This is a genomic window from Marmoricola sp. URHA0025 HA25, assembly GCF_054059435.1.
Genome location: NZ_JBSSCD010000001.1, coordinates 3,820,371 through 4,045,355, shown reverse-complemented (window position 1 = coordinate 4,045,355; position 224,985 = coordinate 3,820,371). Strand labels below are relative to the sequence as shown.

The window sequence follows — 224,985 nt, the reverse complement described above, 5'->3', positions numbered from 1 at the left end:
GACGGCGTACTGGACGACGAGGCGGTCCGCCTGCTCGCGAAGTCGTGGGGTGAGGACCTGTCCGTCGACGACATCCCGCTGGTCGACGAGCTGCGCTACCTGCTCGGCGACCCGCCGATCGTCAACGACGCCGAGGACGACCCGCTGGACCTCGCGGACTCTTCGCTCCAGGAGCTGACCACCGCCTCCGATCGGGAGTTCGCGGGCCACCGCTCCTGGTCGCCGCCGACCAACCGGATCGAGGACGACGGCTACGCCCACGTGCTGATCGACGAGGCGCAGGACCTCACGCCGATGCAGTGGCGGATGGTCGGTCGTCGCGGCCGCACCGCCACGTGGACGATCGTCGGCGACCCGGCCCAGTCCTCCTGGCCGGTCCCGGAGGAGTCCGAGCGGGCCCGCACGACGGCGCTCGGGGACAAGCCCGTGCACGCGTTCCACCTGTCGACGAACTACCGGAACTCCGCCGAGATCTACCGCTTCGCCGCCGCGTACGCCGACCGCGCCGGCCTCGACGCGGACCTGCCGAACGCCGTGCGGTCCACCGGTGTCGAGCCGAGGGAGGTCGTCGACGCCGACCTCGAGTCGGGCACACGGCGCCTGCTCGGCGAGCTGGTCGGCTCCGTCGAGGGCACCGTCGGGATCGTCGTGCCCGTGGCCCGGCGCGCCGAGGTCAGCGGCTGGCTCGCCGGCTGGCCGGAGGTCTCCGGGATGACGCAGGGGGAGAACGCACGCGTGGTCGTGCTGACCGGGCTGGACACCAAGGGCCTGGAGTTCGACGGCATCGTGGTCGTCGAACCTGCGGAGATCGAGGCCGAGTCGCCCGCAGGCCGCGCGACGCTCTACGTCGTCTACACCCGCGCGACCCAGCAGATGGTGACGGTCTCGACCTCAAGCAGTTGAGCGGTCGGTCAGGCTCGACCCCCCGGTGCTGACCAGCCGGACGACTCCGCGGGGAACCGCGGGTGGCCGCGCAGGTCGGGTGCCGGCACCGGCTCGCCGTAGCCCGTAACGACCGGCAGCACGCCCGCCCAGACGGGGGCGTCGAGATCCTCGGCCGGGTCGTCCGGCGGACCGTCGCTGACCTTCACCGACCACTCCGTCAACGGGAGTGCGAGCACCATCGTGGCGGCGAGCTCCTTGGTGGCCGGCGGTCGCAGCGTGTCCCAGCGGCCGGGGAGCCAGGCTTCGGACATGGCGCGAAGGGCGCGCACCTTGTCGTCGACCTCGGTCGCGACCCCGAACACCACGGCCGAGCGGTAGTGCATCGACGACTCGAAGGCCGACCGCGCCAGCACGATCCCGTCGAGCAGCGTCACTGTCGCGCACACGTCGACGCCCTGCGCGAGCCGGCGGAACAGCCTGCTGGCGGTGGAGCCGTGCAGCAGCAGCCGGTCCCCGTCGCGCGCCGCGCCGGTCGGGACCACGACGGGCCGGCCGTCCTCGTCGACGAACCCGACGTGCGCGACCCGGGCGGCGTCCAGGATCGCGTGCAGGACCGCGACGTCGTCGACGGCCTTCTCGGGGAGCCGGCGGATCCGCGTGCGTGGTGAGGGGTCGGGCGTCATGGGCACATCCTGCGGCACGGGGCGACCCGCCCGCGCCCCGTTGGTAGCGTTCCGGCATGTCCGCCACCCCGCAGTCCGCAGCCGCCGCCCTCGAGCAGGTGACGGGGCAGCAGGCCTGGGCGGTGATCCGGTTGCGCGACAGCGACACCGTGACCCTCGTCGGAGGGCCGCTGGTGCCGGCCGAGCGGCTGGCGGACATCCCGCTCGAGGAGGGCGTGCCCGAGCGAGGGCGCCGCTTCGACACGCTGGTCGCGGTCCCGTTCCGGCAGGTCGCCGAGCGCGGGTTCGAGGTCCACGACGACGGCACCCCGCTGGCCGTCGTACGCATCGAGACCGAGACCGAGGTCCCGCTCGCCGACCTGGTCGCGGCGCTGCCCGGCGAGCCGGTGGAGTTCAGCGACCGCGGCGGCTTCGAGACCTCCGACGAGGCGTACGCCGACATGGTCCGCCGGATCATCTCCGAGGAGATCGGCAACGGCGAGGGTGCCAACCTGGTCGTCGGCCGGCACTACCGCGCGACCCTGGAGGACTGGGGGCCGGAGAGCGGCACGGCGAAGGCGCTGACCGTGCTGCGCCGGCTGCTCGAGCAGGAGCGCGGCGCCTACTGGACGTACTGCTTCTGGACGGGCGAGCGGTTCCTGATCGGCGCCTCGCCGGAGCGCCACGTGAGCGTGCACGCGGGCGACGTCAGGATGAACCCGATCTCCGGGACCTTCCGGGTTTCGACAGGCTCAACCACCGTGGACGGCTCGACCACCGCGGACCGGAAGGCACGGCTGCTGGACTTCCTCGCCGACGAGAAGGAGATCTACGAGCTCTTCATGGTCGTCGACGAGGAGCTGAAGATGATGTGCGACATCTGCCACGAGGGTGGCCAGGTGCTCGGGCCGTTCCTGAAGCCGATGACGCACCTCGTGCACACCGAGTACCTCCTCGCCGGCCGCACCAGGCTCGACGTGCGGGACGTCCTGCGGATGAGCATGTTCGCCGCGACCGTCACCGGAGCGCCGGTGGAGAACGCGTGCCGGTTGATCAGGCAGTACGAGTCCGAGGGCCGCGGCTACTACGCCGGCGCCCTCGCGCTCATCGGGCGTGACGAGTCCGGCGCGCAGACGGCCGACTCCCCGATCGTGATCCGCACCGCCGACGTCTCGGCCGACGGCCGGTTGAAGGTGACGGCCGGTGCCACCCTCGTGCGCGACTCCGACCCGGCCTCGGAGGTCGCCGAGACCGCGGCGAAGGCCGGCGGCATCCTGGCCGCCTTCGGACTGGTGCCACGCCCGACCGGTACGCCGGCCGAGATCGCCGACCTCGCGCGCGACGAGGACGTGCTGATCGCGCTGAACTCCCGCAACCAGCGGCTCTCGAAGTTCTGGCTGACCGACCAGGCCGGCGCGGCCCCGGCGCCCGAGCTGGCCGGCCGCTCGGTCGGCATCCTGCACGGCGAGGACGACTTCGCGAACATGCTCTGCCACGTCTTCGCGGTGCTCGGCATGAAGGCGACCGTGATCCGGCACGAGGACTTCACGCCGGGTGCCCTCGACGGCTTCGACCTCGCGGTCGTCGGCCCGGGCCCGGGCGATCCCCGCGACGAGTCGAGCCCGAAGATCGCGCGGTTCCGTGCGGCCGTCGACGGGCTGCTCGAGACGGGCAAGCCCTTCCTCGCCGTCTGCCTGGGCCACCAGGTGCTCTGCGACCGGATCGGCATCCCGCTCGCCTACAAGGACATCGTCTTCCAGGGCACCCAGTCGACGGTCTCCATCGGCGGCCGCCAGGAGCCGGTGGGGTTCTACAACACCTTCGTGGGACGTGCCTCGGGACAGCTCCCCGACCAGGTCACCGCCGAGACCGATCCCGCCACCGGTGACATCCACCTCGTCAGCGGACCGCACTACCGGGGCGTGCAGTTCCACGCCGAGTCGATCCTCACCGAGAACGGTGTGGCGATCCTGCGCGACCTGCTCGTGGAGCTCCTGGGGTGAAGGTGCTCGTGGTCGACCACCACGACTCCTACACCTGGAACCTCGTCCACCTGGTGGCCGGCGTCACCGGTGAGCTGCCCGACGTCGTCGAGCACGACCAGGCCGGAGTGCTCGAGGTGGCGGCCGGCTACACCCACCTCGTCCTGTCGCCCGGGCCGGGACATCCTGCTGACCCGGACGACTTCGCGCTGGGAGGCGCCGTCTTCGAGCTCGGGCTGCCGGTGCTCGGCGTGTGCCTCGGGATGCAGGCGCTGGTCACGGCGTACGGCGGGACAGTGGACCGGATCCGCCCCGCCCACGGCGAGCTCTCCCCGGTGAGCCATGACAGCAGCGGCGTGTTCCACGAGCTGCCGAGCACGGTGAGGATGGTGCGCTACCACTCGCTCGCGGCAGTGCACGTGCCGCCCGACCTGCGCGTCACCGCCGTCGCCGGCGAGGTCGTGATGGGGGTGGTGCACCGGTCGCTGCCGTTGCACGGCGTGCAGTTCCACCCTGAGTCGATCCTGTCGGAGTGCGGCACGCAGCTGGTGGCGAACTTCCTGGAGGGCCGGTGAGCGGGCTCGAGACGTTCCGGCGGGTCGCCGAGACCCATGACCGTTGCTTCTGGCTCGACGGCGGCGGCTCACAGCCCTGGGCGACGCGCCGCTCGATCGTCGGCCGGCTCGAGGACGACGACCTCTCGCTGACCTACGACGCCACCCGTCGCGAGGTGGTCGAGCACCCGTCCGGCCGCGTGGTGGGCGACGACGTCTTCGCCGTGCTGCAGGACCTCCAGGACGGCGATGCGCGCACGCACTGGGTCGGCTACTTCGGCTACGCGTGCCGCCCGGACCTGCCGGCCCGGTCGATGGCCGGCGTACCGGACGCGATCTGGATGCGCACTCGCGCGATCGAGGTCACCGAGGAGCCCGGTCGGGTGCCCGAGCGGTCGTCGGGCCAGCCAGCTGAGCACTCGACCCCGCGCTGGTACGCCGACGCCTTCGCCGCAGTCCAGGAGGAGCTGCACGCCGGCAACTCCTACGAGGTCAACCTGACCTATCGCATCGAGCAGGCCGCAGGGACTGCGGACCCGGTCGAGGTCTACGGACGGCTGCGGACCACTGACCCGGCGCCGTACGCCGGGGTGCTCCGGCACGGTGACACCTGGCTGCTCTCGGCGTCGCCCGAGCGGTACGCGACCGTCGACCGGCACCGGCGGGTGGAGACCCGGCCGATCAAGGGCACCACGCCCCGCGGCACGACGCCCGAGGAGGACGAGGTCCTGCGGCACCGGCTCGCGACCGACCCCAAGTTCCGTGCCGAGAACCTGATGATCACCGACCTGCTGCGCAACGACCTCGCCATGGTCTGCGAGCCCGGCAGCGTCGTCGTGCCGGAGCTGATGGCGGTCGAGTCCTACGCCAGCGTCCACCAGCTGGTGACGACAGTCGCGGGGCAGCTCCGGGACGACGTCGGCACGATCGACGCCCTGCGCGCGATGTTCCCGGCCGGCTCGATGACGGGTGCCCCGAAGCTCCGCACGATGCAGATCATCGACACGGTCGAGGCGACCCCGCGAGGGGTGTACGCCGGCGCGTTCGGCTGGATCTCCGGCGACGGCCGTGCGGATCTCGGCGTCGTGATCCGGTCGCTGTTCCGCAGCGGCGACGGCCCCTGGCTGCTCGGCACGGGTGGTGGCATCACCGTGCACTCCGACGTCGACGAGGAGTGGTCCGAGACCCGCTGGAAGGCGTCCCGGCTGCAGGGCGCACTCGCGGCGGCCGCCGCCGAACGAGACTCGGACTAGCCGTACCGCGCGACGAAGGCGGCCAGGATCCGCGGGGGCTCTGTCACCACGGCGCCGCGGATCCGGGCGATCAGCTCCTCGAGCTCCTCCGGCGGGAAGTAGCCGTGGTGCTGGTAGATCCGCACCCGGGTGACGATGCCCGCGACGTCGAGCTCCGGGTGGAACTGGGTCGCGTAGAGGTTGGTCCGCACCCGGAACATCTGCACCCGGCAGGTCGGAGAAGAGGCCAGCAGGACGGCGCCCGGCGGGACGTCACGCAGCGCCTCCTTGTGCCCGACGAACGCGTCGAACGTCTCCGGCATCCCGGTCAGGAGCGGGTCGGCCAGCCCGGCCGCGGTCAGGCTGATCGGGACCGCGCCGATCGGTTCGCCGTACGTGCGGTCGACGGTGCCGCCCTGGTGCACGCCGAGCGTGCCGACCCCGTAGCACGCGCCCAGGAACGGGAAGTCGCGCGCCACCAGCACGTCCAGCAGCCCGCGCAGCTCGCCCTCCACCCGACGCTGGTTGGCCGACTTGAGGTGCTCGGGGTCGCTGGAGTCGAACGGCCCGCCGCCGAGCACGATCCCGGCGTACCGGTCGAGGTCCAGCTGCGGCAACGGCCCGGCCTCCAGCCGCACGCGGTGCAGCTGCGGCTCGTCGAGCCCGCCGGCACGCAGCATGGCGGCGTACTCGTCGTCGGCGGCCTCGTCCTCGGCACGGGTGGCGAGCAGCAGGAACGGCTTCACCCCGACATCGTCTCGTGCCGCTGGACCGGGCGGGTGGTCGCGCCTTCCGGGGGGAGCGCGACCACCCGTCCGGCGGTCAGGTGGGCCGGCTCAGGACGCCGAGCTGGAGGCGTCCGAGCCCAGCGTGGCCGTCGCGGTGTGCGACGTGCCGTTGCGGTCGTAGGTCAGGGTGACCTTGTCGCCGGGCCGGTGTCCGCGGATGGTGGCCACCAGGGACTCCGAGCTGTCGATCACCTCGTCGTCGACCTTGGTGATCACGTCGCCCTTCTGCAGGCCGGCCTTGTCCGCCGCGCCGCCGCTCTCCACGGTCTGCACGGTGGCGCCCTGGCTCAGGGTGTCGCCCGGCACGTCCGAGACGCTGACCGCGAGGCGCGCGTGCGTCGGCTTCTGGCCGTCGATGATCTGGTTGACGATCGGCAGCGCCTCGTCGATCGGGATCGCGAAGCCCAGGCCGATGGAGCCGCCGCTGTCGGTGGACCCGTCCGCGGTGCGGATGGAGGAGTTCACGCCGACGACACGGCCGCTCATGTCCACCAGCGGTCCGCCCGAGTTGCCGGGGTTGATCGCCGCGTCGGTCTGGATGGCCGGGTACGTCGTGCTGAGGTCGGCCTGCGACTGCTGCTGCTGCGGCTGCTCGCCGAAGCCGGGGAACTGCGGCGTCTGCTCCTCCGAGGTCGAGACCGACACCGGCCGGTTGAGCGCCGAGACGATGCCCGAGGTGACCGTGGAGTTCAGGCCGTAGGGCGAGCCGATCGCGACCACCGCCTGGCCGACGGCGAGCTCACCGGACTTGCCGATGGTCGCCGGGGTGAGGCCCGAGACGCCCTCGGCCTTGATCACCGCCATGTCGGTGACCGGGTCGGTGCCGACCACGTTCGCCTTGGCCGTCCTGCCGTCGTTGAAGTTCACGGTGATCGAGCCGCCGTTGCCGGCGAGGGAGACGACGTGGTTGTTGGTGAGGATGGTGCCGTCGGCCCGCAGCACGATGCCCGAGCCCGAGCCGGAGCCCGACGAGCCGGTGACGTTGATCTTCACCACCGAAGGGAGCACGGTGGCGGCCACCTTCTCGACGGACCCCGACGGGGCGGCAGCCGCGTTCGACGCCTTGACGGGGCCCGATGACGTGGAGGAGGTCGTCGAGTCGTCGCCCTGCCAGGCGTCGTACCACGCGGCGCCCCCGACCCCGGCTGCCCCTCCGACGAGGAGGGCACCTGCCAGGACCGCCGCCGTGAGTCCCCCGGCGCGACGCACGGGTGCGGCCGTGGTCGCAGCGGGGACGGGCTGTTGGAACGGCGGCAGCGGACGGGTGTGACCGGAGTCAGCAGTCGGGGCGGGGTGTTCGGCAGACCAGGTGTGTGGCACCTCAGAGGTGTCCTCGTTCGCTCCAGCAGGGGTGTTCTGGGGCTCGTCCTCAGGGCTGTACCGGTCTGTCATGGAACCGATCGTGACGGGCGTTCCTGAGAGGAATTTGTGAGCCTGCTACGACCGCGCCAAGACTTCCGGACAGGTTCGCGGACGTCGGGGATCAGCCCTCAGGGGGCGAGGGTTGGCCGGGGATGCTGAGCCAGAAGACGGCGCCGCCGCCCGGCATCGAGCCGGCGTCGACGACGCCGCCGTGGCGCTCGGCGATCGAGCGCACGATCGACAGGCCCAGGCCCGATCCGGGCATGCCCCGGGACTCGGCGGAGCGGTAGAACCGCTCGAAGACGTGCGGGAGGTCGTCCGGCGAGATCCCGGGCCCCTGGTCGGAGACGGTCAGGGTGCCTGCTTCGAGGGTCACCGAGACCCGCCCTCCCTCGGGGCTCCACTTGGCTGCGTTGTCGAGCAGGTTGGTGATCGCGCGCTCGAGGGCGTCTGCGTCGCCGGTGACCCACCACGGCGACGTCCGTAGGTCGAACTCGACGTCGGCGCGCCGGCGTACTCGAGCGACGGCCTGGCCAAGCACCGCGGTCAGCTCGACCGGCTCCACCGTCGGTGAGACGGGCTCGTCGCGCGCGAGCTCGACGAGGTCGCCGATGAGCGTGGTCATCTCGCCGATCTGGGCGCGCACGTCGTCGAGCAGCTCGGTGCGGCTCTCCGCGGAGAGACCGGCGGACGAGTCTGCCTGGACGAGCAGGTCGAGGTTCGTGCGCAGCGAGGTCAGCGGCGTGCGCAGCTCGTGGCCGGCGTCGGCGACGAGCTGCCGCTGCCGGTGCTGCGAGGCCGAGAGCGTGAGCAGCATCCCGTTGAACGACTGGGCGAGCCGGGCCACCTCGTCGCTGCCCTCGATCGGGATCGGGTCGAGCCGCTGGGTGCGGGCGATGTCCTCGACGGCGGTGGTCAGGCGGCGTACCGGCCGCAGCCCGTTGCGAGCGACGCCCCAGCCGGCGAGGCCGGCGATGATCATCCCCGCGATGCCGAAGAGCAGCATCACCAGGCCGAGCCGGTCGAGCATCCGGTCGGTCGGCTGCATCGACTGGGCGAGCACCAGCGCGTGCCCGTCACCGGCGTTGACCGCGACGACCCGCCACCGCTCGCCCTGCAGCCAGACCGTGCGCGCGGACGTGTCCTCCTTGCCGTGCGCGACGGCGACCTCGGTGTCGCTGATCCCGAAGTTCGGGTTGGCGCCGGCCGGCTGCACGAGCACCTGGTCGTTGCTCGCGTCGACGAAGGCGATCCGCACGCCCGCGGCGCCGAGCGCCCAGGACGAGATGCTCTCCTGGGCGAGGGCGTCAAGGGTGTCGCTCTTCGCCGCCACGTACGCACGCGCGCGCAGCGAGTCGTCGAGCGCGGAGATGGTCTGCGCCCGCACAGTGGCGTACGCCGCGAAGGCGACGATCGAGACGGCGAAGCCGACCGCCAGGGTGGTGAGCACCGTGACCCGGCTGGCGAGCGACCTTCGGTAGTGCAGCCCCGTCCACGCCGTGCCCGCGGGCGGCGAGAGCGGCTCCGCGCCGGCGCGTCCGGCGGCGGGTGCGCTCACGGGGTCTCGCGGAGGACGTAGCCGACGCCCCGCACGGTGTGCAGCAGCCGCGGCTCGCCTTCGGCCTCGGTCTTGCGGCGGAGGTAGCCGATGTAGACCTCGAGGCTGTTCGCGGTGGTCGGGAAGTCGAAGCCCCAGACCTCCTCGAGGATGAACGACCGCTCCAGCACGCGACGCGGGCGCCGCATGAACAGCTCGAGCAGGTTGAACTCGGTGCGGGTCAGCGTCATCGGGCGCTCGCCACGGCGGACCTCACGCGAGGCGAGGTCCATCGACAGGTCCGCGAACTCCAGGTGCTCGTCGGCGTCGGTGCTCTGGTCCGGCGTGGCCCGGCGCAGCAGCGCGCGCAGCCGGGCCAGCAGCTCGTCGAGCGCGAACGGCTTGGTGAGGTAGTCGTCCGCACCGGCGTCGAGCCCCTCAACACGGTCGCCGACCGCGTCGCGCGCGGTCAGCACGAGGATCGGCACCTGGTTGCCGACCGAGCGGAGTGCGCGGGTGGTCTCGATGCCGTCGAGGCGCGGCATCATCACGTCCATGACGATCGCGTCGGGGTTGGTGCCGCTGATCCCGGCGAGTGCGGCGGCCCCGTCCTCGGCCAGTGACACGGCGTACCCGTTGAACTCGAGCGAGCGGCGCAGCGACTCGCGCACGGCCCGGTCGTCGTCGACGACGAGCACGTGCGGCCTGGTGTCAGCGGGCGCGTTCACGCACCAAGGGTGCCATCGGTGGCTGAGCCTTTGCTGAGACTCAGCGGAGCTTGGCCGCCGCTTCCGTCGCGAGCTGTCCGTAGCGCCCGCCGAACAGCGCGGCGTGCACGAGCAGCGGGAACAGCTGGTGCAGCGGCTGCCGCTCCTCCCAGCCGTCGGCGAGCGGGCTGACCTCGGCGTACGCCGCCACCACGCGCGCGAGCTGGGGCAGCCCGAAGAGGGCCAGCATCGCGAGATCGGTCTCGCGGTGACCGCCGTGCGCCGCCGGGTCGACGAGGACGGCGTGCCGCTCGGCGTTCCAGACGATGTTGCCCGACCAGAGGTCGCCGTGCAGCCGCGCCGGTGGCTCGGCCGGACCGGCGAGGTCGACGATGTGCCGGACGACCCACTCGACCGCGGCGGTGCCGTCCTCGTCGATGCGGCCGCGGTCCGCGGCGAGCTTGAGGTAGGGCAGGATCCGGCGTACCGCGAAGAACTCCGGCCAGCTGTCGGCCGGCTTGTTGGGCAGCGGCAGCGTGCCGATGAAGCCGTCCTCGCCTGCGCCGAGCTCGGGCGCTCCGCTCGCGTGCAGGTCGGCCAGCATCCGGCCGAGCGCCGCCGCCGACTCGGGGGACGGGCGGTTCGGCTCGATCCAGGAGAGCACGATGCAGTCGGACTGGACGCCGAGGACCTCGGCGACGCCGGCGACCCCGGGCTCGGCGAGCCAGCGCAGGCCGCGGGCCTCCGCCTCGAAGAACCCGTCGGGCGCGTGCGGCCGGGTCTTGATCAGAGCGGAGCGACCGTCGCTGAGGCGCAGCCGCGTCGCAGTGCAGACGTCGCCGCCGGCAACCGGGGTGGTCGAGACGACGGCCGACCCGAGCAGCTGCTCGGCCCGCTCAGCGAGCGTCCGCATCCGCGCCATGGGCCCCATCCTCGCGGCACGCGGGTCACCTGACCAGTGCGAGCTCCTCCACCAGTCGCCGCGCGGTGCGCTCGACGATCGCGAGCACGTCGTCGAAGCCCTCGGCGCCGCCGTAGAACGGGTCCGGTACGTCGGGCACCTCGTCGGCGCTCGCGGCCACCTCGGGGTCGTAGGACCGGAACATCCGCACGCGGTCGTGGCGGTCGGGCGGCAGGTCGGCCCGCACGTCGGCGAGGTTGGCCCGGTCCATCACGAGGATCAGGTCGTGGTCGTGCCAGTCGGCCCCGAAGTGACGGGCCCGGTGCCGGCTCGGGTCGTAGCCGGCGCCCGACAGCACGCTCGCCGCCCGGGTGTCCATCGGCTCGCCGACGTGCCAGGTCCCCGTGCCGCAGCTGGTCACCTCGACGCGGTCGGTGAGGCCCGCCGCGGCGAGCTCCGCGTTGACCACCACGTCGGCGATCGGGGAGCGGCAGATGTTGCCCAGGCAGACGAGGGCGACTCGGTACATCGGCGTCTGCCGCCGGTCAGCGCGGTTCGGGCAGCAGCGACTCGACGATCATCGAGGCGATCGAGATGACCAGCGCGCCGAACACCGCGGTCCAGAAGCCGTCGACGTGGAAGTTCAGCCCCAGGGTGTCCGCGAGCTTGCTGGTCAGCAGCAGCATCAGCGCGTTGGTCACCAGCAGGAACAGTCCGAGCGTGAGGACGATCAGCGGCAGCGAGAGCAGATTGACGATTGGCCGGACCACCGAGGTGACCACGCCGAAGATGGCGCCCACGACGACCAGCGTCAGGATCCGGTCGCCCCTCGTGTCTGCGGTGAGCGTGATCCCGTCGAAGAGCCACACCGCGACACCGAGAGCGACCGCGTTGACCACCAGCCAGAGGATGAACTTCATGGCCGGAGCCTATAGATCCGCCTCAGGTCCGCGGCTCGAGCGACGCCACGGACTCGACGATCGACTGCTCCGCCCCGGCCAGGTGCCGCGCCAGCTCCTCCTCGGCAGCCCCGAGATCGTCGCCCTCCAGGAGCCCGAGGAGGTGGGCGTGCGAGTGCGCCTGCTCGCGCACGTTGCCGCGGATGCGGTCCAGCCTGCCCAGCGCGAGCCGGATCTCGGCGTACAGGGACTCCGCCATGGCGATAAGCCGCGGTGACTCGGTGAGCCCGGTCAGCGCGCGGTGGATGGCGAGGTGGGCGGCGGTGAGCTCCTGGGCGGTCGCCGTGGTCCGGGCGAGCCGGTCGAACTCCTCGAGTGCCCCCCGTACGGCGTCCCGGGCCTGGTTCGACGCGTCGCCCCACCTCCGGATGCCGGCGGCCTCGAGCACAGCCCGGGCGCGGCAGACGTCACGGATCTCGTCGGGTGACAGCTCGTGCACGGCGGTGCCCTTGTTCGGCACCCGGTCGGCCAGCCCCTCGGCGACCAGGACCCCGAGCGCCTCGCGGACCGTCGAGCGCGCGACCCCGAGCGACTCGGCGAGCGCGACCTCCCGCAGCGGCGTACCCGGATCGAGCTCGCCCTCGAAGAGCGCGCGCCGCAGCTCATCGGCCACCCGGTCGACCGTGCTGACCGGGTCGACGTGCAGGTGGGCGAAGGCGGTGGCCTTCGTGGGCTCGGGCATCCCCCGATTGTCCGACAAGGACTTGCATCCGCGCGCCACGAGCCGCACAATCTGAGATTGTCAGACAATCAGGCAATCGGCGCCGGGGAGGCGACATGGGCACGCAGCTGGACTGGGGACGGCACTACCTGATGGTGGAGCCTGGGCACTTCCGGGTCGACTACGCGATCAACCCGTTCATGGACCCGGCTGGGCAGCCGGACCCGGTCGCGAGCCGCGACCAGTGGGACGCCGTCGCTGCGGCGATCACCGCTGCCGGCGGCGCGGTCGACGCGCTCGAGCAGCGACCGGACGCACCGGACATGGTCTACGCGATGAACCTGGGCCTCGCGCTCGCCGGAGACGACGGGCGGCGACGCGTCGTGCTCTCCCACATGCGCCATCCCGAGCGCCGGATGGAGACGGAGTCCGCGGCGCGCTGGTTCGCCGACCGGGGTTACCTGCTGCACACCATCGGCAGCGACGGGGTGGGCGCGCACTTCGAGGCCGGCGACGCGTTCCAGTGGCGCGGCGAGCTCGTCGTGGGCTTCGGCCCCCGGTCGGAGAAGCTGGCCCTCAAGCACCTCGCCAACGAGCTCGACGTCGCGGTGCGCGGCGTCCGGATCACCCACCCGGGGATGTACCACCTCGATCTCGCCTTCTGCCCGCTCGACGCCACCCGGGCGATGGTCTGCCCGGCGGCGTTCGACGACGCGTCCGCGCGCAAGCTGCTCGCGCTCGTCCCCGAGCCGCTGGTGCTCACCGAGGCGGAGGCGATGACGTTCTGCGCCAACTCGATCGTGGTCGGCCGCACCGTGCTCATGCCCGCTTGCCCGGACCGGGTGCGCGCGCAGCTCGAGGCCTGGGACTTCGAGGTGGTCGTCGTCGGCGTCCCGGAGTTCCTCAAGGGCGGCGGCGCCGTCCGCTGCCTGACCAACCCCCTCGACATCAGGATGCCGACCGGGATCAGGTGAAGGTCGGGGGCTCCACCGCGAGGTGCGTACGCCGGGCCGACTGGGCGATCACGATGCCGGCGACCACCGCCAGGCAGCCGAGGATCGCGACCGGGCCGAGCGACTCGTGGAACCAGGCCCAGCCGAGCGCGGAGACGCCGATCGGCTCGAGCAGGGCGATCACGGTGACGGTCGTGGCGCGCACGAACGACAGCGCGATCAGCTCGGCGAAGAACGGCACCAGGGTGCCGAGCACGACCACCCAGCCCAGCACGACCCACAGCGGGGCGTTGACGTCGTCGAGGCTGCCGAGCAGCGAGACCCGGTGCGACAGTCGCGACGTGTCGAGGCCGGTGATCGGCGACGCCACGTTCAGCGCGACCGTCGCGATCCCGAAGGACCACACGATCACGCGCAGCGGGTCCAGCGCGCCCACGCCGGCCTCCCCGATCAGGAAGTAGCAGGCGAAGCAGACCGCGGCCGCGAGACCGGCGAGGACCCCGAGTCCGTCGAATTTGGCGCCCTTCCAGACCTCGGTCGCCGCGGCCAGGCCGCCGACCGCGAGCACCAGGCCGAACCACAGTCGCGGCCGGACCTGCTCGTGCTGGCCGAAGCGGGCCCAGAGCGCGACGAGCACGGGAGCCTGGTACTCCAGCAGGAGCGCCATCCCGACCGGCAGCCTGTCGATGGCGACGAAGTAGGTCCACTGCAGCGCGGCGACGCCGACCAGCCCGTGCACCACGAGCAGGACGAGCATCCGTCCAGGCGGCGGCCGGAGCGCCGACCTCCGGAACACTGCCGCCCCGGCGAGGAGCACCAGGAAGGTGCAGGTCACGCGGATCGTGGTGAGCATCGCGGGGTCGACGCCGGCGCGCAGCGCGACGCGGGAGACTCCCGCGTTGACCGTGAAGCAGGCGGCACCGAGTACCACCAGCCCGACCCCGAAAGCCGGACTGCGCGTGCTCACCGGGTCAGCCTAGGGTGGCGATCGTGAGCACACCCACTCCCCGTCCGCGGGCCACGGTCGCCACCATCCCGGCGTACGTGCCCGGCAAGCCGCCCGCCGCGCGCGAGGGCCTGCAGACCTACAAGCTCTCCTCCAACGAGAACCCGTACCCGCCGTTGCCGGGCGTGCTCCAGGCGGTCGCCGAGGCGGCCGCGCAGATGAACCGCTACCCGGACATGGGCAGCGTCCTCCTGTACGACGCCCTGGCAGCGAAGCTCGACGTCCCGACGAGCCGGATCGCCGCCGCCACCGGAAGCGTCGCAGTGCTGTACCACCTGCTGCAGGCCTACTGCGATCCCGGCGACGAGGTCGTCTACGCCTGGCGGTCGTTCGAGGCCTACCCGATCGCGGCCTCCGTCGTCGGCGCCGCCTCGGTGCAGGTGCCGCTGACGTCCGACGCGCGCCACGACCTCGAGGCGATCGCGGCGGCGGTCACCGAGCGGACCAAGGTGGTGCTCCTGTGCACGCCGAACAACCCGACCGGTCCGGCGCTCGGCGACGCCGAGGTCCGCGCGTTCGTCGACAAGCTTCCCTCTGAGGTGCTCGTGGTCGTCGACGAGGCCTACCGCGAGTTCGTCCGCCTCGACGGCCCGCTCGACGCGCTCGGCCTGGTGCGAGAGCGCGCCAACGTGGTGGTGATGCGCACCTTCGCGAAGGCCTACGGGCTGGCCGGGTTGCGCGTCGGCTACCTGGTCGGGTCGGACGAGGTGGCCGCCGCCGTACGGGCGTGCTCGTTGCCGTTCGGCGTCTCGTCGGTCGCCCAGGCGGCCGCGGTGGCGAGCCTCGCCGCCGAGGCGGAGCTCTTCGAGCGGGTCGACGCGCTGGTCGAGGAGCGCGCCCGGGTCGTGTCGGCGCTGCGGGCCTCTGGGTGGGACCTCCCCGATGCCCAGGGCAACTTCGTCTGGCTCGCCCTGGGCGAGCGCACCGCCGAGTTCGCCGCGGCGGCGGAGGAGGCCGGCATCATGGTGCGGCCGTTCGCCGGGGAGGGGGCGCGGGTGTCGGTCGGGGAGCCCGAGGCGAACGACAGGCTCGTCGCGGTGGCCGCGAGGTTCGGACCCGCACCACACCTGGGGTGACCAAGTAAAGCGGGAATGTCCTTTTCATACCGTTTCACGCTGATTTAGGCGTGTTCATTGGTACATGGCATGGCCCACCCGGTCTAGCCCGCAAGGTCCCCAACGGTCCCCAATTCGCGCTGTCGGTTGGCGTCGCAGGGGCCCGGGCCCTGTAGTGGGACAAGCGAATTCGCTTGGGGGCAAGGGAATTCGCGTCTTGACCGGCCCTTCCGCCGGTCGAGGGGGAATTCGACTGGGGCACGACTGTGGCGCGTACTGCGCCGCTCCGTGCCTGGTCTCGTCGCCAATGGGGGCACCACAGATGAACAAGCACTTGTCGACCGCCGGCCTGATCGGCTTCGGCCGGATCCGGTCCGTTCTCGCGTTCCGGCACCAGAGCCCGATCGCCCGGCTCGTGTCGGCGATCGCCGCGTTTGCGATCGCGATGCTGCTCGTGGGCGCGAACATCGTGCCGGCGCAGGCAGCGTCGCCGTGTCCGACCCCGGGCAACTTCGAGATCGACGGCGACATGGCACAGAACACCTGTACGCCGGCCGCTGACGACTGGAACACGCCGAGCCTCACCGTGGCCCAGACGACCCAGGGCGGCACCTACAAGACCGCGGGCAAGGACGACAGCGACCCCTCGGGCTGGCAGTCCTCGGGCAGCACCCCGGACAAGACCGACTTCGAGCGCGCCTACGCCACCAGCCGCGTGATCAACAACCACTACTTCGTCTACGTGGCCTGGGAGCGGACCAACACCACCGGCACCCAGGGCTACGCGATCGAGATCGACAACGCGGCCGCCAACACCGGCGCCGACGGCACCCCCCAGCCGAACCGTTCCCACGGCACCGCGGTGGTCTACATCTCCTCGCAGGGCTCGGCCGCTCCCGCCTTCGACGGCGCCTGCACGTTCACCTCGCAGTCGAACTACGGGCAGACCTGCACCAACTCCAACGCCAACGTGACGTTCGCGATCAACACCGCGACCATCGCCGACCCGCTGGCCGGCACCAACCAGCCGGCGGGCAGCTTCTTCGAGGTCGCCCTGGACGTGACCGGGCTGACCGGCATCACGCCGAGCTGCCCGGGTGCGGCGGCCAACAGCGTCTACCTGCGCTCGATCACCGGCCAGACCCACAACGGCAACCTCAAGGGCTACATGGCACCGCTGACCGTCGCCCCTGACTCGACCTGTGCGACCCCGACGATCACCACCCAGACCCAGACCAACCCCCAGATCGACGGCCTGGACGTCGTCGCGCCGGGAACGGCACAGCACGACGTCGCAACCGTCACCGGCACCCAGGCACACCCGGCCCCGACCGGCTCGGTGGCGTTCTGGTTGTGCGGCCCGACCGGCAGCCCGGCCGACTGCACCACCGGCGGAGTCTCCGGCGGCAGCAACCCGCTGATCCAGCACGCGAGCAACAGCACCGCCCAGTCCGACGACGTGTCCCCGACGGTTCCAGGCGTGTACTGCTGGCGGGCGGCTTTCACCCCCAACCCGGTGAACGACAACAACCCGTTCCTGGCCGCGACCGCGACGACCAAGACCAACGAGTGCTTCCGGGTGGCGCACGCGAGCCCCTCGATCGCGACGCAGATCGCGGTGACCGGCGCTCACTCACCAGGACTCGGCTTCACCACGCTCGGTGACTCGGCCCAGCTGTCCGGGTTCGTCGGCTCGGTGACGGGGACGGTGACCTTCGACCTCTACGGCCCGTACGCCGCCGGAGTGACCCCGACCTGCACCGGGGCCCCGGTGTTCTCGACCACCGGGTCGGTCGATGCGTCCGGGCACGCCACGACATCGTCGACGTTCCCGCCCACGGTCGCCGGCAAGTACGTCTGGGTCGCCTCCTACGGCGGTGACGCGATCAACGACCCGATCGCCGGCCACTGCTCGGACGCCAACGAGTCGGCGACGATCGTCGCCGCCCAGATCGACGTGACCAAGTCCGCCAACCCGGCGGGCTCGGTGAGCGCCGGAAGCACCATCGGCTTCGACATCACTGTCACCAACGGCGGCTCCGTCCCGGCCAAGGGTGTCCATGTGACGGACAACCTTCCGGCCGGCGCCGACGGCGTCTCCGGTGGCGACCTCGACTGGTCGCTGTCCCCGGCCTACACCGGCTGCGCGATCAGCGGCGCGGTCGGCAACGAGGTGCTGACCTGTGACTTCAGCCAGGTGGACGGTCCCGGCTCGCTCACGGCGATCCACATCACCGCCCCGACCACACCCGCCGACTGCGGGACGGTCAAGAACAAGGCGAGCGTCTCCACGACCAACGGCACCGGCGGTGACAGCGACTTCGCCAACGTCATCGTTCAGTGCGCAAGTCTGACCCTGACCAAGACCGCGGACGCGGCCTCGGTGAACGCGGGGTCGCAGATCGGGTTCACGGTCACGGCGTCGAACAGCGGCGCAGGTACGGCCACGGGGGTCGCGATCAGCGACCCGCTGCCGGCCGGTTCGGGTGTGGACTGGAGCGTGGAGTCGGGTGCGGGCAACTGCACGATCAGTGGTGCGGTGGGCAGCGAGACGCTGAACTGCACCGCGGTCACCCTGGCTCCGGGAGCGAGCGAGACGGTGCACGTGATCAGCGGCACCAGCTTCGCGAGCTGCGGGACCTACCCGAACGAGGCGAGCCTGACGGCGACCAACCACCCGTCCCTGAAGGCCAACGCGAGCACTGCGGTCAAGTGCCCGGCGGTGACGCTGACCAAGACTGCGGATGCGGCCTCGGTCAACGCGGGGTCGCAGATCGGGTTCACGGTCACGGCTACGAACAGTGGCGCAGCTGGCACCGGCACGGCCACGGGGGTCGCGATCAGCGACCCGCTCCCGTCGGGTTCGGGTGTGGACTGGAGCGTGGAGTCGGGTGCGGGCAACTGCACGATCAGTGGTGCGGTGGGCAGCGAGACGCTGAACTGCACCGCGGTCAGCCTGGCCCCGGGAGCGAGCGAGACGGTGCACGTGATCAGTGCGACGAGCTTCGCGAGCTGCGGGACCTACCCGAACGAGGCGAGCCTGACGGCGACCAACCACCCGTCCCTGAAGGCCAACGCGAGCACCGCGGTCAAGTGCCCGGCGGTGACCCTGACCAAGACAGCAGACGCGGCCTCGGTCAACGCCGGGTCGCAGATCGGGTTCACGGTCACGGCTACGAACAGTGGCGCAGCTGGCACCGGCACGGCGACGGGGGTCGCGATCAGCGACCCGCTGCCGGCCGGTTCGGGTGTGGACTGGAGCGTGGAGTCGGGTGCGGGCAACTGCACGATCAGTGGTGCGGTGGGCAGCGAGACGCTGAACTGCACCGCGGTCACCCTGGCTCCGGGGGTCAGTGAGACGGTGCACGTGGTCAGCGGCACGAGCTTCGCGAGCTGCGGGACCTACCCGAACGAGGCGAGCCTCACGGCGACCAACCACCCGTCCCTGAAGGCCAACGCGAGCACCGCGGTCAACTGCCCGGACGTGACCCTGACCAAGACAGCGGACGCGGCCTCGGTCAACGCCGGGTCGCAGATCGGGTTCACGGTCACGGCTACGAACAGCGGCGCAGGTACGGCCACGGGGGTCGCGATCAGCGACCCGCTGCCGTCGGGTTCGGGTGTGGACTGGAGCGTGGAGTCGGGTGCGGGCAACTGCACGATCAGTGGTGCGGTGGGCAGCGAGACGCTGAACTGCACCGCGGTCAGCCTGGCTTCGGGGGTCAGTGAGACGGTGCACGTGATCAGCGGCACCAGCTCGGCCAGCTGCAAGTCCTACCCGAACGAGGCGAGCCTCACGGCGACCAACCACCCGTCCCTGAAGGCCAACGCGAGCACCGCGGTCAACTGCCCGGGGCTCAACCTCACCAAGACCGCGGATGCGGCCTCGGTGAACGCGGGCCAGCAGATCGGGTTCACGGTCACGGCGAGCAACAGCAACGACCCGGGAACGGGTACGGCGACGGGGGTCGCGATCAGCGACCCGCTGCCGTCGGGTTCGGGTGTCGACTGGAGCGTGGAGTCGGGTGCGGGCAACTGCACGATCAGTGGTGCGGTGGGCAGCGAGACGCTGAACTGCACCGCGGTCAGCCTGGCCCCGGGAGCGAGCGAGACGGTGCACGTGATCAGTGCGACGAGCTTCGCGAGCTGCGGGACCTACCCGAACGAGGCGAGCCTGACGGCGACCAACAGCCCGTCGCTGAAGGCGAGCGCGAGCACCACGGTCAAGTGCCCGGACGTGACCCTGACGAAGACTGCGGACGACACCTCGGTCAGCGCCGGATCGCAGATCGGCTTCACGATCACCGCCACCAACAGTGGAGCGGTGGGCACCGGTGACGCCACCGGACTCGTCATCGACGACCTGCTGCCCGCCGGTTCGGGTGTGAACTGGAGCGTCGACACTGGTCCGGGGACCTGCACGATCGACGGCAGCCCGGCGAGCCAGACCCTGCACTGCACCGGGGTGACGCTCGCGCCTGGAGTCAGCGAGTCGGTGCACGTGGTCAGCGGCACGAGCTTCGTCAGCTGCCAGGCGTACCCGAACACCGCTCACCTGACGGCGAGCAACCACCCGTCACTGACGGCCAACGCGACGACCACCGTGCTGTGCCCGGACGTGAGCCTGACGAAGACCGCGGACGCGGCTTCGGTCAGCGCCGGGTCGCAGATCGGGTTCACCGTGACCGCCAGCAACAGTGACGCGGAGAACGTCGGAGACGCCAAGGGTGTCGTCATCGACGACCCGCTGCCCGGCGGCGCGGGTGTGGACTGGAGCATCGAGTCGGGACCGCAGAACTGCTCGATCCAGGGCAGCCCGTCGAACGAGACGCTGCACTGCACGGCCGTCGACCTGGCGCCTGGAGTCAGCGAGTCGGTGCACGTGGTCAGCGGCACGAGCTCGGCCAGTTGCCAGGCGTACCCGAACGAGGCGAGCCTGACGGCGACCAACCACCCGCCCCTGACGGCCAGCGCGACCACCACGGTCCTGTGCCCGGACGTGAGCTTCACCAAGACCGCGGACGCGGCCCTGGTGACCGCCGGTCAGCAGATCGGGTTCACCGTGACAGCCGCCAACGGCAGCGCGGCGGGCACCGGGACGGCGACCGGAGTGGTCATCAACGACCCGCTCCCGGGCGGCGCGGGTGTGGACTGGAGCATCGCTTCGGGACCGGAGAACTGCTCGATCCAGGGCAGCCCGTCGAACGAGACGCTGCACTGCACCGCCGTCGACCTGGCCCCGGGTGCCAGCGAGTCGGTCCACGTGGTCAGCGGGACGAGCACCGCCAGCTGCGCGGTGTACCCGAACACCGCGAGTCTGACGGTGGGCAACGCTGCCGGTCTCACTGCGAGCGCGAGCACGCAGGTGAGCTGCCCGATCGTGTCGCCGCCGAAGCAGCAGCCGCACCCGCACGTGCTGCCGAACACCGGCGGACCCAACGGATGGGTGTTCGCCGGAGGGCTTGCGCTCCTGGTCGCTGGTGGATCGCTGGTCCTCACGGACACGCGCCGCAGGCGTCGGAGCTAGCCCTCAGACGCTGACGGCCGGCGCGCGCATCATGCCCTCGCGCGCGCCGGCATCCGTCAGCGCACCTGGCCTCCGGCTGACGCGTGCCCGGACCGTTTCGGCGGCTCCCGGGCACGTGTCCTTCCGGGGCGTCGTCACCGCCACGAACGATGAGCACAAAGGGTCACGGCGGCGCTACCGACGCCTGTCCAGTTCGGCAGGGTTCACGTCGGTTGGTCCGGATTGACTGGCACAGATCCGGGGACCCATGGTCTAGCCCGGGGGTCCCCACTCTCGGCCACTTCCTTGCCGGTCTGGGGCTTGAAGTCCTGTAGTGGCTCTAGCGAATTCCCTTGGGGGCAAGGGGATCCGTCGCTTGGCCAGTCCTTCCGCTGGTCGAGGGGGAATCCGACTCGGGCCTGGTTCCAGGTGACGCCAAGTCGCCTGTGCCGCGCCCGACGACCGTCGCCAAATGGGGGCAACACAGATGAACAAGCACTCCTCGTCCGCGGGACCGACCGGCTTCGGCTGGGTACGGTCCCTTCTCGCGTTCCGGCACCAGAGCCCGCTGGGTCGCCTGGTCTCGATCATCGCCGCGTTCGCGGCGGCTTTGCTGCTCGTGGGCGCGAACGTGGTGCCGGCGCAGGCGGCCCCGGTGCCCTGTCCGGTCCCGGGCAGCTTCGAGATCGACGGCGACATGACCGAGCAGACGTGCAACCCGGGCGCGGACGACTGGAACACGCCGAGTCTCACGGTGGCCCAGACGACCCAGGGCGGCACGTACAAGACGGCCGGCAAGGACGACAGCGACCCCTCTGCCTGGGAGTCCTCGGGCAGCACCCCGGACAAGACCGACTTCGAGCGGGCCTACGCGACCAGCCGGGTCGTGAACGGGCACTACTTCGTCTACGTGGCCTGGGAGCGGACCAACACCACCGGCACCCAGGGCTACGCGATCGAGATCGACAACTCGGCCGCCAACACCGGCGCCGACGGCACCCCCCAGCCGAACCGTTCCCACGGCACCGCGGTGGTCTACATCTCCTCCCAAGGCTCGGCCGCTCCTGCCTTCGACGGGGCCTGCACGTTCACCTCGCAGTCCGACTACGGGCAGACCTGCACCAACTCCAACGCCAACGTGACGTTCGCGATCAACACCGCGACCATCGCCGACCCGCTGGCCGGCACCAACCAGCCGGCGGGCAGCTTCTTCGAGGTCGCCCTGGACGTGACCGGGCTGACCGGCATCACGCCGAGCTGCCCGGGTGCGGCGGCCAACAGCGTCTACCTGCGCTCGATCACCGGCCAGACCCACAACGGCAACCTCAAGGGCTACATGGCACCGCTGACCGTCGCCCCTGACTCGACCTGTGCGACCCCGACGATCACCACCCAGACCCAGACCAACCCCCAGATCGACGGCCTGGACGTGGTCGCGCCGGGAACGGCACAGCACGACGTCGCGACCGTCACCGGGACCCAGGCACACCCGGCGCCGACCGGCTCGGTGGCGTTCTGGTTGTGCGGCCCGACCGGCAGCCCGGCCGACTGCACCACCGGCGGAGTCTCGGGCGGCAGCAACCCGCTTACTCAGCACGCGAGCAACAGCACCGCCCAGTCCGACGACCTCTCCCCGACGGTTCCAGGCGTGTACTGCTGGCGGGCGGCTTTCACTCCGTCCCCGGTGAACAGCGACAACCCGTTCCTGGCGGCGACGGCGACAACCCACGCGAACGAGTGCTTCGAGGTGGCGTACGCCCACCCGAGCATCTCCACGATCAGCTCGGCGAACACCGCATCTGGTGCTGCAACGGGCAGCGTCGGGTTCACGACGCTCGGCGACACCGCGACCCTGTCGGGCGTGGTGCCCGGAGCAGACCTCAGCAGCGAGCACGTCACGTTCACGCTGTACGGCCCGGGCGGCAGTGCGCCGGCTGATGCCAGCGGCTGCCTCGCCCTGACGGCGGTCTCCGGACCCGACGACGTGGCACTGACCCAGGTCAACGCAACGACCTGGCATGCATCGGCACCGTCCTACGAGCCGACCGCGGCCGACGGACCCGGCTTCTACACGTGGGTCGCCAGCTACGGCGGCGACACGATCAACCACTCGGTCGCCGGTGCCTGCAACGACGCCAACGAGACCCAGGAGCTCGTCGGGCCGGAGCTGACCCTGGACAAGGGCACCCCGCACTCGACGATCAACGCGGGCGAGAACGCCGTGTACGACATCAACCTCGCGAACATCGGCGCGGGCACCGCCTCGGGCGTGGTCGTCACCGACGTCCTGCCGATCCTGGCAGGTGGCGGCACGTGGTCGCTGGACGGCACGAGCGGCTACGACTGCTCGATCGCTGCCGGCACCGGTGGCAACGCCGGCCACCAGGTCGTCACCTGCGATGTCGGTGACCTGGACCCGGCGGCGTCGGTCCAGATCGCGGAGGTCACCGCCACGACCACGGCGGACGACTGCGGGGTGATCAACAACCAGGCGTCGATCGCGGCCGACCCGGAGTTCACCGACTCCACGGCCCTGATCCCGATCAACGTCCAGTGCCCGGGCCTCAACCTGACGAAGACTGCGGACCACGAGACAGTCGATGCCGGGTCGCCGATCGGGTTCACGATCACGGCCTCGAACACCGGAGCAGGTACGGCGACCGGAGCCCTGGTCCACGACGTCCTGCCGACAGGAGTCAGCTGGAGCATCGACTCGGACAACGACGAGCTCTCGTGCCTGATCACGGCCGGGGTCCTGGACTGCACGGGCGAGCTGCCTGCCGGCGGAACGCCGGAGATCGTGCACATCACGGCTCCGACCACGTTCGCCGACTGCGGCATCTACAACAACCACGTGACGCTCACAGCGACGAACTCGTCCCAGACGCCGTTCGCCGACGCGAGCACGACCGTGCTGTGCTCACACCTGACGCTCACCAAGACCGCGGACGCGGCCACGGTGTTCGCAGGTGGGCAGATCGGGTTCACGGTCACCGCGTCCAACCTTGCCGGTGAAGGTGTCGGCACGGCACACGGCGTCGTGATCAACGACCCGCTGCCCGGTGGCGCCGGTGTCGACTGGTCGATCGCCCCTGGCGGGCCGTCGAACTGTGCGATCCAGGGTTCGCCGTCGAGCGAGACGCTGCACTGCACCGGGGTCGACCTGGCGCCGGGCGCGAGCGAGGCCGTGCACGTGATCAGCGGGACGACCTCGGCGAGCTGCCAGGCCTACCCCAACGTCGCGACCCTGACGTCGGGCAACGCGCCGACACTCACGGCGAACGCCACTGCGACGGTGACGAACTGCATCATCGTCTCCCCGCCGGTCCAGCAGCCCCACCCGCACGTGCTGCCGAACACCGGTGGTCCGAACGGATGGCTGTTCGCAGGCGGTCTGGCTCTTCTCCTCAGTGGTGGAACGCTGGTCCTGAGCGACCAGCGCCGCAGGCGCCGGAGCTGAGCCCCCAGACGCTGGACTGCCGTCGTGCACAAACCCCCTCGTGCACGGCGGCGGCAGGTCCAGTGCACGGCTCCGGAACGGCTCGGGCCCGGGTGACCGCTCAGCGGTCCACCCGGGCCCGGGTCACCGGGAGCCGGTTTCGCAGCCAGTGACGCGGGTACGGGCGGCCCATGAGTGGACAGACCGTCACCGCCACCGTCGAGATCAGCGCATCACCGGGCCAGGTGTGGCACGCGATGACCGACCCCGACCTCATCAGCGAGTACTTCTTCGGCACCAGGGTGGAGACGACCTGGGAGCCCGGCAGCCCGATCACCTGGACCGGCGAGTACGACGGCCGCAGCTACCAGGACAAGGGTGAGGTCCTCGAGGTCGAGCCCGAGGAGCGCCTCGTCGTGACCCACTTCAGCCCCATGTCGGGCCAGGACGACGTACCGGAGAACTACCACCGGCTCACGTACGACGTGGCGAACACCGGCGACTCGACGACCGTGACCCTCGCGCAGGACAACACGCCGCCCGAGTCCGTCGAGGAGTTCACGGCCAACTGGCAGACGATGCTGAACAACCTCAAGGAGCTCGTCGAGAGCGGCCGTCACGGCATGGAGTGACGCCGCGCCGGCCGTTGCCAGACCCGGGACCAACGGTCCCGACCGCCCGACGATCGGGCGAACCTCGTCGCTGAACGTATGAAAGCCTGACCGCACCAGGTCGTATGTCTAGGCCGATCGCGTCCATGTCGACTCGACCTTTGCGTCCTCCGACGTCGTCTGCGTCTACTGGCTGACGAGGCGAATTCCCTTGTGGGAGGGGGAATTCGCGGGGAACTCGACCATCGGTCGATGGTCGGGAGGGACTGGCACACGGTTCACCCGGGCGCGCATCGGCGCGCCCGGGTGCTGCGCCGTGCCGTGATTGGGAGCGACAACATGAACGACCATCTCGGCACCCTGCGTGCCGCACTCCGGCGCCGACGTGAGCGTCTGGCCGTCAAGAGGCTGCTGATGTCGGTGCTCGCCGTGGGTCTGGTGGCCCTCGGGCTGCCGCTGCTGGCGATCAGCCCTGCGTCGGCCCACACGCCGTCGGTCAGCGCTGGCTGCGGGGGCATCACCGTCTCCGGCTCGGCCTACGAGGCGCAGAACGTGAACACCCTCGGCATCCAGCTGGACGGGGGCGTCTGGACGACCAAGACGTTCGGAACCAGCGGCACGCTGACGGTGCAGGTGCCCCAGAACGACGGGCTCGTGCACACCTGGAAGGCCTACGTGCACACGAACAACCCGAACCAGGCGTACTCGCACGACTACCCCGAGCCCGGCCAGCCGACCACGATCGGCCCGTGCGGCACGAAGCACGTGACCGCGCTCGCGTGGGACAAGACCCCGCCGACGTGCGCCGCCGACGGTGCGCTGGTCCCGGTCACCGAGCCCGAGGGGATCGCCGTGACCAGGAGCCCTTCGTCGGGAACCGGTCCGGCCACCTACACGATCACGTTCACGGCCAAGACAGGCTTCGCCAACGACGGGCCGGCGAACCAGACGATCACGGTGCTACCCAAGCTGACCGGTGACCAGTGCGCGACCGTCGTTCAGCCGGTCGCTCCGGCGATCACGAACCCGGCCTGCACGGGCCCGGGGACCGGCAACGCGGGCTCGTTCACCCTGCCGGCCAACGGCAACGGCATCAGCTACTCGGGGGTCGGCAACGTCGTCACCGCGACGGCCGACGGGACGCACAAGTTCGTCTCGTTGCCTTCGGGCTGGGCGTTCGTCGATGCCCACCACGCGACGTACACGGTGACCTACTCCTCGCCGACGGGGTATCCCGAGTGCCTCTCCGAGCTGCCGACGCCGGTGCCACCCGTGGCCGCCGCGCCGACCTGTGACACCGATGGCGACCTCGTCGTCGGCACGACGGCGCACGTCGTCACGGCCGTCGACGGGACCGTCGTCACCGAGGACACCCACTACGGTGCCGGCAGCCACGTGCTGACCTACACCGCGGCCGCCGGCTACACCTTCGCTGGTGGCACGCTCAAGACCTTCGGCGTGAAGGTCGCGTCCAAGACGCTCGACTGCCCGACGACACCGGTGGCCCCCGTGGTCACGCAGTCGGTGTGCGACGGTCCCGGGACGCACACGGTGCCGGTCGTCACGACCGGTGAGCCCGGTGACCACATCGGCTACGCCTACGACGGCGTCAACCAAGTCGTCACGGCGACGCCCGATCCCGGGTTCGCGCTGGCGAACCTTCCGACGGGCTGGGTGCAGCACGAGGACGGTACGGCGACGTACGTCGTCACGCTCTCGGACCCCGGTGCGTGCCTGGTGCCGGTCGAGGTCCCGACACCCCCGGTCGCCTCCGCACCGACCTGCAACCTCGACGGCGCCCTCACGGTGGCCCCGACCGACCACGTGGTCACGACGGTCGACGACCAGGTCGTGTCCGAGGAGACCAGCTTCGGACCGGGCGAGCACACGATCGGCTACGCCCCGGCGGAGGGCTACACGTTCGCCGGTGAGCCCCAGACCTCCTTCGGCCGGACCGTGCTGCCGAAGACGGACGACTGCCCGGCCGGGGTGGTCAGCCCCACGGTCACGCAGTCGGTCTGCACCGGGCCGGGCACGCACAGTGCGCCCGTGGTCACGGTCGGGGACGTCGAGGGCGACCACGTGTCGTACGTGTACGACGCGACCGGTCACCTCGTGACCGCCACAGCCGACGCCGGGTTCGCCCTGTCCGGACTGCCCGCAGGCTGGGTGCTCCACGAGGGTGGCACCGCGACGTACGCGGTCGTCCTCACGGATCCGGGAACCTGCGCGGTGACCGTGGTCCTGCCGCCGACCAAGCCGGCGTCGTCCCCGCATCCCTCCGTCCTGCCGAACACGGGGGCTCCCGGGAGCCTTGCGTTCGTCGCCGGAGGCGGACTGCTGCTCATCGTGGCAGGAGGTCTGCTCCTCAGGCGGCGCGCCGCGTAGCTCGAGCCACGCAGCGACGCCGTCCGTGACCTCGGGATCACGGACGGCGTCGTCGCTCGCTCAGTCCTCGGTCGGCCCTGTCGCTGCCTCCGGCCGTGCGACCGGCCGCGAGGTCATCAGCAGCAGGCAGAAGACCATCACCGCGGTCGAGGCCCCGGCGACCAGGAGGAGTGGGTTCAGCGTCGCGGTGCTCGCCGGCGTCGTGGTCAGCTGCTCGCTCGCGGCGGGCGCCGCTACCTCGGCGACCGGTGGTGCCGCGGCGGCTGCCTTCGGCGCCTTGGGCGTGGCGGTGTGCGTCGCCGCGGTGCCCGCTGCGGTCGTCGTCGCCTTCGGCGTTGCCGGCCCGGCCTTGGTGACCGCGGTCGGCTTCGGTGTCGCAGCCGCCTTCGCCTTCACCGTGACGGAGGCACGCATGTCGGGATGGACGCTGCAGATGTAGCTGTAGGCCCCGGCGACAGAGAAGGTGAAGCTCCAGCTCTGCCCCTGGGCGAGCATCGGCGAGTGGAAGGTGGCCGGCCCCGAGGTGACCGTGACGTCGTGCTGCACGCTGTCGTGGTTGGTCCACGTGACGGTGTCGCCCTGGTCGAGGGTCAGCGCCGAGGGTGAGTAGGCGTACTGCGCGATCATCACGGCATGGTTGCTCGCGGCTGCCGGCGATCCGAGGGCGACGACGGCGGCGAACGCCGCGACGAGGAGCGCGAGCGCGGTGGCGGCTCCGGGCGCGAGACGGACCGGAAACGGCGGCTTGGGTGAGATCGATGCCATGAGTTGGCCTCCGGGGAGCAGGGTTCGGGCGATACTGGTGAGCGGTGCGGTGGTCCGGCCGACTGCGAATCGGCCGGACCGCCGCACCTCTGTGTTCAGCAGGAGGTGACGCCGCCTCCCACCAGCGGCTTGACCATGTTCTCGATCATCACCGTGTGCGTCTTGACGTACTGGTCGAGCGCAAGTGCCTGCGACACCTGCTCGGTCGGCGAGGTCTCCAGGTGTGCGGCGTACACGTGCTGGAGGAACACGTCGACCGCGCTCTGCGCTCCGCCGACCAGTGGCGCCAGCATGTTCTCGATCAGCACGGTGTGGGTCTTCGCGTACTGGTCGATGCTGAGCGCGTCGGTGACCTGCTGCAGCAGGGACGGCTGCAGGTGCGCGGCGTAGAAGTGCTGCAGGAACACGTCCACGGCCGACTCGAGCCCACCGCAGGCGCTCGGCATCGGCATCGGCGGGTCGGTCGGGGTCGGCGTCGGCGTCGGGGTCGGAGTAGTGCTCGTCCCGCTGACCACGACCTTCGCCACCATGTCCGGGTGCACCGCGCAGTAGTAGCTGTAGGTGCCGGCCGTGGTGAAGGTGTAGCTGAAGGTCTGACCCTTGGCCAGGTTGGCCGAGGCGAACTTCACCGGTCCGCTGGTGACCGTCACGGTGTGCGGCGCGGTGTCCATGTTGGTCCACGTCACCGTGTCGCCGACCTCGACGTTCAGCTCGGCCGGCGAGAAGGCGTAGTTCATGATCGCGACCGTCTTGGTGGTGCCGGTCGTCATCGCCCCGGCCAGTGCGCTGCTCGACCTCGTCTTCGTCGACGTGGTCGACACCTTGCGTGCCGGCGCCTTTGCCGGCGCCTGCGCTGCGGTGGTCGCTGCAGACCTCTGCGCCGCGGCTGCGTGCGCCGCCGTGGCCCGGAGCGCCGTGGTGTCCGCGGGCCCGGTCTTGGCGGCCGCGACCAGCGACAGCACGGTCGAGAGCAGCGCGACCACCGCCAGGGCGCCCAGCCAGGTCCTCCCCGGTGCCGGTCGGCCCGGGATGATGCGTTTCCTCAACAGTGAGCTCATCGAGCCACTCCTTCTCTTGGTGGGGTTCACCCGGAGCTCGGCCGCCTGCGAATCGGCCGTCTCCCCGGGCGTCTTGGTGGGAACTTGTCGGGTCATGGGCGCGCCGGTCATGCGCCCGGGCTCGAGGTGACGAGCACGCTCGCGGCGGAGAGCACCGCCAGGACCAGGGCCGTCTCGGCGGCCACGGACACCGCGAACGAGCGGACCGCCGTACGCCGATGGGCCGCGACCGCCTCGGCCAGCGACGTCTGCACCCAGCGCTTGCTCTTCATCGCGGCGAGCATCACCAGCGAGAACAGCGAGAGCTTGAGCACCAGGACGTGGGCGTAGTGCGTCGCCCAGAAGCCGTCGATGCCGCGGCTGATGTCCCACAGGAGCAGCAGCCCGGAGGACACGATCATCAGCACCGAGATCTGGGCGACCCGCGAGAACTTCGGCACGACCGCCTCGATCTCGTCGAGCTCGCCGCGCGGGAGCAGGCAGACCGACAGCATCACCAGGCCGCCCACCCAGGCGCTGACAGCGGTCAGGTGCAGGAAGTCGGCGGCGATGCCGAGCACCCGGCCGTTGCCCTGCGTGGCGTGGGCGTTCATCCCCGCGATGCGGACGAGCCCTGCGGACACCAGCACCGCACTGATCCGCCAGGCGATGCCCCGGACAGCCGCCCGGTCGAGCTGGAGCACCGCAGCGACGACGACGGCGGCGAACAGCCAGACCAGGACCATCGAGGTCGCGGCGCGCCCGTAGTCGGTCGCCAGGGTGTCCGCGACCGCTTGGTCGGCGCCTCTCCAGAGGACCACGCCGACCCCTCCGGCCGAGGCGAGCAGCCCGGTGACCACGGTGCCGCCGAGGACGGTCCGGACGCGACGCGTGACCGCACCTTCGGGCCAGAGCAGCGCGAGGAAGAGCAGTCCGCCGACCAGGAGCGCCATGGCCAGGTAGCCGGCGATCTTCGAGGTCAGCTCGAGTGGCCGGAGCAAGCGCGGCCGCGCATCGGCCGGCGCGACCGTCTCGGCGGACTCGCTCGCGGAGGCGGCGGACTCCTCGACGTGCCAGCGCAGCGATCCGCCGCTGCGGTGGCCGTCGTGGGAGTCCACGACCGTCCAGGTGACCAGCAGCGTCCTCGCGGGCTTGAGCGACCCGAGGTCGAAGGTCACCGCGTTGGGGTCGCCCGGGACCGGGGAGACCGGCAGCTTGCTGCCGCCGACCTCGATGGTCAGGTCGGAGGGCACCAGCGTCTCCTCGAACTGCATCCGGCCCTGGTCGGGCAGGTGGGCGAACGTGGTGCCGTCGGCCGGGGTGGCCTTGACCAGCTCGTTGTGGGCCGCGGCCGGCCCGGCGAGCAGGGTCAGTGGCACGACGACGACCGCGATCCCGAGGAGTGTCGCCCTCCGCGCGAGCCGGGTCATGGCGTCGTGCCCGTGGTGGTGGTGCGTGCGGCCGCCGCCTCGCACGGCGTACCGAGGACCCCCGCGGCCAGGTCGGAGGTCGGCCCAGAGGCGAGCCCGGACGTGAGCCCAGACGTGAGTCCGGAGGTCAGGCCGGAGAGCAGCGTCGAGACCTGGGAGGTCAGGCCCGAGACGACCGGGATGCTGCCCAGCAGCGACGTGATCAGGTCCGGTGAGCAGGTCGGATCAGCCGGGGGCGTCTCGGCGGCGGGCTCAGGGGCGGGAGGCTCGCTCGGCGCGGGTGTGGGCATCACCATCGGCACGGTCGCCGTCGGTGCCGACGGCGCTGCGGGCCTCGCTGCCGGCGCGGTCACGGCGACCGGCGGGTCGGCCGCGACCACAGGGGCCGGCGCTGGTGTCAGCGGGGCTGCCGCGGCCGGCGGTGCTGCCTGGTCGGGCATCGAGGCGGTGACCTCGCTCGCCGGCTTCACACCGATGCCCGAGGCGTAGCCGAGCACGACGAGGACGGCTCCGGCGATGGCGGCAGTGATCGCCGCGTCGCGTGGTTCGATCGTGCGTGCAGTTGCTGACGCCATGTGCCGTACCCCTTTTGTGTTGCCGGCCACCGGACGGACCGCCTCGTTGAGGTGCGGCCGGTGACCGAGGGAGCCGCTGTGCTGCGGCCCACTCGTGTCGGGGATCCCCGCCGGGGAGGGTGTCGGCGGTTCCCGGGCGTCGCTCGTACGCCGTCCGGGGAGATCCCACTGGTTGAACCTTGGACAACGAAGGTCCGCGCGCCGTTTCCGGACGATGAACTGACGGGAACGAACACCGCACACCCGACGCGAGCAGCAGGTGAGAACCGACCCCCTCGCCGCTCCTGCGCCGCTACTCAGGGTGCGGCTGGGGCTCCTGGGACGGCATCGGCGCCTGCGGCAGGCGCGGGTGCGGGTCGACGCACCCGCTCCGCGGAGATGACGATCGCGACCGCGGCCACGATCACTGCCCCGCCGACGAGCACCGCGCTGGTGATCGGCTCGTCGAGGATCAGTGCCCCGAGCGCGACCGCGACCACGGGGTTCACGTATGCGTACGTCGCGACCAGGGAGATCGGCGCGTTGGCGAGCAGCCAGACGTACGCCGAGAACGCGACCATCGAGCCGAACACCACCAGGTAGCCCCAGGCGAGGTACGTGTTCGCGGAGTACGACGACAGGTCGAGCCGCTCGCCGCTCAGGGCGCCGACGACGAGCATGATCGCCCCGCCGGTCCACATCTCGTGGACGGTCATCACGAAGGCGTCGTCGGGCAGGGTGAGGTGCGGCTGGACCCACGACCCGAATGCCCAGCAGGTGCTGGCGAACAGCACGAGCAGGGCGGCGCCGATGGGCACCCGGTCGTCACCGCCGGCGTGCCGGCCGACCAGCACGAGGTAGGCCAGGCCGACGAAGCCGAGCAGCAGGCCGACCACGCTCATCGCCTTGGGGCGGTCGCCGGACGCGAACCGGAAGATCGCGATCATCAGCGGCGCGCTGGCGATCAGCAGCGCGGTGACGCCTGACGGTGCGCCCTTGTTCTCGCCGACCGAGACCAGCCCGTTGCCGAGCACAGGGAGCAGGAGGCCCACCGTCGCGCACCCGAGGAGCTCCTGCCGCGTCACGCGAAGCCGCGCGATCCCGCTCCTGAGGGCGAGGACCGCCGCCAGCAGGATCCCGGCGGCGAAGAACCGGGAGCCCATCCCGAGGAACGGCGGCGCCTGCTTCACCACGACGCGGATGCCGAGGTACGTCGAGCCCCAGACGATGTAGACGACCAGCAGTGCGACGACCACCAGCCCCACGGCCGCCGGCGCCTTCGAGGGGGCGGCGGGAGTGGCGGTGGTCACCCCGCCATCCTCCGGCAGGCGGTCCGCGCGGCGCACCCTGTTTTCAGGCCGCTGCAGCGGCTTCGGCAGACCTACTTCTTGACCGCCGAGGCGAGCCTGGTCAGGCACGCCTCGAGATCGGCAGCGTCGTGGTCGGGGATGCCGAAGCGGGCGACGTTCTCGGGGGACGTCTGAGACCAGTCGTAGGTGAGCGCGACCTCGGTGCGCTTCTTGCGGTCCTCGATCGGGGTGAGCTCGAAGCGCCATGACCAGCCACCCGGGTCGCCGTCGACGGGCACCACCCGCCAGCCGATCAGCCGGTTGTGCTTGAAGGCGTCGACCTGGTGCTCGGTGAGGTACTTCATCGGCTCTGCACCACCCAGGGACACCCGGTTCATCCGGAACACCTGGCCCTCTGCGGTCACCGGTGAGGCGTTGTCGTCGGAGATCACCGTGCCGGTCGGGTCGATCTCCGGCAGGCGGTAGGGCGTGGCCAGCAGGTCGAAGATCCGGCCGGGCTTCGCGGGCACCACGAGAGTCACCCGCGTCTGGGTGGCGACGGTCATGGCGCGAGTCTTGCACCGTCGCCGTACCACCGCACGGGTGGTCGGCCCGAATCCTCGGACATCCACGCGGATTGGTGGTCGCGGACCACGAGTCGGTACCGTGGAGGGGTCATGTGGCCCGCGTCACAGCGGCCAACACCCTGTGCCAGGGATGCGCGGTCACGATCTGCCCACGTGTGGACGGCGACCCCGGCCCGCACCTGTTGGATCTGGAGAGAGACATGATGAGCACCTGCCCCGCCGGGACGTCGGATGAGTGAGCTCCTCGCGCCGACGCCGACCGGCGGCCCGGACTTCGTCCAGCTGCTCACTCCCGAGGGAGAGCGCGTCCAGCACCCCGACTACGCGTTCAGCGCTGGTGGTGCCGACGAGTCCGAGCTCATCCGCGGGTTCTACCGCGACATGGTCCTGACCCGCCGGATCGACACCGAGTCCACCGCGCTCCAGCGGCACGGCGAGCTCGGCATCTGGGCCCAGCTCCTGGGCCAGGAGGCGGCACAGATCGGCTCCGGACGAGCCCTCCGCCCCCAGGACTACGTCTTCCCGACGTACCGCGAGCACGGCGTCGCCTACTGCCGCGGCCTCGACCCGCTGCGGCTGCTCGGGCTGTTCCGCGGCGTCGACCAGGGCTCGTGGGACCCGCACGAGGCCAACTTCGCCAACTACACGATCGTGATCGGCGCCCAGACCCTGCACGCGGTCGGCTACGGGATGGGCGTCCAGCGCGACGGCCTGGTCGGCACCGGTGACCCCGACCGCGACACCGCCGTGATCGGCTACTTCGGCGACGGCGCTTCCTCGCAGGGTGACGTCAACGAGGCATTCGTGTTCGCCGCCTCCTACAACGCCCCGGTGGTGTTCTTCTGCCAGAACAACCAGTGGGCGATCTCCGAGCCGATCGAGCGACAGTCCCGGATCCCGCTCTACCAGCGCGCCCAGGGCTTCGGCTTCCCCGGCGTACGCGTCGACGGCAACGACGTGCTGGCGTGCTACGCGGTCACCCAGGCGGCGTTGCAGCGTGCCCGCGAGGGGAGTGGGCCGACGATGGTGGAGGCCTACACGTACCGCATGGGTGCGCACACCACGACCGACGACCCCACCCGCTACCGGATGAGCGACGAGCTCGAGCACTGGAAGCTCAAGGACCCGATCGCCCGCGTGAAGGTCTACCTCGCGCGCAACAGCCTCGCCGACCAGCACTTCTTCGACGGGGTCGAGGCCGAGGCCGAGCAGCTCGGCGCGCACCTTCGCGACGGCTGCAGGGCGCTTCCGGACCCGAGCCCCCTGAGCATCTTCGACCAGGTGTACGTCGAGCAGACCGACGAGCTCGCGGAGCAACGGGACGGCTATGCCGCCTATCTCGCGTCGTTCGAGGGCGAAGGAGCGCACGCATGACCAAGATGACCCTGGCCAAGGCGCTCAACGCGGGCCTCCGCAAGGCGATGGAGGCCGACCCGAGGGTGTTGCTGATGGGCGAGGACGTCGGCAAGCTCGGCGGAGTCTTCCGGATCACCGACGGGCTCCAGAAGGACTTCGGCGAGGACCGGGTGATCGACAGCCCGCTGGCAGAGTCCGGCATCCTCGGCACCGCGGTGGGCCTCGCGATGCGTGGCTACCGGCCGGTGTGCGAGATCCAGTTCGACGGGTTCGTCTACCCGGCGTACGACCAGATCGTCAGCCAGGTGGCGAAGCTGCACTTCCGCTCGCAGGGACACGTCCGGATGCCCGTGGTGATCCGGATCCCCTACGGCGGGGGCATCGGTGCGGTCGAGCACCACTCGGAGTCCCCGGAGGCGCAGTTCGCGCACACTCCGGGGCTCAAGGTGGTCACCTGCTCCAACCCGGTCGACGGCTACGTGATGATCCAGCAGGCGATCGCGAGCGACGACCCGGTGGTCTTCCTGGAGCCCAAGCGCCAGTACCACGCGGACAAGGCGGAGGTCGACGAGTCGGCGCCGCTGTCCGAGGCGCAGCCGCTGTTCACCTCGCGGGTCGTGCGCGCCGGAAGCGACATCACCCTGCTCGCCTACGGGCCGATGGTGAAGACCGCGATGAAGGCGGCCGAGGCCGCCGCGGGTGACGGGAGGTCCATCGAGGTGATCGACCTCCGCACGCTCTCGCCGCTGGACATGCGCCCGGTCTACGAGTCCGTACGCCGCACCGGTCGAGCCGTGGTCACCCACGAGGCGCACGCCAACCTCGGCATGGGGTCGGAGATCGCGGCCCGGATCACCGAGCACTGCTTCTACTCCCTCGAGGCGCCGGTGCTGCGGGTCGGCGGGTTCGACACGCCGTACCCACCGTCGCGGATCGAGGAGGAGTACCTTCCCGACCTCGACCGGGTGCTCGACGCCGTCGACCGCACCTTCGACTTCTGAGGACCCATATGTCTGAGTACAAGCTGCCCGACGTGGGCGAGGGCCTGACCGAGGCCGAGATCGTCACCTGGAAGGTCAAGGTCGGCGACGAGATCAAGATCAACGACGTCGTCGTCGAGATCGAGACCGCCAAGTCGCTCGTGGAGCTGCCGTCGCCGTATGCGGGGGTCGTCTCCGCGCTGCTGGTGCCCGAGGGCGAGACGGTCCCGGTCGGCACCCCGATCATCCGGATCGAGGACGGCGTGGCCGCACCGGCCCCGGCGGAGCCGTCCGCGCCCGCGGAGATGGACCTCTCCAACCCGGCTGCCACCGGCGGCGGCGAGGGCGAGAGCCTGGTCGGCCGCAACAAGGCCGAGCGCGCACCGGTACGCCGCGCCCGGCGTCGGACGATCCCCGAGGCGGCCGGTGTGCATGCCGCGAAGGCCGACGTCCACGACGTGTTCAACGCGGGCGCACCGCACCAGCACGACCAGGTGATGCATCTCGTCGATGCGGTCACCTCGGAGATCGAGCAGGACGCCGACCAGGGCGTGCCGCCGGTGCCCGCCAGCGGGGCGCCGGTCGAGGAGTCGTCCGGCGCGGTCCGTGCGCTGGCCAAGCCGCCGGTGCGCAAGCTGGCCAGGGACCTCGGCGTCGATCTCGCCACGGTCACCCCGAGCGGCCCCAACGGCTCGGTCACCCGTGCCGACGTCGAGGGCGCCGGTCGCATGCCCGCCCAGTACGCCGGCAACCCGCGCGACGTGGCGGCCGCGGCCGAGCCCGGCCGGCTCGAGGAGTGGCGCGAGCCGATCAAGGGTGTCCGCAAGATGATGGGCCAGGCGATGGTCCAGTCGGCGTTCACGGCACCGCACGTGACCGAGTGGATCACCGTCGACGTCACCCGGACGATGCAGTTCGTCACGCGGCTCCGCTCGCGGCGCGAGTTCGCCGACGTCAAGGTGTCACCGCTGCTGGTGCTGGCGTGGGCGTGCATCCGCGCGATCCGGCGTACGCCGGTGATCAACTCCTGGTGGGACGAGCAGGCTCAGGAGATCGTGTTCAAGCGGAGCGTCAACCTCGGCATCGCCGCGGCCACGCCCCGGGGTCTGGTGGTGCCCAACGTCAAGCACGCGGACTCGCTCTCGCTGCTCGAGCTGGCCGGCGCGCTCGGCGACCTGACGGCGGTGGCCCGCGAGGGCCGCACCCAGCCGGCCGACATGAGCGGCGGGACGTTCACGATCACCAACGTCGGGGTGTTCGGCGTCGATGCCGGTACGCCGATCATCAACCCCGGCGAGTCGGCGATCCTGGCGTTCGGGGCGACCACCCGTCGTCCCTGGGTGGTCTCGGACGCCGCCGGCAACGAGTCGCTCGAGATCCGCGACGTCTGCACGCTGGCGCTGTCCTTCGACCACCGGCACGTCGACGGCGAGAGCGGCTCGCGGTTCCTCGCCGACGTGGCCGCGATCATGGAGGACCCGGCGACCGCCATCCTGTTCTGAGGAGCGGACAGTCCCTCACCGTTGGCGCCCGCTCCCCCGGAACGGGTGCGGCTGGTGAGGGACTGCCGCGGCCCCCAGATCAACGGGGCGCGCCGGCGTCTCCGCGGCGGAGCGGGTGCAGGTGCGCCATGCCGGTTCAACGACCCACCTGGCGCGCTGGTTACTGCTCAGCCGTGGTCCTCGAACCGGATGAGACCGGCAAGGGTCGGCATGTAGGCGGCACCGTCGGGCCCGAGGTAGATCGACGCGTAGTGGTTGTTCCACTGGATGCCGTTGCCGGTGCGCTGGGACCAGCGGGTCGTTCCGGTGCGGACGTCGATCGCCGTGAGGTACCAGCTGTCGTCGAGCAGGAACGCCGCCGGCTTCGTGTAGACGTAGAGCAGCCCGTTGCCGAGCGAGACCTTCGGCACCGACGTCGGCGCCGAGACCGGATTGGTCCAGGCGACCCGGCAGCTGCCGTCGCCCTCGAGGTCGACCCGGGCGACGCCGGGCGACGTGGTCTTGCCGAGCAGGGTGCTCTGCACCCCGGCGTACCCGTAGTTGTTCTCGACGATCACCGACCGGCCGCCCGCGTAGGCGAGGCTGTTCTCGGTGGCGGAGGCGCCGGCGCCGAAGACCGGCACGCGGCAGATCTCGTGGTCCGGCCCGTTGCCGGTGCGGCGGTAGAAGATCACGTGCATCCGCGGCTCGGCGTTGTCGGTGATCGCGACCAGGTCGTTGCCGATCAGCGTCGGAGTGGTGCCCGACCCCTGGGAGAGCTGCCCGGGCTTCTGCTGGGTCCCGCGATCGTAGGCCTGGGACCAGCGGACCACGGGTGCTCCGCCGGCGTCTGCCGCGACGGCCGCGATCCGGTGGGTGGTGACCAGGTAGATCGCGCCGGTCTCGTCCCCGGCCAGCGAGTTGAAGATGCCCTCCCCGGCGAACTGCATCGCGTGCACCTGACCCGTCCCGGGGTCGACCACCCCGACCCGGCCCTGCTGGGTGGCGAAGAAGATCCGGCCAGACCAGTCGGGCATGGTCGCGACGACGCAGTCGCCGTCCGGCACCTGCGCGGACACGTCGAACGTGCCGGTGTGGGTCAGCCCGCTCGGGCCGACCTGGATCTGCCAGATCTGCTTGTCCGTGGTGAGGACGTAGGCGACGTCGTGGGAGTCGAGGAAGAAGTAGGTGCCGCCGCAGATGTCGCTGAACGGGTTGGACAGGCTGAGCAGGTCGCGGGTCGACGTCTGCAGCTGCGCGATCTGCGTCAGGGTCGAGGGGTCGATCAGCCGGAGCGTGAAGCCCTCCAGCCCGCCACAGAGGCCGACGATCCGGCCGCGGGAGTCGAACGCGATCGTCGCGCACTCGGAGATCCCGTACGTCGCCGACCGGACCTGGAGCCGCCGGCCGAGCGGTCCGCCGGTCTCGTAGGCGTCGGACGCATAGGCGTCGTCGTGCATGGAGTTGGAGCCGTTGGCCGCCAGGTACGGGTTCTGCCCGATCGGCAGGTGGGGCAGCGGCTGCGCGACAGCAGGGGTGCCCGTGAACGGCTCGCTCAGCAGGTCCGTGGGCAGTGAGGGGATCGGCAGCGGGCTCGACGCCGCCGCGACCGGCACCAGCGACAGCAGCGCGATGAGCAGGGTGGCGCCGACCAGTCGCACACGAGTCATAAAGACCTCAACGAGAAGGCGGCGCCGAGGACACGGGACCGGGCTCGACCGTGATGGCACCGACCTCCCAGCCTGCAGGGCTCGCCGGGTGCAGGATCGCGTCCGTGCCGCCGTCGGCGAATACCACGGCACCGACCAGCAGGCTCGAAGCGGGGGAGAGCAGAAAGCCGATCAGGGCGGCGACCTCCTCGGGCTCGCCCGGGCGGCCGATCGCCGTCGGGTAGGTCTCCGCGAACGGCCCGAACACGGGGTCGGCGTGCAGCCGGTCGGTCATCGGCGTGGCGACCATGCCCGGTGCGATCGCGTTGACCCGGATGCCGCGCCCGGCCCACTCGGGCTTCACCCCTTCGCGGCGGGCCCAGTAGGCGAGCGCCATCTTGGACGCGGGGTAGACCTGCACCGCCTCCGTGGCGGCCGCGAGCCGGCGCGCCTCGGGCTCGTCACCGGCGAGGCAGGCACTCGCGACGTCGGCGTCCCACCCGGGCTGGCAGGTGATGGAGTTGGACGCGATCAGCACCACGGCCGCGTCGGGCGCCGTGATGCGGTCACGCAGGCCCTCGGCCAGTCCGATCGCGCCGAAGTAGTTCACCGATACCAGGAGCGCCGGGTCGACGCCGGTGAGGCCCGCGATGCCGGCGCACGGCACGACGCCGGCGATCCCGCCGGGCGCGAGCTCGGCGACCCGGCGTACCGCCTCCGCGCGGCCTTCGGGCGTGGCCAGGTCCGCCTCGACGTCGGCGTCGTGCAGGTCGACGCCGATCACCCGGTGGCCCTCGGCGGTCAGGTGGGCGAGGGTGGCGGCGCCGATGCCCGAGGCGGCGCCGGAGACGACGTAGGTGCTCACCGCAGGATTCAAACTGAAACACGTTCTCATGTCGAGCGTCGGGCATTGTCGACAGCGCTTGTGGAGATTCCGTAAGGTCGGGGCATGGAGACCCGCAACCTCGGCCGCAGCGGCCTGAAGATCACCGAGATCGCGTACGGCAACTGGATCACCCACGGCTCCCAGGTGGAGGAGGACGCCGCGCTCGCGTGCGTCAGGCAGGCGCTGGACGTCGGCATCACCACGTTCGACACCGCCGACGTGTACGCCGCCACGCGTGCCGAGTCGGTCCTCGGCAAGGCGCTCGCCGGGGAGCGGCGCGAGGGCCTGGAGATCTTCACCAAGGTCTACTGGCCGACCGGCCCGAGCCACAACGACCAGGGCCTGTCGCGCAAGCACATCCTGGAGTCGATCGACGGGTCTCTGCGCCGGCTCGGCACGGACTACGTCGACCTCTACCAGGCGCACCGCTACGACCACGGGACGCCGCTGGAGGAGACCATGCTCGCGTTCGCGGACGTGGTCCGGTCCGGCAAGGCGCTCTACATCGGCGTCTCGGAGTGGCGGGCCGAGGAGATCCGGGCGGCCGCGTCGCTGGCCCGGGAGCTGCACGTGCCGCTGATCTCGAACCAGCCGCAGTACAACATGTTCTGGCGGGTGATCGAGGCCGAGGTCGTCCCGGCCTGCGAGGAGCTCGGGCTCGGCCAGATCGTCTGGTCGCCGATCGCCCAGGGTGTGCTGACCGGGAAGTACCTGCCGGGCCAGCCGCCGCCGGCGGGTTCCCGCGCGACCGACCAGGCCGGGGGCGCCGACTTCGTCGCCCGGTGGCTCGACGACGACCACCTGAGCGCCGTGCAGGACCTCAAGCCGCTGGCCGCGGATGCGGGCCTGTCGCTGGCGCAGCTGGCGGTGGCGTGGACCCTGCAGAACCCGAACGTGTCCGCGGCGATCATCGGCGCCTCCCGCCCCGAGCAGGTGACCGAGAACGCTGCCGCTGCCGGCATCGTGCTCGAGGACGACCTGCTGGCCGCGATCGACAAGGTGCTCGACGGCTTCATCGAGCGCGACCCGGCCAAGACCACCTCCCCGGCGACCCGCGTCTCGGGTTGACGCGGCAGGCTTCCCGACCAGAACTGGTGCTTCCCGACCGCAATCCGATTCGGGCAGCCCGAAATTCACTATGCCAGTAGTGAAACCCGATCAGTCGTCGAACCGGGCCGCCCGTCGGGCACGCAGCTCGGCGACGTCGGCGTGGAAGAGCGCGGCCAGCTCGTGCTCGAGCACCGCTCCGACCCGCCGGCAGAACTCCTCCGGCTCGTCGGCGGCGTCGGGGTGCTCGGCGACGATCCGGTCGACGACGCCACGTGCCCGGAGGTCGAGGGCGCGCACCTGCTGGGCGCGCGCCATCTCGGGGGCGTGGTCGGTGTCCCGGTGGACGATCGCGCTCGCACCCTCCGGGGGTAGCGGAGAGAGCCAGGCGTGCTGCGCGGCGACCACCCGGTCGGCCGGGAGCAGCGCGAGCGCGCCGCCGCCGTTGCCCTGGCCGAGCATCAGGCACAGCACCGGGGCGTCGAGGGTGACCAGGTCCGCCAGGCTGCGCGCGATCTCCCCGGCGAGCCCGCCCTCCTCGGCCTCCGGGCTGAGCGCCGCGCCGGGTGTGTCGATCACGGTCATCAGCGGCAGCCCGAGCTCCACGGCTAGCCGCATCCCGCGACGCGCTTCCCGCAGTGCGCCCGGCCCCATCGGCCGGTCACTCGTCTGGCCGCGGCGGTCTTGCCCCAGGAAGACGCACGGGGCGTCCCCGAACCTGGCCAGGGCGATCAGCAGGCCGGGGTCGGACTCGCCCTGGCCGGTGCCGTTGAGCGGGATCACGTCCGTGGCGGCGTACTTCAGCAGCCGCCGCACGCCGGGCCGGTCGGGCCGGCGTGACCGGGTGATCGCCTCCCACGCGTCGACGTCGGGGATGTCCTCGTCCGGCAGGTCCGCGGTCGGTGCGGCCGGCCGGGCGAGCAGGATCGACAGCGCCCGGGCGAGGATGCCCGAGATCTCCTCGGGCGGGAGGACGGCATCGACGATCCCGTGGGCGTAGAGGTTCTCCGAGGTCTGGACGCCGTCCGGGAACGGACGGTCGTAGAGCGCCTCGAAGACCCGGGGCCCGAGGAACCCGACGAGGGCTCCGGGCTCGGCGACCGTGACGTGGCCCAGCGAGCCCCAGGAGGCCATCACGCCACCCGTCGTGGGGTCGCGCAGGTAGACAAGGTACGGCAGGCCTGCGGCCTTGTGGGCGGCGATCGCCTCCGAGATCCGGATCATGTGCACGAAGGCCGGGGTGCCCTCCTGCATCCGGGTGCCGCCGCTGATGGGCGCCGCGAGCAGCGGGATGCCGGCCGACGTCGCCCGCCGGATGCCGGCGACGAGCCGGCGAGCGGCGTCACGCCCCACCGAGCCGGCCAGGAAGCCGAACTCGCAGGCGACGACGGCCACGCGATGGCCGTGCATGAGGCCCTCGCCGGTGACCACCGACTCGTCGACGCCCGACCGCTCCTGCGCGGCAGCCAGCTCCGCGGCGTACGCGGGCGAGACCTCGACCCGCTCCGGCGTGGAGTCCCAGGAGGACCAGGACCCCTCGTCGAGCACGAGGTCGATCAGCTCGTGCGCGCTCAGCCGTGAGCGTCCGGCCGGAGGGGTGGCGGTCACCAGCGGATCGTACTGGGGTCTCGGGCCGAGAAATGCACTCGTTCGTGTCAACCCAGCGGCCCCCTCGACGCCCTATAACGGTGAAGAGGGACACAAGGCGGGAGCGCAAGGTGGACGAAGGGCAGCGGGTCGAGTTCGAGTGGGTCTTCCGCTCGACCTACCCGTCCGTGCTCCGGACGACCTATCTGATCCTGCACGACCGTGGTCGCGCGGAGGAAGTCACCCAGGACGCGTTCCTCCGCCTGTGCGAGAGGTGGCGGGGCGTGGCGCGGGTCGACCTGCCCGGACCCTGGGTACGACGGGTCGCGGTCCGTGCGGCGATCCGGCAGGCAAGGCTGAGTCGCCTCCGGTTCTCGACCGGGCCAGCGGACGAGCCGACTGTCCACGACGTCGAACCCGATGTCGACCTCGCGAGAGCGATCGGGTCCCTTCCTGCCCAGCAACGGGCGGCGGTCGCGTTGTACTACCTCGAGGATCTCTCCGTCGACGAGGTCGCGCACGTCCTCGACGTGTCGGCCTCCACCGTCAAGCAGCACCTGCACCGAGCCCGGGCCCGGCTCGCGACGTTGCTGTCCGAAGTGACCGAGGAGGTGTCCGGCGATGTCGATTGACGAACGACTCCGTGCGGGCCTGGCCGCGAACACCGAGCACCTCGACACGCGCCTCGACCGCGAGCTGTCGCTGGTCCTGAGAAGGGCCCATCGGCGACGCCAGACCCGGGTGATCGCCGGCGTGGGCCTCCTGGCCGCCGCTGTCGTCGCGGCAGTCGCGTGGCTCGGGGGCGTGCCCGGACTGGTGCGAGCGGACCAGCCGCCAGACCCTGCCAGGACACCGAAGGTGACCGTCCTGCATCCGCGGTCGATGGCGGGCATCGACGGCCCGATCGAGGCGGGCACCTGGGTGGTGCCGTTCTGGGGCAACGCCCCGGACTCGTTGCCGCGCGCGGTCGTGGAGGTCCCGGAGGGGTACGGCAGTCCCGGTGGCTGGGTCGTCGACCGCGGAGCCGACGGCGACCCGGACCAGTACGGCTCCGTGTCCTTCTGGACGGTGCACCGGGTCTTCCGCGACCCCTGCGAGGGCGTGACCTCCTTCGATCCGGGGCCCGGGACTGCCGCCCTGGCCCGGGCCCTTCGCTCCCAGACCGGGTTCACCGCCACATCTCCGCGGCCGGTCGAGGTCGACGGGTACGCCGGGCTCTACCTGGAGGTCAGCTTCCCCACCGACAGCGCCCGGGTCGTCGGCTGCCGTGGGTCGCAGTACCTGCTCTGGAGCACCGACGCCGGCGACTCCTACGGGACCGACAGGGCCGGGACGGTGAGCCGGCTGTGGATCCTCGACGTGCTGGGGACCCGCGTGGTCATGGTCGCCGACACCACGCCGCGGGAGGACGCCGCGGCCACGGCCGAGGTGCTCGGCATCGCCGCCTCGGCCCACTTCCTCGAACCCCTCGACCAGGCCCGCTGAGGCCGTCCGCCGAACACGCTGTGCCCGCCCGAGAAGGAGAATGCGATGCGTCATGCCCGAAACACCTGGAGAGCCGCGATCGTCCTGACTGCAGCACTGGTCTCCACGAGCTGCGGCGGGGGTTCGGATCCCGCGGCAGCGCCGAAACCCGCCGCCGCCGCGACGCCGAAGCCGATGGAGGGGATCGACGGTCCGCTCGAGGCCGGATCCTGGGTGGTGCCGTTCTGGGGCAAGGCCCCGCACTCGTTGCCGCGGGCGGTCGTGAACGTCCCCGAGGGCTACGGCAGCCCGGGCGGCTGGGTCGTCGACCGCGGAGCCGATGGGGACCCGGACGACTACGGCTCGGTGTCCTTCTGGACGGTCAAGGACCTCCTCCGTGACCCCTGCCAGGGTGAGGCCACCTACGACCGCGGACCCGGGGTGGCCGACCTCGCCAAGGCGCTGCGCGGCCTGCCCGGGATCGCCGCTACCTCGCCGAGGCCGGTCGAGGTCGACGGGTACGCCGGGCTCTACCTGGAGATCAGCTTCCCGACCGACAAGGCCGGCTTCCGCAACTGCCACCAGTCGCAGTACCTGCTCTGGGCCACCGACGCCGGCGACCGCTACGGGACCGGCATCGCCGGCACGGTGAGCCGCCTGTGGATCCTCGACGTCCTGGGAACGCGCGTGGTGATGGTCGCCGACACGACACCCCACGAGGACGCCACCGCCACCTCCGAGGTGCTCGGGATCGCCGCCTCGGCCCACTTTCTCGAGCCGCTCGAGGCCACATCCTGACCTACCGCCGCGGGGCCGCCGGCTTCGGGCGGCACTGCGTCACCGGGCCGCACCGTGTCAGCGAGGACCCAGCGTCGCGCTGTCGATCGACTCCGAGCCGTGCCCGGGATCCGGCTCCTTGAGCTCGACGAAGATCGTGTGCGTGTCGGTGTCACCGATGTTCACCCCGGAGTGCTCCTGGGCGTCGAGCCAACGGGCCTGGAACGCCGGGATCTCGACCTCGACCTGGCGGTCGCCGGAGACGAGGCGCCGCCGGAACGACGACAGCGTCACCATCACCGAGTCCGGGTGGCTGTGCGGCGTGGTGGCGTCGCCGGGACGGTCGAGGTACTCCAGGACGCGCACGCGCTCGTTCTCGAACACCACGCGGTAGAGGTCGGGGTTGGTCTCCACGGGATCCGGCATGCGCCGACGCTACCGGCGGTACGTCGTACGGCGGAACCTTCGACCGGGCGACAATGGGAAGCACGATGCAGATCGCGATCGACGACCCGATGCGTCCCGACGTGGTGTCGCTGCTGGCGGAGCACCTCGCCGACATGCACGCCACCTCGCCGGCCGAGAGCGTGCACGCCCTCGACGTCGCCGGGTTGCTCTCGCCGGACATCACCTTCTGGACGGTGCGCCGCGACGGGGTCCTGCTGGGGAGTGGCGCGCTCAAGGAGCTCGACACCGGCCACGGCGAGGTGAAGTCGATGCGCACCACGACAGCTGCCCGCGGCAGCGGGGTGGCAACCGCGATGCTGCGCCACCTGCTCGAGACTGCGACCGGACGTGGTTACACCAGGGTCAGTCTCGAGACCGGCAGCCAGGAGTTCTTCGAGCCTGCACGGCGCCTCTACGCGCGGCACGGCTTCACTCCCTGCGGCCCGTTCGGCGACTACGTGGACGATCCGCACAGTGCGTTCTTCACCCTCGCGCTCTGAGGGCACTCCCGGTCGAGTCCTCCAGGTCGATCGTTCCCGAGCACCCGCGGTACGCCGTACCGTGGAGGCTTCGAGGAGGAGACACCGATGCGCCGGATGCTGACGTGGTGTGCCGTGGTCGCGGTCGCCCTCGGCGCTCTCGTGACGGTTGCGTCGCCCGTTGACGCCTCGTCGCAGGTGCGGCGCCGGGCGATCATCACCTTCGACAAGAACCCGCTCGACCCGAGCAGCTCCACGCTGACCTGGAAGGTCGTGCGCCGCACGAGCGGCGGCGCCTGGCGGACCGTCGAGCAGCTCTCCTGGCGCGCCGGGTCCGGGATGCTCGGGCCCGCCGGCGTCGACGAGTGCGCCAAGGGCCGCGGCTGGCTGCCCGACGGCAGCTACCGGCTCCGCTTCCACCGCGACTACGCCGGCAACCTGATCAAGGGCCGGGCCTTCCGGCTCGACGACCACCGTTGCCGCAACGGCCGGTGGCGGGTGCAGCTGTTCATCCACACCGAGCAGGGCGCCCACGACGTCCAGTGCCCCGACGACGTCGGCGACCAGGTCTGCCGCTGGGAGTTCCCGGAGGTCAACGACTACAAGTCCGCCGGCTGCATCAAGCTGGCGCCCGGCGACCTGGCCGAGCTGAGCCGGCACTTCCTGCAGTTCTACAAGGCGGGCGTGCGCTACCCGAAGTCGCGAGTCGTCGTCCGCGTCGTGGCGTGAGCGCCGGAGAGGAGTCGTCATGAACCAGCACGAGGCGTTCGCCGCAGAGGTGGTCCCGCTCCTCGCGGCCGAGGTCGCGGCGGTCCACGCCGGCGACATCGGCCCGCGGCTCGAGCTTTGGTCCCGCGGTGAGCCGGTGACCCTCCTCGGCGCCTGGCTCAGCGCGTGTGGCTGGACCGAGGTGGAGCAGGTGTTCGACAACCTCGCGAACACGTTCCACGGCGACCTGGGCACCGAGTTCGAGGTGCTCAGTGCGGAGGCAGACGGTGACCTGGGCTACGTCGTCGGGCTCGAGCACACGTCGGCACTCGTCGGCGAGGACCGGGAACGCCGCGACTACACCCTGAGGGTGACCACCATCCTTCGCCGCGAGGACGGGAGGTGGAGGATCGTGCACCGCCACGGAGACGAGGTGCCGTTCGTCAGGCCGGGAGCTCAGGGCTGAGTCGGTCTACAGGTCCTTGACCATGAGCCCGACCAGGTGGCCGGTCGCGTCGTCCCGGCCGGCCTCGACGTAGCCGCGCCTGCGGTGGAACTCCAGCGATGGCTCGTTCGGCGGGTCGAGGTTCACCTCCAGGCACATCACCGGGGCCACCTCGCGCGCCCGGTCCTCGATCTCGTCGTACACGCGGCTGGCGATGCCGGCGCGCCGCAGGGACGGGTCGACGACGATCCGGTCGAGGTAGTAGAAGGCGTCGTAGCGGCGCGCGAACCAGGCGAAGTTCTCCGAGTCGTACGCCGACCCGGCCGCGAACGTGAGCACGAAGCCCACGTCCCGGCCGTCGTGGAGGATCACACAGCCCCGGTCGCACCAGCCGAGCAGGTCGCCGAGACGCTGCTCGTCCAGCGGTGAGAGCAGCTCGACGTGGGCGGCGTTCCAGCCGAGGACCAACCCATGGTCGGCGGGCGTGATCGGGCGGAGGACCGTCACCCGGGGCCGGGCCCCGGGTAGCGCAGGCCGGTCGCCGCCTCGCTGAGCTCCCAGAGCCGGCGCTGCGCCTGCTCGTCCAGGGCTCGTCGGCGCGGCGCGACGATCCGGGGGTGGCCGCGGAGCTGGAGGAAGCCGTCCGGGCCGATGTAGGTCGAGCCGGGGAGGTCCGCGGTCGCCGCCATCAGGGTGGGCAGCGCGCCGAGGTCGGAGCGCTGACCGAGCAGCCGGCTCGCCCCGGACATGATCCACCCGCCGACGCCACCGGTCTTGCCCATCAGCTCGGTGGCGGAGTAGCCGGGATGGGCGGCCAGTGCCTTCACCGGCAACCCTGCCGCCCGGGCGCGCCGGTCGAGCTCGAAGGTGAACAGCAGGTTGGCCAGCTTGGAGCTCGCGTAGGCACCCCACCGCGAGTAGCGGCCTGGCGCGCTGCGCGGGTCGTCCAGCGGCATCCGGCGGGCATAGCGGTGTGCCTGCGACGCGACGGTGACGACCCGCCCGTCCCCCGAGGCTGCCAGCTGGGGGAGCAGCAGGCCGGTGAGCAGGAACGGCCCGAGGTGGTTGGTGCCGAACTGCAGCTCGAAGCCGTCGACCGTGCGCGCGTACGGCAGCGCCATCACGCCCGCGTTGTTGACCAGCAGGTCGAGCGGACCGAGCTCGGCGACGTGCGTCGCTGCCCGGCCTACCGAGGACAGGTCGGCGAGGTCGACGATCGCCCGGTGCAGGACGGCGCTCGGGACGGCCGCCATGATGTCGGCCTCGGTGCGGTCGAGCTTGGCCTCGGAGCGGGCGCCGAGGACGACCTCGGCTCCGTGCCGGGCCAGCTCCAGGGCGGTGCGCTCACCGATCCCGCTGGTGACCCCGGTGACGAGGGCACGTCGACCGGAGAGGTCGGGCAGGTCGCCCATGGTCCAGCGCGCCGGCGTACCGTCGCTCCGGCTCATGTGGTGACCGCCAGGTTGTCGAGGACGGCCCGGCCGAGCTCGTCGTCACCCTCGACCGTCGGGTCGGTGGCATCGAGCCCACGGCGGCCGCCGGCGAGCACGATGAAGTCCTCCGCACTCAGGACGATCCGCACGGTCGGCGACTCGACGGCGTCGACCATCGCCGCACGACCGTCGTCGCCCACCCGGACGGTCCAGCCCTGGCCGGCATCCGGTACGTCGACCCGGACCGTCGTGCCGGGAGCGGGCGAGACCCGCTTCCCGACGACCATCGGGAGCGCCCGGCCGAAGGCCGCGACCGTGTGCCGTGCGGCCGGGCCGTCGAAGCCGCCCGGCCGCCCGATCGCGCGGCGGATGTCCTGCTCGTGCATCCAGATGTCCACCGGACGGTTGCTCAGCAGCTGTTCGGTGCTCCACGGCGCGTCGCCCGGCGTCTTCGGCGGTGGGCTGGCCCCGTCGGTCGGAGGCTCCGCGTCGAGGGCAGCGCCCCGTTTCGCCGCGGCCTGCTCGATCTCGTCGGCCAGCGACGCCATGTCGCGACCCCGCCTGGCCACCACGCCCTGCTCCGTGTAGTGGCCCGACAGGTTCTTGACGTGGCCGCCTGTCTCGACCGGCGCGGTTTCCTCCGGCGTGCCTGCGAGCACGGCCTCGAGGTGGGCGGTGTGCGCGACGTTGTCCTTCACGCTCCAGCCGTCGAGATCGGTCGGAAGGTCCCACTGGTCCTCGGGGACGTCGCGGGCCAGTGCGACGAACTCGGCGATCGCCTGCCGCCAGGTCGCGACCAGCTCGGCGAGGCGGGATGCATCGTTCATGAGCGCAGATTACTCAGCGCCCTTCGCGCACGCGGCTCCTGAGCTCGTCCGAGCGGTCCCACTGGTTGACGTGCATGGCGGCGACCAGGCGGTCGCCGCGCCACCAGAAGCAGGCGAAGGACTCCGGGTCCTCGCCCTCGATCCGCAGGTCGTCGAAGCCCGCGCTCCCGATGTGGCCGAAGTACTCCATGCCGAGGTCGTACTGGTCGGTGAAGAAGTACGGCAGCTCGTCGAACGAGACGTCCTCGCCGGCGAGGGCATGCGCGGCCGCCTTGCCCTGGCTGATCGCGTTCTGCCAGTGCTCGACCCGGACCCGCTCCCCGAGCAGCGGGTGCTCGGCGTTGGCCACGTCGCCGGCGGCGAACACGTCCGGGTGGCTGGTGCGCAGGCCCGCGTCGACCAGCACGCCGTTGTCGACCGCGAGGCCGGCATCCCGGGCGAGCTCGTCGTTGGGCAGGGCACCGACACCGACGAGCACGGTGTCCACCACGATGGTGGTCCCGTCCCCGAGCACGGCGGTCGCGCCGGCGAGCTGGTCGAGGCCGGTGCCGGTGCGCAGGTCGACGCCGCGCTTGCGATGCGCGGCCGCGAACCGGGCACCGACCTCGGGTCCGAGGGCGACGAGGAGCGGCTGCTCGGCCGGCTCCACGAGCGTGACGGTCGTGCCCAGCTGGTGTGCTGACGCGGCCACCTCCATGCCGATCCAGCCGCCACCGACGACGAGCAGCCGGCGGCCGGCGCCGAGCCGCTCGCGCAGGGCGGCGGAGTCGTCGAGCGTGCGCAGGTAGTGCACCGCGAGGTCGTCGGTGGCGTCGAGCGGCAGCCGCCGCGGGCGCGCGCCGGTCGCGAGGAGGAGGCGCGACCAGCTGATCGTGCCCTCGGTGGTCGCGACGGTGTGGGCGTCCGGGTCGATCCGGGTCGCGTCGACGCCGGTGCGGAGGTCGACGGCGTGCTCGGCGTACCACTCCACCGGATGCACGTACGTCGACGCGGCGTCCTTCTCACCGACGAGGAAGCCCTTGGACAGCGGCGGCCGCTCGTAGGGCACGTGCTCCTCGCCGGCGAGGAGGACGACGTCACCGTCGTACCCCAGCTCGCGGAGCTCGGTCACGGCAGTGCCGGCGGCGAGCCCGCCGCCGACGATCACGATCGGGTCGGTCATCGGGACCCCTGTCGGGTGAGGGAGAGGAACTCGGCGCGGGCCGCGGGCTCGTCGCGCAGGTGCCCGAGCATGGAGGAGGTCACCGTGCGCGTGTCGTGCGCTCGCGCGCCACGCAGCGTCATGCAGGTGTGCTCTGCCTCGACCACCACACCGACGCCGCGCGGCGCCAGCCTCTCCTCGAGGTGCCGCGTGATCTGCATGGTGAGGCGCTCCTGGGTCTGCGGGCGGCGTGCGAAGTGGTCCACGGTGCGCGCCAGCTTGGACAGTCCGACGATACGCGCGGCGGGCAGGTAGCCGACATGGGCGACTCCGCGGAACGGCAGCAGGTGGTGCTCGCAGACCGACTGCACCGGGATCTCCTGGACGAGCACCAGCTCGTCGTACTGCTCCGCGTTGGGGAAGGTCGTGAAGTCGTACTCCGGGACGTCGAGGAGCTCGGCGTAGGCGTGCGCGAACCGGCGCGGCGTGTCGACGAGATCCGGCTCGTCCACAGGGACACCGAGGGCGGCCATGAAGTCCGCGGCGGCCTTCTCGGCCGCCGCCAGGTCGGGTGCCGAGCGGTCGTGCACCACGCGGAGCCGCGACGGGACCTGCTGGAGGGCCTCGGTCATCGCGCGACCCGGGACGCAGCGAGCCGGGCCAGCGCCAGCGCGCCGACGAGCAGGCCGAAGTCGCGCAGCGCGACGTCGTAGTAGTCCCCGACGATCAGCAGGTTCACGATGATCCCGGCCAGCCAGAGCGCGACGACGTAGCCGCCCCGCCTCGGCGCGAGCGCGACCAGGATGCCGGCGGCGATCTCGACCACGCCGATCATCAGCATCGCCTGGTGTGCGTCACCGGGGATGAGGTCGTTGACCCACGGCGCCAGGTACTTCTCCCAGTGGTCGGTGAGCACCTCGGCGAACTTGTCGATGCCGAAGAGGATCGGCGCCACCGTGAAGACGGTGCGCAGCAGGCGGTAGGCGTCGAGGGCGCCGTCGGCGCCGATCGTGCGGGTGCGGGCCGAGGCAGGGGTGGTGGTCGCGGAGGTCGTCATCGGAGGAGCCCTTTCTAACGGAGAAGATTCTTTACGTTAGGACTCTGGCGCTCTTTCGTCAACACATCTACTCTTTAGAAATGACCGACCCGCTCGACGACGTGGCCGAGCTCGCCGCGCTCGCCGAGCCGCTGCGCCGGCGGCTCTACCGGCACGTCGCCCGCAGCGCCGACCCGGTCGGTCGCGAGCAGGCCGCCGCCGCGCTGGGTGTGCCGGTGCACACGGCGAAGTTCCACCTCGACCGGCTGGTCGACGACGGCCTCCTCGACGTGGAGTACCGGCGGCTGACCGGACGCACCGGGCCGGGCGCAGGGCGACCGGCCAAGCTCTACCGGCGCTCGTCGCGGGAGTTCGCCGTCTCCCTGCCGCAGCGTCACTACGACCTCCTCAGCGAGGTCCTGGCGGCCGCCGCGGCGGCCTCTGTGGAGCGTCGCCTGCCCGTCGACGAGGTGGCGCCGGAGGTGGCCCGCAGGCGCGGCGAGGAGCTGGGCATCGCCTGTCGCGACGACGCGTCCGGCGACGCCCTCGAGCGGCTCGGCGCCGCGCTCGGCGAGGTGGGCTACGAGCCCAGGGTCGAGGAAGGCCGCCTGGTGCTGGACAACTGCCCGTTCGACAGGATCGCTCGCGAGCACACGACGCTGGTCTGCGGGCTGAACCTCGACCTCGTCAGCGGGGTGATCGACGGACTCGGCTGCGCGGGCGTCGCCGCGTCCCTCGAGCCGTCGCCCGGCCGGTGCTGCGTGAGCGCGCGCGTCGGCGGGCCCGCTTGAGCGCTCGGCGCGCTGGGTACCTGACACCCATGACAGCGGCGTACCGGCGGTTCGTCGCCCTCGGTGACAGTCAGACCGAGGGCCTCAACGACCTCGACGCGTCGGGCACGCCGATCGGCTGGGCGGACCGGCTGGCCGCGGCCCTCGACGCGACCACCAGCCCCGGACTCTCCTACGCCAACCTCGCCGTCCGTGGCGCCCGCGCCGCCGATGTCTTCGACCGGCAGCTGCCCGCGGCCCTGGCCCTCGAGCCGGACCTGGCGACGGTCGCGGTGGGGATGAACGACGTGCTGCGGCACGACTACGACCCCGACCGCACCGTCCAGCTCGTCGAGCAGACCTTCGCCGCGCTGACGGCGACCGGTTGCCGTGTCCTCACCATGACGTTCCCGGACATCGCGCTGATGCTGCCGCTCCTCGCCCGGCTACGGCCCCGCGAGGAGGCGCTGAACCTGCGGATCAAGGAGGCCGCCGAGCGCCACGGCGTCGAGGTGCTCGACCTGTTCCCCATGCGCCTGTGCGCGGACCCGCAGATGTGGAGCCACGACCGGATCCACGGGAGCAGCATCGGCCACACGCGGATCGCGGCCGCGATGGCGGCGCTGCTCGAGCTCCCCGGCGCGGACGACTCCTGGGTCCGTCCCGAGGAGGGGCTGCGGCCGGCCGAGGTGGCCGGACGGTTCGAGCGCTGGGTCGCCGTCAGCAGGGACGCCCACTGGGTCGCGACCTTCCTGGTGCCGTTCCTGACCCGGCAGCTGCTGCGACGCGGCGCCCGACGGCTGGCGAAGCGGCCCGTGCTCCTGCCGGTGCAGCAGCACGGCCGCCCCGCCCTGGCGGGCGAGGCGGCCGGCGTCGACTGATCACAGCCGGGTCACACCGGGGCTGGTCACTCCTCGATGTGTCGCTCGGTCCGCGTCACGTGTGCACGGCCGGCCTGCGCGTTGAGGATCAGCGCCAGGACGATGGCCAGGGCCCCGACCACCACGAAGATCCAGCCGAGGCCGTTGTCGTCGATGTGGCTGAGGTCGAAGTTCACGACTCCCGAGACCAGGACCAGACCGATGACGAGGAGCACGATGCCAAGACCGATACCCATGTTGACTCCCTAGGTTCCAAGGGCGGCTCGGGCCGCCCGCGACACATTCGTGCCGGTTTGTGGCGGTACCCGGGAGGGTGCCGTCCATGCGTGGACGTGCGACAGGGCCGCCCCGCAGTGCGGGACGGCCCTGGCGGCGTACGGGTCAGGCGAGGTTCCGGCCTGGTCAGAAGGCCGCCTCGTCGAGGTCCATCAGCGACAGGTCGGTCGCCTCGGCGATCGCGACCTCGGCGGTGATCCTCGGGAGGTTGGTGCGCGCGAAGAACTGGGCTGCGGCCACCTTGCCCTCGTAGAAGTGCTTGTCCGACGGCGACACGTCGCCGGCCAGCTTCTCCAGTGCGACCTCCGCGCCCTTCAGGAGCAGCCAGGCGCAGACGACGTCGCCCAGCACCATCAGCAGCCGGGTCGTGTTGAGCCCCACCTTGTAGATGTTGCGGATGTCGCCACCCTCGGCGGACTCGTCGGCGCTCATCAGCGTGTTGACCATCGTGCCGACCAGCGAACCCGCGTCCTCGAGGGCCTTGGCGAGCAGCTCGCGCTCGACCTTGAGGCGGCCGTTGCCGGCCTCGCTCTTGATGAAGGTGTCGATCTCGTTGTTGAGGTGGCCCAGGGCCTTGGCCTGGTCCTTGACGATCTTGCGGAAGAAGAAGTCCTGACCCTGGATCGCCGTGGTGCCCTCGTAGAGCGTGTCGATCTTGGCGTCGCGGACGTACTGCTCGACCGGGTACTCCTGCAGGAAGCCCGAGCCACCGAAGGTCTGCAGCGACTCCGTGCCGAGCAGCACCCAGGACCGCTCCGAGCCGTAGCCCTTCACGATCGGGAGCAGCAGGTCGTTGACCCGCTCGGCGAGCTCGTCGCGCTCGCCGTTGTGCTCGGCGACCTGCACCCGGTCCTGCCAGGACGCCGTGTAGAGCACCAGCGCGCGCATCGCCTCGGCGAACGCCTTCTGGGTCATCAGCGAGCGGCGTACGTCGGGGTGGTGGGTGATCGTCACGCGCGGTGCGGTCTTGTCGGCGGACTGGGAGAGGTCGGCGCCCTGGACGCGCTCCTTGGCGTACTCGAGCGCGTTGAGGTAACCGGTCGAGAGCGTCGCGATCGCCTTCGTGCCGACCATCATCCGGGCGTTCTCGATGACCTGGAACATCTGCGCGATGCCGTCGTGGACCTCACCGAGGAGGTAGCCCACGGCCGGCTCGCCGCCGCCGACCTGCGGGTCGCCGAAGGTCAGCTCGCAGGTGTTGGAGACCTTGATGCCCATCTTGTGCTCGACGTTGGTGACGTAGACGCCGTTGCGCTCGCCGAGCTCACCGGTCTCGAGGTCGAAGTGGTACTTCGGCACGATGAACAGGGAGAGGCCCTTGGTGCCCGGACCGCCGGCGCCTTCGACGCCCTGCGGGCGGGCGAGCACCATGTGCACGATGTTGTCGCACAGGTCGGACTCGGCCGAGGTGATGAACCGCTTGACGCCCTCGATGTTCCAGGTGCCGTCGTCGTTCGCGGTCGCCTTGGCGCGCCCGGCACCGACGTCGGAGCCGGCGTCGGGCTCGGTGAGCACCATCGTGGTGTTCCAGCCCTTGTCGACGATCAGCTGGGCGATGTGCTTGTCGCGGTCGTTGCCGTTGCGGTGGATGACACCGGCGAACATCGGTCCGGCGCCGTACATCCAGATCGCGGGGTTGGCGCCGAGGACGAGCTCGCCGATCGCCCAGTTCAGGCTCGAGGGCGCCGGGGTGCCACCGAGCTCGGCGAGCGTGCCGAGGCGCCAGTACTCCGACTCCATCCAGGCCTGGTAGCTCTTCTTGAACGACTCCGGCACGGGCGCGGTGTGGGTGGCGGGATCGAACGCGGGAGGGTTGCGGTCGCCGTCGACGAACGACTCGGCGAGGTCCTCGCGGGCCAGCCGGTCCAGCTCGCCCAGGATCGCGCGGGCAGTCTCTCCGTCGACCTCCGCGAACGGGCCGGTGCCCAGCACCTCGTCGCGGTTGAGCACCTCGAAGAGGTTGAACTCGATGTCGCGGATGTTGCTCTTGTAGTGGCTCACTGACCCACCTTTTCGGCTCTCGGGGTTCCGCGACCGGCTTTGCTACCGGTCGGTAACAACAGTATGTCTCGCCGTAGTTGACCTTGCAAGCAGAACTCGGGCGGCTGTGACGAACGCCAAGTTCGCAGCTGGGGTCGGGATGGGGCTCTGGGCTGCGGCCGGTCGGGCGGTTTCACTACTTCAGTAGTGAATTGGCCGCTTCCGTGACGCAATTGCGTGCCGGAAGCGGGAGATTCACTACTTCGGTAGTGAAACCGCCAGCTCGGCGAGCCGGCGCTTGTGCTTGCGGCGCTTGCGGTCCAGCCGGGCGTTCTCCCGCCGCAGCTGGGCCACCTCGTCGGCGAGCCGCTCGATCTCCGCCGTGGTGGCCGTCAACAGCTCGGTGACCGCCTCGAGCTGCGCCGCACGGCCCGAGACCGGTGCGGACCCCGCGCCCGCCGAGATCAGCGAGCCGTGCAGGTCGAAGCCGCGCTCGGCGACCAGCTTCGCCCAGCCCGTGGTGATCTCCAGCGCCCGGGAGTGGTCGAGGTCGGCGCGGAGCGAGGAGGGCAGCAGTCCCGCCGGTCGGGCGAGGTCGCCGATGCCGGCCTGGGTGAGGAAGGCCTGCCAGACGCCGTCTGCGTCGTCCGGGGTCGCGACCACGTGCACCCGGTCGGCGTGGATGGCCCTGGCCCATCGCGGCAGGAACCCCGCGAGATCGTGGCCTGCCCAGAACTCCTCGGCCTGCCAGTGGGTCCGCTCCGGGTCGAGCACCCGTGCGGCGTACTTCGCCAGCGAGGTGGTGGAGCCGTGCTGCACGGCGTCCTGCCAGCCGGCGTACACCTGCGTCGGCAGGTCGCGGACGAGCACGACCAGGTGCAGCTCGATGTCGCGGATGCCCGCGAGGCGCAGGCCGACCGCATCCTTGTCGGCCCGGGCGGCGTCGGGCGTGCTCAGCACGCTCAGGCCCTTGTGCCTCCAGATGGCGTCCTCGACCTCGTGCCACGGCCCGGTCGGGAGGGAGACCCCGAGGGCGGCGAGCTCCTCACGGTGCTGCTGGAGCCCCTCTGCGAGGAACGCCGTGCCGGGGTCGCTCGGGCCGATGTGCCAGATGACCGTACGTCGTGCCATGGCGCCACGGTGGCTCGCCGGAGTGGTCGGACGGTGAACACAGCCCGGCGTCCCGGTGATCACCGGGCGACAACCCTTGGCTGCGAAACTGAAACTCGTTACAGTTTTGCGATGATCGACTCCGAGTTCATCACCTGGGAGGCGCCCGACGGCGACCACCCCGCCCGCCGCCTCTCGCAGCGCTCCTACGACGCGGTCTCCCGCAAGGCGAAGGACGAGTGGCTGGACCTCTTCGACGACGACGCCGTGCTCGAGGACCCGGTCGGCCCCTCGTTCTTCGACCCGGAGGGCAAGGGCCACCGTGGCAGGGCCGGGATCAGCGCGTTCTGGGACATGGCGATCGGTCCGGTCAAGGAGTTCCGGTTCACCATCCGCGACTCGTTCGCCAACGGCAACGCCTGCGCGAACATCGGCACGTTCAGCACCGTGATGGAGGACGGCACCCTGGCGGACACCGACCTGATCGCGACGTACGTCATCACCGACCCGGAACAGGGCGAGCCCAGGATCCTCTCGATGCGCGCCCACTGGGAGGTCGAGCGCACCCTCGCGACCGTGCGCAAACCCGACTGATTGTCGAGTTGGGCCCGCCTACCCGTCGAGTTGGGTGCCGCTGTCCGCCGAGTTGGGTGAGCCTGCCCGTTGAGTGGGCCGCGCCTGTCATCGCCATCGGGCACTCTCTACCGACTCGACGGTCAGGTTGTCCCAAGTCGACGGTCAGGTTCTCCCAACTCGACGAGTTGTTCAGTCGCCCAGGCGGACGGAGATCCACTCGATCAGCGGGCGGAGGGTGCGCCAGTCCTTGCGGACGGCATCGACCAGCCCGGGGGAGTGGATCACCTCGTCGAAGCCGTACGGCTTGCCCGCGGTGAGCGACTTGTGGCGCAGCAGCGCGATGCGCGGGTGGTCGGCGGCGTACCCGCGCGGGGACGTCTTCAGGCGGTCACCGCCGATCTCGAATCCGGCCTTCTCGAGCCTGGTGAGGATCCGCTGCAGCTCCTTGCCGGTGGCCTCGTGGTCGATCGACTCGCGGACCCGGGCCAGGTCGGGTCCGCTGGCCTCGTAGAAGCCGCCGCCCGCGCGGACCCCGCGGGCGGACACCTCGACGTACCAGCCGCAGGCCGGACCGGCGGGCACGAACGCACCCTGGTGGGTCTTGTACGGCGTCTTGTCCTTGGCGAACCGGACGTCGCGGAAGGGGCGGAAGATCTTGGGAGTGCCGAACTCGCCTGCCAGCGCCTCGGTGAGGGCGGTCATCGGCGCCTTGACCGACTCCACGTAGACGGCCTTGTGCGCCTCCCAGAACGACCGGGTGTTGTCCATCTCCAGGTCGTCGTAGAAGTCGAGGGCCGCCTCGGGGAAGCCGGTGAACGCGCTCACCCCGGTGAGACTAGCGAGAGGGGTTTCGACAGGCTCAACCACCGGGTTTGGAGCGGATGACGAGATTCGAACTCGCGACATCGACCTTGGGAAGGTCGCGCTCTACCAACTGAGCTACATCCGCGCGTCGGCCGTACTCTGGCGCGAGCAAGTTCCGACGAGGTGTGATGGTAGCCGACGACGAACGGTCGCACGCACCCCGTCTGCGGGCGGTCGCACAGCTCCGGCACAGGCCGCTGCAAGGCTGCTTTGGGGAACTTGCGAGACTGTCCCAGATCACGTCGTCGATGAATCGAGCTCCCATGTTCCGCACCACCACCCTGCGTCGGCTCGCGCCGGTCGCCCTGCTCGCAGCCTCCGCACTCGTGCTGGCAGCGTGTGGCAGCGACAGCAAGGACAAGACCTCGAGCACCGCGAAGTCCTCGAGCAGTCCTTCGAGCAGCTCCTCGCCGACGAAGGACGCCAACGGCTGCAGCACCTTCTCCTCCGGCGCCACCAGCGACAGCGTCAAGGTCAGCGGCGCGTTCGGGCAGAAGCAGACCGCGACCTTCACGACGCCGCTGAAGGCCTCCGGGCTGGAGCGGACCGTCCTGGACAAGGGCAAGGGCGCGACGACCAAGTCGGGCGAGACGCTCGACGTCCTGATCAGCGTCTACCTGGGCAAGGACGGCAAGGCGCTCGGCAGCCAGCCCGTCAGCCTGACGGTCGGTGACGCGCAGATGATCCAGGCGTTCACCGCGGGCATCGACTGCGTGCCGATCGGCTCGAGGGTCGTCGTGTCCGCGCCCGCCAAGGACATGTACGGCGAGCAGGGCAACTCCCAGCTCGGGATCACCGCCTCGGACAGCCTGGTGATCGTGACCGACGTGATCGGTGAGAAGAAGCAGCTCGTCCCGCAGGAGTGGAAGCAGGGCGCGCCCACGGTCACGTTCGGCGCCGACGGCACGCCCACCCTGAAGCTCCCGGACTCCAAGCCGCCGGCCGACCTGCTGCTCAAGGTGCTCAAGCCGGGCACCGGCGACGTCGTCAAGGCCGGAGACACGGTCACGCTCGACTACCAGGGCACCAACTGGCGCACCGGCAAGATCTTCGACCAGAGCTACGGCAAGCAGCCGGCCAGCTTCGCGACCACCGACGTCGTCGAGGGCTTCGGCGCGGCGCTGGTCGGTCAGAAGGTAGGCGCCCGCCTGGTCGTGAGCATCCCGCCGAAGTACGGGTACGGCACGGCCGGCAGCGCGCAGGCAGGCATCAAGGGCACCGACACGCTGGTGTTCGTGATCGAGATCAAGGCCACCAAGACCGGCTGACCCGGACGGACCGGCCGACGTCGTTCAGGCCGGGGCGATCGGTGCCAGCACCGGTCGCTTCGGCAGGACGCCGTCACCGGAGGAACGACCGGTCAGCCGCCGGTGCACCCACGGAACGGCGTGCTGCCGCGCCCAGGCGAGGTTCTGGGCGCGCCGCTCACGTGCCGACGGCTCGGCGACGTGCGGCAGCGGGAGCGGCGCAAGCGCGTGGTCGGCGGCCAGCGCGTCGAGCACCGCGATGGCGATGGCCTGGTGGCCGACCGGGTTGAGGTGCAGCCGGTCCTCGTCCATCACCTCGCTGACCTTCCACCCGCGCATCCGCCACATGTCGACGAGCGTGGCGCCGTGCCGGTCGGCGATCTCCCGGACCCATTCGTTGAAGACGGCCGTCCGCCCGCGGATCATCCGGAAGACCGGGTTGATGCCCGGGTCGGCGATGGTGAACACCACCACGCGGGCGCCGCTGCCGGTGAGCCGGCCGACCGCTTCGTCGTACACGGCGGCGAGCGCGTCGAGGTCGACCCGGGGGCGCAGGACGTCGTTGCCGCCGCCGTGGATGGTCACCAGGTCGGGCTCGAGACCGAGCCCGGGCTCGACCTGCTCGTCGATGATCTCGCGGAGCTTGCGGCCGCGGATGGCGAGGTTTGCGTAGCCGAAGTCGGCGGGCGCCTGGGTCGCCAGCACCTCGGCGACCCGGTCGGCCCACCCGCGCAGGCCGTTGGGGCGTGCCGGGTCCGGGTCGCCGACCCCTTCGGTGAAGGAGTCGCCGAGGGCTACGTAGCGGTGGAACGGCATGGAGGGATTCTGGCAGGGGTTCGACAGGCCCAACCACCGCGGTGCGGCGGCGGTAGTGTGCTCGCGTGCTGCTCTCCGACCGCGACATCCTCGCCGAGATCGACGCCAAGCGGATCAGCGTCGAGCCGTACGACGAGTCGATGATCCAGCCGTCCAGCATCGACTTCCGGCTCGACCGCTACTTCCGGGTCTTCGAGAACCACCGCTACCCCCACATCGACCCGGCCGTGGACCAGTCGGACCTGACCAGGGTCGTCGAGGCCGACGGGGACGAGCCGTTCATCCTGCATCCCGGGGAGTTCGTGCTGGGCTCCACCTACGAGGTGGTCTCCTTGCCCGACGACGTCGCTGCCCGGGTCGAGGGCAAGTCGTCGCTCGGCCGGCTCGGCCTGCTCACCCACGCGACGGCGGGGTTCGTCGATCCCGGCTTCAGCGGCCACGTCACCCTCGAGCTCGCCAACGTCGCGACCCTGCCGATCAAGCTCTACCCCGGCATGAAGATCGGGCAGCTGTGCTTCTTCAGGCTCTCGTCGCCGGCGGAGCACCCGTACGGGTCGGAGAAGTACGGCTCGCGCTACCAGGGGCAGCGGGGCCCCACGCCGTCGAAGTCGTACGCGAACTTCCACCGCACCCGGATCTGAGCATCGCCTCGCGCACGGCGCGGCGCGACCAGAGCGGGCTCATCGGAGGTCGTGCTTGCGACGCCTGGAGGCGCGGCGTACCCGCTCGGAGATGATCAGGTTCGCCAGCTCTCTCTGGAGGATCGGGTTCTCCCACATGGCGGTTCCTCCTCTCGTGTTCGCGTTGGTGTGTGTCTGTCTGCTGGGCCGCGATGGGCGACCGGTCCTGCTCGCGCACGGGTGTCCCCTCACACCTGGAGGAGGCGTACGTCGCCGCTGACGGTGCTCGCCCGGAGCTCGACGTAGTCCTGGCCCTCGGCCGGCCTGCCCGTGCTCTGCAGGTTGCTCGCGACCGAGCCGCTCACGGTGTTGACGTCGGTCCACACCGGCGTGCCCGCCGGAATGCCGACCCGGACGTCACCGGACACGTTCTTGGCGGCGATCCTGCCGCGCGGAGCGAGGCCGATGACGAGGTCGCCCGACGCGGTCGTCAGGCTGACGTCGGCCTCCGAGCGCTTGAGCTCGAGGTCGCCGGAGCCGGTCTTGACGACGGTGCGCTCGTGGACCACGCCGATCACCACGTCGCCGGACCCCGTGGAGATCCCGGTCGTGCCACGGACGTCGCCGAGATCGACGTCGCCGGAGCCGCTCTTGATTCGCAGCTCGGCGCCGATCTCGTGGCAGCGGATGTCGCCCGAGCCGCTGTCGATGACGACCGAGCGCTCGGCGCGCTCGACGTCGACGTCGCCCGAGCCGGTCTTCAGCCTGAGGGCGCCCAGGCTGCCGGTTGTCTCGGTGTCGGCCGACCCGGTCTTCGTGGCCAGGTCGCTGCCGGTCGGTACGACGATCCGCACCGTGTGCGAGCCGGTGTCCAGGCCGAGGAAGCGGCCCTTGGGCGGGACCACGACGAGGTGGCGGCCGTGCGACTCGACGGTGAAGTCGTCCGCGCGCGGGCCGGTGATGTCGACCACGGACTCGGAGGTCTCGCGCGCTTCGACGGTCAGGGTCCCCGAGCCGAGCTCGGCGTAGAGCTCGACGGGATCGGGGGTCTGGAAGGTCTTGTTCATCTGCTTCTCCTTGGTGGGTTCAGACCCAGCCGGTCATCCGGCGGGTGCCGCGGCGTCCGCCGCGTCCGGGACCGAACGGGTCGGTGCCCTCGAGGAACGGGATGCTGGACAGGTCGATGTCGATGTTGATGCCGCCCGCCCGGGTCGCCGCGCGGAGCACGTTGACGATCCAGGTGTTCAGCGAGCTGCCGGTCCTCGTCGCCAGCTCCTCCGCGCGGGTCTTGACGCTCTCCGGGAGGCGGAGCGTGATCCGGGCGGTCGCGCCGTCGTCGTCCTCGTCTCCTGCGCCGGGCGGCTGGGTCGCGGCCGGCTGGGCGGCGGAGGGTGTCGGGGCCGCGTCCTCCACGACGAACTCGAGGTCGCGCCCGCTCAGGCGGACGTCGACCGAGCCCGCGCGCATCTCGCTGGTGATCTCCGCTGCCGCCTGCGACAGCGTCTCCATCAGGGCGAGCCGCATGCTCGGGTCCAGGGCGCGGGCAAGGCGCTCGGCGGCGTCACGGACCTGCTCGTCGCCCGCGGCGGCGGCCTCGGTCAGGTCGTGGCGGAGGCGCTCCACGTAGGGGGTGATGTCCATGTGCACCACGATGACATCATCATGGTGTCACGTCAAGCAATATCCGACATCATCCGATGTCAGCGTGGCATCACCAGCTGTCAGGGCGTCGTCACCGCCGGGACGGTCAGGGACGACGGCGTCAGGCCGCCGCTGTGGACGGTGATCGCGGACAGCCCGCCGAGCGCCAGCGTCAGGTTGGGCAGCAGGTGCGGCACGTCGTACGCCTGGATCGCCAGCCGCAGGCGGTGGCCGGGCTGGATCGATGCCCCGGTCGGGAACACCTCGACGTCGATCGGAGCGACACCGGTCAGGTCGTGCCGCGACGCCGCGGTGAACGGGTGGTAGGGCTGGACCAGCTTGCCGTCGAGGTATCGCGACCGGCTCGGGTCGAGGTCGCGGAACGAGATCACCTGCCAGCCGCCGGTGAGGCGGCTGACGGTGCCGTCGGGCGCGACGTCCTCGACCGCGACCGCGAGCATTCCGTCGCCGACCAGCCCCAGCACCGAGGTGTAGAGGCGCGCGTCGATCGGGCCCTGGAAGCGCAGCGGAGTGCTCACCGGGTCGGTGTCGAAGACGACTCCGGTCAGGTCGTTGACCCGGTTGTCGGCCAGACAGGGGTTGGACAGCGGCAACAGGTTCAGGACCCCCGCCGTCCACTGGTTCGTCGAGCGGGTGCACAGGCCCGAGACCGGGATCGGCAGCATCGTGGCGCTGCCGGGTGCCGCGGAGCCGGTGGTCAGCCTGCCGCCGGACAGCAGGGCGCCGCCGGAGAGCTTGAAGGTGAGTGCCTTCCGGTCGCCGCCCAGCCAGCTCTGCGAGGTCTGCCAGCTGCCGGTGCCCTGCTCGTAGTAGGTCAGCGGAGCGATGTCGCCGTCGAGCGCCGGGTCCGGCAACCCCTTGACGTAGTGGTCGAACCAGCGCAGCTGCAGCTCCGAGAGGGAGCCGTAGCCGGCGTCGCCGACCTGGGCGCCCGAAGAGCCCTGGAGGTGGTCCCAGGGACCGATGATCAGCTTCGTCGGGATCCCGCGCCTGCGGAGCCGGTCGAAGAGCATCGGCGTGCCGCGCTGGAAGAGGTCGAACTCGCCGCTGATCAGGAACGTCGGCACGTCGACCTGGTCGATGACGTTGATCGGCGAGCGCTCGGCGTAGAACGGTCCGTCGTACGCCGGATCGGCGCCGGCAGCCGCGTCGAGCAGCAGGGGCGCGGTGAAGGTCGCGGCGGCCAGGAGGTGGCTGGCAAGGGCGGCGAAGCCGGACTGCGGGTCGCTCGCCGTGACCGCGGGTGGGAACAGCCCGGTGAAGGTCACCAGCCCCAGCCACAGCGGCATGAAGCCGACGTCGAGCTGTCCGCCGGAGGCGACGATGTCGCGGTAGACGTCAGCGCCGGGCACCTGCGGGAAGATCGCCTTGAGGCCGGGCGGCTTGCCGGCCGCGGCGAAGATCTGGCTGATCCCCATGTACGACGGGCCGACCATCGCCGTGTCGCCGTTGCTCCACGCTTGCTGGTGCGCCCAGGTCATCACCTCCGCGCCGTCCTGGTTCTCCCGTGCGCAGAACGCGCACCACTCGCCCTCCGACGACCCGGTGCCGCGGGCATCGACGGTCAGCTGGGCGTAGCCCCGCGTCACCAGGTACGCCGGCCCGGCACCCGCGAGCGTCGACCCGAAGCCGCTGGCCGTGACCGTCTTGTTGTAGGCGGTGATCGTCACCACCACGGGGAAGCGGCCCGGCACGGCGGTGCCGTTCGCGTCGGCCGGGAGCACCAGGTCGCCACGGAGCACCACGCCGTCGCTCATCGGGATGGCGAGGTCCTGGACGGTGGTCGTGCCGGGGTAGTCGGCCGGCCTGGGCGACCAGTACATCACCCTGGCGGGCGACGCCGCCGGTACGGCGCCGGGTGCAGCGTCCCGCGTGGGGGAGGCCGTGGCGACCCCGCTGAGGGTGCCGGCGACCAGGGTGAGCGCCGAGACGGCGACGACGACGAGGCGGGTGGGTGAGCGCACGCGGGGTCCTCCTGGGTGTCAGGAGGTCAACGGCGCGGGTCGAGCCGGAGTTACGCGGCCACGTCGCCGCGGCTGAGGTTTCGACCCGTTCAACCTCTTCGCGTCGCAGCCCGGCTCGTTCCTCGCCGGTCTGCGGCTCAGGTTTCGACCCGCCGTTGCGGCTTCGCAAGCTCAACCGCAGGCTCGCTCAACCTCTTCGCGTCGCAGCCCGGCTCGTTCCTCGCCGGTCTGCGGCTCAGAGGTCGAAGAGCGACCCGCCCTCGGGGATCTTCTTGTCCGTCGCCGGCTGGTGCGCCTCGCTCGAGGAAGCCGGCTCGGGCTGCTCGGGCGGCTCGGCCTCCGCTGCGTCCTCGGACGGCTCGGCCTCGTCGTCCTCGGCCTGACCCGTCGGCGCCTCGGCCGCGGTCTCGGTGGCCGGTGCGCCCTCGGCCGGACCGGCGATGTCGAACAGCGAGCCGCTGCCGATCTCGGTCCCGGGCACCGGAGCCGTGCCGGCCTCCTTCGACTCGGCGGCGGTGGGCTCCTCGATCGGCTCGGAGGTCACCGGCTCCTCGTCGGCGACGGCCTCCGCCTGCGCCTTCTCCGACGGGGTCGGCTCCTCCTGGCCGGGCGCGGGGAAGTCGAACAGCGAACCACCCGAGGTCTCCGCCTTCGGTTCGGCCTTGGCCTCGGCCTTCGCGGCGGGCGGGGCCCCGGCAGGGGCCGCCTTTGCGGGCTCGCTCGGAGCCAGGTCGAACAGCGAGCCGCCCTCGGCTGGCTTGGTCTCGGCTGGCTTGGTCTCGACAGGCTCGGTCTCGACAGGCTCAATCACCGAAGAGGGGGTGTCGAACAGCGAGCCGCCCGAGGACGCCTGCGCCGCCGGACCCACGTCCGCGGGCTCGGTGACGGTGTCGTCGGTCTGGGTGGCGTCAGCAGCGGACGGCTCGGCTGCAACGGGCGTCTGCTTCGGCGACGACGCCCGGGACACCGGAGCCTCGCCCTTGACCGAGGCCAGCAGCAGCTGGGCGACGTCGAGGACCTCGACCTCTTCCCGCGCACGTCCGGCGGACTGCTCCTCGGTCAGGCCGTCGGAGAGCATCACCCGGCAGAAGGGGCAGCCGACGGCGATCTGGTCGGCGCCGGTCTCCACGGCCTCGCGCGTGCGGTTGACGTTGACCCGCTCGCCGATGGTCTCCTCCATCCACATCCGCGCGCCGCCGGCACCGCAGCAGAAGGACCGCTCGGAGTTCCGCGGCATCTCCTTGAGCTGCGCGTCCGGGATCACGTCGAGCAGCTCGCGCGGCGGGGCGTAGACCTGGTTGTGGCGGCCCAGGAAGCACGGGTCGTGGTAGGTCAGCGAGCGGGTGCCCGACCCGGCGGCGGCCGCGACCGGGGTGAGCTTCTTCTCGCGCACCAGCCGGTTGAGCAGCTGGGTGTGGTGCACGACCTCGAGCTCCAGGCCGAACTGCTTGTACTCGTTCTTGATCGTGTTCATGCAGTGCGGGCAGGTGGAGACGACCTTCTTCGCCTTCGTCTCGGTCAGCGTCGCGATGTTCTGCTGCGCGAGGCCCTGGAACACGAACTCGTTGCCGGCTCGACGGGCAGGGTCGCCCGTGCAGGTCTCACCGTTGCCCAGGACCGCGAACGAGACGCCCGCGGTGTCGAGCAGCTCGGCGACGGCCCGGGTGGTCTTCTTCGCCCGGTCCTCGTAGGCGCCCGCGCACCCGACCCAGAACAGCCACTCGACCTCGTCGAGCGACTCGACGTCCTCACCGACGACCTTCACGTCGAACGGCAGCCCCTGCGCCCACTCCATCCGGGCGTTCGGGTTCATGTTCCACGGGTTGCCCTTGTTCTCCAGGCCCTTGAACAGCCCGTTGAGCTCGGCGGGGAAGTTCGACTCGACGAGCACCTGGTAGCGGCGCATGTCGACGATGTGGTCGACGTGCTCGATGTCGACGGGGCACTGGTTCACGCACGCGCCGCAGTTCGTGCAGGACCACAGCACGTCGTCGTCGATGACGGCACCGCCGGTCGGGTGCCAGGCCTCGCCCTCGGTGGCGCCGACCAGCGGCCGGCCGGCCTCCGCCAGGACGGCCTCGGGGAGCGCGGCGCGCTTCTCGTCGCTGTCGGCGAGGAGGTACGGCGCAGCCTTGAACGCGTGGTCGCGCAGGTTCATGATCAGCAGCTTCGGCGAGAGCGGCTTCTCGGTGTTCCAGGCCGGGCACTGCGACTGGCAGCGGCCGCACTCGGTGCAGCTGGCCATGTCCAGCAGGCCCTTCCACGAGAAGTCCTCGATCGAGCCGATGCCGAGCCTGGTGTCCTCGTCCATGTCCTCGACGTCGTCGAGGTCGACCGGCTTGCCGTCCGACATCATCGGCTTGACCGCGCCGAGTGCGATCCCGTCGGGCCGCTTGAACATGACGTTCAGCGGCGCGATGAAGATGTGCAGGTGCTTGGAGTTCAGCACGAAGATCAGGAAGACCAGCATCACGCCGAGGTGCAGCAGCAGGCCGACGCTGATCAGGGCAGTGCTGTCCGGCAGCACCTTGCCGAGCGCGTAGGAGACGAACGCGGCCTTGCCGTAGCCGCGGTCGGTGCCCAGGTCGCGCGCCTCCACCGAGCCGCGGAAGAGGAACAGCGTCCAGATGACGTTGAAGATCATGAACAGGGTGATCCAGGCGCCGGACAGGTGCGATCCCTTGAACCGGGACTTGCGGCCCAGCCGCTCCGGCGCGTTCTTCACCCGGATCCAGGTGAACGTCGCCAGGCCGACCAGGCAGAGCACGCTGATCAGGTCCTGGGCGAAGCCGAGCACCGACCAGTTGCCGAAGATGAACCAGTTCCACTCCGGGTTGCGCGAGACCAGCACGGCGTACGCCTCGAGGTAGACGCTGGCCAGGATGAGGAACGCGTACATGACGAACGTGTGCGCCGCGCCGGGCACCGACCACTTGAGCAGCCGCTGCTGCCCGAGGACCTCGGAGAGCTGGCTCCCGATCGCGGCGCCGGTGCGCTTGGTGAGGTTCTCCACCCGGTCCGGGGCGGGCTGACCACTGGTGATCAGCCGGGTGAGGAAGCCGACCCGGCGTCCCGCGAGCACCAGCGTGACGGCCGTCATCAAGAGACCCAGGATCAACGTGAAGGTCACTGCGTTCACTCCAACCTTGCGGCGCGAGCCGGTGTGCGGACGTAACGGGCAGCAGCCTACGGGCGCGCGCGGTCGGGGTCAGCCGCCGTCCGTGTGAGAATTGCTACCCCCGGGTAACCGTTTGCTCAGCCGGTGACAGTGGTGACCTTGCCGGCCGCGTCGAAGTTCACCGTGGCCGTGCCCGTCGCGGTGCAGTAGGTGAACCGGCGGTCCAGCCGCCGGTCGGGCTGGCCGGCACGCTGCAGCACCGTCCACCAGTCGGTGCCGGCGGGAAGGCTGGTGTGGAAGAACGATGCCGACTTGACCGACGAGGGATTGGTGCAGGCGTTCGGCACCACGCCGTACGCCCGCTCCCACATCTGCAGGTAGGACTCCGACCCGCGGGCCAGGTCCTCGACGATGTCGTTGCCGGCCAGCTTGCGGAGGTCCTCGATCCAGTCGGCGTAGAGGCCGTAGTGGGCGACGCCGTCCTTGTTGATGTCGAAGGTCCGCTGGCCGCTGACCTGCTGGCCGACCTGCACTCCGCCGAGGCCGGTGAAGGGGTACGTCACGGGGTTGTCCGCCGCGTTCGGCCGGGGGTTGCCCTGGGCGCCGAGGCCGTTGATGTCGGCGCCGTAGCCGAAGCCCCAGTACGTCGCGGGGTTGGCCCAGCCGAGGTGACGCCTCCACTTGTCGACGAAGCCGGTGCTGTCGCCGGCGTACGGCGTGATGTAGCCGTCCTCGCCGTAGATCCGCGGGTACGCGTCCGGAGTCGACCACGAGTGGCTCGAGACGACCCCGGAGTAGTGCAGCTGGTCGATCAGGTCGAGCGACTGCTGCCGGGCCTTCACGCTCATGTGGTCGGGGTCGAAGATCATGTTGCGGGCGACCATGCCCTTGATCGTGGCGGTGCCGAGGTCGCTGAGGCCGAGCTTGTTGCAGTGGTGCTTGGCCGGGTAGAGCGGGAGCTGGGGCACCAGGTTGTAGAGGTTGGTCGGCAGCACGCTCAGCAGCGCGCCGAACAGCGCGTCCTGCGACGGGATCGGGGCGGAGTTGTCCTGGTCCTTGTCGTGGATCTCGGGGTCGTTCGGGTCGCAGGTCTGCATCCGCCAGGGCGAGCCCGTCTCGAGGGTGTTCGCCGTGTTGACCAGGTAGCCGGTGGAGCCCTCGTCACCGGCGACGCCGGCGAGCGCGTTGTCGAACTTGTTGACCAGCTCCATCTGGGTGACGCCCATCGCCCGGACCTCGTCGAGCTGCTTCTCGATGGAGGCCTGGGTGCACGTCGGGATGCCGAGCCGGATGTGGCAGCCGAAGAGCACCGAGGTCTCGATCCCCATGACGACGGCGAGCTTGCCGGCGTTGATCACCTGGCGGGCGTCGACGGGGTTGGTGACGATGCGGTACCAGCCCTTGCCCGGGCCACCGTGCTGCGCGTCGACGTAGTCCTGGAGCTTGTACATGTCCTTTGCCTGCAGCCGGACGGAGTCCATGTCGTCGCAGGAGTTCCGCTTGACCGGGTAGAGCATGCAGAGCTGGTTGTTCTCGACCAGCAGGTTCACCATGACCCGCTGGCCGGCGCGCCAGGAGCGCTCGATCCACTTGTAGTAGGTGCCCTCGTGGGTCAGGGCGTCGGGTGCCGGCCAGTCCTTGAAGGTCGGCCAGCCGACCGGGTCGGTGCTCACCCCGCCGGAGAGGAACGACTCGACGGCGGTGCCGAGGACGGCATCGGCTCCCTGGCAGCCGGCCAGCGCCACGGTGACGCCCCAGGGTGACCACGGCCGGCCGCAGTGGAAGTCGCCCCCGATGAACTCGAAGGCCATCCCGTGCATGTGCGCGTCGACGTACCCGCGGGTCTCCTGGAAGCTGCTCACGCCGGCGGTCGGGTCGCCCTCGACGTTCGTGGTGATCTCCGGGAACGTCGTGCAGCCGGTCGTCCGGTACGGCGTGAACTGGGTCGCGTCGCTCGGGACCGACGCCCACGTCGCCGCCTGGGTCGCGGACGCCGCGAGGTAGCCGTAGCCCGGCAGGAACAACCGGAACTGGCCGGGCGCCGCCTGGGTCACGGTCCAGTTGACCTCTTCGCCGGGCGCGCCCGCGTAGCCGATCCTCGGAAGGAGGAGGCCCACCTTGCCGAGGTACTTCTGGTCGGGGCTGTAGAGCAGGTAGCGACCGAGGTCGGTCGGCTTCAAGTACAGCGGCGTCGCGCCCGTGACGTCGGTCGCCGAGAAGGAGGTGCCGTTCAGCCAGCGGTGGCTGAGGGTCGACTGCAGCCCGTAGCAGGCGTTGAAGAGGTTGTAGCGGTCGGTCGGGACGGTGGGCTGCGCGGGATCGACCGGCACGTGGGTGAGGGCCGGGTCGGACTGCTGGCGCTGCAGTGCGGCCGCCGCGGCGTTCGCCGCGGCCTGGGCCGTCGTCGTCGGGTCCGAGATGTCGCCGTCCGCCTCGGCCGCGGTGACCCGGGTGACCGAGTTCTTCGTCAGCGGGTTGTTGTGGTCGTGCGTCGGCGCTCCGGGCAGGTGGGTGTGGGTGCCGTCGGCGTTGAACACGATCGGGTCGGCGGCCTTCTTCGCGACCGCGTTCGCTGCCGTGGCGGCGTACGCCTTCTTGAGGCCGTCCGCCCCCAGTCCGGTGCCGGCCGACGCGGTGTGGGCATTGAGCGTCAGGGTCGCGGCGACGACGGCGAACGAGAGCCAGACCGCGAGCGCGAGCCGGAGATGTGGGCGCATGTGAGTCCTCAGCTGTCCGGGGTCGGTGCACAACCGGGGTGACCAACGACTCACCGGCACGCCGGGTCACGGCGCGGGGACCGGCCCGGCCCGGGTCAGTGGCCGCGGACGCGCCTGGTCAGTGCGACGGCGGTCGCCCGGACGGCGTCGGCGATGAGGACGGTGTCGACCTCGGCGTCCGACGGATACGTCACCGCGAGACCGGCCAGCGGCAGGTCGTTGTGGTCGAGGACTGCCGCCGCGATCGAGGCGAAGCCGGGGGTGACCTCGCCGTCCTCGCGGGCGAGCCCGCGCTGGCGGGTCTCGGCGAGGATCGTCCGCAGACCGCTCAGCGACGTCGGGCCGGTGCCGTGCCGCTGCACGAACGACTGCCGGTCGGGGTACAGCGCCCGGACCTGTGCGGTCGGCAGCGCCGCGAGGATCGCCCGGCCGCTGGCAGTCAGGTGCGCGGGCAGGCGCACGCCGACCTCGGTGACCAGCGGGGGCCGCCCCGGTGCGCGCTCCTCGATCACGTAGAGCACGTCGCGGCCGTGAGGGACCGCCAGGTGCGCCGACTCGCCGGTGCGGTCGGTGAGCGCGGCCAGGTGCCGGCGCGCAAGGCGCTGCAGCGGGGCCTGCCGCGAGTAGCCGCTTCCGACCTCGAAGGCCGCGACGCCCAGGCCGTAGCGGCGCTCGTCGGGCAGGTGGGTGACGAAGCCCTCCTCCGCCATCGCGTTCATCAGGTGGTAGGCCGTGGACCGCGGCAGGTTGCACGCGCGCATGATCCGGTCGAGCGGGACGGGGTCGGGCTGGCTGGCCAGGAACTTCAGCACGCGCATCGCCTTGGTGGCGGCCGGCACCTGACCCATGCGTCCAGCGTAGGGCCGAGCCCGTGTGCGGGTCGGGCTACGGCGCCGGGGTGCGGCTCCAGGAGGGCTCCGCCCCCGTCCAGACGCCCCGGAAGTGCGTCCCCTCGGTGATTATCGCCAGGACCGGTCGCCAGACGTCGTCGCACCCGGGCGTGTGCACGCTCTCGTCGATGGCGGTCAGCGAGGCGAACTCCTCGGCCCACGAGAAGGCGCGGTGGGCGCGGTCGCCGACCCACTGCCACTCGGTCCTGATGGCCAGGATCTCCGGATGCTCAGCCTCGATGTGCGCTCCGATCGACTTCAACGCCGCCAAGCACGATTCCCGGTCGGCCTCGCGGACGCTGAACTGCTGCACGACCCAGATGCCCATCCCCGAACCCTCCTCCTCCCGCGTCGGGGAGGCCATGGTCAGTCCGGGCCCCCGGGGCCTCCAGGGCCGGAGTCGTCAGTCGTCGAACGCCGTCTCGTCGCGAGGCACGAGCGGAAGCGCCACCAGAGGACCGAGCGTGCTGAGCGTGAAGGCCGTCGCATAGCCCCAGTGGCTGATCGCGGCGCCGGCGATCGGACCCGCTGCGGCTGCGGTGAGGTACTGCGCGGTGTTCTGGATGCCCAGGGCCCGCCCGGACCAGAACGGCCCTGCCCGCTCGGCCACGGCCGTGAAGGCGAGCCCGTTGTCCGCCACCGTGACCACGGTCGCGACCACCATCAGGACCACGGCGACGCCGAGGTCCATGCCGGCGGCGAGGCCGAGCGCGGCCATCGTCAGCGCCGCCGCGACGGCGACCCACCGGAGGACGGCGATGCGGCTGCCCACGCGGTCCGACGCGGCGCCGACCACGATGCGACCCACGGCGCCGAACACCTGCGCGACCGCCACCAGTGCGCCGGCCGCGGCCGGCGACCAGTCCCGGTCGTCGATCAGCCAGACCAGAGCGAAGGTCCACACGACGAACTGCGGGAGCACGAGCAGCACCGAGATGCCGTGGATGCGCGCCAGGTACGTGCTCTTCGCGTAGGGGTTGGGCGCGACGCCGCCGGAGCGGTCCGGTCGTGGCGGGTCGAGCACGACGAGGGCCACGGCGAGCGCGGCGACGCTCGCCGCGACGGTCGGGACCAGCAGCGCCGCGCTGATCCCGTGCCGGTCGGCGATCACCGCGATCAGGATGGCCGCGACACCCACGCCGATCGGCTGTGCTGTCTGCCGGATCCCCATCGCCAGTCCGCGCTGACGCGGCGGGAACCAGCCCACGACGACCCGGCCACTCGCGGATCCGGTGCTCGCCGCCGCAGCGCCGGCCACGAAGAGGCTGAGGGCCAGCAGCGGCGTGCTGTCGGCCCGGGTGCTGGCGGCGCCGGCGACCGCGGTCGCGCCGAGGCCGGCGAGCAGGGCGAACCGCTCTCCGGTCCGGTCGACGACCCAGCCCCACGCGACGAGCGTCAGCATGACGCCCAGCATCGGGGTCGCGGCGACGAAGGCGGAGCTCGCGAGCGACAGCCCACGGCGGTGGTGCAGGACCGGGATGAGGAAGGCCGGACCGTGGATCGTCACCGCAGCCGCCGCCTGGGCGCTCGTGCTCACCCCGAGCATGGCCCACCGACGGGCGGTCCCGACGGTGCTCGGGTCGACGGCGGTGGACATGGGCTCACGCTAGGTCTGGTACGCCGCGACCCCTCGGGATTTCTTGCGGGGTGGTCGGTGACATGCATCTCCGCGGCAGCACCCGGGGCGCGCGTCTCGCATGTGAGACGGGTGCCCCGGGTCGACTCTGGCTCGGACGAGCCGTGCCGGGCTTACATGGAGCCATGACCTCCCCCAGGACGACCTCGGTAGCCGTCGACGTCGGACCACTCTCGTTCGCCGACGTGGTGGCCGTCGCACGTGGCGGTGCCCCGGTCCGGCTGACCGGCGAGGCGCTGGCGGCGATCCGGCGGGCGCGCGAGGTCGTCGAGCGGCTGGCGGAGGAGGCGACTCCGGCGTACGGGATCTCCACCGGTTTCGGCGCCCTGGCCACCCGGCACATCCCCACGGAGATGCGGGCCCAGCTCCAGCGCTCGCTGGTGCGCTCGCACGCCGCCGGATCCGGGCCCGAGGTCGAGCGGGAGGTGGTCCGCGGGCTGATGCTGCTGCGGCTGTCCACCCTCGCGACCGGGCACACCGGCATCCGTGTCGAGACCGCAGAGCTGTTGGCGGCCCTGCTCAGCCACGGGATCACGCCCGTCGTGCACGAGTACGGGTCGCTCGGCTGTTCGGGCGACCTCGCCCCCCTGGCGCACTGCGCGCTCGCGTTGATGGGCGAGGGCCAGGTCCGGGACGCCGACGGAGTGCTGATGCCGGCGGCTCAGGCACTGGCCGCGGCGGGCCTCGAGCCCGTCGAGCTCGCCGTCAAGGAGGGACTGGCGCTGATCAACGGCACCGACGGCATGCTCGGCATGCTCGTGCTGGCGCTGACCGACCTCGGTGTCCTGCTCCGTACGGCGGACATCGCGGCCGCCATGTCGGTGGAGGCCCAGCTCGCCACCGACCGGGTCTTCGCCCCCGAGCTCCAGGCGCTGCGGCCGCACCCGGGCCAGGCCGCCTCGGCGCAGAACCTCGTCGCGATCCTGCGCGACAGCGGGGTGGTCGCCTCGCACCGCGGCCCGGACTGCAACCGGGTGCAGGACGCCTACTCGTTGCGGTGCTCGCCCCAGGTCCACGGTGCCGCCCGGGACACCGTCACCCACTGCGCACTGGTGGCGTCGCGGGAGCTCGCGTCCGCTGTCGACAACCCGGTGGTGCTGGTTTCGACAGGCTCAACCACCGGGAGGGTCGAGTCGAACGGCAACTTCCACGGCGCTCCGGTCGCCTTCGTCCTCGACTTCGCCGCGATCGCGGCCGCCGACGTCGCGTCGATCAGCGAGCGGCGTACCGACAGGTTCCTGGACCGCAGCCGAAGCCAGGGCCTGCCCCCGTTCCTCGCCGCCGACCCCGGCGTCGACAGCGGCCACATGATCGCGCAGTACACCCAGGCCGCGATCGTCTCGGAGATGAAGCGGCTCGCCGCGCCGGCGTCGGTGGACTCGATCCCGTCGTCGGCCATGCAGGAGGACCACGTCTCGATGGGCTGGTCCGCCGCCCGCAAGCTGCGCCGGTCGATCGACGGGCTCACCCGGGTGCTGGCGATCGAGGTGCTCACCGCCGCCAGGGCACTGGACTTCCGCAGGCCGCTGGAGCCATCGCCGGCCACCGAGGCGGTCGTCCGGCTGTTGCGCGGCGCGGGGATCGAGGGCCCCGGACCGGACCGGCACCTGTCGCCGGAGATCGAGGCAACCGTCGAGCTGGTTCGCAGCGGCGCCGTCGTGGCTGCCGTCCAAGACGTGATCGGAGAACTGCAATGACTGAGGTTTCGACAGGCTCGACCACCGGGGAGCCGACCGGCTCGACCACCGGACGTGGAGCCATCCATGCCGCGCACGGCACGTCGCTGACGGCCCGGTCCTGGCAGACCGAGGCGCCGCTGCGGATGCTGATGAACAACCTCGATCCCGACGTTGCGGAGCGGCCCGAGGACCTGGTCGTCTACGGCGGCACCGGCAAGGCGGCGCGCAACTGGGAGTCCTACGACGCCCTGGTGCGCACGCTGTCCACGCTGGCCGACGACGAGACCATGCTCGTGCAGAGCGGGAAGCCGGTCGGAGTGTTCCGGACCCACGAGTGGGCGCCGCGGGTGCTGATCGCGAACTCCAACCTGGTCGGCGACTGGGCCAACTGGGAGGAGTTCCGGCGGCTCGAGGAGCTCGGCCTGACGATGTACGGGCAGATGACCGCGGGCTCGTGGATCTACATCGGCACCCAGGGCATCCTGCAGGGCACCTTCGAGACGTTCGCGGCGGTCGCCGACAAGATCTCGACAGGCTCGATCGCCGGGGAACGGTCGCTGGCCGGCACGATCACGCTGACGGCCGGCCTCGGCGGCATGGGCGGCGCCCAGCCGCTGGCGGTGACGATGAACGACGGGGTCGCGATCTGCATCGACGTCGACCAGTCGCGGATCACCCGCCGGATCGAGCACCGCTACCTCGACGTCCAGGCCGACTCGCTCGACGATGCCCTGGCGCGCGCGATCGAGGCCCGCGATGCCCGCACGCCCCTCTCGATCGGGCTCCTCGGCAACGCCGCAGACCTCGTGCCGCGGCTGCTCGAGATGGACGCACCGATCGACATCGTCACCGACCAGACCTCCGCGCACGACCCGCTGTCCTACCTGCCGGCCGGCATCTCCTTCGAGGACTGGCGTGAGGCCGCGGCCACCGACCCGGCCGGTTTCACCAAGCAGGCGCGGGAGTCCATGGCCGCGCACGTGCGCGCGATGGTGGAGTTCCAGGACCGCGGCGCCGAGGTCTTCGACTACGGCAACTCCATCCGCGACGAGGCCCGCAAGGGCGGCTACGACCGGGCCTTCGAGTTCCCCGGGTTCGTGCCGGCGTACATCCGGCCGCTGTTCTGCGAGGGAAAGGGCCCGTTCCGGTGGGCCGCGCTGAGCGGCGACCCCGCAGACATCGCCGCGACCGATCGGGCCATCCTCGAGCTGTTCCCCGACAACCAGCGGTTGCGGCGGTGGATCACCCTGGCCCAGGAGCGTGTCCAGTTCCAGGGCCTGCCGGCCCGGATCTGCTGGCTCGGGTACGGCGAGCGCCACCTGGCCGGCCTGAGGTTCAACGAGATGGTGGCGTCCGGTGAGCTGAAGGCGCCGATCGTGATCGGTCGCGACCACCTCGACTGCGGGTCGGTGGCGTCGCCGTACCGGGAGACCGAGGCGATGCTGGACGGCTCCGACGCGATCGCCGACTGGGCGCTGCTCAACGCGCTGGTGAACACGGCGTCAGGTGCGACCTGGGTCTCGATCCACCACGGCGGCGGCGTCGGCATGGGCCGCTCCATCCACGCCGGCCAGGTCTGCGTCGCCGACGGCAGCGAGCTGGCTGCGCAGAAGATCGAGCGGGTGCTGACCAACGACCCGGCGATGGGCGTGATCCGGCACGTCGACGCCGGCTACGAGAGGGCAGCCGAGGTCGCGGTCGAGCGCGGGGTGCGGATCCCGATGTCGGAGAGCTGAGCGCTCAGGAGGTCGAGGGCTTGGCGATCCAGATCGTGCGGTTGACCCAGTTGCCGGGGCCCAGCCGCTTTCCGCTGCACACGACGATCGCGAGCTTCGGGCTGCCGATGGTGCTGTAGTAGCCGCCCAGGTGGGTCGGGGTGGTCACCTTCATCCGGGTGACGCGGTAGCAGAGCGTCGAGGTGGATCCGCGGAGGATGATCCTGCCGCCGACGCGCAGCCGCTTGAGCAGGCGGTTGCCCAGGGCCGAGCCGTCGGGGTAGGTGTGGGCGGTGAAGCGCACATTGCCGTAGGCGGAGCCCGGCTTCGGGCCGGTCCTGTCCCACCCGAAGGCGGCCTTGCCGGCCGTCGTCAGCGGCGGCTCGCCGCCGATGTCCACCGGGTAGACGGCGATGTTGCGGCCGACGGCATTCGCCCGCAACGGGACGAAGGGCTTGCGCGCCGGTGAGGCGCAGACCGACGTGGCGGCCGTCCGAGCGGCGGGCGTCGGGTCCATCGTCGCGGCCGTCGCCTTCCCGCTCACCAGCAGTGCAGGGAGCAGCAGGAGGCCCAGGGCCGCGGCCGACGTTCGTCGCATCATGCGCCCAAGGGTAAGCCCGATTTCTCCCGTTCGGCGACGCTTCCCGAACTGGGCAGCTAGCGCCGCCGCCGACGCTCGCGCCAGGCCGCGACCTCGGCCTCGACGTCGCGGGTCGGAGTGATGACCGGCGGCCCGCCCTGGAGCTGCCGGCGTGCGTTGACCACGCGCCGGTTGAACCCCTCCAGGAGGTCGCGTACGACGGCCTCGGAGCCGTGGCGGTCCAGGACGGCGTCGAGCTCGGCGTCGTCCTTGCGCAGCTGGAGTGCCTCCGGCAGCACGCCGGTGATCTGCTCGCGCTCGATGAGCTTGCGCAGCCACCAGTTCGGGTCGTCGTCGAGCGCCGGCAGCGGCTTGCCCTTGCCGGGGAGGTCGTCGAACTCACCGCGCTCGATCGCCCGCTGCACCTGCAGGTCGACCCAGCGGCCCTGCTCGCGCATCCGCGCCGGAGTGGCTCGCGCGCCCGTGCGGGGGTCGCGCGCCTCGCTGCGGTCAGGCCGCTCGGGCTCGGCTGTCGACCAGTCGTCCTGCTCGCTCATGGTTGATCACCCCAGGCGAATTCTAGGCGAGCGGCGAGGCGTACCAGATCGTGCGGTGCAGCCAGTTGCCCGGCCCGAGGCGAGGCGGGGAGCAGACGATCAGCGCGAGCTGGGGCGGCCCGTTGCGCTCGTAGTACTCGTACGACCCGTCGGAGGCGACGATCACGTCGCGCTTGGTCACCTGGTAGCAGAGCGTCTCGGGCTGGCCCTGCTTCGCGACGCCGTGCACGATGATCCGGTCGCCGACCTGCAGGTTGTCCAGCAGCTTGTTGCCCAGCGCGGAGTCGTCGGGCCAGGTGTGCGCGTTGAGCAGCACGTTGCCCTTCGGGTCTCCGGGCATCGGGTCCGGCGGCACGGCCCAGGCGAACTGGGTCTTGCCGGTGTCGGAGATCGGCGGTGCCTGCGGCACGTCCTCCGCATCCCGCGGTAGGGCCAGGACGGTGGCTTCGCGGGTCACGCCGGGCACGGTGATCCGGGTCGGGGTGAACGGCGCAGTGGCCGGCCGGTAGCAGGGCCTCGGGTTCAGCAGGGTGCCGGCGGCGACGTCCTGGGCCTCCGGCGGAGAGACCTTGACGGCGTCGTCGAGCGCGTGCGGACGCAGCAGGATCCAGACCAGCAGGATCAGTGCCGCGACGACGGCGGCCACCTGAGACGTACGGCGGCGGGTGCTCGCGGTCACGGCGCCGCCTGGTAGACCAGACCCCGGTCGCCCTTGGTGAGGGTGAGGGTCTTGTCGCTGACCGACCACTCGACGGCGCCGTCGAGGACTGCCAGCACAGCAGCCTCGGTCTGCTGCCCGGCGTGGTCGGCGCAGGCCATCTTCGTGGTCACCACCGGTCCGAACGTGATCGTCGAGCCGCTGACCGTCGCCGTGCTCCGGCCGCCGTTGCAGCCGGTGTGCAGGGTCACGGACCCGTCCGCGGCGAGCGTGAACGTCGGGGTCGTGGAGCCGGCCGGCACGCTGGCGACCGAGTCACCAGTGCGGATGCCGTTGAGCTGCCAGGCAGTGCCCTCGAGCAGAGGGTCGGGAGCCGCCAGCCCGCGGTCGGTCAGCACCAGCTCGAGGCCCTCGCGCGAGAGCGTCAGGGTGTCGCCGTCGACGCTGGCGACCAGCGGTGCGGCGAAGACCGTGTCGGAGAGCCACTTGTCCTGGTCCATGAGCGGCTGCTCGCAGGCCATCAGGGTGCCACTGAGGGTGCCGACCCGGAGCTCTGCCTGTTCGGTCAGCTTGTAGCTGCCGCCCATCCCGTTGCAGCCGGCGCTGATGCTGATGTCGCTGCCGGTGAAGTCCACCCGCAGGACGCTGCCGGGCACCAGCGCGCGCGGCTGCCCCTGCTCGGTGACGGCGGTGGCGATCCAGGACGTGCCGTCCAGGTCCGGGACGGTCCGCCCGACGGGACCGGAGGGGGAGCCGTCACCATCGCCGCAGCCACTGGCAACGAGCAGCAGCGCGAGCACGACGGCCAGCCGGATCCCCATGGGAACAGGGTAAGCGGGCCGCGGGCGGCGTACCTGCTGATCCGTGGTCAGCACGCGCTCGGGCCCCGCTCCTCGGTGAGGAGCGGGGCCCGAGCCCGGCGTGCGTGGCTACCAGACCCCCGCCGCGTGCTGCCCCCGATGGGAACCAGGTTGAGGATCAGGCCCACCACCAGCAGGATCACTCCGATCGTGGTCAGCACCGGAATGCCGGCGACGAGACCGATGATCAGCAGGATCAGTCCAAGCGCAATCATGTCGAGCTCCTTCGTTGAGTGATCGACGCCCCAGTGCCCGAAATGCGAGGTGCCAATCCTCAGCAGGGTCATCGGCGCCGTTCCGGGACCCGCACGGGCGCGCCAGGTCTTGGATCCGAGACCGGCGGAGGGGGTGTCGGCTTGTGGCGCCGGGCCGGGGCGCGGTTCGCTGGGTCAGTGACCCGACCAGTGCCCGCGGTGGACGATCTCCTCGAGCGGCTTGCGCCGCCTCCGCGCGGGGGAGCCGGCGTTGCCCGCGTCGCCGGTGCGGTGGCCCAGCGTGATCACGCCGACGGGGTCGAAGGCGCTGTCGATGCCGAACTCCGCGCGCACCGCGGGCTCCCGGTCCACCGGGATGCCGAAGAAGCAGCCGCCCAGACCGGCATCGACCGCGGTGAGCAGGACCAGCAGCGACGCCATCGCCGCGTCCATGTGCCAGAACGGCATCGGCCAGTGCGCCTCGCTCAGGTCGGTCCAGCCCTTGTCGGCCTCGGCGTACCGCTGCAGGTAGGCGGCCTTGCTCGAGCACGGGACGATCACGACGGGTGCGCGCATCATCCCGGCCAGCCAGTCGTCGGGCTGGGCGAGGTCCTCGGGCGCGGTGGTGACCTGCCACCAGCGGCGGACGTCCTCAGGGGTGTCGAGCAGCAGGAACGCCCAGCCCTGGCTGAAGCCGGCGCTCGGAGCATGGGTCGCGTTGCGCAGGGCGCGCTCGACGACTGCCCGGCCGACGGGCTCGTCGGCGTAGTTGCGGACCATCCTGCGCCGGTCGACGACGTCCTGGAACTCCACGCGCGGAGCCTATCGAGCGCCCGTGGGACCGAGGATGCCGGAGCTCGCCGTGGCTGACGACTTCCAGCGGATGTGGGCCGACCTCGCGCCCGTCGGGCAGTCGGCCGCCACCAGCGGCTACTTCCGGCAGCCGTTCACGTCCGCCGAGCGGGAGTGCCATGCGTGGTTCGTCGAGCAGTGCGCGGCCCGCGGCCTGCGGGTGGAGACCGACGGCAACGGCAACACGGTCGGCTGGTGGGAGGTCTCGACAGACGCGGCCACGGACACGCGGGCGGTGCTGACCGGCTCGCACCTCGACTCGGTGCTCGACGGCGGCGCGTACGACGGACCGCTGGGTGTGGTGTCCGCCCTCGCGGCGATCGACCTGCTCCGCGACCGGGGCTTCGAGCCGGGGCGGCCGGTCGGGGTCGCGGCGTTCGCCGAGGAGGAGGGCTCGAGGTTCGGGCTCGCCTGTCTCGGGTCGCGGCTGGCGACCGGTGCGACGACCCCGAAGCACGCCCGGACGCTGACCGACCGTGACGGCGTACCGGTCGAGCAGGCGATGGCGGCCGCCGACCTCGAGCCGGACCTCGGACCGAGCGCATGGCTGGACCGCGTCGGCTGCTTCGTCGAGCTGCACGTCGAGCAGGGTCGCGACCTCGTCCACCGGGATGCGCCCGTCGGGCTGGCGAGCGGGATCTGGCCGCACGGGCGCTACCGCTTCGACTTCACCGGCGTGGCCGACCACGCGGGCACCACCCGGATGGAGGACCGGCACGACCCGATGCTCACCTACGCGATGTCCGCGCTGGCGGCGAACAAGCAGGCCCGGCTCGCCGGGCAACGGGCGACGTTCGGCCGCCTCGAGGTCGCGCCGAACGGGACCAACGCGGTGCCCTCGCGGGTGACCGCGTGGCTCGACGCACGGTGCGAGAGCGAGGGCGCACTCTCGTCGCTCGTGGAGGCGATCGCGAAGCAGGCACACGAGCGGGCCGGTCGCGACGGCACCGGCCTGACCGTGACCGCCGAGTCGGAGTCGCCGGCGGTGGAGTTCGACGCGGGGCTCGCGCGCAGCCTGGCCGGCTCGCGCCCCGTGATCCCCACGGCGGCGGGCCATGACGCCGGCATCCTGTCGGCCGCCGGCATCCCGACCGCGATGCTGTTCGTGCGCAACCCCACCGGCGTCTCCCACTCGCCGGCCGAGCACGCCGGGACGGGCGACTGCCTGGCCGGGGTGGACGCGCTCGCCGACGCCCTGCAGGAGCTGGCCTCGTGAAGGTCCTCCACCTCGAGCACGCGCTCGTCGACGGTCTCGTGCAGGACGACGTGGCGGTCGGCGTCGAGGACGGCCTGATCGCCGCGCTCGACAGGGCCGACGGGCAGCCGGACGTCCCGGGCCTGACCCTCCCCGGGCTCGCCAACTGCCACTCGCACGCCTTCCACCGTGCCCTGAGAGGACGCACGCAGGGGGAGCGAGGCAGCTTCTGGACGTGGCGCGAGCAGATGTACCGGCTCGCCGTGGAGCTGACCCCGGACAGCTACCACGCGCTCGCGACCGAGGTCTACCGCGAGATGCGCGCCACCGGCATCACCGCGGTCGGGGAGTTCCACTACCTGCACCACCAGCCCGACGGCACGCCGTACGACGACCCGAACGAGATGGGCCGCGCGCTGCTGGCCGCCGCCGACGAGGCCGGGATCCGGATCCGACTGCTCGACGCGTGCTACCTGGCGGCCGGGTTCGGCCAGGAGGCGGAGGGGGTGCAGCGCAGGTTCAGCGACGGCGACGCGACCCGCTGGGCCGAGCGGGTCGAGGCGTTCGGGGACGCGCGGGTCGGGGCGGCCATCCACTCGGTCCGCGCCGTGCCGCGGGCGCAGCTGGGGACGGTCGCCGCCTGGGCGCAGTCCAAGCAGGTGCCGTTGCACGTGCACCTCTCCGAGCAGGTCGCGGAGAACGACGCGTGCGAGGCGGCGTACGGCATCACGCCGACGCAGCTGCTCGCGGACGAAGGGGTGCTGGGCCCGCTGACGACGGCCGTGCACGCGACCCACCTGACCGAGTCCGACGTCCGCCTGCTCGGGGAGTCGGGCACCTTCGCGTGCTTCTGCCCGACGACCGAGCGTGACCTCGCCGACGGGATCGGACCCTCGCGGTTCCTCCACGACGCCGGCAGCCGGCTCACCCTCGGGTCGGACAGCCATGCCGTGATCGACCTCTTCGAGGAGATGCGCGCCGTCGAGATGCACGAGCGGCTGGCCACCCAGCAGCGCGGCCACTGGTCCGCCGCCGAGCTCCTCGCCGCGGCGACGCACCACGGCCACGAGTCACTCGGCTTCGCCGATGCCGGCCGGATCGCCGTCGGCCAGCGCGCCGATCTCGTCACGGTCGACCTCGGGACCTGGCGCACCCGTGGCACCGGGGCGAGCGCGGAGACGCTCGTGTTCGCAGCGACCGCCGCGGACGTGGTGACTCGAGGGATCTCGACTGAGCTCGATCACCAGAGCGCAGCCGTCCCGCCCGAACAGGATCGGACGACGCATGGCTAGCCTGCTGCTGCGGCACATCGGCGAGCTGGTCACCAACGACGCGTCCCTCGGCGACGGGTCGCCGCTGGGGCTCCTCAGCGACGCGGCCATGGTGGTGGAGGGCGGCCGGGTCGCCTGGGTCGGGCCGTCCTCGGACGCGCCCGCCGCCGACGCGGTCCAGGACATCGGCGGTCGCGCCGTGATCCCCGGCTTCGTCGACTCCCACTCCCACCTGGTCTTCGCCGGCGACCGGTCGGCGGAATTCGCCGCACGGATGGCCGGCACGCCGTACGCCGCCGGCGGGATCCGGACGACGGTGGCCGCGACCCGGGCCGCCACCGACGAGCAGCTGACCGCCCAGGTCGCGCGCCACGTGGCGGAGATGCGCCGACAGGGCACCACGACCGTCGAGATCAAGAGCGGCTACGGGCTGACCGTTCGCGACGAGGCCCGGGCGCTCGCAGTGGCGCGGGCGTTCACGGAGGAGACCACGTTCCTCGGTGCGCACGTGGTGCCGGAGGAGTACGCCGACGACCCGGCCGGCTACGTGGAGCTCGTGACCGGCCCGATGCTCGACGCGGCGGCCGGGCACGCGCGCTGGATCGACGTCTTCTGCGAGACGGGCGCGTTCGACGCCGACCAGGCGCGGGAGATCCTCGGTGCCGGTCGTGCCCGCGGGCTCGGCGGTCGCCTGCACGCGAACCAGCTCGGACCCGGACCCGGTGTGCAGCTGGCCTGCGAGCTGGGCCTGGTCGCGGTCGACCACTGCACCCACCTGGACGACCGCGATGTCGCCGCCCTGCGTGACGCCGGGACGATCGCCACGCTGCTCCCCGGCGTCGAGTTCAGCACCCGGTCGCCGTACCCCGACGCGAGGCGGCTCCTCGACGCCGGCGTCGTCGTCGCCCTCGCCAGCGACTGCAACCCCGGCTCGAGCTACACCTCGTCGATGCCGCTGTGCGTCGCGCTGGCCGTGCGGGAGATGGGGATGACGCCGGCCGAGGCCGTGTGGGCGGCGACCGCCGGCGGGGCGGGGGCACTCCGGCGCGCCGACATCGGCCGGCTGTCGCCGGGGGCGCTGGCGCACTGCGCGGTCCTGGATGCGCCGTCGCACGTGCACCTGGCGTATCGCCCCGGAGTGCCGCTCGTGGTGGACGTGCAGGGGCCGGCGACGACGTTCGCTGGTTGAGGCTGTCGAAACCGCACCGGGTCTCGTCTGGTCGCTCGCTGGCGCTCGCTGCTCGACCATCCGGTGGTCCGGTCCGGGTGGTTGGGGCTGTCGAAACCCTCACCGGGTCTCGTCTGGTCGCTCGCTGGCGCTCGCTGCTCGACCATCCGGTGGTCCGGTCCGGGTGGTTGGGGCTGTCGAAACCCTCACCGGGTCTCGTCTGGTCGCTCGCTGGCGCTCGCTGCTCGACCATCCGGTGGTCCGGTCCGGGTGGTTGGGGCTGTCGAAACCCTCACCGGGTCTCGTCTGGTCGCTCGCTGGCGCTCGCTGCTCGACCACCCGGTGGTCCGGTCCGGGTGGTTGATCCTGTCGAAACCCTCACCGGGTCTCGTCTGGTCGCTCGCTGGCGCTCGCTGCTCGACCACCTGTGGTCCGGTCCCGGTGGTTGAGCCTGTCGAAACCTCGACCACCCTGTGGTTGCGGACGCCGCGCGATTCCGGGATTCCATTGCGCGTCGACGCGTGTTCCGTCATTCTGTCTAATCCGGGCAAATCGGTTAAAACGGACGGAGTGGCGCGTGCCGGTCACCACCACGGAGGAACCCCGCGAGGGCCGTGCCCTGTCGCGCCGGCTCCTGGGACGTGCAGCGGCCGGTGCCGCGGCCACCGCGACGGTCTCCGCCGGACTGGTCGGAGGCCTGCCGGACGAGGCCGCCGCAGCATCGGTGCGGCGCCGGCGCAAGCGGCACCACAAGCACCGGCACCACAAGCGGCCGCCGGTCACCACGCCGCCGGTCGTGATCACGCCGCCGTCGGTCCCCGACGAGCTCGGGCTGCTCGTGCTCGAGCGTTTCACCGGAGGGTGGACCCCGGGGCTGGGCGACGAGGTCGCCGCCGCGGGGGGCATCGACCGCTGGTTCGCCGCCCAGCTCGACCCCTCGGGAATCCCGGACGACTTCTACGCCAGCTCCTCCTCCTGGTGGACCTCGCTGCTCGCCAGCACCGACGAGCTGTGGGCCCGCGACCGTGCCGGGACCGAGGGCATCTGGGTGGCGAGTGCGAACTACGAGCGCTGGTCGATGCTGCGCCGGATGTACTCCGCCCGGCAGGTCCTCGAGACCATGGCGAGCTTCTGGGAGCACCACCTGCACGTCCCGGTGGACGCCGACGGCGTCGGCCTGTTCCGCTCCGACTACGGCCGGATGATCCGCCAGCTGGCGCTGGGACGCTTCGACACCCTGCTGCAGGCTGCGGTCACCCACCCGGCCATGGGCGTCTACCTCGGCAACGCGATCTCGACCAAGCGGGCGCCGAACGAGAACCTCGGCCGCGAGCTCCTCGAGCTGCACACCGTGGGCCGGGCCGCCGGCTACACCGAGGACGACGTGAAGAGCTCCGCGAGGATCCTCACCGGCTACCGGGTCGACGAGTGGAGGACCTGGGCCGCCGCCTACGACCCCAGCGCGCACTGGATCGGCCCGGTCAGCGTGCTCGGGTTCAGCGACCCGAACGCCGCGGCGGACGGCCGGTCGGTCACGACGGCGTACCTGGCATACCTCGCTCACCACCCCTCGACCGCGCGGAACATCGCCCGCAAGCTCGCCGTCCGGTTCGTCTCCGACGAGCCGTCCGCGGAGCTCGTCGACCACCTCGCCCAGGTCTACCTGGCCAACGACACCGCGATCGTGCCGGTGATCCGGGCCCTGGTGACCTCGGCGGAGTTCGCCGGGTCAGCAGGGTCGAAGATGCGTACGCCGGACGAGGACGTCGTCGCCACCTACCGTGCCCTCGGGGTGCGTGTGCACGCCCCGACGTCCGGCTCCGCGGCCGCCAACGCGATCCTCTGGCAGTCGAGCTCCATCGGCCTGCGGCCGTTCGGCTGGACCCGTCCCGACGGCCGGCCGGACCGCGCCGAGGCGTGGTCGTCGGTGTCCCGGATCCTCAACTCCTTCGACGTGCACTACTCGATGGCCGGCCGCTGGTGGCCGTCGCAGGACGTCGACTACATCGCTCCCGTCGCCTGGCTCCCGGCGCCCTCGGTCCGCTTCGACGCGCTGGTCGACGACCTCTCGCGCAAGATCCTCGGGCGACCTGCGACCGGTGTGCTCCAGACCGCCGCCGCCCAGGCGACCGGCTGCACGGCCGCCACCGTCATCACCGCGGACCACGGGCTCGTGCGCTGGGACATGCCGCGCCTGCTCACGGTGTTCCTCGACGCCCCGACCCACTTCACGAGGTGAGCTACATGGACCGGAAGCCCGACGAGACGGGTGCCTGCTGCGAGGAGTACGCCGGCCTCGCCCGGCTGAGCCGTCGCGGGGTGCTCAAGGGGATGCTCGGCGTCGGCGCGACCACCGCCTTCTTCGGGACGACGTTCACCCAGACGGCGTACGCGGCGACGCAGTCGGCGGGCAACGTGCTCGTCGTCGTGTCGCTCCGCGGCGCTGCGGACGGGATGTCCCTGGTGGTGCCGCACGGCGACCCGGCGTACTACACGGCGCGGCCGCGGATCGGCATCCCGGCTGCGTCACTGCTGGCCGCGGACGGGTTCTTCGGGCTCCATCCGTCGCTCGCACCTCTCCTGCCGCTGTGGAGCGCCGGCAAGGTCGCGGCCGTGCACGCGACCGGGCTGGCGGTCGCGAACCGCTCGCACTTCGCCGCCATGGAGGAGCTCGAGGACGCCGACCCCGGATCGTCCGCGCGGGTCGGGTGGATCAACCGGCTGATCGGCACCGACGACTACACGAACCCGCTGCAGGGGATCGGGATGGGGTTCTCCACGCCGATCACGGCGATGTACGGGCCGGAGGGCACGGTCACCACCGACGGCGTCGACGACATGGTCCTGGCCGGCTCCGACGAGTGGGACCCCGAGGGCCGCCGGCCGCTCTCGCTCGGCACCCTGTGGAGCGACGCTCCGGGGGCAGCCGGTCGCGGTGGCCGTGCTGCACTCGCCGCCGTCGACGACTTCGCCCCGGCGCGCCAGGTGTCGGCCACGCCCGCCAACGGGGCGACGTACTCCGACGACGACCTGGGTCGCGCGCTCGCGGACACCGCCCGCACCATCCGCGCCGACGTCGGCGCCGAGGTGATCAGCGTCGACCACGACGGCGGCTGGGACATGCACGCCAACCTCGGCACGCTCAGCTGGGGCTCGATGCTCGGCGCCGCCGGTGCGCTCGCCACCTCGCTGGCGGCGTTCTTCACCGACCTCGGCCCGCTCGGTGACAAGGTCACCGTGGTGACCATCTCGGAGTTCGGCCGCCGGGTGAAGGAGAACGCGAACTACGGCCTGGACCACGGCCACGGCAACGTCATGTTCCTGCTCGGAGCCGGCGTGCGGGGCGGCTACCGCGGCACCTGGCAGCCGCTGGTCGACAGCCTGGACGCGGATCTCGCGGTCACCACCGACTACCGCAGCGTGCTCGCCGAGCTGGTCAGCAAGCGGCTCGGACGGTCGGTCGCGACGGTGTTCCCGGGCTTCGCTCCGGAGACGGTCGGTGCGATCGCCTGACCCTACTCGGCGGCGTACAACGGCGAGTCCTTGCGCGAGACCAGCTCGAAGCGCTCCTCGACGCTCAGCGCGGCGAAGGGCTCGGCCATCTCCAGCGCGTAGCCGGTGACCTCGGTCGAGTCCTGGGCCGGGACCACGGAGTGCACGATGCGGTCGGCGTAGACGTGCAGCATCGTGAACGCCTGGTGGCCGTCGACGCCGGAGAGCAGCCGCTGGTCGGGCGCGAGCTCGGAGGTGTAGCAGGTGGCCGACGCCACCGAGACCGGCACGCCGGCGAACGTGGAGTACGACGTGAAGTGGAAGTGCCCGCCGAGCACGGCCCGGACGTCGCTGCCGGCGACGAGCTCGGCAAGCGGCTGCTGGTCACGCAGCTCGATGATCTCGGCGATGCGCATCATCGGCACCGGGATCGGAGGGTGGTGCAGCGCCAGCAAGGTCCCGTGCGGTGCCGGCGTGGCCAGCACCTCGGCGAGCCAGGCGAGCTGTGACTCCCGCAGCTCTCCGTGGTGCCACCCGGGCACCGTCGTGTCGAGGCTGACGATCCGGAGCCCCGAGACGTCGTGCACGCGGTCCTGCGGCTCGTCGGACTCCGCGTCGAACAGGTGTCTCGAGTACGCCGCCCGGTCGTCGTGGTTGCCCATCACCCAGACGACCTGGGCGCCGATCGACTCGGCCGCGCCCTCGACGAGCTCGCGCAGCCGCAGGTAGGCCTTCGGCTCGGCCTTGTCGGCGAGGTCGCCGGTGAACACCAGGGCCTGCGGCACCGGGTCGAGCCGCGCGAGCCGGGCCAGGGCGGCGGCAAGGTGGGCCTCGGTGTCGACGTGGCCGTACTGCAGGGCGCCCCCGGCGAGCAGGTGCGGGTCGCTGAGGTGCGCGACGGTGTGGCCCGGATCGGGGTACTGCCCGTACTGCTGCACGGCCACAGGCTATGTCGCGGAGGCGGGTCTGCGGCCCTCGACGACCACGACCGTCCAGTCCAGGCGCACCTGGCCGTCACCGTCGAGACGGGCCTCGGTCTCGGCCGCCACCGCGGGCAGCCACTCGCCGTGTCTCTCCTCGGGCAGCCACGGTGGCCACCCGAACGACCGGCGGTAGGCCAGGTAGTCGTCCAGGCACGGGTGGGCGACCTCGAGGCGGGTCACGTGCGTCGCCACGTCGTCGAAGCCGGCCTGGGTGCAGCGAGCCACTGCGGCCGCGACCGCCCCGCGCGGGAACTCGCCGAGGGACAGCCGCGTCCTGGCCGCACGCAGGAGGTCGAGCTCGGCGTACTCCTCGCCCCAGATCCCCAGGACGAGGCGACCGCCGGGTCGCAGGACCCGCCGCGCCTCGGCGAGCGCGCCGACGTCCTCCTGGACCGGTCCGAGCGAGGAGACCACGAGGTCGGCCGAGGAGTCGGCGAAGGGCAGGCCGAACGCGTCCGCGCAGAGGCCGACCCAGGGACCCCGGACCGTCCGCCGGGCCAGGGCGAGCATCGGCAGGGAGATGTCGGTGGCCACGTAGTGGCTGCCCGCAGGGAGCTCCGGCGCCAGCATCGACGTCAGCAGCCCCGTGCCGGCCGCGACCTCGACCACCGCCAGCGGCGCGCCGGTGGCGCCTGGGAGCGCCCGGTCGGCGACCAGTCGTGCGATCGGCGCGTACCTGGGGGCGATCAGCCGGGCGTAGTCGGCCGCCACCTCGTCGTACTGGGCCATCGCGGGACCTCCCAGCCCCTGGTGCCGCCCCGGACCGGCGTCGTCGGGTGCACCTGCGCACCACTGCAGGACGCTACCGCGGCGGGGCCTGAGGTAGCCGGTGAACCGGGCGTGAGGATATAGGTCACTCGTCCGATGTCCGTGCCTACCTCAGGCGACCAGTCTTCAGGACATGAACTCCATCGACGAATACCAGGCAGAGGTCGCCTACCGGCGCGAGCAGATGCTCCGCGGGCGAGGCACGCTTCGCCAGTGGCTGCGGGCGCGTCGCCCGCAGACCGCGACCACAGCGGGGAACCGGGGCCACTGAACCGCAGATCGTGAGCGATCTGTCGGTCCAACCCGTCATCATGGGGGGCGTGCCCCTGCCCGAGTCCCCCGGCGACGCCCGGACCCTCATCGGACGGCAGCACGAGCTCGACGAGCTCGTCTCGCTGCTGGGCATCCGCACGCCCGACGCGTCGGGATCGGGTCCGGCCCCCTCGCGGGCGGTCGTGCTCGCGGGCGACGCGGGCGTGGGCAAGACGAGGCTGCTGACCGAGCTGCGCGACGTGGCGTTCACCGAGGGCTGGCAGGTCGTCGCCGGGCACTGCCTCGACTTCGGTGACAGCGCGCTTCCCTACCTCCCGTTCTCCGAGGTGATGGGCCGCCTCACCGCCGACTTCCCCGAGGTGATCGAGGCGATCACCGGGGAGCGCCCCGTGCTGCGCGCCCTCCAGCCGGGCCGCCGCACCATGCAGGGTGCCGAGCAGGACGCCTCCGCAGCGGTCGGCCGCGCTGACCTGTTCGACGCCGTCGTCGCCCTCTTCGAGTCGATGGCCAAGGTCGCGCCGCTCCTCCTGGTCGTCGAGGACGTCCACTGGGCCGACACCTCCACCCGTGACCTGCTCAGCTTCCTGTTCTCGCGTCCCTGCGAGGGCCGGGTCGCGATCGTCGCGTCGTACCGCTCCGACGACCTGCACCGCCGCCATCCGCTGCGCCGGGCCACGGCCGAGTGGTCCCGGATCCCGGGCATCGGGCGGATGCAGCTCGAGCCGCTGCCGCCCGGCGCGGTGCGCTCCCTGGTCAAGCAGCTGCACCCCCAGCCGTTGCGCGAGAGCGCGGTCGCCGGCATCGTCGCCAGGGCCGAGGGCAACGCGTTCTTCGTCGAGGAGCTCGTCGGCGCGGCCGGCATGTCCCGCGGTGTCCCCGACGACCTCGCCGAGCTCCTGCTCGTGCGCCTCGACCGGCTCAGCGAGACCGCCCAGCACGTCGTCCGCACCGCGTCGGTCTCCGGCCGGCGCGTGTCGCACGCCCTGCTGAGCGAGGTGGCCGGGGTGGGCGACGGTGACCTCGACGCCGCCCTGCGCGAGGCGGTCGAGCTCAACGTGCTGGTGCCGACCAGCAACGACTACTACCGCTTCCGGCACGCCCTGCTCGCCGAGGCGGTCTACGACGACCTGCTGCCCGGCGAGAGGGTCCGGATGCATGCGGCGTACGTCGACGCGCTCGCGTCCGGCCGCGCGAACGGCACCGCGGCCGAGCTTGCCCGGCACGCTCGGGCGGCCCGCAACCTGCCGATCGCCGTCGACGCCAGCATCCGCGCCGGCGACGAGGCGATGGCCGTCGGTGGCCCCGACGAGGCCTCCGACCACTACCAGACCGCCCTCGAGCTGCTCTCCGAGCCGGCCGCCCGCACCGAGCTCCCCGTCGACATCGGGCAGATCGGGTCCCGGGCCGCGCACGCGCTGATCGCCTCCGGGCGACCCGGTCGCGCGATCAGCGTCCTGCGCGAGCTGCTCGACGGCCTCGACGACGACTGGCCGGTCGAGCAGCGGGGACGCCTGCTGATCGCGATGGCCAACGCCGTGATGGTCGACGAGAACCGTCTGGACCCCCTGGAGTTCACCAACGCCGCCTTCGAGCTGGTGCCCGACGAGCCCACCCCGCTGCGAGCGCTGCTGCTCTCGGTGCATGCCCGCGCGCACGCCTTCCACGACAACGTCGAGCAGGCCCGCGAGTTCGGTGCCGAGGCACTCACGCTCGCGGAGACCCAGGACCTTCCGCGGATCGCCACCGACGTGCTCACGACGCTGGCCAGCCTCGGAGCGAAGGATCCCGAGGACGTCCGGTCCGGACTCGAGGAGGCGGTACGCCGCTCGACCGAGGCCGGCGTGCACAACGCCGAGCTGCGGTCGCGCTACCTGCTCGGCCGGTGGTACCAGGACCGCGCCAAGTTCGGCCCGGCGGCCGAGAGCTTCGCGAAGTCGGCCCAGCGCTCGGTGGAGATCGGCCAGCCCTGGGCTCCCTTCGGGTTCGACAGCCGGCTGCTCCAGGCGCAGATCGCGACGATCACCGGCGACTTCGACGAGGCGCTGCGGCTCGCCGACGTCAGCGGGCAGGGTCCGCCGGCGGTCGCGGAGACGCTTCTCGCCGGCATCGTGATCACGGTGCGTGCCGCGCGCGGCGACCGGTCGGTGCTCTCGCTCGTGCCGCAGATCCGCCCGCACTGGCACAAGGAGGGTCTGATCCCGATCACGATCGGGCCCGCCCTCATCGAGCTGTACTCGCAGGCCGGTGACATCGGTGAGGTGCTCGCCGAGCATGACCGCGTCGTGGAGGCGATGACGGTCATGTGGCGGGAGTTCTTCCACGCTCGGGTGCGACTGGGTGCGGTCACGATCGGCGCACTCGCCGGCGCCGCGAGCACGCTGCCGACCGCCGATCGCGACCGCATCGCCGCCGAGGCGACGCGGGTCCTCGAGGGGGCACGACGCACCCTCTCGCTGCAGGCCGAGGAGGCCACCCACTGGGGTCCGGAAGGCATGGCCTGGGCCGCCCGCCTGTCTGCGGAGCACCTGCGGTTCCGCTGGCTCGCCGGCGTCGACACGCCCGACGAGCCGGCGCTCACCGACGCCTGGCGCAACGCACTGGGGCGGTTCGAGGACTACGGCCACGTCTGGGAGATCGCTCGCTGCCAGGCCCGGCTCGCGGCGGTGCTGCAGGCGACCGGCGACCAGGCCGAAGCACGCGTGCTGGCCGACAAGGCGCGCGAGACCGCCCGCAGGCTCGGCGCCGAGCCACTGCTCACCGAGCTGCGCAGCATCGGCGCGACCCCGGGCCGTCGCGCGACGCATGCCGGCGCGGCCAACCAGACGCTCACCGCGCGCGAGTCGGAGATCCTCAAGCTCGTCGCCGATGGCCGGAGCAACGGGGAGATCGGCAAGCAGCTGTTCATCTCCACCAAGACCGTCAGCGTGCACGTCTCCAACATCCTGGCCAAGCTCGGCGCGAGCGGTCGCACCGAGGCGGCCGCGATCGCGCGGCGCAACGGGCTGGTCTGACGCCGAGCGGGCAGAAAAGCAGCCCGCCGGTACGCCGAGCGGGCACAAACGCTGCGCGGGAGTACGCCGAGCGGGCAGAGATGCTGACTGCCGCCCAGAACTCCTCCTCTGGGCGGATCCGCACGCCGACACCCGCTCGTAGGATCGAACCCATGACCGCTGACGTCGACCCGCGCACCGAGAGACGCTTCGAGCGGATGGCGCCGCTCTCCCAGGGCGTCGCCACCCGGGTGTCCCCGGACGACGTGCCGGCGGGGCCGACGTACCCGGGGCTGCTGCAGAGCATCGCGCTGATGCGGTTCCGGCACCGGTGGATCCCGCACCTCCACCGCAAGTACGGTGACGTCTTCTCGATCAAGATCCTCCCCGAGGGCCGCTGGCTGGTGGTGTTCAACCGGCCCGAGCACGTCCGCGAGATCTTCGCCGGTGACCCTGAGATGTTCCACGCCGGCAAGGGCAACGCGATCCTCGGACCGGTGATGGGTGAGCACTCGCTCCTGCTCGTCGACGGCTCCCAGCACAAGCGTGCGCGCAAGCTGCTGATGCCGGCGTTCAACGGGCATGCGCTGCGGGCCTACGAGTCGATGATCGAGGGCCTCGCGAAGACCGAGGTCGGCTCCTGGGAGGAGGGGAAGCCGTTCCGATCACTGGAGCGCATGAACGCCCTCACCCTGGAGGTGATCCTGCAGGTGGTCTTCGGCGTGACCGACGAGCGCCGGCTCGGCCAGCTCCGCCCGCTGGTCAACCGCACCGTGAACGTCAGCCCCGCGGTGTTCCTCGGCTGGGGCTTCCCGCGGCTCCAACGCCTCGGCCCGTGGCGCCGCGCCTTCGAGAACCAGGTGGCGCTCGACCGCGTGATCTACGCGGAGATCGCCGACCGTCGTACGGCGTCCGACCTCGAGCAGCGCACCGACGTGCTGTCGCGACTGCTGCTCGTGCGCGACGAGGACGACCCCGAGGACAGCGGGCTCACCGACGAGGAGCTCCGCGACCAGCTGGTCACGCTGCTCCTCGCCGGACACGAGACCACCGCCACCGCGCTGGCCTGGACCCTGCACGAGCTGGCCAAGGACCCGGTCGCCGAGCGGAAGGCGCGCGACGCCGCGACGTCCGGCGACAACGACCACCTCGAAGCCGTGCTCAAGGAGTCGATGCGGCTGCACCCGGTGATCCCGATGGTGGTCCGGCACCTGATGGCGCCGACGACGATCGGCGGCATCGACCTGCCCGCCGGGGCCAACGTGGCCGCCTCGATCATCCTCGCGCACGCGTCCGAGAGCAGCCATCGCGACCACGACACGTTCCGTCCCGAGCGGTTCCTGGACGGTCAGGTCGCGGCGAACCGGTGGATCCCGTTCGGCGGTGGCGTCCGGCGGTGCATCGGGGCCGGCTTCTCGCTGATGGAGGGCGTCGCCGTCCTCCGCGAGGTGCTCGCGGCGTACGACGTCAGCCTGCCCGACGGCGCCCGCGAGGTCCCCAAGGTCCGCAACATCACCTCGGTGCCGAAGCACGGCGCGCGGATCGCGGTCACCCGCCGCTAGCGAGCCGCCGAACGTCACCTGTCGCCGGGTCGTTCGGCCGCTGCGGCGCGCCGTGAGACGCGAATAGGTTCAAAGGAGACGCCAAGAATGGCGGTCGAGACTGCCGCCGACTGCTCTCCTGACGAAAGGCGGCACCTGTGCTCGACACCATCTTCGGCCTCCCGATGCACCCCCTGATCGTGCACGCGACCGTGGTGATCGTCCCGGCGGCCGCGTTGCTCGTCGCGCTCGCCGCGGTGTACCCGAGGTTCCGGACCTGGATCGGGCCGGTGCCCGTGCTGGCGGCACTCCTGTCCTGCGTTCTCGTGCCGCTGTCGACCGGCTCCGGCGAAGAGCTCCAGCACCGCGTCGGTGAGACCTCGCTGGTCCAGAAGCACGCAGACCTGGCCGAGACGCTGATCTGGTTCGTGATCCCGCTCGCCGTGATCGCGCTCGTCGGCTACTGGTTGCAGCGCCGCGGCGCCGACGGATCCGGAACGACGGCCGGGAAGGGCCTTGCCGCCACCGTCGCCGTCGCCGCCGTGCTGCTCTCCGGCGCGACCCTGGTCGACGTGGGAATAATCGGGCACAGCGGCGCCAAGGCCTCGTGGTCGAAGGTGACCGACCAGCCCGCCGGCTCCGAGACCGGCGACTCGGACTGACCCGCGGTCCGAAGCCCTAGCCTGCTGCCATGCCGCGCCTGCTGCTCGTCGAGGACGACCGGGAGCTCGCCGGTCTGCTCGACGGCCTGCTCGTCGAGGAGGGGTACGCCGTCGACGTCGCTCCCGACGGGCAGCGCGGCCTGCACCTGGGCCTGACCCGGACCTACGACGTGATCGTGCTCGACCGCGGCCTGCCCGCGATCGAGGGCCTCGACCTGCTGGGCCGGCTGCGGTCCAAGGGCATCGTGACGCCGATGCTCGTGCTCTCGGCGCGCGGCAACCCCGCCGACCGAGTGGAGGGCCTGGACGCCGGCGCCGAGGACTACGTGGCCAAGCCCTTCGACGTCGACGAGCTGCTCGCCCGGCTCCGTGGTCTCCTGCGCCGCCACGTCGAGCAGGCGGACGTCGTCCGCGTCCCCGGCGGTGCCTTCGACGTGAACGCGCGCGAGGTGAGCCTCGACCACGGCGAGGTCGTCTCGCTGTCGGCGCGCGAGGCCGACGTGCTGGGACACCTCGCGCGCAGCCCGCGTCGGGTGTTCTCGCGCGAGGAGCTCCTCCACTCCGCGTTCGACGACGCCGAGGACGAGGGTCTGGTCGACACCTACGTGCACTACCTGCGCCGCAAGCTCGGCCGGGAGAGCGTGCTCACCGTGCGCGGCGTCGGCTACCGGCTCGGTCGGCTGTGACCGACAGGACGGGCGACCGGTGATCGCCGGCGAGCTCCGGCGGGCGTCGTGGCGGATGGGCCTGCAGACCGCCCTGCTGCTGCTCACCTGCGTGCTCCTGGTGGGCATCACCGTCTTCGTCGTTGCGAACAGGTCGGCGGCGGACGAGGGCCGGCAGGCCGTGCGCAGCGCGAGCGCGAACGTCGACAAGCCCCAGGAGGCTCCGCGCGGCGTGCTCGTCGTCATCGACAAGGGTGGTCACCGGCTGACGTCGGCCGACCTGCCCGAGGGCTTCCCGCTCGAGGCCGACCTGAGCGCCACGGCGAAGGACGGACAGCCGCGCGAGCGTCTCGTCCGGGTCGGCCACGACCGCTACCTCGTGCGCACCGAGGAGGTCGGCGGCCGGGTGAACCAGGCGATCTACGACCAGGAGGAGTACGAGGCGGAGCGGCACCGCCTGCTGGTCGCCCTCCTCGTCGCCGGCGGGCTCGGCGTCCTGCTCTCCGCGCTCGCCGGAGTGGTCCTCGCCCGTCGCAGCCTCCGGCCGCTCGCCGAGTCACTCGCGATGCAGCGCAGGTTCGTGGCCGACGCGAGCCACGAGCTCCGTACGCCGCTCACCCTGCTGAGCACCCGGGTGCAGCTCCTCGCCCGCCAGCTCCGACGGGGGAATGCGCCGGCCGACGAGGAGATCGAGGGCGTGCTCGCCGACACCCGCAGGCTCGGCGGCATCCTCGACGACCTGCTCGCCGCGGCCGACACCCGCTCGTCCGTCGCGCACGACGCCGTGGACATCGACGTCGTCGTCGCGGAGGCGGTCGCCTCGGCTGCCGCGTCTGCCCAGGAGCAGGGCAAGCACCTGACCGTCCGGGCCACCGAGCCCGCCGTGGTGCTCGGGTCCGAGGCGTCGCTGCGGCGCGCGGTGATCGCGCTGGTCGACAACGCGCTCGACCACGCGGCCACGGCCGTCTCCGTCGACGTGGAGAAGCACCACGGCACCTGCCGGGTGGTCGTCGCCGACGACGGGCCCGGCATCGACGAGGACGTCCTGCCGCGAGTCTTCCAGCGGTTCGCGAGCGCGCGCGAGCCCGGCTCGGGTCGCCGGCACTACGGTCTCGGTCTCGCGCTCGTCGCCGACGTCGCCTCGGCACACGGAGGGAAGGTCGAGGCCGGCGAGCGCGACGGCGGCCCCGGCGCCGTACTCACCCTCACCCTGCCGCTGGCCTGAGCCCCGCCTGCTCCCCGACCGGGCCGTTTGTAGGCTTCCCGCGTGAAGCTCGAACGCAAGCACGCCGTCGTCCTGCTCCTCGTCGCCGTCTGGAACGTGCTCACCTACGCACGGTTCACCAAGGCCCTGGTCGACACCCAGGAGGACCGGCCGACCGGCTACTACGTCGCGCACTCGATCCTGATCGTCGTGAACATCGTGATCGCCGTCGTGCTCGGCCGCTGGGGCTGGCAGGCGCTGAGGGCCTCGCGGCAGGAGCCGTGAGGTGCCGCTGAGCCACGAGGAGGCGCACCGGCTGGCCCGCGTGAAGGGCAGCAACCCGGTGCTCTACTTCCTGGTGCGGCTGCTGCTGGTCCCGCTGATGCGCGTGGTCTTCGGCCTCACCGCCACCGGGACCGAGAACATCCCGAAGAAGGGCCCGGTCGTCATCGCGCCCAACCACAAGAGCTTCTGGGACGCGTTCTTCATCGCGGCGGTCGTCCGCCGCAGGCTGCACTTCATGGGCAAGGCCGAGCTGTTCGCCGGCTGGCGTGGCCGGTTGTTCATCGCGCTCGGCGGCTTCCCGGTGCTGCGCGGCGCGTCCGACACGGAGGCGATCGAGACGTCCCGGGCGATCCTCCAGCGCGGCGACGTGCTCGCGCTGTTCCCCGAGGGCACCCGGGTGCCCGACCCGGAGAAGCTCGGCAACCCGCGTCGCGGTGCCACCCGGCTCGCGATCGAGACCGGTGCGGTGATCGTCCCGACGGCGATCACCGGCACCGAGAAGCGGCGCTGGCACCTGCCGCGCCGGGTCCGGATCGCGTTCGGCGAGCCCATCCCGGTCACGGACCTGTCCCCGACCCCCGAGCACGCCGGCCTCCTGCTCGACCAGACGGTCTGGCCGACGATCTCCGAGGACTACCAGCGGCTCCGCGCCACTCCCGGCCTGGTGGCCGCCGGCCTGGCCGCCCTCGGCGTCGGCTACGCGATCCACCGCCGCCGCAATCGTTGAGTAGCCAGAAACGGACCGTCGAGTTGGCACAAAGGAACCGTTGAGTTGGCACAAACGGCCCGTCGAGTCGGCAGGAACGACCTGTCGAGTGGGCACCGACGAGCTCAGAGCTCGCGACGTCGGCGTACGTTCGGGCGCTCGCCGTCCTTGCGTACGACGCTCAGCTGTCCGTCACCCTCGAGGATGACGTCCTCGACCTCGTCGAGCTCGTCGACACCCTGCGCGCGGAGCTGGCTCCACAGCTCGTCGTCGGTGACGTTCTCCTTCGCCAGGTTCCGGTGCACCAGTCGTCCGTCCTGGACGAGGTACACGCCCTTGGGATGCACCAGTCGTTGGATCACCGGCACCCGGTAGCCCAGCCAGTCCAGCGAGTAGGCCCAGCCGACGATCACCAGGATCAGCAGCAGCCCGTCCGGCACGGAGGTGTACTGGCCGGCCATCGCGTTCTGCGCAGCGTCGGCGATGAGCACGATCACCAGCAGGTCGGTGAAGGCCACCCCACCGCGTTGGCGCTTCAGCACGAACCGGAGCAGCACGAACAAGGAGAGGTAGACGAGCGTGCCGCGGATGAAGATCTCGAGCAGCGACGTGTCCGGCACGAGCATGTCGTGCCAGTCGACCTTCGTCAGCCAGTCCACCGCCTGCCTCCGCTGCGGCTGCGCTGCCGCTCCCGTTCCCTACCCGGGCGTCCGGTTCTCATCCGCCAGGCGCGCCGTCGTCCGGTCGGCCACAATGGCTCCGTGCTGCTGCCACCCAAGGTCGCTGCCGGGGTCGCCGACGGCTCCGTGAGCCTCGCGTTCCGTCGCTGGCGCAAGCAGGACGTGAAGCCGGGCTCGAGGTTCCGCAGCTCCGCAGGGGTGATCGCAGTCGGTGCGGTGACGGTGATCGACCCGGACGCGATCACCGACGCCGAGGCTGTCCGGGCCGGGCACGTCGATGCCGCCGCTGTGCGACGACGTCTCGCGGGTGACGCGGAGTGGCCGACGTACCGGGTGGAGCTGTTGTGGGCCGGCGAGGATCCGCGGATCGCCCTGCGCGAGGAGGATCGGTTGACCGAGGAGGACGTCGCCGACGTGGACGCACGGCTCGAACGCCTCGACCGGGCGAGCAGCCACGGGCCCTGGACGATGCAGACGCTCGACCTCATCCGACGTCGCCCGCACACCCGCGCGCCGGACCTTGCCGCAGAGGTCGGCCGCGAGCGCGACCCGTTCAAGATCGACGTGCGCAAGCTGAAGAACCTCGGCCTGACGATCAGCCACCCGGTCGGCTACGAGCTGTCACCGCGGGGCCGCGCCTACCTCGCCCACACGCGTCGTCGCTGATCTCTACGCCTTCGTTCGCAACTGACCACTCGAGGGCGCGTTTCTGGCCACTCAACGGGCAGGGTCCCCCAACTCGACGGGCAGTTTCCCCCAACTCAACGGAAGCGGGCGCGGACCTCGTCCTCGGTGAGGCCGTAGTCCTCGAGGCGGTAGGTGTGCGAGGGGCGGGCGGCGCCCTGCCTGGACTCGCGGTCGATCTCCTCGATCGCCGCGTGCACCTCGGGGCTCCAGTCCAGGCCGAACCGCTCGTAGATCCCCCGGGTGACGCCGAGCGGGTCCTTGACCAGGTCGGAGAACGCGACGTCGACGAACTGGTCCTGGTCGTACTTCGGCCGCGCCTCGTGGAACGCGTGGTAGGCCCTGGACCACAGGTCGAGCTGCGTGCGCCCGATCGTCTCGCCGACGAAGGTCGTCGAGTGCCCGGCGGTCGTCTCGGCCGACAGCGAGCACGACGACGCGATGCAGGTGACAGGATCGCGGTGCGTGTAGACGATCAACGCGTCGGGGTAGACCGTCATCAGGGCATCCAGCGCGCTCAGGTGGGAGGGGTTCTTGAGGACCCAGCGCTTGTCCTGGTCGTTCAGCCCGATGAGCTGCAGGTTCTGCTTGTGCCGGGCATACGCGTCGGTCCAGTCCTGCTTCGCGAGCCACTCGGTGTAGCGCGGCACGTTCGCCAGGGACTCGTAGGAGTTGGACTTGCCGGTCTGCCGGAGCAGCCGCCAGCACTCCTCGACCGAGGTCGCATCCATGTAGTGGATGCCGAGGTACTCCGGCTGGGCGACGTGGTGGGCCTGGAACGCCTGCTGCATCGCGGTGAAGATCGGGTCGGACTCCCAGGTCTCGCGCGGCGGCCGGGGCTGGGGGTACTGGGTGATCCACATCTCCAGCCCCTGCGCCATCGGGTCGGCGTGCAGCAGCCGGTGCAGCGCCGTCGTGCCGGTCCGGGGGAGCCCCGTGACGAAGATCGGCCGCTCGATGACGACATCGGCGTGCTCGGGGCGCTGGTTGAACTGCGCCTGGGTGAGCAGCCGCCCCACAAGGGCGCTCTTCACCTCCGAGCGCTGGAAGTAGTTGCCCTTCCCGGTCAGGCCCGCCTCGGGCGAGTTCAGGTCCTCGACGAGGGTCCGGAGACCGCGTTCGTGGGCGGCGCCGCCCAGGTCGGTCCAGCCGAAGTCGTGGAGACCGGTGGTGCGCTCGGCAGCCGCGACGATGTCCTCGTAGGTCCCGACGTCGGCGCGCTCCCGCTCCATCACGTTGACGCCGGTGTCCTCACTCGTCATGGAACTCGCCGCAGTCGACGTTGAGCATCGTGCCGGTCACGCACGACGCCAGGTCGCTGGCGTAGAACAGGGCGGCACGGGCCACCTCGTCGGGCGTCGCGAGCCGCTTGAGGTCGGTCGGCTCCGCCTTCTGGCGGTAGATCTCCTCGTGCGTCGTACCGGCCTCGGAGGCGAGCCAGTCGAAGTACGCCTTGTTCACGTCCTCGTAGATGTACGACGGCGCGATGCTGTTGACCCGGATCCCGCGCGGCCCGAGCTCGGTCGCCAGCGACGAGGCCAGGTGCTTGAGGGTGCCCTTCGAAAGCTTGTAGCCGGCGTACTCGGTCTGCGACTGGTAGACCACACAGGAGTTCACCATGATGATCGAGCCCTTGCTCTCCGCGAGCGCGTCGGCGAACAGCGCCGACAGCCGCAGCGGTGCGAACACGTTGGTCTCCTGTGCGGCCCGCAGCGCATCGAGCTTGATCGTGGTGATCGGGTCCATCGGCGGGATGCCGAACGCGTTGTTGATCAGGCAGTCGACCCGGCCGAACTCCGCCAGCGCCGCCTCGACCAGGCGCCGGCGGGCGTCCTCGTCGGTGATGTCGGTCGGTACGACGAGCGCGCGCCGGCCCAGCGAGCGCACGGTCTCGGCCATCTTCTCCAGGCGCCGCTCGGTGCGGCTGACCAGGACGAGGTCGGCGCCCATCTTCGCCGCCTCCTCGCCGAAGGACCGGCCGAGGCCGGGTCCGACGCCGGAGAGCACGATCACCTTGTCCTGCAAGAGATTCACGTTCGTCAACTGATCATCCTTCGGGCGATGCCGACCTGGCGGGCAGCGATGCGGGCGGTGTACTCGTCCGGGGTGACCCGGTTGTCGTCGAGGTGGGGGAGTCGCGAGGCGAGGTCGTCGAACGGGACGACCTCGACGGCTGGGCCATCGGCGGGAGTCAGGTCGCGCGAGACCCGCTGCCAGCGCAGCATCATCACGCCCTGCGCGTGGCCGCAGGTCTCGAGCCAGTTGGCGATGCCGGGGTTGCGCTCGCTGATCACGTAGCGGAGCTTGCCGTCCGGGTCCGCCTTGGACTGGGCCCCCGTCAGCGACGTCTGGTGGTGCTCGTAGTCGGTGGAGACGTACCACCGCGAGCCGATCTGGATCGCCTGGTACGGCGACGCGTCGCACACGGGGACCGTCACGACCATCGCCTGGTCCGGCGTGAGGTCGTAGTGGCCGATCGAGCTGAACTGCGACGCGAGTCCGCCGGGGGTCGACTTCGGCACCGTCAGCGTGTTCACCGGCTCCTTGTAGGTGAACCACTCCGGGAAGGCGAACCAGGTGTTGATCCGGCCGACGAGCATCTTGGCGGCGACGCCGTACCTCTTCGCGACCCGCTCGGGGGTGAGCGCGGGCCGCGGCCGGCCGGTGGTGTCCAGCCGCTGGATCCGGATCCGGCCGCGCTCCTCGGTGTTCCAGTCGTCGTACACCTCGCGGATGATCAGCGTCGCGCCCTTGCCCAGACCCAGCTCGGGGCCGAAGCGCCACTCGAAGGACCCGTCCCCACCGATCTGCAGCTCGCGGTCGTCGAACGCGGCGACGGTGTTCGGGGCGCCTTCGGCCGAGTAGCTGCCGTCCATGATCTGGAACGACAGGTCGGCGGTCGTCCCGCGGACCCCGGACACCAGGTACGACGCGCCGGCGTCGAGGTAGGCGTTGAAGTAGATCGCGTCGGGGTTGTCGAGCCCCTGGCGTGCGTACTGGTGGGTCGGGTTGATCAGAACCGGGTGGTCGAGGTCGTAGTCGAACGCCATCTGCAGCGACGACCGGATGCTGCCCGCGAGGTAGTCGTAGCCCTCCGCGAGGTCCTGCTCGGAGACCTCGAACGGCGGGTTGGCGATGAGCTTCTCCGCCTCCCGGATCGCCTCGGCGAACGCGTCCACGCTCACAGCGCGACCTTGCTGATGATGCTCTCGGCGTACTTCTCGAGGTGCGCGACCTTCACGTCGAACGGCTCGGTGTCCCGGCCCTTGATGTAGGGCACCCGGAAGCCGACGATGCAGTCGGTCACGCCCTTGTCCTCGAGCCTCTTCACGCCGTCGAGGTCGTAGGCGTCGTAGGAGATCACGTGGACCTCGAAGTCGTCACGGTCGTCGCCCTCGGCCTTGCGGATCTCCGCCAGCCGGGCGAGCATCCGGTCGAGCTCGTCGGGGTCGCCGCCGGCGTGCATCCACCCGTCACCCTTGAGCACCGCGCGCCGCAGAGCGGCCTCGGAGTGGCCGCCGACGAGCAGCGGGATCTTCTCCGACGGCGCCGGCGTCTGCTTGAGCGGCGGGAACGAGAAGGACTCGCCCTCGTAGCCGAAGAACCCTCCGGACGTGAGCCCGCGCAGGATGTCCATGCACTCGTCCATCCTCCGGCCCCGCTGGTTCCACGGAACGCCCATCGCCTCGAAGTCCTCCGGCCAGGGCGACAGCCCGACTCCGAGGCCGAGCCGGTTGTGCGACAGGAACGCCAGCGAGGACGCCTGCTTGGCGACCAGCACCGGTGGACGGATGGGCAGCTTGAGCACGAACGGCGTGAGCCGCAGCGTCGTGGTCACCGCGAAGAGGTGCGCGCAGAGCACCATCGTCTCGATGAACTCCTTGTCCTCGAGGAACTCCCGGTCGCCGGTGTCGGTGTAGGGGTACTTCGAGTCCGACTCCTGCGGGTAGATCAGCGAGTCGGCGACCGTCATCGACGTGTAGCCGGCGGCTTCGGCGGCCTGGGCCAGCGGCGCGTAGTACTCGGCCTCGGTCATCGCCTCGGCGTAGGAGAAGCGCATGGACACTCCGTCGTTCGGATCGTGGAATAGGTGATTGAGCCTAGTCGAAATATAGAACCTGTTTCAGTTTCTGCCTAGAGTGGGGCCATGGAGCTGCAGGAATTGGCCGACCGCCAGGAGATCGTCGACGTGATCACCCGCTACACCAGGGCGATCGACACCCGCGACTGGGACGGCCTGGACGAGGTGTTCTCCGAGGACGCGGTCCTCGACTACTCCTCCGTCGGAGGGCCGGTCGACTCGCTGCAGGTGGCCAAGCCGTGGGTCGCCCAGGGGCTGGGCGGCTTCCTGCGCTACCAGCACGTCATCGGCCAGGTGGCGATCGAGCTCGACGGCGACTCGGCGCGCGCGACGGCGTACTTCACGAACCCGATGGTCGCCCAGAACCCCGACGGCACCGAGAACCTCGTCGAGGTCGGCGGCTACTACCACCACGAGCTGGTGCGTACGCCGGTCGGCTGGCGGTCCCGGCGGATGGTCGACGACAACGTGTGGATGCGCGGCTTCTGACCGCGTGGACACCAGCCGACCGGCCTTGCCTGCCATGTCACCGGCCCGATCGCCGAACGAGGGCGCCCCGGTGACGGCCCTATCCTTGGACCCGTGACGGGGACCGAGGACGACAGGCGCGCGCGGCAGCAGCAGGTCTATGCCGTCGTGGTCAAGATCGTCGGCGTCGCCGTCGCGGTCGGGCTGGTGATCGGCATCGGTGCCTGGCTGATGGTGAAGGCCCTCGGCCTGGACAGCGCGGACTCCACGAGCCTCGGCGTCGCCCAGGTCGACCCGGTGACACCGTTGCCGAGCTCCGCGCTCCCGGTGCCGACCGGCAGCGACCTGCCGACGCCGGACAACACCGGCCTGGTCAGCCCGGGCGCCACGGTGAGCGGAGACCTCTTCCTGAGCGCCTCCCCGGTGCTCGTGAGCCCGAGTGAGCGGATCAACCTCACCGGACGGTGGGCCGGGCACGACAACGAGAGCCTGCTGGTGCAGCGCTTCGAGAACGGTCAGTGGGCCGACTTCGGCGTGCAGGTGCGCGTCAACCTCGGCACCTTCGAGACCTACGTCCTGACCAGCCGCACCGGTGACCAGAGGTTCCGGGTCTTCGAGCCCGACAGTCAGACTGCGTCCAACGAGGTGACGGTCACCGTCGGCTGACCTACGCGCCTTTCGGTGAGGTCTCCAGCACGACCCGCGCGAGGTCCTTCGCGAGACGCACGGCATCGGGGTGCGCGTCCAGCTGGGAGTTGGCGACGGCGCCGTCGTACAGCAGGCCGAGCCGCTTGGCCACGTCGTCGGGGTCGACGAACCCGGCGTCTGTCGCGAGGGTCAGGAACTGGTCGGCGAGCCAGTCGCGGAAGGTACGCAGCGCCTCGGCCTCGACGCCGTCAGGGGCGGCCTCGGCGTTCGCGTTCGCGAACGGACATCCGTTGTAGCCGGTCGCGGTGGCTGCCTCGTGCAGCGCGTCGAAGATCGCGAGCAGCCTGTCGGCCGGGTCGTCCACGCCGTCCTGGTGCTGGGCGATGCGCGCGCGCCGGCGCTGGTCGCGTCCCGCGAGGTACGCCGCCACCAGGTCGTCCTTGCCCGAGAAGTTGTAGAACAGCGAGCCCTTCGCGACGCCAGCCTCGTCGATGAGGCGGTCGATGCCGACGGTGTGGACCCCCTCTGCGTAGAACAGCCGATCGGCGGCGTCGAGCAGTCGCTGGCGGGCGGTGGGGGCTTTGGCGGCCATGCCCATCACCATATCAGACAGGTCTGTCTAAATAAGCCTTGACATCGTTGGACAGATCTGTCTAAATGGCGAGAGTTGCTAGACCGATCTGTCTAAGGAGTTCCCGTGTCCCGCACCGTCTCGTCCCGCACCGCCTTCGCCGGAGTCGCCGCCGTCTTCGCCAGCTTCTTCCTCGCCGCGGGCGCCCCGACCCCGCTGCTCGCCCTGCGACAGCAGGAGTGGGGCTTCTCGGCCGGCACGTTGACCTTCGCCTTCTCGGTCTACGCACTCGCCCTGCTCGGCGCCCTGTTGGTGGGCGGCTCCCTCTCCGACCACGTCGGCCGGCGCCCTGTGCTGCTCGCGGCCCTCTACGGGGAGCTCGCATCGATGCTCGTGTTCCTGTTCGCACCGACCATCACGTGGGTCGTGGTGGCCCGTGCGCTTCAGGGCCTGGCCACGGGCTTCGCGACGAGTGCCTTCAGCGCGGCCATCGCCGAGCACGCGCCCGCCCACCTCAAGAAGCTCGCCGGAGGTCTGTCAGCCGGCTCGGTGGCCGGCGGCCTGGGTCTCGGTGCCCTGCTGACCGGCGCGGCGGTGCAGTTCACCCCCGATGCGAACCGGCTCGTCTACGGCATCCTCGCCGGCGTCATGGTGGTCGCCCTCGTGTTCGTGAGCCTCACCCCCGAGACAGCGGTGGGCCGTCCGGGTGCATTGGCGTCGCTCAGCCCCCGGATCAGCCTGCCGGCGCACGTCCGCACCGAGTTCCTCGCCGGCGTACCGGTGCACATCGCCGGTTGGATGTTCCCCGCCTTCTTCCTCGGTCTCTCGCCGGCCGTGCTCCGGATCCAGTTCGGCCTGGACGGCGGCCTGGTCACCGGGTTCACGGCCTTCGTCGGCCCCTTCACCGCCGCGGTCGCGAGCTTCGCGTTCGGCCGCCATCCTGCCCGCCGCAGCACGCTCCTCGGGACGGCCCTTGTTCTCCTGGGGATGGTCGTCGTCCTCATCGGGGTCACTGCCACGTGGCTGCCAGCCGTCTGGATCGGCGCCGTGCTCGGTGGCGGCGGCTTCGGGAGCGCCTTCGGGGGCCAGCTCCGCCTGATCGCCCCCCACGTCGCACCGGACGAGCGCGCGGGCGTCTTCGCCGGCATCTACACGGTCGGCTACCTGGCGTTCGGCGTACCCGTGATCCTTGCCGGGCAGCTCGCGCCTCGCTGGGGCCTCCTGGCCACCTTCGAGTCGTACGCCGCCGTCGTGATCGGCTTCGCGGTCGCCGGCCTCGCGGTCCAGGCCGTCCTCGCGAAGCGCGACGCGGCTGCTCCGGTCCTCAGCGTCGTGCCGGTCTCCCCGACCCCTGACCTCCAGGAGGCGCCGATGTGACCTGCTCGACCAGCACAGCGCCGTACAACCCGTCCGAGCAACAGACCTCGAGGAGGTCATCATGAGTACGACCCAGATGCAGAGCACCACGACGATCAACGGCCCCAGCTCCACCACCCTCGCGATGAGGCTGGAGGTCGTCGTGATCCCGATCGCCGACTACGACCGCGCCCGAAGCTTCTACACGGGACTCGGCTGGCGCGTCGACGCGGACATCGAAGGTTCCGGCGGCTACCGCCTGGTGCAGGTGACCCCTCCGGGCTCCGCTGCGTCGGTGATCTTCGGCACGCAGGTCACCGCGGCGCAGGCGGGGTCCTTCGACGGGCTGCTGCTGGCGGTCGACGACGTCGACGTCGCCCGGGAGGCGCTTCTCGAGCGCGGCGTCGAGGTGAGCGAGGTCTTCCACGACGCCAACGGTGGTCTCGGTGGAGCCTTCCACGTCGGTGACCAGGGACGCGCTGCGGGCCGCGACCCCGAGCGCCGCTCATACGCCTCCTATGCCTCGTTCGAGGACTCCGAGGGCAACCGCTGGATCCTCCAGGAGATCACCACGCGCCTCCCCGGACGCGTGTGGGAGGGCGACGGCGACGACGTCTCCCACCTGGCTGACCGCCTCCACGAGACGGCAGAGCGGCACGACGCCTTCGAGAACGTGGCGCCCACCCACGACTGGTGGGACTGGTACGCCGCGTACCTCGATGCTCGCCGGCACGGCGCCGACCCGGACGGGGCCGCGCAGGACGCCGCCCGCTACATGGCCGAGGTGAAGCACGTCGTCGCACTGGGCGGGTGACGCCCGAGGGCGGCCGCCGTCTCAGCCGATCGGGCTCACGGGATCCAGTCGAACGTGCTCGGGTTCGGCCCGCGCCGCCCGCGCTCGCCACGGTCGAGCGCGGTGATCGCAGCCACGTCGTCGTCGGTCAGCTCGAAGTCGAAGATCGCGAAGTTCTCCCGCATCCGCTCGGGGTGGGTGGTCTTGGGGAACACGATGTCGCCGCGCTGCACGTGCCAGCGCAGCACCACCTGCGACGGGGTCCGGCCGAGCCGATCCGCGATGGCGTTCACGACCGGGTCGTCGAGGACGTCGCCCTGCGCGATCGGCGACCAGGCCTCGGTGAGGATTCCGGCGGCAGCATCCGCCGTGCGCACCTCCTCGTTGCCGAAGTAGGGGTGCACCTCGATCTGGTTCACCGCCGGTACGACGGACGTCTCCCGCGCGAGCCGCTCCAGGTGGTCGACCTGGAAGTTCGAGACGCCGATGGACCGGGCGCGTCCGTCGGCCTGGAACTCGATCAGGGTGTTCCAGGTCGAGACGAAGTCCCCGTCGTACCTCGTCGGCAGCGGCCAGTGGATGAGGAACAGGTCGACGTGGTCAGTGCCCAGTGCCGTCAGGGTCGCGTCGAACGCGCGGCGGGCGTCGTCCGGCCGGTGGAAGCCGTTGTTGAGCTTCGAGGTCAGGAACACCTCGTCACGGGCGAGCCCCGACTCGGCGACGGCCTTGCCGACACCTTCCTCGTTGCGGTACATCTCCGCGGTGTCGATGTGCCGGTAGCCGATCTCCAAAGCCTCGCTCACCGCGGCTGCGGTGTCCGCGGGAGGTATCTGGAACACCCCGAAACCGAGCTGGGGGATGGTGCGGGCGTCGTTGAGCGTCAGGGTCGGCACGGTCATGGCACCCCACCCTACGAGCGGCCCCCGCATCTCCGGTGCGCCGGATCGGGCGTTCCCGTCGTACGCTTCGTGTCGTCGCACAGCGGCACGGGTAGGACTGGACCGGCACCGCTCAGAGCTCCTTCTCGGGAGTTTCACGAGCTCCGGACGGGCGGGCCCGTCGACGGCTACTCGATCTCGGGAGACACCCAGCATGATTTCCACACCGGAGCGTGAGACCTTCGAGCGTGGCCGGCTGCCCGTGGCACCGCGCGACAAGCGTCCCGCACTTGCCGCGCTGGCGCTGCTGCTGATCCTCCTCGGCGCGCTCGGCAGCGCGTTGCTGGTCTTCCGGAGCGGCGACCGCGAGAGCGTGCTCGCCGCCAGGGACGACATCTCCTTCGGACAGGTGATGACCCGCGGCGACTTCTCGACGGTCCGGGCCGCGGCCGACGGAGCGGCGCTCGTGCCGGCCCGCCTGGTCGACTCGTACGTCGGCACCCGCGCCACCAGCACGATCCCGGCCGGTGCGCTGCTGAGCCCGAAGATGTTCAACGCCAAGACGCTCGTGCCGGACGCGGGCGAGGGCGTCGGAATCGTCCTGGACCCGACCCGGCGGCCGAGCCAGGTCCCGGAGACCGGTCAGGTCGTCCGCGTCTACTTCGTCGCGGGCAGCGGCAGCTCTGGTGAGTCCACGCCCGACAACCCGGTGATCGTCAACGCCGCGAGGGTGATCGCGGTCGGTCACGGCGCCGGCGCGGGCACGACCAGCATCACCGTGCTGGTCCGCAGCGACCTCGCCGGTGACGTGACCAACTACGCCTCGTCGGGCAACCTCGCCGTCACGGTGCTGCCCGACGACACCAAGCCGTCGATCGACTGGAAGGTGCAGTAGGGCTCGCCATGGCACTCATCTCGGTCATGTCGGCGAAGGGGGCACCCGGCGCCACCACCACGAGCATGCTGCTGGCCAACCTCTGGCCCGCGCCGAGCATCCTCGTGGACGCGGACCCGCTCGGCGGTGACGTCGCCCTGAAGCTGCCCGGCGAGCACGGGCCCCTGGACCTCGACCGGGGGCTGATGTCGCTGCTCCCGTCGGCTCGTCGCGGGCTCGAGCCACAGACGGTCGTCGCCCACGCGCAGACCGCGCTGGGCGGCCAGCTGGTGCTGGCGGGGCTCCCCGGACCCGAGCAGGCGGTCGCTGCAGCGCCGCTGTGGCCGGCGCTCGCGCAGGCATTCGCCCGCGTCCCCGGAGTCGACGTCTTCGCCGACCTCGGCCAGGTCAGCGCCCGCTCGACCCACCTGGCGATGATCGAGAGCTCAGCGGCCCTGCTCTGCGTCTACCGGCCGACGGCGTGGAGCGCGATCCACACCCGTCGCCGCCTGGAGTCCCTCGAGGGTCAGCTCCGCGACCGGCAGGCCCGGGTCGGCATCGTGTGCGTGGCCGGCCCTGCCCAGTCCCACGACGTCGAGGCCGCCGCCGCAAGCATCGCCCAGGGCCTGGACTGGGTGACCGACTACGGCGCGGTGGCGCGCGACGAGGCCACCGTCGTCATCTACGAGGGCGGTGAGGTGTTCCGCCCCGAGCGCAGCCTGCTCGCGCGCAGCGGGCACACCCTCGCGCGCCGCCTGTACGCCGACCTGGGTGCCGCGGTCGCCGCACCGGAGGCCGTCGCGGTCGCGGGCGACGTACGGGCTCGCGCCCGGCGCGGGCGGAGGAGGGCCTCGTGACCACGATGCGCGGACCGGCCACCGGTCTCGGCGCCGATCCGCAGCTCGTGCGGATGCTGCGCGCACAGGTGGCCGACCGGCTCAACCAGCAGCGTCGCAGCGACGAGGTGCTCGGCCGGGCCGCGATGTCGCCGGAGGACGAGCGCCAGTTCGCCCGCTCGTTGATCGTGCAGGTGCTCGAGGACCACGCCCGGGCCGAGATCACCCTCGGGCGCACGCCCCCGACGGCCGAGGAGGAGGAGGTCGTCGCGGCGGCGATCCACGCCGCGCTGTTCGGCGTCGGCCGGCTGCAGCCGCTCCTTCAGGACCCCGAGGTCGAGAACATCGACATCAACGGCTGCGACCGGGTCTTCGTCGGCTTCGCCGACGGCCACGAGGAGCTCGCCGACCCGGTCGCCGAGAGCGACGAGGAGCTCGTCGAGCTGATCCAGATCCTCGCGGCGAGCGTCGGCCTGGCGTCGCGGCCGTTCGACACGGCCAACCCGCAGCTCGACCTGCGGCTGCCCGACGGGTCGCGGCTGTCGGCCGTGATGTCGGTCTGCTCGCGGCCGAGCATCTCGATCCGTCGTGCGCGGCTCGGCAAGGTGGGCCTGGACGACCTCGTCGGCAACGGCACGATCACCCCGGAGCTGGCGTCGTTCCTGCGCGCCGCCGTGCGCGCCCGGAAGAACGTGATGATCGCGGGCTCGACCAACTCCGGGAAGACCACGCTGCTGCGGGCGCTGGCCAACGAGATCCCCCCGGTGGAGCGGCTGATCACGGTCGAGCGGGCGATGGAGCTCGGTCTCGACCACTTCGAGGACCTGCACCCGAACGTGGTGGCGTTCGAGGAGCGGCTGCCGAACTCCGAGGGTCTCGGCGGGGTGAGCATGGCCGAGCTCGTCCGCCGCTCGCTGCGGCAGAACCCCAGCCGGGTCATCGTCGGCGAGGTGCTCGGTGACGAGATCGTGACGATGCTCAACGCGATGAGCCAGGGCAACGACGGCTCCCTCTCCACGATTCACGCCAACTCCTCGATGGAGGTGTTCAACCGGATCGCGACGTACGCCCTCCAGGCCCAGGAGCACCTCCCCGTCGAGGCGACCCACATGCTGATCGCCGGGTCCATCAATTTCGTGGTGTTCATGCGCAAGCGCAACGACTACGACCAGGGCGGCCGGCTGACCCGGCTGGTCGAGAGCGTGCGCGAGGTCACCGGCGTCGACGGCCGGGTGCTCTCCAGCGAGGTGTTCGCCCTCGACCCCGCAGGCCGTGCCGTCGCCCACGCCCCGATCAGCTGCATCGACGACCTGCTCGCCCACGGCTACCAGCCCGAGACCATGTCGCGGTGGTCGTGATGTCCACCTCGCTGCTGATCGCGCTGGGCTGCGGAGCCGTCCTGGGCCTGGGCCTGTTCACGATCGTGCTCGCGTACGTCGGGCTGCCGCAACGGCCCGCCGGCACGCCGCGCAAGCAGCGGGCCTCCCTCCAGGAGCGCACCCGCCGGCTCGTCGTCGGCGTCGCCGCGGGGTCGATCGCCCTGCTCGGCACGAAGTGGGTCGTCGCCGGCATCAGCATCGGGCTGCTGGTCGCCTACTGGGACCGCATCGCGGGCAGCTCGACGGTCGAGAAGCGGGCGATCGCGCGGCTCGACGCCCTGGCCAGCTGGACCGAGTCGCTGCGCGACACGATCGCCGGCGCGATCGGCCTGGAGCAGGCCATCCCGGCGACCGCGGTCAACGCCGGTGCGCCGATCCGCCCGTCGCTCAACCTGCTGGTCGACCGGCTCCGGATCCGCGAGCCGCTGCCCGACGCCCTGCGTGCGTTCGCCGACGACCTGGACGACCCGAGCGCCGACATCATCTGCGCCTCGCTGCTCCTCAACGCGCGCCTGCGCGGCCCGGGCCTGCGCGACGTCCTGAGCGCACTGGCCGTCTCGACGCGCGAGGAGCTCGACATGAGGCGGCGGATCGAGGCGAGCCGCAAGAGCATCCGCCGCAGCGTCCGGATCGTGCTGCTGATCGTGCTCGGCATGATGGGCATGCTCAGCCTGCTGAACCGTCCCTACGTCGAGCCGTACAACTCGGTGGCCGGCCAGGTCGTCCTGGTCGTGATCGCGGCGCTGTTCTCCGCGGGCCTGCTCTGGCTGCGCAGCCTGTCGGCCCCGTCGAAGACCGACCGGTTCCTGGTCTTCGGCGCCCACGGCGACCGGCAGGCGGTCCGGGCGCCGGTCGAGGCCGAGCAGCAGGGCCGGCCGCCGCTCCAGCCACAGTCCCCGATCAGGGCGGCGGCCCGATGATCGGCGCGCTGCTCTTCGGCGCCGTCACCGGCGTCGGCCTGTACGCACTCGTGCGGGTGTTCCTCCGGCCGAAGCCGGGCGTGGCCCAGACGCTGTCCCGGATCAGCCGCGGGCAGCGCTCGATGACCACCCACACGATCACCCCGTACGAGTCCGGTGGCGTGCTCGACCGCCGCGCCCGCTCGGCCTTCGCCACGTTGTCCGACCGGCTCGAGGTGCTCGCCGCCGACCGCGGCTGGGAGCTCGGCCAGCAGCGTGCCGACCTCGCCCTGATGGGCCGCACCCGGGGCACCCATCTGGCGACGAAGGTGGCCATCGGGTTCGGGCTGTTCCTGCTGGCGCCCTTCGTCTGGACGATGATGACCGTCGCGGGCGCACCGTTGCCGGCCGCGATCCCGGCGGTCGCGGCCGTGGCCTTCGCGGCCTTCGGCTTCTTCCTGCCGGACCTGGCACTGCGCTCGGAGGCCAACGCGCGCCGTCGCGACTTCCGCCGCAGCGTCGGGGTCTTCCTCGACCTCGTCGCGATGAACCTGGCCGGCGGTCGCGGTCTGCCCGAGGCGCTGCTGGCCGCCGCCAGCGTCGGTGACCACTGGTCGATGGTGAGGATCCGCCAGGCGCTCGCCAACGCGCGGCTCTACGGCACCACGCCGTGGGCGGCACTCGGCGAGCTCGGCCACGACATCAACGTCGAGGAGCTCAAGGAGCTGTCCGGCGCGCTCGTGCTCGCTGCCGACGACGGCGCCAAGATCCGCTCCTCTCTGTCTGCCCGCGCCGCCACCCTTCGCCGCCGTGAGCTCACCCAGGCCGAGGGCGAGGAGGGCGAGAAGTCGCAGTCGATGCTGGTCGCCCAGATGCTGATCAGCACCGCGTTCCTGCTGTTCCTGGCCTACCCGGCCGTGTCCAAGCTCCTCGCCGCCTGAGGACGGGCGGCACCGACGTGCACAACCCCACCGAGAAGGAGACCCGAAGACATGATCAGCCTGGCAGTCATCCTGCTGCAGGACGCGCACGCCCGCTTCCGCCGGATCCGGCAGAGCGAGGACGGCGCCTCCGTCATCGAATGGGCGATGATCGCCGCGATCGTCGTGGTGGCGGCATCGGTCATCGGCGTCGTGGTGATGAAGATCGTCACCAACAAGAGCGCCCAGCTCGACGACTGCGCCTCCAAGCCGGCCGGCAGCGCCTGCGGTCCCTGATCCGCCCACCCGTTCTCTCGTCGCGCGAGCGCGACGAGAGCGGGGTGAGCGCGGTGGAGTTCGCGTTCATCGCGCCGGCGCTGATCTTCCTGATCTTCTTCTCGATCCAGGGCGCGCTGTTCTTCTACGGCCGCAGCGTCGCGATCCAGTCGGCGAGGGAAGGCGTGTCCCAGCTGCGCCTCGCGCAGGACGAGGCGACCTACCACGACATCAGCGCAGGGGTGAAGTCCAACACCGAGCAGTTCGCCACCTCCGTCGGGCGCGAGGCGCTGATCGACCCGTTGGCGACACCGTCGTACGACCCGGATCTCGGCCGGGTGCGGATGACGGTGCAGGGCCGGGTGATCTCGCTGATCCCGTGGCTCGACCTCGAGGTGACCGAGGAGGCCGAGGGGCCCGTCGAGCGGTTCGAGAGCGCGCCATGACGACGGTCGACCGCCGGCGTACGGAGTCCGGCTCGCTCGCCATCGAGCTGGCGATGCTCGCTCCGAGCATCCTGCTGATCTTCGCGCTGATCTTCGTCTACGGCCGCGCCGCGCAGGTCAACGGCACCCTGGAGTCCGGCACCCGCGACGCAGCCCGCACCGTCACCCTGGCGCGCTCGTACGACGAGGCGCTGAAGCGTGCCAACGCGGTCATGCGCGACGCGCTGAAGGATGCTCCCCAGTCCTGCCGGGACAGCTACCACCTGCACATCGTCCCTCCCTACGAGGCGGGTCTTCCGGTGACGGTCGACGCCGACTGCACCTACGACATCTCCGACCTCGGGCTGCCCGGTGCGCCGGGCCACATCACGGCGAAGTCCTCGTTCACCTCGATGCTCGACCCGTACCGGGGGATCGAGTGAGGCGCGACGAGCGCGGGTCGATCGCGCCCGCCGTACCGGTCATCGGACTGGTCCTGCTGCTGCTCGGCGGGCTGGGCATCGACGGATCCCGCCAGCTGAACGCCCGCGGCGAGGCGGTCGCCTTCGCCGAGGAGGCCGCCCGAGCCGGTGCCCAGGGCATCGACGTCGCCGCGAGCGAGCTGACGCTGGATCCCCGGCTCGTCGAGGAGCGGGTCGACACCTACTGCGCCCGCGTGAAGCAGCTCGGCCAGGCCGAGTGCCACTTCGTGCGGATCGAGAAGGTCTCGGACGCCGATCCGCGACTGCTGGTCGTCGTGACCGAGGCCAGCCTCAGCATCAAGCCGTCGCTGCTCGGCATCGTCCACCCGCAGGACCTGCCGGCGAAGGCCACCGCCCGAGCGCGACCCTACGAGGGCATCACCCAGGCGGAGAAGTGACGCGTCCCTCGACTGCTGAGGCGCACGGGCCCGACTTGACCCGTTCACCCCGGGCTGATGGGCTGTCCCTGCACGAAACCGCTCCGACCGGCGTCACGGACGCCGGTGCGGCTCGTTGCACATGCGTCACGGGCAGCGCATTCTCGGGAAGGTAGGGGCGTGTTTCACGATCTCGGCGGACGGGTAGACCTCTCGCGCAAGCCTGTGCGCGCTCGGCGTGCGGGCTCGTCCGCTGCCGTCGAGCTCCAGGAACACCACGTGACCGCGTCCCCCTCCCAGCGCCGTACTTCGACGCTGGCTGCCGTGCTGGCCGCGGTCGCGCTGACCGTCTCGGCGTGCGGCGGCGGTGACACGCCGGCCTCCGACAAGCCGACGGGGTCCACGTCCACAAGTGCGTCGCCGACGCCGACCACGACGCCGACCCCGTCTCCCACGGAGGCGCCGTTGTCGGCGTTCGAGGACAGGCCGCCGGTGCAGGCGCTGCGCAGCTGGGCGGACGCCGCCGTGCGCGACGTGAACGCCCGCAAGCACGACTTCCCGACGGCCCGCCGGTTCCAGGTCGACACCGACAAGGTGCGCAGCGACGTCGCCTTCAGCTGGCAGCAGGACTTCGACAAGTACTTCCCCGGCCCGTTGCCCTTCACGCCGGTCGCGGTATCGGGGTCCAAGCGCCAGGCCCGCGTCACGACCTGTGTCCTCGGTGCGGGCTTCTCCCTGAAGAAGCCGGGCGGGAAGGTCGCCGAGAAGCGTCAGGTGCTCCCGGTGGTGTTCACGATGGCCAAGCAGCACGGCACCTGGCTGCTCGCCGGCATCGTCGGCGGCGACGCCGACTGCAGTGGGGTCACGATCAAGGAGGTTCGGTGGTGACGCGGAGAACGACTGCCGGCCTGGTCGCAGGCCTGCTCACGAGTGTCGTCCTGATCCTGGTGGTCGGCGTGCTGGCCATCGCCGGTCGGACCGCCGGAGGCGGTCTCACCGGTCCCGGCATGGCGGGGTTCACCACGACGCCGACCCCCACGCAGACGACGCAGCCGGACCCGGACAACGGCGGGCCGAAGTACGGCACGGTGCACAACTGCGCGATCGTCTCCTCGTCGTCCTACCTGGGCATGTCCTGCGCCGGGTCGAGCAGCAGCGGTCACACGATCAAGCAGATCCTCGGATCCTCCGACGTCCCCGGCTGCTGGGACGAGGCCCTCACCGATGACGAGCTGGCCGCGATGAACGTGGCCAACAAGCCGGGTCCCGACGGCTGGACCTACTACTGGGAGAAGTGCCTCTCCGGCATCGACCCGAAGACCAAGCAGCTCGAGCCCGGGGGCATCAAGATCACGATCGGGCTGGTCAGCATCGACCACGGTGACCCGATCAAGACCCTCGACGCCAACCAGCAGCAGCTCATCGACGGCTATGCCGACCGGGGCAACATTCCGGTTCCGGTGGCGGGCGTCTCGCCCGCCGACCACGCGCGGGTCGGTGGCGACGTGTCGTTCTTCGACGGCACCCCGGGCTTCAAGCAGGTGTCGTTCGGCTCCGTGGTCCTGCGTGCCCGCATCGTCTCCATCGACATCGAGCCCCTGGGGCCGGGACGGTTGCCGAAGATCAGCTGCCCCGACACCGGCCTGGTGGCCGGGTCCGGCGACACGCCGCAGAGCAAGCCGGGCGGGTGTTGGTACCGCTACCTCCGCTCCTCCGCCGGGCAGCCGCAGGACGAGTACCCGGTGCAGATCACCGCGCACTGGACCGTCGACAGCTCGGCCGACGGCGGTGCCACCTTCACGGTGTTCAACACGTTCACGAAGTCGGCCATCACTCGGGTCCCCGTCAAAGAGGTCCAGGCCCTCGTCGTCCAGTAGCACACGCTTCGAGCAGGGGGAGACACCATGCCCACCACCAAGACACCGCCTCGACCGACCGTCGTGAAGCTGCCCAGCCGTGGCGCCGCGACCCAGCACCGCGTGGCGAAGGGTGTTGCGGCCCTCCTCGGCGCGCTCGTCCTGCTGGTCGGCGTACCGGTCGCCCTCGTGATGCTGGTCGGCAACCCGCTGCCCACGACCAGCCCGTCGCGCGACTGGCTCACCGCCGAGGTCACCGCCGAGCTGGTCATCGACGTGCTCGCGGTGCTGGTCTGGATCGTCTGGGTCCACTTCCTCGTCTGCTTCCTCACCGAGTGGCGGGCCGTCCGGGCCGGCCGGATGCCCGACCGGGTGGTTCTCGGCGGCGGCTCGCAGGTGCTCGCACGCCAGCTGGTCGCCGGCGTCCTGCTGCTGGCCGGCGGCGCCGCCCTGGCGAGCGGCATCTCCCAGGCGTACGCCGACCAGCCGGCGCCCGCGGCGAGCACCGTCCGCGTCGACGACGGCGCGTCCCAGCGTTCTGCGCAGCCGGCTGCCGTGCACCACGACGCTGACGCCGATCACGCGGGGCGCACCGGGCACGCTGCCCACCGCCAGCTGAAGCTGACGACGGTCAAGGTCCCGGAGGGCCGCCACCACGACACGCTCTGGGGCATCTCCGAGCGCACCCTGGGCGACCCGCTGCGCTACAGGGAGATCTACGAGCTCAACAAGGAGCGCGTCCAGCCCGACGGCTCGAGGCTCACCGATGCCGACCTGATCCGGCCCGGCTGGCAGCTGATCCTGCCCGCCGACGCCCACGGACCCGACGTACGTGTCCTGGCCACGACCCCCGGGTCGGTGCCCGGCGGAGACCGGGCCGGCGCGCGCGCCGCCGGCACGCACGCCGCGTCCGCAGACACCGCCCAGCACCTGGGCGAGCAGGACGCCGGCAGGTCCGGAGCGCTCGGCGACCTCCTCCTCGGCGGCGGTCTCGTGCTCGCCGGAGTGGTCACCGCGCTCACCGCGAAGCGCGGCCCGTTCGGCACACCCGGCGACGACGAGGGAGCGCTGCGGCTCGCGGCCAACGCGGGCCGGGCGTCGTTCCTCGACCGCGCGCTGCGCGTCCTCGCCGAAGGCCGGGTCGCGCAGGCACAGCCGATGCCGGACCTGTCGGTCGTCTACCTCGACGACGAGCAGGTGATCGCCCACGTCGTCGGCGACGTGACGGCCCCCGCGCTGCCGTGGCGTGCGGCATTCGACGGCAAGTCCTGGACGGTGCGGGCAGAGGAGCTCGCCGGTCTGGCCTCGACGGCGCCGTCGCCCTACCCGGCGCTGGTCAACATCGCCTCCTCGCACGGCTTCGACGTCCTGATCGACCTCGAGTACGCCTCCGGCCTGATCGCGATCGGCGGTGACCCGGCCGTCGGTCGCGAGGTAGTGATGTCGTCGGTCGTCGACCTGGCGACGCACCCGTGGTCGGACAACGTCGAGGTCACCATGGTCGGCTTCGGCGACGACATCTCCCAGATCGCCCCCGACCGGGTCCGGTCGGTCGCCGACCTCGACGAGGCCCTGGGCCGGGTCGAGCAGCAGGTCGGCCGGGCCTCGGACCTGCTCGCCCGCCTGGGCGTGAGCGGTGTGCTCTCCGGCCGTGGCACCGCCCGGCACCCCGAACTCACCCCGCGGGTCCTGGTGACCTCTGCGGCCCCGACCGCCGAGCAGACCCAGCGGATCCGCGCCATCTCGGCCGGTGGCCGGACGGCGTTCGCCGCGGTGTGCGTCGGCGATGCTCCCGGTGCCCGCTGGCGCTTCGCCGTCGACCGCTCGGGGCAGATCGACCTCGGCGTCCTCGGGATCAGCGGCGACGCCCGGCGCTACACGCTCGACGGTCATGCCCAGGTCCGCGCGCTGCTCGAGCAGGCATCCGCCGAAGCGCTCGAGCGCGCCCTCGTGGTCCGCGAGGCGGCACCGGCGAGCCTCACCGCCGAGAAGGTCGGCCCGGCACCGGCCGCCGGCCGTGACGCCGCGGTCGTCGTCTCGGTGCTCGGGCCGCTCACCGTCACCGCACCCGGCCCGGTCGCCGACGAGCGCCGTTCGCTCCTCACCGAGCTGGTCACGATGGCCGCGCTCCACCCCTCCGGGCTGCACGAGGCAGTCCTCGAGTCCGGCCTGTGGCCTCGTGGCGTGAGCCGCGACGTCGTCGACCGCACGATCGCCGAGGCGCAGGCCTGGCTGGGCACCGACGCCACTGGCAGCCCACGGCTCTCGCGCAGCGACGACGGCCTGTGGCAGCTCGGCGGCGACGTCTACGTCGACTGGGCGGATCTCCAGGGCGCCGCGCTGGTCCAGGGTCCCGGTCAGGCCGCCGCGTTCGCCCGCGGGCTCGCCCTCGCGCGAGGTGAGGTCTTCGGCGGCACGCCGGCGGGCCGCTACACCTGGCTGGGCTTCCACCGCGCGGCTCGCGACACCCGCGCCCTGGTGGCCAGCATGACCGCTCGCGCGTCGGCGCAGCTCGCCGCGGCGGGAGACCGCGGGGCTGCAGACGCAGCGCTGCGCCACGGCCTGAGCATGGTCCCCGCTGCCGAGATGCTCTGGCGCGACCTGATCAGGCTCCACGCCGGCAACCCCGTCGTGGTCGGCGACGTCGTGAGCGAGATGCGGCGCGCGTTGCCCGGCCACCGCTACGAGGGCGAGACCGAGGCGCTGGTGGCGACGGTGGCGCCGGCACACGCCGCCGAGAGCAGCTCGTAGCGACCGTGGAGCGAGAGCCGCGTCCGTGCGCCTGCTGATCACTGCCGTCGTCGGCGGCAGCCCCGTCGACCTCGCGGTCGACGCGGAGGACGACGCCCGGGTCGGCGACCTCGCGGGCGTGCTGGCCGACGCGTTCCCCGGGGCCGCGCGCCAACCGGTGTCCTCGGGCCCACCCGAGCTGCGGGTGGTCGGCAGCGACGCCAGGCGCTCCGGTCCGGCGCCCGCGCTGTACGTCGGCGACCGGCCGCTCGACGCCACCCAGCCACTGGCCTCCAGCGAGGTCCGCCACGGCGTCGTCCTGGGTGTCGGCGCACCGGCGCCCGGCTCGCTCGCGGAGCCCCGTGGCCTGGCCGAGGTGCGCTACGTGAGCGGCCCGGGCGCCGGGACCGTGATCCGTCTCGACGCCGGTGAGTACACCATCGGCGCGGGTCCGCTGTGCGACGTACGCATCGCCGACGCGGAGCTCCCCGAGCACGCGATCACCCTCACGGTCCACGTCGACGGCAGCGTGTGGCTCGATCCGGCCGCCGAGGTCGTCGGCAGGGCGCGGTCCGCACCGGTGCGGAGCCGGCGGCTGGAGGGTCCGATCGTGCTCGGCACCGAGAAGCGGCAGCTCGTCCGGAAGCCGCGGCCCGGCGAGTCGCTGCCGGACGGCACCATCACCGTGGATCCGGCGGCCGACATCCCGCTCGTCCACCTCGAGCGCAACGCGCTGTCCGGGCACACCGAGTGGACGCCGGGGACGAGCCTGGCGGTGGGCCACACGCTGCTGGCCGTGCAGCCGGTCAGCCCGCCCGACGCCTCGCTGTCGAAGAACCCGTCGGGGGCGACCCTGGACTTCAACCGGCCGCCGCGCCTGCTGCCGCCCGTGCGCCGCACCCAGTTCTCCCTGCCGCAGGAGCCGCGCCGGCCGGAGAAGACGCCGGTCCCGCTGCTGATGATGTTCGTGCCGCTGCTCATGGGCGGCGTGATGTGGATGTTCACCAAGAACGCCCTGTCGCTGATCTTCATGGGGATGACCCCGATCATGGCCCTGGGCAACTTCACGACCGGCCGCCGCCAGGCCAAGCAGCGCTACACGCGCGAGTTCGCCGAGTTCGCCGAGCGCACCAGCCGCATCCAGCAGGAGGCGCTCGAGGGCCTCACCGAGGAGCGGACCTTCCGGCGGCGCGACTTCGCCGACCCCGCCGAGGTCCTGATGACCGCGGTCGGTCCTCGCGCCCGGCTGTGGGAGCGCCGGCAGACCGATCCCGACTTCCTGGTCGCACGCGTGGGCACGGCCGACCTCCCCTCCGAGGTGCACGTCAACAACCCGCAGCGGGAGTCACACCAGGGCGCGTTGGTGTGGACCGCGCCGGACGTGCCGGTCACCGTGGACCTCGCGGCCGTCGGCGTCACGGGCATCTCCGGTCCCGCCGACGAGCGCCGTGGCCTCGCGCGCTGGATCCTCGGCCAGACCGCCGTGCTGCACACCCCGGCCGACGTCGACATGGTGCTGCTGACCGACGCGGGGTCCGCGCCCGACTGGAACTGGGTGCGCTGGCTGCCGCACGTGCGCTCCGACCTCGGCGACTCCGAGCTCGCCCACGTCGGCGTCGACGAGGAGTCCACCGCGCGTCGGATCGCCGAGCTGCACGCGATGATGCAGCAGCGGCGGGCCGCCGCGGACGACGCCGCGTCGATGGGCGGAGCCGGTGCCGGCCCGATGGCGCCGGTGCTGGTGGTGCTCGACGGTGCCAGACGACTGCGGCTGCTGCCCGGCGTACCCGAGCTCCTGCAGTCTGGACCGCGGGTGCGGATGTACTTCCTCTGCCTCGACGCCGACGACCGGCTCCTCCCGGAGGAGTGCCGGGCGGTGCTCAACGCCGTGCAGGGCGACTACGCCGTGCGGGTCACCGGTGAGCCGGTCGTCGAGGGCGTCCGGCCCGACGTGGTCGGCACCGCCTGGTCGGAGATGGTCGCACGCGCGCTCGCGCCGGTCCGCGACGTGAGCGACGTCGCGGCCGGCGGCTCGGTGCCGACGTCGTCACGGCTGCTCGACGTGATCGACCTCGACCCTCCGACCGCCGACAGCGTGCTCGCGCGGTGGCGGTCGGTGGGGCGTACGACGGAGGCGGTGATCGGCGAGGGTGCCGACGGCCCGTTCGCCGTCGACCTGCGCCGCGACGGCCCGCACGGCCTGGTCGCCGGCACCACCGGCTCCGGCAAGTCCGAGCTGCTGCAGACCGTGATCGCGTCGCTCGCGATCGACAACCGGCCCGACGAGATGAACTTCGTGCTGGTCGACTACAAGGGCGGCGCGGCGTTCAAGGACTGCAACAACCTGCCGCACACCGTCGGCATGGTCACCGACCTCGACGGCCACCTGACCACCCGGGCCCTCGAGAGCCTCGGCGCCGAGCTGCACCGTCGCGAGCACCAGCTCGCCGGGGCCGACGCGAAGGACATCGAGGACTACCTGGCGGCGAAGTCACCCGACGACCCGCCGATGCCGCGCCTGCTGATCGTGATCGACGAGTTCGCGGCGCTGGTGGCCGAGCTGCCCGACTTCGTGACGGGGCTGGTCGACATCGCCCGCCGTGGCCGGTCGCTCGGCGTGCACCTGATCCTGGCCACGCAGCGGCCCGCCGGCGTGGTGAGCGCCGAGATCAAGTCCAACACCAACCTGCGGATCGCCCTCCGGGTCACCGACGCCGGCGACTCCCAGGACGTCATCGAGTCGCCGGACGCGGCCCAGATCGCGAAGTCGACACCCGGCCGCGGCTATGCCCGGCTCGGGCACTCGAGCCTGGTCACGTTCCAGTCCTCACGCGTCGGCGGCAGGCCGCGCGGCGCGGACGCGGCCGCCGAGATCAACCTCCGTCCGGTGCAGTTCGAGGCGCTCGGGACGCCCCAGGCGACCGTCGCCGAGGCCGAGGAGGACATCTCGGTGCCGACCGACCTCGCGGCGGTGGTCGCCGCCGCCCGGCAGGCGAGCAGCGAGTCGGGGATCGTCGCGCCGCCGAGCCCGTGGCTGCCCGCGATGGCCGGCCGGATCACCCTCGACGAGCTCGTCGGCGACTTCCCGGCAGCCGTCCCGAGCGCGGAGAACCCGGTGATCCCGTTCGGCCTGGTCGACGTACCGTCCGAGCAGCGCCGCGACGTCGCCACCTTCGACGTCGCTCGTGGCGGTCACCTCGGTATTGTCTCCGCCCCGCGCGCAGGGCGGTCGACCGTGCTGCGCGCGATCGCGGGCGCGATCGGCCGGTTCACCAGCCCGGCCGACGTCCACCTGTACGGCGTCGACTGCGGCAACAACGCGCTGCTTCCCCTGGTCGGCCTGCCGCACGTCGGGGCCGTGGTGACCCGTGACCAGACCGACCGGATGGACCGCCTGGTCGCCCGGTTGCGCCAGACCATCTCCGAGCGCCAGCAGCAGCTGGCCATCGGCGGCTTCGCCGACGTCACCGAGCAGCGCGCGCACGTCGCGCCCGCCGACCGGCTGCCCTACCTGGTGGTGCTCTTCGACCGCTGGGAGGGCTTCTTCCAGGTGTACGACGGCCTCGACGGTGGCCGCCTGGTCACCGGCTGGCAGCAGATCATGCAGGAGGGGGCGGCGGTCGGCATCAAGGTCGTGATGACCGGCGACCGCACACTGACCATCGGGCGGATGTCCACCCTCTTCGACGACAAGCTGATGCTGCGGATGGTGGATCCCTCGGACTTCGGCACGATCGGGATGACCTCCAAGCAGGTGCCGACCTCGATGCCCGAGGGCCGCGGCTTCCGGGCCGACGGCCTGCGCGAGACCCAGGTCGTGCTGCTGGCGGAGGACCCCGCGGGGACCGCCCAGGTCGCCGCGCTGCAGGCGATCGGCCGGGCCGCGTCGGCCGAGCACCCGGACGTCCCGCGCGATCTCCGGCCGTTCCGGCTGGACGTGCTGCCGGTCCGGATCGGGATCGACCAGGCCTCCGAGCTCCTCGACGCGCCCCTGGGACCGACCTCTCTGGCTCTCGCGGTGGGCGGCGACAACCTGGCCGTGCGCACCCTGGATGCCCTCGAGCACGGACCGGCGCTGCTCGTGACCGGGTCCCGCCGCTCGGGGAGGTCGACCGTCCTCCGCACGATGGCGACGTACGCACTCGGCACCGGATGGCAGGTGCTCTTGGTGACGCCGCGGATCAGCCCGCTGCGCGACCTGGCCGGCCGCGCGGGTGTCCACGGGCCGCTCGACGCGACCAGTGACGAGACCGAGGTGAAGGCGCTGGTCGACCGGCTGCTCGCCGACGACGCGCCCGTCCTCGCGCTGGTCGACGATGTCGAGCTGGTCGGTGCCGACGGCTGGCTGGCGACCCTGCTCGCCGAGCTCGTCGACCGGATGCGCGACACGGGCTCGGTGCTCGCTGCCGCCGGCACCCCCGCCGAGATGGGGGGCCTCTACCGGGGACCGGTCGTCGCCCTCAAGCGGTCCGGCTCCGGCCTGATGCTCTCGCCGCAGGGCTCCACCGACCCGGACATGTTCGGCGTCTCCATGGCGCGATCGCTGCTCGGCCAGTCACTCCCCCCGGGAGGCGGCTACCTGATGCGCGCGGGCCTCCCGCCGGAGCGGGTCCAGGTCATCTGGCCCGACTGACGGCCGCGCGCAGGAGCATGCCCGGAAGTCTTTTCCGAGATCCTTGCGCCGGTGTGTTTCGTGGCAGAACCAGGGGGGTAGAACGCTTGCACTGGCTCGAGACGAAGTACCCGCCCAGGGTGCCGGGGCCGATCAGGAAACCAAACTCGGAGAGGAAATCACCATGGCTGAAGTTGGTGGCGATCTCGAGACCCTGCGCAACCTGCACAAGGGCCTCGACGACCACGCTCAGAAGGCACTGGACTTCAAGACCGCGCTCGACGGCCACGTGAACCAGGCCGTCTGGAAGGGCGCCAACGCGGACAAGTTCCGGTCCGCGTGGGAGGAGTTCAAGCCGCACTTCGACAAGCTGCACACCGCGCTCAGCGAGGGACGCGACGACGTCCGCACGCAGCACAACAACATCGCTGCCGCGACGGGCGAGTCCGCCTCCATCTGAGCGGACCGGGGACTCGGAAGGACCAGGCGCCGCCGGTGTCTGGTCCTTCTCCGTCCTGAGTCCGCCCAGCCCATCCGCGAACGACGCCGATCAGGAGCACCATGCCCACGCTGGACACGCTGCGCCGCCGGATCAGCATCAGCGAGCAACAGCTCGAGGTGCTCCGGCTGGTCTCCAACGGAGAGATCGCCGATCTCCCCGAGGCGACCATGCCGCTGATCGACGCCGGCCTGATCGCCGGTGACGGCACGGTCCACCCGCTGGTGGCCGACCTGGCCGAGGCGATGAGCCGGCCGCTCCTGGAGCTCTGGATCGAGACGATGAGCCAGCAGGGGCCGACGGTCAGCCACGTCGTGGTCCGCGGCGACGAGGACCTCTGGTACACCGACCCCTGGCCCGGTGCGGCTGACGGCGACGAGGTCGTATTCGTCAAGGACGAGCTGCCCCAGCTGCTCTGGATCGTGGCCCGGCTGGTCGGCTTCCGGCGCAGCACCCCGCCGCATGCGGCCCGGCCGGTGACCGCACGGCTCGGCACCGTGGCCTCGCTCCTCGCCGCCTTCTCGGCCGAGGCCGGCGGCGAGTGGGACGACGTGCGCACGGTCGCGATCGCCAAGCTCGACGACCTCTTCGGATCGCTGTCACCCGAGCAGCGCGAGATGTGGATCGGGGTGCTCGCGACCCTCGCCGGCACCTGGCGGGTCACGTGCGCCTGGGGACCCGAGACGCGGCACTCCCGCGGACTGGCGGTCTGGGACTGCGGGTCCGGCGGCTTCTGGGTGCGTACGACGCCCGCGGAGCCGCTGCTCCCCGAGCACATCACTCCGGACGGCGAGGCGACCTTCGTGCCGACCAGCGGTGGCGACCTCTGGAAGGCGTTCGCCGAGCTGCTGCCGTCGAAGGCGGAGCTCACCGAGGCCGCCGAGCTGATCGGCCGGACCGGCGGTGATGCCGGGTGACCAAAGCGGTCTTCGTGGACAAGCACGTCCTCACCGCCACCGCCGACGCTCTGACCAGGCTCGCGGCGGACCTGCCCGGCCTGCTCAGCGCCGCCGACGGGCTCGACGTGGGCGGCGAGGTCGCGCAGCTGCGCGCGGCTCCCACGTGGGCGTCCGAGACCGCCGTCGACCTGCGCGCGCGGGTCGGACTCGTCGAGCGCCTCGAGCACGGCGACACCCACTTCAAGGCGTTCACCGTCTCTCCCGAGGAGCTCCGGCAGATGGCCGGGGGCTCGATGGCCGTCGACGAGCAGCTCTACACGCTCGAGGCCGCCCAGATCGCCAAGCGCAAGGGCGAGCACGGCATCCTCGACTGGGACGGAGCCCAGAACTTCTCGGACTGGATCGAGAAGGTCGAGGCGCGCGCGCTCGCGCACCTGCCGCTGCTCAACGACAAGGGCGAGCTCATCGAGAAGGGCATCCACGCCTTCGACGAGTACCAGGACCTCCTCAAGACCGCCGGGATGACCGGCGTGGCCGTGACGGCCCTGGGCAAGACCCAGGCCTACAGCCTGCTGTTCAAGGTGACCAGCCGCTGGGGCGACCTCGGGGTCGACGCGCTGCGAGCCCGCGGCATGCTGCAGCAGGCCGACTGGCTGCGCCGCGGCATCTCCGCGGTCGACAGCATGTACCTCTCCGGCAAGCGCACCCTGTACGCCCCGGGCACCGCACTGCCGTGGCTGAAGGCCCAGGCAGTGAAGTACATCCTGAAGTCCCAGACGTTCGACGACGCCCTGGCGGCGGCCCGCACGGCGACCAACGTGCGCGGTGAGGCATCGGTCGGCGCCCGGATCCTGAACACCCCGTTCATCCGCGACAACATGGACCGGCTGGTCACGATCGCCAAGTCCGACGGCGCCGGGCGGATCGCGAACATCACCGGCAACGTCTTCGGCCGGCCGTGGACGACGACGGTGCTCAACGAGGCCGGTGTCGCCGAGACGGTGGTGGTCGGCCGCAACGCCACCAACCTGCTGCGGGTGGCCGGCGCCGACGGCGTGCTGACGAGCATGAAGGTGGCCGGCGGGCTGCGCGTCCTCGGTGTCGCCGGCAGTGCGTTCGCCACCGTCGACAGCGGCATCGGGCTCTACAACTCGATCTCCTCCGGCGAGCTCGCCAGGAACTGGTCCGAGGGCGGCACCCAGGGCAAGGCCAAGGTGATCGGCGACATCGCCGAGGTCGGCTTCAACGCCTCGCTGACCGCGGCGATGGTGGCCCCCAACCCTGTCACCTGGGGTGCGGTGGCGGTCACCGGCGTCGTGTACGGCGGTGCGCGGCTCGTCGAGCACTGGGACGACGTCACGGACGCCGTCGGCGACGCCGCCGACTGGACCGGTGACAAGATCGGCGACGCCGCGGACGCCGTCGGCGACACGATCGGCGACGGCGTCGACGCGATCAAGAAGTCCCCGATCAACCCCGGCAACTGGTTCTAGGAGATCAGGTGGCGACATCCGAGGAGCTCTTCGAGAAGGCCCGGCTGCTCCGCGCGCTCGCGCAGGACATCGAGACGTCGTGCGATGCGGCGAACACCGCCGCCCAGGGGTCGACCTGGGACTGTGACAACGCCACCGAGGTGCGGGGTGCGATCAGCGGGTTCAAGGGCGCAGCGGGCCGGGCCGCGCAGGGCATCCGGGAGCGCGCGAGCACGATCTCGCAGCAGGCGCACGACAAGCAGGCCGACGAGCTTGCCGCCGCCAAGGCGCCCGGTGGCCACGAGCCCGGCTATCGATGACCGGCGGAGCTGACTGGCTCGAGCCGCTCGGAGGGCCCGGGGGGATCGAGGTGCAGGAGCTGCTGCACCCGGACGCCTGGGCGCGCTACTTCGCGGCCGATCCCGGGGTCGAGCTCGCGCTCGCGACGCTCACGCTCCACGGGACTCGGCTGGAGGTCGTCGCCACCCGGGTGCACCGCTCACTGCGTGCCGGTGACGACGTGCTCGTCGACCTCGACCTGAGCGGCGACGCCGATCCTTCGGGCGGCTACCGGAGGCCGCTGTCGCTGCGAGGGACCGCCGGAAGCGTCGAGCTGCAGACCGACCCGTCGCGGCCCTCGCTGCTGCGAGGAGCGCTGCGCTACCTGCGGGTGGTCGTGGGCGAGCAGACCTGGGTGTGGCACTTCGAGGGCGGGCGGGCCGCGGGTGAGCGCCTGGTGCTCTCCCCTGGTGCGCAGCCAGGCGACGGTCCGGCGCTGGTGACGACCAGTCCGGCGGCGCACGGCAGGTCGCTGGGCAACCCGACCGGTGGCGCCACCGCGGACACGCACGTGACGAGCTGGGAGCCCGTCGCGACCGCGCTCGAGGTCGCCCTGGTCGAGCTGCTCGTGGTGTCGCGGCTGGACGGCCTCGTGGACTACCGACCCGCGCGGGTCGCCGAGGGGGTCAGCGAGCTCCTGGAAGTCGCGCCGAGACCCGACGCGAACACGGAGTGAGGCCGCGCGACCCGGTCAGGCGGTTGCGTCGAGGGCGGTGAGGAGACCGAGCAGCAGGCCTCGGCGGTCCCTCGTGGGCACGCTGACACGACGGTTGCCGAGCCCGTCGTCGCGGAGCTCGAGGGTGACCAGGTCGTCGCCCAGCGTGGTGCCGTAGGCGCCGCCGAGCAGCCGCCCACGACCGCGGTCGACCTGACGCTCGCCCGGCAGCTGCAGCGTCGTCGCCGAGGTGCCGAGCCGTTGCGCGAGGCTCGGGTCGGCCCGCTGCGCGAGCATCCGTACCCACTGCGGCTCGATCTGGGCCACGGGCACCCGGTCGCGACCGACCCGGAGCGTCTCGCGGGTCAGCGTCACGGCGCCGTAGCGGTTGATCGACCAGAGGGTGAGCAGCCAGATCAGCAGGATCGGGCTGAACCCCCCGATCGCGGCGACCACGGTGATGCCGCGGAAGTCCGGGAGGTCCTTGACCACCATGACGGCGGTGAAGGCGAGAAGCAGGGCGAAGGGGATCGCCCAGCCGCGACGGGACACCGGCTTGCGCGCGTAGATCACCTCGTCGGACACGGTGACGAGGCTACCCAGCCGGCGCGCCCCGGAATCCTCGGGCCGGGAGATTCCTGCCGCGAACGGAAATAGCCGGACGCGGGCCATAGTTGTGCCTGACGCGAGAAGTTGAGTTGAATCGACTCAACTTGTTTGCCAGACTCGGTAGCGACGCGCAGGATGGCCACGAGCACGGAACACCCGCTGCAACAGGCCTGACGCCGTCTCCCCGAGACCCGCAGTCAACACCGCCCGGCGCCCGCCGGGCCCAGATGGAGGTAACCCAACATGGCACGAGCGGTCGGCATCGACCTCGGCACGACGAACTCCGTCGTGGCCGTCCTCGAAGGTGGCGAGCCCACCGTCATCGCGAACGCCGAAGGTGCGCGTACGACGCCGTCCGTCGTCGCCTTCGCGAAGTCCGGCGAGGTCCTCGTCGGCGAGGTCGCCAAGCGTCAGGCGGTCACGAACATCGACCGCACCATCCGCTCGGTGAAGCGCCACATGGGCACCGACTGGAAGACCAAGATCGACGACAAGGACTTCACCCCGCAGCAGATCAGCGCGTTCGTGCTGCAGAAGCTCAAGCGCGACGCGGAGGCCTACCTCGGCGAGCCGGTCACCGACGCGGTCATCACCGTGCCGGCGTACTTCTCCGACGCGCAGCGCCAGGCCACCAAGGAGGCGGGCGAGATCGCCGGCCTCAACGTGAGCCGGATCGTCAACGAGCCGACCGCGGCGGCACTCGCCTACGGCCTGGACAAGGGTGACGACCAGACCATCCTCGTCTTCGACCTCGGTGGCGGCACGTTCGACGTGTCCCTGCTCGAGATCGGCGAGGGCGTGGTCGAGGTGAAGGCGACCAGCGGCGACAACCACCTCGGTGGTGACGACTGGGACCAGCGGGTCGTCGAGTGGATGGTCAAGAAGTTCAAGGACAACAACGGCGTCGACCTGAGCAAGGACAAGATCGCGCTGCAGCGCCTCCAGGAGGCCGCGGAGAAGGCGAAGATCGAGCTGTCCAGCTCCAGCGAGACGACGATCCACCTGCCCTACATCACCCACGGTGAGTCCGGCCCGCTGCACTTCGAGGAGAAGCTGACCCGCGCGGAGTTCCAGAAGATGACCGCCGACCTGCTCGACCGCACCAAGGAGCCGTTCAAGCAGGTGCTCAAGGACGGTGGCGTGGCGGTGGCCAACATCGACCACGTCGTGCTGGTCGGCGGATCGACCCGGATGCCGGCCGTGACCGACCTGGTCAAGGAGCTGCTCGGTGGCAAGGAGCCGAACAAGGGCGTCAACCCCGACGAGGTCGTCGCCGTCGGCGCCGCGCTCCAGGCCGGTGTCCTCAAGGGCGAGGTCAAGGACGTCCTGCTGCTCGACGTCACGCCGCTCAGCCTCGGCATCGAGACCAAGGGCGGGGTGATGACGAACCTCATCGAGCGCAACACCACGATCCCGACCAAGCGCTCGGAGATCTTCACCACCGCCGACGACAACCAGCCGTCGGTGGAGATCAAGGTCGCCCAGGGCGAGCGCCAGATGTGGGCGCAGAACCAGCCGCTGGGCAACTTCGAGCTGACCGGCCTCCCGCCGGCACCCCGTGGCGTGCCGAAGATCGAGGTCACCTTCGACATCGACGCCAACGGCATCGTGCACGTGTCCGCGAAGGACCAGGGCACCGGCAAGGAGCAGTCGATGACGATCTCCGGCGGCAGCGCGCTGTCGAAGGACGACATCGACCGGATGGTCAAGGACGCCGAGAAGTACGCCGAGGAGGACGCCCGGCGTCGCGAGACCGTCGAGACCCGCAACCAGGCCGACAGCCTCGTCTACAGCACGGAGAAGTTCGTCTCCGAGAACGACGAGAAGCTGCCCGACGACGTGAAGACCGAGGTCCGCGCCGACGTCGACGCGCTGAAGAAGCTGCTCGAGGACCAGGACGTCGACAAGGACACCCTGGCCGCGGCGGTCACGAAGCTCGGGGAGTCCAGCCAGAAGATGGGTGCCGCGCTGTACGCCGCCAACGAGGCGGAGGGCAGTGCTGCGGCGGGTTCCGCGGCGAGCGAGGAGGCGGCCGACGACGACGTCGTCGACGCCGAGATCGTCGACGAGCCGGGCGAGGACGACGCCAAGTGACCCAGGAGTTCCCGGACGTCGAGTCGCCCCAGGGGCCGCAGGAGACTGCTGCCCCTGGGGGCGGCGCGCCGGCCGCAGCGGGCGGACTGTCCAGCGACGCCTCGACGGAGTCGACCACCGGCGACGCGGCCTCGACCGACGGGCCGGAAGGCACCGAGGCCGAGGAGGACGAGCTGACCCGGGCGAGGCGCGAGCTGGCTGAGCGCACCGGTGACCTCCAGCGGCTGCAGGCGGAGTTCCTCAACTACAAGCGGCGGGTCGAGCGCGACCGCGACCTGGTCCGTGAGAACGCCGTCTTCGCCGTGCTGAGCCCGATGCTCGACGTGCTCGACAGCATCGACCGCGCCCGCGACGCCGGCGAGCTGGAGGGCGGCTTCAAGGGTGTCGCCGACCAGCTCGAGCGGATCGTCACCGGGCTGGGCCTGACCAAGTACGGCAAAGCCCGGCGACCCGTTCGACCCGACGCACCACGAGGCGCTGTCCCACGTCGGCACCGACCCGGACGTCGACGTGGTGACCTGCAAGCACATCGCGAAGTCCGGCTACCGCATCGGCGACCGGGTGGTGCGGGCCGCACAGGTCCTGGTCGTCGACCCGGAGCCGCTCGATGCCCCCCGGGACGACGCCGACGCGCCGCCGGCGGGGGACTGAGGACGACCGGCTCGATCAGAGAGGAAGGGGGTGACCCGTGGCCAACAACGCTGACTGGGCGAACAAGGACTTCTACCAGGTCCTGGGTGTCGACAAGGACGCCGATGCGGCGACCATCAAGAAGGCCTACCGCAAGCTGGCGCGGGCCAACCACCCCGACTCCAAGCCGGGCGACAAGGCGGCCGAGGAGCGCTTCAAGCAGATCGCCGAGGCCTACGACGTCGTCGGCGACGCGGAGAAGCGCAAGGAGTACGACCAGATGCGCTCGATGTTCGCCGGTGGGTTCCCCGCGGGCGGCAGCGGGTTCAGCACCGGCGGCTTCGGCGGCTCGACGGCCGGCTTCGACATCTCCGACCTGTTCGGCGGCCTCTTCGGAGGCGGCGGCACCGGAGCGGGCCGCCCGGGAGCGCGACGGGCAGCACGGGGCGCCGACCTGGAGACCGAGGCGACCATCGAGTTCACCGATGCCGTCGACGGCACGACCGTCGGGCTCCGGCTCGCCTCGGACTCCACCTGCGAGACGTGCCACGGCACCGGCGGCAAGCCGGGCACGACGCCGCACGTCTGCCCCACCTGCGACGGCGCCGGCATGGTGGTCAGCTCCGTCGGTGGCGCCTTCTCGATGAACGAGACCTGTCCCACCTGCCACGGCCGCCAGCTGATCTACGACGAGGCCTGCCCGACGTGCCACGGCTCGGGCCGCGGCCGGTCGAGCCGCACCCTTCAGGTGCGCATCCCGGCCGGGGTGAAGGACGGCCAGCGGATCCGGCTCAAGGGCAAGGGTGCGCCCGGCGACAACGGCGGCCCGGCGGGCGACCTCTTCGTCACCGTGCACGTCCGCAGGCACTCGGTGTTCGGCCGCAAGGGCGACCACCTGACGCTGACGGTCCCGGTGACCTTCGACGAGGCGGCGCTCGGCGCCGAGATCAAGGTGCCGACCCTCGGCGGTGCGCCCGTCACCCTGCGGATCCCGGCCGGCACTCCGAACGGCCGGGTCTTCCGGGTGCGCGGCCGCGGTGCGTCCCGCAAGGACGGCAGTCGCGGTGACCTCCTGGTCACCGTCGAGGTGGAGGTCCCGGCGCAGCTCGACGACGCAGCACGCGCGGCCGTCACGGCGTACCGGGAGGCGACCGCGGGACGCGACCCGCGGGCCGCGCTGTTCGAGAGGAGCACCTGATGCCTCGCCACACCCCGCGCAGCAGCCTGGGCAACCCGGGACCGGCGACGCCGGTCTACGTGATCAGCGTGGCGGCCGAGCTGACCGGCCTGCACCCGCAGACGCTCCGGCAGTACGACCGCGCCGGCCTGGTCTCGCCGGGCCGCACCGGTGGTGGCGGCCGGCGCTACTCGCTCGACGACATCGAGCTGCTGCGCTTCGTGGCCGAGCTGACCGCTGCCGGGATCGGGCTCGAGGGAGTGCGTCGCATCCTCGAACTGGAGAACCAGGTCGCCGCCCTGCGCGCGCGCAACTCCGAGCTGGGCGCGCAGGTGCGTGAGCTGCGCGCCGCCCTCGACGCGGCGGCCTCGGCGCTCGCCGAGCGCCGCCCGAACCTCCCGGTGCTGCGACCGCGCGGAAGCATCCATCCGTTCGGCTGATCTGCGGCGCCGCCCACCAGACCGCCGCCCAGTGACCCTCGGTGCGCCCAGCCGTTAGTGTCAGCGACGACCCGACAGGGTGCGCGCGACAGGATGTGGGGCAGCGGCGGTGGCACTGGAGATCGACTGGTTCTTCACCGACGTCGACAAGCACGGCTGGATCCACATCGCCACGATCCCGGTCTTCACCGGCGTCGTCGGCTGGCTGATCAACTGGACCGGCCTGATCATGTTGTTCAACCCGGTGCGGTTCCACGGCGTGACCGTGCCCGGTCTCCGGCAGCTCTCGCGAGTCCTGCCGCGCAAGCTCCAGGAGGTGCCGGGCTTCCTGCAGGGCGGCATCGGGTGGCAGGGGATCGTCCCGGCCCGGGCCGCCAAGATGGGCAGCATCGCCGTCGACAAGGCCATCGCGAAGCTCGGCACTCCTGCGGAGTTCTACCAGCAGCTCGAGCCCGACCAGATCGCCGAGCACATCGTCAGCGTGTTCCAGCCGGACATGCCGAAGATGATCGAGGACATCATGGCTCGCGAGCACCCGAGCCTCTGGCGCGACCTTCCGCGGCCGGCACGCCAGGCCGTGATCGCGCGGGTGCAGGCCCAGCTGCCGACCGTCGTACGCAGCATCACCGACCAGATCGGGGTGCACATCGACCAGCTGCTCGACCCGAAGGTCATGGTGATCAACCACTTCCAGAGCAACCCGGCCCTGGTCGTGCGGATCTTCCGTGACTTCGGCCAGAAGGAGCTGAACCTGATGGTGGCCTTCGGGTTCATCTTCGGCTTCGTGCTCGGCATCCCCGTGGCGATGGTCGACCACTGGTTCGGGCTGTGGTGGCTGCTGCCGGTGCTCGGGGTGCTCGTCGGCTGGACCACGAACGCGCTCGGCATGTGGCTGATCTTCGAGCCGCCCGAACCCCGACGGATCCTCGGCATCAAGGTGCACGGGCTGTTCCTGCGTCGCCAGGACGAGGCGGCGGAGGTCTACGCCCAGATCATCGCCGACGACGTCATCACGCTGGAGCGGATCGGTGACTTCCTCCTCGACGGGCCGCGTGGCGACCGGACCCGGCAGATGCTCGCCACGGCGATGCGGCCGGCGATCGACCAGGCGGCGGGACCGGTCCGCGGCGCCGTCCGGATCGCCGTCGGCACGAAGCGGTTCGACAACATCCGCGACGCCGTCGCGACCGAGGCCGTCGACCGGACGATCACCCCCTTCCGCGACCCGGCGTTCAGCAAGCGGCAGGCCGACAAGATCCGCACCCTGGTCGCTGCGCGCACCAAGGAGCTGCCGCCGCGCGACTTCGTCGAGATGATGCGCTCGGCGATCAGGGAGGACGAGTGGATGCTCTACGCCCACGGCGCGATCATGGGGTTCGCGGGTGGGCTGATCCACCTCGGCATCTTCGGAGTGGGGGGTTCGTGAGCGAGTACCGGATCAGGCCCGACCGCACGCCGGCAGTCTGGGACGGCGCCGCCGAGGCGCTCCCCGGCGTTGCGCGGATCGCGGGCACGGCGGCGCTGCGCTCGGCCTCGTGGGCACTCGGCTCGGGCGTTCGCTCGGCCCGCAACCTCGCCCGGGCCATGACGGACCCGGCGGCCGCCGGAGAGCTGGTCAGGGGAGTCGCGGAGGACGTGGCCGAGGCATCGCGGGCGATCTCCGATGTCGCGTCGGCCGTCTCCAGCGGTACGCCGCTGCCCCGGGCGCTGCTCCAGGCCACGCTCTCGCTGTCGTCGGTGATCGCGTCCAGCGAGGACCACGAGCACGACGGCGAGAAGACGCTGCGTGAGCGCGGCGAGGACCTGCTCCGCCGCTCGCGGGACGTCTGGAGCGACGACGAGGCGCACCCGGCGTACGGGCGGATCCTCGAGGAGCTGGCGCCCGACGAGGCCCGCATCCTGCTGCTCCTCCTGCGCGGGGGCCCGCAGCCCTCGGTCGACGTGCGCACCGGCGGGCCCGTCGGCATGCTCAGCTCGTCGCTGATCGCCGGCGGGCTGACGATGATCGGTCCGCGCGCCGGCGCACGCTACCTCGACGAGGTGCCGGCGTACCTGAACAACCTGTTCCGCCTCGGGCTGATCTGGTTCTCCCGCGAGCAGCTCGAGGACCCGCTGGAGTACCAGGTCGTCGAGGCACAGCCGGACGTCCTCGAGGCGATGCACTCGGTGCGCTTCCCCAAGGTGGTGCGCAGGTCGATCCACCTCACCCCGTTCGGCGTGGACTTCTGCCGCACCTGCCTGGTCGACGCCGACGAGGTCCGTGACCTGCCGGAGCAGGGGCTGCCCCAGGACTAGGGGCACCCGGTGTCAGCGCAGCAGCGGTCCGGGGATCCGGTAGCCGTTCACGCGCAGCACGCGGGCGCCCCGCAACCGCGCCCGGTCAGAGGGGTGCGTGAAGTCGAGAGCGTCGGCGATCCGGTTGACGGTGTTGAAGGCGAAGGCGACGTAGACCGCCTCGAGGAGCGCATCGTCGTCGACGCCCGCCGCGCGTGCCGCGGCGACGTCGTGGTCGCCGACCCCGTCGGGCGAGACGGTGAGTGCCTCGACGAACCGCGCTGCAGCGGTCGCCCGCGGGCCGAACCGGCCGTCACGCCAGTCGTCGTCGACCGCAGTGCCGAGAGCGCGCCCGGCGATGGCAGCGTGCGTGCCGACGCAGAACGAGCACGAGTTCGCCCTCGACACGACGGCGGCGAAGAGCTCACGGTCGCCGACCGACCACGCCGATCGGCCGCGCAGGGCCAGCTGCACCAGCGCCAGGAACGGCTTGCCGAAGAAGGCGGGGCGCCGCATCGACGCCTTGGCCACGTCGTCGATCTCCGCGCCGGCGCGGCGCGTCAGGGCGATGAACGCCCGCTGGCTCAGCGTCCGTCCGCGCGCATATTCGGGCAGCCTCATCAGGGCGCAGCTTCCCGGCCGAGCAGCGCCAACCCGGCGGCGAGCCGCCGGTCGGCAGCGCCGAGCGCGGCCGCGACGGTGAGCTCGAAGATCGCGTCGTCGGCGAGCCCGTCCGCGCGCAGCCCGTCGACGTGGGCGTCGGTGATCCGGTACGCCTTCTCACGCACGGTGTCGAGGTAGGCGGCGAGAGCGGCGTCCGGAGCGCTCCCGTCGTACGCCGCTCGCCGTGCGGCTGTGGGCGTCACCGCCTCTGCCTCCAGCACCGCCCGGCGCAGGTCCCGGGCCGCGGCGGCCAGCAGGTCGGCTCGAGCCCTCTTCCGCATGGGCTCACCAGACCACGTCGCTCGCCCGCGGGCAATCAGGACGAACGGCGGAGCGGAGGGGTTGCCGTGCGTGCTCAGCGCCGGCGCAGCCGGACCACCTCGTCCTCGAGCGTGAGCACCCGGTCGACGCCGGCGAGGTTGAGGCCGTCGTCGAGCAGCTCGCGGATCCGGACCAGCCGGTCGATGTCCTCCTCGCTGTAGCGCCGGGTGCCGCCGTCGGTCCGCTCGGGGGAGACCAGCCCGCGGCGTTCGTAGACGCGGAGGTTCGCGATCGCGGTGCCCGAGAGCTCGGCGGCGACCGAGATCGCGTACAGGGCGTGACGGCGGCTGCGCACGGCGCCTCCTCGATCAGTTCGCTCTTGACCTTCGCTGCTGCCAGCGTTATATAGAAAGTGTAATCGCAGTGTCAGATCCTGCGACCTCACGACATCGAAAGGAAGACCACCATGTTGCTGCGCACAGCAGATCCGTTCCGTGAGTTCGACCGGCTTGCCCAGCAGCTGCTGGGTGCCGACGGCACCATCAACCGGCCGGCCGTCATGCCGATGGACGCGTGGCGCGAGGGTGACGTGTTCGTCCTCGAGTTCGACCTTCCCGGCGTCGCCCAGGAGACCATCGACCTCGACGTCGAGCGCAACGTGCTGACCGTCAGGGCCGAGCGGGTGGCCGGCAACGGCGACTGGGAGATGCTCGCGACCGAGCGGCCACGCGGGCTGTTCAGCCGCCAGCTGGTCCTCGGCGACAACCTCGACCTCGACCACATCGAGGCGGTCTACGACGACGGCGTCCTGCGCCTGAAGGTGCCGGTCGCCGAGCAGGCGAAGCCGCGCAAGATCGCGATCCAGGTGGGTTCGTCGGACCAGGAGAGCAAGGCGATCTCCGCCTGAGGGCATGGCCCGGGCCGCCGTACGCCGCGTGGCCCGGGCCCGCGCCGCCGCACGGGCGCCCGGACCGGTCCGGTCCGGGCGCCTGGTCTGTCTCAGGCCCGTGCGCCTGCGGCGGCCCGCGGCCAGGGGCGGCCCTCGAGTGCCTCGATCGAGGTGTTCAGCTTCTCCAGCATCCGGTGCAGCTCGGCGACCTCCTCGGCACTCCAGCCCTCGACGACGCGACCGACCTGTGCCTGGAGGACCTCACGGTCGCCGCGAAGCAGGTGCAGCCCGGCTGCCGTCGGCCGGAGCACGCGGGCGACCGCCCCGGAAGGGTCGGGGATGCGCTCGGCGAGCCCGGCCCGCAGGAGTGCGTTGACCTGCCGGTTCACGGTGGACGGGTCGAGCCGGAACGCCTCGGAGAGCTGCTTGAGGTTCATCGCACCCAGCTCGAGGCGGCTCAGCAGCGCGTAGCCGGAGCGGTCCAGCAGCCGCTCGGGGCTGCTCTGGCTCGCATGCAGGTGGTGGCGTGCCAGCAGGGACAGCTCGACCTCGAGTGCGGCGATCTGTGGATCCGTCAACGTGGCGCACCTCTCGTCGGTCGGTGTGCATCGTACACAGCGAAATGTGTACGATGCACATCGACGCGGCCACCGGGCCGCCTTCACTTCGAAGGATCGCGGATGGGGTCTCGACCGAGCTCGACCACGGAGAGCCCGACGACCACCGCGAGGGAGCCGCACCCGCGACCGGCGGTGGTGATCGCGGTTGCCTGCTACTGCGGGATCGTGGCGGCTCTCACGCAGACATTGATCATCCCGCTCGTGCCCGAGCTGCCGCGACTCCTGCACACGTCGCCGTCGAACGCGTCGTGGGCGATCACCGCGACCCTGCTCGCCGCCGCCGTGATGATGCCGATCATCGGGCGCCTGGGCGACATGTTCGGCAAGCGGCTGACGCTGCTCGTCAGCCTGAGCGCGCTGGCCGTCGGCTCACTGATGTGCGCGCTGTCCGGGTCCCTCGAGGTCGTCGTGGCCGGGCGCGCGCTGCAGGGCTTCTCGATGGGCGCGATCGCGCTGGGCATCAGCATCATGCGCGACGAGCTGCCCCCCGAGCGGGTCGGCTCCGCGGTCGCGCAGGTGAGTGCAACCCTCGGCGTCGGTGGCGCGATCGGCCTTCCGGTTGCCGCGGTGATCGCGGAGAAGGGCAGCTGGCACGCTCTGTTCTGGGTGGCCGGCGCGCTGGCCGTCCTCGGGGTCGTGGCGGTCGCCCTGCTCGTCCCCGAGTCGCCGGTCAGGACACCGGCGCGCTTCGACGTACTCGGCGCGGTCGGTCTGGCCGCAGCGCTGCTGATGCTGCTGGTCGCGATCACCAAGGGCGGCGACTGGGGCTGGGGCGACAACCTGACCGTGGGACTGGTCGCTGGTTCGCTGGTGGTCTTTCTGGTCTGGGGCTTCTGGGAGCTGCGCACCTCCGCACCGCTGGTGGACCTGCGCGTCTCGGCTCGGCCGCAGGTGCTGTTCACGAACATCTCCTCCGTAGCGGTGGGATTCGCGATGTACGGGATGTCGCTGATCCCGACCCAGCTGCTGATGGCGCCCGAGGAGACCGGCTACGGCATGGGTCGCACGATGATCCAGGCCGGCCTGCTGCTGGCGCCGAGCGGCCTGGTGATGTACCTCTTCTCCGGTGTCGGCGCCCGCGTCTCGGCTGCGCGCGGACCGCGCACGAGCCTCGCCACAGGCATCGTGGTGATCGGCCTCGGCTACGTCTCGGCCCTGTTCCTGCGCGAGCACCCGTGGGAGATCACCCTCGCCACGGTGTTCATCGGTGCCGGGATCGGCATCGCGTACGCCGCCATGCCGGCGCTGATCATGGGCGCCGTGCCGATCACCGAGACCGCCGCGGCGAACGGGCTGAACGCCCTCATGCGCTCGATGGGCACCTCGCTGTCGTCGGCCGTGGTCAGCGTGGTGCTCGCCCACGAGGTCGTCCACCTCGGCTCCGCGGTGCTGCCGTCGTCGCACGGGTTCACCGTGGCGCTCCTGGTCTCCGCCGGAGCCGCCGTGGTCGCCCTCGGCTTCAGCCTGGCGATCCCGCGGCCGGCGCGCGCCGCCCAGGCCGAGGCCTCGGTGGTCCACGAGGCCGCCGACCTCGCCTCGACCCCGGCCTGACGGGCGGCGCCAGGGAGCGCCCGGGCTGCTGCGGCTCGGCTGCTGCGCACACCGACATGCGAATGTCGCTCGTGTGGCCGATGGGCGCCCGATCGGCCACTTCGGCGACATTCGCATGTCCGGGTGCGAGAGCGGGTCGTCCACCGCCGACGTCCGCCCGAGAATCCTCGAGGTTGAGTGGAATGGACTCAACTTTGCCCGCGTTGAACCAGTGACGGATGCGCCCGGATCCGTCACGATCAGCACGAGAGCCAAGGGGGAGTGCCTGCATGGACGGATCGAAGTTCACCTCGCGCAGCGTCGAGGTGATCAACGCTGCCCACACCGCGGCCGTGGCCGCCGGCAACAGCCAGGTCGAGCCGGCGCATCTCGCGATCGCGCTGCTCCGCCAGGAGGGCGGCCTTGCGCCGTCATTGCTGACGAAGGTGGGCGCCGACGTCGACAAGCTGAGCCACCAGCTCGACGAGCTCGTGTGGAAGCTGCCGAAGGCGACCGGCGCGACGGTGCAGACGCCGGGGACGTCTCCGGCACTGACGCGGGTGCTCGCGAAGGCGATCGAGCTGGCCGCGGAGATGAAGGACGACTACGTCGCGACGGAGAACCTGCTCACGGCGCTGGCGATCGTCGAGAGCCCGGTGCAGACGGCGCTGCTCGACGCCGGCGTCACTGCTGACGCCCTGCGGGAGGCGGTCGCGACCGTCCGCGGCAACCGCCGGGTGACCAGCCAGGAGGCCGAGGCGTCCTACGAGGCGCTCGAGAAGTACGCCGTCGACCTGACCGCCCGCGCCGAGGAGGGCAAGCTCGACCCGGTCATCGGTCGCGACGCGGAGATCCGACGAGTGATCCAGGTGCTGTCCCGGCGTACCAAGAACAACCCGGTGCTCATCGGCGAGCCGGGCGTGGGCAAGACCGCTGTCGTCGAGGGCCTGGCCCAGCGCGTGGTCGCCGGCGACGTGCCGGACTCGCTCAAGGGCCGTCGTGTCCTGAGCCTGGACCTCGCGGCGATGGTCGCCGGCGCGAAGTACCGCGGTGAGTTCGAGGAGCGGCTCAAGGCCGTGCTCGAGGAGATCAAGTCCGCCGAGGGACAGGTGATCACCTTCATCGACGAGCTGCACACCGTCGTCGGCGCCGGAGCCGGCGGCGACTCCGCGATGGATGCCGGCAACATGCTCAAGCCGATGCTCGCCCGTGGTGAGCTGCGCCTGATCGGCGCCACCACGCTGGACGAGTACCGCGAGCGGATCGAGAAGGACCCAGCGCTGGAGCGACGCTTCCAGCAGGTCTTCGTCGGCGAGCCGAGCGTCGAGGACACGATCGCGATCCTGCGCGGCCTGCAGGAGAAGTACGAGGCGCACCACGGGGTGAAGATCACCGACGCCGCGCTGGTGGCCGCCGCGATGCTCTCCGACCGCTACATCCCCGGTCGTCAGCTGCCGGACAAGGCGATCGACCTCGTCGACGAGTCGGCGTCCCGGCTGCGGATGGAGATCGAGTCCTCACCGGTCGAGATCGACCAGCTCCGCCGGGCCGTCGACCGGATGAAGATGGAGGAGCTGGCTCTCGAGCGCGAGACCGACGACGCGTCGCGCGACCGGCTGGACAAGCTGCGCACCGACCTCGCCGACAGGCAGGAGGAGCTGCGCTCGCTGGAGACCCGCTGGGAGCGGGAGAAGGCGGCGCTCGAGGGTTCCGGGGAGATCCGCAAGCAGATCGATGCCCTGCGCGTGGACGCCGAGCGGCTCCAGCGCGAGGGCGACCTGGCCCAGGCGTCGGAGATCCTCTACGGGCGCATCCCGGCGCTGGAGAAGCAGATCGAGACCGCCGACGCGGTGGAGGCGATCGAGGACCCGATGGTCCGCGAGGAGGTCGGCCCAGAGGAGATCGCCGAGGTCGTCGAGGCCTGGACCGGGATCCCGACCGGGCGGCTGCTCGAGGGCGAGACCGCGAAGCTGCTCCGGATGGAGGACATCATCGGTGAGCGACTCGTCGGCCAGCAGGTCGCGGTCACGGCAGTCGCCGATGCGGTACGCCGCTCGCGTGCCGGCATCTCCGACCCGAACCGCCCGACCGGCAGCTTCCTCTTCCTCGGGCCGACCGGCGTCGGCAAGACCGAGCTGGCGAAGTCGCTCGCGGACTTCCTGTTCGACGACGAGCGCGCGATCGTGCGCGTCGACATGAGCGAGTACTCCGAGAAGCACTCGGTGGCCCGCCTGGTCGGTGCGCCGCCGGGCTACGTGGGCTACGAGGAGGGTGGCCAGCTCACCGAGGCGATCCGCCGGCGGCCCTACTCGGTGGTGCTGCTCGACGAGGTCGAGAAGGCGCATCCCGAGGTGTTCGACATCCTGCTGCAGGTGCTCGACGACGGCCGGCTGACCGACGGACAGGGCCGCACGGTGGACTTCCGCAACGCCGTCCTGATCCTGACCAGCAACCTCGGCTCGCAGTTCCTGGTCGACCCGACGCTGGACCGCGAGGCGCGCCGCGAGTCGGTGATGACGGTGGTCCGGCAGGCCTTCAAGCCGGAGTTCCTCAACCGCCTCGACGAGATCGTCGTCTTCGACGCGCTCGGGATGGACGAGCTCGCGCACATCGTCGACCTCCAGCTGAAGGCGTTCGACCAGCGGCTGGCAGCACGCCGGATCACCGTCGAGGTCACCGACTCCGCGCGCGCGTGGCTCACCGAGCACGGCTACGACCCGGCGTACGGCGCCCGGCCGCTGCGCCGCCTGGTGCAGACCTCGATCGGCGACCCGCTGGCGCGGATGCTGATCGCGGGCCAGGTGCTCGACGGTCAGCACGTGGTCGTGGACACCGAGGGCGAGGGCCTCGCGCTGCGTCTGCGCGGCTGACCGGGGCGGCGGGCGCCGCAGCCTTTCCTGGGCGGCGTTGGTTGAATGGCCGCATGAGCTCCGACCCGCCGGGCCCCCGGCCCCGCCAGGTCACCATCGGTGGATGGCTGGCCGCGGTGTCCTCGGCGGTGCTCGTGGTGAGCGTGTTCGACGCCATGACGCAGCTGCACTCGATCGACACGCGCGATCGGCTCACCAGGGCGCTCGTCGGCTGGCCGAGCGGCCTGGGCATCAGCCTCGGCGACGCGCTCAGCCTGACTCGTGGCGCCCTGTTCGTCAGCGGAGTCGCTGCCGTGGTGACGGGCATCCTCGGCATCTTCGTCCTCCAGCGCCACGCGACCGCGCGGATCGTCCTGACCCTGGCGGCCGTGCCGGTCGTGGTCACGGCACCCGTGGCCGGCGGGTTCGTCGGGCTGCTCATCGGTGGCGCCGCGGTGATGCTGTGGACCCCCGAGGCCAGGGACTGGTTCGCAGGTCGTGCTCCCGCGAAGCGCGTGGCAGACCGCCCTGCCCTCCTGTCGCCGATGCGGCCCGCGGCCCCTCCCCGCCCTTCGTCCTCGGCGTGGCCCCAGGCCCCTGCCCGGACGTCGCAGGACCTGGCCGGGCCATCGGCGTACCGGGTGCCGGCGAGGCCGCGAGCCTCGAGGCTGCCGCGTGAGGTCCGGATCGCGTGCGTGCTCACCTGGATCTTCAGTGCGCTGACCGGTGGGGTCTACTTCGTCGTCCTCGTGGCCGTCGCCGCGGACCGGGGTCGGGTGCTCGAGCTGGCCCGCGACAACCCCACCGTCCGCAACACCTCGCTCTCCGACAGCCAGGTGATCGGCGTGGTCGTGGCGGTGAGCGCCGTCGTGATCGCGTGGTGCATCCTGGCGGCCCTGTTCGCGGTCCTGACCTCGCGCGGGCACCGCGGCGGCTGGGTGCTGCTCCTCGGCAGTGTCGGCGTCGCGTCGTGCGTGGAGGTGCTGGCGCTGCCCTACTCGTTCGTCCACGTGGCGGCCTGCATCACGACGGTGGTGTTGCTGCTGAGGCCTCGGGCCCGCGAGTGGCTGCAGCGTGACGGAGCCCCACCGGCACCGAGCGCGGTCCAGTCGTGGCCGCCGCCGGAGCAGCAACCAGGTGCAACGGAGCGGCCGCCGGGGAAGCCTCCGGTCTGGTGAGGTCGGCCGCGGGGTCGGTCGGTCACATTGTGTGAACAGGACCTTTGACCCTGCTTACACGTCGGACAGTTGCCGACCCTTGCAGGATGAGGGAGTTCTACGAGATGTCCGACGAGGAGTGCCGAGCCTCCCTCCACATGGTCGCGGTCGGACGCGTGTGCGTGACCACGCCCGAGGGTCCGTACGCCGTGCCGGTCAACTTCACCTCCCTCGGGGAGACCATCTACTTCCGCGTACCGCCCGACTCCGTCCTGGCCGCCCATGCCGACGGCAGCACCGTCGCCTTCGAGGTGGACCGCATCTCGCCCCGTGACCGCACCGGCTGGAGCGTGCTGGCTCGCGGGCCGGGCCGCGAGGTGAGAGACGCCGATGAGCTGACCCGGGTCGAAGCAGCGGATGGTCCCGAGCCATGGATGTGGAGACCCGGACGGGTCCTCTACGCCGTGGACTGGGTGGAGCTCTCCGGCCGCCGGATGTGGGACTCCGCCCCCGCCGCCCCGCAGTCCTGACGGCGAGGCCCGCAGCGAGCGATCAGTCGAGACCTCGCAACACGGGTGGTCGAGCAGCGAGCGCCAGCGAGCGATCAGTCGAGACCTCGCAACCACCGGTGGTCGAGCAGCGAGCGCCAGCGAGCGATCAGTCGAGACCTCGCAACCACGGGTGGTCGAGCAGCGAGCGCCAGCGAGCGATCAGTCGAGACCCGGTGAGGGTTTCGACAGGCTCAACCACCGGAACCGGCCCGGGTGGTCGAGCAGCGAGCGATCAGTCGAGACCTCCGAGCGGTTTCCTGGCCGCGATCGTGAAGGTGCACGGGATCTTGTCGCGCCACTCTGGACCGAACTCCCAGGACCCGTTGACGGGCGTGGTGAGCTCGGAGAAGCACCACGGGAGCGACCTGCCTTCGTCGAAGCGTTCGAGGACAAGGCCGGCCGCGAGGAGCGAGCCGATGATCTCCGAGAGCGAGTGAGGCCATTCGTAGCTGCGGGTGTGGGCGGTCGAGCCTTCGCCGGCATACGTCGAGCCGTCGTCCCAGGTCTGCGCGCGCCCGTTGGCGAAGTAGCGGTAGCCCACCACCGGCGTACTGGCCTTCTCGTCCAGTGCCAGCAGGGCCGGGTGCCCGTCGCGGATGTAGAAGACACCTCCCGGGCGGAGGAGCGCGGCGACCTGGCCGGCCCAGGTGGTGAGGTCGCTCAGCCAGACGATCGTGCCGACACTGGTGTAGACGACGTCGAAGTCGCCGGACACCGCCTCGCGTGCGGCCAGGACGTCCGACTCCACCCAGGCGATCTCGAGGCCGGCCTCCTCGGCGAGACGCCGGGCGACGTCGAGCGAGGCGGGCGAGAAGTCCAGGCCCGTGACGCGCGCCCCGAGCCTCGCCAGGGAGAGGGTGTCGGTACCTATGTGGCACTGCAGGTGCAGCAGGTCCAGGCCGGCCAGCGGCTCGTCGAGGTCACGTGCGGCGTCAGCGATCCCCGTGCGGTCGACCAGGTGCTTCAGCAGGACCGGAAGGTCGTCGCGGATCACGGTGCTGATCGCCCGGGGGTCGGCCGCGAGGGCATGGGCGTCGTAGAGGTCCTCGTGCAGGACCGCACGGTCTTCCCACAGCTCACGGTTGGCGTCCCGGGCCGCCTCCCACGCGACGGCGCTGTCGTAGCCCACCGACCCTGTCGCGGCGTCGTCCACCTCGTCCATGTCGTGCGCTCCTCACGTGCAAGGGCTGTCCTGATCAGGGCATTCCATCACCGGCCACGGCGCAGCCCGCGCCGATCCGCCGAGATCCGAGCGCCTGCGAGCAGCACAGTCAGGCACGCCGTACCGGCATGATGACGACGTGCAGACCCGACAGTGCCGCGACGACAAGACGGTCGTCATCGCAACTGCTCTCGGCATCTTCGCCATCTCGTTGGGGGTCGGCTCCACGCTCCTCTGGGCGATCAGGTCAGTGCTCGACCTGAGCGAGGACGGCACGAGTCCGGAATTCATGCTCCTCGTAGCTGTCTCAGCGGTCGCCACGGTCGTCTACCTTGTTCGCGCCGGGAGACGCTGACCGCCCGCACCCGCCGCCATCAGCCAGCGCGGAGGTCTGCCGCGCCCAGCCGCCGGAGGCCTTCCTCGATGACTTCCCGCTGCTTGCAGAACGCCCAGCGGACCAGGTGCCGGCCCTCGTCGAGGTCGTCGTAGAAGACCTGGGACGGGATCGCGACAACGCCTGCGAGCTCCGGGAGTGCCGCGCAGAACGCTCGTCCGTCCGGGTGGCCGTAGGCCGCGACATCGGTGGTGACGAAGTACGTGCCGGCCGGCTCGAAGACCCTCATGCCGAGCTCCGCGAGCCCCGCGCAGAGACCGTCGCGCTTCTCGCGCAAGTCCTTGGCGAGCGCCTCGTGGAAGGCGTCGTGGTCGTTCAGCGCTACCGCCACCGCGGGCTGCAGCGGGGCGCCCGAGGAGTAGCTGAGCCAGTTCTTCGCGCCCTCGACGGCCGCCACCAGGTCGGCCGGCCCGCTGGCCCAGCCGACCTTCCAGCCGGTGAGCGAGAAGCTCTTGCCCACGCTGGAGATCGTGACGGTGCGCTCGGCCATGCCGGGAAGCGTCGCCAGCGGCACGTGCGGCTGCTCGAAGGTGAGGTGCTCGTACACCTCGTCGGTGACCACGATCAGGTCGTGCTCGAGTGCCACCGCGGCAACCGCCTCGAGCTCCTCGCGGTTGAGCACGGTGCCCGTGGGGTTGTGCGGGCTGTTCAGCAGGATCAGCTTCGTCCGGGCTGTGACCGCGGCGGCGAGCTCGTCGGCGTCGAGGCGGAAGTCCGGGGCGCGCAACGTCACCGGCCGTCGTACGCCGCCTGCGAACTGGATCATCGCGACGTAGGAGTCGTAGTACGGCTCGAGGACCACGACCTCGTCCCCGGGGTCGACCAGCCCCAGCAGTGCAGCAGCGATCGCCTCGGTCGCGCCGGTGGTCGCGACCACCTGGGCCCGCTCGAGCTCGAGGCCGTAGTGGCGACGCTGGTGGGAGATCACCGCATCGAGGAGCTCGGCGGTGCCGTGCCCGGGTGGGTACTGGTTGCGACCGCCGCGCAGGGCGGCGACGGCGGCCTCGATGACCTCCGCAGGCCCGTCCTCGTCCGGGAACCCCTGGCCGAGGTTGACCGATCCGGTGCGGACTGCGAGCGCCGACATCTCGGCGAAGATCGTGCTCCCGACGCCGCTGAGACGGTGTGCGTGTTCGCGCATGGGGTCGACGTTAGTGGTTCACAATGTCCCCGTGAGCGACGTCGACGAGTCGGAGGCTGCGGCAGAAGACGTGGTGCCGAGCCGCGGCAAGCGTGCCCGGCGGAAGCCGGCCCCTGCGGACACGACGCCGGACGCCAAGCAGGGCACCGGGCGCCGGGTCACCTTCTGGATCGGCATCGGGCTCATGCTCGCCGGACTCGGGATGCTCGGGTACGTCGCGTGGCAGTTCTGGGGCACCAACTGGGTGGCGAGGAAGCACCAGCACGAGCTCACGAGCCAGATCCAGCAGGACTGGGCCGGCGGCCACGGCTGCGAGAAGTTCTGCCCCAAGGGCGCCACGATCGCGCTCATCCGGATCCCCAAGTTCGGCAAGAAGTACGTCATCCCGGTGCTCGAGGGCACCGACAAGGCGACCGTGCTGGACAAGGGCGCCTTCGGTCACTTCGAGGACACCGCCGAAGCCGGCCAGGTCGGCAACTTTGCGCTCGCCGGGCACCGGGTCACCCACGGCGAGCCGTTGCGGCACATGCCGGACCTGCGGCCCGGCGACAAGGTCATCGTCGAGACCAGGAAGTCCACCTTCACCTACGTGCTCGACACCAACCCGAACGACCTGGTCATCTCCTTCACGGGTGTCTGGGTGCTCGACCCGCTGCCGCACAACCCGGATCCGGGCGGCCCGGAGCCGGCCCAGGTCCCGGGGCAGTCGCTGATCACCCTGACGACCTGCTCGGAGATCTTCCACACCGACAACCGGATGATCGCCTTCGGCCACCTGGTGAAGACCGTCGCGAAGTCTGTCTCGGCCGGCCAGGGATCCGCGAGCTGACCGTCGCTCCGCCGGTCCGCACGTTCGCGTAGCCTGCCGCCATGTCTGATCGCGACGTGCTCATCGACCAGGTCAACCGCAAGGCCGTCGTCCGGGGCAGGGTCACCCTCGCGTCGGGGCGCGAGGCGGAGTACTACGTCGACATGCGCCGCGTCACGCTCGATGCCGAGGCCGCCCCCGCCATCGGCCGGGTGATGCTCGAGCTGACCGACGACCTCGAGTACGACGCCGTCGGCGGCCTCACCCTCGGTGCCGACCCGATCGCCGTGGCGATGATGCACCAGGCAGCCGCGTCCGGCCGGGTCCTGGATGCGTTCGTGATCCGCAAGTCCCAGAAGGTGCACGGCCTGCAGAAGCTGATCGAGGGGCCCGACGTCGAGGGCCGCCGGGTGCTCGCGGTCGAGGACACCTCCACGACAGGCGGATCCGCGCTCGAGGCAGTCAAGGCACTGCGCGAGGCCGGCGCAGAGGTGGTCGCGGTCGCCGTCGTGGTGGACCGCGACACCGGGGCCCGTCAGGCCGTCGAGGCCGAGGGACTCCAGTACCGCTACGCCGTCGGGATCTCAGACCTCGACATCTGAGGAGCCCGAGCTGACCGCTGTCGGCGCCGGCCGCTCGCCCGGCGGTCCGCCGTGCCGGCGGTGCTTCCACCACTCGTAGGCCAGCGGGATCACCGAGACCAGCAGCAGCCCCATGATCGCGAAGTCGATGTTCGACGAGAGGAACGGGCCGACCTTCGGGACGTTGCCCAGGAAGTACCCCAGCAGGGTGACGCTGAGGACCCACGAGACGGCCCCGACCGCGCTCCACGTGAAGAACCGGCGGCGGCTCATCATGGTGATCCCCGCCACCACCGTGATGTAGGTGCGCACGAACGGCACGAACCGCCCGATGACCAGGGCCTTGCTGCCGTGCTTCTCGAAGAACTCGTGGGTCTGCTCGAAGTACTGCTTCTTGAGGATCCGGCCCTCGCGCTGTGCCAGCGGCGGGCCGATCTTGCGGCCTATCTCGTAGCCGACGACGTTGCCGGCGACCGCGCCGAGCGTGAACAGGACCAGCGCGAAGACCAGGTCGATGCTGTGGTGGCCCGACAGGATCGAGACCTTGTCGGTCGAGATGAACAGGCCGAGGGCGAAGAGCAGGGTGTCACCGGGCAGGAACGGGAAGAACAGCCCGCACTCCACGAAGATGATCAGCAGGCTGATCCAGAACAGCGCTGAGCCGAACTGGTCGAGCAACCAGTTGGGGTCCATCCAGTTCATCCCGAGGAGCTGGAGACTGAGCGCGTTCACGCGCGAAGACTATCCGGCGCCACCTGAATCTCGCCTGACGTCTCGAAGACCCGGGCGGCGTGCCCAGGGAGACCTACGCTGACCGCGTGGACGACGAGCAGCGGGCGCCGTACGACCCGATGCCGCACGGACCCGAGGAGGTCGGCGTCGGGCCGTGGCCCGGGCAGTGGCCGAGCGATCCCCGGTACGACGTGCAGCTGCTCGCCGAGGGTGACCGGCGCAACGTCGTGGACCGCTACCGCTACTGGACCGTCGAGGCGATCGTCGCCGACCTGGACACCCGCCGGCACGACTTCCACGTGGCGATCGAGAACTGGCAGCACGACTTCAACATCGGCACGATCGTGCGCACGGCGAACGCGTTCCTCGCGGCGCAGGTGCACATCGTGGGGAACCGGCGCTGGAACCGCCGGGGCGCGATGGTCACCGACCGCTACCAGCACGTGCGCCACCACCCGACGGCTGCCGGCCTGGCGGCGTACCTCCACGACCAGGACATTCGCCTGCTCGGCATCGACAACCTCCCCGGCTCGGACCACCTCGAGACGATGACCGTGCCGCGCCGGGTCTGCTTCCTGTTCGGGCAGGAGGGTCCGGGGCTGTCCGAGGCCGCACGGGAGGTGTGCGACGGCACCTTCTCGATCGCCCAGTTCGGGTCGACCCGCTCGATCAACGCCTCCGCGGCGGCGGCGATCGCGATGCACACGTGGGTTCGCGCCCACGCGGATCTCAGCGGCGACGACGCCTGGCGCGGCTGACCGGGACCAGCCCGCCGGTCAGGTCAGAGGACGTCGAAGAGCAGCGGGAACGCGAGCACGACGGCCCATGCCCAGGCGGCGTACGTGGTCAGGTAGCGCGTCTGCCACAGCTCCAGCGAGGCGAACGGCCGTGTCCCGCCCAGGAACCCCCGCAGCAGCCACGCCGACCAAGCGAGGTTCACCAGCAGGATGGCGTTCTCGCCGAGCGCGGCGGTCTTGTTGGCGCTGAACCCGAAGTCGCTGATCCGCGCGACCAGTGCGACCAGGACGATTGCGTCGATGAGCAGGGCCGCCACCACGAGCGCGAACCGGATCCAGTCGACGGCAGCTGACGTGGCGGGCGCGGGCGACTCACGCGCCGAGATGCCGTAGAGCAGGAGGCCCACGACGACCACGAGCATCAGGTCGAAGACGATCAGCACGTCGCGGTCGAGGTCGACGCCCTCCCAGGTGCTGACGACCGCGACCAGGAACCCGACGAGCACGGCCAGGAAGAGGGGGGTGAACACCCACGTGAGCACGGGCGCCATGTTCTCGATGACGCTCTTCTTGGCCTCGACCAACCACGCCGCGACGACGACCGCGCCGGCGGCACCGCAGGGGAGCATCCAGGCAGACACCAGGCCCTCGAGGTCGGTCCCGATGGCCTTGAAGGTGCCGAGCGTGACCGCGGTGAGCACGCCGCCGCCCAGGGCGATGAGTGCGTAGTAGACGGCCCACTCGCCGGTGAACCGGACGAAGTCCATCCGCCGCCGGTCCGAGCGCCACTCTCCGTCCACGTACGCGACGCCGACCACGAGCCACAGCGCGATGGGGAGGTGGAGCGCCGTGACCACGTCGGTCGTCCGGTCGTCGGCGGCGACGTAGGCATTGGCGCCGACAGCGCCCAGGAGGAAGAGGGAGGCGATCGCCGCGACGGTTGACTTGGCGAGTCGCCGGCGCCACGCGAAGTAGCCGGCGAGCGGAGCCAGCACGAGGACGCCGGCGCTGCGGGCGTAGAAGGCTGCGTCGTCCTCGAGCGAGAGGCCCAAGGCAGCCGGCACCTTCACGGCGAGGGCAGCTGCCACGGCGCAGACCAGCATCACGACGAGGTCGGTGCGTGCACGCGCGGCATCCGCGGTGTCGCCCGGGGACAGGACCAGCTGCTTCCAGAGCCGGTCGGAGTGCTCACGGGCGAACTCGCGGGTCAGTGTGTCGATGCTTCCGACGCGTTTCACGGCGACCAGGAAGGCCTCGTCGGGCTCGAGACCTGCGTCGACGAGGTCGGCCATCCGGCTGCGCAGATGGTCCTCGAGCTCATCGAGGTCCGCAGACCCGACGACGCGCCGGCGCTCGACGTACGTGCGCCACTGGGCGAGCTGCTGCTCGGTCGTCACCTCGTCGGAGTGCACGCGTCACGCCTCCCAGGCAGGCGCCGCCGGACTGACCACCTGGAGGTTGCCCCACACGCCTCGGAGCGCCTCGACGACGGTGTCCCACTGCTGCCTCTGCGCGACCAGCTCCGTCCTGCCCTGGTCGGTGATCCGGTAGTACTTGCGTCGGCGACCGCCGTCGGGCTGGCGCCACACCGAGTCGACGTGGCCCAGGCGCTCGAGGCGGTGCAGGAGGGGGTAGAGCAGGCCGTCTGTCCACTCGAGCCGGCCGCCGGAGAGCTCTCCGACCTGCTTGAGGATCGCGTAGCCATAGCTCTCGCCCTCCGCCAGGATGCCGAGCACCAGCGGGGTGGTGGACGCGGCGACGAGGTCCTTCGCGATGCGCATCGACGGCCTCCACTCACCTAGATCTCTTATGCATAGTAGTTCTAGGTATGGTGATCAACAAGCACCGACGGTTCAGGACCTGATCAGCCTCTGCAGCCCGTCGAGCAGCAGGCTCAGGCCGAACTCGAAGTCACGGCCCTGGGCCTCCCTGTAGGAGCCGTCCTCGAACGCTCCAGACATGAAGACCGCGTGCACGGTGGGAAAGCGGTCGGCGTCGAGCACCGCTCCGAGCTGGGTGACCCAGCTCTCGGTCGCGCCCGGAGTGCCGTACTGCAGGGTGAGCCGGACGTTGCTGCGGACATACCCGTCGATGATCAGGAGGGCGTCCGCCGCCGGTGCGAGCGCAAGTCCGGAGGCGGCCAGCGCCGCGAACCCCTGCTCCATCCAGGCCATCACGTTCGGCCCGATCGGCGGTGTGCTCGTGCGCACGTCGAGCACCCAGGGATGGGCGAGGAGCTGGCTGCCCTCGGCGCGGGCCCACTCCTCGACCTGCCGACGCCAGCCCCAGCGCCGGTTCTGCGCCGGCGGGGCCCCGAGCGCCGCGTCGACCATCGCGCTCAGCAGGTCCTCGCGCGACTCGACGTACCGGTAGAGCGACATCGTCGTGAAGCCCAGTCGTTGCGCGACCGCGGCCATCGTGACGGCGTCGACCCCCTCGGAGTCGGCCAGGGCGACGCCGGCGGCGGCGATCGCACGCACCGACATCGCCGGCTTCGGGCCTCGCCGGCCGCTGTCGGCAAGACCCCACAGCTCGCGCATCGCCCGCGAGAGACCTTCGTCGGAAGCTGTCGGCATCGCTCCTCCGCCGTGTCGGAAACAACTCTTTACAAGATACACAGTCGTGTTCTACGGTGCGTGTGCCTAGTAAACAGTATATGTAATAAACAGATTGGAGCCGATGATGACGACTGACACCCGGTTGGAGCCGATGCTGGCCGGACGCCGCGAGTGGACGGCTCTCGTGGTGCTCGCCCTGCCGTTGCTGCTGGTCTCGATGGACGTCTCGATCCTCTACTTCGCCGTGCCGCAGATCAGCAAGGACCTGCACGCCTCGGCGACCCAGCAGCTGTGGATCTTCGACATCTACGGGTTCGTGCTCGCCGGCCTGCTGGTCACGATGGGTGCGGTCGCGGACCGGATCGGTGCACGCCGGCTGCTGCTCGTCGGAGCCGTTGCCTTCTCGGCGACGTCGTTGTTCGCGGCGTACGCCGGCTCACCCGGTCAGCTGATCGCGGCACGCGCCGTGCTCGGGATCGCCGGCGCGACGCTGATGCCCTCGACGCTCTCGATGATCCGGACGCTCTTCCACGACGCCAGGCAGCGTGGCCAGGCGATCGGCGCGTGGACCGGGGTGATGACCGCCGGGGTCGCGCTGGGTCCGGTGCTCAGCGGCTTCCTGCTGGAGCACTTCTGGTGGGGCTCGGTGTTCCTGGTCAACCTGCCGGCAATGGCGGTGCTCGTGGTCGTCGGCCCGGTGCTGCTCCCGCGCAGCGAGGCGAGGCCGGGCCGCCGGTTCGACGTCACCAGCTCGGTGCTCTCGCTCGGCGCGGTGCTCCCGACTGTCTACGGCATCAAGGAGTGGGCGACGCACGGCACCGACGCGCGCTGGATGCTCTGCATCGCCGTGGGGCTTGGCCTGGGCGCGCTGTTCGCTCGGCGCCAGCTGCGGCACCCCGACGCCATGATCGACCCGGCACTGCTGCGCAACGGGCTGTTCCGTGCCGCGCTCCTCGGCAACGTGGTGTGTGCGTTCGCGCTGATCGGCAACGCCGTCTTCATGACCGGCTACCTGCAGCTCGTGCTCGGCTACGACGCGCTGCGCGCGGCGTGGTGGAGCCTCGTGCCGGCGGTGGCGGTCGGCTTCACCGCGCCGTTCGCCGCGACTCTCGGCCAGCGTTTCGGCCGCGGCGTCGTCGCGACCGGTGGACTGGTCGCGGGTGCGGTCGGGTTCGGAGTCCTCACCACGATCGGCACGGACTCACTCTGGGCGGGGCTGGCTGGAGGCGGCGTGCTGGCCGGCGGGCTGGTGCTCACCATGACGGTCTGTGCGGAGCTCGTGCTCGCCGCCCTGCGTCCCGAGGAGGCCGGAGCGGGCGCCGCGGTGTCGGAGGCCGCCAGCGAGCTCGGCGGGGCGCTCGGCATCGCGGTCCTGGGCAGCATCGGCGCCGCGGCCTACCAGGCCTCTGCCGCGGTGCACCTTCCCGTTGCGACCGCACAGGGTCCGGCCGGACAGTCACTGGCCGGAGCGGTCGGCGTCGCAGCACACCTCTCGGACGGCTCCGCACTGCTCCAGGTCGCGCGGGCGGCGTACGTGCACGGGCTGCACGTCGCCGCGGTCACCGGCGGGGTGATCCTGCTGCTCGCCGCGGCGGCTGCATGGCGCGGTGTGGGTCAGCCGACCGAGAACGTGCCGTAGAAGGTGCCGTCGGAGCTGGTCAGGACACCGATCGTCGAAAGCACGGCGATCAGCAGGCCCACGAGAGCGAGCAGCCTCGCCGCCTGGGAAAGCGTGGTCTCCCAGCCCTCACCGGCGGCGCCGGCCGCCATGTGGGCGAACCAAAGCACACCACCGGCGACCACGACCGTGAGCAGGCTGAGGCCGAGCTTGCCGCCGTCGGACTGCGGGAGCGACTGCCCGGCGGCGGCGTACGCCGCGAACGCGAGCCGGTTCAGGTGGCCGGTCAGGACCAGCGTGGCGAGGCTGAAGGCGACGAGTGCGCGGGCCTGGGGGGTCATGGCAATCATGACTGAACGGTAACTTCGACGTCGTCTAGGGTTGGGCTCATCCGGTCCGTTCGTCAGGAGTTCGCATGCCCATCGCCACCCCCGAGAAGTACGCCGAGATGCTCGACACCGCGAAGGGCAGCTCGTTCGCGTTCCCGGCGATCAACGTGACCTCCTCGCAGACGCTCAACGCCGCACTCGCCGGTTTCGCCGAGGCCGGCTCGGACGGCATCGTCCAGGTCTCCACCGGCGGTGCGGACTACCTCTCCGGCCCCACGATCAAGGACATGGTCTCCGGCTCCACCGCGTTCGCGGCGTACGCCGTCGAGGTGGCCAAGAAGTACCCCGTCAACATCGCGCTGCACACCGACCACTGCCCGAAGGACAAGCTCGACGGCTTCGTCCGCCCGCTCCTCGACATCTCCGTCGAGCGGGTCAAGAACGGGCAGGAGCCGCTGTTCCAGTCCCACATGTGGGACGGCTCCGCCGTGCCGCTGACCGAGAACCTCGAGATCGCCCGTGAGCTGCTCGAGAAGGCCGCCGCGGCGCGGATCATCCTCGAGATCGAGGTGGGGGTCGTCGGCGGCGAGGAGGACGGCATCGTCGGCGCCATCGACGAGAAGCTCTACACCAGCCCGGAGGACGCCCTCGCCACGGTCGAGGCGCTCGGCCTCGGTGACAAGGGCCGCTACATGACCGCGCTCACCTTCGGCAACGTCCACGGCGTCTACAAGCCCGGCAACGTGAAGCTCCGCCCGGAGATCCTCAAGGCCGCCCAGGAGGCGATCGTCGCGAAGTACGGCGAGGGTGCCGGGTTCGGCCCCGGGTCCAAGCCGCTCGACCTGGTCTTCCACGGCGGGTCCGGCTCGACGCCGGAGGAGATCGCCGCGGCCGTCGACTACGGCGTGGTGAAGATGAACGTCGACACCGACACCCAGTACGCCTTCACGCGCCCCGTCGCGGCGCACATGTTCACCAACTACGACGGCGTGCTCAAGGTCGACGGCGAGGTCGGCAACAAGAAGGTCTACGACCCCCGCGCCTGGGGCAAGGCGGGCGAGGCCGGCATGGCCGCCCGCGTGCTCGAGGCCTGCGAGAACCTGCGCAGCACCGGTCACTCGATCGGCTGATCACCCGGCCCGGTGGTTGACTGTGGAACCTCTCTGCGCGCCTCACCGGGTCTCGACTGATCGCTCGCTGGCGCTCGCTGCTCGACCACCAGTCGGTTGAGTCACCGGGTCTCGACTGATCGCTCGCTGGCGCTCGCTGCTCGACCACCAGTCGGTTGAGTTGAGCCTGTCGAAACCTGTCTGCGCGCCTCACCGGGTCTCGACTGATCGCTCGCTGGCGCTCGCTGCTCGACCACCAGTCGGTTGAGTCACCGGGTCTCGACTGATCGCTCGCTGGCGCTCGCTGCTCGACCACCAGTCGGTTGAGTTGAGGCTGTCGAAACCTCGACGCCCTGGTGGTTTGGGTTCAGCCTGGCCGATCCTCCGTGCACAGCGCTCAGTCCGCGGCGCGGGCCTCGGCCCTGACTGCCGCGGCGTCGGCCGCGCGCTTCGGCGCCTCGAACATCAACGCGGCAGCGAGGCCGAGGCAGAGCACCGCTGGGGCGAGCAGCAGCGCCTGGCCCATCGCGTCGCTGAACGGCCCGAACGCGGCGGCCGGGAGGCCGGCGCCGCTCGTCTGCTTGCTCGGGTCGTACTCCAGCCCGTTGGCCGCCAGCCGCGAGTCCATCAGCACCGCGATCGCCGCCGACCCGAGGACAGCGCCGATCTGGCGCGAGACGTTGTAGACGCCGGCGCCCGCGCCGGCCAGGTGCATCGGCAGGTTGCGGGTGGCGGTCGCGGTGAGCGGGGCCCAGATGCCGGCGCTGCCGGCACCCATGAGCGCCATCGGCAGCAGCAGCTCCCAGACGTGGGAGCCCGGTGTCAGCACCCGCGAGGTCCAGACCAGCGACACGGCCAGCGCGGTGAAACCGACGGCCGTGATGGTGCGCGGGTGGATGCGGTCGGTCAGCTTGCCGATGCCCGGCGCCAGCGCGATCGACATCACGGCCATCGGCACGAGCAGCAGGGCCGCCTTCGTCGGGCTGAGCCCGCGGACGAGCTGGGCGTAGAGCATCACCGGGAACCCCATGCCGGTGAAGGCGAAGCTCACCGTGGCGATGCCGATGTTGGCCAAGGAGAAGTTCCGGTCGCGGAAGAGGCCGAGCGGGACGAGCGGCTCCTGGCGGTTGCGCGCCTGCCAGAGGACGAACAGGCCCATCACCACCAGGCCGCCGATGATCATCGACCAGATGGCTCCGCTCCAGTGGTGCTGGTGACCCTCCTGGATGCCGAACACCAGCAGGAACATGCCGGCGCCGGACAGTGCGACGCCGAACCAGTCGAACTTGTGCGGGTGCGTCGGCAGCGAGGGCACCAGCCGGATCGCGAGCGCGAACGCGAGTACGCCGATCGGCAGGTTGATGAAGAAGATCCACTGCCACCCGAGCGAGTCGACCAGGATGCCGCCCAGCAGCGGTCCGACGAGGACCGCGACGCCGGCGGTGGCACCCCACAACGAGGTCGCCTGCCCTCGCCGCTCGGCCGGGAAGATCCGGGTGATGATCGCCATCGTCTGCGGCGTCATCAGCCCTGCACCCAGGCCCTGGGCGACCCGGGCGATGATCAGGCCCTCGACGGACCCGGTCAGACCGCAGGCAAGCGACGAGGCCGTGAAGAGCACCAGGCCGACGAGGTAGACCTGCTTCTGCCCGTAGCGGTCACCGAGGCGTCCGGTGATCAGGACGGGCACCGCGTAGGCCAGCAGGTAGGCGCTGGTCACCCAGACGACGGAGTTCACCTCGGCGTGCAGGTCCTCGATGATGGCCGGCGTCGCGACCGACACGATGGTCGTGTCGATCATGATCATGAAGAAGCCCAGCACCAGCGCCCACAGCGCCGGCCACGGGTCCTTGTCCGTCAGGGGTGCTGCGCTGCTCGTGGACGTCTCGGCCATGGCTGTACTCAACACCCTTGCGGGGGCAATTGCTCCCTCGAATTCGTCGAGGTCGCTTCGTCAGCCGGCCGCTCCCGCGGGCTGCTCCGCCGCGGCGGGCCGCCCCGCGTAGCCCTCGTGCTTGGGCGCCTCGTAGAACATCACCGCCACCAGGCCGACGACGTAGACCAGCGTCGGGAGCAGAAGTGACTGCTGCATCGCCTTGCTGAACAGGTCGGCGACGTGGGGGTCCTGGATCTGCCGGGCGCCGGCCTCGCCCTGGACCGCCGCACCCGGCAGGAAATGCGCGATCCGCGCGGACATCAGCACGGCGATCGCGGCCGAGCCGACCACCGAGCCGACCTGACGGGTGGCGTTGTAGACACCCGACCCGGCGCCGGCGAACTGCATCGGCAGGTTGCGGGTGGCCGTCGCCGCCGTCGGCGCCCAGATGAAGGCGTTGCCGATGCCGACCAGCACCTGGAACACGCACAGCCAGACCACGCTGGTGCCCGGCTCGAGCCGCCAGGTCAGCAGCAGCATCCCGATCGCGCTCATCGCGAACCCGAAGCCGATGATCAGCCGCGGGTGGATGCGGTCGGTGAGGCCGCCGACGAACTTCGCGAGCAGGATCGACATGACGGCCATCGGGACGAGCAGCAGGGCGGCCTGGGTCGGGCTGTAGCCGCGCACCGCTTGTGCGTACAGCATCAGCGGGAAGCCGAACGACGCGGCGATGAAGCCCATCGTCGTGATCGCCGTGTTGGAGACCGAGAAGTTGCGGTCCTTGAACAGCCCGAGCGGGACCAGCGGCTCCTTCTTGTTCACCGCCTGCCAGGCGACGAACACGCCGAGCACCGCGAGGCCACCGACGATCATCGCGATGATCCAGCCGGCCCAGTGCTTGTCGTGGCCCTCCTGGATGCCGAAGGCGAGCAGGAAGAGCCCGACGCCCGACAGCGCCACCCCGAGCCAGTCGAAGCGGTGCTGGTGCGTGGGCAGGCTGGGGACGCGCCGCACCGCCATCACGAAGCCGACGATGCCGACCGGGATGTTGACGAAGAAGATCCACTCCCAGCCGAGCCAGCCGGTGAGCACGCCGCCGAGGATCGGGCCGACGACCATGGCCACGCCGGCGGTCGCGCCCCAGACCGCCATCGCCTTGCCGCGCTCGGCAGCCGCGAAGATGCGGGTGATGATCGCCATCGTCTGCGGCGTGATCATCGACGCACCCAGGCCCTGGACCACGCGAGCCACGATGAGCATCTCGATGGTGTTCGAGAGGCCGCACCAGAGCGAGGCGAGGGTGAACAGCGCGAGCCCGGCGAGGTAGAGGCGCTTGGACCCGTAGCGGTCGCCGAGGCGACCGGTGATCAGCACCGGCACGGCGTACGCCAGCATGTAGGCGCTGCTCACCCAGACGACCTGGTTCACGCTGGCGTCCAGCTCGTCGATGATCGTCGGCGTCGCGACGATGACGATGGTCAGGTCGACCAGGATCATGAAGAACCCGAGGACCAGGGCGAACAGCGCAGGCCACGGGTTCTCGACCTCGGTGACGGTGGGCGCAGGGGTCTGGATCTGAGCCATGTCCGTAGCCAACACCAGGGCTGCGACAATTACTCCATGGATTTTCCTGACCTGATCGCCGGCCCACCGCCCACGCTGCTCCCCGAGGACCCTGCGGCGTCCGCGCTCGCCGAGGGCGAGGCACCCCGCGACGTCGTCGTGGCGCATCCGGAGTCCCCGCTCGCGTGGGCCACGCTCGCGGAGGCTGCGCTCAACGACGGATCGGACGACGTGGTGGCCTACGCCTTCGCCCGGGTCGGCTACCACCGCAGCCTCGACCTGCTGCGGCGCAACGGCTGGAAGGGCCATGGCCCGGTGCCCTGGGACCACGTGCCCAACCGTGGCTTCCTGCGCGCCCTCGGGGCGCTCTCGCGGGCGGCCGGCGCGATCGGGGAGACCGCCGAGGAGGCGCGGTGCCGGGACTTCCTGCGCGACTCGAGCCAGGAGGCGTACGACGCACTCCTCTGAGGTGTGACCCCGATCACTTGCGGGTACGGATCCGAACATGAGTTCCCAAACCCCGCGCAGGGACGCCGAGACCCGCCCGGAGCTCGGTGTCGCCATGCCGCCGACCAACATGGGGCTGCTCGCGGCAGCCGGTGTGTGCCTGGTGGTCCCCGTGATCGCCCTCCTGTGGGTGACCAGCTACGCCAAGGAGACGCCCCGCCTGGGCGGCATCCCGTTCTTCTTCTGGTACCAGTTCGCCTGGGTGTTCCTGACCTCGGCGTTCACCTACGCCGCACACCGGCTGGTGCTCGCCGCGCGCGGACGGACCGGCGACGACGACGCCGAGCCCGAGGCGCCGCCGAACCAGCCGGTCGGTGACGGTGACACGCTGAGCCCGACACCGGGGTTCCGGTCATGAGCGCCCCGATGGCCGCGGCCGTCCTGCCGCTGAAGACCGACACCAGCGTCAACGGCGTCGCGCTCACGGTCCTGATCGTGCTGTTCCTCGTCGTCACGGTGCTCGGCTTCATGGCGTCGCGGTTCAAGCGCGGCGCCGACCTCGACACGCTCGACGAGTGGGGCCTGGGCGGCCGGCGGTTCGGCACCTGGATCACCTGGTTCCTCCTGGGAGGCGACCTCTACACGGCGTACACCTTCATCGCGGTGCCGGCGGCGATGTTCGCCACCGGTGCGGTCGCGGGATTCTTCGCGGTGCCGTACACGATCGTGCTCTACCCGATCGTGTTCGTCTTCATGGCCCGGCTCTGGTCGGTCAGCCACCGGCACGGCTACGTCACGTCCGCGGACTTCGTCCAGGGCCGGTACGGCGATCGCGGACTGTCGCTGGCCATCGCCCTGACCGGCTTCCTGGCGACGATGCCCTACATCGCCCTGCAGCTGATCGGCATCCAGGCGGTGCTCGAGGTGGCCGGCCTGGGCGGATCGGACAACTGGTTCGCCAAGGACGCCCCACTGCTGATCGCGTTCGTGCTGCTCGCGGCGTACACCTACACCTCGGGCCTGCGCGCGCCGGCGGTGATCGCGTTCGTCAAGGACGCGCTGATCTACCTGGTGATCATCGTGGCGATCATCTACCTGCCCCACCACTTCGGCGGCTGGGACCACATCTTCGGAGCGGCGAAGGACAAGATGGCCGCGACGAACCAGGTCACCGGCAAGCCGAACGGCGCCTTCATCCCCGGCTCCGGGCAGATGTGGGCCTACGCGACGCTCGGCCTCGGGTCGGCGCTGGCGCTGTTCATGTACCCGCACTCCATCACCGCGTCGCTCAGCTCGGGCAGCCGGAACACCATCCGGCGCAACGCCGCGATCCTGCCGGCGTACTCCTTCGTGCTGGGCCTGCTCGCGCTGCTCGGCTGGGTCGCGATCGCGGCGGGCACCAAGCCGATCGGGCTCGACGGCAAGCCGAACCCGCAGCTGGTGATCCCGCAGCTGTTCGAGGACTCGTTCCCGAGCTGGTTCGCCGGGGTCGCGTTCGCCGCGGTCGCGATCGGCGCCCTGGTGCCGGCGGCGATCATGTCGATCGCGGCGGCCAACACCTTCACCCGCAACATCTACAAGGGCTGGGTCAAGCCGCAGGCGACGCCTGCCGAGCAGGCGCGGGTGTCGAAGCTGATGTCCTTGCTGGTCAAGGCGTTCGCCCTGCTGTTCGTGTTCACGATGGACAAGCAGAACGCGATCAACTTCCAGCTCCTCGGCGGCATCTGGATCCTGCAGACGTTCCCCGCGATCGTGTTCAGCCTGTACACGCGGTGGTTCCACAAGTGGGCGCTGCTGGTCGGCTGGGCGGTCGGCATGGTCTACGGCACCGTGAAGGCCTACCAGGTGATCAACCCGGCCACCGGCAAGCACTTCGGCGGATCGCTCTCGGCCATCCCGGCCATCGGCGACCTGGGCTACATCGCGATGACGGCGTTCGTGATCAACGTGCTCGTCGCCGTGGTGCTCACCCTGGTGCTCGACGCGGCGAAGGTCTCCAACGGCGTGGACCACACGGTGTCCTCGGACTACTTCGCCGACCAGGGCGACCCGCGCGTCGACCACGACCTGGTCGAGCACGGCGGTCCGCGGGCGGGAGCCGTCGAGTACTAGTCCGGCAGCAGCATCGAGTACGCCGCGCGCTCGACGTGCCAGGTCCGCCTGCCCTCGGGGCCGGTGACCTCGCCGTCGGCGCTCAGCCAGAACGCCTCACCCGACACCGAGACCTCGCTGCCGCGCAGGTAGACGCTGTCGTCGCGGCGCGAGTGGTTGCGGCGCACCAGGTCCAGGACGTAGCCCGCCCGCGCCGCGGGGGCGGTCGCGAACGACACCAGCACGTCGACCTTGCCGTCGCGCGGGTCGGCGTAGGGAGTGATCTCGGCGCCGCCACCGACGCTCGCGCCGTTGCCGACCGCGACCATCAGGACGCGCCGGTCGACGTCGGCGACGACCTGGCCGTCGACCTCGACGTGCAGCCGCAGCGCCGGCGGGCGGAGCGCAGTCATGGCGACCCCGACCGGGTAGCCGACGATGCCGAGCCCGAAGGGGCTGAGCCGCTCCTTCCACGTCGCACCGTGCCGGCTGGCCAGCGCCCCGGCCCCGACGTGCACGTTGTTGACGGTCACCTCGCCGAGCTCGTCGACGATCAGGTCCATCGGCTTCGGGGTCGCCGAGACGATCGCCTTGGCCGCCTCGACCGGGTCGAGCGGCACGCCGGTCGAGCGGGCGAAGTCGTTCCCCGTGCCGAGCGGCAGCAGCCCGAGCACCTTCCCGGACAGGTCGTGGCGACGGTAGAGCGTCGCCACGACGGCGTGCAGCGAGCCGTCGCCACCGGCCACCACGATCGGCCGGCTCCCCGCACGGTGCAGCACCCCGTCGAGCTCGCCGGGGTTGCTGGTCTCGCACACCTCGACCGACGTGTGGCCGCCGAGAACCTCCAGGGCGGCCCCCAGGTCGTCGGCATGCCCGGCGTCGGCGTGGGTGATCAGGAGGAGGGGTTCCACGGCCAGCACACTAGCCCGGACCGGCCGGCGCCGATTTGGTAGCGTGTGGCCGCAAGAGCCCGGTGCGCTTGCACGCCGGGCTCTCGTCATGTCCGGCCCATGTTTGGTCCGGACACCGCACGGACGACCCACTGAGAGGGGTGGCACATGCCCGCCATCGTGGTTCTCGGCGCCCAGTGGGGCGATGAAGGCAAGGGCAAGGCGACCGACCTGCTCGCCACCAGCCAGCCGATCGACTTCGTGGTCCGCACCAGCGGCGGCCACAACGCCGGGCACACGATCGTGGTCAACGGCGAGAAGTTCGCCACCCACCTGCTGCCCTCCGGCATCCTGACCCCGGGCGCGACCTCGGTGATCGCCAACGGCGTGGTGGTCTCGCCGGAGGCGCTGTTCCGCGAGCTCGACGGCCTCATCGAGCGCGGCGTGGAGATCGGCCCCGCCCAGCTCGTCGTCAGCGCGAACGCCCACGTGATCGCCTCCTACCACGTGGCCGTCGACAAGGTCAGCGAGCGCTTCCTCGGCAAGAACCAGATCGGCACGACGGGACGCGGCATCGGCCCGGCGTACGGCGACAAGGTGAACCGGGTCGGCGTACGCGTGGCCGACCTGTTCGACGAGGGCATCCTGCGCCAGAAGGTGGAGGCCGCGCTCGACGTGCGCAACCAGGTGCTCGCCAAGGTCTACAACCGCCGCGCGATCGCCGCCGAGGCGGTCGTCGAGGAGCTGCTGTCGTACGCCGACCGGCTGCGCCCGATGGTCGCCGACACCAGCCTGCTGCTGAACCGGGCGCTCGACGAGGGCAGCACGGTGCTCTTCGAGGGGGCTCAGGCGACGATGCTCGACGTCGACCACGGCACCTACCCGTTCGTCACCAGCAGCAACCCGGTCGCCGGCGGCGTCTGCGTCGGCGCGGGCATCGGTCCGACCCGCATCGACCGCGTCATCGGCGTGATCAAGGCCTACACCACCCGGGTCGGCTCGGGGCCCTTCCCGACCGAGCTGTTCGACGAGGACGGCGCGAAGCTGCAGCAGATCGGCGGCGAGATCGGCGTCTCGACCGGCCGCACCCGCCGGTGCGGCTGGTACGACGCGGTCGTCGCGCGCTACTCCGCCCGGGTGAACGGCCTGACCGAGTTCTTCCTGACCAAGCTCGACGTGCTCGACACCTGGGAGCGGATCCCGGTGTGCGTGGCCTACGAGGTCGACGGCGTGCGGCACGACGAGATGCCGATGACGCAGACCGAGTTCCACCACGCGAAGCCGGTCTACGAGTTCTTCGACGGCTGGGGTGAGGACATCTCCGGCTGCCGCACCTTCGCGGACCTGCCGAAGAACGCGCAGGCTTACGTCGAGGCGCTGGAGGAGATGTCCGGCGCGCCGTTCTGGGCGGTCGGCGTCGGTCCTGGTCGCGAAGAGACCGTGATCGTCCACGACCGCTGACCCACGCACGGCCTAGGATCGGCGCGCGGGGTCACGGGCAGGAGAGCGGCATGGCAGAGGGCAACACGATCGAGCCCGAGCGGGCGGTCGACCGGATCAACGGCGTCTTCGGCCGCCACGACGGTGACCGGACGCTGCACGCCAAGGGCCACTTCTACGCCGGCACCTTCACCGCCACGCCGCAGGCGGCCGCGCTGTCCCGGGCCGGTCACCTGCAGGGTGATCCCGTCCCGGTGTGGGTGCGCTGGTCGAACGGCGCGGGCAAGCGCAATCCCGACAAGGTTCCCGACGTGCGCGGCATGGCGGTCTCGTTCCGGCTGCCCGACGGCACGGCGACCGACCTGCTCGGCCAGACGTCCCCGCGGTTCCCGGTGCGCACCGTCGAGGCGTTCCTCGAGCTGGTCGAGGCGTCCGAGAAGCCCTGGAAGCTGCCGTTGTTCCTGGCCAGGCACCCGGGCGCCGTCCCCGCCATCGTCGCGAGCGCCCGCGCGAAGTCGCTCGTCTCGCCGTACTCCTACGCGGAGGTCAGCTACTACCCGATCCACGCCTACAAGTGGATCTCGGCGGAGGGTGCCGAGACGTGGGTGCGCTACCGGTTCACGCCCCAGCGCGGGGAGCGCCCGCCGGGTGAGTTCAAGGGTCGCGACCGCCTGAGCGAGGAGATCGTCGCCCGGCTCGCCGAGCACCCGGTGCACTACACCGTGGAGGTGCAGCGGGCCGGCTCCGGCGACGACCCGCACGACCCGACGTCGGTGTGGACGGGCGCCTTCTTCCAAGCCGGCACCATCGAGGTGACCGGACCCGACCCCGATCGGGAGCAGGACGGCGAGGTGGTCGTCTTCGACCCGACCCGTGTCGTGGACGGCATCGACCTCTCCGACGACCCGGTCCTGCGGTACCGGCCGGCGGCGTACTCCGTGTCGGTGGGCCGGCGGGTCTGACCAGCCGCCTCGATAGGCTCCCGTCACGTGAAGACCCTCGTGATCGGCCCCGGCGGGCGAGAGCACGCCCTGGCGCTGGCCCTCTCGCGTGATCCCTCGGTGACCGAGGTGCACGCCGCGCCGGGCAACCCCGGGATCGCGGAGGTCGCGACGCTCCACGACGTCGACCAGATGGACGGCGTTGCCGTGGCCGACCTCGCCGAGCGGCTCGGCGTCGATCTGGTCGTGGTCGGGCCCGAGGCGCCGCTGGTCGCGGGGGTGGCCGATGCGGTGCGCGAGCGCGGCATCTCCTGCTTCGGGCCGTCCGGTGACGCCGCCCGGCTCGAGGGCTCCAAGGCGTTCGCGAAGGACGTGATGGCTGCGGCCGGTGTGCCGACCGCGGAGGCTCGGGTGTGCACGACCGAGGACGAGGCCGCGGCCGCACTGGACGCCTTCGGCCCGCCGTACGTCGTGAAGGACGACGGCCTCGCCGCCGGCAAGGGGGTGGTCGTCACCGAGGACCGCGCCGCCGCGCTCGCGCACGCGAAGGCGTGCGAGCGGGTCGTCATCGAGGAGTACCTCGACGGCCCGGAGGTCTCGCTGTTCGGGATCACCGACGGCACGACGGTCTACCCGATGCTGCCGGCGCAGGACTTCAAGCGGATCTTCGACGCGGACGAGGGGCCGAACACCGGGGGGATGGGCGCCTACACGCCGCTGCCCTGGGCCGACGCCGGCCTCGTCGACGAGATCCGGGACCGCGTGCTGCAGCCGACCGTCGACGAGATGGCCCGTCGCGGCGTGGTCTTCTCCGGACTGCTCTATGCAGGCCTCGCGCTGACCACGGCCGGCACCCGGGTGGTCGAGTTCAACGCCCGGTTCGGCGACCCGGAGACGCAGCCGCTGCTGGCGCTGCTCGACTCGCCGCTCGGGGCTCTGCTCAAGGCTGCCGCGGACGGTGTCCTGCACGAGGTCGAGCCACCGCGCTGGAAGGCCGGAGCCGCCGTCGCGGTGGTGATGGCCAGCGCCGGCTACCCGGAGTCCGCGAGCAGCGGCGACGTGATCACCGGTGTCGAGGCGGCCGAGGGATCCGGCTGCGACGTGCTGCACGCCGGCACCGCACTCGCCGAGGGTGAGCTGGTGACCGCCGGGGGCCGGGTGCTCGCCGTCACCGCGGTGGGTCCCGACGTCGCCGCGGCGCGCGCCCACGCGTACGCCGGACTCGCCGCGATCTCGTTCCCCGGAGCCCAGTGGCGCACCGACATCGCGGCGGGTGTCTGAGCCGGGCTAGGCGCCCGGCCGGGCCACCTGCGCGGCGAGCGTCGCGGGCGCCTGGATGCAGTACGAGTCGGTGAGCAGCTCCGCCAGCTCGTCCCAGTCGGTGTCCTCGTCGAGCAGCAACCCGGCCACGTTGCGCCCCCACGACGTCCGGAAGTACGGCGCCCCGAGGTGCTCGAACGCCATCACCTCGTCGGGCTCGGCGCGGAAGGTGATCCGGAAGAGCTGGTCCTCGCCGCCGAACACGTGCGCCACGGTCGCCGACCCCACCTGCCAGCGCACGCCGGTCCAGGCCGGCTCCTCGACGCACTCGGGGAAGTCGAGGAGCGCGCGCAACCTCTCCACCCAGGCCAGCGGCACGTCAGGACGGTCGACCACGGACCGAATCTCGCACACCGCGCCGACAGCCGGCCCACCGGGACGGCGTGGGAGAATTCGGCGGTGAGCCACCCCCACGTCGCCGTGCCGAACGTCCTGGCAACCCGGTACGCCGGGGCGGACCTCGCCGCGCTCTGGTCCCCGGAGCACAAGATCCTGCTCGAGCGCCAGCTGTGGCTCGCCGTCCTGAGGGCCCAGCGCGACCTCGGGGTCGACGTACCGGACGGCGTGGTCGAGGACTACGAGGCCGTGCTCGACAAGGTCGACCTCGACTCGATCGCCGCGCGTGAGCGGGTCACCCGCCACGACGTGAAGGCGCGCATCGAGGAGTTCAACGCGCTGGCCGGCCACGAGCACGTGCACAAGGGGATGACCTCGCGCGACCTGACCGAGAACGTCGAGCAGCTGCAGATCCGGCAGTCGCTCGAGCTGGTCCGGCAGCGTGCGGTCGCGACGCTCGCGCGCCTGGGCAGGCTCGCGAGCGAGCACCAGGCGCTGGTGATGGCCGGGCGCTCGCACAACGTGGCCGCGCAGGCGACCACGCTCGGGAAGCGGTTCGCGACCGTCGCCGACGAGATGCTGGTCGCGCTCGCCCGCCTCGACGACCTGCTCGCCCGCTACCCGCTGCGCGGCATCAAGGGCCCGATGGGCACCTCCCAGGACATGCTCGACCTGCTCGACGGCGACGCCGACAAGCTGGCGACCCTCGAGGAGCGGGTCGCCTCCCACCTCGGCTTCGGTGACGTGCTCACCAGCGTCGGCCAGGTCTACCCGCGGTCGCTCGACTTCGACGTCGTCTCGGCGCTGGTGCAGCTGGCCGCCGGTCCCTCCAACCTGGCCACCACGATCCGGCTGATGGCCGGGATCGAGCTGGTCACCGAGGGCTTCAAGGAGGGCCAGGTCGGGTCGTCGGCGATGCCGCACAAGATGAACACTCGCTCCTGCGAGCGGGTCAACGGCCTCGCCGTGGTCCTTCGCGGCCAGCTCTCCATGGTCGGCGAGCTCGCCGGCGACCAGTGGAACGAGGGCGACGTCTCCTGCTCCGTGGTGCGCCGGGTCGCGCTGCCGGACGCGTTCTTCGCCTGCGACGGGCTCTTCCAGACCTTCCTCACCGTGCTCGACGAGTTCGGCGCGTTCCCGGCGGTGATCCAGCGCGAGCTCGACCGCTACCTGCCGTTCCTCACCACCACCAAGGTGCTGATGACCGCGGTCCGCAACGGCGTGGGCCGCGAGGCCGCGCACGAGGCGATCAAGCAGCACGCCGTCGGGGTCGCCCTGGAGATGCGCCAGGGCCGCACCGACAACGACCTGTTCGACCGCCTGGCCAAGGACGAGCGCCTGGGCCTGACCCGTGACCAGATCGCCTCGCTGGTCGCCGACCCGATCGAGTTCACCGGCGCTGCGGTCGCCCAGGTGCAGGCGGTCGTACGCCGGATCGAGGACGTCGTGGCCACCGATCCGGCTGCCGCGGCGTACTCGCCGGGCGCGATCCTCTAGTCGAGCGACTCGACGAACCTGCAGGACGTCTCGAATGCTGGGTGAAATATCCGATTTATCACCATTCGGGCAGCCGGTGCCGCACGATGGCAGGGCAGACCACGCCGACAAGCTGGGGAGATCCACATGTCCGTCACCACGTCCATGAGTGCCAAGGTCCTCGCGGGGGCCGTCCTCGGTGCACTCGCCTTGGGGGCGCCTGCGTCCGCGGACGCCGTCGACCAGCCGGCCACGTCTTGCCAGAACTCCAGGGCCGCACTCGCGCACGCCAAGGAGAAGAAGGCCAACGCCCACCGTGACGCCGCGCTGGCCAAGGTCGCCGTCAAGAAGGCCGAGCACAGCCAGGCCGACGCAGACCTCGCGCGCGCCGAGGCCCGTCTGGCAGCCGCCGAGGCGCGGCTGGCGAAGATGACCGCGAAGGCGCACGACGTGAACCTGCAGATGCGCCACAACTGCACCACCCCGGCACCGGTCACCCCGGCGTCTCCCACCGCCTGACGTCTGTCGCGCGGCTCAAGGAGACCCGTCGCCGGTCCGCACCATTGACAGAACAGAACACGTTCTAGTTCTCTGGCGGGATGAGCACCCTCGATCCCGAGTTCACCCTCCAGCGCAGCAGCCGGGACGCCGCGGCGATGGCAGACAGGGTGGCGGCCTGGCTGGCCACGCAGCTGCCCGCCGGAGCCGGTCCCGAGGTGACGCTGCACGCGGGCTCGGACGCCAACGGCATGTCCAGCGAGACCATCCTCGCCGACGTGACCTGGACCGAGGAGGGTGACCGCCGCACGCACGCCTTCGTGGTCAGGATGGCGCCGTCGGCCGAGGACGTGCCGGTGTTCGCGGCGTACCGGCTCGACCACCAGTACGACGCGATCCGGCTCGTCCACGACCTCAGCGATGTCCCGGTCCCCTCGCCCCGGTGGCTGGAGCCGACCGGCGAGGTGCTCGGCGCGCCGTTCTTCTTCATGGAGCGCGTCGACGGCATCGTGCCGCCGGACGTGATGCCCTACACCTTCGGCGAGAACTGGTTCTTCGACGCGCCTGCGGAGGATCGGCGGCGGCTGCAGGACAGCACCGTCGCGGCCATCGCGGGGCTGCACCAGATCCCGGACGCAGCGCAGACGTTCGCGTTCCTCGACGATCGCGAGCACGCCGGCCCGACGCCGCTGCGGCGGCACTTCGAGAAGACCCGCGCGTGGTACGAGTGGGCCGCCAGGGACCTGGACCGTTCCGCCCTCGCCGACCGTGCGGTCGCCTGGCTCGACAGCCACTGGCCGGCGGCCGACGTCCCCGCGAACGTCGTGCTCTCCTGGGGCGACGCCCGGATCGGCAACGTGCTCTACCGCGAGTTCTCCCCGGTGGCGGTGCTCGACTGGGAGATGGCGGGGCTCGGCCCGCGCGAGCTCGACCTCGGCTGGCTGGTCTTCGCACACCGCGTCTTCCAGACGCTGGCCGAGACCTTCGAGCTGCCCGGACTGCCCGACGTGCTCCGTGAGGACGACGTCCGGGCGACGTACTCCGGCATCACCGGCGCCGACGTGGGTGACCTGACCTGGTTCCAGATCTACTCAGGCCTGATCTGGGCGGTGGTGTTCATGCGCACCGGCACCCGGCAGGCGCACTTCGGTGAGATCGAGCTGCCGGAGACGCCGGATGCGCTCATGCACCACGCGCCGCTGTTCTCGCGGCTCCTCGACGAGGCCGGCGCATGAGGTCGCGCGGGAACATCGGCCCGATGGACGAGTACCCGGTCCACCAGGCACCGCTGCCGATCTCCCGGCCGACCAGCAGCGACCGGAACTTCTACGACCGGTGCTACTTCAACGCGATGGACACCTCGGACGACGCCGGTGACCTGATGCTGGTGACCGGCCTGGGCTACTACCCGAACCTCGGGGTGAAGGACGCCTACGTGCTGCTCCGGCGGGGCGACACCCAGACCGGCGTGCGCCTCTCCGACGCGATCGACGACAACCGGCTCGACCAGCGGGTCGGGGCGTATCGCATCGAGGTCGTCGAGCCGCTCCGCAGGGTCCGTCTGCTCCTGGAGGAGACCGAGGGCATCGCCTTCGACCTGACCTGGGAGGGATCGTTCGACGTCGTGCAGGAGCAGCCGCACCTGATGCTCAACGGCGTCCGCCCGACGCTGGACGCCCAGCGGTTCGCGCAGCTCGGCTCTTGGAGCGGCACCCTCGTCGTCGACGGCGAGGAGACCGCCGTGACACCGGACCGGTGGATGGGCAGCCGGGACCGCTCGTGGGGCATCCGCCCCGTGGGAGAGGCCGAGCCGGCGGGCCGGCCGCAGGATCCGCCGATGGAGGGCTTCTGGTGGCTCTACGTGCCGCTGCGCTTCGAGGAGTACGCCGTCGTGGTGATCGCCCAGGAGGACGCCGACGGCTTCCGCACCCTCAACGACGCCACCCGGATCTGGCGTGACGGCCGCGTCGAGCAGCTGGGCTGGCCGCAGGTCGAGATCGACTACGTCCCCGGCACCCGCACGCCCACGCATGCGCGCCTGACCTGCACCGGCTGGGGCGGGAAGCCGGTGGTCGTCGACGTGGAGCCGCGAACCTCGGTCACCCTGCACGTCGGTGGCGGCTACGGCGGTGACCCGGAGTGGACCCACGGCCAGTGGAAGGGCGAGGCGTTCGCCGAGCGGGTCACGCACTCCCTGGTCGACCCGGAGATCGCCGCGCGGATGCCGTTCGGCGTCACCGACCATGCCGCCCGGGCCACCTGCGACGGCGCCGTCGGCCACGGCCTCTTCGAGCACGGCACCTTCGGCCGGCACGACCCGAGCGGCTTCGTCGACTGGGGCAACGAGCGCCGCTGACCGAGCGCCGAGCGGGCAGAAACGCTGCGCGGGAGGGCCGCGAGCGGGCAGAAACGCTGCGCGGGGGCGCGGCGAGCGGGCAGAAAGGCAGCGCGGGAGCGCGGCGAGCGGGCAGAAACGCAGCGCGGGAGGGCCGCGAGCGGGCAGAAACGCGGCGCGAAATGGCCGCGAGCGGGCAGAAACGCTGCGCGCAATGGCGGCCAACCGGCAGCAAACCAGGATCACGGACGCCGGGTCGGCGTACCGGCCCGGTGCGTTTGTGCCCGCTCGGCGCGCATGGAGGATGCGTTTGTGCCCGCTCGGCGTACTGGCGCGGTGCGTTTCTGCCCGCTCGGGGTCAGACGAGGGCGCGGCCGTCGTGGGTGGCCAGCCGCTGTGCGACGGACCTGAGGTCGGCGCGCCAGACGTCCTCGGGCGGGGGCGGGAGCATCTCGTCCCACTCGAGCGCCATCGAGCCGAGGATGTGCGACATCCGCTCCGGGCGGGCGATGTGCCAGACGTGGACGTGTGAGCCGCCGTCGCCGATCCGCATTACGTGCACCCGGCCGACGTGCGGCAGGTTGGTCATGATCCGCGACAGCCACACGCTGAGCCTGCCGAACTCGGCGGCCAGGTCGTCGCCGAAGTCGGTGTAGTCGAGGTGCTCGCGGGTCTCGAGCAGCAGCACCAGCGGCAGCCCGGCCCGGTGCAGGGGCTTGAGCAACCAGCGGTCGTTCTCCCAGATCCAGTCCGAGCCGTCGCCGGCGCACGTGGGGCACGGCTTCCCGCCGGGGTCGCCGGCTCGTGGAGCCTCGGCGGCGAGCGGGGGCCCGACGACCTTCGGCTGCAACGCTCCGTCGACCACCTCCCACGGAAAGACGTCCCACTCGGCGACCGGCGACATCGGCAGACGACCGTCCTCACCCACCAGCGCGACGATCCGGGCGTACAGGTCCTCGGGTGACTCGGGCATGGGCCAACGGTGCCAGAGCCCGGATCGGCGCCTCAACCGGCGTCCTCGAACTCGTGCGCCTTCTGCTCAGGTCCGGCGGCCGCCTGCCGATGGGGTCCGCTGACGTCCAATACGGGGGACGACCGGAAGGAACCTGCATGTTTGTCCGAAAGCGCTTCGTCTCGACCCTCGCGACCGTCGCCGTGACCGCGGCCCTGGCGGTGGCTCCCGGGCTGCTCCAGAGCGCGAACGCGCGCGTCGCCTCGCCGGCCCGGGCCAGCGTGACCGCCGAGTGCGCCCAGGCCCAGACCGGGCTGGCTCTCGCCAGGTCCGCACAGGCCGACGCGCAGCACCGGGTGGTCAAGGCACGCAAGGCGCTGCGCAAGGCACGGCACACCCACCGCGCGGCCGCGATCAGGAAGGCCAAGCGCCACCTGAGGCACGCCAAGGCCCGGTACGCGGCCCGCACGCACGAGGTGCACGTCCAGGAAGCCCGCGTCGGCTACGCCTGCTCGGCCCCGAACTCGAGCGCACGTGCCGCCGGCACCGGCATGCAGCTCGGCCTGCTCAGCGTCGTGACCGGCGCTGCCGGCAAGGTCATGGACCTCAGCCAGCTCACCACGCTCCTCGAGTCGCTGCTGCCGGGGGTCACCAGCCAGCTCGACGCCGGCCAGCTCAACGGCCTGCTCAGCGGGTTCAACGCCGGTGCGCCGTCGCTGGACGACCTGACCGTCCTGCTGGGCAGCGTGTTCTCGCCCGAGCAGCTCGCAGCGCTGCTCGGCGGCTCTGCCGACCCGACCGTCGTCCTGGCGCTGGTCGAGCACGTCATCGAGGAGCTCAGCGGCCTGTCCGGCGTACCGGTGCCGGGAACGCTCGACACGACCGCGCTGCAGGGAATCCTCGGCACCGTGACCGGCCTGCTGGGCGGCCTGCCCGCGGGCACCGGTGGTGGCGGTGGCGGCGGGCCGCTGTGCACGCTGCTGGGCATCGGGTGCTGACCGGCTGAGCCGGACGCAAGAGCCGGCCGGGCGATCGTGACTGGGGGTCGCGGTCGCCCGGCTTCTGCGTGCCTCAGCCGCGCGCGAGCAGCGCGTCGAGCTTCGCCTCGAGGCGGGCGATGTCGGCGTGGGTGGCCGACTGCAGGTCGTCGCGCAGGCTCGCGATGATCGCGCCGCCCGGCTCGATGGTCACCTTCTGCGTCTCCCGGATGTTGTTGGCGTTCTGACGGCGCAGTGCCGCCTCCGCGTCCGCCTTGCGCAGCCCTTCGCGGCGCAGGGCGCCGTCGTCCCAGCTGCCGTCGAAGGCCAGCGTGGTCGCGCTGCCCTCGAGCAGCCGGGCGGCCCGTTCGTCGCTGCGGGCGGCCCGCACCACGCCGGCGTTGGCACCGATCAGCACGCAGGCGCCGATGACGCCGCCGAGCAGGCTGTCGTCAGGTCCGATGATCGCGTTCTGCACGACGTTGCTGAGCAGCAGCACCACGACGAGGTCGAAGGCGTTGAGCTGGGCCAGGTCGCGCTTCCCCGCGAGCCGGACCAGCACGGCCAGGACGACGTACACGGCGACCGTGCGGACGATCTTCTCCCACACGGAGATGTCGAGGTGCATCAGGTTGTGCCACATGCGGCAATCCTGCACCGGCCGCGGCCCGGCCGACGGCGCCTGCGAGCATGTCGTCCGTGGCAGCAGGGGATGTTCCCGCCCGCCCCGCGGGCCTGGTCGAGGCGCGGCTGCGCCAGGCCATCGCCGTCTGGGTGGTCGGCCTCCTGGTCTACCTGCTCGCCGTGTTCCACCGCTCCTCGCTCGCCGTCGCCGGGCTCGCCGCGACCGAGCGCTTCGGGATCTCCGCGGTCCAGCTGGCCACGTTCACGATGCTCCAGCTCCTCGTGTACGCCGGCATGCAGATCCCCGTCGGCCTGCTCGTCGACCGGTTCGGGGCGCGCTCCGTGCTCCTGGTCGGAGCGTCGGTCCTCACCTGCGCGCAGGCGGGGTTCGCGTTCGCCGACACCTACGGGCTGGCCCTGGTGGCGCGGCTGTTCGTGGGGATGGGCGATGCGATGACGTTCATCTGCGTGCTGCGGCTGGTCAACACCTGGTTCGCTCCCCGCCGGATCCCGCTGGTCATCCAGCTGACCGGCGTCCTGGGCCAGCTCGGTGCCGTGGTCGCCGCCGTCCCGATGACCTGGGCGCTCTCGCACCTGGGCTGGACCCGCGCCTACCTGCTGGCGGCGTCGCTGGGCATCGTGATGGTCGTCGCGCTGCTCGTGGTCGTCCACGACGCGCCCGGGTCGCGCACCCAGCGTGGTGCCGCACTGGGGTTGCGCGACATCCGGACCCGGCTCGCGGAGTCGTGGGAGCACCCGGGCACCCGCCTCGGCTTCTGGATGCACTTCTCGACGCAGTTCAGCGCGACGGTGCTCGGACTGCTCTGGGGCTACCCGTTCCTGGTGAAGGGCGAGGGGCTCAGCGACGCGGAGGCAGGCTCGTTGCTGACCCTGATGGTGGTGGCCATCATGGCGGCCGGCCCGGTGCTGGGCTGGCGGATCACGGTGCGGCCCTGGCAGCGCTCGACCCTGGTGATCGGCATCGTCACGACGATCGCCGTCTCCTGGACGGTCGTCCTGCTCTGGCCGGGCAATGCGCCGCTCGCGCTGCTCGTCTGGCTCGTCGTGGTCACCGGGGTCGGCGGGCCGGCCTCGATGATCGGCTTCGACCTCGGCCGGACCTCGAACCCACCCCACCAGCTCGCCAGTGCGACGGGGATCATCAACCAGGGCGGATTCTACGCCAGCCTGGTCCTGGTGATCGCGATCGGGCTGATCCTCGACTGGCGCACGCCCGGGTCGTCGAGCGACTACACGCCGGGTGCGTTCCGGTGGGCGATGAGCTTCCAGTACGTCCTGTGGGGCGTGGGCCTCACCCAGGTCGTGCGGTACCGCGCGAAGGCCCGGGCGCGGCTGCGCCTGGACGATCCGGCCCTGTGGTCGGAGCTGTCCGGCCTCCCCGGATCCGACCAGAACTAGAATTGGTTCTTGTCTGGGGGATTCCGGGCTGGAATGCTTCGGGGCATGGACCTCGAGGCGCTGGAGCAGATCCGCCGACTGAAGTACCGCTACTTCCGGACGCTGGACCTCAAGCTCTGGGACGAGTACGCCGACACCTTCACCGCCGACGCCGTGGGCCACTACGGCACCAAGGTGTACGGCGACATGGAGCCGTTGCGCGGGCGCGACACGATCGTGGCGTTCATGCGCGAGAAGCTCGCCGGCGGCATCATCACCATGCACGTGGCCCAGCACCCCGAGATCGACGTCGACGGTGACGACGCCACCGGGTCGTGGGGCTTCGAGGACACCGTGATCGCCCCCGACTTCCGCGTGCTGATCCGCGGCGCCGGCTACTACCACGACCGCTACCGCCGCGAGGACGACGGCGTGTGGCGGATCGCCGAGACGTCGTACGACCGGATCTACGAGTCGATGCAGTCCCTCGACGACACCCCGAGCCACCAGCTGCTCGCGAACCGCTGGGCCGCCCCGGCCGAGCAGTAGGGCCAGGGCCGGGCCCTGGCACCGGCGCCGACGTACGCCGACATGCAATTGTCGCGCGCGAGGCCGGTGGTGCTCGCACCAGTCCCTCCCGCGACATTCGCATGTCCCTGTGCGAGCGCGCCGACCCACCACTCCACGCGGCCCGCTAGGCTCCGCGGGTGGGCGACCTGAACATCCCGCCGGCCCCTCCGATCGACGGCGCCGTGCCGCTGCACTCGGGGAAGGTGCGCGACCTCTACCGGATCAGCGAAGGCCACCACGCGGGGATGCTGCTCATGGTCGCCAGCGACCGCATCTCCGCCTACGACTTCGTCCTCGACTCCACGATCCCGGACAAGGGCGCGATCCTGACCCGGATCTCGCTGTGGTGGTTCGACCAGCTGGCCGACCTCGTGCCCAACCACGTCGTGTCCACGGTCGTGCCCGACGAGGTCGCCGGCCGTGCGGTGATCTGCGAGGAGCTCTCGATGTTCCCGGTCGAGTGCGTGGCCCGCGGCTATCTCGCCGGTTCGGGCCTGCTCGACTACCGCGCGTCGGGCGAGGTCTGCGGCATCGCGCTCCCACCCGGGCTGGACAACGGCAGCCGGCTGCCCGAGCCGCTCTTCACGCCCGCCACCAAGGCCGCCCTGGGCGACCACGACGAGAACGTCTCGTACGCCGCCGTGGAGGCGACCGTCGGCGCCGACGCGGCGTCGCGCCTGCGCGACCTGACCCTGGCCGTCTACGCCCGGGCCGAGCAGATCGCCCGTGAGCGCGGGATCATCGTGGCCGACACCAAGCTCGAGTTCGGCACCCGGACCGACGGCACCACCGTGCTCGCCGACGAGGTGCTCACTCCCGACTCTTCCCGGTTCTGGCCCGCCGCCGAGTGGGCGCCCGGGCACAGCCAGCCGTCGTACGACAAGCAGATCGTCCGTGACTGGCTCACGTCCCCGGAGAGCGGCTGGGACAGGAGCGCGGGCCATGCCCCGCCACCGCTCCCGGAAGCCGTGGTCGAGCGCACGCGCTCGCGCTACGTCGAGGCCTACGAGCTGCTCACCGGCGAACGGTTCTGATGCACCCGGTCGGCTTCGACGTCCCCGTCGAGGTCGCCTTCGACTACCTCGTCGACCCCCGCAACCGGCCGGAGTGGCAGTCGTCGCTGCGCGCGGTGGAGCGCGTCGACGGACGTCCGCGCGTCGGCCAGACCTGGCTCGACTCCACCCGCGTCGGCGTCAGGGCGGCGATGGAGACGACCGCGCTGGAGCGGCCGCTCACGTGGACCGAGCGCGGTCGCTGGCGGGGGATCGAGGCGACCCTGACCCTGCGGTTCCGGCCGGCAGCGCAGGGGTGCGACGTCAGCGCGCGGTTCGTGGTGACCGGTCACGGTCTCGCCCGTCCACTTGGTCCGGTGCTGGGACCGGCCGCGCGGCTCGCCGTCCCGCGGGACCTGAGACGGGCGTCGCGGATCCTTTCCGAGCGCACCGGCTGACACTAGGTTGGCGTCAACCGACCCCAGGAGGCCGCGCCCGTGTACAACCTGTCGATCTTCCTCGAGGACAGTGCCCGCCGCTTCCCCGACCGCGACGCCCTGGTGCTCGGGGAGAGCCGGCTCACCTACGCCCAGGTCGACGCGATGGCCAACCAGGTCGCCAACCTGCTCGTCGATCTCGGCGTCTCGCCGGGCGACCGAGTGGCGCTCACCTGCCCGAACCTGCCCTACTTCCCCGTCGTCTACTACGGCATCCTCAAGGCCGGCGGTGTCGTGGTCCCGCTCAACGTGCTCAACAAGGGCCGTGAGGTGGCCTACTACCTCGACGACGCGGATGCCAAGGTCTACCTCTGCTTCGAGGGGACGCCGGAGCTTCCGATGGGCCAGGAGGGGTACGCCGGCCTGCAGCAGGCCTCGGCCGACCCCGAGTTCGTCCTGGTCACGGCTGACCCCGGTGCGGCGTCCCCGATCGAGGGCACCCGCACGCTCGGCCAGCTGCTGAAGGACCGGTCGCCGGTGTTCGAGGCCGTCGCGGCCGCCGAGACCGACACCGCGGTGATCCTCTACACCAGCGGGACCACCGGACAGCCGAAGGGCGCGGAGCTCTCGCACTCCAACCTGGTGCTCAACGCACTGACCTGCAACCGGCTCTTCGGCTCGACCCCCGGCACCGACGTGCACCTGGTGACGCTGCCGCTCTTCCACTCGTTCGGCTCGACGGTGCAGATGAACGCGGGCTTCTCGATGGGCGCGACCCTCGTGCTGCTGCCCAGGTTCGACGCCCAGGCGGCGATCGGGCTGCTCCAGTCCGAGGACGTCACGTTCTTCGCGGGCGTGCCGACGATGTGGTGGGGGCTGCTCGGGGCGCTCACCGCCGACGTGGACGTGAAGCGCATCGCCGACAACCTGCGCGTCGGCGTCTCCGGCGGCGCCAGCCTGCCGGTCGAGATCATCAAGGACGTGCGGGAGAGGCTCGGCGTGACCCTGCTCGAGGGCTACGGGCTCTCGGAGACCTCGCCGGTCGCGACCTTCAGCGACCCGGACCGGGAGCCACGGCCCGGGTCGATCGGCATCCCGATCTGGGGTGTCGAGTGCAAGCTCATCGACGACGACTGGAACACCGTCGAGGGCTCCGAGGAGATAGGCGAGATCGCGATCCGCGGGCACAACATCATGAAGGGCTACCTAAACCGGCCCGAGGCGACGGCCGAGGTCATGCGCGGCGGCTGGTTCCGCTCCGGTGACCTCGCACGACGCGACGAGGAGGGCTTCTACTACATCGTCGACCGGTCCAAGGACATGATCATCCGCGGTGGCTACAACGTGTACCCGCGCGAGATCGAGGAGGTCCTGATGACCCACCCGGACGTCTCGCTGGCCGCCGTCGTCGGCGTACCCCACGAGTCGCACGGCGAGGAGATCAAGGCGTTCGTGATCCTCAACGAGGGCGCGTCGGTCACCGAGGAGGAGCTTCTCGCCTGGGGCAAGGAGCAGATGGCGTCGTACAAGTACCCGCGGCTGGTCAGCTTCGTGCCCTCGCTGCCGATGACCGCCACCGGCAAGATCCTCAAGCGTGAGCTGGTGGACTGAACCGCTCGCCGCACGATTCGGCACCAGTGGGTTCAGCACCTAGGATTCGCCCGTGCCCAGGGCGTCGGGGAGCGTCCCGCTTCACACGGGACGACACAAGGCGGTCCGCCCCGACCAGGTCGGGCGGGCGCTGCGGCGTGCGCTGGTCGCGACCCTGGCGCCGGCGCTGCTGCTGTCGGTAGCCAGCTGGATCGTGGTGCGCACGTCGTCGTCGCGGATGCTCGACCTCGCGCTCGACCCGGCCGCCCTGGCCTGGGTGATCGCCGGCATCGTCATCGTGTGGGTGCTGTGGGTCGCTTTGATCTGGCGCACCTACGCACGTCACCGCGTGCACACCGCCACGCGGCCGCTGCGGATCCTCGGCGCCGTCGGCGTCGCCCTGATGTGCGGTGCGGTGACCGCTCCGATGGCGGTCGGGGCCAAGTACGCCGTCGTGCAGCGCGACCTGATCGGCAGCGTCTTCGGTGACCAAGCCAGTGCGACCACGCCGAAGGTCACCGCCGCGAACCCGTGGGGCAAGCGAGACCGGGTCAACGTCCTGCTCCTCGGTGGCGACGGCGCCGTCCACCGGCCCGGCGTACGCACCGACTCGGTGATCCTGGCCAGCATCAGCACCAAGACCGGCCGCACGGTGCTGTTCAGCCTGCCGCGCAACCTGGAGCGGGTGCCGTTCCAGCCGGGTTCGAAGCTCGCGGAGATCTACCCCGACGGGTTCACCGACGGCAGCAGCGAGCCCAATGCGAACTACTTCCTCAACGCGGTCTACCGCGACGTCCCGGCGCTGCACCCCGGGGTCCTCGGGAAGACGGCCAACGAGGGCGCCGACGCCGTGAAGCTCGCCGTCGCCGGAGCTCTCGGGATCCGCGTCGACTACTACGTCCTGGTCAACCTCGCCGGCTTCCAGCGGCTCGTCGACGCCATGGGCGGCATCACCGTCAACATCAACGAGCCGGTCCCGATCGGCGGCAACACCGACGCGCACATCGCTCCCGACGACTACCTGCAGCCGGGGCCGAGCCAGCGGCTGAACGGGTTCCAGGCGCTCTGGTTCACGCGCGGACGCTACGGGTCGACCGACTACAAGCGGATGGAGCGACAGCGCTGCGCCATCAACGCGATCGTCGAGGAGGCCAGCCCGGTCAAGATGCTCAAGCGGTACACGAAGCTCGCAGCGACCAGCAAGGACATCGTCCGCACCGACATCCCGGCCAAGCTGCTGCCGGCGTTCGTCGACCTGGCCGGCAAGGTCAAGGACGTGCCGATCAAGTCCGTCGGCTTCGAGCTGAGTGACGCGTTCAACCCCAACGACCCGGACTTCGACTACGTGCACGCTGCCGTGCAGCAGGCACTGAGGCCGGCCCGCGCTGCGGGATCCGCCACCGGTACGGCGGGAGCCGCCACCCCCTCGTCACCCACCTCGAGCGGCTCCCCGACCTCCACGAGCACGGCGGACGCCGAGCCGAGCAGGGCCAGCGACGCCAACGACGACTGCGCCTACCGACCGGTGGGCGGCACGACCGCTCAGTAGGGTGCGCACATGGCCACGCCGTACCAGCTGACCGCCTCGACCGTGCTCCCTGCCCGATCCGAGGACGCCTACGACGCGCTCGTCGACCTGCCGCTCGAGGAGCTCCTCGGAGACCGGAGCGGGCCCATCCCGCCGGTGCGCGAGTGCCGTGGGCAGGACGGCCGGTGGGGCACGGTCGGCCAGACCCGGACGATCGTCCTGGGCGACGGCGGCACCATCCTGGAGACGCTGGTCGTCGCCGACCGTGCCGCGGGCGACTACCGCTACCGGCTCAGTGAGATCAAGGGCCCGATGAAGCCGCTCGTGCGCGGCATCGACGGCCGGTTCTCCTTCTCGCCGGCCGGCGAGGGCACGTCGGTCACCTGGAGCTGGGCGGTCCACCCGGCCAACGCGGTCGCCAGGCTCGGCATGCCGGTGTTCAACCTCTTCTGGCAGCGCGCGGCCCGCAAGGCGTTCGCGCGTCTCGGCGCGCGGCTGGCCGCCTGACGGCCGGTCGCCGGTCCGTGGCGGTCGCCTCCACCGTTAGACTCGCCGCGGAAGCATCCCGCTGCAGAGGAGTCCCCGTGGCCCGGGTCGTCGTCGACGTCATGCCCAAGCCGGAAATTCTCGATCCCCAGGGCAAGGCCGTGCTCGGCGCGCTGCCCCGGCTCGGATTCGAGGGTGTCACCGACGTACGCCAGGGAAAGCGGTTCGAGCTGGAGATCGACGGCGAGCTCACGGCCGCGCGCCTGGCCGAGGTCGAGCAGATGGCCGAGACGCTGCTGTCCAACCCGGTGATCGAGGACTACGCCGTGCGCGTCCTCGAGGCGCCGGGCGCGGAGGCCCGCGCGTGAAGGTCGGCGTGATCACCTTCCCCGGATCGCTCGACGACGCCGACGCGCGCCGGGCGGCCAGGGTCGCCGGGCACGAGGCCGTCGCGATCTGGCACGGCGACCGCACGCTGTCCGACGTGGACGCGGTGATCCTGCCCGGCGGCTTCTCCTACGGCGACTACCTGCGCTGCGGCGCGATTGCCCGGTTCGCGCCGGTGATGTCCGCCGTCGTCGACGCCGCCAAGGGCGGGATGCCGGTGCTCGGCATCTGCAACGGCTTCCAGATCCTGTGCGAGTCGCACCTGCTCCCCGGTGCGCTGATCCGCAACGACCACCGCAAGTTCGGCTGCCTCGACCAGCGACTGGTGATCGAGAGCAATCGCACCGCCTGGACCTCGGCGTACGCCGCCGGGCAGGAGGTCACCATCGTGCTGAAGAACGGTGAGGGCTCCTTCGTCGCCGACGACCGCACGCTCGACCAGCTCGAGGCCGAGGGCAGGGTCGTGGCCCGCTACGTCGGCAACCCGAACGGCTCGCAGCGTGCGATCGCGGGGATCAGCAACGAAACCGGCAACGTCGTCGGCCTCATGCCGCACCCCGAGCACGCCATCGAGGACCTCTGCGGCCCGGGCACCGACGGGCTGGGCTTCTTCGCGTCGCTCGGCGCCGCCAGCCTGCTCTCGGCCTAGGGGCCGGTCCCAACCTCTCGGTCAGCCGCCGTGAGGCGGCCGGATCGGCATGCCGTGGCTCACTCGGCGGGGGTCGCGCTGCGCGGCTTCGGCAGCGAGGGCGCCGGCGGCTCCTCCACCTCGGGCTCGGCCGGGCTTGTCTTCGTCTCGCCCTTGCCCCCGAGGATCATCGGCGTCCCTTCCGCAGTGCGGCCCAGGTCTTCGTCGCGACCACCCCGGTCGGGCTGATGCCGACGCGGTGCTGGTACTCCCGCACCGCAGCCCGCGTCGCGCGGTTGTAGGCGCCGGTCACGCTCAGGTGGGGGGAGATCGCCGCGTTCAGCGCCCGCTGGGCCCGGACCACGTCGTCGCTGCGCACGCCGGCCTGGAGCACGCTCCGGGTGGTGCCCGCCGCGAGGAGCGAGGTCCAGTCCGAGCGGGTGAACGCCTTCTGGACGCGGTGGTGGACCCGCGCCTGCCAGCCCTTCACCCCCGCGGTCGTCGCGGCGTTCCAGGTGCCGGACACCGACCGGTCGTAGAGGCCCTGCTGCTTGAGCAGGCACTGCAGGGCGAGGTGCAGGGAGGTCCGCTCCTGCGGCGCGGTGTCCCGGTACGCCGTACGGCTGATCGCGGCCGGCGTGCACCTCGGGTCGCTCAGCTTGTCGGCCGGCGGAGGCGGAGGCGGCGTCGGTGCAGTGCCGCTCAGGTCGAGGTAGTTGCGGTCGATGTTGATCGTCGCGCCGCCCCAGGTCTCGTTGTGGCCGCCCTGGTACTGGTGGATCCTCTTCCCCGCCCAGCCGTCGGGCCGGATGAACGCAGAGCTCGCGTCGGCCCTGCCGTTCCAGTCCGCGATCCAGATCTGGTCGGGCATGGTCGCCCGGTTGCCGGGCGTCACGCGGGCGTCGTCGAGGACCTTGATCCCCGAGAGGGCGCTGGAGTAGACGCCTGAGACGTAGCCGGTCGCGTGCAGCTTGCGGGTCCAGGCGCTCAGGAACCACAGCGACGACATCCGGCACGACGCGATCGAGGCGTTGAAGGCCTCGAGGTCGTAGTAGATCGTGCTCCCGGCGACGATGCCGAGGCTCTGGGCCGCGGCGACGGCCTGCGTGGCCTCGACACGCGCCTGGGTCCGGGCCGCCCCGTAGTTGTTGGTGGCGTCCGCGCTGATCTTGTCCTTCTGGTACCGGTCGCGGGTGGTGCACGAGGCCTGCGCCCCGAGGTGGATGGGCAGCAGCCGCCATCCCGTCGCCAGCTGGGTGCTCACCCAGGTCGGGGTGAGGTTGGTCTGCGCCTGGCAGAACCGCAGCGCCCCCGACATGTAGATCCCCACCGCGCGGAACGGCGACGACGCCAGCCATGCGGTCATGGCGGCCTGGCTCGGCGCCTCGCACTGGTCGAAGCCGTAGCCGACCATGGTGCCGGGGGTGACCGCGTTCGGCGAGGTCGCGGTCGACGACGACGCGGTGAGACCCACGGTCGCGGCGAGCCCCGCAATCGTGAGGCCGGCCAGGGTCCGGCGAAGTCGTGGCAAGGAAGGCATTTCGGTCACTCCAGGGTGGGCGTTTGGTCACGATAACCACAGGAGTAACAGCCGTAACAGTAGTTCCGGGGAACTACAGATCTGTAGTTCGTACGGTCGGTTCGGCGCCGAATTCACTACGCCAGTAGTGAAGTACGGGCTTCCCGATCGCGATTGCGTACGGGAAGTCGGAGATTCACTACGCCGGTAGTGAATTTCCGCCCGCCGCCGGACCCAGCGAAGAGCACCACCGATCGGACGGTAGATTTTGCGCGTGACTGATGTCCGCACCGTCCCCCGTCTCGACACAGTCGCCGTCGCGGCAGCCGATCCCGATCGCGAGCAGCCGTGGGCCGACCTGGGGTTGAAGCCCGACGAGTACGCCAGGATCCGCGAGATCCTCGGTCGCCGACCCACCTCGAGCGAGCTGGCGATGTACTCGGTGATGTGGAGCGAGCACTGCTCCTACAAGAGCTCCAAGGTCCATCTCAAGCAGTTCAGCGAGATCCCGCAGGAGACGCCCGTCGGGAAGATGCTCGCCGGCATCGGGGAGAACGCCGGCGTGATCGACGTCGGCCAGGGCTATGCGGTGACCTTCAAGGTCGAGTCGCACAACCACCCGTCGTACGTCGAGCCCTACCAGGGTGCGGCCACCGGCGTCGGCGGCATCGTCCGCGACATCCTGGCGATGGGTGCCCGGCCGGTCGCGGTGATGGACCCGCTGCGCTTCGGGCCTCTCGACGCGGACGACACCCACCGCGTGCTGCCCGGGATCGTGGCCGGCGTCGGCGGCTACGGCAACTGCCTCGGCCTGCCGAACATCGGCGGTGAGGCGGTCTTCGACGAGAGCTACCTCGGCAACCCGCTGGTCAACGCCCTGTGCGTCGGCGTGCTGCGCCACGAGGACCTGCACCTCGCGAAGGCGAGCGGTGCCGGCAACCAGGTGATCCTGTACGGCGCCCGCACCGGCGGGGACGGCATCGGCGGCGTCAGCGTGCTCGCCTCGGAGACCTTCGACGCAGACGGCCCCGCCAAGCGGCCGAGCGTGCAGGTCGGCGATCCCTTCATGGAGAAGCTGCTCATCGAGTGCACCCTCGAGCTGTTCGCGGCCCGGGTGGTCGCGGGCATCCAGGACCTCGGCGGTGCGGGCCTGTCCTGCGCCACCTCCGAGCTGGCCAGCGCGGGCGACGGCGGCATGCAGGTCGAGCTCGACCGGGTTCCGCTGCGCGACTCGTCGCTGGCCCCGGAGGAGATCCTGATGAGCGAGTCGCAGGAGCGGATGATGGCGGTCGTCGAGCCCGCCGACGTCGAAGCGTTCATGGCGATCTGCGCGAAGTGGGACGTCGAGGCGGTCGTGGTCGGCGAGGTCACCGACAGCGGCCGGCTCGAGATCACCTGGCACGGTGAGACGATCGTCGACGTCCCGCCGCGCACCGTCGCCCACGAGGGCCCGACGTACCAGCGCCCGTTGGCCCGCCCGGACTGGCAGGACGCGCTCCAGGCCGACGGGGCCGAGTCGCTGCCGCGTCCTTCGGGCGGCGACGAGCTGCGCGCCACCGTGCTGCGCCTGGCGGCGAGCCCGAACCTCTGCGACAAGTCGTGGATCACCGACCAGTACGACCGCTACGTCCTCGGCAACACCGTGCTCGCGCAGCCCTCGGACTCCGGGATGATCCGGATCGACGAGGAGACCAACCTCGGCGTCGCGGTCTCCACCGACTGCAACGGGCGCTTCGCCAAGCTCGACCCGTACGCCGGCGCGCAGCTCGCTCTCGCCGAGTCCTACCGCAACGTCGCGACCGGGGGAGCGCGGCCGCTGGCGATCAGCGACTGCCTGAACTTCGGCTCGCCCGAGGACCCCGCCGTGATGTGGCAGTTCGCCGAGGCGTGCCGTGGCCTGAAGGACGCGTGCCTCGAGCTCGGCATCCCGGTCACCGGCGGCAACGTCAGCCTCTACAACCAGACCGCCGAGACGGCGATCCTGCCGACGCCGGTCGTGGCGGTGCTCGGGGTGATCGACGACGTCACGAGGAGGACACCCACCGGCTTCCAGGCGGCCGGCCAGCCGGTCTTCCTGCTCGGGACGACCCGGGAGGAGCTCTCGGGCAGCGAGTGGGCCAGCGTCGTGCACGGGCACCTCGGCGGCCACCCGCCGGTGCTCGACCTTGCCGGCGAGCAGGCGCTGGCCCGGCTTCTCGCCGACGGCGTCGGGCTGCTCACCTCTGCGCACGACCTGTCCGACGGCGGCCTGGCCCAGGCACTCGTGGAGTCGGCCCTGCGCAACGGTGTCGGCGCCACGGTCTCGCTGACCGGGGACGCCTTCGTGGACCTGTTCAGCGAGTCGGCCGGCCGGGTGGTGGTCACGGTCGCGGCCGACGACACGGTCCGGCTCACCGAGCTGGCGCTCGAGCACGGCGTACCCCTGTCGCGCCTCGGCCAGACCGGCGGCGACTCGCTCGACGTCGACGGCCAGTTCGAGATCCCCCTGGACGAGCTCCGGGACACCTGGACCGCGACGCTGCCGGCTGCGCTCGGCTGACCGGGTCGAGTGCTCAGGCGGCTGCCCGGGCGACCACTTCGGCACTCGACCGGAGCTCGGCCTGCCAGATCGCCGGGCGCGGCACCCGGCGCACCGATCGGCTCAGGGTGGGGATCAAGGCCGTGAGAGCGGTCAGCAGGCCCAGGGTGGCGATCGCCGCGCCGCCGCCGAGCCAGGTGAGAAGGGCGCCGGCGAGCACGGGGGACAGCGGCATCATCGACATCACCGCGAACTGGTTGGCCGACTGCACCCGCCCCTGGAGGCCGGCCGGGGTCAGTGACATCCGGTAGGCGCCCATGCCCGCGTTGCCGGCCGGGTTGAAGAAGAGCCCGATCGACAGCGACGCCGCGACGACGAGCGGGTTGTTCCAGAACACCAGCGGCAGGGCCAGCGGCACCCAGCTCCACGCGACGGCGATCGTGATCGACCCGGTCCGGAACCGGTCGATGATCCACGGGGCGGCCACCGCACCGAGCACACCGAAGAGGCCGGCCGAGGTCTCGACCAGCCCGATCTGCGCCGGCGCGAATCCGCCCTGGATCAGCCGCAGGACCGCCAGGAAGAGCATCGCGTTGAGCAGCACGTTCAGCAGCGCCGAGAACACCATCAGGACGCGGAACAGCGGGCGCTGCAGGATGAACCGGAAGCCCTCCCCGAGGCTCTCCCGGAGTCGCGGAGCAGGCCCGGTCCGGGGCGCCGGCGAGAGGTCGGTGCGGATCCGACCGAGCAGGAACCACGAGGCCGCGTAGGTCATGGCGTCCAGCGCGAACGGGAGCCACCGGACCAGGCTGAAGACGGCGCCGCCGATCGGACCTCCGACGAGCGAGGCGATGTGCTGGCGTGCCTGGTTCTGCGAGAGCGCTGCCGACAGCTGCTCGTCCGGTACGACGGCGCGGATGGCCGACGTCTCCGCCGGGGCGAAGAGGCCGGCCGCTGCGCCGGTGAGCAGCGCCACCGCGACGAGGTGTGCGATCGAGATGCCGATGGTCAGCTGCGCGACGACCAGCGAGGCGTACAGCACCGTGCCCGTCGCACTGGCGGCACGCATCACCCGGCGCCGGTGCAGCCGGTCGGCGAGGACGCCGGCGGGAAGCAGCATGCCGACCAGGCCGAGGATGTTCGCGGCCTCGGCAACTGCTGCCCACAGTGCGGAACCGGTGATCGCGTAGGCGAGCAGCGGGAAGACGAACATGCTGATCCGGCTGCCCAGCTCGCTGATCGTCTGGCCCACCCAGAGCACCGTGAAGTCGTGGTTGCGGCGAAGGTCCCGGAATCCCGTCATATCCGCAACATATAGTGCGCAAGTATTAGTGCGCAATGTCCCTTGCGAAATAATCGGTAGCATGGACCCATGACCGACAAACCGAGGCGGAGGGCATCCGGCCCGAGTGGGTCGAGCTCCGTCGCGGACCCACGGATCCTCCGGGCGATCGCCCACCCGGTGCGCAACCGGATCCTCGGCGAGCTGTCCGCCGCCGGCCACCTGCGTGCCGCTGACGTGGCCGAGGTGCTCGGCATCCCGGCGAACCAGGCGAGCTTCCACCTCCGCCAGCTGGCCAAGTACGGCCTCGTCGAGCAGGCGCCCGAGCTCGCCCGTGACGGTCGCGATCGGGTCTGGCGGCCGGTCCACGAGCACGGCCTGACCCTCGAGCTGACCGAGATGGAGAAGGGGCCGGGCGGCAGGTCGGCCGTCGCCGTGTGGCGCGGGCAGGCCGCGGCGGTCGCCAAGGCGGCGATCGATCGGGCGTACGCGAACCGCAAGAGCCGTGAGCACCACGTGATGATCAGCGACGACTGGATCCGGCTCACGAAGGCGGAGGCGAAGGAGCTCTCCGAGGAGCTGATGGCGCTCCAGGCGCGCTGGCAGGACCGGAGCCAGGAGATCGCCGACGACGGCCAGGACCGGCGTACCTACCACGTGATGAAGGTCGTCCAGCCGGCGCCGGAGGTCGAGGCTTGACGGCGACCAAGGAGCAGGTCAAGGCGTCACTGGCGGCCCTGAAGGCCCGTGCCCCCGGCCGGGCCGTCGAGGTCCGGGTGCCGCCGTACGCAGCGGTGCAGGTGATCGGTGGGGGCACCCATACGCGGGGCACCCCGCGGGCCGTCGTCGAGACCGACCCCGACACCTGGCTGGCGCTGGCCAGCGGGGAGCTGAGCTGGGCCGAGGCGGTGGCGGCCGGTCGGGTGCGGGCGTCCGGCGAGCGTGCGGACCTCTCGCCCTACCTCCCGCTGCCCCCGGGCTGACGTGCCCGGACATCACGGCTAGCCGGTGGCAGCCGCGTTGCTGTGCAGCGCGACGTACTCAGCGAGCCGGTCCTCGCGCAAGGCGGTCCAGAGCTCCTGGTCGGCGGTCTTGTCCAGGAGGACGTAGTCGGTGCCGTCCTCGGTGGCCAGCGGGTTGGCGGCGACCGGGGCGGTGAGGAACGTGGTGGTGCTGGTCCGGAGGTGCCGCATCGACCAGAGCAGCCCCAGCATGCGGCGGTAGGAGAAGTCGTGCTCCAGCGCGAGATGGCGCGCGGACGCGCGCATCATCTTGCTGACCGCGAGGGGGTGGGTGAAGGTGCCGCCGTCCACCGCGCCGTGCATGAGGGCCCGGACCAGGCTCTGCTGGCGCGCCACCCGGTCGAGGTCCTTGCCGGGCATGCACGGCTGCAGCTTGATGTAGTCCAGGACGCCCTGCCCGTCGAAGCGCCGGGGGCCCGCCGGCAGGTCGCAGATCGGGCTGGGGACGTTCACGACCACACCGCCGAGCACGTCGGCGATCTCGCGGAACGCGTTGAGGTCGAGCACCGCGAGCCGGTCCAGCCGCGTGCCCGTGACCTCCTCGACCGTGCGTGCGACCAGGCGCGGTCCGCCGGCGGTCGCGGCATCGCTCAGCTTGCCCGGGCCGACGCCCGGGATGTCGACGATGCTGTCGCCCGGGATCGAGACGACGTAGAGGGCGCGGTGGTCCGCGGTGAGGTGGAGCAGCATCACCAGGTCGCTGCGGACCAGGTCATCGCGCCAGCCGATCCTGGTGCTCCGCGACGGCGCCGACGCCCCGGGATCGCTGCCGACGAGGAGGATGGTCGTGCCGGCCCCCTCGGCGCCGGCCTGGCCGACGGAGTCGGGCAGCCGGTCGAGGCCGCCGAACACCCACGCGAACCACCCCGCGGCCAGCACCAGCAGGGCGACCAGGGCGGCGCCTGCGCCGATCGCGATCCGCTTGCGCCGCCGGCGGAGCCTGACCTTGCGACGATGGGCCTCGCGCCGCTCGTGGATGCGCTGATTGCGCGCCTCGATCTCGTCCGGGGAGCGCTCGATCCAGGCCTCGTCGGCCTGGCCCTCGCTCTCACCCTCGGTCACGCCGGTCCTCTTCCCTGTCGCGGCACACGGTGGCGCTGGTCACAGCAAACGCGCACAGAGTACGACGATCCCGGCATTGCGTGACCGCCGCCCGGGGCGCGGACCGGCGCCGCTCACTCCTAGAGTTGGCGCCATGGATCTCGCAGATCTCCGCTCCCGCGTCCAGGCCGTCCTCCCCGGCGTCCGTCAGAACCTCGAGGACCTGGTCCGGATCCAGTCGGTGAGCGCCGACCCGGCCCGCGCGGGCGAGGTCCAGCGCAGCGCCGAGGCCGTGCGTGACCTGTTCGCGGCCGAGGGCTTCTCGGTCCGGATCACCAACGCCGACGGTGGCGCGCCCGCACTGATCGCCGCGAAGCCGGCCCCGGCGGGAGCCCCGACGATCCTGCTCTATGCCCACCACGACGTGCAGCCCGAGAACGACCACGCCGACTGGGACTCCCCGCCGTTCGAGCCCACCGAGCGCGGTGAGCGGCTCTACGGCCGCGGTGCCGCCGACGACAAGGCCGGCATCGCCGCGCACCTCGCGGCGATCAGGGCCCTGGCCGACGACCTCGCGATCGGGGTCACCGTGTTCGTCGAGGGCGAGGAGGAGATCGGCTCCGACAGCCTCGAGGCCCTGCTGCGCCAGGAGGCCGACGCCCTCGCCGCCGACGTCATCGTCATTGCCGACAGCGGCAACTGGGACATCGGCGTACCGGCGCTGACGACCAGCCTGCGGGGCCTGGTCCGCGTCGACATCGAGGTCCGCACGCTGAGCCACGCCGTGCACTCCGGCATGTGGGGCGGACTCGTCCCGGACTCCCTGATGACGCTGGCCCGGGTCATCGCGTCCCTGCACGACGACCAGGGCAACCTCGCCATCGAGGGGCTCCACGAGGGCCCGGCCGCAGACGTGGAGTACCCCGAGGAGCGGCTCCGGGCGGAGTCCGGGGCACTGCCGAGCATCGAGTGGATCGGCTCCGGGCCGATCGTCGAGCGGTTGTGGACCAAGCCCGCCCTGAGCATCACCGGCCTCGACGCGCCGCAGGTCTTCGGGGCGAGCAACACGCTGGTGCCGGCGGCGCGCGCCCGGATCTCGATGCGGATCGCCCCGGGCGACACGACCTCGAACGCCACCGAGTGCCTGCGCAAGCACCTCGAGGCGCACCTGCCCTGGGGTGCCGAGCTCGGGTTCACGGTCGTGGACACCGGTGAGCCGATCGCGATCGACGCGACCGGTCCGGCGTACGACATCGCGCGGGACGCGTTCACCCAGGCGTGGGACGGAGTGGCGCCGGTCGACATGGGGGTCGGCGGCTCGATCCCGTTCATCGAGCTGTTCCTGCGGACCTTCCCCGGCGCCAGCGTCCTGGTGACGGGCGTCGAGGACCCCGACACGCGTGCGCACGGCGCCAACGAGGGCCTGCACCTCGCGGAGTTCGAGCGAGTCTGTCTCGCCGAAACGCTCCTGCTGGCGAACCTGGGCACCCTGCGCCCGTAGACTCTGCGTGTGGCCCTTCCAGGACAGCCCGCCGGAGCCCCTTCTCCTCGGCGTCGCGGCGACGGCCGCCTGACCCACGAGCTCGACCCCCAGGACACCGGACCCCAGGACGCCTGCGGCGTCTTCGGCGTGTGGGCCCCCGGCGAGGACGTCGCGAAGCTCGCGTACTACGGCATCTACGCCCTCCAGCACCGCGGCCAGGAGTCGGCCGGCATCGCGGTCAGCAACGGGCGCCAGATCCTCGTCTACAAGGACATGGGCCTGGTCTCCCAGGTCTTCGACGAGTCCACGCTCGAGGCGCTCAAGGGCCACATCGCCATCGGTCACGCGCGCTACTCCACGACCGGGGCGAGCACCTGGCACAACGCGCAGCCGACGTTCCGGCCGACGGCGACCGGGTCGATCGCGCTCGGGCACAACGGCAATCTGACCAACACCAGCGAGCTCGCCCAGATGGTCGCCGACCTCCCCAGCGACTCCGGTGAGCTGGAGATCCACGCCCGCAACCTCGAGACCAGCACCAACGACACCTCGCTGGTGACAGCGCTGCTCGCCCACCATGGCGGCGGGACGCTCGAGGACCGGGCCGTCGAGCTGCTGCCGCAGGTCAAGGGCGCCTTCTCCTTCGTCTGGATGGACGAGAGCACCCTGTACGCCGCCCGCGACCCGCAGGGCATCCGGCCGCTCGTGCTCGGCCGCCTCGAGCGGGGCTGGGTGGTGGCCTCGGAGACCGCCGCCCTCGACATCGTCGGCGCGTCGTACATCCGCGAGATCGAGCCCGGCGAGATGGTCGCGGTCGACGAGGAGGGGCTCCGCAGCCGGCGGTTCGCGGAGGCCGCGCCGAAGGGCTGCCTCTTCGAGTTCGTCTACCTCGCCCGTCCCGACACGCGGATCTCCAACCAGCGCATCCACAGCGTGCGGGTGGAGATCGGGCGCAAGCTCGCGCGCTCGTTCCCCGCCGACGCGGACCTCGTCATCCCGGTGCCCGAGTCCGGCACGCCGGCCGCGATCGGCTACGCCGAGGCCAGCGGGATCCCCTACGGCACCGGGCTGGTGAAGAACAGCTACGTCGGCCGGACCTTCATCCAGCCCAGCCAGACGATCCGTCAGCTCGGCATCCGGCTCAAGCTGAACCCGCTGCGCGACGTCATCGAGGGCAAGCGGCTCGTGGTCGTCGACGACTCGATCGTGCGCGGCAACACCCAGCGCGCCCTGGTGCGCATGCTGCGCGAGGCCGGTGCTCGCGAGGTACATGTGCGCATCTCCAGCCCGCCGGTGAAGTGGCCGTGCTTCTACGGCATCGACTTCGCCACGCGTGCCGAGCTGATCGCCACCGGGCTCTCCGTCGACGAGATCTGTGCCTCGATCGACGCGGACTCGCTGGCCTACATCTCGCTGGAGGAGCTTGTCGAGGCCACCTCGGTGCCGGCGGACAACCTCTGTCGCGCCTGCTTCGACGGCGTCTACCCGGTGCCGCTCCCCGAGCCCGAGCTGCTGGGCAAGCACCTGCTCGAGCCGGCGCTGATGGTGCCCGACCGCCAGCTCGACGTCGACGGCCTGGCCGCCTCGCTGGCGGGTGGCGGCGCCGGCGACGCCCTGGACCGCCCGTGAGTGGCACCACGTACGAGGCCGCCGGCGTCTCCATCGAGGCCGGCGACAAGGCCGTCGAGCTGATGAAGGTCTGGATCGAGAAGGCCCGTCGTCCCGAGCAGATCGGCGGCATCGGCGGGTTCGCCGGGCTGTTCGACGCGAGCGCGCTGAAGTCCTACGACCGCCCGCTCCTGGCGACCTCCGCCGACGGCGTCGGCACCAAGGTCGCCATCGCGCAGGCACTCGACAAGCACGACACGATCGGCTTCGACCTGGTCGGCATGCTCGTCGACGACCTGGTCGTGTGCGGCGCCGAGCCGCTGTTCCTCACCGACTACATCGCCACCGGCCGCGTCGTACCCGAACGCGTCGCGGCGATCGTCCAGGGCATCGCCGAGGCGTGCGTGCAGGCCGGCTGCGCCCTCATCGGGGGTGAGACCGCCGAGCACCCGGGTCTCCTCGGGCCCGACGAGTACGACGTCGCCGGCTCCACCACCGGGGTCGTCGAGGCCGACGCGCTCCTGGGTCCCGACCTGGTCCGCCCGGGTGACGTGGTGATCGCGATGGCCTCCAGCGGACTGCACTCCAACGGCTACTCCCTGGTGCGCCACGTGCTGCTCGCTGCGCCGTCCGAGGGTGGGGCGGGCCGCACGCTCGACGAGCACGTGGACGACCTCGGTCGCACGCTCGGCGAGGAGCTCCTCGAGCCGACCCGGATCTACGCCAAGGCATGCCTCGCTCTCGCCCACGGCACCGCCACGCACGCGATGTCGCACGTGACCGGCGGCGGGCTCGCGGCCAACCTGGAGCGGGTGCTGCCCGCGGAGCTGACGGTCACCATCGACCGCGGCACCTGGGCGCTGCCGCCGGTGTTCGGGCTGGTCCAGCAGACCGGCTCGGTCGCGCGCTCCGACCTCGAGCGCACCCTGAACTGCGGCGTCGGGATGGTGGCGCTCACGGCTGCGGACGACGCCGACCGAGCGATCGCGCTGCTCGCCGAGCACGAGGTCGACGCGTGGGTCGCGGGCACTGTCGCCGAGGCCACCAGCGACGCCGAGCGGGGCGCCGTGCACCTCGTCGGCGACCACGTCTGACGCCTTCGGCCCCCGATTCGCGGGGCGGGTGCCGGTCGCTGGGCGATCCGACGTGCGGGAATGACCTGTCGGCAGGTACGGTTGTCCCACGAGACGATGATTCCGACCGGCAGCCTCTGAGCGCCGGCCAAGTGTGCGAGGGGGTCGACCCAATGGGGCGCGGCCGTGCGAAGGCGAAACAGACCAAGGTTGCTCGCGATCTGAAGTACCGCACTCACGAGACGGACTTCAGTCAGCTGGCCAAGGAGCTCCACGGGGACGAGGGACCGTCCGCGGAGGCCGAGCCCGAGGCAGACCCCGACGAGTGGGCGGACTACTCGCCCTCGTCGACACGCGACTGAGCGACTGACGCACCCGCCGGCGACGCCGGCCCGGGCGCGCCGGTGACTTCGAGCCTCAGCGCTCACCCAGCCAGAGGTGTCGCCGCCCGATCGCGGCCATCCGGCGCTCGGCGATCCGGTCGGCGGCGACCGAGGGTGGGATGTCCTCGTCGGCGGCGATGCGGAAGACCTCGCGCGTGGTCTCGAAGATGCCGGCCGCGCGCTGCTGGGCCCGGTCGAAGTCGAAGCCGATCAGCTCGTCGGCCACCTGGATGAGACCTCCCGAGTTCACGCAGTAGTCCGGCGCGTAGAGGATCCCGGCGTCGGCGAGCAGCTTCTCGACGCCGTCGTGGGCGAGCTGGTTGTTCGCCGCCCCGCAGACCACCTTCGCCTGCAGCCCCGCGACCACGTCGTCGTCGAGCGCACCGCCCAGGGCGCAGGGGGCGTAGACGTCGATGGCGTCGCGGACCAGCTCGGCGGTGCTGCCGGCCGCGCGCACCTCGGGGTGGACCTCGAGCACGCGCAGGACTGCCTGCGGAGAGACGTCGGAGACCACCACCTGGGCGCCGTCGTCGAGCAGGTGGCCCACCAGGTGGCGTCCGACCTTGCCGACCCCGGCGATCCCGACCGTGCGCCCGGCAAGCGTGGGCACGCCCCAGGCCACCTCGGCCGCGGCGCGCATTCCCTGGAACACGCCGTACGCAGTGAGCACCGAGGAGTCACCGGCGCCCCCGTGGGCCGTCGTGCGCCCGGTGACGAAGTCGCACTCGCGGGCGACGACGTCCATGTCCTCGCTGACGGTGCCGACGTCGCACGCGGTCAGGTAGCGCCCGTGCAAGGACTGGACGAAGCGCCCGTAGGCCCGCAGCAGTGCCTCGGTCTTCGCCGTCGCCGGGTCGCCGATGATCACCGCCTTGCCACCGCCGAGGTCCAGGCCGGTGAGTGCGGCCTTGTAGGACATGCCGCGGGCGAGCCTGAGCACGTCGGCCAGCGCGGCGGCCTCGTCGGCGTACGGGTAGAAGCGGGTGCCACCGAGGGCCGGCCCGAGGGCCGTGGAGTGGATGGCGATGATCGCGCGGAGGCCGCTGGCCTCGTCGGCGCAGAAGACGACCTGCTCGTGGCCGTCGAACCCGGCGAAGACGCCGGCTGGAACGCTGTTCGGACTCTTCATCGCGGCTCTGCCTCACCGTCGGGCACCAGGGGTGGCGGTGCGTTGCTGGGGTGGCGTGCTTTCGGCTGGGATGGCGCCGGAAACGACACAAACCCTACTCTGGTTACGGGCGGTCTGCCCCTTTTGTGTATCTGTCTAGACCGGAAAGCCCATGTCCGTTTGGTCTGCTTTACACGACTTGCCGTGAGTGTCATGCTCGATATGTCCTCATACAGACGAACCACCGAACGAGGGGCACCACCATGCAGCACACCACCGAGACCGAGACCCTGCTGACACCCGCCGAGGTCGCAGCAATGTTCCGCGTGGACCCCAAGACCGTGACCCGGTGGGCCAAGGCCGGAAAGCTGAGCGCGATCCGGACGCTCGGGGGTCACCGTCGCTACCGCGAGGCCGAGGTCAAGGAGCTCCTGGGCGGGGTCATCCCGGCCCAGCGCGGCGCCGCAGACTGACCGCACGACCTTCAGCTCTTCCGGGGCTCGACGCCGATGGCGTCGAGCCTCGACGCTTTTTCCGGACGCCCGATTTATCCGGGTATGGCGGGTTCCGGTAACCGTCTTCTCAGAAGGCGCCGTGGCGCCCGGCGCCCTCGGCGAACCGGGCGGCCCCCTGGAGTGACTCGGCCTCGATCGCCCGCAGGCCGTGACCGAACTCCACGGCGATCGCCGCCTCCTCGTCGAGGCCCCACTGGTCCAGGACGCCGGCGCGGTCGCTGCGCACGCACACCTGCGGGAACGCCGCGATCTCGGCGGCCAGGGCCTGGGCTCGCCCGAGCGCCTGCCCGGCCGGCGTCAACCGGTTGACCAACCCGATCGCCAGGGCCTCCTGCGCATCGACCGCGCGTCCGGTCAGGATCAGGTCCAGGGCGCGGGACTGACCGATCAGCCGGGGCAGACGGACCGTGCCGCCGTCGATCAGCGGCACGCCCCAGCGGCGGCAGAAGACGCCGAGCACGGCGTCCTCGGCCGCCACCCGGAGGTCGCACCACAGCGCCAGCTCGAGGCCGCCCGCAACGGCGTGCCCCTCGATCGCCGCGATCACGGGCTTGGTCAGCCGCATCCGGCTGGGTCCCATCGGTCCGTCGCCGTCCGGCTCGAGCCGGTTCACCGAGTCGCCCCGGCTCAGTGCCTTGAGGTCGGCACCCGCGCAGAACGTGCCGCCCGCACCGGTGAGCACCGCGACGCTCAGGGAGTCGTCGGCGTCGAAGGCCCGGAACGCCTCCGCCAGCGCCTCGGCGGTCTCCCGGTCGACGGCGTTGCGCGCCTCGGGCCGGTCGAGGGTGACAGTGAGGATGGGTCCGGACGTCTCGCGGTGCACGGTCATGCGGCACATTCAACCGCTGGACGGCGTACCGCGGGTATCAGCAGGGCGCCACGCGGCCTCGTTGTCGGCGAAACTCCGGCGCGGTCGTCGCGGCGGTGCCATGATCCGAGGGTCTCGGGCTTGGGCTGGCACGTCCGGAGGCGGGGATGGCGAGAATCGGCAGGCGGATCGCGAGGCTCTTCGACCTGCCCCTGCTGTCCCGGCTCGCCTTCCACATCCGCCGGATGACCGGCGGGCTGGAACGCGGCTTCTTCCTGAGGCTGTTCGTCGCGCTGAGCAGCTTCGTGATCGTCGCCGCCGGTCTCCTCACCGCTCTCGAGGGTCCGCACGACAGCGTCGGCGCGGCCGCCTCCAAGTTCGGCAACAGCTTCTACTGGGGCATCACCACCGTCCTCGGCAACGGGGACACCGGTTACGTGGAGACGCCGGGCGGCAAGTTCATCAGCTGGCTGCTCGTGCTCTTCGGGGTGGCGATCGTCGCCGCGATCACCGGAGCCCTGGTCGGCTTCGTGATCGACATCTTGCTCAAGGAGGGTCAGGGAATGGGTGCTGCCGGCTACCGGGACCACATCGTGGTCTGTGGATGGAACCCCACCGCACGCGAGCTGATCAGCGAGCTCGGTGGTGACGAGTACGCCACCAAGGTCGTGCTGCTGCACACCGGGGACAAGAACCCGGCGGGAAGCGGGGTGTACTTCGTCAGCGGAGACATCACCAACGCCGACGACCTGCGTCGCGCGGGCATCGAGGACGCCATGGCGGCGGTCGTGTGCCCGGCCGACGCGAGCAACGAGGCCGACATGCGCTCGATCCTCTCGGTGATGGCGATCGAGTCGATCGCGCCGCACGTGCGCACCGTGGTCGAGGCCAACAACCCCGACCACGTCGAGCACTTCCGGCGTGCCCACGCCGACGAGATCGTGGTCAGCTCACGGTTGGTCTCGCGCCTGATGGCACGCTCGTCCCTCTACCCGGGCCTGGCGGAGATCGTCACCGACATCGTGTCCGGCGGCAAGGGATCCGAGCTCTACCGGGTGAAGCTTCCCGACGACTACGTCGGCCTGTCCGTCGACCAGCTGTCGGAGCGGATGCGCTCCGATCACAGCGCCACCCTCCTCGCCGTGAGCCGCGAGGGCTCGGCGTACATCAACCCGGAGCCCGGCTTCCGCCTGCAGGTCGGCGACGACGCCGTCGTCGTGGCCGAGTCGCTCGGGACGCTCGCGCCGCTGCAGATGGCGCCGGCGGACTGAGGCCTCAGCCGGCCAGGCCGGTGACGCGCTTGAGGATTCGCAACCCCTCGGGAGTGCCCGGCCAGTGCCGGTCGATCGCGTCGACACCTGCGCGCCGGGCGACCGAGCGCAGGAGGAGGGCGACCACGATGATGTCGTCGGCGTAGCCGGCGACCGGGATGAAGTCCGGCACCAGGTCGAGCGGGAACGCCAGGTAGACCGCAGCTCCGGCGAGACGCAGGCGCACGCCGCGCGGCAGCTCCGGGTCGGACGCAAGCCGACGGAGCAGGCGGACCACGTCGGGCAGCAGCCGAAGGGCCTCGCGCAGGCCGGCCGGCTCGCCGGAGCGGCGGCCGGCGACGTAGAGCGTCGCCACCAGGGCGAGCCAGAGCAGCAGGAGCCCGCCGGCGACGGCGACCAGCAGGTGCCAGGGCGTCATCCCGGCCAGTCTGGCAGCGGAGGACTCCGCCCGGGTCAGCCGACCGACGCGGTGCGCCGGCTGCGGGTCGTGGCGGCCCGCCGCCGGCGCTCCTCGCGAGCCGCCAGAGCGGTCGCGACCGCGGGATAGAGGGCTTCCGCGATCACGGCGTAGCCGGCGCTCGAGGGGTGGAACCGGTCGCCGCAGAACAGCGAGCGGTCGGCGGCGAACGCCCGGGCGGTCCCGTGGTCACGGTCGGCGACGTGGGCGCCTGCGGTCCGGGCGGCGATGATCTGGGAGTCGCGCAGCAGCATGCTCGCCGACCGCAGCACCGGGACGAGGCCCAGCGGAGTGTCGGGCAGGGCGCTCAGGTCGGGCGCGGGCGCGACGACGACCTCGGCGCCGGCCTCGCGGAGCCGGCGTACGGCGTCACCGAGCTGGCGTGCTGCGCGGCCGGCGTTGGTGTGGTGGAGCAGGTCGTTGGCGCCGATGACGACCACCGCGACCGAGGGCCGCCAGCCCGCCGCGCGGTCAGCCTGGTCGGCGAGCATGCTGCTCCGCGCTCCGGGTGCGGCGAACACGCGCGTGGTGACGGTCGCGCCCTCGTCGCGGAGCCGGTGGGCGAGCCGGGCCCCGGCGGTCTCAGTACGTCGCGACGCGCCTCGTCCGGCGGCGATGGAGTCGCCGAGCATCGCGAGGCGGATGGTCATGCGCGGCGGTACCCGCCGGGGGCGCAGGTCAAACCCGCCCGTGATCGCGGTGCCACGCACGCGGCGACCTCCCAGATCCGACCCTCGTCGAATCTCTTCGGTCAAACGCTTGACTTCCCCCGGACCCGGTACGTACGTTTCGTCTATTCAATCGTTTGACTGGAGTTCATGTGCACTTCGACCTGCTGGCCCGCATCGGTGGCGACCCCGCCATGGAGCGGGTGTTCTCGGAGGAGCGGACCGTCGCGTCCTGGCTCCGTGTGGAGGCGGCCCTCGGACGCGCCCTCGCCTCGGCCGGCGTCGTCGACATCGAGGTCGGGGAGCGCATCGCCGACGCGTGCGTGATGGAGTCGATCGACCTCACCCGCCTCTGGAAGGAGTCGGCGGTGGTGGGCTACCCCATCCTGCCGCTGGTCCGGATGATCTGCGAGAACCTCCCCGAGGCCGACGCCGCGCACGTCCACTACGGAGCCACCACCCAGGACATCATGGACTCCGGGATGGCGCTCCAGATAGGTGAGGCGCTCGTCCACATCGACGACCTGCTCGGGTCTTTGGGAGATGCCCTGGCCCGGCTGGTCGCGCTGCACCGCGAGAGCACGATGGCTGCGCGCACGCACGTGATGCAGGCGGTCCCCACCACCTTCGGCGCCAAGCTGGCCGTCTTCCTCGACACCCTGGCGCGCCAGCGCGGAAGGCTGCGGACGGTGACCGACGACGTCCGCGTGGTCTCGCTGTTCGGTGCCGGCGGCACCTCGGCCGCTCTCGGCGCCGATGCCGGAGCCGTCCGGGCAGCCCTGGCCGACGAGCTCGGCCTCCAGGACTGCGGCGTCCCGTGGCACGTCGCCCGGGACCGCTTCGTCGCGGCCGGTCATGCGGCCGCAGAGATCGCGAGCACCTGCACCCGCCTGGGTCGGGAGATCATCGACATGTCCCGCCTCGAGATCGGCGAGGTCGCCGAGGAGGACGGGATGTACCGCGGGGCCAGCTCGACGATGCCCCAGAAGGCCAACCCGATCTCCTCGGAGATGGCGGTCGGCTTCGGCGCCTGGGCGGCCACGGCAGCCGCCGGCCTGTACCGGGCGATGGAGGCGGGTCATGAACGCGCCGCCGGCGAGTGGCACGTCGAGTGGGCGGCGGTGCCGGCCACATTCACCGCGACCGCCGGTGCGCTGCTCTCGGCCCGGGACGCGATTGCCGGCCTGCGGGTCTTCCCCGAGCGGATGCTCGCCAACCTGGAGACCGACGGCGGGCGCCTGATGGCCGAGGCCTACATGATGGCGCTGGCTCCGCACCTGGGTCGCGGCCCCGCCCACGAGCTGGTGTACGCCGCCGTGCGGCACTCGCGCCAGGAGGACGTGCCGTTGCGGGACGCCGTACGCGATGTCGTGACCGCCGAGGTGTGGCGCGACGTCGAGCCCGTCCTGCCGTGGCCACAGGGATATCTCGGTCAAGCCTCAGCGATCTGCGACGAGGCACTCAAGGTCTGGGCGGCCAGTGGCGAACCCACGCACCCACCCGGGCACCAAGCCAGTCAGGGACCACCCCACGGCAACACCGGACCGGCCGATGCAGCACCCCCGCTCACCACGCCCCTCGACAAGGAGTAACCCCATGAACCGAATGCCGCGCACGCTGGCCGTCGGGGCGCTCGCCGCCCTGACAGCCCTCAGCCTCGCCGCCTGCAACACCGAGGACACCAAGTCGTCCACGTCGTCGGGCTCGAAGGAGCTGACCATCGGCCTGGCCAACCAGCAGATGTCGGTGACCTTCCCGGCCGCGATCGCCAAGGGCGCCCAGGCCGAGGCGAAGAAGCTCGGCGTGAAGCTGGTGGTCCTCGACTCGCAGGGCGACCAGGCCAAGCAGGCCAGCCAGGTCCAGGACCTCATCGGCCAGAAGGTCGACGGCATCATCCTGGTCCCGCTCTCGCCCGGGCCCGCCCAGGCGATGGTCGACCAGGCCGACGCCGCCGGGATCGCCGTGGGCACCGCGCACGGGTACGTCGGGGCCGACCGGAGCGTCGACGACCCCTACGAGAAGCTCAAGTACGTGATCGACGAGGACGAGGCCGGTGCCGGCGCGACCGCGGGCAAGATGGCGGTCGAGGCAGTGCCGAACGGTGGCGACGTCGCGATCATCACCGGTGCGGCCGGCTTCGTCGAGAACAAGACCCGCGTCGACGACTTCGAGAAGGCCCTCACCGACAAGGGCGGCTTCAAGGTCGTCGCCAACCAGCCCGGTGACTGGACCAAGGAGGGCGGTCAGTCCGCCTGCCAGAACATCCTGGCGGCGCACCCGAAGGTCTCGCTGTTCTACGCGATCTCCGACGACATGGCGGTGGGCTGCGCGGCCGCGGCCAAGTCCGCGGGCTCGAGCGCCAAGATCATCGGTGTCGGCGGCTCCGCCGGGGGAATCGATGCGATCAAGGCGGGCACTGTCTACGGGACGGTCTGCTACAAGCCGTACACGGAGGGTCAGATGGCGGTCAAGGCCATGGTCGACGCGCTCAAGGGCAACCTGTCGGGTGCACCGAAGACCACCTTCTACGACACCCCCGGTGTCACGAAGGCCAACGTCGACTCGTGCCAGCCGCAGTGGTGACAGGTAGAGAACGCAGATGACGACACCGAACCCGGGCGCACCCGTCCTCTCCGTGACGGACGTGCACAAGCGGTACTCCACCGGCACCTACGCGCTGCGCGGCGTGTCCCTTCAGGTGCGCCCGGGATCGGTCCACGGACTGCTCGGCTCCAACGGAGCCGGCAAGTCCACCCTGATCAAGATCCTCTGCGGTGCTCAGCCCGCGACCTCGGGGTCGCTGGCCTGGCAAGGGGACACGGTCGACTGGACCTCCCCGGCCCAGGCCCTCGACGCGGGCCTGGCCGCGGTGCACCAGCACACGCCACTGGTCGACTCGCTCACCGTGCTCGACAACGTCTTCCTCGGGATGCGGGACGGGGTCCGGTGGGATGCCGCGCGGCGACGCGACGAGCTCGCCGAGCTGTGCGACCGGATCGGCTACCCGCTCGACCCGGACCTCCAGGTCGCGGAGCTGTCGGTCGGAGGTCGCCAGATGGTGGCGATCGTGCAGGCCCTCGCCCGCAGGCCCACGCTGATGCTCCTCGACGAGCCGACGGCCGCGCTGTCGCCGCACGAGCGCGACATCCTCTTCGCCGTCGTACGCCGGCTGCGCGACCAGGGCACCGCCTTCGTCTACGTCTCGCACTTCCTCGACGAGGTCATGGAGCTCACCGACCACCTGACGGTGCTGCGGGACGGCCGCGTCGTGCTGGACTCACCGACCGCCGAGACCGACCAGGAAGGCCTGGTGACCGCCGTCGTCGGCGAGCGGCTGGCCCGGCTCGAGGACTCGGCCCCGGTCCCCGGGCGCGGATGGGGCGAGCCCCTGCTCCGCGTGGAGGGACTCGAGTCGCCCGGGAAGTTCGGGCCGGTGTCGCTGGAGGTGCGCGCAGGCGAGGTGGTCGGTCTGGCCGGCCTGCTCGGCAGCGGTCGCTCGGAGCTGCTCCAGGCGATCTTCGGCGCCGACCGGCGCGCCCGCGGGCACGTCACCGTCGCCGACTCCAAGCCGCTGCGCAACGCGCCGCGTGCCCGCGTCCGGGCCGGCCTCGCCCTCGTCCCGGAGGACCGCAACCGGCAGGGGCTGCTCGCCGACTGGGAGATCTGGCGCAACGAGTCGCTGCCCTACCTCGGCCGGGCGTCGTACGCCGGACTGGTGCCGCGCGAACGCGATGAGCGTGCTGCCGCCGAGGCCTCGGTCCGCGATCTCGGCATCGTCACCGGGTCGGTGGAGACACCCGTCGGGCAGCTCAGCGGCGGCAACGCCCAGAAGGTCGTCTTCGGCAAGTGGCTCTACGGCCCCGCCCGGGTGATCCTGCTCGACGAGCCGACCGCCGGCGTCGACGTCGGCGCCAAGGCCGACATCCTGCGGCTGATCCGCCGCCAGACCGAGGCGGACCGCGGCGTGCTCATCGTCAGCTCCGAGTTCGAGGAGCTGCGCTCTGTCTGCGACCGCATCCTCGTGCTCCGTCGCGGCCGCCTGGTCGCCGAGCTGGTCTCGGCCGAAACCGATCTCCACGAGATCACCGCCTACGCCTCGGGCCTCGCCGGCCCCCGCACCGCCTGACCTCACCCTCGAAAGGCATCTCATGTCCACCTCCACCTCGGCCCCGAGCCTGTCCGCCGGAACCTTGCTGGCGCGCCGCTTCTCGGTGCGTTCCGCCGGGGTCGTGTACGCCCTCGTCCTCCTCGTCGCAGTGATCGCCACGATGTCGGAGACGCAGGGTCGCTCGGGCTACCTCAGCAGCGTCAACATCAGCAACATCCTCGACCAGACCGCGCTGATCGGGATCCTCGCGATCTTCATGACCGTGGTGCTGATCAGCGGCAACTTCGACCTCTCGGTCGCCTCGACGGCGGCGCTCGCGGGCACGGTCGCGCTGAAGACCATCGACGGGCACGGCGTGCTCTTCGCGTTCGTCGCCGCGGTCCTCGTCGGCGCGCTCGTCGGGTTCGTCAACGCGGTGCTGGTCCAGAAGGTCGGCGTCAACGCCTTCATCGTCACGCTCGGCACCCTGACCGCCGTGCGCGGTGTCGTCGAGGCGATCCTCGACGGCCAGAGCATCACGGCGAAGGAGACCGCGCTGCTGACGATGGCCACCCACCGCTGGACGATGCCGCTGTGGCTCGCGCTGGTCCTGGCTGTGGCCCTGGTCGGCGGCGGGATCGCGATGGTGATGCGGTCCTCCAGCCGCGGTCGAGCGCTCGCCGAGTGGGCCGTCTTCCTCCTCGCCGGTGTGGGCCTGCTCGTGGTCGCGTCACTCCGGCCGCTGCTCCTCGACCAGACCGTGCCGACCTGGTTGATGATCGTGCTGGCGGTCGTGACGGGCGCCGTCCTGAGGTTCACGGTCGTCGGCCGGAATCTCTACGCAGTGGGCGGCAATGCCGAGGCAGCGCGGCTGTCCGGCATCCCCGTGGACCGTTACAAGATGGGCGCGTTCGTCCTCAACGGCGCGATGGCCGGAGTCGTCGGGGTGCTGTACGCCGGCCGGTTCAACTCGGTCAACCCGACGGTGCTGACCGGCGGTGAGCTCACCGTCATCGCCGCGGCCGTGCTGGGCGGCACGTCGCTCTTCGGGGGCTCCGGGTACGTCGGCAAGTCCGTGGTCGGCGCTCTGATCCTGTTCACGCTGAGCAACGGCTTCAACGTCCTCAACATCGGCGCGAACTACCAGAACGTCGTCCAGGGCGGCGTCCTCGTCGCGGCCGCGGCGCTGTACACGGTGACCAACCAGAACGAGCGCGGGAAGCTGAGGTCGCGGCTCAGGAAGAGTCCGGCCGAGCCTGCACCGGTCACGCCGACGACCAACGGGAAGCCGGCGAGCTCGAAGGTCGCCTGATCGTGGAGTGGGCGACGGCCACGGTGGACCCGTCTGAAGTCTCCAGCGACCACCTCGACGTTGTCGTACGGCGGCCGACCTGTTCGTTGCACTCCTGAAGCGCCGCCCACGAGTGCGTCGCCACGATCACAGGAGATGACACAGATGCAGCATCCCGATCCTGCCGCCCGGCGTACCTTGGCGCCCGCCGAGCCGAGCTCGCCCGCTGAGGCGGAGGGCTTGACGACGCCGATCAGGCTCTACATGTCGATGTCCCTGGACGGCTTCATCGCCGGCCCCGACGACCGGACCGGGCAAGAGCTCGGTCGTGGCGGCGGGCGCCTGTTCAACTGGCTCGACGACCGGTTGTCGCCCGGTCCCAATGGGCAGGTGTACGCCGAGGCGCTGGCGACCGGAGCGCTGATCTCCGGCCGCCGTACCTACGAGCTCGCCGGCCGCTGGGGCGGTGACCACCACGACGGAGTGGCGATCCACGTGTTGACGCACCACGTCGAGGACGACGATCGGCCGCCCCTGGTGACGTACTTCGACGACGTCGCTGCCTGCGCTGCCCAGGCACGAGCGGCCGCCGGGGATCGTGCGGTGATGGTGCACGGGGCAAGCGCGGCGCAGTCGCTGCTCGCGGCCGGTCAGCTCGATGAGCTGGAGATCCACCTCGTGCCGGTCCTGCTCGGCCATGGCCGGCGGCTGTTCGAGCCTCACGACGGCGATCCCGTCGAGCTCGAGCACGTCCGGACGATCGAAGGCCGGGAGGCGACCCATCTGCGCTACCGGGTCCGGTACGACGGCGTGGCTCGGACGTGAGTCGGACCAGCACTCCGGCCGCGCCGGCTTGACGCCCTACTCGGCTCGACGGCCCGCCGAGCGCGCGACCGTGTTTCCCAGGTGCGCCGCGAGGGGCGTCGAAGGTGGCGCGTTGCGGATGCGGTTCATCAACCGACGCTCGCCCAGACGCACGCCGAGGAACACACCGAGAGCGAGCCAGAAACCCGCGAACGCGAGCGGTACCGCCAGGTAGAAGACCGAGATCATGCGGGTCACGGTAAGGCGCTCACCCGGAGGTCGCCCACGTTTCCCGCACATCGGCCTGACTGGATGGCTGAGGTCGGCCGGGCAGCGAGGCGCGTGGGTGTCGTGCGGTCTTGGCGCCTGACTCTCGAGCCGTCATGGGCACGGGATCTAGGGTCGTCAGGGTGACCGAACTTCCCGTGCTCGACGCCGAAGACCAACGCATCCTCGGAAGCCTGCTGGAGAAGCAGGCGACGGTGCCGGCGTCGTACCCGCTCACGGCCAACGCGTTGCGAACCGCCTGCAACCAGACCAGCAACCGCGAGCCGGTCGTCGACTTCGACGAGCAGACCGTCGAGCGGACCGCGCGCTCGCTGAAGGACCGAGGCCTGTTGCGCATCGTGTGGTCGGACACTGGGCGACGCACGTTGAAGTACCACCAGATCCTCGACGAGCAGCTCGGGCTCGACCCCGACGAGCGGGCGATCCTCACCGTGCTGCTGCTCCGGGGGCCGCAGTCGCCGGGTGAGCTGCGAACCCGCACCGAACGACTGCACCCGTTCGCCGACCGGGGCGAGGTCGAGGCCTGTCTGCGCCGGATGGCGGGCCGTCCTGAGCCGTTGGTCCGCGAGCTCGAGAGGCGGCCCGGGCAGCAGGATCGTCGCTGGGTGCACCTCCTCGGTCCGGCCCCGGAGGCATCCGCGACCGTCGCTGCAACCGAGGTCGACCGTGAGGTGGTGATCGCGGGCGGGGCGGATGCGCGCGATGCGACGGTGCGGTCGTCGTACGACGCCGTCGCGACCAGCTATGCCGACCAGCTCGCCGACGAGCTGCGGGACCTGCCGTTCGAGACCTGGCTGTTGGACCGAGTCGTCGCCGACGCGACCGGACAGCCCGTGGTCGAGGTCGGTTCGGGTCCGGGTCACGTCACGTCCTACTTGGCCGACCGCGGCGCCGACGCAACCGGGATCGACGTCTCGCCGGCGATGGTGGCCGAGGCCCGCCGGCGCTTCCCGGGTCCGACGTACGAGGTCGGCGACCTGCGCCGACTGGGCCGCCCCGCCGCGAGCCCCGGGTGGGCGGCCGTCCTCGGCTGGTACTCCCTGATCCATCTGGCCGCCTCCGAGCTGCCCGACGCGGTCACCGCCCTGGTCCGTCCCGTCGCCGCCGGCGGGTCGTTGGTCCTCGCCATGCACGCCGGGACCGAGGTCCGGCACCTCGACGAGTGGTTCGGCCAGCAGGTCGACCTGGACTTCGTCCTGCACGATCCAGCCTTCGTGGTGGGAGTCGCAGAGTCAGCTGGTCTCGTCGACATCGAGTGGTATCTGCGCGGCCCCCTGACCGCTCGGGGCGAGACCACGCAGCGCCTCTACGTCGTCGGTCGCAAACCCGTCTAGCGGCCGTCGTGCGTGGCGGAGGTGACGCGCGTGCATCGACAGAGCAGCGTGTTTCAGTCGGGCTTGATCACCATCGAGCGAATGCGGTCGCCCTCGATTTCAAAGGCGATGTCGCTGGCGCCGTTGAACCCGTCACCGCTGACTTCGAGCGTCACGATGTAGGTGTCGCCGCTTCTGCGCGTGCCGCGCGCCTCGAAGTGGGACTTCTTGCCGATGTTGTCGGTCCGGTCCCAGGCGGCCACGCCCTCATGGCCGCGGAACTGGCGGCCCCAGTCCTCGAGGTAGCAGTCCTCCGAGAACGCGTCCACGAACGCATCGTGGTCGCCGGCATTCGTCGCAACGATCATCCGCTGCACAGCCGGGGGAGTCTCCACGCGCCTCATGCTGTCACAGCTCGCGGGGGCCGAGCCCTGAGCGCCGACACCGCAGGTCGCCACGGTCCTACTCTGAAAGGTCACCGACGGAGGAGACCAACCATGTGGGCCCAGCTCATCAAGGTGCAACTGACGGCAGGGTCCGACCTCTCGGCCCTGGCCGACGTGCTCAAGGCGGCCGAGCAGCCCGGGTCGGGGCTCCTACGTGAGCTCTTCATGCGCGACGAGAAGGATCCCGACTCGGCGTACATCCTGGCCGTGTTCGAGAGCCAGGAGAAGGCGCGCGAGCGCGAGCAGGATCCGCGGCGCGCCGAAGGACAGCAGGCCATCCAGGAGCTGATGGCCAAGGTGCTGGCGGCCCCACCGGAGTTCACCGACCTGACCGTCACGACGGAGTGGGTGCCGTAGCCGGCGCGCCGTACAACGCCGGCCATCGCGCGCACAGCTGGGCTATAGCGCCGGTGCGGGCCCGTACGTACCGTGAAGTGGATCCGCGCACTCGTGGATCACTTCAACAATGAAGGACTCCGGATGCCCAGGTTGATCGCTACCCACGAAGTCGACGACGTCGCCCATTGGACCTCCTCCCCCAAACGCGAGGAGGTCTTCGCATCCGTCGCGACCGACATCCGGACCTTCGTCGATCCCAGCCGGCCCAACCGTGTCGGCCTCAGCATGGACGTGGCTGACATGGCTGCGTTCCAGGCGGTGATCGAGAGCGAGGCGGGCGCAGAGGCCATGCGGTACGACGGTGTGCACGCAGACACCCTCGCGGTCTACGTGGAGAGCTGACCCGGACGGACTCTCTCGGGCGAGCCGCGGCCTGCTCGAAACAGACGTCTCGCATCCGGGCTGCAGCCCTGGAAAGCGGACCGGTCGGCGTCGCTGCGCCTGAAACAATCTGTCGGCCCGCGCGCCTACAGTTCGTCGGGTGAATGCACGATGAGCAAGGAAGCAGCACTGCGGGCCATGCGCGAGGCTCGTTACAGGGAAAGGTCCGTGGGGTCGACCGCCGCCTCGACGCCGGCCAGACCGGCGGATCGACCCGCGAAGGCAAAGGCCACCAGCACGCCTGGTTCGCCTTCGCCCACTGACGCACCCGGCGCGCTGTGTGGGCACCGCTCGATGAACGGACGCACCTGCACACGCGACCATGGCCACGCCGCCAAGAGCCACCGCTACTCCTAGCACTCGCTTCATGCGACGCCAAGGCGGCGCCCTCCGCCCATCTCTTGAGCTGGTTGCATGGTGCTGGCCCACGCGCGGCGGTGCGTCGCAACTCCGTACGAGGGTTGCGACCCCACCCGACGGCCCAACTGGTTCCTGGAAGTTGTCAGGCAGGCCAGTGTCGGATCGGGACGGTGCCGCTCGTAGCCACCGTGAGGGCCCACAAGAAGAGGGGCGCCACGACAGAGGAATGGTGATCATGAAGCTCACGACCATGACTCAAGTGACCGTGGATGGTGTCATGCAGGGAAACGGCCACGCGACCGACGAGGAACGCAGAAACGGATTCGAGCGCGGCGGGTGGGCCATGGGCGCGTTCAGCGACGAGACCGGGGCTTTCATCACCGAGACCTACCAGCGCGCCGACGCGTTCTTGTTCGGGCGGTCCACCTACGAGATGTTCGCCGCGACCTGGGGAACGGTCGAAGAGATGCGCACCCATCCCATCGGCGTGGCACTGAACAGCGCGCCCAAGTACGTCGCGTCGACCACGCTCACCGAACCGCAATGGGAGAACACGACCCTCCTGTCCGGTGACCTTCCGAAGGCGGTGCGCGAACTGAAGGCCCGTCCGGGCCGTGAGGTGCAGGTTCATGGCAGCGGTGCCTTGATCCGCTCGCTGCTCGCTTACGACCTGGTCGACGAGATGACGCTGCTCGTCGTTCCCGTCGTGCTCGGTCAAGGCACTCGCCTGTTCCCCCACGATGGCCTCGACATCGCGCTGGACGTAGTCGAATCTCGCACCGACTCGAAGGGCGTAGCGATCCAGGTCTACGCGCCCTCAGGCCGACCGCAGTACTCGCCGAATTGGTGAGCGACGAGTGAGAGGGCTATGCCGCCGCGGTGTCCCGTGCGGCGGGCGAATTGTGGACGTCACGCGACCGCCTGGCCGGAAGCCGAGCCCTCCGCGGGGCATCCCGAGGCGTCATCCGTGCGCGGCTCGGCCGGCTTGAGCATCTCGGTAGAAACGGGTAATCGTTGCAATTGAACCAATTCAGAACTATCGGGGTTACTTGGACCCTAGGATCCGTCTCGCGTGGTCATTGCGTCTCGGGATCTGCCCGGCGAGGCCCGCCATCAACTCGGATAGGACCTCCTCTTCCATGACCCCTCCCACAGTCTTTCTGCGCGCGCTCGGACGCCGTGTCCTGGCTGCGAGCATGCTCCTCGCGCTGACGATCTCGGTGCTGATCGGCACGACCGGCACCGCTTCTGCGTCAAGCACACGAACCTGGACGTTGTCCGGCGTCACCTTCGACGACGGCGGGCAGATGACAGGCACCTTCGACCTCAGTGACTCCGGGGTCATCACCGCGGTGAACCTCACCACGAGTGGCGGCAACACGGGATCGTTCGGCACGTCCATGACCTACACCACCTCCAACTCCAGTCTCGGCAGCTTCGGGCCGGGCGGCGACTACTACGCCTACGCGCCCGGCGCGAACCGGTACGTGCGGTTGGTCGTCGGGGACCTGTCGGGTGCATCCCAGGGAGACGTGGCTCCGCTCAGCACCCAGAGCTGGGAGTGCATGAACTGCTTTCCGACCCGTCACGTGACGGCGGGTTCCATCACCGCGGGACCGCTCACCGGGCCACCGATCGTCACCGGAACTCCGGCCATCACGTCGGTCGGCAGCGGGACACCGCAGGTCGGCGACGCGCTGACCGGGGACGACTCCACGGTCACGGCAACCCCCCAGGCCGCGACCAAGTCATATCAGTGGCTGCGTGACGGCGCGGCGGTCCCGGGCGCCACCACCACGACGTACACGTTGACCAACGACGACGCCGGACACAGCATCGCCTTCCAGGTGGGCGCCACCGAGGACGGCTACTCCGACGCGAGCCCGGTCACCTCCGAAGCGGTCGGCCCGGTCGACGGTGGCCAGATCGCGCTCCCCACCCCGGTGATCACCGGCACCGCGGTCGTCGATGGCACTCTGTCGGCCACGTTGCCCGATGGCCTGAACCCGGCCGACGCGACCGTGACGTGGCAGTGGTTGCGCGGCGCGACTCCGATCGGCGACAGCACCAGCACCTACACCCCGGGCGCCGCTGATGTCGGCCAGGTGCTCACCGTCAAGGCGAGCGCGACCAGGGACCACTTTGAGGCGACCACCCAGTCCCAGGTCACCGCGGCTGTTGCGAAGGCCACCTTCGCCAGCGCGCCGGCCGCCACGATCACCGGCACCGTCAAGGTCGGCCAGGCCCTGGCTGCGGACCCCGGAACGGTTTCACCCGCGCCCGATCAGCTCGGTTACCAGTGGTACTCCGACGGGAACCCGATCGCCGGCGCCACCGACCCGACCTATGTGCTGGCTTCCGCGCAGCGGCACACCGTGATGACTGTGCAGGTCACCGTCACCAAGGCCGGGTACGACGACGCCAGCGCCACCTCGGACCCCACCGCCGACGTTGCTACCGAGCTCGCACCGGACCTGTCCCTGACCACTCCGCACAGCAGCATCCGTCGCGGGGAGACCACCAGCCTTGACTGGAGCACGACCGACGCCGACACGGTGGCCGCGTCCGGCGCCTGGACCGGCTCCAAGCCGTCGGCCGGGACCGCCGACATGGCCCCGAGCACCCTGGGCGACAACACCTACGTGCTCTCCGCGAGCAACGCCAACGGGACCACCACCAGCCAGGTCGTCGTCAGCGTCGCCCGACCCGCGCAGCAGCTGGCCGTGACCGTGCCGGGTGGACTGCACCTGGCCGGCAAGGGCGTCGTCGTCACGACTGGTGGCCTCGAGGCCAACGAGCCGTACACGATCACGATCGGTGGCATCCAGGTCGCCACCGGCCAGGCGACCGCAACCGGTGCGCTCTCGCGGACCGTGACGGTGCCGGCCAGCACCGGTGAGAACGCGACGCCGGTGACCGTGACCGGGTCCGAGCGCGACCGCACCGGCGCCACGACCATCCAGGTCGTCGTGGCCAAGACGCTCGGACTCCAGCTGGCCAAACAGGTCATGCACAAGCGTCATCGCCAGTGGGTCACGGTCACGGGCCTCGCCGCCGGTGAGCCGGTACGCGTTGCCTACCGCGGAGAGAGGATCTCCCCGGCCAATGCACACGCCGCCGCCGACGGCGTCTACCGCACGGTGATCCACGTCGGCCGGCTCGCGGGCACGAAAACCGTGACGGCGACCGGTGCGTTCCATGGACGCCACGCCATGACGACGTTCCGGGTCAAGCGCCACTGACCACACCAAATGGCCCGTCGACACTGCACGTCGACCCAGTCACATCGGAGCGCCGCCCCTGAAGCCAACAGGGGCGGCGCACCCGACGACGATCGCCGTCACGAACCACTGTCAGAAGTCAACATCTGCTGACGCGACGCGCCCACACTCCGGCCGGTGTGACGCAGGCGCTGCGACCAGCGGGATCGGTGGAGTGGTCAGCGCCGCCTGCGCGAGGACCGGATGAGCCTGCTACTGGGGGCCGTTGATGACCGCCAGAACAGTCGCCGCGAACTGGTGTGGAGCCTCGTAGGCCGCGAAGTGGCTGGCTCGTGGGACGGTGAGGACGTCGTGGCCGTACGCCGAGCGCAGGGCTTCGACCGAGGCGTGCCGGATGGCCGGGGAGCGTTCACCCACGGTGACGACGACGCGGCCGCAGGTCGCGGAAAGTGGTTCTGGTTCGAAGCCCCGGAACATCATCAGCTCCCGTGCGGTGACGGCATCCTCGAGGGGCCCTCCGAAGAGTGCCGGGGCCCACGCCCCGCCGTACAGCATCCGCGCGAATGCGGTTGTTCCGCCCGCCTCGAACGCCCTCACCATCGGATCGAGCAGGCCCGGGGCGAGCGTGCCGACCGCAGGCTCGTGCAGGATCGCCCCCGCCAGCGGCACAGGCCCGGACGCCAGCGCCAGACCGAGAGTGGCGCCGCCGCTCATGCCCACCACCCAGGCGCCCTCTACCCGGGGTGCGAGCCAGGCGAGCTCGCGGGCGAGGTCGCCTGTGCGGGGCCGCGCCACCGAGACGACGTCGTGGTCCACCAAAAGTGGAGCCAGTCGGTCCCACACGCGGGCGCTGGTCGCCGCTCCGTGCACCAGGACGACGCGGGCCATGCCGGAACCCTAGAGGTCCGCTCGACGCACGCGACTGTGCAATCTCTTTAAACAACTCGTAACGGCTTCCGGCGATCGCTCGAAACATGCTGGATACACGGTCGTATACAGCGCCGGGTCCACACGGTGCGGCTCTCGGGACTCGACGACAGGGATGGGTACGAGTGCGCACCAGGAGCCGGGCCGGAGCAGCCGAGAGCCTCCGCGAACGCGCCTACACCGAGATCCGCAAGATGGTCATGCTCGGCGAGTTCCAGACCGGGCAGCGCCTCGCCGAGGAGCAGATCGCCGAGCAGCTGGAGGTTTCGCGTACGCCGGTGCGCGAGGCGTTCGTGCGGCTGCATGCCGATCGGCTGCTGAGCCGGTTCGCCGACGGCGGCTACTTCGTGACCGAGATCGACCTGATCGACCTCCGGGACCTGTACGAGCTGCGCCTCGCGCTCGAGCTGCAGGGGATCAACCGGGCCCGGGAGTTCGGCATCGAGCACGATCACGCCGCGCTGCTGGCGCTCCGGGCCGAGTGGCAGGAGATCCGGGAGTCGCCTCCGGAGCCGGACGGCTCCTTCATCGAGCTCGACGAGTCGTTCCATGTCGCCTTGCTCCGCGCGTCGGGCAACCTCGCCCTGGTCGAGGTGCTCGAGTCGGTGAACGTCCGGATCCGCCCCGTCCGCACCTACGACTTCCTCAGCGAGGACCGGATCGTGACGAGCACCGCCGAGCACGTCGCGATCGTCGACGCGCTCCTCGACCACCAGATCCTGCTCGCCGCCGAGCGGCTGCGCGAGCACATCGGCGCCTCGCTGGAGATCGTCGAGGAACGCGCCGCCGAAGCCATGCGTCGGCGAGCCCTGCGCAGCCGCATCACCCGGGAGGTCTGAGCCATGTCCATCAGAGGTCCGCAACCGCTGCTCGAAGTGCTGGGTCTGACCAAGCACTTCGGTGAGGTCAAGGCCAACACCGAGGTCAGCCTCGAGGTCCTGCCGGGAGAGGTGCACGCACTCGTCGGCGAGAACGGCGCCGGGAAGAGCACCCTGCTGAAGATGATCTACGGCGTGTACCACCCGGACGCCGGGGACCTTGTCTTCGGCGGCAGGGAGGCTGTGATCAACAGCCCGGCGGATGCCCGCAAGCTCGGCATCGGGATGGTCTTCCAAGACCTGCGCCTCGTCCCTGCGCTGACCGTGGTGGAGAACGTCGCCCTGGCTGTCCCGGAAGGCTTCGTGCTCCGTACCGGCAGGCTCGCCGACCGGATCGCCGGGGCGAGCGAGCGATTCGGCCTCGAGGTCAATCCGTCGGCCAGGGTGGGTCAGCTCTCCATCGGTGAGCGGCAGCGAGTGGAGATCCTGAAGGTGCTGATGACCGGCGCGAAGCTGGTCATCCTCGACGAGCCGACCAGCGTGCTTGCACCACAGGAGGTGGAGGCGCTGTTCGGGGTCGTGGACCACCTGCGTGCACAGGGCCTGGGCATCGTCATCGTGACCCACAAGCTCGACGAAGTCCGCCAGATCGCGGATCGTGCGACGGTCCTGCGTGGCGGGCGGACCATCCTCGAGAACGTCCGCCCCGGTGACTACACCGACAGCGAGCTGATCGAGGCGATGGTCGGCCGTAGCGTTGCTGACCTCGTACGACGCTCTGCTGCCGGAGGAACAGGACGACACGCAGGGGCGACGGCGCCCGCGCTCGTGCTGTCGCGGGTGGACTGCATCGGCGACAAGGGCAACCTGGCTCTGGCGGGGATCGACCTCGTGGTCGGCGCGGGCGAGCTCGTCGGCATCGCCGGCGTCGCTGGCAGTGGCCAGCGCGAGCTGTGCGAGGTCGCCCTCGGGCTGCGCCGCCCATCTTCGGGAACTGTCCGGGTCGACGGCGCCGAGGTGCGCTCACCGGGCGATGCGATCACGGCCGGATCCGCGAGCGTGCCCGAGGATCCGGTGGCCGACTCCGTCGTCGGCAGGCTGAACGTCGTCGAGCACATGGTCCTCAATGGCCGGCCGTTGCCGTCCAGGCGCCTGGGCATCGATTGGCGCCGGGTGCACCGGCGGACCGTCGACGACAACGAGCGGCTGGGCCTGCGGATCGCGCCTTCGCACCGCAAGGTCAGCGAGCTCTCCGGTGGCAACATCCAGCGGGTCGTGCTGACCCGGGAGCTGGCCCTGGACGCGAAGCTCCTCGTGGCGGCGTACCCGAGCCGCGGCCTCGACATCGCCAACGCGCGCCGTACCCAGGAGCTGCTCCTGGAGCGTCGCGACGCCGGCGCCGGGGTGCTGATGGTCTCCGAGGACCTGGACGAGCTGATGAGCATGTGCGACCGGATCCTGGTGATGCACCAGGGCCAGATCTCCGGGGTGATCAGCGTGGCCGACTTCGACCGACAGCACATCGGCCGCCTGATGATCGGAGGGGCAGCATGACCGCGATCACCCCGGCAGACATGACCGGCACCAACCCCAGCCCAGTCGTCGCCCGCCTGCTCAAGATGCTCCCGGTGCTGGTGCGGTGGGTGCTGGCGATCGCAGCGGCACTGGTGATCTTCAGCGTCCTGCTGGCGGTCAAGAGCGTGAACCCGGTCGACGCCTACAGCAAGATGATCGACTCGACCCTCAACCGGCCCCGGTCGGTGCAGGAGATCTTCGTCCAGATGACGCCGCTCGTCCTCGGGGCGCTCGCGGTCGCGGTCCCGGCCCGTGCGGGGCTGACCAACGTCGGCGGCGAAGGGCAGATCATCATCGGTGCGGTCGCCGCCTGTGGCACGTTCCTGATGCTCGGCGACGGCGCCCCTGGTGGCCTGATCATCGTCGCGATGCTGGTCGCCAGCATGGTCGCGGGAGCACTGTGGGCCGGCCTGGCCGCTGCCCTCAGGCTCGTCGCCGGCGTCAACGAGGCGATCAGCACCCTGCTGCTCAACTTCATCGCCCTCGACGTGCTGCTGTATCTGATCTACCAGCCGTGGCGGGACAACCCGGTCGGACAGCCGACGACCAAGGAGCTGGTCGACACCGCCAAGCTGCCCGTGCTCGCCGCCGGCAACAAGGTGCACATCGGGTTGATCATCGCGCTGGTGCTGGTGGTTGCCGTCCACCTGCTGCTCAACCGCACTCGGTGGGGCTTCCGGATCTCGGTGGCGGGCGGCAACGCGGAGGCCGCTCGTCGCGCCGGCCTGAACGTCGGCTTCCTGGTGATCTCAGCCCTCATGATCGGCGGCGCCCTGGCCGGGCTGGCCGGGATGATCCACTTCGCCGGCGTCGAGTACAAGCTGCGGCCCGGGTTCGGCAACCAGCTCGGCTACACCTCGTTCCTGGCGTGCTGGCTGGCCCGGCACCAGCCGTTCCCGATCGTGGTCGCAGCGCTTGTCTTCGCCGCCCTCTCGGTCGCGGGCGACAGCCTCCAGCTGGACTCCGGCCTACCCGGGTCCTCGGTCAACGTGCTGACCGCACTGATCCTCATCGCGGTCCTCGGGTTCACTACGAAGCGGAAGGTGTCGCGCTCATGAGCCTGGTCGTCGATGTGATGGGCGGTGGCGTGGCCGGCGGGACGTCGATCATGTTCGCCGCGTTGGGCGAGACCGTCGGCGAGCGCTCCGGTGTCATCAACCTCGGCACCGAGGGCTCCATGCTCGTCGGCGCACTGACGGCGTACGCGGTTGCGGTCGAGAGCGGGAGCCCCTGGATGGGCGCCCTCGCGGGTGCGGTCGCGGGCGGCACACTGGCAGCGTTGCACGCCTACCTGGTGGTGTTCCGCGGCGCCAGCCAGTTCGCCGTCGGTCTGAGCCTGCTCTTCCTGGCACTCGGCCTGACCTCGCTGTTCGGCGCCGCGTACGTCGGCCGACCGGTGGTCGGGTTCAGCGAGTGGGACATCCCGCTGCTCAGCGACATCCCGGCACTCGGACCGATCTTCTTCCAGCACGACCCGCTGCTCTACCTCAGCTATCTGCTGGTGCCTACGGTCTGGTTCGTGCTGTTTCGCACTCGGGTCGGGCTGCTCGTGCGTACGGCGGGCGAGCGGGCCGACTCGCTCACGGTGCACGGGTACAGCGTCCGGTGGACCCGGTTCGCTGCTGTCACAGGCGGCGGCATGCTCGCTGGCCTCGGCGGCGCGCACCTGTCGATCGCCTACGCGAACGCTTGGTTCGAGAACATGGTCTCCGGGCGCGGCTTCATCGCGGTGGCCCTGGTGATCTTCGCCGTGTGGAGCCCGTGGCGGGTGATGGGCGGCGCCTACCTGTTCGGAATGGCGATCGCCCTCGGGCCTGCTCTGCAAGCTCGTGGCTACCAGTGGAACCAGTTCGCGCTGGACGCCATCCCGTTCGTGATGACCCTCGCGGTCCTTGCGGTTCTCGGGCGGCGGACGCTGTCGAGCTCACCGGCCGAGCTGAAACGAGTCTTCGAGAACGCCCCGACGTAGCGGCCGTCCTCGAAGGGGCAGTCGCCCCTGATCGACCCCGAGCAACACCCGAAGACAAGCCACCGCACCCCCGGAATCAGTTGGACCTGGAAGCCAGGGGCGCGGCGGTGAACACGAAAGGAACCTCCATGTCCGTCAACAAATCTACCCTCCGGCTGGCCGCCCTGGCCTCGGCCGCGGCGCTACTCCTGGCGGGCTGTGCCTCGGCGACACAGTCCGTCGGAAGCACCGACAGCGCGGCCCCTGGCAAGGACACCAAGGCCGTCGGCTTCATCATGGTCGGCCCGAAGGACGACTTCGGCTACAACCAGGCCGTCTACGAGGGCAGCCAGGTGATCAAGAAGGAGTTTCCCGACCTCCAGGTTCTGACGGCCGAGAACGTCCCCGAGGACGACACCGCGGCGACCACGATGGAGCAGATGATCGACAAGGGCGCGAAGCTGATCTTCGCGACCAGCTACGGCCACCTCGACGCGGCGATGAAGGTCGCCGCAGCGCACCCGGACGTCGTGGTCGTCCAGCAGGGCAACACGATCTCCGGGGCCGTCCCGAAGAACGCGGGCACGTACTTCGGCACTGTCTACGAGCCGATGTACCTCGCCGGCATCGCCGCCGGGGCGTCGACGAAGACCAACAAGCTCGGCTACGTGTACGCGTTCCCGATCCCGCAGACGATCGCGAACATCGATGCCTTCGAGCGCGGTGCGCAGTCGGTCAATCCCAAGGCCGAGACGATCACAGTGAGCACCTCGTCGTGGTGCGACCCCGGCAAGCAGCAGGCCGCCGCCGCCAGCCTCCTCTCCCAGCATGTCGACGTGCTCACCCAGCACCAGGACTGCACCGCCACAGTCATCCAGGCAGCCGAGAAGGCCGGCGCGATGACTGTCGGGTACCACGCCGACGCGTCGTCGCTGGCACCGAATGGCTGGCTCACCGGGGCGGTGTGGAACTGGGGACCGGTGTACACCGACATCGTCAAGACGGTGCTGGCCGGTGACTTCGTCGGCAGCAAGTTCAACGCGAACTACCGAGTCGGCTACAAGACGGGCACGAACCCGTTCGTGCTGGCAGCGTTCGGCCCCGACGTCTCGGCGGATGCGAAGGCGAAGATCGAGGCGGCCCAGAAGTGGCTCGCCACCGACCCCGGTTCACCCTTCGCCGGCCCGGTCGAGGACCAGTCCGGCAAGGTCGTGATCAAGGCCGGGACGGTGCCGACGTACGCGGAGAACGACGCCCTGAGCTTCTTCGTCAAGGGCGTCATCGGGAAGCTCGCCAAGTAGCCCGGAGACAGGAACAGAGATGAGCGGAACCGTCGCGAGCACCACGCCGTACTCCTGGCCGTACGACGGCCGGCTTGACCCGAGACGCCTCGCGCTGCTCGTGGTGCTGCCCGGACCCGAGGACGCGGAGTCGGCAGCCGACGGAGCCGAAGCCCCCGACTCGGCCCTCGGCCGGGTCGGGGTGCTCGCCGGCACGATGCTCGCAGCCGGGGGTGTGGTCATCGAGGTGACGACCACACCCCCGCTCGGCAGGCGGCCGGAGCTGGTCCCGGGGTCGGCCCGCGCCGCGAATCTCGGTCTGCGCGGCCCTGCGCACCGGATCACCTCCGGTGGCGTCGACGGATTCTTCGCCAGCTCCCTCGACGCCACCCTGCGGGCGCTGGGCCGCGACCAGCTGGTGCTCTGCGGCCAGTGGCTCGAGACCGGGGTGCACTCGACGATGCGGTCGGCGAACGACCGCGGGTACGAGTGCCTCCTAGCCCTGGACGCCTGCATTCCCTACGACCCGCACCTGGTGCCGGCCGCCCGGTCCCAGGTCGAGATGTCCGGCGGCATCTTCGGCGCCGTCGGCGACACCACCGCGGTTCTCGCGGCGCTGCGTGCGGTCACCACTCCAGACCAGAACCTCCCCGAAAGGACACACGCATGACCTCCTCCGTCTTCGGCCCGATCAACGCCGAGCCCTACGCCTGGCCCTACGACGGCGCCTTCGCCGCCGCTCGCACCGCATTGATCAACATCGACTGGCAAGTCGACTTCTGCGGTCCCGGCGGGTACGTCGACCGGATGGGCTACGACCTGTCGTTGACCCGCTCAGGACTGCCTGCAACGCAGCGGGTGCTCGCTGCGGCCCGCGACGTCGGCATGTTCGTGGTCCACACTCGAGAGGGTCACCGCCCGGACCTGTCGGACTGCCCGCCCAACAAGCTGTGGCGGTCGGAGCAGATCGGTGCGGGCATCGGCTCGGACGGTCCATGCGGCCGAATCCTGACCCGGGGCGAGCCCGGGTGGGAGATCGTCCCCGAGGTCGCGCCGATCGAGGGCGAGCTCGTGATCGACAAGCCCGGCAAGGGTTCCTTCTACGCCACCGATCTCGACCTGTTGCTGCGCACCCGTGGCATCACCCACCTGATCTTCACGGGCATCACCACCGACGTCTGCGTGCACACCACCATGCGCGACGCCAACGACCGCGGGTACGAGTGCCTGCTGCTCACCGACTGCACGGGTGCCACCGACCGCGGGAACTACGAGGCCGCGTTGAAGATGGTCACCATGCAGGGCGGCGTATTCGGCGCAATCGCGGACTCGCACGCACTGCTCGCCTCACTCGCGGGTGTGAACGCGGCGTGACCGCGTCAGCCGTCGCGCCGGAGTAAGCGCACGCGAATCCGATCATCCGGCTGCTTTGATGCCCCTGACCTGAACTCGGTAGGTCTGACGTCATCAAGCGGCAACAGGCCGCGGTATGACGCACCGTCTCCACCGCTCGGATCGCAGCATGAGCGGCTTTCCTCACGACATCGCCCGGCCTCGGAACCCGCGTAGCTTGAGTGGGGCATCCTGTCCCCATGCAGGCACCGCTCAATCTGCAGCCGACCTTCGTCATCACGAGGGATGGCGATGTTGACCTCTACAAGACGCTTGATGACGCGGCCTCCTACATGGAGGCCATCGACGTTCGCGATGGGGAGTACGAGGACGCCTTCAGCATGACTGGCGAACGACTTGAGATCGTGATCGACGGATACCAAGTGCGCCTCGTCTCGACCGGCGTGAAGGACCTCCCAAGGTTGCGTGACCGCCTCCGGCAACTTGCCGATCGAAACGGCTACAGCGAGGCAGACGACCCCGATCCCCGAGCGGTGGCCAACGAAGTGTTTGCCAACGAGTGGCGGGCCAGGTGGCCGCGGTGGCCAAGATGGCTCGACCGGCGGCTCCACGGCGACGGGCCGCTTCGCGTGTGACCTCGCGTTTCCGACGGCGCGCACAGCGGCATATGCGGACGTGATCAATGTCGACGTGCCACGTGGGCAATGATCGGCGTGACAGTGAGGTGACTGGAAACCGGTGTCCCGCTCACTCTGCCTCGGCCACGTACATCGTGTTCCCGTCGGCGTCCCAGAACTCGAACATCAACGGTGCTGTTGGCCAATCGAGAAGCTCTCCGACCTTCAGTCCCAAGTCCGTGAGACGGCCATGTGCCGCTCGGGCATCAGGGGTGAGGAAGCGGATGCCGGTATCGACGCCGGTGGGCAGGGCGTCGGTGGTCGCCACCACGCTCAGCGTGGTCCCTCCACCTGGTGGACCCATCTCGATCCAGCGGAAGTCGACATTCACGTCGGCGTCGAACAGTGTCTCAAAGCCGAGCACCTCGTAGAGCCGCCTTGTGGCGTCCTGGTCCGACACGGCGATAGCGACGGTCGAGATTCCCGTCAGCGTGGCTGTCTGTGTGGTCATGAACGGTAGACCATTCCGGAGCCCGAAACTCATCGCAGCCGCGCCTGTCAACCGGCCTCGCTCGCCAAGACGGACGGGAGAACCCTGTGGCACCCACGAATGTGCCGGTCGCCGGAGTTGCGCGCGCGCTCATCTCGGCATGAGCGGATGGTTGGTCGCGCCGACAGGCGGCGAAGAGACTCACGACGCCGCCAGCCTCACGTCGGCTGCCAACCAACAGATCCCGACGCACCCGCGTGGTGTTGGAAACTGTCACGGAAACCCGGGCGTTGACTGGCGAAGATCGGGATGGACAACTGCACCTAGCTCACCGATCACGCGATGCGCCGCTGGCGCCGCAGCTCCTTGACGAGACCGCGTTCATCGCAGCGTGCTTGCTCGGCGGAACGGCTTCGCCGAGTCCTTGGACGGCGGCTTCAGTCCCCCACCCGGCCGGTGTCGTAGGCCCACATCGCGATCTCGACCCTGTTGCGGGCGCCGATCTTGGCCAGGAGGCTCGCGACATGGGTCTTGGCGGTCGTCTGGCCGATGAAGAGATCGGCGGCGATCTCGGCGTTCGTGCGGCCACGGGCAACCAGCGCCAGTACCTCCTCCTCGCGGTCGGTGAGCGGATCGATCGGTTGGGTACGTCGTTTCGACGGTTCCCTGGCGGCCAAGGTCGACAGCAGCCGCCGGGTGACGTTCGGCGCGATCAGGGCATCTCCGACGGCGGCGGCATGCACGGCCTGGACGAGCAGCTCCGGCCCGGCGTCCTTGAGCAGAAAGCCTCGGGCGCCAGCACGAAGCGCGCCGTGGACGTACTCGTCGAGGTCGAAGGTCGTGATCACCACCACCGCCATCGGGTCCGGGACGCCCCGCCCGGCGAGGAGCTCGGTCACTTCGATGCCGTCGAGCCCGGGCATCCGGATGTCGACCAGGCACACGTCGGGGCGGAGCCGACGCGCCAGCTCGACCGCGGCGTGGCCGTCGGCGGCCTGACCGACGACCTGGATGCCAGGCTGCGCGTCAAGGATCATGGACAGGCCGGTACGCACCAGATCTTGGTCGTCGGCCACCAGCACCCGCACCGTCATCGGCGTACCTCGGTCGGCAGCTCGGCGTCGACCGCCCACCCGCCCTCGGGCGCCGGCCCCGCGAGCAGCGTGCCTCCCAGCAGCTGCACCCGCTCGGTCATGCCCAGCAGCCCGAAGCCTTGGCTCGCCGACCGCCCCGAGTCGATCTGGCCGTCGTCGGTCACGCGCAGCCGCAGCCTTCCTCCACCCTCGACGACCCGGATCTCCACACGCGAGGCGTTGCGGGCGTGCCGCAGCGCGTTGGTCAGTGCCTCTTGCGCCAGCCGGTAGACCGCCGCGTCGACCTGGAGCGGCAGTCCGTCCAGGTCACCCGGCACCTCCACGTCGACTACCGGCACCGGTTCGCGGCGGGCGAGGGACACCAGGTCGGCAATGCCGGGATGGGGGGTGTACTCCGCCGGCGCTCCGTCGCGCAGCACCCGGACCATCGCCCGCATCTCCGCGAGCGTCCGGGACGCCTCCCCCTCGATGACCGCCAGCGCCTCGAGCCCCGCTTCGGGTCGCTGCCCGGCCATCGCCCGGCCCGCCTGCGCCTGCACCGCGATCGCCGAGACGTGGTGGGCGACCATGTCGTGCAGCTCGCGCGCGAGGCCGACCCGCTCCTGGCTGCGGATCTGGTCCAACGCCCGGCGCCAGCTCTCGGCGCGGTAGCGGATCGCCGCTCCGCCCGCCGCCGCCGCCGCGGTGATGCCGAACCCGCCGATGACGTCGGACTGGCCGGTGTAGTCGGCGACCGTACCGATAACCGCAGCGACCAGCACCACCGCCAGCCCGATCACGATCTCGCGCCCTGAGCCCCAGCGGACCAGCGCGTAGACGAGCACCAGGACGTAGATCATCGTGGTGAGGCCGATATGGGTGGGCCCGCCCGCCAGGGTCGCCAGCCCCAACCCCATCGCGGTACCCCAGGCCACCACGACACAGGCCAACGGCCGGGTACGCCGCCAGAGCAGCACGGGCGCGAGCCCGACCGCCACGATCGTCGCGAACGGCCGCCAGGCGACGTCGTCCCGGAGGACTCCCTCGAGCAGCGCCGTCACCATCAACGCGCCGACCAGCACCCAGTCGCGCGACACCCGTCCGGGAGCGTCGGCTGCGCGGGGCTCGGCCCACAGCGAGCGCAGGGCGTTGGTGACCACACACCCAGCCTAGGGACCGCCGAGGCCTTGGGTACCGACCGAAAGAACGAGACCCCGCTCCTCCCAACGGCCGAGGAGGGTCCGGCCTCGACGCCGATGTGCGCACGCCGCGACGCGCCGAGGGTTTTCACATGATCACTGTTGAGTCACTGACCCGGAGGTACGCCGGCTTCACCGCCGTCGACAACGTCTCCTTCACTGCCCTGCCCGGTCGCGTCACCGGTTTCCTCGGTCCGAACGGTGCCGGCAAGTCCACCACGATGCGCGTGATGGTGGGTCTGACCGTCCCGACGTCCGGCACCGCGACCATCAACGGAGAACGGTTCGCCGACCTCCCCAACCCCGGCCTCGAGGTGGGCGTCCTGCTCGACGCCTCGGCCCAGCACGTCGGTCGCACCGGACGCGAGATCCTCACGATCGCCGCCGACACCATGGGTCTGCCCCGCACCCGGGTCGACGAGATGCTCGAGCTGGTGAGTCTGACCCCCACCGAGGCCAAGCGCCGGGTGCGCAACTACTCCCTCGGGATGCGTCAACGCCTCGGCATCGCCACCGCACTCCTCGGAGACCCCAAGGTGCTGATCCTCGACGAGCCCGCCAACGGGCTCGACCCCGCGGGGATCCGGTGGATGCGCGACCTGCTGACGGACTTCGCCAGCCAGGGCGGCACCGTCCTGTTGTCCTCACACCTGCTCCACGAGATCGAGGTCATCGCCGACGACCTGGTCGTGATCGGCAACGGCAAGATCGTCGCGGCCGGCACCAAGGAAGAGCTGCTGGCCGCGGCCGGGACGCTCGCCCGCTCGACGTCACCGCGCGACCTCGCTCACGCCCTCGAACAGGCAGGGATCCCCAGCACGCTCGCAGGAGACGGCTCGGTCCGCACGGACGCCGACCCCGCTCGGGTCGGATCCGTGGCCCTGACCGCCGGGATCCCTCTGACCGAGCTCCGGTCCGCCGAGGGCACCGGGCTCGAAGACATGTTCCTCTCGCTCACCGCCGACACCCAACGCGAAGGAGTTGCGGCATGACCGCCACGATCATCCCTCCCGACACCATCGAGGCCGAGCCGGCCCGACGGACCGCCCACCCCATCCCGGCCACCCGACTCGTCAAGGTCGAGCTGCGCAAGATGTTCAACACCCGCTCGGGATTCTGGATGCTCATCAGCATCAGCGCCCTGTCGCCCATCTCGGCCGGGTCGCTCCTCGTCCTCGGCCTCAACAGCGACGTCACCTACCAGAACTTCGTGAGGGCGAGCGGGTTCCCGATGTCAGTGATCTTGCCGATCATCGCGATCCTGGCCGTCACGGGTGAGTGGAGCCAGCGAAGTGGGCTCACCACGTTCACGCTGGTGCCGAGCCGCGAACGCGTGATCGGCGCCAAGGCGATCGCGACCCTCCTGGTGGGCCTCGGCGCCGTCTCCGTCGCCTTTGCGGTTGGCGCCCTCGGCAACGTGGCCGGGTCAGCACTCGCAGGCGTCGACACCGCGTGGGACATTTCGTTGTCCATGGCACTCCAGATGGTGCTCTACAACCTGGTGGGCATGGCCTTTGGCTTCGCACTCGGTGTCGTGCTGCGCAACTCCGCGGCCGCGATCGTTGGCTACTTCGTCGCTTCACTGGTCATGCCCGGCATTCTCGCGCTCCTGGCTCAGGTGCGTTCGTGGTTCGAGGACCTGCAGCCGTGGATCGACTGGCACTACACGCAGGTGGCGCTCCTCGATGGCGCAACGAACACTGTCAAGGAGTGGGCGATGCTCGGCTCGACCACGATGATCTGGATCGTCCTTCCCCTCGTCGTCGGGCTGCTGTCCCTGCGCCGCTCCGAGGTCAAGTAGTCGGACACTCAGGAGGCGGTTTCCGACGCTCATGTGTGAGTGCCGGATATCGCCGTCTCGTCGTGGATCGGCTCAGCGTGCCCCGGTGCCACAGCCGGGTAGCGAGTGCGTGCTTGGGGAGGAATGCGCCGAAGGCTTGAGGCAGGGCCTGCGTGGTCATCCACGAGCGAAAGTCACCGAAGTCTGCTGTGAGGAACTCGGGATAGGAGCACATAGGCGGCTATGTGACGCATTCATCGCCGCTGAAGCGGATCTTTCGCACACGCGACCGCCGGCCACCATCGGACTAGTCTGCGGAGCGTGGATTCGTGGGGGTGGACACTGCTCCTCTCCGCAGTCGCGGGAGGGCTTCTCACCGTGGTCTATCTGCGCGTCCGGTCTCGACGGCGCCAACTGGCGCTGGTGACGATGCTGGTGAGGGGCGACATCGTGTGGGGCGCCCAGGTCCGGCAGGTTGTCGGCCGTGGATGGGGCGCGAGCGGGACTCTTGTCGCCAAGCCAGATGCAACGTTGGTCTTTGAACCGGACGCAGCCTCTGTCAAGAGAAGTGCCAAGGCCCGGGCGTGGCCCCTGAGCGAGACCTCCCCCGAGGTCGGTCCGTGGAGGTGGGACATCACGGGAGTGCGCTACCGCCTCGTCGTCGTTCCATCAGGGTTCGGCGAGCCCGAGCTGCGCTTCGCAGCCGCGCGGATTGTGGGCGAACTTCCTCAACGCTCCCAGTATTGACGCCCGTAGTTCGGCATGGGGCGTCCCGCACGCGGCGGTAGGACGCACCTTGGCGACGCATGACCTGCGGCAGATGCGGATACTCCACGTGAGGCTCCTGGCTCAGTTGAAAGGAGGGCATGCGGGGCAGCACCTACGCTGAGGTTCGTGCCGCCGAGTGCCTTCTACGTGATGCTTCTCTTCGTTGTGATTGCGCTGGTGGGGGGAGGCTCCTTGGTTCTGCGACAACGGCGGGAATCTCCCACTCGCGACTGGGTTCGCGAGCAGCCGGTGCTCTTCGAGGCAAAGGCTGCAATCTTGGTACACGCGCGGGGAATGCAGGGCATCGGCTGGGCGCTCCTCAAGGGCGCTGCCTGGCCCCGACTGGTGGTTCACGCGGGCGGGCTCGAAGCGACCATCGCGCCCTTCGGCAGTCTGGTGTCCGGCAACGCGATCCTGACCAAAGGAGCCAGGATGCGCCGAGACCGCCTGGGCGCGTTTCCGATCGTCGGCGGCAATCACGATTGCATCAGGCTCATCGGGAATGACGGCACCGGCGTTCGCGAATGGAGGATCTCGCCTCGCGATCGGTCGGTCGATGAGTTGTGGGCTCAGTTGGCGACGGCTGGCGTTACCCCGGCCACCTGAAAACGGACTCATCTGGGCATGCGCCGACACGCGGCGGAGTGACGCAGGTCTGGGACCGAGCGGATCGCGTGTGCGTGCGGTGATTCCGCCCGCCTGGTACGCCTGTCGCGAGATCGGATGACACACTCGTGCGTTCCTGGACAGGAACAGGGTATGGATTCCACGAGTTCGTCGCCGCGGGAGCGTGAACAACGCTTCCGGGACGTCTACGACGCGGCGTACGTCGATCTGCTTCGGTTCGTACGCAGGCGTGTGCATCCAACTCACGCCGAGGATGTTGTCGGTGAGGTCATGCTCGTCGCGTGGCGCCGCCTCGACGATGTCCCGGCCGACCTGTCGGCCGCGCGCGCCTGGCTGTTCGGCGTGGCCCGCAAGACCCTGCAGAACAATCGGCGCCGCGAGGACAGGCACGAGGCCGTCGCTGTCCGTCTCGCCGAGATCCGGCACAGTCCCGCGGATGCGGGACACCACCCCGACCTTGTTGCCGGTCGGGTCGACATCGCCGCAGCCTGGCCGCTGCTGAGTGCGACTGCCCAGGAGGCGATCGCACTCTCGGTCCTGGACGGGCTCACCGCGCCCGAGGCGGCCGCGGTGCTGGGCATCTCCGCCACCGCGTTTCGGCTGCGGTTGTCTCGTGCACGGCGCACGCTGCGTCGCCATGTCGACGCCGGCGGCGCCGTCGAGGACCGCCTCCCCGGCCATCTCGCTTCCGAGAGGAGCCCGCGATGAACAAGCACACCGCCGACACCGTGATCGATGCGGCCTTGCATCACCTCGACTTCGCGCCGGACACCGACCTGACCGAGGCCGAGCGCGAGCGTGCCGACGCGGCGTTCGCCCGCATCGTGGCGACACCCGATGACGAACCCGTCGGGGCGGAGTCGGGCCGACGGCACCGACGCCGGAACCGGATGCTCGTGCTGCTCGGTCTGGCCGGAGCGGCCGGCGTGGCCGTGCCGGCAATGCTGCTTGGTGGAGGCACGGCGTACGGTTCGTGGTCGCCGACGCCCCACCCCCTGACCGACGTGGCCGCGGCCGAGGCGGCCACCACCTGTCGCATACTCATCGGCGCACCTGACCGGGGCGAGCGCGTCGCGGTGGCCGAGCGTCGAGGTGGATGGACCTACGTCCTGCTCGCCGGACCACGAACGGAGGTCGTCTGCCTGATGCCCGACGACCTCGTCGGGCAGCGCCACACCGCCGGAGGCAGCTTCTCCGGGAGGTACGACCCGGACGCGCCCGCGCCCCCGGCACTCGCCCCCGACACGATCGACGAGACCACGAGCCAGGAAGGCAGCACCGACGAGGGATGGTTCAACAGCGTCGAGGGCTACGTGGGCAGCGACGTCACCGGTGTCACCGTGCACACCTCCTCAGGCCTCGACATCGAGGCCTCGGTCGTCGCCAACCGGTTCGCTGCGTGGTGGCCGGGCACCGAACAAGACTCCGAGCACCCGGCCGAGACGTGGTCGTACACCGTGCACCTCGCCGACGGGAGCACCCGACGTACCAGGTGAGTCCGGCCCGGGTGGCGGAGGGTGGTCCGTCCTGCGTCCCTGGCGTCGGTTCACAAGCGTCCGCCGCGAGGTCCTCTGGATCAGAGTGCCCTTCACGCGGCGGTGTGACGCGGGTGTGGCACGCAGCCGGAACGCTGCGTGGCCAGAGTGCCCGACGTCGGAACCGATTCTCCTCTCGAGCCGGTCGGCGGCGTGGCACGCTTCGTCCGTGACAGATGAAACGTCCTGGACCGAGGTGTTCACCTCTGTCTTCCAGGCTCCCTCCTCTTCTGTTGAGGCACGGATCTGGGCCGAGGTCTACGGCGACGAATACCCAGTTGAGCTGGAGCCATACAGCTTCACCACCCGCAGCGAGCTGCGCCGGATCGTCGACGGCCTCGCGCTTTCCCCTGACGATCTGATGATCGACATCGGCTGTGGACGAGGGGGCCCGGGTCTCTGGGTGACCGCTGCAGCCGGTGCGTCCGTACTCGGGGTCGACATCTCGCCCACGGCGTTGGAGGCCGCCCGCAAGCGGGCTGCAGCCCTCGGTCTCGATGACCGAGCAACCTACGCCGAGGGCTGCTTCGATGCGATTCCTGCCGAGGCGTCCTCCTCACGTGGGGTGATGAGCATCGACGCCCTTCTGTTTGCACCTGACAAAGGAAGCGCCCTCTGCGAGATCGCGCGAGTACTCGCACCCGGCGGTCGGCTCGTGGCGACCACGTGGGACTACCACACCCAGCCGGTCAACCGACCGCCACAAGTCGACGACCATCGGCCCCTCTTGATCGACGCAGGCTTCCGTGTGCTCGGGTACGACGAGACCCCTCGCTGGCTGGAGAACCATCGCCAGCTCGACGCTCTGTTGCTCGAGGCCGTCGACGACCTCGCCGAAGAGAGCGGCGAAGACCCAGAAGCGGTCCGGGCCGGCATCCAGGAGATGGCCGCCACTGTCGACGCGATGCTGCGTCGTGTACTGATCATCGCCGAGAAGATCTAGCGAACGGTCAGACTCACGGCGCGATCGGCTTCGGACGGCCACGAACGCGGCGGAAAGACGTATGGAGCTAGGCGCGCCGCTCGGGGAGGTCGAAAGACGGGTTGCCGGCGTCGTAGGAGTCCCGGGGGGCGTTGGTTCTTCGTTCACTCGATCCGGGGTGACACGTCCTCGGTGTTGGTGGCGCGTGGGGCACCGAGGTTATCGGCGGTCGCGGCCCAGCTGGCGAGGAGGTTCAGCGCGTCCTCCGTGGGGGACCCGGGCTCCGCGGTGTAGATCAGCAGGCCCTGGTCCGGGTCGGCAG

The 224,985-nt window shown here is 71.0% G+C and carries 219 protein-coding genes, 1 tRNA gene and 1 pseudogene (2 of these 221 running past the window's edge); 134 read left to right on the top strand and 87 right to left on the bottom strand.

The features are described from left to right. Window positions 1-903, top strand: partial view of a HelD family protein gene (locus ACVW00_RS19870; protein ID WP_457112624.1) — the final stretch only. It extends 1,230 nt beyond the left edge of the window; 903 of the gene's 2,133 nt are visible here — the last part of the coding sequence; its start codon lies beyond the left edge, outside the window; it ends in the stop codon at window positions 901-903. An 8-nt stretch (window positions 904-911) separates the two neighbouring features. Here ACVW00_RS19870 and ACVW00_RS19865 read toward each other — a convergent pair whose 3' ends face one another. Further along, entirely contained in the window at window positions 912-1,568 is a 657-nt protein-coding gene (locus ACVW00_RS19865; protein ID WP_457112623.1) for a pyridoxamine 5'-phosphate oxidase family protein, read from the bottom strand. Between the two features lie 56 nt (window positions 1,569-1,624). Between ACVW00_RS19865 and ACVW00_RS19860 the strand changes: the two genes are divergently transcribed. Genes ACVW00_RS19860 through ACVW00_RS19850 form a run of 3 tightly spaced genes read left to right on the top strand, consistent with a single transcriptional unit; the run spans window position 1,625 to window position 5,336 of the window. Continuing rightward, window positions 1,625-3,550 carry an anthranilate synthase family protein gene (locus ACVW00_RS19860; RefSeq protein ID WP_457112622.1) on the top strand — a complete coding sequence of 642 codons (1,926 nt, stop codon included), beginning with the start codon at window positions 1,625-1,627 and terminating at the stop codon, window positions 3,548-3,550. Further along, window positions 3,547-4,104, top strand: coding sequence for an anthranilate synthase component II (locus ACVW00_RS19855; RefSeq protein ID WP_457112621.1), 558 nt, complete (start codon window positions 3,547-3,549; stop codon window positions 4,102-4,104). The genes ACVW00_RS19860 and ACVW00_RS19855 overlap by 4 nt, the downstream gene beginning before the upstream one ends. Further along, window positions 4,101-5,336, top strand: coding sequence for an anthranilate synthase component I family protein (locus ACVW00_RS19850; protein WP_457112620.1), 1,236 nt, complete (start codon window positions 4,101-4,103; stop codon window positions 5,334-5,336). Before ACVW00_RS19855 ends, ACVW00_RS19850 begins: the two co-directional genes overlap by 4 nt. Here the strand turns inward: ACVW00_RS19850 and ACVW00_RS19845 are convergent. The 8 genes from ACVW00_RS19845 to ACVW00_RS19810 all read right to left on the bottom strand — a co-directional run bounded on the left by ACVW00_RS19845 (window position 5,333) and on the right by ACVW00_RS19810 (window position 12,251). Continuing rightward, window positions 5,333-6,061 (bottom strand): glutamine amidotransferase, encoded by a 729-nt coding sequence (locus ACVW00_RS19845; RefSeq protein WP_457112619.1) that lies wholly within the window; start codon window positions 6,059-6,061, stop codon window positions 5,333-5,335. The genes ACVW00_RS19850 and ACVW00_RS19845 overlap by 4 nt on opposite strands. Window positions 6,062-6,151: 90 nt before the next feature. Next, complete coding sequence (locus ACVW00_RS19840; protein WP_457112618.1) at window positions 6,152-7,495, bottom strand: S1C family serine protease; 1,344 nt, start codon at window positions 7,493-7,495, stop codon at window positions 6,152-6,154. Window positions 7,496-7,586: 91 nt separating this feature from the next. Next, window positions 7,587-9,023, bottom strand: a complete 1,437-nt coding sequence (locus ACVW00_RS19835; RefSeq protein WP_457112617.1) for a sensor histidine kinase — start codon at window positions 9,021-9,023, stop codon at window positions 7,587-7,589. Continuing rightward, window positions 9,020-9,730, bottom strand: coding sequence for a response regulator transcription factor (locus ACVW00_RS19830; protein ID WP_457112616.1), 711 nt, complete (start codon window positions 9,728-9,730; stop codon window positions 9,020-9,022). The genes ACVW00_RS19835 and ACVW00_RS19830 overlap by 4 nt, the downstream gene beginning before the upstream one ends. 40 nt (window positions 9,731-9,770) lie before the next feature. After that, entirely contained in the window at window positions 9,771-10,631 is an 861-nt protein-coding gene (locus ACVW00_RS19825; RefSeq protein ID WP_457112615.1) for a fructosamine kinase family protein, read from the bottom strand. Window positions 10,632-10,656: 25 nt separating this feature from the next. Beyond that, a complete protein-coding gene (locus ACVW00_RS19820; RefSeq protein WP_457112614.1) occupies window positions 10,657-11,139 on the bottom strand; it encodes a low molecular weight protein-tyrosine-phosphatase in 483 nt (160 codons plus the stop codon). Between the two features lie 16 nt (window positions 11,140-11,155). Beyond that, complete coding sequence (locus ACVW00_RS19815; RefSeq protein WP_457112613.1) at window positions 11,156-11,530, bottom strand: phage holin family protein; 375 nt, start codon at window positions 11,528-11,530, stop codon at window positions 11,156-11,158. Between the two features lie 22 nt (window positions 11,531-11,552). Next, on the bottom strand, window positions 11,553-12,251 hold the full coding sequence (locus ACVW00_RS19810; protein ID WP_457112612.1) for a GntR family transcriptional regulator: 699 nt from the start codon (window positions 12,249-12,251) through the stop codon (window positions 11,553-11,555). Window positions 12,252-12,346: 95 nt separating this feature from the next. Between ACVW00_RS19810 and ACVW00_RS19805 the strand changes: the two genes are divergently transcribed. Then, a complete protein-coding gene (locus ACVW00_RS19805) occupies window positions 12,347-13,204 on the top strand; it encodes a dimethylarginine dimethylaminohydrolase family protein (RefSeq protein ID WP_457112611.1) in 858 nt (285 codons plus the stop codon). Here ACVW00_RS19805 and ACVW00_RS19800 read toward each other — a convergent pair. After that, a complete protein-coding gene (locus tag ACVW00_RS19800; RefSeq protein ID WP_457112610.1) occupies window positions 13,197-14,150 on the bottom strand; it encodes an EamA family transporter in 954 nt (317 codons plus the stop codon). The two genes, ACVW00_RS19805 and ACVW00_RS19800, sit on opposite strands and share 8 nt — an antisense overlap. 23 nt (window positions 14,151-14,173) lie before the next feature. Between ACVW00_RS19800 and hisC the strand changes: the two genes are divergently transcribed. The 5 genes from hisC (at window position 14,174) to ACVW00_RS19775 (ending at window position 27,188) form a co-directional block, all read left to right on the top strand. Next, window positions 14,174-15,265, top strand: a complete 1,092-nt coding sequence (gene hisC / locus ACVW00_RS19795) for a histidinol-phosphate transaminase (RefSeq protein ID WP_457112609.1) — start codon at window positions 14,174-14,176, stop codon at window positions 15,263-15,265. 301 nt (window positions 15,266-15,566) lie between these two features. Further along, window positions 15,567-20,771 (top strand): LPXTG cell wall anchor domain-containing protein, encoded by a 5,205-nt coding sequence (locus tag ACVW00_RS19790; RefSeq protein ID WP_457112608.1) that lies wholly within the window; start codon window positions 15,567-15,569, stop codon window positions 20,769-20,771. Window positions 20,772-21,222: 451 nt separating this feature from the next. Beyond that, window positions 21,223-24,210 (top strand): LPXTG cell wall anchor domain-containing protein, encoded by a 2,988-nt coding sequence (locus tag ACVW00_RS19785; protein WP_457112607.1) that lies wholly within the window; start codon window positions 21,223-21,225, stop codon window positions 24,208-24,210. Between the two features lie 170 nt (window positions 24,211-24,380). Continuing rightward, window positions 24,381-24,821, top strand: coding sequence for an SRPBCC domain-containing protein (locus ACVW00_RS19780; protein ID WP_457112606.1), 441 nt, complete (start codon window positions 24,381-24,383; stop codon window positions 24,819-24,821). Window positions 24,822-25,139: 318 nt separating this feature from the next. Next, a complete protein-coding gene (locus tag ACVW00_RS19775; RefSeq protein WP_457112605.1) occupies window positions 25,140-27,188 on the top strand; it encodes an LPXTG cell wall anchor domain-containing protein in 2,049 nt (682 codons plus the stop codon). A gap of 60 nt (window positions 27,189-27,248) precedes the next feature. Here ACVW00_RS19775 and ACVW00_RS19770 read toward each other — a convergent pair whose 3' ends face one another. From ACVW00_RS19770 to ACVW00_RS19745, 6 genes are all read right to left on the bottom strand, one after another. Beyond that, on the bottom strand, window positions 27,249-27,953 hold the full coding sequence (locus ACVW00_RS19770) for a cupredoxin domain-containing protein (RefSeq protein ID WP_457112604.1): 705 nt from the start codon (window positions 27,951-27,953) through the stop codon (window positions 27,249-27,251). 95 nt (window positions 27,954-28,048) lie between these two features. Next, window positions 28,049-29,011, bottom strand: coding sequence for a cupredoxin domain-containing protein (locus ACVW00_RS19765; protein ID WP_457112603.1), 963 nt, complete (start codon window positions 29,009-29,011; stop codon window positions 28,049-28,051). Window positions 29,012-29,118: 107 nt separating this feature from the next. After that, window positions 29,119-30,420: a copper resistance CopC/CopD family protein gene (locus ACVW00_RS19760; RefSeq protein ID WP_457112602.1), complete on the bottom strand. Its 1,302-nt coding sequence runs from the start codon at window positions 30,418-30,420 to the stop codon at window positions 29,119-29,121. Further along, window positions 30,417-30,995: a hypothetical protein gene (locus tag ACVW00_RS19755; RefSeq protein WP_457112601.1), complete on the bottom strand. Its 579-nt coding sequence runs from the start codon at window positions 30,993-30,995 to the stop codon at window positions 30,417-30,419. Before ACVW00_RS19755 ends, ACVW00_RS19760 begins: the two co-directional genes overlap by 4 nt. A gap of 296 nt (window positions 30,996-31,291) precedes the next feature. Continuing rightward, window positions 31,292-32,284: an EamA family transporter gene (locus tag ACVW00_RS19750; protein WP_457112600.1), complete on the bottom strand. Its 993-nt coding sequence runs from the start codon at window positions 32,282-32,284 to the stop codon at window positions 31,292-31,294. A 71-nt stretch (window positions 32,285-32,355) separates the two neighbouring features. Then, on the bottom strand, window positions 32,356-32,829 hold the full coding sequence (locus tag ACVW00_RS19745; protein ID WP_457112599.1) for a hypothetical protein: 474 nt from the start codon (window positions 32,827-32,829) through the stop codon (window positions 32,356-32,358). Between the two features lie 252 nt (window positions 32,830-33,081). Here ACVW00_RS19745 and pdhA point away from each other — a divergent pair, with 252 nt between their 5' ends. From pdhA to ACVW00_RS19730, 3 genes are read left to right on the top strand one after another with little or no spacing between them, the layout of a single operon-like run. Further along, the gene (pdhA, locus tag ACVW00_RS19740; protein WP_457112598.1) at window positions 33,082-34,224 is read left to right on the top strand and encodes a pyruvate dehydrogenase (acetyl-transferring) E1 component subunit alpha; all 1,143 of its coding nucleotides are present in this window, start codon (window positions 33,082-33,084) and stop codon (window positions 34,222-34,224) included. Further along, on the top strand, window positions 34,221-35,207 hold the full coding sequence (locus ACVW00_RS19735) for an alpha-ketoacid dehydrogenase subunit beta (RefSeq protein ID WP_457112597.1): 987 nt from the start codon (window positions 34,221-34,223) through the stop codon (window positions 35,205-35,207). Before pdhA ends, ACVW00_RS19735 begins: the two co-directional genes overlap by 4 nt. Window positions 35,208-35,215: 8 nt before the next feature. Further along, entirely contained in the window at window positions 35,216-36,688 is a 1,473-nt protein-coding gene (locus ACVW00_RS19730) for a dihydrolipoamide acetyltransferase family protein (protein WP_457112596.1), read from the top strand. 167 nt (window positions 36,689-36,855) lie between these two features. Here the strand turns inward: ACVW00_RS19730 and ACVW00_RS19725 are convergent, their stop codons facing one another. Together ACVW00_RS19725 and ACVW00_RS19720 are read right to left on the bottom strand one after the other, a co-directional pair. Then, complete coding sequence (locus ACVW00_RS19725; protein ID WP_457112595.1) at window positions 36,856-38,337, bottom strand: PQQ-binding-like beta-propeller repeat protein; 1,482 nt, start codon at window positions 38,335-38,337, stop codon at window positions 36,856-36,858. Between the two features lie 7 nt (window positions 38,338-38,344). Continuing rightward, window positions 38,345-39,181, bottom strand: a complete 837-nt coding sequence (locus ACVW00_RS19720; RefSeq protein ID WP_457112594.1) for an SDR family oxidoreductase — start codon at window positions 39,179-39,181, stop codon at window positions 38,345-38,347. An 84-nt stretch (window positions 39,182-39,265) separates the two neighbouring features. Between ACVW00_RS19720 and ACVW00_RS19715 the strand changes: the two genes are divergently transcribed. After that, entirely contained in the window at window positions 39,266-40,270 is a 1,005-nt protein-coding gene (locus ACVW00_RS19715; protein ID WP_457112593.1) for an aldo/keto reductase family protein, read from the top strand. Between the two features lie 90 nt (window positions 40,271-40,360). On the opposite strand, the gene ACVW00_RS19710 is transcribed toward ACVW00_RS19715, so the two are convergent. Further along, window positions 40,361-41,857: a carboxyl transferase domain-containing protein gene (locus ACVW00_RS19710; RefSeq protein WP_457112592.1), complete on the bottom strand. Its 1,497-nt coding sequence runs from the start codon at window positions 41,855-41,857 to the stop codon at window positions 40,361-40,363. Between the two features lie 110 nt (window positions 41,858-41,967). Between ACVW00_RS19710 and ACVW00_RS19705 the strand changes: the two genes are divergently transcribed. The 3 genes from ACVW00_RS19705 to ACVW00_RS19695 are packed head-to-tail and all read left to right on the top strand — an operon-like array spanning window position 41,968 to window position 44,098. Next, a complete protein-coding gene (locus ACVW00_RS19705; RefSeq protein WP_457112591.1) occupies window positions 41,968-42,468 on the top strand; it encodes an RNA polymerase sigma factor in 501 nt (166 codons plus the stop codon). Further along, entirely contained in the window at window positions 42,458-43,321 is an 864-nt protein-coding gene (locus ACVW00_RS19700) for a hypothetical protein (RefSeq protein WP_457112590.1), read from the top strand. Before ACVW00_RS19705 ends, ACVW00_RS19700 begins: the two co-directional genes overlap by 11 nt. 45 nt (window positions 43,322-43,366) lie before the next feature. Next, window positions 43,367-44,098, top strand: coding sequence for a hypothetical protein (locus tag ACVW00_RS19695; protein WP_457112589.1), 732 nt, complete (start codon window positions 43,367-43,369; stop codon window positions 44,096-44,098). Window positions 44,099-44,155: 57 nt separating this feature from the next. Here the strand turns inward: ACVW00_RS19695 and ACVW00_RS19690 are convergent, their stop codons facing one another. Continuing rightward, on the bottom strand, window positions 44,156-44,503 hold the full coding sequence (locus ACVW00_RS19690) for a hypothetical protein (protein WP_457112588.1): 348 nt from the start codon (window positions 44,501-44,503) through the stop codon (window positions 44,156-44,158). A gap of 65 nt (window positions 44,504-44,568) precedes the next feature. On the opposite strand from ACVW00_RS19690, the gene ACVW00_RS19685 reads away from it, so the two are divergent. The 3 genes from ACVW00_RS19685 (at window position 44,569) to ACVW00_RS19675 (ending at window position 46,177) form a co-directional block, all read left to right on the top strand. Beyond that, window positions 44,569-45,024, top strand: a complete 456-nt coding sequence (locus ACVW00_RS19685) for a GNAT family N-acetyltransferase (protein ID WP_457112587.1) — start codon at window positions 44,569-44,571, stop codon at window positions 45,022-45,024. 87 nt (window positions 45,025-45,111) lie between these two features. Then, window positions 45,112-45,732, top strand: a complete 621-nt coding sequence (locus ACVW00_RS19680) for a hypothetical protein (RefSeq protein ID WP_457112586.1) — start codon at window positions 45,112-45,114, stop codon at window positions 45,730-45,732. A 19-nt stretch (window positions 45,733-45,751) separates the two neighbouring features. Further along, window positions 45,752-46,177 (top strand): YybH family protein, encoded by a 426-nt coding sequence (locus ACVW00_RS19675; protein WP_457112585.1) that lies wholly within the window; start codon window positions 45,752-45,754, stop codon window positions 46,175-46,177. A gap of 6 nt (window positions 46,178-46,183) precedes the next feature. Here the strand turns inward: ACVW00_RS19675 and ACVW00_RS19670 are convergent, their stop codons facing one another. Genes ACVW00_RS19670 through ACVW00_RS19645 form a run of 6 tightly spaced genes read right to left on the bottom strand, consistent with a single transcriptional unit; the run spans window position 46,184 to window position 50,614 of the window. Further along, entirely contained in the window at window positions 46,184-46,663 is a 480-nt protein-coding gene (locus ACVW00_RS19670) for a GNAT family N-acetyltransferase (RefSeq protein WP_457112584.1), read from the bottom strand. Beyond that, window positions 46,660-47,604, bottom strand: coding sequence for an oxidoreductase (locus ACVW00_RS19665; RefSeq protein WP_457112583.1), 945 nt, complete (start codon window positions 47,602-47,604; stop codon window positions 46,660-46,662). Before ACVW00_RS19665 ends, ACVW00_RS19670 begins: the two co-directional genes overlap by 4 nt. Further along, window positions 47,601-48,416, bottom strand: a complete 816-nt coding sequence (locus ACVW00_RS19660) for a maleylpyruvate isomerase family mycothiol-dependent enzyme (protein WP_457112582.1) — start codon at window positions 48,414-48,416, stop codon at window positions 47,601-47,603. The genes ACVW00_RS19665 and ACVW00_RS19660 overlap by 4 nt, the downstream gene beginning before the upstream one ends. Before the next feature lie 13 nt (window positions 48,417-48,429). Next, entirely contained in the window at window positions 48,430-49,578 is a 1,149-nt protein-coding gene (locus tag ACVW00_RS19655; protein ID WP_457112581.1) for an NAD(P)/FAD-dependent oxidoreductase, read from the bottom strand. Next, on the bottom strand, window positions 49,575-50,189 hold the full coding sequence (gene folE, locus ACVW00_RS19650; RefSeq protein ID WP_457112580.1) for a GTP cyclohydrolase I: 615 nt from the start codon (window positions 50,187-50,189) through the stop codon (window positions 49,575-49,577). The genes ACVW00_RS19655 and folE overlap by 4 nt, the downstream gene beginning before the upstream one ends. Next, complete coding sequence (locus tag ACVW00_RS19645) at window positions 50,186-50,614, bottom strand: hypothetical protein (RefSeq protein ID WP_457112579.1); 429 nt, start codon at window positions 50,612-50,614, stop codon at window positions 50,186-50,188. The genes folE and ACVW00_RS19645 overlap by 4 nt, the downstream gene beginning before the upstream one ends. A gap of 80 nt (window positions 50,615-50,694) precedes the next feature. On the opposite strand from ACVW00_RS19645, the gene ACVW00_RS19640 reads away from it, so the two are divergent. Together ACVW00_RS19640 and ACVW00_RS19635 are read left to right on the top strand one after the other, a co-directional pair. Continuing rightward, window positions 50,695-51,384, top strand: coding sequence for a helix-turn-helix transcriptional regulator (locus ACVW00_RS19640; RefSeq protein WP_457112578.1), 690 nt, complete (start codon window positions 50,695-50,697; stop codon window positions 51,382-51,384). Between the two features lie 29 nt (window positions 51,385-51,413). Continuing rightward, a complete protein-coding gene (locus tag ACVW00_RS19635) occupies window positions 51,414-52,244 on the top strand; it encodes an SGNH/GDSL hydrolase family protein (protein ID WP_457112577.1) in 831 nt (276 codons plus the stop codon). Window positions 52,245-52,270: 26 nt separating this feature from the next. Here the strand turns inward: ACVW00_RS19635 and ACVW00_RS19630 are convergent, their stop codons facing one another. The 3 genes from ACVW00_RS19630 to ACVW00_RS19620 all read right to left on the bottom strand — a co-directional run bounded on the left by ACVW00_RS19630 (window position 52,271) and on the right by ACVW00_RS19620 (window position 55,631). Then, a complete protein-coding gene (locus tag ACVW00_RS19630; protein WP_457112576.1) occupies window positions 52,271-52,480 on the bottom strand; it encodes a DUF6458 family protein in 210 nt (69 codons plus the stop codon). Between the two features lie 166 nt (window positions 52,481-52,646). After that, the gene (locus ACVW00_RS19625; protein WP_457112575.1) at window positions 52,647-54,521 is read right to left on the bottom strand and encodes an acyl-CoA dehydrogenase; all 1,875 of its coding nucleotides are present in this window, start codon (window positions 54,519-54,521) and stop codon (window positions 52,647-52,649) included. A gap of 237 nt (window positions 54,522-54,758) precedes the next feature. Beyond that, the gene (locus ACVW00_RS19620; protein ID WP_457112574.1) at window positions 54,759-55,631 is read right to left on the bottom strand and encodes a hypothetical protein; all 873 of its coding nucleotides are present in this window, start codon (window positions 55,629-55,631) and stop codon (window positions 54,759-54,761) included. Between the two features lie 111 nt (window positions 55,632-55,742). On the opposite strand from ACVW00_RS19620, the gene ACVW00_RS19615 reads away from it, so the two are divergent. Then, window positions 55,743-56,204 carry a nuclear transport factor 2 family protein gene (locus tag ACVW00_RS19615; RefSeq protein WP_457112573.1) on the top strand — a complete coding sequence of 154 codons (462 nt, stop codon included), beginning with the start codon at window positions 55,743-55,745 and terminating at the stop codon, window positions 56,202-56,204. 171 nt (window positions 56,205-56,375) lie between these two features. Here ACVW00_RS19615 and ACVW00_RS19610 read toward each other — a convergent pair whose 3' ends face one another. Both ACVW00_RS19610 and ACVW00_RS19605 read right to left on the bottom strand, forming a co-directional pair. Next, window positions 56,376-57,011: a DUF2461 domain-containing protein gene (locus ACVW00_RS19610; protein WP_457112572.1), complete on the bottom strand. Its 636-nt coding sequence runs from the start codon at window positions 57,009-57,011 to the stop codon at window positions 56,376-56,378. A 48-nt stretch (window positions 57,012-57,059) separates the two neighbouring features. After that, window positions 57,060-57,135 (bottom strand) — tRNA-Gly (locus ACVW00_RS19605). 178 nt (window positions 57,136-57,313) lie between these two features. Here ACVW00_RS19605 and ACVW00_RS19600 point away from each other — a divergent pair. Then, window positions 57,314-58,318 (top strand): FKBP-type peptidyl-prolyl cis-trans isomerase, encoded by a 1,005-nt coding sequence (locus ACVW00_RS19600; RefSeq protein ID WP_457112571.1) that lies wholly within the window; start codon window positions 57,314-57,316, stop codon window positions 58,316-58,318. A 24-nt stretch (window positions 58,319-58,342) separates the two neighbouring features. Here ACVW00_RS19600 and ACVW00_RS19595 read toward each other — a convergent pair whose 3' ends face one another. Continuing rightward, complete coding sequence (locus ACVW00_RS19595) at window positions 58,343-59,113, bottom strand: SGNH/GDSL hydrolase family protein (protein WP_457112570.1); 771 nt, start codon at window positions 59,111-59,113, stop codon at window positions 58,343-58,345. Window positions 59,114-59,178: 65 nt separating this feature from the next. Between ACVW00_RS19595 and dcd the strand changes: the two genes are divergently transcribed. After that, the gene (dcd, locus tag ACVW00_RS19590; RefSeq protein WP_457112569.1) at window positions 59,179-59,754 is read left to right on the top strand and encodes a dCTP deaminase; all 576 of its coding nucleotides are present in this window, start codon (window positions 59,179-59,181) and stop codon (window positions 59,752-59,754) included. Window positions 59,755-59,981: 227 nt separating this feature from the next. On the opposite strand, the gene ACVW00_RS19585 is transcribed toward dcd, so the two are convergent. From ACVW00_RS19585 to ACVW00_RS19550, 8 genes are all read right to left on the bottom strand, one after another. Continuing rightward, entirely contained in the window at window positions 59,982-60,800 is an 819-nt protein-coding gene (locus ACVW00_RS19585) for a DUF4097 family beta strand repeat-containing protein (RefSeq protein ID WP_457112568.1), read from the bottom strand. A gap of 19 nt (window positions 60,801-60,819) precedes the next feature. Then, window positions 60,820-61,374 (bottom strand): toxin-antitoxin system HicB family antitoxin, encoded by a 555-nt coding sequence (locus ACVW00_RS19580; protein WP_457112567.1) that lies wholly within the window; start codon window positions 61,372-61,374, stop codon window positions 60,820-60,822. An 80-nt stretch (window positions 61,375-61,454) separates the two neighbouring features. Continuing rightward, window positions 61,455-63,359, bottom strand: coding sequence for a CocE/NonD family hydrolase (locus ACVW00_RS19575; RefSeq protein ID WP_457112566.1), 1,905 nt, complete (start codon window positions 63,357-63,359; stop codon window positions 61,455-61,457). A 235-nt stretch (window positions 63,360-63,594) separates the two neighbouring features. Then, complete coding sequence (locus ACVW00_RS19570; RefSeq protein ID WP_457112565.1) at window positions 63,595-66,489, bottom strand: heterodisulfide reductase-related iron-sulfur binding cluster; 2,895 nt, start codon at window positions 66,487-66,489, stop codon at window positions 63,595-63,597. Window positions 66,490-66,614: 125 nt separating this feature from the next. Further along, window positions 66,615-69,194, bottom strand: a complete 2,580-nt coding sequence (locus tag ACVW00_RS19565) for a hypothetical protein (RefSeq protein WP_457112564.1) — start codon at window positions 69,192-69,194, stop codon at window positions 66,615-66,617. Window positions 69,195-69,289: 95 nt separating this feature from the next. Then, window positions 69,290-70,042 carry an IclR family transcriptional regulator gene (locus ACVW00_RS19560; RefSeq protein WP_457112563.1) on the bottom strand — a complete coding sequence of 251 codons (753 nt, stop codon included), beginning with the start codon at window positions 70,040-70,042 and terminating at the stop codon, window positions 69,290-69,292. Window positions 70,043-70,079: 37 nt separating this feature from the next. Next, the gene (locus ACVW00_RS19555; protein WP_457112562.1) at window positions 70,080-70,412 is read right to left on the bottom strand and encodes a hypothetical protein; all 333 of its coding nucleotides are present in this window, start codon (window positions 70,410-70,412) and stop codon (window positions 70,080-70,082) included. Between the two features lie 75 nt (window positions 70,413-70,487). Beyond that, window positions 70,488-71,681, bottom strand: coding sequence for an MFS transporter (locus ACVW00_RS19550; protein WP_457112561.1), 1,194 nt, complete (start codon window positions 71,679-71,681; stop codon window positions 70,488-70,490). Window positions 71,682-71,845: 164 nt separating this feature from the next. On the opposite strand from ACVW00_RS19550, the gene hutH reads away from it, so the two are divergent. After that, window positions 71,846-73,417, top strand: a complete 1,572-nt coding sequence (gene hutH / locus ACVW00_RS19545) for a histidine ammonia-lyase (RefSeq protein ID WP_457112560.1) — start codon at window positions 71,846-71,848, stop codon at window positions 73,415-73,417. After that, window positions 73,414-75,135: a urocanate hydratase gene (hutU, locus tag ACVW00_RS19540; RefSeq protein ID WP_457112559.1), complete on the top strand. Its 1,722-nt coding sequence runs from the start codon at window positions 73,414-73,416 to the stop codon at window positions 75,133-75,135. The genes hutH and hutU overlap by 4 nt, the downstream gene beginning before the upstream one ends. Window positions 75,136-75,139: 4 nt before the next feature. On the opposite strand, the gene ACVW00_RS19535 is transcribed toward hutU, so the two are convergent. From ACVW00_RS19535 to ACVW00_RS19510, 6 genes are all read right to left on the bottom strand, one after another. Then, on the bottom strand, window positions 75,140-75,715 hold the full coding sequence (locus ACVW00_RS19535; RefSeq protein WP_457112558.1) for a class F sortase: 576 nt from the start codon (window positions 75,713-75,715) through the stop codon (window positions 75,140-75,142). 56 nt (window positions 75,716-75,771) lie between these two features. Next, complete coding sequence (locus ACVW00_RS19530; RefSeq protein ID WP_457112557.1) at window positions 75,772-76,251, bottom strand: DnaJ family domain-containing protein; 480 nt, start codon at window positions 76,249-76,251, stop codon at window positions 75,772-75,774. Window positions 76,252-76,273: 22 nt separating this feature from the next. Next, complete coding sequence (locus ACVW00_RS19525) at window positions 76,274-76,930, bottom strand: class F sortase (protein WP_457112556.1); 657 nt, start codon at window positions 76,928-76,930, stop codon at window positions 76,274-76,276. Then, on the bottom strand, window positions 76,927-77,730 hold the full coding sequence (locus ACVW00_RS19520; protein ID WP_457112555.1) for an META domain-containing protein: 804 nt from the start codon (window positions 77,728-77,730) through the stop codon (window positions 76,927-76,929). The genes ACVW00_RS19525 and ACVW00_RS19520 overlap by 4 nt, the downstream gene beginning before the upstream one ends. 47 nt (window positions 77,731-77,777) lie before the next feature. Continuing rightward, window positions 77,778-78,056, bottom strand: coding sequence for a hypothetical protein (locus ACVW00_RS19515; protein ID WP_457112554.1), 279 nt, complete (start codon window positions 78,054-78,056; stop codon window positions 77,778-77,780). Between the two features lie 102 nt (window positions 78,057-78,158). Next, window positions 78,159-78,776, bottom strand: a complete 618-nt coding sequence (locus ACVW00_RS19510; protein WP_457112553.1) for a nitroreductase family protein — start codon at window positions 78,774-78,776, stop codon at window positions 78,159-78,161. 49 nt (window positions 78,777-78,825) lie between these two features. Here ACVW00_RS19510 and ACVW00_RS19505 point away from each other — a divergent pair, with 49 nt between their 5' ends. The 5 genes from ACVW00_RS19505 (at window position 78,826) to ACVW00_RS19485 (ending at window position 85,962) form a co-directional block, all read left to right on the top strand. Next, window positions 78,826-80,031 (top strand): allantoate amidohydrolase, encoded by a 1,206-nt coding sequence (locus ACVW00_RS19505; protein WP_457112552.1) that lies wholly within the window; start codon window positions 78,826-78,828, stop codon window positions 80,029-80,031. Then, entirely contained in the window at window positions 80,028-81,302 is a 1,275-nt protein-coding gene (locus tag ACVW00_RS19500; RefSeq protein WP_457112551.1) for a formimidoylglutamate deiminase, read from the top strand. Before ACVW00_RS19505 ends, ACVW00_RS19500 begins: the two co-directional genes overlap by 4 nt. Next, complete coding sequence (gene hutI / locus ACVW00_RS19495; RefSeq protein ID WP_457112550.1) at window positions 81,295-82,470, top strand: imidazolonepropionase; 1,176 nt, start codon at window positions 81,295-81,297, stop codon at window positions 82,468-82,470. Before ACVW00_RS19500 ends, hutI begins: the two co-directional genes overlap by 8 nt. A gap of 556 nt (window positions 82,471-83,026) precedes the next feature. Further along, a complete protein-coding gene (locus ACVW00_RS19490) occupies window positions 83,027-84,688 on the top strand; it encodes a DUF1800 domain-containing protein (protein ID WP_457112549.1) in 1,662 nt (553 codons plus the stop codon). A 5-nt stretch (window positions 84,689-84,693) separates the two neighbouring features. Beyond that, window positions 84,694-85,962 (top strand): DUF1501 domain-containing protein, encoded by a 1,269-nt coding sequence (locus tag ACVW00_RS19485; RefSeq protein ID WP_457112548.1) that lies wholly within the window; start codon window positions 84,694-84,696, stop codon window positions 85,960-85,962. A gap of 2 nt (window positions 85,963-85,964) precedes the next feature. On the opposite strand, the gene ACVW00_RS19480 is transcribed toward ACVW00_RS19485, so the two are convergent. Continuing rightward, window positions 85,965-86,879, bottom strand: coding sequence for a metallophosphoesterase (locus ACVW00_RS19480; protein ID WP_457112547.1), 915 nt, complete (start codon window positions 86,877-86,879; stop codon window positions 85,965-85,967). A 9-nt stretch (window positions 86,880-86,888) separates the two neighbouring features. After that, window positions 86,889-87,653 carry a class I SAM-dependent methyltransferase gene (locus ACVW00_RS19475; RefSeq protein ID WP_457112546.1) on the bottom strand — a complete coding sequence of 255 codons (765 nt, stop codon included), beginning with the start codon at window positions 87,651-87,653 and terminating at the stop codon, window positions 86,889-86,891. 172 nt (window positions 87,654-87,825) lie between these two features. Between ACVW00_RS19475 and ACVW00_RS19470 the strand changes: the two genes are divergently transcribed. The 8 genes from ACVW00_RS19470 to ACVW00_RS19435 all read left to right on the top strand — a co-directional run bounded on the left by ACVW00_RS19470 (window position 87,826) and on the right by ACVW00_RS19435 (window position 96,039). Then, window positions 87,826-87,963, top strand: coding sequence for a hypothetical protein (locus ACVW00_RS19470; RefSeq protein WP_457112545.1), 138 nt, complete (start codon window positions 87,826-87,828; stop codon window positions 87,961-87,963). Between the two features lie 49 nt (window positions 87,964-88,012). Beyond that, window positions 88,013-90,976 carry a helix-turn-helix transcriptional regulator gene (locus tag ACVW00_RS19465; protein WP_457112544.1) on the top strand — a complete coding sequence of 988 codons (2,964 nt, stop codon included), beginning with the start codon at window positions 88,013-88,015 and terminating at the stop codon, window positions 90,974-90,976. Between the two features lie 152 nt (window positions 90,977-91,128). After that, window positions 91,129-92,517, top strand: coding sequence for a cytochrome P450 (locus tag ACVW00_RS19460; RefSeq protein WP_457112543.1), 1,389 nt, complete (start codon window positions 91,129-91,131; stop codon window positions 92,515-92,517). Between the two features lie 137 nt (window positions 92,518-92,654). Further along, window positions 92,655-93,158 (top strand): DUF2231 domain-containing protein, encoded by a 504-nt coding sequence (locus ACVW00_RS19455; RefSeq protein WP_457112542.1) that lies wholly within the window; start codon window positions 92,655-92,657, stop codon window positions 93,156-93,158. A gap of 29 nt (window positions 93,159-93,187) precedes the next feature. Beyond that, on the top strand, window positions 93,188-93,844 hold the full coding sequence (locus ACVW00_RS19450) for a response regulator transcription factor (protein ID WP_457112541.1): 657 nt from the start codon (window positions 93,188-93,190) through the stop codon (window positions 93,842-93,844). Between the two features lie 19 nt (window positions 93,845-93,863). After that, on the top strand, window positions 93,864-95,048 hold the full coding sequence (locus tag ACVW00_RS19445) for a sensor histidine kinase (RefSeq protein WP_457112540.1): 1,185 nt from the start codon (window positions 93,864-93,866) through the stop codon (window positions 95,046-95,048). A gap of 42 nt (window positions 95,049-95,090) precedes the next feature. Beyond that, a complete protein-coding gene (locus tag ACVW00_RS19440; protein WP_457112539.1) occupies window positions 95,091-95,312 on the top strand; it encodes an SCO4848 family membrane protein in 222 nt (73 codons plus the stop codon). A 1-nt stretch (window position 95,313) separates the two neighbouring features. After that, the gene (locus ACVW00_RS19435; RefSeq protein WP_457112538.1) at window positions 95,314-96,039 is read left to right on the top strand and encodes a lysophospholipid acyltransferase family protein; all 726 of its coding nucleotides are present in this window, start codon (window positions 95,314-95,316) and stop codon (window positions 96,037-96,039) included. Window positions 96,040-96,143: 104 nt separating this feature from the next. Here ACVW00_RS19435 and ACVW00_RS19430 read toward each other — a convergent pair whose 3' ends face one another. Next, entirely contained in the window at window positions 96,144-96,677 is a 534-nt protein-coding gene (locus ACVW00_RS19430; RefSeq protein WP_457112537.1) for a DUF421 domain-containing protein, read from the bottom strand. 102 nt (window positions 96,678-96,779) lie between these two features. Between ACVW00_RS19430 and ACVW00_RS19425 the strand changes: the two genes are divergently transcribed. Continuing rightward, window positions 96,780-97,364 carry a hypothetical protein gene (locus ACVW00_RS19425; RefSeq protein WP_457112536.1) on the top strand — a complete coding sequence of 195 codons (585 nt, stop codon included), beginning with the start codon at window positions 96,780-96,782 and terminating at the stop codon, window positions 97,362-97,364. Between the two features lie 95 nt (window positions 97,365-97,459). On the opposite strand, the gene ACVW00_RS19420 is transcribed toward ACVW00_RS19425, so the two are convergent. Genes ACVW00_RS19420 through ACVW00_RS19405 form a run of 4 tightly spaced genes read right to left on the bottom strand, consistent with a single transcriptional unit; the run spans window position 97,460 to window position 101,442 of the window. Continuing rightward, entirely contained in the window at window positions 97,460-98,644 is a 1,185-nt protein-coding gene (locus ACVW00_RS19420; protein WP_457112535.1) for a sulfotransferase family protein, read from the bottom strand. After that, on the bottom strand, window positions 98,634-99,416 hold the full coding sequence (locus tag ACVW00_RS19415; RefSeq protein WP_457113146.1) for an SDR family oxidoreductase: 783 nt from the start codon (window positions 99,414-99,416) through the stop codon (window positions 98,634-98,636). The genes ACVW00_RS19420 and ACVW00_RS19415 overlap by 11 nt, the downstream gene beginning before the upstream one ends. 5 nt (window positions 99,417-99,421) lie before the next feature. Continuing rightward, a complete protein-coding gene (locus ACVW00_RS19410) occupies window positions 99,422-100,567 on the bottom strand; it encodes a hypothetical protein (protein WP_457112534.1) in 1,146 nt (381 codons plus the stop codon). Next, entirely contained in the window at window positions 100,564-101,442 is an 879-nt protein-coding gene (locus tag ACVW00_RS19405) for a TIGR03619 family F420-dependent LLM class oxidoreductase (protein WP_457112533.1), read from the bottom strand. Before ACVW00_RS19405 ends, ACVW00_RS19410 begins: the two co-directional genes overlap by 4 nt. An 87-nt stretch (window positions 101,443-101,529) precedes the next feature. Between ACVW00_RS19405 and ACVW00_RS19400 the strand changes: the two genes are divergently transcribed. Together ACVW00_RS19400 and ACVW00_RS19395 are read left to right on the top strand one after the other, a co-directional pair. Next, window positions 101,530-101,952 (top strand): nuclear transport factor 2 family protein, encoded by a 423-nt coding sequence (locus ACVW00_RS19400; protein WP_457112532.1) that lies wholly within the window; start codon window positions 101,530-101,532, stop codon window positions 101,950-101,952. Window positions 101,953-102,045: 93 nt separating this feature from the next. After that, window positions 102,046-102,597: a hypothetical protein gene (locus ACVW00_RS19395; protein WP_457112531.1), complete on the top strand. Its 552-nt coding sequence runs from the start codon at window positions 102,046-102,048 to the stop codon at window positions 102,595-102,597. A gap of 1 nt (window position 102,598) precedes the next feature. On the opposite strand, the gene ACVW00_RS19390 is transcribed toward ACVW00_RS19395, so the two are convergent. After that, on the bottom strand, window positions 102,599-103,171 hold the full coding sequence (locus tag ACVW00_RS19390) for a TetR/AcrR family transcriptional regulator (protein ID WP_457112530.1): 573 nt from the start codon (window positions 103,169-103,171) through the stop codon (window positions 102,599-102,601). 105 nt (window positions 103,172-103,276) lie between these two features. Between ACVW00_RS19390 and ACVW00_RS19385 the strand changes: the two genes are divergently transcribed. Together ACVW00_RS19385 and ACVW00_RS19380 are read left to right on the top strand one after the other, a co-directional pair. Continuing rightward, window positions 103,277-104,527, top strand: a complete 1,251-nt coding sequence (locus tag ACVW00_RS19385; protein WP_457112529.1) for an MFS transporter — start codon at window positions 103,277-103,279, stop codon at window positions 104,525-104,527. Window positions 104,528-104,588: 61 nt separating this feature from the next. After that, the gene (locus tag ACVW00_RS19380) at window positions 104,589-105,320 is read left to right on the top strand and encodes a VOC family protein (RefSeq protein WP_457112528.1); all 732 of its coding nucleotides are present in this window, start codon (window positions 104,589-104,591) and stop codon (window positions 105,318-105,320) included. A 35-nt stretch (window positions 105,321-105,355) separates the two neighbouring features. On the opposite strand, the gene ACVW00_RS19375 is transcribed toward ACVW00_RS19380, so the two are convergent. Continuing rightward, window positions 105,356-106,198: an aldo/keto reductase gene (locus ACVW00_RS19375; RefSeq protein ID WP_457112527.1), complete on the bottom strand. Its 843-nt coding sequence runs from the start codon at window positions 106,196-106,198 to the stop codon at window positions 105,356-105,358. 193 nt (window positions 106,199-106,391) lie between these two features. Here ACVW00_RS19375 and ACVW00_RS19370 point away from each other — a divergent pair, with 193 nt between their 5' ends. The 18 genes from ACVW00_RS19370 to ACVW00_RS19285 all read left to right on the top strand — a co-directional run bounded on the left by ACVW00_RS19370 (window position 106,392) and on the right by ACVW00_RS19285 (window position 125,728). After that, on the top strand, window positions 106,392-107,072 hold the full coding sequence (locus tag ACVW00_RS19370) for an SAF domain-containing protein (protein ID WP_457112526.1): 681 nt from the start codon (window positions 106,392-106,394) through the stop codon (window positions 107,070-107,072). Window positions 107,073-107,080: 8 nt separating this feature from the next. Next, on the top strand, window positions 107,081-107,908 hold the full coding sequence (locus ACVW00_RS19365) for a hypothetical protein (RefSeq protein WP_457112525.1): 828 nt from the start codon (window positions 107,081-107,083) through the stop codon (window positions 107,906-107,908). Window positions 107,909-107,913: 5 nt separating this feature from the next. Beyond that, window positions 107,914-109,245 (top strand): CpaF family protein, encoded by a 1,332-nt coding sequence (locus tag ACVW00_RS19360; protein WP_457113145.1) that lies wholly within the window; start codon window positions 107,914-107,916, stop codon window positions 109,243-109,245. Further along, a complete protein-coding gene (locus ACVW00_RS19355; protein ID WP_457113144.1) occupies window positions 109,245-110,186 on the top strand; it encodes a type II secretion system F family protein in 942 nt (313 codons plus the stop codon). Before ACVW00_RS19360 ends, ACVW00_RS19355 begins: the two co-directional genes overlap by 1 nt. Then, a complete protein-coding gene (locus ACVW00_RS19350) occupies window positions 110,183-111,106 on the top strand; it encodes a type II secretion system F family protein (protein WP_457112524.1) in 924 nt (307 codons plus the stop codon). Before ACVW00_RS19355 ends, ACVW00_RS19350 begins: the two co-directional genes overlap by 4 nt. A gap of 51 nt (window positions 111,107-111,157) precedes the next feature. Further along, window positions 111,158-111,382 carry a hypothetical protein gene (locus ACVW00_RS19345; RefSeq protein WP_457112523.1) on the top strand — a complete coding sequence of 75 codons (225 nt, stop codon included), beginning with the start codon at window positions 111,158-111,160 and terminating at the stop codon, window positions 111,380-111,382. Between the two features lie 44 nt (window positions 111,383-111,426). Further along, entirely contained in the window at window positions 111,427-111,807 is a 381-nt protein-coding gene (locus tag ACVW00_RS19340; protein ID WP_457112522.1) for a TadE/TadG family type IV pilus assembly protein, read from the top strand. Beyond that, entirely contained in the window at window positions 111,804-112,229 is a 426-nt protein-coding gene (locus ACVW00_RS19335; RefSeq protein ID WP_457112521.1) for a TadE/TadG family type IV pilus assembly protein, read from the top strand. Before ACVW00_RS19340 ends, ACVW00_RS19335 begins: the two co-directional genes overlap by 4 nt. Next, window positions 112,226-112,666, top strand: a complete 441-nt coding sequence (locus ACVW00_RS19330; RefSeq protein WP_457112520.1) for a pilus assembly protein TadG-related protein — start codon at window positions 112,226-112,228, stop codon at window positions 112,664-112,666. The genes ACVW00_RS19335 and ACVW00_RS19330 overlap by 4 nt, the downstream gene beginning before the upstream one ends. Window positions 112,667-112,924: 258 nt before the next feature. Further along, window positions 112,925-113,533 (top strand): hypothetical protein, encoded by a 609-nt coding sequence (locus ACVW00_RS19325; protein WP_457112519.1) that lies wholly within the window; start codon window positions 112,925-112,927, stop codon window positions 113,531-113,533. After that, complete coding sequence (locus ACVW00_RS19320) at window positions 113,530-114,522, top strand: hypothetical protein (RefSeq protein WP_457112518.1); 993 nt, start codon at window positions 113,530-113,532, stop codon at window positions 114,520-114,522. Before ACVW00_RS19325 ends, ACVW00_RS19320 begins: the two co-directional genes overlap by 4 nt. A gap of 27 nt (window positions 114,523-114,549) precedes the next feature. Next, on the top strand, window positions 114,550-117,252 hold the full coding sequence (locus ACVW00_RS19315) for a LysM peptidoglycan-binding domain-containing protein (RefSeq protein ID WP_457112517.1): 2,703 nt from the start codon (window positions 114,550-114,552) through the stop codon (window positions 117,250-117,252). 25 nt (window positions 117,253-117,277) lie between these two features. After that, window positions 117,278-121,864: an FtsK/SpoIIIE domain-containing protein gene (locus ACVW00_RS19310; RefSeq protein WP_457112516.1), complete on the top strand. Its 4,587-nt coding sequence runs from the start codon at window positions 117,278-117,280 to the stop codon at window positions 121,862-121,864. Between the two features lie 163 nt (window positions 121,865-122,027). Next, on the top strand, window positions 122,028-122,303 hold the full coding sequence (locus ACVW00_RS19305; RefSeq protein WP_457112515.1) for a WXG100 family type VII secretion target: 276 nt from the start codon (window positions 122,028-122,030) through the stop codon (window positions 122,301-122,303). 101 nt (window positions 122,304-122,404) lie between these two features. After that, the gene (locus ACVW00_RS19300; RefSeq protein ID WP_457112514.1) at window positions 122,405-123,259 is read left to right on the top strand and encodes a hypothetical protein; all 855 of its coding nucleotides are present in this window, start codon (window positions 122,405-122,407) and stop codon (window positions 123,257-123,259) included. Then, entirely contained in the window at window positions 123,256-124,734 is a 1,479-nt protein-coding gene (locus ACVW00_RS19295) for a hypothetical protein (RefSeq protein ID WP_457112513.1), read from the top strand. Before ACVW00_RS19300 ends, ACVW00_RS19295 begins: the two co-directional genes overlap by 4 nt. Window positions 124,735-124,742: 8 nt before the next feature. Beyond that, the gene (locus ACVW00_RS19290) at window positions 124,743-125,033 is read left to right on the top strand and encodes a hypothetical protein (RefSeq protein ID WP_457112512.1); all 291 of its coding nucleotides are present in this window, start codon (window positions 124,743-124,745) and stop codon (window positions 125,031-125,033) included. After that, entirely contained in the window at window positions 125,030-125,728 is a 699-nt protein-coding gene (locus ACVW00_RS19285) for a hypothetical protein (protein WP_457112511.1), read from the top strand. Before ACVW00_RS19290 ends, ACVW00_RS19285 begins: the two co-directional genes overlap by 4 nt. A gap of 15 nt (window positions 125,729-125,743) precedes the next feature. Here the strand turns inward: ACVW00_RS19285 and ACVW00_RS19280 are convergent, their stop codons facing one another. Continuing rightward, window positions 125,744-126,292 carry a hypothetical protein gene (locus tag ACVW00_RS19280; RefSeq protein ID WP_457112510.1) on the bottom strand — a complete coding sequence of 183 codons (549 nt, stop codon included), beginning with the start codon at window positions 126,290-126,292 and terminating at the stop codon, window positions 125,744-125,746. 267 nt (window positions 126,293-126,559) lie between these two features. On the opposite strand from ACVW00_RS19280, the gene dnaK reads away from it, so the two are divergent. From dnaK to ACVW00_RS19245, 7 genes and pseudogenes are all read left to right on the top strand, one after another. Further along, window positions 126,560-128,410: a molecular chaperone DnaK gene (gene dnaK, locus ACVW00_RS19275; RefSeq protein ID WP_457112509.1), complete on the top strand. Its 1,851-nt coding sequence runs from the start codon at window positions 126,560-126,562 to the stop codon at window positions 128,408-128,410. Further along, window positions 128,407-128,781 (top strand): annotated as a pseudogene (gene grpE / locus ACVW00_RS19270) (nucleotide exchange factor GrpE); the annotation flags it as partial. The gene dnaK and the pseudogene grpE, both read left to right, overlap by 4 nt. Window positions 128,782-128,887: 106 nt before the next feature. Then, window positions 128,888-129,061: a hypothetical protein gene (locus ACVW00_RS19265; RefSeq protein WP_457113143.1), complete on the top strand. Its 174-nt coding sequence runs from the start codon at window positions 128,888-128,890 to the stop codon at window positions 129,059-129,061. 37 nt (window positions 129,062-129,098) lie between these two features. Further along, entirely contained in the window at window positions 129,099-130,238 is a 1,140-nt protein-coding gene (dnaJ, locus tag ACVW00_RS19260) for a molecular chaperone DnaJ (RefSeq protein WP_457112508.1), read from the top strand. Further along, window positions 130,238-130,657 (top strand): heat shock protein transcriptional repressor HspR, encoded by a 420-nt coding sequence (locus tag ACVW00_RS19255; RefSeq protein WP_457112507.1) that lies wholly within the window; start codon window positions 130,238-130,240, stop codon window positions 130,655-130,657. Before dnaJ ends, ACVW00_RS19255 begins: the two co-directional genes overlap by 1 nt. A 109-nt stretch (window positions 130,658-130,766) precedes the next feature. Beyond that, the gene (locus ACVW00_RS19250) at window positions 130,767-132,083 is read left to right on the top strand and encodes a hypothetical protein (RefSeq protein ID WP_457112506.1); all 1,317 of its coding nucleotides are present in this window, start codon (window positions 130,767-130,769) and stop codon (window positions 132,081-132,083) included. After that, window positions 132,080-132,952 (top strand): Abi-alpha family protein, encoded by an 873-nt coding sequence (locus tag ACVW00_RS19245; RefSeq protein ID WP_457112505.1) that lies wholly within the window; start codon window positions 132,080-132,082, stop codon window positions 132,950-132,952. Before ACVW00_RS19250 ends, ACVW00_RS19245 begins: the two co-directional genes overlap by 4 nt. Before the next feature lie 12 nt (window positions 132,953-132,964). Here the strand turns inward: ACVW00_RS19245 and ACVW00_RS19240 are convergent, their stop codons facing one another. The 3 genes from ACVW00_RS19240 to ACVW00_RS19230 all read right to left on the bottom strand — a co-directional run bounded on the left by ACVW00_RS19240 (window position 132,965) and on the right by ACVW00_RS19230 (window position 134,210). After that, window positions 132,965-133,552, bottom strand: coding sequence for a carboxymuconolactone decarboxylase family protein (locus ACVW00_RS19240; RefSeq protein WP_457112504.1), 588 nt, complete (start codon window positions 133,550-133,552; stop codon window positions 132,965-132,967). Then, a complete protein-coding gene (locus ACVW00_RS19235; protein ID WP_457112503.1) occupies window positions 133,552-133,875 on the bottom strand; it encodes a hypothetical protein in 324 nt (107 codons plus the stop codon). The genes ACVW00_RS19240 and ACVW00_RS19235 overlap by 1 nt, the downstream gene beginning before the upstream one ends. A 74-nt stretch (window positions 133,876-133,949) precedes the next feature. Continuing rightward, the gene (locus ACVW00_RS19230) at window positions 133,950-134,210 is read right to left on the bottom strand and encodes a MerR family transcriptional regulator (protein WP_457112502.1); all 261 of its coding nucleotides are present in this window, start codon (window positions 134,208-134,210) and stop codon (window positions 133,950-133,952) included. A 111-nt stretch (window positions 134,211-134,321) separates the two neighbouring features. Here ACVW00_RS19230 and ACVW00_RS19225 point away from each other — a divergent pair, with 111 nt between their 5' ends. After that, window positions 134,322-134,762: an Hsp20/alpha crystallin family protein gene (locus ACVW00_RS19225; RefSeq protein ID WP_457112501.1), complete on the top strand. Its 441-nt coding sequence runs from the start codon at window positions 134,322-134,324 to the stop codon at window positions 134,760-134,762. A gap of 92 nt (window positions 134,763-134,854) precedes the next feature. Here the strand turns inward: ACVW00_RS19225 and ACVW00_RS19220 are convergent, their stop codons facing one another. Continuing rightward, window positions 134,855-135,322 (bottom strand): MarR family winged helix-turn-helix transcriptional regulator, encoded by a 468-nt coding sequence (locus ACVW00_RS19220; RefSeq protein ID WP_457112500.1) that lies wholly within the window; start codon window positions 135,320-135,322, stop codon window positions 134,855-134,857. 102 nt (window positions 135,323-135,424) lie between these two features. On the opposite strand from ACVW00_RS19220, the gene ACVW00_RS19215 reads away from it, so the two are divergent. The 4 genes from ACVW00_RS19215 to ACVW00_RS19200 all read left to right on the top strand — a co-directional run bounded on the left by ACVW00_RS19215 (window position 135,425) and on the right by ACVW00_RS19200 (window position 141,430). Continuing rightward, window positions 135,425-136,915 (top strand): MFS transporter, encoded by a 1,491-nt coding sequence (locus ACVW00_RS19215; RefSeq protein ID WP_457112499.1) that lies wholly within the window; start codon window positions 135,425-135,427, stop codon window positions 136,913-136,915. Window positions 136,916-137,184: 269 nt separating this feature from the next. Further along, the gene (clpB, locus tag ACVW00_RS19210) at window positions 137,185-139,764 is read left to right on the top strand and encodes an ATP-dependent chaperone ClpB (protein WP_457112498.1); all 2,580 of its coding nucleotides are present in this window, start codon (window positions 137,185-137,187) and stop codon (window positions 139,762-139,764) included. A gap of 53 nt (window positions 139,765-139,817) precedes the next feature. Further along, window positions 139,818-140,921 carry a hypothetical protein gene (locus tag ACVW00_RS19205; RefSeq protein ID WP_457112497.1) on the top strand — a complete coding sequence of 368 codons (1,104 nt, stop codon included), beginning with the start codon at window positions 139,818-139,820 and terminating at the stop codon, window positions 140,919-140,921. A gap of 86 nt (window positions 140,922-141,007) precedes the next feature. Then, entirely contained in the window at window positions 141,008-141,430 is a 423-nt protein-coding gene (locus tag ACVW00_RS19200; protein WP_457112496.1) for a pyridoxamine 5'-phosphate oxidase family protein, read from the top strand. A gap of 253 nt (window positions 141,431-141,683) precedes the next feature. On the opposite strand, the gene ACVW00_RS19195 is transcribed toward ACVW00_RS19200, so the two are convergent. Further along, window positions 141,684-142,613, bottom strand: a complete 930-nt coding sequence (locus ACVW00_RS19195) for a class I SAM-dependent methyltransferase (RefSeq protein WP_457112495.1) — start codon at window positions 142,611-142,613, stop codon at window positions 141,684-141,686. A 139-nt stretch (window positions 142,614-142,752) separates the two neighbouring features. Here ACVW00_RS19195 and ACVW00_RS19190 point away from each other — a divergent pair, with 139 nt between their 5' ends. Then, on the top strand, window positions 142,753-142,968 hold the full coding sequence (locus ACVW00_RS19190; protein WP_457112494.1) for a hypothetical protein: 216 nt from the start codon (window positions 142,753-142,755) through the stop codon (window positions 142,966-142,968). 19 nt (window positions 142,969-142,987) lie between these two features. Here ACVW00_RS19190 and ACVW00_RS19185 read toward each other — a convergent pair whose 3' ends face one another. Further along, entirely contained in the window at window positions 142,988-144,148 is a 1,161-nt protein-coding gene (locus ACVW00_RS19185) for a pyridoxal phosphate-dependent aminotransferase (RefSeq protein ID WP_457112493.1), read from the bottom strand. 31 nt (window positions 144,149-144,179) lie between these two features. Between ACVW00_RS19185 and ACVW00_RS19180 the strand changes: the two genes are divergently transcribed. Both ACVW00_RS19180 and pyrE read left to right on the top strand, forming a co-directional pair. Further along, window positions 144,180-144,977, top strand: coding sequence for a class E sortase (locus ACVW00_RS19180; protein ID WP_457112492.1), 798 nt, complete (start codon window positions 144,180-144,182; stop codon window positions 144,975-144,977). A 41-nt stretch (window positions 144,978-145,018) separates the two neighbouring features. Further along, complete coding sequence (gene pyrE, locus ACVW00_RS19175; RefSeq protein ID WP_457112491.1) at window positions 145,019-145,558, top strand: orotate phosphoribosyltransferase; 540 nt, start codon at window positions 145,019-145,021, stop codon at window positions 145,556-145,558. Here the strand turns inward: pyrE and ACVW00_RS19170 are convergent. Beyond that, window positions 145,541-146,269 (bottom strand): DedA family protein, encoded by a 729-nt coding sequence (locus ACVW00_RS19170; RefSeq protein WP_457112490.1) that lies wholly within the window; start codon window positions 146,267-146,269, stop codon window positions 145,541-145,543. The genes pyrE and ACVW00_RS19170 overlap by 18 nt on opposite strands. A 119-nt stretch (window positions 146,270-146,388) precedes the next feature. On the opposite strand from ACVW00_RS19170, the gene ACVW00_RS19165 reads away from it, so the two are divergent. Further along, window positions 146,389-147,027 (top strand): TrmH family RNA methyltransferase, encoded by a 639-nt coding sequence (locus tag ACVW00_RS19165; RefSeq protein ID WP_457113142.1) that lies wholly within the window; start codon window positions 146,389-146,391, stop codon window positions 147,025-147,027. A gap of 23 nt (window positions 147,028-147,050) precedes the next feature. Here ACVW00_RS19165 and ACVW00_RS19160 read toward each other — a convergent pair whose 3' ends face one another. The 3 genes from ACVW00_RS19160 to ACVW00_RS19150 form a co-directional block, all read right to left on the bottom strand. After that, window positions 147,051-148,418, bottom strand: a complete 1,368-nt coding sequence (locus ACVW00_RS19160; RefSeq protein ID WP_457112489.1) for a permease prefix domain 1-containing protein — start codon at window positions 148,416-148,418, stop codon at window positions 147,051-147,053. A gap of 3 nt (window positions 148,419-148,421) precedes the next feature. Further along, entirely contained in the window at window positions 148,422-148,787 is a 366-nt protein-coding gene (locus tag ACVW00_RS19155) for a PadR family transcriptional regulator (protein ID WP_457112488.1), read from the bottom strand. Between the two features lie 72 nt (window positions 148,788-148,859). Further along, window positions 148,860-149,582, bottom strand: a complete 723-nt coding sequence (locus ACVW00_RS19150) for a TetR/AcrR family transcriptional regulator (protein WP_457112487.1) — start codon at window positions 149,580-149,582, stop codon at window positions 148,860-148,862. Between the two features lie 106 nt (window positions 149,583-149,688). Here ACVW00_RS19150 and ACVW00_RS19145 point away from each other — a divergent pair, with 106 nt between their 5' ends. Then, complete coding sequence (locus ACVW00_RS19145) at window positions 149,689-151,203, top strand: MFS transporter (RefSeq protein WP_457112486.1); 1,515 nt, start codon at window positions 149,689-149,691, stop codon at window positions 151,201-151,203. Here ACVW00_RS19145 and ACVW00_RS19140 read toward each other — a convergent pair. After that, complete coding sequence (locus tag ACVW00_RS19140) at window positions 151,179-151,532, bottom strand: hypothetical protein (RefSeq protein ID WP_457112485.1); 354 nt, start codon at window positions 151,530-151,532, stop codon at window positions 151,179-151,181. The genes ACVW00_RS19145 and ACVW00_RS19140 overlap by 25 nt on opposite strands. A gap of 65 nt (window positions 151,533-151,597) precedes the next feature. Between ACVW00_RS19140 and fbaA the strand changes: the two genes are divergently transcribed. Next, the gene (gene fbaA / locus ACVW00_RS19135) at window positions 151,598-152,641 is read left to right on the top strand and encodes a class II fructose-bisphosphate aldolase (RefSeq protein WP_457112484.1); all 1,044 of its coding nucleotides are present in this window, start codon (window positions 151,598-151,600) and stop codon (window positions 152,639-152,641) included. Between the two features lie 376 nt (window positions 152,642-153,017). Here fbaA and ACVW00_RS19130 read toward each other — a convergent pair whose 3' ends face one another. Next, entirely contained in the window at window positions 153,018-154,514 is a 1,497-nt protein-coding gene (locus tag ACVW00_RS19130; protein ID WP_457112483.1) for a DHA2 family efflux MFS transporter permease subunit, read from the bottom strand. A 60-nt stretch (window positions 154,515-154,574) separates the two neighbouring features. Then, on the bottom strand, window positions 154,575-156,083 hold the full coding sequence (locus ACVW00_RS19125) for a DHA2 family efflux MFS transporter permease subunit (RefSeq protein ID WP_457112482.1): 1,509 nt from the start codon (window positions 156,081-156,083) through the stop codon (window positions 154,575-154,577). Between the two features lie 36 nt (window positions 156,084-156,119). Here ACVW00_RS19125 and ACVW00_RS19120 point away from each other — a divergent pair, with 36 nt between their 5' ends. The 3 genes from ACVW00_RS19120 to mctP are packed head-to-tail and all read left to right on the top strand — an operon-like array spanning window position 156,120 to window position 158,621. Further along, window positions 156,120-156,530 carry a DUF3151 domain-containing protein gene (locus ACVW00_RS19120; protein WP_457112481.1) on the top strand — a complete coding sequence of 137 codons (411 nt, stop codon included), beginning with the start codon at window positions 156,120-156,122 and terminating at the stop codon, window positions 156,528-156,530. A gap of 37 nt (window positions 156,531-156,567) precedes the next feature. Then, complete coding sequence (locus ACVW00_RS19115; protein ID WP_457112480.1) at window positions 156,568-156,927, top strand: DUF3311 domain-containing protein; 360 nt, start codon at window positions 156,568-156,570, stop codon at window positions 156,925-156,927. Further along, window positions 156,924-158,621, top strand: a complete 1,698-nt coding sequence (gene mctP / locus ACVW00_RS19110; protein ID WP_457112479.1) for a monocarboxylate uptake permease MctP — start codon at window positions 156,924-156,926, stop codon at window positions 158,619-158,621. The genes ACVW00_RS19115 and mctP overlap by 4 nt, the downstream gene beginning before the upstream one ends. Here the strand turns inward: mctP and ACVW00_RS19105 are convergent. Further along, on the bottom strand, window positions 158,618-159,511 hold the full coding sequence (locus ACVW00_RS19105) for a diacylglycerol/lipid kinase family protein (RefSeq protein ID WP_457112478.1): 894 nt from the start codon (window positions 159,509-159,511) through the stop codon (window positions 158,618-158,620). The genes mctP and ACVW00_RS19105 overlap by 4 nt on opposite strands. A gap of 147 nt (window positions 159,512-159,658) precedes the next feature. On the opposite strand from ACVW00_RS19105, the gene ACVW00_RS19100 reads away from it, so the two are divergent. The 3 genes from ACVW00_RS19100 to purD are packed head-to-tail and all read left to right on the top strand — an operon-like array spanning window position 159,659 to window position 163,152. Continuing rightward, the gene (locus ACVW00_RS19100; RefSeq protein WP_457112477.1) at window positions 159,659-160,951 is read left to right on the top strand and encodes an adenylosuccinate synthase; all 1,293 of its coding nucleotides are present in this window, start codon (window positions 159,659-159,661) and stop codon (window positions 160,949-160,951) included. Window positions 160,952-161,001: 50 nt separating this feature from the next. Further along, window positions 161,002-161,892 carry a catalase gene (locus ACVW00_RS19095; protein WP_457112476.1) on the top strand — a complete coding sequence of 297 codons (891 nt, stop codon included), beginning with the start codon at window positions 161,002-161,004 and terminating at the stop codon, window positions 161,890-161,892. 27 nt (window positions 161,893-161,919) lie between these two features. Next, window positions 161,920-163,152: a phosphoribosylamine--glycine ligase gene (gene purD / locus ACVW00_RS19090; RefSeq protein WP_457112475.1), complete on the top strand. Its 1,233-nt coding sequence runs from the start codon at window positions 161,920-161,922 to the stop codon at window positions 163,150-163,152. 6 nt (window positions 163,153-163,158) lie between these two features. Here purD and ACVW00_RS19085 read toward each other — a convergent pair whose 3' ends face one another. After that, window positions 163,159-163,527: an MmcQ/YjbR family DNA-binding protein gene (locus ACVW00_RS19085; protein WP_457112474.1), complete on the bottom strand. Its 369-nt coding sequence runs from the start codon at window positions 163,525-163,527 to the stop codon at window positions 163,159-163,161. A gap of 63 nt (window positions 163,528-163,590) precedes the next feature. Between ACVW00_RS19085 and purB the strand changes: the two genes are divergently transcribed. From purB to ACVW00_RS19065, 4 genes are all read left to right on the top strand, one after another. Continuing rightward, window positions 163,591-165,024 (top strand): adenylosuccinate lyase, encoded by a 1,434-nt coding sequence (gene purB, locus ACVW00_RS19080; protein WP_457112473.1) that lies wholly within the window; start codon window positions 163,591-163,593, stop codon window positions 165,022-165,024. A gap of 126 nt (window positions 165,025-165,150) precedes the next feature. Continuing rightward, window positions 165,151-165,522 carry a hypothetical protein gene (locus ACVW00_RS19075; protein WP_457112472.1) on the top strand — a complete coding sequence of 124 codons (372 nt, stop codon included), beginning with the start codon at window positions 165,151-165,153 and terminating at the stop codon, window positions 165,520-165,522. 80 nt (window positions 165,523-165,602) lie between these two features. Continuing rightward, window positions 165,603-166,736: a phosphotransferase family protein gene (locus ACVW00_RS19070; protein ID WP_457112471.1), complete on the top strand. Its 1,134-nt coding sequence runs from the start codon at window positions 165,603-165,605 to the stop codon at window positions 166,734-166,736. 23 nt (window positions 166,737-166,759) lie between these two features. Beyond that, on the top strand, window positions 166,760-167,857 hold the full coding sequence (locus ACVW00_RS19065) for a hypothetical protein (RefSeq protein WP_457112470.1): 1,098 nt from the start codon (window positions 166,760-166,762) through the stop codon (window positions 167,855-167,857). A 337-nt stretch (window positions 167,858-168,194) separates the two neighbouring features. On the opposite strand, the gene ACVW00_RS19060 is transcribed toward ACVW00_RS19065, so the two are convergent. Beyond that, entirely contained in the window at window positions 168,195-168,809 is a 615-nt protein-coding gene (locus ACVW00_RS19060; protein WP_457112469.1) for a hypothetical protein, read from the bottom strand. A gap of 137 nt (window positions 168,810-168,946) precedes the next feature. Between ACVW00_RS19060 and ACVW00_RS19055 the strand changes: the two genes are divergently transcribed. Beyond that, on the top strand, window positions 168,947-169,786 hold the full coding sequence (locus tag ACVW00_RS19055; RefSeq protein ID WP_457112468.1) for a hypothetical protein: 840 nt from the start codon (window positions 168,947-168,949) through the stop codon (window positions 169,784-169,786). A 73-nt stretch (window positions 169,787-169,859) separates the two neighbouring features. On the opposite strand, the gene ACVW00_RS19050 is transcribed toward ACVW00_RS19055, so the two are convergent. Then, window positions 169,860-170,408, bottom strand: a complete 549-nt coding sequence (locus ACVW00_RS19050; protein ID WP_457112467.1) for a DUF421 domain-containing protein — start codon at window positions 170,406-170,408, stop codon at window positions 169,860-169,862. Between the two features lie 56 nt (window positions 170,409-170,464). Here ACVW00_RS19050 and ACVW00_RS19045 point away from each other — a divergent pair, with 56 nt between their 5' ends. From ACVW00_RS19045 to purQ, 9 genes are all read left to right on the top strand, one after another. Next, complete coding sequence (locus ACVW00_RS19045) at window positions 170,465-171,808, top strand: MFS transporter (RefSeq protein ID WP_457112466.1); 1,344 nt, start codon at window positions 170,465-170,467, stop codon at window positions 171,806-171,808. Between the two features lie 45 nt (window positions 171,809-171,853). After that, the gene (locus tag ACVW00_RS19040; RefSeq protein ID WP_457112465.1) at window positions 171,854-172,336 is read left to right on the top strand and encodes a nuclear transport factor 2 family protein; all 483 of its coding nucleotides are present in this window, start codon (window positions 171,854-171,856) and stop codon (window positions 172,334-172,336) included. 158 nt (window positions 172,337-172,494) lie between these two features. Next, window positions 172,495-173,391, top strand: coding sequence for a phosphoribosylaminoimidazolesuccinocarboxamide synthase (locus ACVW00_RS19035; RefSeq protein ID WP_457112464.1), 897 nt, complete (start codon window positions 172,495-172,497; stop codon window positions 173,389-173,391). Then, complete coding sequence (locus ACVW00_RS19030) at window positions 173,391-173,807, top strand: SRPBCC family protein (protein WP_457112463.1); 417 nt, start codon at window positions 173,391-173,393, stop codon at window positions 173,805-173,807. The genes ACVW00_RS19035 and ACVW00_RS19030 overlap by 1 nt, the downstream gene beginning before the upstream one ends. A gap of 39 nt (window positions 173,808-173,846) precedes the next feature. After that, window positions 173,847-175,397 (top strand): long-chain-fatty-acid--CoA ligase, encoded by a 1,551-nt coding sequence (locus ACVW00_RS19025; protein WP_457112462.1) that lies wholly within the window; start codon window positions 173,847-173,849, stop codon window positions 175,395-175,397. 52 nt (window positions 175,398-175,449) lie between these two features. Then, window positions 175,450-176,925: an LCP family protein gene (locus ACVW00_RS19020; protein WP_457112461.1), complete on the top strand. Its 1,476-nt coding sequence runs from the start codon at window positions 175,450-175,452 to the stop codon at window positions 176,923-176,925. Window positions 176,926-176,934: 9 nt separating this feature from the next. Next, window positions 176,935-177,411 (top strand): SRPBCC family protein, encoded by a 477-nt coding sequence (locus tag ACVW00_RS19015; RefSeq protein ID WP_457112460.1) that lies wholly within the window; start codon window positions 176,935-176,937, stop codon window positions 177,409-177,411. 77 nt (window positions 177,412-177,488) lie between these two features. Beyond that, window positions 177,489-177,758: a phosphoribosylformylglycinamidine synthase subunit PurS gene (purS, locus tag ACVW00_RS19010; protein ID WP_457112459.1), complete on the top strand. Its 270-nt coding sequence runs from the start codon at window positions 177,489-177,491 to the stop codon at window positions 177,756-177,758. Continuing rightward, window positions 177,755-178,426: a phosphoribosylformylglycinamidine synthase subunit PurQ gene (gene purQ, locus ACVW00_RS19005; protein ID WP_457112458.1), complete on the top strand. Its 672-nt coding sequence runs from the start codon at window positions 177,755-177,757 to the stop codon at window positions 178,424-178,426. The genes purS and purQ overlap by 4 nt, the downstream gene beginning before the upstream one ends. Window positions 178,427-178,592: 166 nt before the next feature. On the opposite strand, the gene ACVW00_RS19000 is transcribed toward purQ, so the two are convergent. Next, complete coding sequence (locus ACVW00_RS19000; protein WP_457112457.1) at window positions 178,593-179,945, bottom strand: glycoside hydrolase domain-containing protein; 1,353 nt, start codon at window positions 179,943-179,945, stop codon at window positions 178,593-178,595. Between the two features lie 253 nt (window positions 179,946-180,198). On the opposite strand from ACVW00_RS19000, the gene purL reads away from it, so the two are divergent. After that, on the top strand, window positions 180,199-182,463 hold the full coding sequence (gene purL / locus ACVW00_RS18995) for a phosphoribosylformylglycinamidine synthase subunit PurL (RefSeq protein WP_457112456.1): 2,265 nt from the start codon (window positions 180,199-180,201) through the stop codon (window positions 182,461-182,463). Between the two features lie 13 nt (window positions 182,464-182,476). On the opposite strand, the gene ACVW00_RS18990 is transcribed toward purL, so the two are convergent. Next, window positions 182,477-183,745 carry an MFS transporter gene (locus tag ACVW00_RS18990; RefSeq protein WP_457112455.1) on the bottom strand — a complete coding sequence of 423 codons (1,269 nt, stop codon included), beginning with the start codon at window positions 183,743-183,745 and terminating at the stop codon, window positions 182,477-182,479. A gap of 69 nt (window positions 183,746-183,814) precedes the next feature. Here ACVW00_RS18990 and ACVW00_RS18985 point away from each other — a divergent pair, with 69 nt between their 5' ends. Both ACVW00_RS18985 and ACVW00_RS18980 read left to right on the top strand, forming a co-directional pair. After that, the gene (locus tag ACVW00_RS18985; RefSeq protein ID WP_457112454.1) at window positions 183,815-184,423 is read left to right on the top strand and encodes a helix-turn-helix domain-containing protein; all 609 of its coding nucleotides are present in this window, start codon (window positions 183,815-183,817) and stop codon (window positions 184,421-184,423) included. Beyond that, the gene (locus ACVW00_RS18980) at window positions 184,420-184,707 is read left to right on the top strand and encodes a sterol carrier family protein (protein ID WP_457112453.1); all 288 of its coding nucleotides are present in this window, start codon (window positions 184,420-184,422) and stop codon (window positions 184,705-184,707) included. Before ACVW00_RS18985 ends, ACVW00_RS18980 begins: the two co-directional genes overlap by 4 nt. An 18-nt stretch (window positions 184,708-184,725) precedes the next feature. Here ACVW00_RS18980 and ACVW00_RS18975 read toward each other — a convergent pair whose 3' ends face one another. Next, on the bottom strand, window positions 184,726-185,808 hold the full coding sequence (locus tag ACVW00_RS18975; RefSeq protein ID WP_457112452.1) for an LCP family protein: 1,083 nt from the start codon (window positions 185,806-185,808) through the stop codon (window positions 184,726-184,728). A 133-nt stretch (window positions 185,809-185,941) separates the two neighbouring features. On the opposite strand from ACVW00_RS18975, the gene ACVW00_RS18970 reads away from it, so the two are divergent. The 4 genes from ACVW00_RS18970 to ACVW00_RS18955 all read left to right on the top strand — a co-directional run bounded on the left by ACVW00_RS18970 (window position 185,942) and on the right by ACVW00_RS18955 (window position 190,313). Next, window positions 185,942-187,288 (top strand): M20/M25/M40 family metallo-hydrolase, encoded by a 1,347-nt coding sequence (locus tag ACVW00_RS18970; protein ID WP_457112451.1) that lies wholly within the window; start codon window positions 185,942-185,944, stop codon window positions 187,286-187,288. 9 nt (window positions 187,289-187,297) lie between these two features. Beyond that, a complete protein-coding gene (gene purF, locus ACVW00_RS18965) occupies window positions 187,298-188,899 on the top strand; it encodes an amidophosphoribosyltransferase (protein ID WP_457112450.1) in 1,602 nt (533 codons plus the stop codon). Continuing rightward, window positions 188,896-189,972, top strand: a complete 1,077-nt coding sequence (purM, locus tag ACVW00_RS18960) for a phosphoribosylformylglycinamidine cyclo-ligase (protein ID WP_457112449.1) — start codon at window positions 188,896-188,898, stop codon at window positions 189,970-189,972. The genes purF and purM overlap by 4 nt, the downstream gene beginning before the upstream one ends. A gap of 152 nt (window positions 189,973-190,124) precedes the next feature. Further along, window positions 190,125-190,313, top strand: coding sequence for a DUF3073 domain-containing protein (locus ACVW00_RS18955; RefSeq protein WP_457112448.1), 189 nt, complete (start codon window positions 190,125-190,127; stop codon window positions 190,311-190,313). Between the two features lie 55 nt (window positions 190,314-190,368). Here the strand turns inward: ACVW00_RS18955 and ACVW00_RS18950 are convergent, their stop codons facing one another. Next, window positions 190,369-191,463 (bottom strand): Glu/Leu/Phe/Val family dehydrogenase, encoded by a 1,095-nt coding sequence (locus ACVW00_RS18950; protein WP_457112447.1) that lies wholly within the window; start codon window positions 191,461-191,463, stop codon window positions 190,369-190,371. A gap of 242 nt (window positions 191,464-191,705) precedes the next feature. Between ACVW00_RS18950 and ACVW00_RS18945 the strand changes: the two genes are divergently transcribed. Then, window positions 191,706-191,915, top strand: a complete 210-nt coding sequence (locus ACVW00_RS18945) for a BldC family transcriptional regulator (protein ID WP_457112446.1) — start codon at window positions 191,706-191,708, stop codon at window positions 191,913-191,915. A gap of 109 nt (window positions 191,916-192,024) precedes the next feature. On the opposite strand, the gene ACVW00_RS18940 is transcribed toward ACVW00_RS18945, so the two are convergent. Further along, the gene (locus ACVW00_RS18940) at window positions 192,025-192,786 is read right to left on the bottom strand and encodes a crotonase/enoyl-CoA hydratase family protein (protein ID WP_457112445.1); all 762 of its coding nucleotides are present in this window, start codon (window positions 192,784-192,786) and stop codon (window positions 192,025-192,027) included. A gap of 146 nt (window positions 192,787-192,932) precedes the next feature. Between ACVW00_RS18940 and ACVW00_RS18935 the strand changes: the two genes are divergently transcribed. Further along, window positions 192,933-194,036 (top strand): potassium channel family protein, encoded by a 1,104-nt coding sequence (locus ACVW00_RS18935; protein WP_457112444.1) that lies wholly within the window; start codon window positions 192,933-192,935, stop codon window positions 194,034-194,036. Between the two features lie 4 nt (window positions 194,037-194,040). Here ACVW00_RS18935 and ACVW00_RS18930 read toward each other — a convergent pair whose 3' ends face one another. Both ACVW00_RS18930 and ACVW00_RS18925 read right to left on the bottom strand, forming a co-directional pair. Beyond that, on the bottom strand, window positions 194,041-194,454 hold the full coding sequence (locus ACVW00_RS18930; RefSeq protein WP_457112443.1) for a YkvA family protein: 414 nt from the start codon (window positions 194,452-194,454) through the stop codon (window positions 194,041-194,043). Window positions 194,455-194,489: 35 nt separating this feature from the next. After that, entirely contained in the window at window positions 194,490-195,143 is a 654-nt protein-coding gene (locus tag ACVW00_RS18925) for an SGNH/GDSL hydrolase family protein (RefSeq protein WP_457112442.1), read from the bottom strand. 170 nt (window positions 195,144-195,313) lie between these two features. Between ACVW00_RS18925 and ACVW00_RS18920 the strand changes: the two genes are divergently transcribed. From ACVW00_RS18920 to ACVW00_RS18900, 5 genes are all read left to right on the top strand, one after another. After that, on the top strand, window positions 195,314-196,753 hold the full coding sequence (locus tag ACVW00_RS18920) for a class-II fumarase/aspartase family protein (RefSeq protein ID WP_457112441.1): 1,440 nt from the start codon (window positions 195,314-195,316) through the stop codon (window positions 196,751-196,753). Window positions 196,754-196,757: 4 nt separating this feature from the next. After that, the gene (locus ACVW00_RS18915; protein ID WP_457112440.1) at window positions 196,758-197,744 is read left to right on the top strand and encodes a sugar ABC transporter substrate-binding protein; all 987 of its coding nucleotides are present in this window, start codon (window positions 196,758-196,760) and stop codon (window positions 197,742-197,744) included. 16 nt (window positions 197,745-197,760) lie between these two features. Then, window positions 197,761-199,287 (top strand): sugar ABC transporter ATP-binding protein, encoded by a 1,527-nt coding sequence (locus ACVW00_RS18910; RefSeq protein ID WP_457112439.1) that lies wholly within the window; start codon window positions 197,761-197,763, stop codon window positions 199,285-199,287. Between the two features lie 22 nt (window positions 199,288-199,309). Further along, window positions 199,310-200,560 (top strand): ABC transporter permease, encoded by a 1,251-nt coding sequence (locus ACVW00_RS18905; protein WP_457112438.1) that lies wholly within the window; start codon window positions 199,310-199,312, stop codon window positions 200,558-200,560. 135 nt (window positions 200,561-200,695) lie between these two features. Continuing rightward, on the top strand, window positions 200,696-201,364 hold the full coding sequence (locus tag ACVW00_RS18900) for a dihydrofolate reductase family protein (RefSeq protein WP_457112437.1): 669 nt from the start codon (window positions 200,696-200,698) through the stop codon (window positions 201,362-201,364). Between the two features lie 36 nt (window positions 201,365-201,400). On the opposite strand, the gene ACVW00_RS18895 is transcribed toward ACVW00_RS18900, so the two are convergent. Continuing rightward, window positions 201,401-201,592, bottom strand: a complete 192-nt coding sequence (locus ACVW00_RS18895; protein ID WP_457112436.1) for a hypothetical protein — start codon at window positions 201,590-201,592, stop codon at window positions 201,401-201,403. 161 nt (window positions 201,593-201,753) lie between these two features. Here ACVW00_RS18895 and ACVW00_RS18890 point away from each other — a divergent pair, with 161 nt between their 5' ends. Next, complete coding sequence (locus ACVW00_RS18890; RefSeq protein ID WP_457112435.1) at window positions 201,754-202,965, top strand: DUF480 domain-containing protein; 1,212 nt, start codon at window positions 201,754-201,756, stop codon at window positions 202,963-202,965. Between the two features lie 53 nt (window positions 202,966-203,018). Here the strand turns inward: ACVW00_RS18890 and ACVW00_RS18885 are convergent, their stop codons facing one another. Beyond that, a complete protein-coding gene (locus tag ACVW00_RS18885; protein WP_457112434.1) occupies window positions 203,019-203,339 on the bottom strand; it encodes a nuclear transport factor 2 family protein in 321 nt (106 codons plus the stop codon). Window positions 203,340-203,441: 102 nt separating this feature from the next. Here ACVW00_RS18885 and ACVW00_RS18880 point away from each other — a divergent pair, with 102 nt between their 5' ends. From ACVW00_RS18880 to ACVW00_RS18865, 4 genes are all read left to right on the top strand, one after another. Continuing rightward, window positions 203,442-203,747, top strand: coding sequence for a hypothetical protein (locus ACVW00_RS18880; RefSeq protein WP_457112433.1), 306 nt, complete (start codon window positions 203,442-203,444; stop codon window positions 203,745-203,747). 123 nt (window positions 203,748-203,870) lie between these two features. Next, window positions 203,871-204,131: a hypothetical protein gene (locus ACVW00_RS18875; RefSeq protein ID WP_457112432.1), complete on the top strand. Its 261-nt coding sequence runs from the start codon at window positions 203,871-203,873 to the stop codon at window positions 204,129-204,131. A gap of 634 nt (window positions 204,132-204,765) precedes the next feature. Continuing rightward, window positions 204,766-205,380 carry a dihydrofolate reductase family protein gene (locus ACVW00_RS18870; RefSeq protein WP_457112431.1) on the top strand — a complete coding sequence of 205 codons (615 nt, stop codon included), beginning with the start codon at window positions 204,766-204,768 and terminating at the stop codon, window positions 205,378-205,380. Between the two features lie 289 nt (window positions 205,381-205,669). Continuing rightward, complete coding sequence (locus ACVW00_RS18865; RefSeq protein WP_457112430.1) at window positions 205,670-207,772, top strand: hypothetical protein; 2,103 nt, start codon at window positions 205,670-205,672, stop codon at window positions 207,770-207,772. Window positions 207,773-208,003: 231 nt separating this feature from the next. Here the strand turns inward: ACVW00_RS18865 and ACVW00_RS18860 are convergent, their stop codons facing one another. After that, window positions 208,004-208,639: an alpha/beta fold hydrolase gene (locus tag ACVW00_RS18860; RefSeq protein ID WP_457112429.1), complete on the bottom strand. Its 636-nt coding sequence runs from the start codon at window positions 208,637-208,639 to the stop codon at window positions 208,004-208,006. A 164-nt stretch (window positions 208,640-208,803) separates the two neighbouring features. Here ACVW00_RS18860 and ACVW00_RS18855 point away from each other — a divergent pair, with 164 nt between their 5' ends. From ACVW00_RS18855 to ACVW00_RS18820, 8 genes are all read left to right on the top strand, one after another. Next, complete coding sequence (locus ACVW00_RS18855) at window positions 208,804-209,517, top strand: GntR family transcriptional regulator (protein WP_457112428.1); 714 nt, start codon at window positions 208,804-208,806, stop codon at window positions 209,515-209,517. 3 nt (window positions 209,518-209,520) lie between these two features. Further along, entirely contained in the window at window positions 209,521-211,050 is a 1,530-nt protein-coding gene (locus tag ACVW00_RS18850) for an ABC transporter ATP-binding protein (protein ID WP_457112427.1), read from the top strand. Continuing rightward, complete coding sequence (locus ACVW00_RS18845) at window positions 211,047-212,129, top strand: ABC transporter permease (RefSeq protein ID WP_457112426.1); 1,083 nt, start codon at window positions 211,047-211,049, stop codon at window positions 212,127-212,129. Before ACVW00_RS18850 ends, ACVW00_RS18845 begins: the two co-directional genes overlap by 4 nt. Beyond that, window positions 212,126-213,040 (top strand): ABC transporter permease, encoded by a 915-nt coding sequence (locus ACVW00_RS18840; protein WP_457112425.1) that lies wholly within the window; start codon window positions 212,126-212,128, stop codon window positions 213,038-213,040. The genes ACVW00_RS18845 and ACVW00_RS18840 overlap by 4 nt, the downstream gene beginning before the upstream one ends. A gap of 128 nt (window positions 213,041-213,168) precedes the next feature. Further along, window positions 213,169-214,320: a BMP family ABC transporter substrate-binding protein gene (locus tag ACVW00_RS18835; protein ID WP_457112424.1), complete on the top strand. Its 1,152-nt coding sequence runs from the start codon at window positions 213,169-213,171 to the stop codon at window positions 214,318-214,320. Window positions 214,321-214,339: 19 nt separating this feature from the next. Continuing rightward, the gene (locus ACVW00_RS18830) at window positions 214,340-214,969 is read left to right on the top strand and encodes an isochorismatase family protein (RefSeq protein ID WP_457112423.1); all 630 of its coding nucleotides are present in this window, start codon (window positions 214,340-214,342) and stop codon (window positions 214,967-214,969) included. Next, window positions 214,966-215,673 carry a biuret amidohydrolase gene (gene biuH / locus ACVW00_RS18825; RefSeq protein ID WP_457112422.1) on the top strand — a complete coding sequence of 236 codons (708 nt, stop codon included), beginning with the start codon at window positions 214,966-214,968 and terminating at the stop codon, window positions 215,671-215,673. The genes ACVW00_RS18830 and biuH overlap by 4 nt, the downstream gene beginning before the upstream one ends. Before the next feature lie 218 nt (window positions 215,674-215,891). Continuing rightward, a complete protein-coding gene (locus ACVW00_RS18820; protein WP_457112421.1) occupies window positions 215,892-216,287 on the top strand; it encodes a hypothetical protein in 396 nt (131 codons plus the stop codon). Window positions 216,288-216,399: 112 nt separating this feature from the next. Here the strand turns inward: ACVW00_RS18820 and ACVW00_RS18815 are convergent, their stop codons facing one another. From ACVW00_RS18815 to ACVW00_RS18805, 3 genes are all read right to left on the bottom strand, one after another. Next, window positions 216,400-216,780, bottom strand: coding sequence for a VOC family protein (locus ACVW00_RS18815; protein WP_457112420.1), 381 nt, complete (start codon window positions 216,778-216,780; stop codon window positions 216,400-216,402). A 416-nt stretch (window positions 216,781-217,196) separates the two neighbouring features. Then, window positions 217,197-217,853 (bottom strand): response regulator, encoded by a 657-nt coding sequence (locus ACVW00_RS18810; RefSeq protein ID WP_457112419.1) that lies wholly within the window; start codon window positions 217,851-217,853, stop codon window positions 217,197-217,199. After that, a complete protein-coding gene (locus ACVW00_RS18805) occupies window positions 217,850-218,992 on the bottom strand; it encodes a sensor histidine kinase (RefSeq protein WP_457112418.1) in 1,143 nt (380 codons plus the stop codon). The genes ACVW00_RS18810 and ACVW00_RS18805 overlap by 4 nt, the downstream gene beginning before the upstream one ends. 131 nt (window positions 218,993-219,123) lie before the next feature. Between ACVW00_RS18805 and ACVW00_RS18800 the strand changes: the two genes are divergently transcribed. The 6 genes from ACVW00_RS18800 to ACVW00_RS18775 all read left to right on the top strand — a co-directional run bounded on the left by ACVW00_RS18800 (window position 219,124) and on the right by ACVW00_RS18775 (window position 224,684). Then, window positions 219,124-220,023, top strand: a complete 900-nt coding sequence (locus ACVW00_RS18800) for an ABC transporter ATP-binding protein (protein ID WP_180936476.1) — start codon at window positions 219,124-219,126, stop codon at window positions 220,021-220,023. Then, window positions 220,020-220,832, top strand: coding sequence for an ABC transporter permease subunit (locus ACVW00_RS18795; protein ID WP_457112417.1), 813 nt, complete (start codon window positions 220,020-220,022; stop codon window positions 220,830-220,832). Before ACVW00_RS18800 ends, ACVW00_RS18795 begins: the two co-directional genes overlap by 4 nt. A gap of 873 nt (window positions 220,833-221,705) precedes the next feature. Continuing rightward, window positions 221,706-222,185 carry a hypothetical protein gene (locus ACVW00_RS18790; RefSeq protein ID WP_457112416.1) on the top strand — a complete coding sequence of 160 codons (480 nt, stop codon included), beginning with the start codon at window positions 221,706-221,708 and terminating at the stop codon, window positions 222,183-222,185. Between the two features lie 153 nt (window positions 222,186-222,338). Further along, the gene (locus tag ACVW00_RS18785) at window positions 222,339-222,914 is read left to right on the top strand and encodes an RNA polymerase sigma factor (RefSeq protein WP_457112415.1); all 576 of its coding nucleotides are present in this window, start codon (window positions 222,339-222,341) and stop codon (window positions 222,912-222,914) included. Then, window positions 222,911-223,702 carry a hypothetical protein gene (locus tag ACVW00_RS18780; protein ID WP_457112414.1) on the top strand — a complete coding sequence of 264 codons (792 nt, stop codon included), beginning with the start codon at window positions 222,911-222,913 and terminating at the stop codon, window positions 223,700-223,702. Before ACVW00_RS18785 ends, ACVW00_RS18780 begins: the two co-directional genes overlap by 4 nt. 115 nt (window positions 223,703-223,817) lie before the next feature. Then, the gene (locus tag ACVW00_RS18775) at window positions 223,818-224,684 is read left to right on the top strand and encodes a class I SAM-dependent methyltransferase (RefSeq protein WP_457112413.1); all 867 of its coding nucleotides are present in this window, start codon (window positions 223,818-223,820) and stop codon (window positions 224,682-224,684) included. 143 nt (window positions 224,685-224,827) lie between these two features. Here the strand turns inward: ACVW00_RS18775 and ACVW00_RS18770 are convergent, their stop codons facing one another. After that, window positions 224,828-224,985: the end of a helix-turn-helix transcriptional regulator gene (locus ACVW00_RS18770; RefSeq protein WP_457112412.1), read on the bottom strand. The gene runs 775 nt beyond the window's last position; only the last 158 of its 933 coding nucleotides appear in the window; the start codon falls outside the window, past its right edge — the gene reads right to left on this strand; its stop codon occupies window positions 224,828-224,830.

Coding starts and splice junctions, on each gene's coding strand:
- ACVW00_RS18840 (WP_457112425.1), top strand. CDS start 212,126: ATGAGCCTGGTCGTCGATGTGATGGGCGGTGGCGTGGCCGGCGGGACG.
- ACVW00_RS19015 (WP_457112460.1), top strand. CDS start 176,935: ATGGCCACGCCGTACCAGCTGACCGCCTCGACCGTGCTCCCTGCCCGA.
- ACVW00_RS19770 (WP_457112604.1), bottom strand. CDS start 27,953: ATGGCATCGATCTCACCCAAGCCGCCGTTTCCGGTCCGTCTCGCGCCC.
- ACVW00_RS19565 (WP_457112564.1), bottom strand. CDS start 69,194: ATGCGCCCACATCTCCGGCTCGCGCTCGCGGTCTGGCTCTCGTTCGCC.
- dnaK (WP_457112509.1), top strand. CDS start 126,560: ATGGCACGAGCGGTCGGCATCGACCTCGGCACGACGAACTCCGTCGTG.
- ACVW00_RS18810 (WP_457112419.1), bottom strand. CDS start 217,853: ATGACGGTGCGGGTGCTGGTGGCCGACGACCAAGATCTGGTGCGTACC.
- ACVW00_RS19335 (WP_457112521.1), top strand. CDS start 111,804: ATGACGACGGTCGACCGCCGGCGTACGGAGTCCGGCTCGCTCGCCATC.
- ACVW00_RS19600 (WP_457112571.1), top strand. CDS start 57,314: ATGTTCCGCACCACCACCCTGCGTCGGCTCGCGCCGGTCGCCCTGCTC.
- pyrE (WP_457112491.1), top strand. CDS start 145,019: ATGTCTGATCGCGACGTGCTCATCGACCAGGTCAACCGCAAGGCCGTC.
- ACVW00_RS19405 (WP_457112533.1), bottom strand. CDS start 101,442: ATGCGCTTCTCCTACGCCGAGGCGATGACCGAGGCCGAGTACTACGCG.
- ACVW00_RS18990 (WP_457112455.1), bottom strand. CDS start 183,745: ATGACGGGATTCCGGGACCTTCGCCGCAACCACGACTTCACGGTGCTC.
- ACVW00_RS18815 (WP_457112420.1), bottom strand. CDS start 216,780: ATGACCACACAGACAGCCACGCTGACGGGAATCTCGACCGTCGCTATC.
- ACVW00_RS18785 (WP_457112415.1), top strand. CDS start 222,339: ATGGATTCCACGAGTTCGTCGCCGCGGGAGCGTGAACAACGCTTCCGG.
- ACVW00_RS19475 (WP_457112546.1), bottom strand. CDS start 87,653: ATGGCCCAGTACGACGAGGTGGCGGCCGACTACGCCCGGCTGATCGCC.
- ACVW00_RS19055 (WP_457112468.1), top strand. CDS start 168,947: ATGTTTGTCCGAAAGCGCTTCGTCTCGACCCTCGCGACCGTCGCCGTG.
- ACVW00_RS19645 (WP_457112579.1), bottom strand. CDS start 50,614: ATGACGACCTCCGCGACCACCACCCCTGCCTCGGCCCGCACCCGCACG.
- ACVW00_RS19760 (WP_457112602.1), bottom strand. CDS start 30,420: ATGACCCGGCTCGCGCGGAGGGCGACACTCCTCGGGATCGCGGTCGTC.
- ACVW00_RS18925 (WP_457112442.1), bottom strand. CDS start 195,143: ATGACCATCCGCCTCGCGATGCTCGGCGACTCCATCGCCGCCGGACGA.
- ACVW00_RS19660 (WP_457112582.1), bottom strand. CDS start 48,416: ATGAACGATGCATCCCGCCTCGCCGAGCTGGTCGCGACCTGGCGGCAG.
- ACVW00_RS19620 (WP_457112574.1), bottom strand. CDS start 55,631: ATGGCACGACGTACGGTCATCTGGCACATCGGCCCGAGCGACCCCGGC.
- ACVW00_RS19780 (WP_457112606.1), top strand. CDS start 24,381: ATGAGTGGACAGACCGTCACCGCCACCGTCGAGATCAGCGCATCACCG.
- ACVW00_RS19315 (WP_457112517.1), top strand. CDS start 114,550: ATGCCCACCACCAAGACACCGCCTCGACCGACCGTCGTGAAGCTGCCC.
- ACVW00_RS18910 (WP_457112439.1), top strand. CDS start 197,761: ATGACGACACCGAACCCGGGCGCACCCGTCCTCTCCGTGACGGACGTG.
- ACVW00_RS18930 (WP_457112443.1), bottom strand. CDS start 194,454: ATGACGCCCTGGCACCTGCTGGTCGCCGTCGCCGGCGGGCTCCTGCTG.
- ACVW00_RS19380 (WP_457112528.1), top strand. CDS start 104,589: ATGAGTACGACCCAGATGCAGAGCACCACGACGATCAACGGCCCCAGC.
- ACVW00_RS19040 (WP_457112465.1), top strand. CDS start 171,854: ATGGACCTCGAGGCGCTGGAGCAGATCCGCCGACTGAAGTACCGCTAC.
- ACVW00_RS19240 (WP_457112504.1), bottom strand. CDS start 133,552: ATGAGGCTGCCCGAATATGCGCGCGGACGGACGCTGAGCCAGCGGGCG.
- ACVW00_RS19515 (WP_457112554.1), bottom strand. CDS start 78,056: ATGACCCTGCTGAGGATTGGCACCTCGCATTTCGGGCACTGGGGCGTC.
- ACVW00_RS19450 (WP_457112541.1), top strand. CDS start 93,188: ATGCCGCGCCTGCTGCTCGTCGAGGACGACCGGGAGCTCGCCGGTCTG.
- ACVW00_RS18780 (WP_457112414.1), top strand. CDS start 222,911: ATGAACAAGCACACCGCCGACACCGTGATCGATGCGGCCTTGCATCAC.
- ACVW00_RS19840 (WP_457112618.1), bottom strand. CDS start 7,495: ATGACAGACCGGTACAGCCCTGAGGACGAGCCCCAGAACACCCCTGCT.
- ACVW00_RS19030 (WP_457112463.1), top strand. CDS start 173,391: ATGCACCCGGTCGGCTTCGACGTCCCCGTCGAGGTCGCCTTCGACTAC.
- ACVW00_RS19130 (WP_457112483.1), bottom strand. CDS start 154,514: ATGGCCGAGACGTCCACGAGCAGCGCAGCACCCCTGACGGACAAGGAC.
- ACVW00_RS18945 (WP_457112446.1), top strand. CDS start 191,706: ATGCAGCACACCACCGAGACCGAGACCCTGCTGACACCCGCCGAGGTC.
- ACVW00_RS19685 (WP_457112587.1), top strand. CDS start 44,569: ATGCAGATCGCGATCGACGACCCGATGCGTCCCGACGTGGTGTCGCTG.
- ACVW00_RS19810 (WP_457112612.1), bottom strand. CDS start 12,251: ATGCCCGAGCCCACGAAGGCCACCGCCTTCGCCCACCTGCACGTCGAC.
- ACVW00_RS19555 (WP_457112562.1), bottom strand. CDS start 70,412: ATGGGCATCTGGGTCGTGCAGCAGTTCAGCGTCCGCGAGGCCGACCGG.
- ACVW00_RS19640 (WP_457112578.1), top strand. CDS start 50,695: ATGACCGACCCGCTCGACGACGTGGCCGAGCTCGCCGCGCTCGCCGAG.
- ACVW00_RS19485 (WP_457112548.1), top strand. CDS start 84,694: ATGGACCGGAAGCCCGACGAGACGGGTGCCTGCTGCGAGGAGTACGCC.
- ACVW00_RS19815 (WP_457112613.1), bottom strand. CDS start 11,530: ATGAAGTTCATCCTCTGGCTGGTGGTCAACGCGGTCGCTCTCGGTGTC.
- ACVW00_RS19350 (WP_457112524.1), top strand. CDS start 110,183: ATGATCGGCGCGCTGCTCTTCGGCGCCGTCACCGGCGTCGGCCTGTAC.
- ACVW00_RS19000 (WP_457112457.1), bottom strand. CDS start 179,945: ATGCCTTCCTTGCCACGACTTCGCCGGACCCTGGCCGGCCTCACGATT.
- ACVW00_RS19155 (WP_457112488.1), bottom strand. CDS start 148,787: ATGCGCATCGCGAAGGACCTCGTCGCCGCGTCCACCACCCCGCTGGTG.
- ACVW00_RS19785 (WP_457112607.1), top strand. CDS start 21,223: ATGGGGGCAACACAGATGAACAAGCACTCCTCGTCCGCGGGACCGACC.
- ACVW00_RS19755 (WP_457112601.1), bottom strand. CDS start 30,995: ATGGCGTCAGCAACTGCACGCACGATCGAACCACGCGACGCGGCGATC.
- ACVW00_RS19100 (WP_457112477.1), top strand. CDS start 159,659: ATGCCCGCCATCGTGGTTCTCGGCGCCCAGTGGGGCGATGAAGGCAAG.
- ACVW00_RS19065 (WP_457112470.1), top strand. CDS start 166,760: ATGGACGAGTACCCGGTCCACCAGGCACCGCTGCCGATCTCCCGGCCG.
- ACVW00_RS18970 (WP_457112451.1), top strand. CDS start 185,942: ATGGATCTCGCAGATCTCCGCTCCCGCGTCCAGGCCGTCCTCCCCGGC.
- ACVW00_RS19700 (WP_457112590.1), top strand. CDS start 42,458: ATGTCGATTGACGAACGACTCCGTGCGGGCCTGGCCGCGAACACCGAG.
- ACVW00_RS19765 (WP_457112603.1), bottom strand. CDS start 29,011: ATGAGCTCACTGTTGAGGAAACGCATCATCCCGGGCCGACCGGCACCG.
- ACVW00_RS18915 (WP_457112440.1), top strand. CDS start 196,758: ATGAACCGAATGCCGCGCACGCTGGCCGTCGGGGCGCTCGCCGCCCTG.
- ACVW00_RS19370 (WP_457112526.1), top strand. CDS start 106,392: ATGATTTCCACACCGGAGCGTGAGACCTTCGAGCGTGGCCGGCTGCCC.
- ACVW00_RS19560 (WP_457112563.1), bottom strand. CDS start 70,042: ATGGGTCAGGTGCCGGCCGCCACCAAGGCGATGCGCGTGCTGAAGTTC.
- ACVW00_RS18955 (WP_457112448.1), top strand. CDS start 190,125: ATGGGGCGCGGCCGTGCGAAGGCGAAACAGACCAAGGTTGCTCGCGAT.
- ACVW00_RS18820 (WP_457112421.1), top strand. CDS start 215,892: ATGCAGGCACCGCTCAATCTGCAGCCGACCTTCGTCATCACGAGGGAT.
- ACVW00_RS18940 (WP_457112445.1), bottom strand. CDS start 192,786: ATGACCGTGCACCGCGAGACGTCCGGACCCATCCTCACTGTCACCCTC.
- ACVW00_RS19165 (WP_457113142.1), top strand. CDS start 146,389: ATGCCGCACGGACCCGAGGAGGTCGGCGTCGGGCCGTGGCCCGGGCAG.
- ACVW00_RS18870 (WP_457112431.1), top strand. CDS start 204,766: ATGAAGCTCACGACCATGACTCAAGTGACCGTGGATGGTGTCATGCAG.
- ACVW00_RS19195 (WP_457112495.1), bottom strand. CDS start 142,613: ATGGACGAGGTGGACGACGCCGCGACAGGGTCGGTGGGCTACGACAGC.
- ACVW00_RS19635 (WP_457112577.1), top strand. CDS start 51,414: ATGACAGCGGCGTACCGGCGGTTCGTCGCCCTCGGTGACAGTCAGACC.
- ACVW00_RS19460 (WP_457112543.1), top strand. CDS start 91,129: ATGACCGCTGACGTCGACCCGCGCACCGAGAGACGCTTCGAGCGGATG.
- ACVW00_RS19205 (WP_457112497.1), top strand. CDS start 139,818: ATGAGCTCCGACCCGCCGGGCCCCCGGCCCCGCCAGGTCACCATCGGT.
- ACVW00_RS19580 (WP_457112567.1), bottom strand. CDS start 61,374: ATGGACATCACCCCCTACGTGGAGCGCCTCCGCCACGACCTGACCGAG.
- hutI (WP_457112550.1), top strand. CDS start 81,295: ATGGCTAGCCTGCTGCTGCGGCACATCGGCGAGCTGGTCACCAACGAC.
- ACVW00_RS19865 (WP_457112623.1), bottom strand. CDS start 1,568: ATGACGCCCGACCCCTCACCACGCACGCGGATCCGCCGGCTCCCCGAG.
- ACVW00_RS18850 (WP_457112427.1), top strand. CDS start 209,521: ATGTCCATCAGAGGTCCGCAACCGCTGCTCGAAGTGCTGGGTCTGACC.
- ACVW00_RS18865 (WP_457112430.1), top strand. CDS start 205,670: ATGACCCCTCCCACAGTCTTTCTGCGCGCGCTCGGACGCCGTGTCCTG.
- pdhA (WP_457112598.1), top strand. CDS start 33,082: ATGAGTGAGCTCCTCGCGCCGACGCCGACCGGCGGCCCGGACTTCGTC.
- ACVW00_RS19535 (WP_457112558.1), bottom strand. CDS start 75,715: ATGATGCGACGAACGTCGGCCGCGGCCCTGGGCCTCCTGCTGCTCCCT.
- ACVW00_RS19615 (WP_457112573.1), top strand. CDS start 55,743: ATGATCGACTCCGAGTTCATCACCTGGGAGGCGCCCGACGGCGACCAC.
- biuH (WP_457112422.1), top strand. CDS start 214,966: ATGACCTCCTCCGTCTTCGGCCCGATCAACGCCGAGCCCTACGCCTGG.
- ACVW00_RS19400 (WP_457112532.1), top strand. CDS start 101,530: ATGGAGCTGCAGGAATTGGCCGACCGCCAGGAGATCGTCGACGTGATC.
- ACVW00_RS18905 (WP_457112438.1), top strand. CDS start 199,310: ATGTCCACCTCCACCTCGGCCCCGAGCCTGTCCGCCGGAACCTTGCTG.
- ACVW00_RS18830 (WP_457112423.1), top strand. CDS start 214,340: ATGAGCGGAACCGTCGCGAGCACCACGCCGTACTCCTGGCCGTACGAC.
- ACVW00_RS19150 (WP_457112487.1), bottom strand. CDS start 149,582: ATGCCGACAGCTTCCGACGAAGGTCTCTCGCGGGCGATGCGCGAGCTG.
- ACVW00_RS19075 (WP_457112472.1), top strand. CDS start 165,151: ATGTCCGTCACCACGTCCATGAGTGCCAAGGTCCTCGCGGGGGCCGTC.
- ACVW00_RS19115 (WP_457112480.1), top strand. CDS start 156,568: ATGAGTTCCCAAACCCCGCGCAGGGACGCCGAGACCCGCCCGGAGCTC.
- ACVW00_RS18985 (WP_457112454.1), top strand. CDS start 183,815: ATGACCGACAAACCGAGGCGGAGGGCATCCGGCCCGAGTGGGTCGAGC.
- ACVW00_RS18835 (WP_457112424.1), top strand. CDS start 213,169: ATGTCCGTCAACAAATCTACCCTCCGGCTGGCCGCCCTGGCCTCGGCC.
- ACVW00_RS19375 (WP_457112527.1), bottom strand. CDS start 106,198: ATGACCGTGCCGACCCTGACGCTCAACGACGCCCGCACCATCCCCCAG.
- ACVW00_RS19520 (WP_457112555.1), bottom strand. CDS start 77,730: ATGGGGATCCGGCTGGCCGTCGTGCTCGCGCTGCTGCTCGTTGCCAGT.
- ACVW00_RS19775 (WP_457112605.1), top strand. CDS start 25,140: ATGAACGACCATCTCGGCACCCTGCGTGCCGCACTCCGGCGCCGACGT.
- ACVW00_RS19730 (WP_457112596.1), top strand. CDS start 35,216: ATGTCTGAGTACAAGCTGCCCGACGTGGGCGAGGGCCTGACCGAGGCC.
- ACVW00_RS19185 (WP_457112493.1), bottom strand. CDS start 144,148: ATGCGCGAACACGCACACCGTCTCAGCGGCGTCGGGAGCACGATCTTC.
- ACVW00_RS19360 (WP_457113145.1), top strand. CDS start 107,914: ATGCGCGGACCGGCCACCGGTCTCGGCGCCGATCCGCAGCTCGTGCGG.
- ACVW00_RS18845 (WP_457112426.1), top strand. CDS start 211,047: ATGACCGCGATCACCCCGGCAGACATGACCGGCACCAACCCCAGCCCA.
- ACVW00_RS19050 (WP_457112467.1), bottom strand. CDS start 170,408: ATGTGGCACAACCTGATGCACCTCGACATCTCCGTGTGGGAGAAGATC.
- ACVW00_RS19070 (WP_457112471.1), top strand. CDS start 165,603: ATGAGCACCCTCGATCCCGAGTTCACCCTCCAGCGCAGCAGCCGGGAC.
- ACVW00_RS19690 (WP_457112588.1), bottom strand. CDS start 44,503: ATGCCGGATCCCGTGGAGACCAACCCCGACCTCTACCGCGTGGTGTTC.
- ACVW00_RS19145 (WP_457112486.1), top strand. CDS start 149,689: ATGACGACTGACACCCGGTTGGAGCCGATGCTGGCCGGACGCCGCGAG.
- ACVW00_RS19140 (WP_457112485.1), bottom strand. CDS start 151,532: ATGATTGCCATGACCCCCCAGGCCCGCGCACTCGTCGCCTTCAGCCTC.
- ACVW00_RS19825 (WP_457112615.1), bottom strand. CDS start 10,631: ATGGCGCGGATGCGGACGCTCGCTGAGCGGGCCGAGCAGCTGCTCGGG.
- ACVW00_RS19585 (WP_457112568.1), bottom strand. CDS start 60,800: ATGAACAAGACCTTCCAGACCCCCGATCCCGTCGAGCTCTACGCCGAG.
- ACVW00_RS19095 (WP_457112476.1), top strand. CDS start 161,002: ATGGCAGAGGGCAACACGATCGAGCCCGAGCGGGCGGTCGACCGGATC.
- ACVW00_RS18895 (WP_457112436.1), bottom strand. CDS start 201,592: ATGATCTCGGTCTTCTACCTGGCGGTACCGCTCGCGTTCGCGGGTTTC.
- ACVW00_RS18900 (WP_457112437.1), top strand. CDS start 200,696: ATGACACAGATGCAGCATCCCGATCCTGCCGCCCGGCGTACCTTGGCG.
- ACVW00_RS18950 (WP_457112447.1), bottom strand. CDS start 191,463: ATGAAGAGTCCGAACAGCGTTCCAGCCGGCGTCTTCGCCGGGTTCGAC.
- ACVW00_RS18795 (WP_457112417.1), top strand. CDS start 220,020: ATGACCGCCACGATCATCCCTCCCGACACCATCGAGGCCGAGCCGGCC.
- hutU (WP_457112559.1), top strand. CDS start 73,414: ATGACTGAGGTTTCGACAGGCTCGACCACCGGGGAGCCGACCGGCTCG.
- fbaA (WP_457112484.1), top strand. CDS start 151,598: ATGCCCATCGCCACCCCCGAGAAGTACGCCGAGATGCTCGACACCGCG.
- ACVW00_RS19735 (WP_457112597.1), top strand. CDS start 34,221: ATGACCAAGATGACCCTGGCCAAGGCGCTCAACGCGGGCCTCCGCAAG.
- ACVW00_RS19365 (WP_457112525.1), top strand. CDS start 107,081: ATGGCACTCATCTCGGTCATGTCGGCGAAGGGGGCACCCGGCGCCACC.
- ACVW00_RS19680 (WP_457112586.1), top strand. CDS start 45,112: ATGCGCCGGATGCTGACGTGGTGTGCCGTGGTCGCGGTCGCCCTCGGC.
- folE (WP_457112580.1), bottom strand. CDS start 50,189: ATGACCGAGGCCCTCCAGCAGGTCCCGTCGCGGCTCCGCGTGGTGCAC.
- ACVW00_RS19200 (WP_457112496.1), top strand. CDS start 141,008: ATGAGGGAGTTCTACGAGATGTCCGACGAGGAGTGCCGAGCCTCCCTC.
- ACVW00_RS19355 (WP_457113144.1), top strand. CDS start 109,245: ATGTCCACCTCGCTGCTGATCGCGCTGGGCTGCGGAGCCGTCCTGGGC.
- ACVW00_RS19630 (WP_457112576.1), bottom strand. CDS start 52,480: ATGGGTATCGGTCTTGGCATCGTGCTCCTCGTCATCGGTCTGGTCCTG.
- ACVW00_RS19225 (WP_457112501.1), top strand. CDS start 134,322: ATGTTGCTGCGCACAGCAGATCCGTTCCGTGAGTTCGACCGGCTTGCC.
- ACVW00_RS18800 (WP_180936476.1), top strand. CDS start 219,124: ATGATCACTGTTGAGTCACTGACCCGGAGGTACGCCGGCTTCACCGCC.
- ACVW00_RS19305 (WP_457112515.1), top strand. CDS start 122,028: ATGGCTGAAGTTGGTGGCGATCTCGAGACCCTGCGCAACCTGCACAAG.
- ACVW00_RS19060 (WP_457112469.1), bottom strand. CDS start 168,809: ATGCCCGAGTCACCCGAGGACCTGTACGCCCGGATCGTCGCGCTGGTG.
- ACVW00_RS19530 (WP_457112557.1), bottom strand. CDS start 76,251: ATGAGCGAGCAGGACGACTGGTCGACAGCCGAGCCCGAGCGGCCTGAC.
- ACVW00_RS19805 (WP_457112611.1), top strand. CDS start 12,347: ATGGGCACGCAGCTGGACTGGGGACGGCACTACCTGATGGTGGAGCCT.
- ACVW00_RS19655 (WP_457112581.1), bottom strand. CDS start 49,578: ATGACCGACCCGATCGTGATCGTCGGCGGCGGGCTCGCCGCCGGCACT.
- ACVW00_RS18875 (WP_457112432.1), top strand. CDS start 203,871: ATGCCCAGGTTGATCGCTACCCACGAAGTCGACGACGTCGCCCATTGG.
- ACVW00_RS19470 (WP_457112545.1), top strand. CDS start 87,826: ATGAACTCCATCGACGAATACCAGGCAGAGGTCGCCTACCGGCGCGAG.
- ACVW00_RS19860 (WP_457112622.1), top strand. CDS start 1,625: ATGTCCGCCACCCCGCAGTCCGCAGCCGCCGCCCTCGAGCAGGTGACG.
- ACVW00_RS18880 (WP_457112433.1), top strand. CDS start 203,442: ATGTGGGCCCAGCTCATCAAGGTGCAACTGACGGCAGGGTCCGACCTC.
- ACVW00_RS19125 (WP_457112482.1), bottom strand. CDS start 156,083: ATGGCTCAGATCCAGACCCCTGCGCCCACCGTCACCGAGGTCGAGAAC.
- ACVW00_RS19745 (WP_457112599.1), bottom strand. CDS start 32,829: ATGACCGTCGCCACCCAGACGCGGGTGACTCTCGTGGTGCCCGCGAAG.
- ACVW00_RS19255 (WP_457112507.1), top strand. CDS start 130,238: ATGCCTCGCCACACCCCGCGCAGCAGCCTGGGCAACCCGGGACCGGCG.
- ACVW00_RS19390 (WP_457112530.1), bottom strand. CDS start 103,171: ATGGCCGCCAAAGCCCCCACCGCCCGCCAGCGACTGCTCGACGCCGCC.
- ACVW00_RS18935 (WP_457112444.1), top strand. CDS start 192,933: ATGGCGAGAATCGGCAGGCGGATCGCGAGGCTCTTCGACCTGCCCCTG.
- ACVW00_RS19120 (WP_457112481.1), top strand. CDS start 156,120: ATGGATTTTCCTGACCTGATCGCCGGCCCACCGCCCACGCTGCTCCCC.
- ACVW00_RS19790 (WP_457112608.1), top strand. CDS start 15,567: ATGAACAAGCACTTGTCGACCGCCGGCCTGATCGGCTTCGGCCGGATC.
- ACVW00_RS19595 (WP_457112570.1), bottom strand. CDS start 59,113: ATGCCGTTCCACCGCTACGTAGCCCTCGGCGACTCCTTCACCGAAGGG.
- ACVW00_RS19820 (WP_457112614.1), bottom strand. CDS start 11,139: ATGTACCGAGTCGCCCTCGTCTGCCTGGGCAACATCTGCCGCTCCCCG.
- ACVW00_RS19235 (WP_457112503.1), bottom strand. CDS start 133,875: ATGCGGAAGAGGGCTCGAGCCGACCTGCTGGCCGCCGCGGCCCGGGAC.
- hutH (WP_457112560.1), top strand. CDS start 71,846: ATGACCTCCCCCAGGACGACCTCGGTAGCCGTCGACGTCGGACCACTC.
- ACVW00_RS19345 (WP_457112523.1), top strand. CDS start 111,158: ATGATCAGCCTGGCAGTCATCCTGCTGCAGGACGCGCACGCCCGCTTC.
- ACVW00_RS18860 (WP_457112429.1), bottom strand. CDS start 208,639: ATGGCCCGCGTCGTCCTGGTGCACGGAGCGGCGACCAGCGCCCGCGTG.
- ACVW00_RS19675 (WP_457112585.1), top strand. CDS start 45,752: ATGAACCAGCACGAGGCGTTCGCCGCAGAGGTGGTCCCGCTCCTCGCG.
- ACVW00_RS19715 (WP_457112593.1), top strand. CDS start 39,266: ATGGAGACCCGCAACCTCGGCCGCAGCGGCCTGAAGATCACCGAGATC.
- ACVW00_RS19215 (WP_457112499.1), top strand. CDS start 135,425: ATGGGGTCTCGACCGAGCTCGACCACGGAGAGCCCGACGACCACCGCG.
- ACVW00_RS19285 (WP_457112511.1), top strand. CDS start 125,030: ATGACCGGCGGAGCTGACTGGCTCGAGCCGCTCGGAGGGCCCGGGGGG.
- ACVW00_RS19550 (WP_457112561.1), bottom strand. CDS start 71,681: ATGTCCACCGCCGTCGACCCGAGCACCGTCGGGACCGCCCGTCGGTGG.
- ACVW00_RS19665 (WP_457112583.1), bottom strand. CDS start 47,604: ATGAGCCGGAGCGACGGTACGCCGGCGCGCTGGACCATGGGCGACCTG.
- ACVW00_RS19695 (WP_457112589.1), top strand. CDS start 43,367: ATGCGTCATGCCCGAAACACCTGGAGAGCCGCGATCGTCCTGACTGCA.
- ACVW00_RS19300 (WP_457112514.1), top strand. CDS start 122,405: ATGCCCACGCTGGACACGCTGCGCCGCCGGATCAGCATCAGCGAGCAA.
- ACVW00_RS19725 (WP_457112595.1), bottom strand. CDS start 38,337: ATGACTCGTGTGCGACTGGTCGGCGCCACCCTGCTCATCGCGCTGCTG.
- ACVW00_RS19420 (WP_457112535.1), bottom strand. CDS start 98,644: ATGACGAGTGAGGACACCGGCGTCAACGTGATGGAGCGGGAGCGCGCC.
- clpB (WP_457112498.1), top strand. CDS start 137,185: ATGGACGGATCGAAGTTCACCTCGCGCAGCGTCGAGGTGATCAACGCT.
- mctP (WP_457112479.1), top strand. CDS start 156,924: ATGAGCGCCCCGATGGCCGCGGCCGTCCTGCCGCTGAAGACCGACACC.